The following is a 177,857-nucleotide window of genomic DNA, read 5'->3' as shown; positions in this document are numbered from 1 at the left end:
CCTCGGCCGCCCTGGTCTCGCTCGCCCACGGCACCAACGACGCCCAGAAGACGATGGGTGTGATCACCCTCGCGCTGATCACCGGCGGCGTGGTCGCCCCGCACGCCGACCCGCCACTGTGGGTCATCGCCTCGGCCGGTCTGGCCATCGCGCTCGGCACGTACCTGGGCGGCTGGCGGATCATCCGCACGATGGGCAAGGGCATCACCGACATCCAGCCGCCGCAGGGCTTCGCCGCCCAGACCGGCGCCGCGGCCACCATCCTGGCCTCCTCCCACCTGGGCTTCGCGCTCTCCACCACCCAGGTCTGCTCCGGCGCGGTGACGGGCTCGGGCCTCGGCCGCAAGGGCGGCGTGGTGCGCTGGTCCACGGCCGGGCGGATGGTCGCCGCCTGGGCCCTGACGCTGCCGGCCGCCGGTGCGGTCGCGGCGGGCGCCGCGCTCCTGGCCAAGCAGGGCACCTGGGGCGTGACCGCGACGGCCGTCCTCGCGCTCGGCGTCTCCGGCGCGATCTGGGCCGCCTCGCGGCGCAACACCATCGACCACACCAACGTCAACGAGGTGCCGGCCGCCGAGCCGGCGGGCGTGGTGACCACCGCGATCCGGGCCGTCTCCCCTCCCCCGGCGGGCCAGCCGGCCGCCTCCGCCGACGCCTCGCACGCCACCGACGCCTCGCACACCGCTGACGAGCCGGACGCCGCGCACCACGACTCCCCGTCCGCTCCGCGTGCCCAGGCCGCGACGGTCGCCCCCTAGCGGCTCTCACCCAAGGAACCCTTCATGAGCATCGACTGGGCAGCATTCGGTCAGGTCTTCGGCGTCAGCATCGTGGTGACGGTCGGGATCGTGGGCCTGTTCACCCTCGGGATCGTCGGTACCTCCCGCAAGCCGGGCCAGGAGGGCGAGGCCGCCACGGCGACCGCGCCCGGTACGGGCGCGCGGGCCGGGGCGGTGGCCGCCTTCGCCCTGTGCGCGGCGGCCGTGGCGTACGGCATCTACCTGATCGTCGCCGGCTGATACGGCACCAACAGCGCCAGGGGACGCCGCCTCCACAAGCGTGGAGGCGGCGTCCCCTGCTCCTTTCTTCCACCCGGCACGTCGTCACCCCCGCCACGGCTTAGCGCCGCAGGTCAAGGGCGAGTTGACGGGCGTTCGCGGAGCGTGGTGGACTGCCGGAGCCAATCGGCGACAGCAGAGGAAGTCCGGTGCGAATCCGGCGCGGTCCCGCCACTGTCACCGGGGAGCGCTCCTCCGACTAGGGCGCTTCTGATGGATCTCCGTGGGAGAAGGAGCGGCGTCTGGTGCGTGCTCTCGGCGTGCCGCGCGGAAGCTCGCGTAGCGGCGCTACGTGGGCTTCCGCGCGGGGCGGCGAAGGGGGCACCTCCCTGCTCGAGCGCAGCCGAGAGCTTGGGGGCGCGTGCCGGGCGTCGCGACGCCGCGGAGATCCATCAGAAGCGCCCTAGGGCCACGGTCCGTACCCGTACGGGCTGGAAGGCCGGAGGCCACGCCGATCCGGGAGCCAGGAGACTCTGGTCGCCGTTCACGTCGAGCCAGGGCGCGGACCCTGAGTGAGGACACACCGCCATGGCCCTGCCGCCGCATTCCCGCCGCCCGCCTGCCACGGAGCCCGTTCGAGGCCCGGGCGCCACGGGCCGGGCGGGACTCTGTGGACACGCCCCAGCGGCGGCCTGACCCGATGCGCGGCGAACACGCGGGGTACGCGTGCGGCGCGGCCCTCGGCTTTCTCGGCGACCTGATCGCGGCGGACCCGCGGCGCGGCCATCCGGTGGCCGCCTTCGGCCGGGCCGCGTACGCGGTCGAGCGCCGGCTGTGGCGCGACCACCGGGGCTACGGGGCGGCCCACACCGTGCTGTGCGCGGGTGGTGCGGCCGCCGGTGCCGCACTGCTGCAACGCGCCGTACGGGACCACCACGGCGCACGGGTGGCGCTGACCGCGGTGACGGTGTGGGCCGTGCTGGGCGGCACCTCGCTCGGCCGGGAGGCGCGGGCCGTCGGCGGGGCGCTCACGGCGGGCGACTGGGACGTGGCGCGGGAGCGGCTGCCGCATCTGTGCGGGCGCGATCCGCAGGCCCTGGACGGGCCGCAGATGGCCCGCGCGGTGGTGGAGTCGGTCGCCGAGAACACCTCGGACGCGGTGGTGGGCGCGCTGGTGTGGGGCGCCCTCGGCGGAGTGCCCGGGCTGGTGGCGTTCCGGGCGGTGAACACCCTCGACGCGATGGTGGGTCACAAGTCCCCGCGCCACCGCCGCTTCGGCTGGGCCTCGGCCCGGCTCGACGACCTCGCCGGCTGGCCCGGCTCCCGGCTGACCGCCGCGCTGACCGTGCTCGCCGGCCCGGACCGGCGCGGCGCGCTGCGGACCTGGCGGGCGGACGGCGCGGCCCACCCGAGCCCCAACGCGGGCCCGGTGGAGGCGTCGTTCGCGGGCGCCCTGGGCGTACGGCTGGGCGGCACGCTGGCGTACGGCGGGCGGGTCGAGCACCGCCCGGTGCTCAACGGCGGGGCACGGCCGGCCACCGCGGAGGACATCGAGCGGGCGGTACGGCTTTCGCGGCGGGTCAGCACGCTGGCGCTGGCGGCGACGGTGGCGGGACGGCTGGCGTGGGGCGCGGTACGGCGGACGCGAAGGGGATCACGATGAGCGGGCGGACGGCGGCATCCGGCAGCAGGCCGGGCGGCGGACTGCTGGTGGCCGGTACGACCTCGGACGCGGGCAAGAGCGTGGTGACGGCGGGTATCTGCCGCTGGCTGGCCCGCCAGGGTGTCAAGGTGGCGCCGTTCAAGGCCCAGAACATGTCACTCAACTCCTTTGTGACGCGGGAGGGCGCGGAGATCGGACGGGCCCAGGCGATGCAGGCCGCCGCGGCCCGGGTGGAGCCGACCGCGCTGATGAACCCGGTCCTGCTCAAGCCGGGCGGCGACCGCAGCAGCCAGGTGGTGCTGCTGGGCAAGCCGGTGGGCGAGCTGAGTGCGCGCGGCTACCACGCGGGCAGGCAGGAGAAGTTGCTGGGCACGGTGACGGAGTGCCTGGCCGAGCTGCGGCGCACCCACGACGCGGTGATCTGCGAGGGCGCCGGCAGCCCCGCCGAGATCAACCTGCGGCGCACCGACATCGTGAACATGGGGCTGGCCCGGGCCGCCCGGATACCGGTGGTGGTGGTCGGCGACATCGACCGTGGCGGGGTCTTCGCGTCCTTCTTCGGGACCACGGCGCTGCTGTCGAAGGAGGACCAGGCGCTGGTCGCGGGGTATCTGGTCAACAAGTTCCGGGGCGATGTGACGCTGCTGGAGCCCGGGCTGGAGATGCTGCGCGGCCTCACCGGCCGCCCCACGCTGGGCGTGCTGCCCTTCGCGCACGGGCTCGGCATCGACGAGGAGGACGGCCTCCGGGTCTCCATGCGGGGTGCCGTACGCGAGAGCGTGGTGGCCCCGCCGCACGGCGCGGACGTCCTGCGGGTGGCGGTCTGCGCCGTACCGCTGATGTCGAACTTCACCGACGTGGACGCGCTGGCCGCCGAACCGGGCGTGGTGGTGCGGTTCGTGGACCGGGCCGAGGAACTGGCCGACGCCGACCTGGTGGTGGTGCCGGGCACCCGGGGCACCGTCCGGGCCCTGGCGTGGCTGCGCGAGCGCGGGCTGGCGGCCGCGATCGCCCGGCGGGCCGCCGAGGGCCGCCCGGTGCTGGGCATCTGCGGCGGCTACCAGATCCTCGGCGAGCGCATCGACGACGAGGTGGAGTCGAAGTCGGGCACGGTCGACGGACTCGGGCTGCTGCCCGTACGGGTACGGTTCGCGGTGGAGAAGACCCTCGCCCGGCCGTCCGGCGAGGCACTGGGCGAACCGGTCGAGGGATACGAGATCCACCACGGCGTCGCCGAAGTGACCGGCGGCGATGAAGCGTTCCTGGACGGCTGCCGGGTCGGCTCCGTATGGGGCACGCACTGGCACGGCTCCCTGGAGAGCGACGCCTTCCGCCGGGCCTTCCTGCGGCGGGTCGCCGCCGACGCGGGCCGGGCGTTCGTCCCGGCGCCGGACACCAACTTCGGCACCCTGCGCGAGGAACAGCTGGACCGGCTGGGCGACCTGATCGAGGAGCACGCGGACACGGGCGCGCTGTGGCGGCTGATCGAGGGCGGGGTGCCGGAGGGGTTGCCGTTCGTGCCTCCGGGGGCGCCATGAGGGGTACGCAACGGACGGATCCGGGAGCCGACAGCGACGTGGAGGACGACACAGCATGACAGCCACGCACCACACGACCACCCCGCAGTACCCCTTCACCGCTGTCGTCGGCATGTCCGACATGCGGCTGAGCCTGCTGCTCAACGCCATCTCGCCCGCGATCGGCGGCGTGCTCGTACGGGGAGAGAAAGGCACCGCGAAATCGACGATCGTCCGCGGGCTCACGGCGCTGATGCCGGCCGTGGACGTGATCGGCGGCTGCCGCTTCGCCTGTGCCCCGGCCGCGCCCGACCCCGGCTGCCCCGACGGGCCGCACGGGTCGGGCGCCGCCGAGTCCCGTCCGACCCGGATGGTCGAACTGCCCGTCGGCGCCTCCGAGGACCGGCTGGTCGGCGCGCTGGACATCGAACGGGCCCTGTCCGAGGGCGTGAAGGCCTTCGAGCCCGGCCTGCTCGCCGCCGCCCACCGCGGCATCCTCTACGTCGACGAAGTCAACTTGTTGCATGACCACCTGGTGGACCTGCTGCTGGACGCCGCCGCCATGGGTGCCTCGTACGTCGAGCGCGAGGGCGTCTCCGTGCGGCACGCCGCGCGCTTCCTCCTCGTCGGCACCATGAACCCCGAAGAGGGCGAGCTGCGGCCGCAGTTGCTGGACCGCTTCGGGCTGACCGTCGAGGTCGCGGCCTCCCGGGAGCCGGCGCAGCGGGTGGAGGTGGTCCGGCGGCGCCTGGCGTACGACGCCGATCCGGCCGGCTTCGCGGCGCGCTGGGCGGCCGAGGAGGAGGAGCTGCGGCAACGCATCGCGGCGGCACGGGAGTTGCTGCCGGATGTGGTGCTGGGCGACCAGGCGCTGCGGCAGATCGCGGCGACCTGTGCCGCGTTCGAGGTGGACGGGATGCGGGCGGACATCGTGATGGCCCGCACCGCCACCGCACTGGCGGCGTGGGCGGGGCGGACCGACGTGCTGGAGGAGGACGTCCGGCAGGCCGCGCTGCTGGCGCTGCCGCACCGCCGGCGCCGCAACCCCTTCGACGCCCCCGGCCTCGACGAGGACAAGCTCGACGAGGTCCTGGACGAGTGCGGCGCGGACGAGGCCGCCGACGAGCACGCGGACGGCGACGACGATCCGGAGCCGGACGGTCCGGACGGCGGCCCCGACGGGGGCGGCCCCGGCAGCGGACGGCCGCCGCAGGAGGGCGGGCCGGACGGGCCCCCGCCGGGCCCCGAACTGCCCCACCAGCAGGACCGGGAGACCGGGCAGACCGCCCCGCAGGCGCCCCAGGAAACCGAGCCCGCCCCCCAGTCCGACCCCCAGCCCCAGCCCCAGACCCAGGGCGGCGCGGCCGGGGAGAAGCCGGCGGTCGGGGCCGCCGAACCGTTCCGGACCCGCCGCCTCGACGTCCCGGGCCTGGGCGAGGGCGCCGACGGCCGCCGCTCCCGCGCCCGGACCGCGCACGGCCGGACGACCGGTGCCCGGCGCCCGCACGGCGCCCTGGGCAAGCTGCACCTGGCCGCCACCGTGCAGGCCGCCGCACCGCACCAGCGAACCCGCGGGCGGCGGGGCACCGGACTGGTGATCCGCCGGGACGATCTGCGCGAGGCGGTGCGCGAGGGCCGCGAGGGCAATCTGGTGCTGTTCGTCGTGGACGCGTCCGGCTCGATGGCGGCGCGGAAGCGGATGGGGGCGGTCAAGGGCGCGGTGCTCTCCCTGCTGCTCGACGCCTATCAGCGGCGCGACAAGATCGGCATGATCACCTTCCGGGGCACCGGCGCCGAACTGGCGCTGCCGCCGACGTCCTCGGTGGAGGCCGGGGCGGCGCGGCTGGAGCAGCTGCCGACCGGGGGCCGCACTCCGCTGTCCGCGGGCCTGCTGCGGGCCCATGAGGTGCTGCGGGTGGAGCGGATGCGGGATCCGTCGCGGCGGCCCCTGCTGGTGGTGGTGACGGACGGGCGGGCGACCGGCGGCCCGGAGCCCGTCGTGCGGGCGCACCGCTCGGCCCGGCTGCTGGCCGCCGACGGGATCGCCTCGGTGGTCGTGGACTGCGAGGCCGGCCCCGTACGGCTGGGGCTGGCCGGCGAGCTGGCCCGGGAGCTGCGGGGCACCGCCGTCACTCTCGAAGAGCTGCGCGCCGACAGCGTCTCCGCGCTCGTACGCGACGTACGGACGGCGCACACCACACGGACGACACAGGCGACACCACGGACGACACGGAGGGCCGCGTAATGCCACAAGGACAGCCGAGCCTCATCCCGGACGACGGGCTCACCACGCGCCAGCGCCGCAACCGCCCGCTGGTGCTGGTCCACACCGGTATCGGCAAGGGGAAGTCGACCGCCGCGTTCGGCCTGGCCCTGCGGGCCTGGAACCAGGGCTGGCCGATCGGGGTGTTCCAGTTCGTCAAGTCGGCGAAGTGGAAGGTCGGCGAGGAGAACGCGCTGAAGGTCCTGGGCGCCTCCGGCGAGGGCGGCACCGTCGACTGGCACAAGATGGGCGAGGGGTGGTCCTGGATCCAGCGCGACGGCGAGCTGTCCAACGAAGAGAAGGCGCGCGAGGGCTGGGCGCAGGTCAAGCGCTGCCTGGCCGAGGAGACCTACAAGCTGTACGTGCTGGACGAGTTCGCGTACCCGATGCACTGGGGCTGGGTGGACACCGACGAGGTGGTGTCGGTGCTGCGCGACCGTCCGGGCACCCAGCACGTCGTGATCACCGGCCGCAACGCGCCGCAGCCGCTGCTGGACGTCGCCGATCTGGTCACCGACATGTCCAAGGTCAAGCACCCGATGGACGCGGGCCAGAAGGGCCAGCGGGGCATCGAGTGGTGAGCGCGCCGTGAGCACTCCCCGTCTGGTCATCGCCGCCCCGGCCTCCGGCTGCGGCAAGACGACCGTCGCGACCGGGCTGATGGCCGCGTTCACCGAGGCCGGTCTGGCGGTCTCGCCGCACAAGGTGGGCCCGGACTACATCGATCCGGGCTACCACTCCCTGGCCACCGGCCGCCCCGGACGCAACCTGGATGCCTACCTCTGCGGCCCCGGGCGGATCGCGCCGCTGTTCCTGCACGGCGCGGCGGGGGCGGGTCTCGCGCTCGTCGAGGGCGTGATGGGGCTGTTCGACGGCGCTTCGGGCCTGGGCGAGCTGTCCTCGACGGCCCAGGTGGCGAAGGTGCTGCGGGCGCCGGTGGTGCTGGTGGTGGACGCCTCGTCGCAGTCCCGGTCGGTGGCCGCGCTGGTGCACGGCTTCGCGTCCTGGGACCCGGAGGTGCGGCTGGCCGGCGTGATCCTCAACAAGGTCGGCTCGGACCGCCATGAGGCGCTGCTGCGGGAGGCGATGGGCTCGTCCGGTGTGCCGGTGCTCGGTGTGCTGCGCCGTGACGGGCGGGCCGGTACGCCGTCCCGCCACCTGGGTCTGGTGCCGGTCGCCGAACGGCGGGCCGAGGCGGTGGAGTCGGTACGGGAGCTGGCCGCACGCGTACGCGCGGGCTGCGACCTCGACGCGCTGCTGGCGCTGGCCCGTTCCGCACCTGAGCTGCCGGACGCTCCGTGGGACCCGGCGGCGGAGGTGACCGCGGGGACTTCACCCGGTACTGCGGGAGCCTCGGGGGCTTCACCCGGTACTGCGGGAGCCTCGGGGGCTGCTCCGGGGGAGGCCGGGACGACGGCCTCCGGGCGGCCGCTGATCGCGGTCGCCGGCGGCGCCGCGTTCACGTTCTCGTACACCGAGCACACCGAGCTGCTGACCGCCGCCGGCGCCGATGTGGTCCCCTTCGACCCGCTGCGGGACGAGCAACTGCCGCCCGGAACCCAGGGGTTGGTGATCGGCGGCGGCTTCCCCGAGGTGTACGCGCCGGAGCTGTCGGCGAACGCCCCGCTGCGCGCGGCGGTGGCCCGGCTGGCCGCCTCCGGCGCCCCGGTCGCCGCGGAGTGCGCCGGACTGCTGTACCTCTCCCGTGCGCTCGACGGGAAGCCGATGTGCGGAGTGCTGCCCGCCGAGGCCCGGATGACCGAACGGCTCACCCTCGGCTACCGGGAGGCGGTGGCGCTCGGCGACAATGCGCTGGCCTCGGCCGGGACGCGGGTGCGCGGCCACGAGTTCCACCGGACGGTGCTGGAGCCGGGCGCCGGGCCGGAACCGGCCTGGGGCGTGACCCACCCCGCACGGCGGGTGGAGGGCTTCACGGCCGCCGGGGTGCACGCCTCCTACCTGCATGTGCACTGGGCCGCGGCGCCGTCACTGGCGGTCCGGCTGGTGGCGGGCGCCGCGCGGGCCGCGGCGGTTCAGGGCGCCGCCCGATGACCGGTGGGCCCGCTCCCGCGCCGCTGAGCGTCGGTGTGGGTGCCCGCCGGGGCGTCCCGGAGTCCGAGGTGCTGGACCTGATCACCGCCGCACTCACGGCCGCCGGGTGGCCGGCCCGGCCGGTCGCGGCCCTCGCGACGGTGACGGCCAGGGCGGACGAGCCGGGCCTGGCCGGAGCGGCTCGGCGGCTCGGCATACCGCTGCGGGCGTTCCCGGCCGCGGCGCTGGCGGCGGTACGGGTTCCCCGGCCCTCCGCGGCCGTGGCCGACGCCGTCGGGACGCCGAGCGTCGCGGAGGCGGCCGCGCTGCTGGCCGCGGGCCCGGACGCCGAACTGGTCGCGGGCAAACGGACGTCGGCGCGCCCGGGGCGGCCGGCCCGGGCCACCTGCGCGCTCGCCGCGCCCCGCACGACCGCGCCCCGCACGACAGCGCCCCCGCCCCGCACGACCGCGCTCCCTCCGTCGGCTCTCCCGGCGGCGACGCCCGGCACCAAGGAGACCCCGTGAACACGCCGACGACCACCGGGAAGAGCACCGCGCCCGGACAACCGGGAGAGCCGGGACAGCCAGGACAGCAGTGGCGACCGGGGCAGCAGGGGCAGCCGGAGAGCCCCGGCCCCACTGCCGCCGCCGCCCGGCAGGAGCCGGCCGGGCCACCGCACCACGAGCCGGATCTGCGGCACCACGGCGACGCCGAGGTACGTGACGCACACGCCGCACCGGCCGACCCGACCGGTCCGCCCCACCCGGACGGTCCGACCGGCCCAAACGGTCTGACCGGTCCGACCAACCCGGCCGGCCGGACCGGCCTGACGGATCTGGCCGTCAACGTCCGTGCCGGCACTCCCCCCGCCTGGCTCAAGGAGCGGATCGCCGCCTCCCTGGACGGCCTCGCCGCGTACCCGGACGACCGGGTGGCACGGGCCGCGGTCGCCGGGCGGCACGGCCTGCCCGCGGAGCGGGTGCTGCTGACGTCGGGAGCCGCGGAGGCCTTCGTCCTGATCGCCCGCGCCGCCGGGGCTCGCCGACCGGTCGTCGTCCACCCGCAGTTCACCGAGCCGGAGGCGGCACTGCGGGACGCCGGGCACACGGTCGGGCGGGTACTGCTCACCGAGCGGGACGGCTTCCGGCTGGATCCGCGCGCGGTGCCCGAGGACGCCGACCTCGTCGTCGTCGGCAACCCCACCAATCCGACCTCCGTGCTGCACCCCGCCGATGCGCTGGCCCAACTGGCCCGGCCCGGCCGGACGCTGGTGGTCGACGAGGCGTTCATGGACGCGGTGCCCGGCGAGCGGGAGGCGCTGGCGGGTCGCACGGACCTGCCGGGCCTGATCGTGCTGCGCAGCCTCACCAAGACGTGGGGCCTGGCCGGACTCCGTATCGGCTACCTGCTGGCCGCGCCGGACACCGTGGCCACCCTCCAGCGGGCCCAGCCGCTGTGGCCGGTCTCCAGCCCCGCGCTGATCGCCGCCGAGGCGTGCAGCGCACCCCGGGCGCTGGCGGAGGCGGCCGGCGCCGCCGGGGAGATCGCCACCGACCGGGCCCATCTGCTGGCCCGGCTGGGCGAGTTCGGGCAGATCCGGGTGGCCGGTCCGGCGGCGGGGCCCTTCGTCCTGATCCGGCTGCCGGGCGCGATGGACGTCCGCGCCGCACTGCGCACCCGGGGTTTCGCGGTCCGCCGTGGCGACACCTTCCCCGGCCTGGGCCCCGACTGGCTCCGCCTCGCGGTCCGCGACCGCGCCACAACGGACCGCCTGATGACTGCCCTGGCCGAAGTCATCACCCGCGATGCCCCGGCCCCGGCGCCCTGACCCGGTGTCGCCTCGCCGGGCCCCCGTCGCTCCACGCGCTCCGAGGACCCGGCGAGGGTGCGGGGTGCGCCGTACCGGACCGCGTGAAGCCGGTACGGCACACCCCGGGCCGCACCCCGTACGCGGCGCCCCCACAGCACCGGAACGGGGTACGGGGTAACGGGGTACGGGTCGGTCAGCCGCGGCCGCCCTGCTGGGCGCCGCGGCGCCGGCGGGCGTAGACCGTCGCTCCGGCGCCCGCGGCGAGCAGCACGGCCGCGCCGCCGGCGAGGTACGGGGTGGCCGAACTGCCGCCGGTCTCCGCGAGGTTCTCGGTGTCGGTCCGGGAGCCGGACTGGTTCACCCGGGTACCGCCCCCGGCGGGCTTGTCGCCGCCTCCGGACGCGCCGCCATCGCCGCTACCGCCCGTGCTGCCCGTACCACCCGTGCTGCCACCGGTGGTACCGCCCCCGGAGCTGCCACCGGAAGCGCCGCCCGACGCGCCGCCGGAACCGTTGTCGTCGGGCGGGTTGCCGTGCGGCGAGGTGCACTTCGCTTCGGCAAGAACGACCTTGCCCCGCACATCGGCGACGTTCAGCTTCGCCGGGTTGACCGAGACGTTCAGTTCGAGCGCGGTGGCCGCGGCGTTCTTGGACGTGTGGCTCTTCTTGGACAGGTCGAGCCGGACCTCGCCCACGTCGGGCACCTTGACGTCCGTCGTGCCGCCCGCCGTGAGCGTCACCTTCTTGCCCAGGACCTGGACGGGGCCGAGCACATTGGACTCGGCGCGCGTCCGGCCGCCGGCCTCGCACACCGCCTTGGCGGTGACCTGCTGGACCTCGATCAGCGACAGCAGCGGCAGGCCGGGCAGGTGCACCTTGGCCTTGACCAGGTTGGCGTAGCCCTCGTTCCGGCCGCGGTCGGCGGCGGCGCGGGCGGTGGCGACATCGGCGCGCAGTACGTTGACCGGCTTGCCCTGGTCGACGCCGTCGAGCTTGGCGGTGAGCGTGGTCCTGGCCTCGGTGGCCGGGGCGTGCACGTCGTTGAGAGCGACGTTCAGCGGGACGTCGAGCGTCTTGTTGAGCAGGCCGACGTTCAGGCCGGCACGCAGCACGACCGCGTCGGCGGTGCCGCCGGCCGGGCCGTGCTCTCCGGCGGCATGGGCGGGCGCGGCACCGAGCAGGACGGCGGGACCGGCCGTGAGCGCCGTGGCGACGAAGGCCGTGGCGAGGCGCCTGGGCATGCCGTAGGAGGTGGTGGAACTGCTGGACACGTGTGTGGAACCCCCACGAGAGAAGTGGAGCCGTCGGCCGCGCCAATGGGGGACATCACGCGGGCCGACGACCTCGACCCGCACATCGTGTCCGTACCGAGGGTGAACGGGTGGCAACGTGGGGGCAGTTCACTCCAACGGGTGGGTTTCGCGCCTTCATTCGATTCCTGTGGTGCGGCACGCCTCTCCCGCCCCAGCCGCCCCACCCACGGGCGGCGGCGCCGTCACCGCATCAGGGCTCCGCCGTTGACGTCGTAGGTGGCACCGGTGACGAACGACTCCCGCGAGGCCAGGAAGACCGCGACCCGGGCCACCTCCTCCGGGGTGGCGATCCGGCCGAGCGGGACCTGGGCGGTGAGGGCCGCGAGCGTGTCCGGGCCGACCGAGCGGACCATGGGCGTATCGATCATGGCGGGGGCGACCGCGTTCACCGTGACGCCGTACGGGGCGAGTTCGGCGGCGAAGACCCGGGTGAGCGCGAGCAGCCCGGCCTTGGCGGTGCCGTAGGCGGCGCCGGTGGGACGGGGCGTCTGCCCGGCGATGGAGGCCATGTTGACGATGCGTCCGAAGCCGCGCTCGCACATGCCGGCGGCGAGGGCGCGGGTGAGCAGGAAGACCGCGCGCAGATTGACCGCGAAGACCTCGTCCCACTCCTCGGGGGTGATCTCCCACAGCGTCTTGGCGAGCGGCCGGGCGGCGTTGTTGACCAGAACGTCGACCGGGCGCCAGGCCTGGATCTCCTCACACGCGGCAGCGATCGCCCCGGGGTCGGACAGGTCGGCGCGGACCGGCAGGATGCGCGCGCCCGAGGGGTCGAGGGCGGCGGCCAGCTCGCGGTTGGCGGTCTCGTCGATGTCGAGGGCGGCGAGGTACGCGCCTTCGTCGAGGAACGCGCGGACGAGAGCGGCGCCGAGCCCCTGGGCGCTGCCGGTGATCAGTACGGTGCGGCCGGCGAGGCCGGTGTCGAGCACGTGCGGGCCTTTCTGAGGAGACGCGGGCCTTTCCGGGGGGGCGCAGGCCTTCCCGGGGGGACGCGCGCCTTGCGGGGAGATCAGGCGGTGCCGAAGAACAGCGGGCGGCCGACCCTGGCCTCGATGCGCAGATAGCGCCAGAGCCGGCCGTCGCCCACCTCGGTGTCGCGGACGATGCCGCAGATCCGGGAGACGGTGTCCAGGTCGGGGACGTCGGCGAGCAGGTACGACGTCCAGGGCCACGCGGTGGAGGCGCCGACCATCAGCCGGTCGTCGTCCATGGTGCCGAGCACCTGCACACCGAAGCGTTCGGCGAGCCGGTCGAAGGCGGGCGGGAGGGCGGCGGCGACGGAGGCGCGGGTGGCGTCGTCGGCGGCGAAGAAGTCCTGCGTCACGCCGATGCAGAAGAGTGTGCGCAGCGGGGCGCCGGGGGTGTCGGTCATCAGGGCCTCGGGGAGAATGCTTAGAGGATCATCGAAACGTATTCGCGATCGCGAACGTTAGCACTCAGTTAGAGAGTCCTCGAACAATGCCCGGTACCGAACGCCCCACACCCCCTCCCCCGCCCACACCGTCTCCCCCGCCGGCCTCCTCCCCGCCCGCCGACGCGGACCAGCCGGAGACCGACCGGATCCGCCTCGGCGAGCTGTTGCAGGCGTTCAGCGACCCGCTGCGCCGGGAGATCGTCCGGCGGCTGGCCGCGGACGGCGAGGCCGGCTGCGGGGACATCGAGCTGCCGGTCACCCGCGCCACCGGCTCGTACCACTTCCGGATCCTGCGGACGGCGGGCTGGACGCACACCCGCCGGATCGGCCGGGAACGCTACCTCTCACTGCGCCGCGCCGACCTGGAGACGCGGTTCCCGGGGCTGGTGGACGCCCTGCTGCGGGCCGCCGAGGCGGAGCGGGGGGACGCCCGGCACACGCCCTAGGGCCTGTCCGATGGGTCGGCGTGGATCAGCCCGCGGCGTCTGGCGCCGTGCATCGCAAGGCGGAGCATTGCCCGCGGACTGGATGTCCGTGGGTGATGCGACAACGCCGCGAGGTGCGGCGCCAGACGCCGCGGGCCCACGCGGACCCATCGGACAGGCCCTAACCGACGACCCGGCCCCGCAGGACCACCCGGCGTGGCGCCGCGAGGACGCGGACATCGGCGCGCGGGTCGCTCTCGTAGACCACCAGGTCGGCGGAGGCGCCTTCGGTGAGGCCGGGGCGGCCGAGCCAGTCGCGGGCGCCCCAGGTGGTGGCGGAGAGGGCGGCGACGGCGGGCAGCCCGGCCTTCGTCAGCTCGACGACCTCGTCCGCGACCAGGCCATGGGCCAGGGAGCCGCCGGCGTCGGTGCCGGCGAAGACGGGCACACCGGCGTCGTAGGCGGCCCGTACGGTGTCGTAGCGGCGCGCGTGGAGGCGTCGCATATGGTCCGCCCAGCGCGGGTACTTCGCCGCGCCGCCGTCCGCGAGCTGCGGGAACGTGGCGATGTTGACGAGGGTGGGGACGATGGCGACACCGCGCTCGGCGAACAGCGGGATGGTGTCCTCGGTGAGTCCGGTGGCGTGCTCGACGCAGTCGATGCCGGCCTCGACGAGCGGGGCGAGGGTCTCCTCGGCGAAGCAGTGGGCGGTGACCCGTGCGCCGAGCCGGTGCGCCTCGGCGATGGCGGCCTCGACGGCGCCGCGGGGCCAGCAGGCGGAGAGGTCGCCGGTGGAGCGGTCGATCCAGTCGCCGACAAGTTTGACCCAGCCGTCGCCGCGGCGGGCCTCCTGGGCGACGTAGGCGACCAGGTCCTCGGGCTCGATCTCGTGGGCGTAGTTGCGGATGTAGCGCTTGGTGCGGGCGATATGGCGGCCGGCGCGGATGATCCGCGGGAGGTCCGGGCGGTCGTCGATCCAGCGGGTATCGGAGGGGGAGCCGGCGTCGCGGATCAGCAGGGCGCCGGCGTCACGGTCGGTGAGCGCCTGTTTTTCGCTGGTGGGGGCGTCCACCGGGCCGTGGGCGTCCAGCCCGACGTGGCAGTGGGCGTCGACCAGGCCGGGCAGCACCCAGCCCTGCACCGTGGTGGCATCGCGTGCCATGGCCGGACGGTCGTAGGTGACCCGGCCGTCGACGACCCACAGCTCGTCGCGTACATAGTCCGGTCCGACGAGGACCCTCCCCTTGAGGTGCAGCACCGCACCTTCGCTCATGGACGTCATACAGGCACTTTAGGCCGCGTGGCCGGACGGGTGGAGGGAGCGCGTCGCCCTCGGTATTCCCGCGGCGTTCGCTTAAATCCCGCCGAAATCCCGCCGTATGTTCTTACAGATCCCGCCATAGGCTTGTCAGGGGCCTGATACCCGGGTTTCCATAGGGCTTCCGGCGGTCTCCGTGGTCCTTCTCGGGGCGAATTCCCCATTCTCCGGAAGCGCAGCTTCCCGTATTCTTCTGCCCGCTTTTCCACAGCTCAAACGCCAAGATTTCGCTAGTATCAGGCTCCGCAATTCGGACGCCCCTCGCGGGCGTTATCGAGCTGTGACCGACCACACAGAGTGTCCGTTTCACCCCAAATTTCCCGGGCAAATCGGGAGATTTTTTGAGCCGGTCGCGTGCCCGGGCGCGCCCGCGCGATAACACAGTCCGCGCTCCCGCGTAACCCCTGCCCGCGATGCAATTTTGTTTTCCGCTGGGTAAATTCAATTCCATGACCGCCGCACAAGCAGCCCATGCACGTGCCCGAAGCGATATCAGAGAATTGCCGGAGGGCTTCAAGCTCGACACCCCCCGAGTGGCGGACGGAGCCGCGATCTGGCGTATCGCCCGCGACTCGAAGGCGCTGGACCTCAACTCGTCGTACAGCTACCTCCTGTGGTGTCGCGACTTCGCCGCCACCTCCGTCGTCGCCCGCGACGGGGAGGGGGAGCCGGCCGCCTTCCTCACCGGCTACGTCCGCCCCGAGCGCCCGGAGACCCTCGTCGTCTGGCAGATCGCCGTCGACGACGCGCACCGCGGCAAGGGGCTGGCGGCCGCGCTCCTCGACGAGCTCACCCTCCGCGCTCTGGACAAGCTGGACATCCGCTTCGTCGAAACCACCATCACCCCCGGCAACGCCGCGTCCAACCGGCTGTTCGCCTCCTTCGCCGAGCGGCACTCGGTGCCGGTCAGACGCGAGGTGCTCTTCGACGCGGGGCTGTTCCCCGAGCAGGGCCACGAGCCGGAGGTGCTCCACCTCATAGGCCCGTTCACACCGTCGGCCCCCGGGCGGTAACACCCCGCACCCCGCACCCCGGCCCGGCACCCCGGCCCGGAACAGCGGCCGCGGCGCCCCGGAACACAGACTTTCTCATCCCCGCACTCATCTCCCAGGAGCATGCTGTGACCATCACCCAGCCCGATCTGAGCGTCTTCGAGACCGTTGAGTCGGAGGTGCGCAGCTACTGCCGTGGCTGGCCCACCGTCTTCGACCGCGCGCAGGGCAGCCGGCTGACCGACGAGGACGGGCACACCTACCTCGACTTCTTCGCCGGTGCCGGATCGCTCAACTACGGCCACAACAACCCGGTCCTCAAACGCGCCCTGATCGACTACATCGAGCGGGACGGCATCACCCACGGCCTGGACATGTCCACCACGGCCAAGCGGGCGTTCCTGGAGTCGTTCCAGAACATCGTCCTGCGGCCGCGCGACCTGCCCTACAAGGTCATGTTCCCGGGCCCGACGGGCGCCAACTCCGTCGAGGCCGCGCTGAAGCTGGCCCGGAAGGTCAAGGGCCGCGAGTCGATCGTGTCCTTCACCAACGCCTTCCACGGCATGTCGCTGGGCGCGCTCGCGGTCACCGGCAACTCCATGAAGCGGGCCGGCGCCGGCATCCCGCTGGTGCACGGCACCCCGATGCCGTTCGACCACTACCTGGACGGGCAGACCCCCGACTTCCTGTGGTTCGAGCGCCTGCTGGAGGACCAGGGCTCCGGCCTCAACAAGCCCGCCGCCGTGATCGTCGAGACGGTCCAGGGCGAGGGCGGCATCAACGTGGCGCGCCCCGAGTGGCTGCGCGCGCTGGCCGCGCTGTGCCGGCGCCAGGACATGCTGCTGATCGTCGACGACATCCAGATGGGCTGCGGCCGTACGGGTGCCTTCTTCTCCTTCGAGGAGGCGGGCATCGTGCCGGACATCGTCACCGTCTCCAAGTCCATCAGCGGCTACGGCCTGCCGCTCGCGCTCACCCTGTTCAAGCCCGAGCTGGACATCTGGGAGCCGGGCGAGCACAACGGCACCTTCCGCGGCAACAACCCGGCGTTCGTCACCGCCGCCGCGGCGCTGGACACCTACTGGGCCGACGGCCAGATGGAGAAGCAGACCCTGGCCCGCGGTGAGATCGTCGAAGCACACCTGAGGGCCCTCGTCGAGGAGCACCCGGACACCTTCGCCGAGTACCGCGGCCGCGGTCTGGTGTGGGGCCTGGAGTGCAACGACAAGAGCCTCGCCGGAAAGATCGCCAAGCGCGCCTTCGAGCTGGGTCTGCTGATCGAGACCTCCGGCCCGGAGAGCGAGGTCGTCAAGCTGCTGCCGGCCCTGACGACCACCCCCGAGGAGCTGGACGAGGGCCTGCGCGTCCTCGGCCGCGCGGTCCGCGACTGCGCCTGAGCCGCGCAGGCGGCGCCGCTGGAGCGGAAAGGGCTCCGGGGCGCACCGCACAGCTCCCCACCGTTTCACAGAAAGGCACCGACTCACCGTGATCGTCCGATCCTTCCAGGACATCGAAGGCACCGACCGCCATGTCAAGGCCAAGTCCGGCACGTGGGAGAGCAAGCGCATCGTCCTCGCCAAGGAGCGCGTCGGCTTCTCGCTGCACGAGACCGTGCTCTACGCGGGCACCGAGACCTCCATGTGGTACGCCAACCACATCGAGGCCGTCGTCTGCACCGAGGGCGAGGCCGAGCTGACCAACGACGAGACCGGCGAGAAGCACACCATCACGCCCGGCGTGATGTACCTGCTCGACGGGCACGAGAAGCACACCATGCGGATCAAGAAGGACTTCCGCTGCCTCTGCGTCTTCAACCCGCCGGTCACCGGTCGCGAGGACCACGACGAGAACGGGGTATACCCCCTGCTGACCGAGCCGGACACGGAGCCCGAGCCGGTCCGGACCGCCTGACCGGCCCGCACCCTCGGACCGGCCCGCACCCTGCGGCCGGTCCGAGCGGTCCGGACCGTCGCCCTCCCCCAGCTACCGCCGGGGGACCCCCAGCCCCGTCCGGCAGCTGAGAAAGGCACCAGACAGCACAGACCGCACACCTCACGCATCGATCGCGTACGCCAGATTCCGTACGAGAGGAGAGGAAGGCAGCACATGACCACCGCACCCGAGCGCACCGCCGACCTGTATCCGACCCGGGGCACCGAAGAGGTGCTCATCGAGCGCAAGGACCCCGTGGTGTGGTCCGAGCCGGGCGCGGCGGGGCCGGTATCCGCCGAGGAGCTGGCGGGGTTCGAACGGGACGGGTTCCTGACGGTCGACCAGCTCATCAGCCCGGACGAGGTGGCCGTCTACCGTGCCGAGCTGGAGCGGCTGATCAACGATCCCGCGATGCGGGAGAACGAGCGCGCCATCGTGGAGCCGCGCTCGAAGGAGATCCGCTCGCTCTTCGAGGTGCACCGGATCAGCGAGGTGTTCGCCGAGCTGGCCGCCGATCCGCGCGTCGCCGGACGGGCGCGGCAGATCCTGGGCTCGGACGTCTACGTCCACCAGTCCCGGATCAATGTGAAGCCGGGTTTCGGTGCGAGCGGGTTCTACTGGCACTCGGACTTCGAGACCTGGCACGCGGAGGACGGTCTGCCGAACATGCGCACCGTGTCGGTGTCGATCGCGCTCACCAGGAACTACGACAGCAACGGCGGGCTCATGATCATGCCGGGCTCGCACCGGACGTTCCTGGGCTGCGCGGGTGCCACGCCCAAGGACAACTACAAGAAGTCGCTGCAGATGCAGGACGCGGGCACCCCGTCGGACGAGGCGCTCACCCGGCTGGCTTCGGAGTACGGCATCCGGCTGTTCACGGGTGAGGCCGGTTCGGCGACCTGGTTCGACTGCAACGCGATGCACGGCTCGGGCGACAACATCACGCCGTACCCGCGCAGCAACGTTTTCCTCGTCTTCAACAGCGTGGAGAATGCGGCGGTGGAGCCGTTCGCGGCTCCGGTCCGGCGTCCGGCGTTCATCGGCGCGCGGGACTTCAGTCCGGTGAGGTGAGGTCCGGCCCCCGGCACCAGGGGCCGGGTCGTACAGATGGCGCGGCCGCGCACGGCAGGGTCCGTGTGGCGGCCGCGCCCTGTCGTGCGAGGAGGGTTCGAGGAGTCATGGCTGTCGACCGGCTGCCCGGGGTGGTACTGACCGACCATGTGCTGGAGGTGCCGCTGGATCACGACGATCCGGGCGGTGAGCGGCTGACGGTGTACGGCCGGGAGGCGGTGGCCGCGGGCCGGGAGGACGAGGAACTGCCCTGGCTGCTGTTCCTTCAGGGCGGCCCCGGGTTCCCCTCCCCGCGTCCGGTGGGGCAGGAGTCCTGGCTGAAGCGGGCGCTGGAGGACCACCGGGTGCTGCTGCTCGACCAGCGCGGTACCGGACGCTCGACCCCCGCGAACCGCCAGACCCTGCCGCTGCGCGGCGGACCGGAGCGGCAGGCCGCGTATCTGGCGCACTTCCGGGCCGACTCGATCGTGCGGGACGCCGAGCTGTTCCGCCGCCGGCTGGTCCCGGACGGCGGCCCGTGGAGCGTACTGGGCCAGAGCTTCGGCGGGTTCTGCACGGTCTCCTACCTTTCGCACGCCCCCGAGGGGCTGTCGGCGGCGTATGTCACCGGCGGTCTGCCGGGGCTGACGGCGACCGCCGAGGATGTCTACCGGGCGGCGTATCCGCGGGTCGCCCGCAAGAACGCGGCGCACTACGCCCGCTATCCGCAGGACGTGGCGGCGGTGCGGCGGATAGCGGAGCACCTGCGCGAGCACACCGTACGGCTGCCGGGCGGCGGACTGCTGACCGCCGAGGCGTTCCAGGCCCTGGGCCTGATGCTGGGCAGCGGAGCCGGTTCGCACACCCTGCACCACCTGGTGGCCGAGGCCTGGGTGACAGGTGCGGCCGGGCCCGAACCGGCGGACACCTTCCTGCACTCCGTACAGGACCATCTCTCCCACGCCGCCGCCCCGTTGTTCGCGGTGCTGCACGAGTCGCTCTACGGACAGCGCTCGGTGGACCCGGGGCCCACCGGCTGGGCGGCCCAGCGGCTCAGGTCCGAGTTCGCGGCCTTCGACGTGGACGTGGCGCTGGCGGGCGACGGGCCGGTGTACTTCACCGGCGAGATGATGTACCCGTGGCTGTTCGACACCGATCCGGCGCTCCGCCCGCTGAAGGAGACCGCGCAGGCGCTGGCGGAGCGGACGGACTGGCCGGACCTGTACGACGCCGGGCGGCTGGCGGCCAATGAGGTGCCGGCCGCCGCGGCGGTGTACTTCGACGACATGTACGTCGACACCGCGCACGCGCTGCGCACCGCCGAGACCATCCGCGGGCTGCGGGTGTGGGTGACCAACGAATGGGAGCACGACGGCCTGCGGGTGAGCGACGGGGCGGTGCTGCACCGGCTGATGCGGATGGTGCGCGGGGAGATCTGAGGCGCGGGGAGATCTGAGGCCGGCTACCCCAGGAGCGCCAGCAGCCGGTCCACGTCGGCCGTCGAGTTGTAGAGGTGGAAGGCCGCGCGGAGCAGTCCGCCACGCACCGAGACCTGTACGCCCGCCTCGGCCAGCCGGCCCGCGGCGTCCGCGATTCCCGGAGTGGAGACGATCGCCGAGCCGGGCGCGGGGCGCGGCGTCAGACCGCGTGCGGCCAGCCCCTCGCGGTAGTACGCGGCGAGCCCGGTGTTGTGGTCGTGGATCGCGGCCACGCCCAGTTCCCCGATGAGGGCGAGCGACGGTTCGGCGCCGACGTACGAGAGGAAGACCGGCGGTTCGTCGAAGCGCCGGGCGGTGGTGGCCGGGGTGATCAGGCCGTAGTTGGACATGCCGGGGTCCTCGCCCGCGGCCCAGCCGGCGTGCAGCGGAGCCGGCCAGTCCGGTCCGCCCGTGCCCTCGCCGCCGAACGCCAGGAACGTCGCGCCGCGCGGGCACAGCAGCCACTTGTAGGCGCCGGCGACGAGGTAGTCGAAGTCCGCGGCGCGCAGCGGCAGCCAGCCGGCGGCCTGGGTGGCGTCGACGAAGGTGCGCGCCCCGTGGGCCCGCGCGGCCTCCCGTACCGCGGCCAGGTCGGCGATCCGGCCGTCCAGCGACTGCACGGCGCTGAAGGCGACCAGTGCGGTGCCGGGACGCACCGCGTCGGCGAGCGCTTCCAGGGGAACGGTGCGCAGCGTGATGCCGGGGTGGGTGCCGAAGGGGTTGAGGAGGGAGCTGAAGTCGCCCTCGGGGGCGAGGACTTCGGAGCCGGGCGGAAGCGAGGCGGCGATCAGCGCGGACCGTACGGCGACCGAGCTGCCGATGGCGACCCGCTCGGCGGGCAGACCCAGCAGGCGGGCGAAGGCGGCACGGGAGGCGGTGGCGGCGGCGAAGTAGTCGCGGCCCATGGTGCCGTAGGAGGTGGATTCGTCGAGGGCCGCGCGCAGAGCGGCGGCGCTGCGGCGCGGAAGCAGTCCGCTGGAGGCGGAGTTCAGGTAGGTGGTCTCGGGCGCGAATTCGGCCCCGGCGAGTGGCTCGTGTCGCTGCATGACCCCACTCTGCTCGGCGCGGACCGCCCCGTCCATGATGTTCCGGCCCGGCCCGGGCGTCCCCCGGCCGGGCCCTCAGGGTCAACGGGTGGGAAGTTCGCCATCCTTGACGCTGGCCACGAACGTCTGCCAGGACGACACGGAGAAGGCCAGCGCCGGGCCGTGCGGGTCCTTGCTGTCACGGACGGGGACGACGCCGGGGATGTTGGCGGCGGCCTCGACGCAGTCGCCGCCGTTGTCGCTGTAGGAGGACTTGAACCAGCAAGGGGATTCGGTCGTCACGGGGTTCCCTTTCGTACCTGCTCGATCATGGCCACGGATGCCGCCTGCGACAAAGCTTCGGCCTGCAATTGATGGTACTCCGTCAGAACGGGCACCACGGAGGTACGCTCCCGGTCCAGGTTTCCCTGAGCCTGAGATTCGGCGTAGCAGACCAGGGACCGGTCCGGCAGCGTCAAGAGGTTGACGGGCAGGTTGAGCGCGCGGCGCTCCCCTATCTCGAACGGTGCCACCTGCAACAGCGTGTTCGGCAGTTCGGCGAACTCGACCAGCCGCGCCAACTGTGCGTCCATGACGGTGGAGCCGCCGACCGGCCGACGAATACAGCTTTCGTCCAGGGTCACAAACACCATGGGTGGCCGAGGCCGCTCCAGTGCCGCCTGACGCTCCGCCAGAAGCGCGACACGTTCCTCCGCCTGCTCGGGCGTGATGGCTCCCCGCCGCACGGCGCTGTCCACCAGCACGCGTGCGTACTCCGGTGTCTGCAACAGGCCGGGGATGATCCCGATGTTGTAGAGCCGGATCTCCACTGCCCGGCCCTCGTACTCGACGTACTCCGGGAAACCCTCCAGCAGGCTGCCCTGCTTGATCTCGCGGTACTCACGCTCGAACGAGTCCGCTGTGCCCTCGAAGCCGAAGGCCCGGTCCAGACTGCGCGCGAACCGGAGGGTTGGAGGCTTTCTGCCGTTTTCGACGGCTGAGACATGCACACTGGAATATTCCGCACGCTCGGCCAGGTCCTCTTGAGTCCATCTCCGCGCCTCTCGCAGACGGCGTAAGCGTGCTCCGTAGGCCGCCCGAGGGGAGGCGTCCGGGTTCAACTCATTGCGATTCAGGGGACGTTCACCGCCCTTTCGCCCACAAGTGGCAGGTTGAATGGCCCCTGACTCTAGGCCACTCCGAGGCCTCCTGGTAGCGGAATCGCTACGGAGAGGAGTTGTCGTGCCCGAACAGAATGCGCGGCGCTTGACCCCACCCGTCCACCTCGGCATCCCCCGGCCCGCGCCCGAACCCGCCCCCAGCTGCGACGTCTGCGCTGCGCTGGTACATGAGCGCCGGCTTGCCGAAGCGCGCGAGGACCGGAGCAAGGTCTCCGACCTGAACATCGAACTCCGCAACCACCCGCATGAAGGACGCCGGTAGGCGAGGCTCACCGGCGCCCCGCGGGACCGCCGGTACCGTGCGGCCATGACCTCGTCACAGGGATTTCTCGGCTTCTGGGAGACCACCGGGGCCGCCAAGACGTTCACCCACCCGCTCGATCCGGAGCTTCTGGACGCCTACGTTCCACGGACCGCGCGGGTGCTGGACTACGGCTGCGGCTACGGGAGGCTCACCGCCGAGCTGGCCGGGCTGGGGTACCGCGAGGTGCGCGGGGTGGATGTCTCCGCGGCGCTGATCTCGCGGGGGCGGCGGGAGCATCCGGAGCTGGATCTGATGCGCTGGACCGGGATTCCGCTGCCGTTCGAGGAAGGCTCCTTCGACGCGGCGCTGCTGTTCGCGGTGCTCACTTGCGTGCCCGGGGACGAGGAACAGTCGGCGATCGTGGCAGAGCTGGGGCGGCTGGTGCGGCCCGGTGGGGTGCTGTACCTCAGCGATGTGCCGTTGCAGGGCGATCCGCTGAACCAGGAGCGCTATGCGCGGTTCGCGGAGTGGTACGGGACGTCGGGGGTGTTCGAGACGCCCGACGGCGGGGTGTTCCGGCACCATCCGCCGGATCGGCTGCGGGGGCTGGTGCGGGCCGCGGGCTTCTCGGTGGTGGCGGAGCGGTGGGGTTCGGTGATGACGATGAACGGGCGGACGGCGGAGCGGCTACAGCTCATCGCCCGACGGGCGGCGGTGGACGGTCCTGGGGCAGGTCCAGCGTGAGGGTGAGGTGGGTGGCGTCGGGGGCGGGGCGGCGGTCGGGGTCGGGGCGCCAGCTGAGGCGCCGGTAGAAGGCGCGGGCCCGACGGTTGTGCCAGCGCACGTCCAGGACGGCCCGCGTGAAGCCGGCGGTGTGCCAGCGGCGGAGACAGGAGGTGTGCAGGGCGCGGCCGATGCCGGTGCCCCAGTGGGCGGGGGCGACGTGGAGCTGGTGGAGCGTGACGGTGGGGCGGGCGCGGTCGGCGCGAGGGTGGTTCCCCCGCGCCGCTGAGCCGTGGGGGAGGTAGCAGGCGGCGCCGAGAACGGTGCCGTTCCGGACGGCGCAGAGCAGGGCCGTGTCGTCGTGGTCCAGGGCGCGGGCCCAGGCGTCGTACCGGCGGGCGTGGCCGGCCGGATCGTCTAAGGGGGCGCCGGGGAAACGGGCGCGGTGGTGGGCGGCGCGGGCGGCGGTGTGCAGGGCGGCGATGGCCGCCAGGTCCGCGCGGTCGGCGGTACGCACCCGGACGGGGCCACGGACGGTGAGCGTGCCGCGGACGGTGTCCGCCGCGCCGTCCTCGTCCTCGTCCTCCATTCCCGTCACGCCGGGACTGTATGGCTGCCCGAACAGACGGGTCAAGGACACCGGCCGGGCCGGGCCGGCAGCGCCGGAGGCGGAGGCCGGCGGTACCGTGCCGGGTCCGCGCCCATGCCACTGCCCCACCTGGCCTACGCTGTGCATATGAGCGTCGGAGTACGGCGGGGGCGGCTCCGGACGATAGGCAGCCGCTGGGCCCATCTCATCCTGGGCGGCGCCCTGCTGATGCCGTTCTACCTGCTGGCCTCGGTCGCCGCCCCCTTGCTCGTGGACGGTGCCGACCCGCTGCGCGAGGCGCCCTGGCAGTTCATCGCCTTCGGTTGCGCCCTGCCGCCGGCCGCGCTGGCCGCGCTGCTCTTCCCGCTGCTGCGGCCGCTGGAGGCGACGGCCGTACGGTCGCTGTGCGGGGTGCCCGCGGAGCGGCTGGCGGACGGGCCGGCCCTCTCCTGGGCGGCCCGTCGGCGCAGCGCCCTGTGGTTCGTGGCGCATCTGCTGGCCGGCGGGGTCGTCAGCGGGATGACACTGACCGCGCCGCCGGCCGCCGTGGTACTGATCCTGCTGCCGCTGTCGGGCCCGCTGAAGGGCGTCGTACCGGACTGGATGCGCGCTCTGCCCGTCGCGTACGGCCCGCTCGCCGGGCTGGGGCTGCTGGCCCTGGTCGTCGGCACCGCCTGGGCGGCCGGGGCGCTGCTGGCCCGCTGCGCGCCGGTGCTGCTGGGCCCCACGCCCGCCGACCGGCTGGCCGCCGCCGAGCACCGGGCCGCTGATCTGGCGACCCGTAACCGGCTGGCCCGCGAGCTGCACGACGCGGTGGGGCATGCGCTGAGCGCGGTCACGCTGCAGGCGAGCGCGGCCCGCCGGGTGCTGGACGCGGACCCGGAGTTCGTCCGGCAGGCCCTGGCCGCCATCGAGGACACCACCCGGGAGGCGGTCGCCGAACTCGACACCGTACTGGGCCTGTTGCGCGAGGAGACGGAGACGGACACCGGCCGGCCGGCACCGGCACCCGGTCTGGATGCGCTGGAGGCGTTGCTGGACCGGACCCGTGCGGCGGGCGTGAGAGTACGGGTGACGGTCGAGGGACGGTGGGCGGACCTGCCGCCGATGGTGTCGCGGGAGGCGTACCGGATCGTGCAGGAGGGCCTGAGCAACGCGCTGCGGCACGCCGGGCCGGTGCCGGTACGGCTCCGTCTGCGGCGGGACGAGCGGGAGCTGACGCTGCTGCTGGAGAACCCGATGCCCGGCGACCACCCACTGTCCGGTGAGGATCCCCCGGCCCGTTCGGGCGGCGGCCGGGGCCTGCACGGGATCGCCGAACGGGCGCGGCTGCTGGGCGGCGAGGCGACGGCCGGCGCCCGGGACGGCGTATGGCGGCTGACGGCCCGGCTGCCGCTGCCCGGCGCGGAACCGGACACGGAACGCGGAACGGCGGGAGAAACGGCCGGAGAAACGGCGGGAGAGGCGACACGGTGACGGAGACAACGGGGATGACGGGCCGGGACGACGGCGGGTCGGCATCCGGCGACGACGCGATCCGCCCGCTGCGGATCGTCCTCGCCGACGACGAGCGGATGGTGCGTACGGCGCTGCGCGCGATCCTGGGCGCCGAGGCCGACATGGAGGTGGTCGGCGAGGCGGCGACCGGCGCGGAGGCGGTACCGCTGATCCGGGCCCTGCGCCCCGATGTCGTCCTGATGGACGTGCGGATGCCGGAGATCGACGGAATCCGCGCCACCGAGCAGGTGCTCACCGGGATGGACCGGCCGCCGCGCATCGTCGTCGTGACGACCTTCGAGAACGACGCGTATGTGTACGAGGCGCTGCGGGCCGGCGCCAGCGGGTTCCTGCTCAAGCGGTCCGGGGCGGAGGACCTGGTCCAGGCCGTACGGCTGGTGGCCCGCAGCGACTCGCTGCTGTTCCCGGCGGCGGTGCGCCGGCTGGCCACCGAGCACGCGGGGCGGCGGGCCGCGGAGGACACCGTGCGGGCGCTGCGGGCCCGGTTGTCCGAGCGGGAGCGGGCGGTGCTGCGGCTGATGACGGCCGGCATGACGAATGCGGAGATAGCGGAACGTCTGGGGGTGGGCCCGGCCACCGTGAAGACCCATGTGGCGGGGGTGCTGGCCAAGCTCGGGGTGCGGGACCGGACCCAGGCGGTGATCGCCGCGTACGAATGCGGATTCGTCCGCCCGGGCTGACGGCCCACTCCCCTCACCCGTCCCGCTCCCCCGTCACCCGTCCCGCTCCGCCCGTCACCCGAACACCGCACGTCAGCAGGCCCGTCCGGGCCCGGTCGGCGTATTCCGGACTCAGGAGGCGCGGAACTCCACCAACTTCCCCGTGGCGCGAGGGTGTGTCACATCCGCGCTTCGCGGAGGCCTCAGATGCGATCCCCCCGACTGCTCACCGGCGCCGCACGGTCCGCCGCGCTGGCCGGCACCGCGCTGTCCGCCGTCGTCCTCGGCCTGACCACCACCACGGCGTCCGCCGGTGACTTCGGTGACATCGGGACCTCCCCCGACCCGGCCCGGCCCGGCGCCACCGTCTCACTGTCCACCACGGACTGCGGGAACAGCCGCTCCGCGAGCATCGACGCCAGCACGGTGGGCGGCGGCACCCTCTCCTTCACCCGCGGCTCCGACAAGGGCCCGCTGGCCGCCTGGCTGAAGCTCCGGCCCGACACCGAACCGGGCACCTACGGGGTGGGCGGCACCTGTGACAACGGCAAGGAGATCGCCGGCACGGTCCATATCGGCGCGGCCACCGGCACCACCGGCCCCGCAACCGGAACCGGAACCGGAACCGGCAACAGCAACGGCCACCGTGCCACCGGATCCAGCACACCGCCCAGGGCCGGCATGACGGCGGGTGCCGGCAGCGGCACCGGCGAGAACACCAGCACCACCGAGATCGCCGCGGGCACGGGCGCGCTGCTGGCGGCTTTCGCCGGCGGCATCTGGTGGGTACGGCGCCGGCGCACCCGCGGCGAGGTCTGAGCCGGTCCGCGGCGGCGGCACGGAACCCTGACGTCCCCGGCTGCGTCCTGGTGGGTGTACCGACCACCCGTCGTGCAGGAACGAGGAACGCAACATGGGTATCGTCAGCTGGCTCGTCCTGGGCCTGATCGCAGGTGTCATCGCCAAGGTCCTGCTGCCCGGCCGGGACCCGGGCGGACTGGTCGGCACGACGCTGATCGGCATCGCGGGTTCCTTCATCGGCGGCTGGCTCTCCACCAAGTTCCTGGACCGCCCGATTCCGAAGGACTTCGGCGAGCCGTCCATGTGGATCGCGTCGATCGCCGGTGCGCTGGTCCTGCTGATCGGCTACCGGCTGCTCTTCGGCAACTCCCGTGACCGGTGAGGCGGGAGCCGTGCGCGAGGGAGCCGCGCGTAGAAGAGCCGTGTGTGAGAGAGCCATGCGCGAGAGAGCCGTGTGTAAGAGAGCCGTAGGTAATGGAACCGCAAAGGCGAGCCGATCGTTGGTTCCGGCATGACCGCTATGACTCCTGGCTCGAACCTCCCGCTCACCGCCGCGCGAGTGGCGGTTGACGTCACCGCCCCGGTACGGCTGGACGTGTCGGGCCTGCTGCTCGCCGCCGACGGCAAAGTGCGCTCCGACGACGACTTCGTCTTCTACAACCAGCCCAGCGGACCGGGCGTGACCCACTCCGCGGCGGCCTCCGGCGGTGACACCATCACGGTGGACACCGCCGCGGTGCCCGACGGCATCGAGAAGATCGTGGTGACCGCGAGTCTCGACGCCCCCGGCACCACCTTCGCCGGCACCGAGCCGACCGGCACGGTCCGCGACGCCGACACCGGCAGCGTCATCGCCTCGTTCACCCCGCCGCAGCTGGGCCCGGAGACCGCGCTGGTGGTCGTGGAGATCTACCGCCGCGGCGGCGCCTGGAAGGTCCGTGCGGTCGGCCAGGGCTACGCCAACGGGCTGGCGGGGATCGCCAACGACTTCGGCGTCAGCGTGGAGGAACCGTCCGCTCCCGTCACCCCGGCAGCCCCCGCGGCACCTGCTGCACCTGCTGCACCTGCCGCAGCCGCACCGACTGCCCCGGTACCTCCGGCACCCCCGGCTCACCCGGCCCCCGCCGGCCAGTGGGGACCGCCGACCGGCACCCCGGCCCCGGTTGCCCCGCCGGCGGCCGCCGCCTCCCCCACCGCGCCTCCCCTGCCCGCCGGCTCCGGCAAGGTCAACCTCGACAAGGGCCGGGTCAGCCTCCAGAAGAACCAGACGGTCTCCCTGGTCAAGGGCGGCCGTCCGCTGCTGAGTTCGGTCCGTATGGGTCTCGGCTGGGAGCCCGCCTACCGCGGCAAGAACATCGACCTGGACGCCTCGGTCATCGCCTACGGCCCGGACCGCAAGAAGGTCGACAACTGCTTCTTCGGCAAGCTGATGATCCTCGGCGGTGCCATCCAGCACTCGGGCGACAACCTCACCGGCGAGGGCGCCGGCGACGACGAGTCGATCACCGTCCACCTCGGCGGCCTCCCCGCAGAGGTGACCGGCCTGGTCTTCGTCGTGAACTCCTTCTCCGGTCAGAAGTTCTCCGATGTCGCCAAGGCCTACTGCCGCCTGGTCGACGCCCAGAGCGGCGAGGAACTGGTCCGCTTCGACCTCACCCACGCCGAGCCCCGTACGGGCGTGATGATGGCGAAGCTGATCCGCCAGTTCTCCGGTGAGTGGGAGATGACGGCACTGGGCGAGTTCGTCGACGCCCGCACCGTCCGCGGCATGGTCAAGCCGGGCGGCCAGGCGCTCTAGAGCCCGACCGCCCATCCGGCAGGCCTACGGCCGGTGCCGGTGCTGCCGCTTCCAGGGGCCCGTGATGGCGAGCATGATGCCGGGCTCCTGGATGTTGGCGAACAGCGTCCGCCCGTCGGGGGAGAAGACCGGTCCGGTGAACTCGCTGAACTCCGGCTTGTCCGCGGTGCCGATATTGAGTTCGTTGCGGGCAATCGGGTACGACCGGCCGTCGTCGGTGGTGCCGAACAGGTGCTGTACGCCCTCGCCGTCCTCGGCGATGATCAGGCCGCCGTAGGGCGAGACCGTAATGTTGTCCGGGCCGTCCAGTGCACCGTCCTCGCCCGGGTCGGGGTTGACGCCCAGCAGCACCTTCAGGGTCAGGGTGCGCCGCTTCGGGTCGTAGAACCAGACCTGCCCGTCGTGCCGGACCGGGCTCTCCGCACGGGCGTAGGAGGACACGATGTACGCGCCGCCGTCCGCCCACCACATGCCTTCCAGCTTGCGGGCGCGGGTGATCTCGCCGTCCTTGAACTGCTTGCGCACCGGGACGGTACGGGCGTCGCGGTCGGGGACCTCGACCCAGTCGACACCGTAGACGGTGCCGGTCCTGGTGGCCCGGGAGAGGTCGTCGACGAACCGGCCGCCGGAGTCGAAGCACTTGAAGGCCGCCAGGACACCTGCGTTGTCGTCGAGGGTACGCAGCCGGCCGCGGCCGTGGCGGAAGCCGGGCGGCGGGGTCCAGCGGTAGAGGAGGCCGTTGGGCTGGTCGGCGTCCTCGGTCAGGTAGAGGTGGCCGCGCTTGGGGTCGACGACGACGGCTTCGTGGGCGTAACGGCCCAGCGCCTTGAGGGGCTTGGGGTTCCGGCCGGCCTTGAGGTCGTGCGGGTCGACCTCGAAGACATAGCCGTGATCCTTGGTCATGCCGTGCTCGCCGGCCTTGTGCTCGGACTCCTCGCAGGTGAGCCAGGTGCCCCAGGGAGTGGTGCCGCCCGCGCAGTTGGTGGACGTACCGGCGATGCCGACCCACTCGCCGACCGTGGTGCCGTCCTTGGCCACCTCGACGATGGTGCAGCCGCCGGAGGCCGCCGGGTCGTAGACCAGTCCCTCGGCGAGCGGCACCGGGTGCGGCCAGTCGGCGCGCGGGCCCTTCAGTTCGTGGTTGTTGACCAGGAGAGTGGTGCCGCGCCGGCCGGCGAAGGTGCCGGTGCCGTCGTGGTTCGACGGGGTGAACTCACCGCTGTCGAGCCGGGTGACACCGCAGTGGGTGACGATCTTGTACGAGAATCCGGCGGGCAGCGCGAGGATGCCCTCCGGGTCCGGGATCAGCGGGCCGTAGCCGATACCGCGGTCGGCACCGTGACCGCCCGCCGCGTCCGCCCCGCCCGCCGCGCCGTCCGGGCCGGCGTCCGGCGCTGCCTCGGCGATCGCCCCCGGCGCGGTGGCCAGCACACCTACGCTGCCGGCCAGCGCGACCCCGGCGCCGGCGAAGGCGGAACGCTTGGCGAAATCTCTCCGCGTGAGCGGCATTGTCATCTCCTGGATGGCCGTCTTCTGCTCCCCTGTGCGCCGCACACGCTCTCGCGCGTCGTCGAACTCGAGTTGAACGCGGCGCGACGTCCAGGAAGCGGTTGGCCTGTCTCCAGGTAGCCGGGAGGGCCGGGCGGGCACCCGGCCCTCCCGGCCCTCCGGCCTGTGGTGTCGGCCCCCGCCGTCAGTGCGACTGCCGCGAGCGCGCCTTGAAGGCGGCCTTGCGGGCCTCCTTGGCCGACTTCTTGTCGGGGTGCAGTCGGCCCATGGCCTCCAGGACGTCGGCGGTGGCCGGGTGGTCCACCCGCCAGACGGCGTCGAAGAATCCGCTGTGCTGGTCGCTCAAGCCGCGTACCAGATCGCGGAGTTCGGCCTCGGTGTCCTCGTCGGCGCGGTCCAGCTGGGCGGCGACGGTGTCCACCGTCAGCCAGAAGATCATGTCCTGGGACGGCTCCGGGATGCCGGGGAGGGCGCGCTCGGCCAGCCAGACCCGGGCCAGCCCGCCCAGCTCCCGGTCGTCGAGCACCTCGCGCAGGGCCGCCTCGGCCTCCGGCGCGGCCAGGGAGAGGGTCTGCTGGGCGGCGAGCCGGCGGCCCGGGGCGTATGCGTCGTCACCGCGGGCGGCGGCGAGCAGGTCCCGGGCCGCGTCCAGCGGCTGACGGGCGGCGAGCCACAGCTCGGACTCGGCCCGGGCGATCCCCTCGGGGTAGTCGGGCAGCTCGTCCAGGAGGACATCGGCGCCCTTGTCGCTGAGGTCACCGACCGCCGGGGCGTGGGCGCCGGCGTCCAGCAGCCGGGCGCGGACCGCGTAGACGCCGAGCGGGGTGAGCCGGACCAGGCCGTAGCGGGAGACGTCCTCGTCGGTGAGCGGCTCGGTGCCGGAGGTCCCGTCCGGACGGGAGCCTGCCGAAGCCCCTACGGGGCGGACCGTCCGTCCCGGTTCCGCGCCCCGGTCCTCGTCCTGTTCGTCGAGCTCCTCGATGAGCGCCTCGTCGACCGGCCGGTAGGCGACCAGGCCGATCGGCGCCAGCACCCGGAACTGGTCGTCCAGGCGCATCATCACCTCGGAGACCTCCTCGAGGACGTCGTCGGTGGGCTCGTCCATATCGTCCGGGACGACCACGGAGGCGGCCAGGGCGGGCAGCGGTACGTCCCGGCCGGGGTCGTCGGCGAGGGCGGAGAGGAGGTAGAGGTTGCCGAGGATGCCCTCCAGCAGCTCGGCTTCCTCCTCCGGGTTCCAGTCGATCGCGTCCAGGTCCAGTTCGCCGCCTTCGGCGATCTGCTCGGCGATGTCCGCGAGGTCCGGGGCGGCCGCGTCGGCGAAGACGGTCTCCACGCCGGCGAGCCAGATGTCGAGGACGTCCTGCGGGCTGCCGGAGGTGAGCAGGCCCAGCTCCTCGCCCGGGGTAGCCGTACCATCCGCGACCGCGCCGTCGGACAGCTCCCCGGCTCCCGCGGCTTCCTCGGCCCCCGCGGCGCCTGCCGCCCCCTCGGCCTCCTCGGCCCCCTCGGTCTCCGCCGCCGCCTCGTTCTCCTCGATCTCGACCAGCCCGGTGTCCACCGCGAGCTGCCAGGCCTCGGCAGCGTGGGCGGGCCCGTCCTCGTCACCGGCCAGTCCGAGGTGGTCGGTGGCGGCGGCCAGCGAGTCCTGGAAGAGCTCGCCGCCCACCCCGACCGGGACGCCGGGCTCGGCCCAGCGGGCGAGTCGCACGGCCCGGGCCATCAGGGGGGTACTCAGCGCGTCCCGGGCCAGCTCCGCTTCGGGACGCAGCCGCACCGGCGGCAGGGTGGGGCGGTCTGCGGACATCGGGTGCTCAGCTCCTCGGACGGACTACGGCGTGTGCGCCGCCCAAGCGTAGACGGAATTCGCCGTATGTCAGACGGTTCACCCCCGCTCCGCCCGCTGATCACCGGGAAGACCTTGACAACTCCCTGGCACACACCGGAAATTGACGCGCGTAGCGCGGGGTGCGGCTCCGCGCGCGGTGATCGCGACGCCTCGTTCACGCTCGCCTTCGCCCCCCCCGCATCGTCCCTCACTCCCACTCGCTCCCACTCACTCCCACTCACCCTCACGCACTCCCCCTTCACCCCCCATACCCCTCGGAGGCATGTATGCCGTCCCGTCGTCGCACTGTCCCGTCCCGTCGTCCCACACCATCGCCATCCGTTCGTCCCACACCATCGCCATCCCGTCGTCCGCTCCACCGCAGACCGGCCGCCCTGGGCGCGGTGGTGGCCGCCGCCCTCGTCGGCGGGCTGCTGACCGCCACCCAGTCCGCGTCCGCGGCCGGGGCCCGGATCCACGACATCCAGGGCAGCACCCGCATATCCCCGCTGGCCGGGAAGCAGGTCGGCGAGGTGCCCGGCACGGTCACCGCGGTCCGCTCGGCCGGCTCGTCGCGCGGCTTCTGGGTGCAGGACCCGCGGCCGGACGGCGATCCGGCCACCAGTGAGGCGGTCTTCGTCTTCACCGGCAAGGAGACCCCGAAGGTCGCCATCGGCGACGCGGTCACCGTCTCCGGCACGGTCAGCGAGTACTACCCGGGCGGCAAGGACGCCGGTCTCCAGTCCGTGACCGAGATCACCGACGCGACCTGGCGGACCGTCTCCACGGGCAACCCCCTGCCGGCCGCCTTCCGTCTCCACCCGGCCTCGGTGCCGAATCGTTACGCCCCCGACGCGGGCGGCCGGAACATCGAATCCCTGCCGCTGCGCCCCGCCTCGTACGCGCTGGACCGCTACGAGTCGCTGGAGGGCATGCGGGTCTCGGTGTCCGATGCGCGGGTCGTCGGGCCGACCAGCAAGTACCACGAGCTGTGGGTGACCGCCGAGCCGTGGCACAACCGCACGGTCCGCGGCGGCACGCTCTACCGCTCGTACGGGGACCCCAACGGCGGCCGGATCAAGGTGGCTTCGCCGGCTCCCTCCGACCGGCGGCCGTTCCCGGTGGCCGACGTCGGCGACGAGCTGACCGGCACCACCGCCGGACCGCTGGACTACGGCAGCTTCGGCGGCTACACCCTCCAGGCCACCGAGCTGGGCAGGCTCACCGACCGCGGCCCCGCGCCGGAGACCACCCGCAAGCAGCGGCCGGACGAGCTGGCGGTGGCCACCTACAACGTCGAGAACCTCTCCCCCGCCACCCCGCAGGCCAAGTTCGACCGGCTGGCGAAGGCGCTGGTGCGGAATCTGTCCGCCCCCGACATCGTGGCCCTGGAGGAGGTCCAGGACGACAACGGCCCGGCCGACGACGGTACGGTCACCGCCGGGGCGACCCTCACCAGGCTCACCGAGGCGATCAAGGCGGCCGGCGGACCGGCGTACGCATGGCGGCAGATCGACCCGGTGAACGGGCAGGACGGCGGCCAGCCGGGCGGCAACATCCGGGTCGCGTTCCTGTTCAACCCCGCGCGGGTGTCCTTCACGGACATCGAGGGCGGCGACGCCACCACGCCGGTGAAGGTGATCGCCGACCAGGGCCGGGCCACCCTGTCCGCGTCCCCCGGCCGGATCGCGCCCACCGACCCGGCGTGGAAGACCAGCCGCAAGCCGCTGGTCGGCCAGTTCTCGCTGCGGAGCCGCCCGGAGAGCCGGGTGTTCGTGATCGCCAACCACTTCAACTCCAAGGGCGGCGACCAGGGGCTGCACGGCCGTTTCCAGCCGCCGGCCCGGAGTTCGGAGAGCCAGCGCATCGCGCAGGCGAAGCTGGTCAACACCTTCGTCAAGGAGCTGCTGGCGGTGGATCCCAAGGCAGCGGTGGTGGTGGCCGGCGACCTCAACGACTACTCGTTCTCGCCGGCCCTGAAGAACCTCACCGCCGGCGGGGTGCTCACCGACCTGGTCGACAGGCTGCCGCAGGCCGAGCGGTACGGGTACGTCTACGACGGCAACTCGCAGGTGCTCGACCATATGCTCACCAGCCGGCGGCTGTCCCGGGCCGACTACGACATCGTGCACCTCAACGCCGAGTACGCCGACCAGGCCAGCGACCACGACCCGCAGGTACTGCGCGTACGGCCGTGAGCCATGACCGGCAACCAGCGGCCCTCGGTCATGAGCCATGGCCAGTGACCGCCGGCCGTGACCGGGACGCCCGGCCTCGACCAGCCCTGATCACCCCGCGTCGACCAGGCGCGATCACACCCCGTGACGTCAACGTCACCCGACTGGCCGTGGTCCGGGCGCCAACCATCATCGGGGGTGCGCTACTGGGCACGTAAGCAACATTCGGCGAGACATGAGGAGTCATCATGCCGAAGGCGCAGAACCGTAAGTCGGGCAGCAAGGACCGTGCCGCGGAGCGGCGCTCCGGCCAGCAGAAGCGGAGGTCGTCGGAGGAGTCCGCATCCGAGCGCACCCAGGACCTGAAGCGTTCGCGGAACGGCCTGACTGACGCGTGATGGGCCTGTGATGCCCGGGCGGCCGTCGCACCCAAAAGGCGCGGCGGCCGCTCCGCGCCCCGGCCCGCCCGCCGGCCCGCCCCACCCCGGGCCCGCCCCGCCCCGGCCGCAACGCCGCTGCGCGGCCACGCCCTTGGCGACTCGCCCCGCCCCGCCACCGGGAACACCGGCCCCGCCGCCGGGAATCCGGGAATACCGCCGCACCCCACCCCGTTGTGGCCCCGCAGGGGGCCCTCGCATCCCCTAGGGAATCCGTTCGAACCACCCCTACGGGATGCGTTCGACATCCCTAGACGCGCGCGGCCCCACCACCGTCCGGCGTGGACCCCTTCGGCGTGGACTGGTTCGGCGCGGACGCGTTCGGTGCGGAGGCGTTCGGCGCGGGCCGGTCGTGATCCGGAGGTGCCTGCTCGGCCGGTGCCAGGTCCCGCACCAGCAGGGTCGCCCCGGCCACCGCCCCCGGCATCAGTACCACCGCGACGAACGGGACCAGGAAGAGCAGCACGAGCGGGGTGCCGAAGCCGACCGCGAGCGCCGTACGGCCGCGCAGCAGCCGCAGCCGCTCGCGCACCGGGATGCCGCGGCGCTGCAGGGCCACCGAGGTCAGCTCGACGGCGAGGAAGAAGCCGGAGACGCAGAAGCCGATCGCGGGAATCACAGTCTGTCCGATGACCGGCACGAATCCGAGGGCGAACAGCAGGATCCCGAATCCCGCGGCCCGCAGCAGCACATGGACGCTGTCCCGCAGCGCGATCAGGATCTCCTGCCACAGCGGAAGCCCCGGCCCGGGTGGGCAGTGGCCCTCGCTCTCCTCCACCTTCTCCGAGAGCGACTCGTAGAAGGGGTCACCGATCAGCAGGGTGACGGCGGTGAAGGTGAGCACCGACAGCAGCAGCCCGCCCGCGATCAGCAGGGCCACGAACACCCCGCGCAGCAGCCCCTGCCAGGGCGAGCCCCAGTCGTCGGCGAACGGCGTGGCCCAGGCGGCGATATCGCCGGACCAGATGGCGAGGGCGGTGAGCACCCCGGCGTAGAGCACCAGCGCGATCAGCGCCGGAATCATGCCGAAACCCCACCACCGGCCGTGCTGGGCAACCCAGCGCTGGCCCTTGCCCAAATACCGTATCCCCGTTGCAAGATCACGCATGCGCGTAAGCCTAGCGGTGGGACGGCGACTGACCGGCCGGGCGTACGGCGACGGCCCGGCGGAGGAATTCGTCCGCCGGGCCGTCGCCGATGCCTGCCGTACCCGCTCGGTCGCGCGCGTCCGCTCAGTTGTGGCTGTGCAGGATTTCGTTCAGGCCGCCCCAGGCCGCCTTGTTCGGGCGGGCCTCGACGGTGCCGGTGGTGGAGTTGCGGCGGAAGAGGATGTTGTCGCCGCCGGAGAGCTCGGCGGCCTTGACGATCTGGCCGTCGGGCATGGTGACGCGGGTGCCCGCGGTGACGTACAGGCCGGCCTCGACGACGCACTCGTCGCCCAGCGCGATCCCGATGCCGGACTCGGCGCCGAGCAGGCAGCGCTCGCCGATCGAGATGATCTGCTTGCCGCCGCCCGACAGGGTGCCCATGGTCGAGGCGCCGCCGCCGATGTCCGTGCCGTCGCCGATGACCACGCCGGCGCTGATCCGGCCCTCGACCATGGAGGTGCCCAGGGTGCCGGCGTTGAAGTTGACGAAACCCTCGTGCATGACGGTGGTGCCGGCCGCGAGGTGGGCGCCCAGGCGGACCCGGTCGGCGTCCCCGATCCGTACGCCGGCGGGCGCGACGTAGTCGGTCATCCGCGGGAACTTGTCGACGCTGGTGACCTGGAGGTGCAGCCCCTCGGCGCGGGCGTTGAGCCGCACGGTCTCCAGCTGGTCGACGGCCACCGGGCCCAGCGAGGTCCAGGCGACGTTGGCCAGCAGGCCGAAGACGCCCTCGAGGTTCTGCCCGTGCGGCTTGACCAGGCGGTGGCTGAGCAGGTGGAGGCGGAGGTAGACGTCGTGCGCGTCCAGCGGCTTGTCGTCGAGGGCGGCGATGACCGTACGGACGGCGATCACCTCGACCCCGCGGACCGGGTCGGGACCGATCGCCTTGCGCGCGGCGGCGCCCAGCAGTTCGGCGGCACGCTCGGCGTCCAGGCGCTCGGTGCCGGCCGGGCCGGCGCCGTCGGCGACCAGCTCGGGGGCCGGGAACCAGGTGTCGAGAACGGTGCCGTCGGGGGTGACGGTGGCGAGCCCGGCGGCGACGGCGCCGGTGGTACGGGGGTTCGGAGCGGAAGCGGAAACAGCAGCATCGGTCATGTCCGAAACCTAACCGGAGGGCGCCCGCGGAGGCGAACCGGTCTCAGCGATCGGCTCCGGTCCGTACGGCAGCGGCGGTGGCGGAATGGCGAAACGGCCGTGCCCGCCGGCGGGTAACCGGCGGGCACGGGGCCGTGACGCTGCGCCGCGGTGCGGCGTCACGTCAGACGTTGAAGCCCAGCGCGCGGAGCTGCTCGCGGCCGTCGTCGGTGATCTTGTCGGGGCCCCACGGGGGCATCCAGACCCAGTTGATGCGCAGCTCGCTGACCAGGCCGTCGGTGGCGGACTTCGCCTGGTCCTCGATGACGTCGGTCAGCGGGCAGGCCGCGGAGGTCAGCGTCATGTCGATGGTGGCGATGTTGGCGTCGTCGACGTGGACGCCGTAGACCAGCCCGAGGTTGACGACGTCGATGCCCAGCTCGGGGTCGACGACGTCGTACAGCGCCTCGCGGACCTCTTCCTCGGAGGCCGGCTTGGTGGTGGTCGGGGTGTCGGTCATGCGGTCTTCGCCTCCTGGGACAGGGCCTTGGCCGTGGCGTCCTTCCAGGCCATCCAGCTCAGCAGCGCGCACTTCACACGCGCCGGGTACTTCGAGACACCGGCGAACGCCACCGCGTCCTCCAGGATGTCCTCCATCGCGTCATCCGGCTCGACCTGGCCCTTGGACTGCATCAGCTCCAGAAACGTCTCCTGGATCTTCTGCGCCTGGCCGAGCTCCTTGCCGACCAGCAGGTCGTTGAGCACCGACGCGCTGGCCTGGCTGATCGAGCAGCCCTGCCCCTCGTACGAGACATCCGCGATCGTGGCACCCTCGTACCTCACCCGCAGCGTGATCTCGTCACCGCATGTCGGGTTGACGTGGTGCACCTCGGCATCGCCGTCCCGGAGACCGCGCCCATGGGGGTGCTTGTAGTGGTCCAGGATGACGTCCTGATACATCGAATCCAGCTTCACGTGCCAGCCCCTCAGCCGAAGAAGTTCCGTACGTGCTCCAGCCCCTCGACCAGGGCGTCGACCTCGGCCGGGGTGGAGTACAGGTAGAACGACGCTCGCGTGGTCGCGGGAATTCCGTACCGCAGGCAGACCGGCCGCGCGCAGTGATGCCCCACCCGTACCGCGATGCCCTGCTCGTCCAGGACCTGGCCGACGTCGTGGGGGTGGATGTCGCCGAGGGTGAAGGAGATCGTCGCCCCGCGGTCCTCGGCCGTCGTCGGGCCGATGATGCGCAGGTCGGGGACCTCTCGCAGCCGGCGGACGGCGTACTCGGTCAGCGCGTGCTCATGCGCGGCGATGTTGTCCATGCCGATGCCGGTGAGGTAGTCCACGGCCGCGCCGAGGCCGACGGCCTGGGCGATCGGGGGCGTACCGGCCTCGAACTTGTGCGGTGCGGGCGCGTAGGTGGACGAGTGCATCGAGACGGTCTCGATCATCTCGCCGCCGCCGAGGAAGGGGGGCAGGTCCTCCAGGAGTTCCTGGCGGCCCCACAGCACGCCGATGCCGGTCGGGCCGCACATCTTGTGGCCGGTGAAGGCGACGAAGTCGGCCTGCAGCGCCTGGACGTCCAGCAGCATGTGCGGGGCGGCCTGGGAGGCGTCGATCAGGACCAGGGCGCCGACCTCCTGGGCGCGGCGCACGATGGCCTCGACCGGGTTGAGGGTGCCCAGGATGTTGGAGACCAGGACGAAGGAGACGATCTTCGTCTTCTCCGTGATGACCTCGTCGATGGTGGACAGGTCGAGGCGGCCGTCGTCGGTGAGGCCGAACCACTTCAGCTTCGCGCCGGTGCGCTGCGCGAGCAGCTGCCACGGCACGATGTTGGAGTGGTGCTCCATCTCCGTGATGACGATCTCGGTGTCGGAGTCCACCCGGTAGGGCTCGTCGGCCCAGCCGAGCATGTTCGCCACGAGGTTCAGCGACTCCGAGGCGTTCTTGGTGAAGATCACCTCGTCGCGGCTGGGGGCGTTGATGAACGCGGCGACCTTGTCACGGGCGCCTTCGTACAGCGCCGTGGCCTCCTCGGCGAGGACGTGCACGCCGCGGTGGACGTTGGCGTTGTGCTGCTCGTAGTACTCGCTGAGAACGTCGAGGACCTGGCGCGGCGTCTGCGAGGTCGCCGCGTTGTCCAGGTAGACGAGCTTCCTGCCGTCGTGGAGCACCCGGTCCAGGATCGGGAAGTCCTTGCGGATCGCCTCGGTGTCGAGGAGGCCCGGCAGCTGTGTCATACCGTTGCGCCGCCCTTCACGTACTTGTCGTAGCCCTCGGCCTCCAGCTGGTCCGCGAGCTCCGGGCCGCCGGACTCGGCGATCCGGCCGTTGGCGAAGACGTGCACATGGTCGGGCTTGATGTAGCGCAGGATCCGCGTGTAGTGCGTGATCAGCAGCGTGCCGACCTCGCCGGTCTCGCGGACGCGGTTCACGCCCTCGGAGACGATGCGCAGGGCGTCGACGTCGAGGCCGGAGTCGGTCTCGTCGAGGATCGCGATCTTCGGCTTGAGCAGCTCCAGCTGAAGGATCTCGTGGCGCTTCTTCTCACCGCCGGAGAAGCCCTCGTTGACGTTGCGCTCGGCGAAGGCGGGGTCCATCGACAGGCGCGCCATGGCCTCCTTGACCTCCTTGACCCACAGCCGCAGCTTGGGGGCCTCGCCGCGGATGGCGGTGGCGGAGGTGCGCAGGAAGTTGGAGACCGAGACACCCGGCACCTCGACCGGGTACTGCATCGCCAGGAACACGCCGGCGCGGGCGCGCTCGTCGACGGACATCTCCAGGACGTCCTCGCCGTCGAGGGTGACCGAGCCACCGGTGATCGTGTACTTGGGGTGGCCCGCCAGGGAGTAGGCGAGGGTCGACTTGCCCGAGCCGTTGGGGCCCATGATGGCGTGCGTCTCGCCCTGCTTCACGGTCAGGTCGACGCCCTTCAGGATCTCGCGCGGGCCGTTCTCGGCCTCGACGGAGACGTGCAGGTCGTGGATCTCAAGCGTTGCCATGGTGCCTCAGGACTCCTGGGTGACGGAGACGAGCACGTCGTCCCCTTCGATCTTTACGGGGTATACGGGGACGGGCTGCGTCGCGGGAAGGCTGTCGGGTTTGCCGGTACGCAGGTCGAAGCTGGAGCCGTGCAGCCAGCACTCGATGTGGCAGTTCTCGACCTCGCCCTCGGAGAGGGAGACGTTCGCGTGCGAGCAGATGTCGTTGATCGCGAACACCTCGCCCTCGGTGCGGACCAGGGAGACGGGGACGCCGTCGAGCTCCACCCGCTTGGGGGTGTCCTCCTCCAGCTCGCTGAGCGCGGCCGCGCGTACGTAGCTCATACCGCGGTCGCTTCCAGCTCGGCTTCGATCTTGCTCATCAGGCGCTCTTCGACGTCCGGCAGCCCGATCTGCTGGACGAGCTCGGCGAAGAAGCCGCGGACGACCAGGCGGCGGGCCTCGTCGGCGGGGATACCACGGGCCATCAGGTAGAACAGCTGCTCGTCGTCGAACCGGCCGGTCGCCGAGGCGTGGCCGGCACCGACGATCTCACCGGTCTCGATCTCCAGGTTGGGCACCGAGTCGACCCGCGCGCCGTCGGTCAGCACGAGGTTGCGGTTGAGCTCGTAGGTGTCCGTGCCGGTCGCCGAGGCCTGGATCAGCACATCGCCGATCCACACCGCGTGCGCGTCGTCGCCCTGCAGTGCGCCCTTGTACGTGACGTGGGAGCGGCAGTTGGGTGCCTGGTGGTCGACGAAGAGACGGTGCTCGTGGTGCTGGCCCTGTTCGGTGAAGTACAGGCCGTAGAACTCCGCCTCGCCGCCCGGACCGGCGTAGTCGACGCGCGGGTGCAGGCGGACCAGGTCACCGCCGAAGGTGACCACCACCGACTTGAACGAGGCGTCCCGGCCGACCAGCGCGTTGTGCTGCCCGGTGTGAACGGCCGTGTCGTCCCAGTCCTGGACGGAGACGACGGTGAGCTTGGCGCCGTCGCCCAGGACGTAGTCGACGTTGGCGGCCAGCACGGCATCCCCGGTGTGGTCGATGACCACGACCGCCTCGGCGAACGCGCCCAGCTCGATCACCTGGTGCCCGAAGGCCGTACCGCCCTCACCGTGCACCGCGATGCGGATCGGCTCGGTCAGCACGGTCTCCTTGGGGACGGTGACGACCGACGCCTTCTCGAACGAGCTGTACGCCTGCGCGGCGACCCGGTCCACCGGCGTGCCGGCCTTGCCGACCCGCGCATCGGTACGGTCGACCAGCTCGTGGGTGACGCCCTCGGGCGCGGTGATGTCGATCTTCAGGTCCGGGCCGGCGGCCACGGCGCTGCCGTCGTGCAGGCCCTTCAGGCGTGCCAGGGGGGTGAAGCGCCACTCCTCCTCGCGGCCGTGCGGGACCGGGAAGTCGGCCACGTCGAAGGACGGCGGGGCGCTCATCCTCGTCGCGACGGTGGACTCCGCGGCCACCGCCAGGGAGCCGGTGGTCGTCGATCCCAGGGGGATGTTCTGAGCCTTGGCCATGGCTGTCGTCGTGCTCGCTTTCTGCTTCGAAAAGTTCGTCGCTGCTCGGTGCCCGGGCGGTCAGCCGACCGCGCCCTCCATCTGCAGCTCGATCAGCCGGTTCAGCTCCAGGGCGTACTCCATCGGCAGCTCCCGCGCGATCGGCTCGACGAAGCCACGCACGATCATCGCCATCGCCTCCTGCTCACTGAGACCACGGCTCATCAGGTAGAAGAGCTGGTCCTCACTGACCTTGGAGACCGTCGCCTCGTGCCCCATCGAGACATCGTCCTCACGGACGTCGACGTAGGGGTAGGTGTCGGAGCGGGAGATGGTGTCCACCAGCAGCGCGTCGCACAGCACGTTGGACTTCGAACCCGCCGCGCCCTCGCCGATCTCCACCAGACCGCGGTAGGAGGTCCGGCCGCCGCCCCGCGCCACCGACTTGGAGACGATGTTGGAGGAGGTGTTGGGCGCCATGTGCACCATCTTCGAGCCGGCGTCCTGGTGCTGGCCCTCGCCGGCGAAGGCGATGGACAGGGTCTCGCCCTTGGCGTGCTCACCCATCAGGTAGACGGCCGGGTACTTCATCGTCACCTTGGAGCCGAGGTTGCCGTCCACCCACTCCATGGTCGCGCCCTCGTAGGCGACGGCGCGCTTGGTGACCAGGTTGTAGACGTTGTTCGACCAGTTCTGGATCGTCGTGTAGCGGCAGCGGCCGCCCTTCTTCACGATGATCTCCACGACCGCGGAGTGCAGCGAGTCCGACTTGTAGATCGGCGCCGTGCAGCCCTCGACGTAGTGGACGTAGGCGTCCTCGTCGACGATGATCAGCGTCCGCTCGAACTGGCCCATGTTCTCGGTGTTGATCCGGAAGTAGGCCTGCAGCGGGATGTCGACGTGGACACCCTTGGGGACGTAGATGAACGACCCGCCGGACCACACCGCGGTGTTCAGCGACGCGAACTTGTTGTCGCCCACCGGGATGACCGTGCCGAAGTACTCCTGGAACAGCTCCGGGTGCTCCTTCAGCGCCGTGTCGGTGTCCAGGAAGATGACGCCCTGCTTCTCCAGGTCCTCACGGATCTGGTGGTACACCACCTCGGACTCGTACTGCGCCGCCACACCCGCGACCAGCCGCTGCTTCTCCGCCTCGGGGATGCCCAGCTTGTCGTAGGTGTTCTTGATGTCCTCGGGCAGGTCCTCCCACGAGGCGGCCTGCTGCTCGGTGGAGCGCACGAAGTACTTGATGTTGTCGAAGTCGATCCCCGACAGATCCGAGCCCCAGGTCGGCATCGGCTTCTTGTCGAACAGCCGCAGGCCCTTCAGGCGGAGCTTGAGCATCCACTCCGGCTCGTTCTTCTTCGCCGAGATGTCGCGGACGACGTCCTCGGAAAGACCGCGCTTGGCAGCGGCGCCGGCCGCGTCGGAGTCGGCCCAGCCGTATTCGTACTTGCCCAGACCCTCGAGCTCAGGGTGAGCAGTCTCCGTGGGGAGCGTCATGCGGGGTTCCTCCCGGCCGTGCTTGCAGATGCTGTGGTGGTCTGTGTGGTGCGCCCACCGGTGTGGTGAGCGGCCTTGCCGGCCCTGGCCCCGGAGGCTCTTCCGGCCTTCGGGATGAAGGTCGTACACACTCCGTCGCCGTGGGCGATGGTGGCAAGACGCTGTACGTGGGTCCCGAGCAGACGGGAGAAGACCTCGGTCTCCGCCTCGCACAGCTGCGGGTACCGCTCGGCGACATGGGCGACCGGGCAGTGGTGCTGGCAGAGCTGTTCACCGAGCTGGGGATTGGGCGCACTGCGCGCCGTAGCAGCGTACCCGTCCGCGGTCAACGCCTTCGCCAGGGCCTGGGTGCGGGCCTCCGGAGGGGCGCTCTCGACCGCCTCGCGGTAGCCCTCGGCCTGGGCCGCGAGCCGTGCGCGGGCGAACGCGGCGACGGCCGCCTCGCCCTTCTCGCCGCCGCCGGCGCTCTCCGCGATCCAGCGGAGCGCGTCGCAGGCGAGCTGGTCGTAGGCCTGGTCGAAGGCGTCCCGGCCGCAGTCGGTGAGGGCGAAGGCCTTGGCCGGACGGCCGCGGCCGCGGGTGCCGTACACCCGCTTCTCGCGGGGCTCGACGACGCCCTCGGCGGCCAGCGCGTCCAGATGGCGGCGGACGGCGGCCTGGGTCAGCTCCAGGCGGAGCGCGAGCTCGGCCGCGGTGGACGGGCCGTGGTCGAGGATGGAGCGGGCGACCCTGTTGCGAGTGCCCCGCTGTTCGTCGTGCGAGGCCTGGCGGGGCTGCTCGGCCGCCCCCGACGTAGCGGGAACCGGCCCTGCGGTCCGGCCGACCGCGGGCTCCCGCTGCCCCTCGCTCGCGTATTTCACAACGCCATTGTTGCGTAATTCGTCAAACCGATACAAGCCTCGAAGGGGCCGGCGGATGGTGGCCTCTATCACTTAGGTTTACCTAATTCAAGTCCCCGCGGGGAGCCGCGGAACACGTGTCGACCTGCGGCCCGACCTGCGGCGGGGCGGCCCGGGCCGGCGACCGGGCGACCATGGACCGACGGCCGCGGAAACCCGTGCCGCCCGTGCGGGAGCACACCCCCGGATTGGTGAGCCGGCGCCCCCACGGCGGGCGGTCCCCTCGGTCTTCGTAGGACGCCCCCACGGCGGGCCGTCCCCTCCGTCTTCGTAGACTGCCCGCCATGCGCAGCAGCTCCCCGGGGGACGCCCCCCGGCCCCGCCCCGGCCCTTCGGCGGGGGGATCCCCAGGCCGAGAGCCTGCCGTCGAGATCACCGGCCTGGTCAAGCGGTACGGGACGAAGACCGCCGTGGACGGGCTCGACCTGACCGTCGCCCGCGGTGCGGTGACCGCCGTTCTCGGACCCAACGGCGCCGGCAAGACCACCACCGTCGAAACCTGCGAGGGCTACCGCCGTCCGGACGCCGGGCAGGTCCGCGTCCTGGGCCTGGACCCGGTCGCCGACGCCGCCGCGCTGCGCCCCCGGATCGGCGTGATGCTGCAGTCCGGCGGCGTCTACGCGGGCGCCCGGGCCGAGGAGATGCTGCGGCACACCGCCACCCTGCACGCCCATCCGCTCGACGTCGGCGAGCTGATCGAGCGCCTCGGGCTGGGCGGCTGCGGCCGGACGCCCTACCGGCGGCTCTCCGGCGGCCAGCAGCAGCGCCTGGCCCTGGCGATGGCCGTGGTGGGCCGCCCCGAACTGGTCTTCCTCGACGAGCCCACGGCCGGCCTCGACCCGCAGGCCCGGCACGCCACCTGGGACCTCGTCCGTCAGCTGCGCACCGACGGGGTGAGCTGCGTGCTCACCACCCACTTCATGGACGAGGCCGAGCAGCTCGCCGACGATGTCGCGATCATCGACGGCGGCCGGGTGATCGCCCAGGGCAGCCCGGAGGAGCTGTGCCGCGGCGGCGCGGAGAACAGCCTGCGCTTCACCGGGCGGCCGGGCCTGGACCTCGCCTCGCTGCTGAAGGCGCTGCCCACGGAGAGCCACGCCACGGAGCTCGCGGCCGGCACGTACCGCGTGCGCGGCACGGTCGACCCGCAGCTGCTGGCGACCGTCGCCTCCTGGTGCGCGCAGAACGGGGTGATGCCGGACGCGATAACCGTGGAACGGCACACCCTGGAGGACGTCTTTTTGGCGCTGACGGGTAAGGAGCTGCGCGGATGAATCAGGGCCATGCCCTGTCCGGCCGGGGGTCCGGGGGTTGTCCCCCGGGAGAACACAGCTTGGCGCTGACGGGTAAGGAGCTGCGCGCATGACCGCCACCGAGGCCGGTGCCGTCACCGGTACCGGCGCCTTCGCCCCGCGGCCCGGTGCGGCGCCGCTGCCCCGGATGATCCGGGCGCAGGCGGCGCTGGAGACCAGGATGCTGCTGCGCAACGGTGAGCAGCTGCTGCTGACCGTGATCATCCCGACGCTGTTGCTGGTGCTCTTCTCCGCCGTCGACATCGTCGCCGTGCCCACCGATACGGCGGGGGGCGCGGGGAAGGCGGTGGACTTCCTCGCACCGGGCGTCCTCGCGCTGGCCGTGCTGTCCACGGCGTTCACCGGGCAGGCCATCGCCACCGGCTTCGAGCGCCGCTACGGGGTCCTCAAGCGGCTGGCCGTGTCGCCGCTGCCGCGCTGGGGGCTGATGACCGCGAAGACCTGCGCGGTGGTGGTCACCGAGGTACTCCAGGTCACCCTGCTGACGGCGGTCGCCTTCGCGCTGGGCTGGTCGCCGCACGGCGATCCGGTCTCGGTGGTCGCGCTGCTCGCCCTCGGTACGGCGGCGTTCTCCGGCCTGGGCCTGCTGATGGCCGGGACGCTCAGGGCCGAGGCGACGCTGGCCGCCGCGAACCTGGTCTTCCTGCTGCTGCTCGTCGGGGGCGGGGTGATCGTCCCGCTGGCGAAGTTCCCGGAGGCGGTCCGGTCCGTCCTGGAGTTCCTGCCCATCTCCGCCCTGTCGGACGGCCTGCGGGACGTCCTCCAGCACGGCGCCGGGGTGCCCTGGGCGGACCTGGGGATCCTGGCCGGATGGGCCGTGGTGGGGCTGGGCGCGGCGGCGAGGTTCTTCCGCTGGGAGTAGCGGAGCTCTTCCGCCGTGAGTAACGGGGGCGAGCAGCGGGACCAGGCGGCGACGAGGCTCCTGGCCCCCCTCGTGAAAACTTGCACAAGGCCCCGCCTACGATGTCTCCCGTGCCGAATACGCTGAATCCCCTTGAGCTGATCGCCCGCCGCTGGCAGCCCTCCGCGGCCTTTGTGCGGCGGGCCGCGCTGGCGACCGTGGTGATGGCCGTGATCATCGTCGTCACGGGCGGTGCGGTCCGGCTCAGCCAGTCCGGGCTGGGCTGCTCGACCTGGCCCAAGTGCACGCCGGAGAGCCTGACCCCGACCGCCGCGATGGGCATCAACGGCCTCATCGAGTTCGGCAACCGGATGCTGACGTACGTGCTGTGCGCGGTCATCGGCCTGTTCATCATCGCCGCCCGCGCCCGGCACCCCCGGCGCCGTTCGCTGACCCGGCTCGGCTGGGCGCAGTTCTGGCTCACCATGACCAACGCCGTCATCGGCGGCATCACGGTCCTGACCGGCCTGAACCCGTACATCGTCGGCTCGCACTTCCTCGCCGCCACGGCGCTGCTCACCGTCGCCGTACTGAGCTGGAAGCGGGCGGGCGAGGGCGACGAGGAGCCGCGCGAGCTGGTCGCCCGCCCGGTGCGGCAGCTGGCCTGGCTGCTGGTGGCGGCGACCGGCGCGCTCACGGTGGTCGGCACGGTGGTCACCGGTACGGGCCCGCACGCCGGCGACGCGAAGAAGGTCCACCGCATTCCGCTGGACTGGCAGGAGATCACCCAGCTGCATGTGGACTTCGTCTACATCGTGGTCGGGCTGAGCGTCGCCCTGTGGTTCACCCTGCGGGCCGTCAAGGCCCCGGCGGCCCCGCGCCGGACGGTGCTGGAGCTGCTCGCCTGCCTCGCGGCGCAGGGCGTCATCGGCTACGTCCAGTACTTCCTGGGCCTGCCCGAGCTCGTCATCGGGTTCCACATGCTGGGCTCGGCCCTGGTGTGGATCTGTGTGCTGCGGGCCGCCCTGGCGCTGCGCGACCGCGGCCCGCTGCCGGAGGGGGAGGCAACGGCCGCCGAGCCCCGCCCGGCCGCCGCGCCTCAGCCGGCCGCGGAGACGTCCGCCGTCAGCCGGTAGACCCGCCGGGCGTTCCCGGCCCCCACCATCTCGGTGATCCGCCGCCCGTCCTCGGGCCCGCACAGGCCCTCGGCGGCCCACTCCCCCACGAGGCGCTGCATGCCGCGCAGGAAGGTGCGGGCGCCGGTGACGTACAGCTCGGGCAGCCCGCGGGCCGCCGAGGAGAACAGCAGCTTGCCGAACGGCGCCTGGCGCAGGGTCTCTTCGGGGCGGGGCCCGGCGTCGGCGTAGACATGGGTGTGCGCGGCGGCGAGCTGGGCCGCCCGCCGGTGGTGCGGCGCCCCGGGCAGCAGGACGAGGTCGGCGCCGATGCCGGTGGTGGCGCCGAGGAAGGCCGCCAGCCGCCGCGGGTCGGGGCAGTGCAGCTGGACGGGCAGGCCGGTGGCCACCGCGCTCCACAGCAGGTGGCGGACGAGGGCGGGTTCGGCCAGGCCGTCCCCGGGGCGGCGGGTGCGCAGCCAGCGGTCCGCGGCGCGGCGTACCTCCCCGGCTTCGGGGGCGTGGCCGTCGCAGTAGGTGGCGCCGGAGGCGAAGGCGGTGGCGTGCTGGGCCGCCGCGTAGAGGGCCTCGGCGGTATAGCCGATGAAGGAGTCGACGCTGCCGGAGGTGTCGGCGACCTGCTCGGCGAGGGCTTCGAGCCGTACCACCTCGTGGGCGCGGGCCTCGGCGGCGGTGGCGATCTCACCGGCCGAGGTCAGTTCGCTGGGGGTGCCGGACTCCAGCAGGAAGGTGCCGATGCCGGAGCCGCGCAGCAGGATCCGGCCGGCCCGGTAGGCGCCCACCTCGCGTCGGCGGGCCAGGTAGCGGGCCGGCGGGCAGTGCGGTTCCAGGCCGAGCAGCGGGGGGCACCAGCGGCGTATCGCAAGGCCGGTGACGCTGTCGAAGTAGCTGGTGCCGCCGGGCGCCGGGCCCCGGGCGCCGACCGCGGCGGCCAGGTGGGACTCGAACGACCCCAGGCCCAGTTCGCCGTGGACCGCGCCATGGCTGTACTGATCGATGAGCGGTGGCTGATCTGCCGGGGATGGTAGGCCGTCCATCCGCTCCTCCTCGCCGAGAGCCCACCGGGCGTGACCGGAGCGCCGCGCCCGGTGGGCTTAACGGAAGAGGTGGTGGTGAGGTAGCGGGCTCCGATTGTGACGCGCGCCCCGTTACGTTCCTGCGCGTTCTCAGGGGTTGGCCGGGCCGCCCACCTGGATGCCCGCCATCCGGGACCATTCGTAGGGGCCGGTGCGCACCTTGGCGGCGAGCTCGCCGTCGAAGTCGTCCTGGAGGGTGACACCGGCCCGGGCGGCGGCGTCCCGGGCGGAGTCGTAGCTGTCCGCGACGAGGTTGCCCCATTCGCCGTTGGCCCCGACGAGGGCTATCCGGGTGCGGCCGCGGCCGATGTGCGCGAGCTGGCCTTCGGCGCTGCCGCCGTGGGTGTCGGCGAAGGCGCGGATCTGCTTGGCGAGCCTCGCCGTGCGCTTGTCCGCCGCGCCGCCGGCGGCCGTCTCCGGCCGCTCGTCCGCCTGCTGGGTATCTGCCATGGCAGCATGCTACCCATCGGTAATCAACGGCGGAAGGGCTCCGGGCAGGGTGCCGCGGCGGCCCCGCGGATCAGCGGAGGAAGGGGTCCACCGCGACGGCGACGAACAGCAGGGAGACGTAGGTGATGGACCAGTGGAACAGCCGCATCTCCTTGAGCTTGGGGCCGGTGATCCCGGCCTTCGCCCGGGCCTGCAGGGCGTGCGCCTCCTTGAGCCAGAAGGCGCCGCAGGCGACCGCGACCGCGGTGTAGAACCAGCCGGTGTAGCCGAGCGGCTGCAGCAGCAGCGAGACGCCGACCATCACCCAGCTGTAGAGCACGATCTGACGGGCCACGGCCTTGTTGCCGGCGATCACCGGGAGCATCGGCACGCCGACCCGCTCGTAGTCGTCCTTGGCCTTCATCGACAGCGGCCAGTAGTGCGGCGGCGTCCAGAAGAAGATGACCAGGAAGAGGATCAGCGCGGCCCAGGAGACCGAGTTCGTCACCGCGGACCAGCCGATGAACACCGGCATACAGCCGGCGATCCCGCCCCAGACGATGTTCTGCGCCGTGCGCCGCTTGAGGATCATCGTGTAGACGACGACGTAGAAGAGCAGCGCCCCGAGCGACAGCACCGCCGACAGCGGGTTGACGAGGACCCAGAACCAGGCGGTGGACACGACCGCGAGAGCGGACGCGAAGACCAGGCACTCGCGCGGCGAGACCATGCCGGTCACCAGCGGACGCTGCGAGGTGCGGTCCATCATGGCGTCGATGTCGCGGTCGAGGTACATGTTGAAGGCGGCCGCGCCCCCGGCGGAGAGATAGCCGCCGACGCAGGTCGCCAGGACGAGCCACAGGTCCGGGACGCCGCCCGCCGCCAGGAACATCACCGGGATCGTGGTCATCAACAGCAGCTCGATGACGCGCGGCTTGGTGAGCGCCACGAACGCCTTGACGCGGGCCCCGAACGGACGGTGACCTGGCCCTGCGGGGCTCTCGGAGAGAGCCCCCACAGGACGGGATTCGACGGCCGTCACGCACACCCCTGGAAGTAACATCAGCGGCTCCCGCCGCGGAAGAAATAAGACTTGCGAGCCCGTGCGGTGGTGCAGAGATCCGGCACAAGCTTGCGCGTACCACGCCACTTTAGACGTTGGCCATACGGCGGCCTTCGCGGGGGTGGGGTCGTGTTGGCGGGTGCCCTCGCCGCCTTCCCCGGGTGGTCCGGCCCCGGTTTCCACCGATGCCCGGCTGTCGCCCGGCGGCTGTCCGACCACTGCCCGGCCGCTGCCCGGCCCGTGTCACGGGAGGCACACCCGGCCGCCGCCCGGCAGTCTGGAGGCAGGGCCGTCGTGCCGGGCCGGGAATGTACGGCGGGCCGGTGTGGTTGCTCAAAGCGACGAGAAACGGGGGCAGGCACCCCGACTGAGCGGCCCGGACATCGACTGAGCGTCGAAAAGACGCGCCCACTTACGGGGGTAGGCTCGACACCGCCTGACGGACAAACCGTCCGCGGCCTTCGACATTGTGGAGAGGAGCCCTGACTCAGGGTGAGCACCAAGCCGACCACCACAGAATTCGAGTGGACCGAACTGGACCAGCGGGCCGTGGACACCGCCCGGGTCCTGGCCATGGACTCCGTGCAGAAGGTCGGTAACGGCCATCCGGGTACGGCCATGAGCCTGGCTCCCGCCGCGTATGTGCTGTTCCAGAAGCTGATGCGGCACGACCCGGCGGACGCGGACTGGACCGGCCGCGACCGGTTCGTGCTCTCCGCGGGCCACTCCAGCCTGACCCTCTACATCCAGCTCTACCTCGCCGGCTACGGCCTGGAGCTGGACGACCTGAAGTCCTTCCGTACATGGGGCTCGGCGACCCCGGGCCACCCGGAGTACGGCCACACCGCCGGCGTGGAGACCACCACCGGCCCGCTGGGCCAGGGTGTCGCCAACGCGGTCGGCATGGCGATGGCGGCCCGCTACGAGCGCGGTCTGTTCGACCCCGAGGCGGCGGCCGGCTCCTCGCCGTTCGACCACCACATCTTCGCGATCGCCGGTGACGGCTGCCTCCAGGAGGGCATCGCCGCCGAGGCGTCCTCGCTGGCCGGCCACCAGAAGCTCGGCAACCTCGTCCTGCTGTGGGACGACAACCACATCTCGATCGAGGGCGACACCGAGACCGCCATCTCCGAGGACGTCGTCAAGCGGTACGAGGCCTACGGCTGGCACGTCCAGCGCGTGGCGCCCAAGGAGAACGGCGACCTCGACCCCGAGGCGCTGTTCCGCGCCATCGAGGCCGCGAAGGCGGTCACGGACAGGCCGTCGTTCATCGCGATGCGCTCGATCATCGCCTGGCCGGCCCCCAACGCCCAGAACACCGAGGCCGCGCACGGCTCGGCGCTGGGCGAGGAGGAGGTCGCGGCCACCAAGCGCGTGCTGGGCTTCGACCCGGAGCAGACCTTCGAGGTCACCGACGAGGTGATCGCGCACACCCGTGGCGCCCTCGACCGCGGCCGGGACGCGAAGAAGGAGTGGGAGAAGGCCTTCGCCGCCTGGCGCACCGCGAGCCCGGAGCGGGCCGCCGACTTCGACCGGATCGCGGCCGGCGAGCTGCCCGCGGGCTGGGAGGACCACCTCCCGGTGTTCGAGACCGGCAAGGCCGTGGCCACCCGCGCCGCGTCCGGCAAGGTGCTCCAGGACCTCGGCGCGGTCATCCCCGAGCTGTGGGGCGGCTCCGCCGACCTCGCGGGCTCCAACAACACCACCATCGACAAGAACTCCTCGTTCCTGCCGAAGGGCAACCCGCTGCCGGAGGCCGACCCGTACGGCCGCACGATCCACTTCGGCATCCGCGAGCACTCCATGGCCGCGGAGATGAACGGCATCGCGCTGCACGGCAACACCCGTGTCTACGGCGGCACCTTCCTGGTGTTCTCCGACTACATGCGCAACGCCGTCCGGCTGTCCGCGCTGATGCACCTGCCGGTGACGTACGTGTGGACGCACGACTCCATCGGTCTGGGCGAGGACGGCCCGACCCACCAGCCGGTCGAGCACCTGGCCTCGCTGCGCGCCATCCCGGGCCTGAACATCGTCCGCCCGGCCGACGCCAACGAGACCGCCATCGCCTGGCGCGAGATCCTCCGGCGCTGGACCAAGGAGTTCGGCGTGGGGGCCCCGCACGGCCTGGCGCTGAGCCGTCAGGGCCTGCCGACCTACCCGGTCAACGAGGACGCCGCCAAGGGCGGTTACGTCCTGTTCGAGGCCGAGGGCGGCAAGCCCGAGGTCGTGCTGATCGGCACCGGCTCCGAGGTGCAGCTGGCCGTGGCGGCGCGCGAGCAGCTGCAGGCCGCGGGTGTGCCCACCCGGGTGGTGTCGATGCCGTCGGTGGAGTGGTTCGACCAGCAGGACCAGGCCTACCGCGACAGTGTGCTGCCCCCGTCCGTGAAGGCCCGGGTCGCCGTCGAGGCCGGTATCGGCCTGACCTGGCACCGCTTCGTCGGTGACGCCGGACGCATCGTGTCGCTGGAGCACTTCGGTGCCTCGGCCGACGGCAAGGTCCTCTTCCGCGAGTTCGGTTTCACCGCCGACGCGGTGGCCGCCGCCGCCCGGGAGTCGCTGGAAGCCGCCGCGCGCTGACGCACGTACCCAACGAGTAGGAGATGCAGAACCCATGACAGACGCACTCAAGCGCCTCTCCGAGGAAGGCGTCGCGATCTGGCTGGACGACCTGTCGCGCAAGCGCATCACGTCCGGCAACCTCGCCGAGCTGATCGACGAGCAGCACGTCGTCGGCGTCACGACGAACCCGTCGATCTTCCAGAAGGCGATCTCCTCCGGCGACGGCTACCAGCAGCAGGTCAGCGACCTCGCGGCCCGTAAGGTCACCGTCGACGAGGCGATCCGCATGATCACGACGGCCGACGTCCGGGACGCCGCCGATGTGCTGCGGCCGGTCTTCGACGCCACCGGCGGCCAGGACGGCCGGGTCTCCATCGAGGTCGACCCGCGCCTGGCGCACAAGACCGTGCCGACCATCGCCGAGGCCAAGCAGCTGGCCTGGCTGGTGGACCGCCCGAACACCCTGATCAAGATCCCGGCCACCAAGGCGGGCCTCCCGGCGATCACCGAGGTCATCGGCCTGGGCATCAGCGTCAACGTCACGCTGATCTTCTCGCTGGAGCGCTACCGCGAGGTGATGGACGCCTACCTGGCCGGTCTGGAGAAGGCCAAGGCGGCCGGCCTGGACCTGTCCGAGATCCGTTCGGTGGCGTCGTTCTTCGTGTCCCGTGTGGACACCGAGATCGACAAGCGGCTGGACAAGCTGGGCACGGACGAGGCCAAGGCGCTCAAGGGCAAGGCCGCGCTGGCCAACGCCCGGCTGGCGTACCAGGCGTACGAGGAGGTCTTCGGCTCGGAGCGCTGGGCCGCTCTGGAGAAGGCCGGTGCGCACAAGCAGCGTCCGCTGTGGGCCTCGACCGGTGTCAAGGACCCGGCCTACAAGGACACCCTGTACGTGGACGAACTGGTCGCCCCGGGCACGGTCAACACCATGCCGGAGGCCACCCTGGAGGCCACCGCGGCGCGCGGCGAGATCACCGGTGACACGGTGCGCGGCAGGTACGCGGCGGCGCAGGCCGACCTCGACGCGCTCGCCGCGCTCGGGATCTCGTACGACGAGGTCGTGCAGCTCCTGGAGGACGAGGGCGTGGAGAAGTTCGAGGCCTCCTGGAACGACCTGCTCAAGTCGACCGAGGCGGAGCTCAAGCGCCTCGCACCTTCGGAGGGCTGAACCCTTGACCGCTGTTCATGGAGCGAACCCGCTTCGTGACGCCGCGGACCGGCGGCTCCCGCGTATCGCGGGGCCGTCGGGCCTGGTCATCTTTGGCGTCACGGGCGATTTGTCCCGCAAAAAGCTGATGCCTGCGGTCTACGACCTGGCCAACCGCGGACTGCTTCCGCCGGGTTTCTCGCTCGTCGGGTTCGCCCGCCGCGAGTGGGAGGACGAGGACTTCGCGCAGGAGGTGTACACAGCGGTCAAGGAGCACGCGCGTACGCCGTTCCGTGAGGAGGTCTGGCAGCAGCTCAGCCAGGGCATGCGCTTCGTCCAGGGCACCTTCGACGACGACGTGGCCTTCGAGACCCTCCGGGACACCATCAACGAGCTCGACAAGGCCCAGGGCACCGGCGGCAACTTCGCCTTCTACCTGTCCGTGCCGCCGAAGTTCTTCCCCACGGTCGTCCAGCAGCTGAAGAAGCACGGGCTGGCCGAGCAGACCGAGGGGTCCTGGCGCCGCGCGGTCATCGAGAAGCCGTTCGGGCACGACCTGGCGAGCGCCCAGGAGCTCAACCGGATCGTCCACGAGGTCTTCCCGCCCAACGAGGTCTTCCGGATCGACCACTACCTGGGCAAGGAGACGGTCCAGAACATCCTGGCGCTGCGGTTCGCCAACACGATGTTCGAGCCGCTGTGGAACCGCTCCTACGTCGACCACGTGCAGATCACCATGGCCGAGGACATCGGCATCGGCGGCCGGGCCGGCTACTACGACGGCATCGGCGCCGCCCGTGACGTCATCCAGAACCACCTCCTCCAGCTGCTCGCGCTGACCGCCATGGAGGAGCCCGCCTCCTTCGACGCGGACGCGCTGGTAGCCGAGAAGACCAAGGTGCTGGGCGCGGTCCGGCTGCCCAAGGACCTCGGCAAGGAGACCGTGCGCGGGCAGTACGCGGCCGGCTGGCAGGGCGGCGAGCAGGCTGTCGGCTACCTCCAGGAAGAGGGCATCGACCCGAAGTCGAAGACCGACACCTACGCCGCGATCAAGCTGTCGATCGACAACCGCCGCTGGGCGGGCGTCCCCTTCTACCTGCGCACCGGCAAGCGGCTGGGCCGCCGGGTCACCGAGATCGCGGTGGTCTTCCAGCGCGCCCCGCACTCCCCCTTCGACACCTCCACCACCGAGGAACTGGGCCAGAACGCCCTGGTCATCCGGGTGCAGCCGGACGAGGGCGTGACCGTGCGGTTCGGGTCCAAGGTGCCGGGCACCTCCATGGAGGTCCGGGACGTGTCGATGGACTTCGCGTACGGCGAGTCCTTCACGGAGTCCAGCCCGGAGGCGTACGAGCGTCTGATCCTGGACGTGCTGCTGGGCGACGCCAACCTCTTCCCGCGGGTGGAGGAGGTCGAGCAGTCCTGGCGGATCCTCGACCCGATCGAGACGTACTGGGACAAGCACGGCAAGCCCGCGCAGTACCCGGCGGGCACCTGGGGCCCGGCCGAGGCGGACGAAATGCTCGCACGAGACGGACGGAGCTGGCGTCGGCCATGAAGATCGATCTGACGGAAACCACGGCCAGCAAGATCAACAAGGCGCTGGTGGAGGGCCGCCGCGCCGTCGGCACTCCGGCGATCGGCATGGTGCTCACCCTCGTCATCGTCACCGACGAGGAGCACGCCTACGACGCCCTGAAGGCGGCCAACGAGGCGTCCCGCGAGCACCCCTCGCGCACGCTCGTCGTCATCAAGCGGGTCAGCCGGTCGCCGCGCGACCGCGCCCAGGCCCGCCTGGACGCCGATGTGCGGGTCGGTACGGACGCCGGTACCGGCGAGACGGTGGTGCTGCGGCTGTACGGCGAGGTGATCGACCACGCCCAGTCCGTGGTGCTGCCGCTGCTGCTGCCGGACGCGCCGGTCGTCGTCTGGTGGGCGGTCAACGCCCCGCTGGACCCCGCCAAGGACCCGCTCGGCGCGCTGGCGCAGCGCAGGGTCACCGACAGCTACGCCTCCGAGGAGCCCGTCCAGGAGCTGTCGGCGCGCGCAGAAACGTACACTCCGGGCGATACCGACCTGGCGTGGACCCGCATCACGCCCTGGCGTTCGATGCTGGCGGCGGCGCTCGACCAGGCCCCGTGCACGGTCACCTCGGCCGAGGTCGAGGGCGAGGAGTTCAACCCCAGCTGCGAGCTGCTCGCCATGTGGCTGGCGAACCGGCTGAACGTCCCGGTGACCCGCAAGGTGTCGCCCGGCCCCGGCCTGACCTCCGTCCGGATGGAGTCCGCCGGCGGCTCGATCGTGCTGCACCGGCCCAACGGCTCGGTGGCCACGCTCTCCATGCCGAACCAGCCGGACCGCCATGTGGCGCTCAAGCGGCGGGACACCTCGGACCTGCTCGCCGAGGAACTGCGCCGGCTCGACCCGGACGACATCTACGCCGCCACGCTGAAGTTGGGCGTGGACCGGATCGGTGACGGACCGGCGGCAGCTCCTGGTGGCAGCCGGGGGACGGCCGAGCGGCCCGCCGGGGAGCCGGCCCCGTCCGGCGACGCACCGGCCGGCGACGCGGCGTCCGGTCCCGCGGCGAAGAAGGCGAAGCAGGCCCCCGCCAAGCCCGCCAAGAGGGCGGCCGCCACGTGAGCGCTCCCCAGGTCGTCGTCCACCGCGACAAGGAGCTGATGGCCCAGGCCGCGGCGGCCCGGCTGATCACGAAGATCGTGGACGCGCAGACCGCCCGCGGCTCCGCCTCCGTGGTCCTGACCGGCGGGCGCAACGGCAACGCGCTGCTCGCGGCGCTCGCCGAGGCGCCCGCCCGGGACGCGGTGGACTGGTCCCGGCTCGACCTGTGGTGGGGCGACGAGCGCTTCCTGCCGGAGGGGAACCCCGAGCGGAACCACACCCAGGCGTGCGCGGCGCTGCTGGACAGCGTGCCGGTGGACCCTGCGCGGGTGCACCCCATGGAGCCGTCGGGGGGCCGGTTCGGCCAGAACGCGGACGCGGCGGCCGAGGCGTACGCCCTCGAACTCGCCGCCGCGGCCGGGCCCGAGAACCACGCGGAGGTCCCGTCCTTCGACGTCCTGCTGCTGGGCGTCGGGCCGGACACCCATGTGGCCTCGCTCTTCCCCGAACTGCCGGCCGTCCGTGAGCAGGAGCGGACGGTGGTCGGGGTGCACGGCGCGCCGAAGCCGCCGCCGACCCGGATCACCCTCACCCTGCCCGCGATCCGCGCGGCGCGGGAGGTGTGGCTGCTGGCGGCCGGCGAGGACAAGGCCAACGCCGCGGCCATCGCGCTCTCCGGCGCGGGCGAGGTGCAGGCCCCGGCGGCCGGTGCCCGCGGCCGCGGCCGCACCCTGTGGCTGCTGGACGAGGCGGCGGCTTCCCAGCTGCCGCGCGATATGTATCCGCCGGCTTCAGCCTGAGAAGCCTCGCGCAGGGAAGGGCCCCACACCCTCGGGTGTGGGGCCCTTCCCTATCCGGCGATCATCAACGTCCGCGCAGCTGCCGGTACTTGGCGACCAGACCCGCCGTCGACGCGTCCAGGCCCGGCACCTCCGCGCCCTCGGTCAGCGCGGGCTCGACCCGCTTCGCGAGGACCTTGCCGAGCTCCACGCCCCACTGGTCGAAGGAGTCGATGTTCCACACCGCGCCCTGGACGAACACTTTGTGCTCGTAGAGCGCGATCAGCTGCCCGAGCACGGACGGGCTGAGCTCCCCGGCCAGGATGGTGGTGGTGGGGTGGTTGCCGTGGAACGTCCGGTGGGGGACCAGCTCCTCGGCCACGCCCTCGGCGCGCACCTCGTCCGGTGTCTTGCCGAAGGCCAGCGCCTGCCCCTGGGCGAAGAGGTTGGCCATCAGCAGGTCGTGCTGGGCGACCAGGCCCGGCCGCAGGTCGTCGACCGGACGGGCGAAGCCGATGAGGTCGGCCGGGATCATCTTCGTGCCCTGATGGAGCAGCTGGTAGTAGGCGTGCTGGCCGTTCGTGCCGGGCGTGCCCCAGACGACCGGGCCGGTCTGCCAGTTCACCCGATGGCCTTCGCGGTCCACGGACTTGCCGTTGGACTCCATGTCCAGCTGCTGCAGATACGCGGTGAACTTGGACAGGTAGTGGCTGTACGGCAGCACCGCATGCGACTGGGCGTCCCAGAAGTTGCCGTACCAGATGCCGAGCAGACCGAGCAGCAGCGGGGCGTTCTCCTGCGGCGGGGCGGTGCGGAAGTGCTCGTCGACCAGGTGGAAGCCGGCCAGCATCTCCCGGAACCGCTCCTTGCCGATCGCGATCATCAGCGAGAGGCCGATCGCCGAGTCGTAGGAGTAGCGTCCGCCGACCCAGTCCCAGAACTCGAACATGTTGTCCGGGTTGATCCCGAACTCGGTGACCTTCTCGGCGTTCGTCGACAGCGCCACGAAGTGCTGGGCGACGGCCTCGGCTCCGGCGCCCAGGCCGGTGAGCAGCCAGTCCCGCGCCGAGGTGGCGTTGGTGATCGTCTCGATGGTGGTGAAGGTCTTCGAGGCGATGATGAACAGCGTCTCGGCCGGGTCCAGATCGCGGATCGCCTCGTGCAGATCGGCACCGTCCACATTGGAGACGAACCGGAACTGCATGTCCCGGTGGGTGTAGGCGCGCAGCGCCTCGTACGCCATCGCCGGGCCCAGGTCCGAGCCGCCGATGCCGATGTTGACGACGGTCCTGATGCGCCTGCCGGTGTGGCCCTTCCAGTCGCCGGAGCGGACCCGGTCGGAGAAGGTGCCCATCTTCGTCAGGACGGACTGCACGGCGGGGACGACGTTCTCCCCGTCACTCTTGATGACCGCCGAGCCGGGCGCGCGCAGCGCGGTGTGCAGGACGGAGCGCCGCTCGGTGTTGTTGATCTTGTCGCCGCGGAACATCGCGTCCCGGAGCTCCGCCACACCGGTCGCCGAGGCCAGGTCGCCCAGCAGCCGCAGCGTCTCGTCCGTGACGAGGTGCTTGGAGTAGTCCAGATGCAGATCGCCGACCTGGAGCGTGTACCGCTCCGCGCGCGCCGGGTCCCGTTCGAACAGCTCGCGCAGCCGCACCTCCCCCAGCTGCTCCCGGTGCTTGCTCAGCGCGGTCCACTCAGGCATCTGGTCGAGCCTGCTGCGGCCTTCTGCGTTCATCTCGGACATCAGCCTTCTTCATCTCGTACCGGCCCCGCCACCCCCAACCTAAAGGATCAGCGCGCGGTATGCGGTATGGGGCATCCGTCCGCTTCCGGCGGAGGTGTCGGGGGACGCACACCGGCCCGGCCGAGGGGTCGTTCTCCCCCTCGGCCGGGCCGGTGTGCGTACGGGTCCGTCAGATCTCACCGCGGAGCTTGGCGAGCGCCTCCGCGAGGATCGCCTCGCCGTCGGCGTCGCTACGGCGCTCCCGGACGTAGGCGAGGTGGGTCTTGTAGGGCTCGGTGCGCGGCGGGTCCGGCGGGCTGTCCCGGTCCTTGCCGGCCGGGAAACCACAGCGCGGGCAGTCCCAGGTGTCCGGGACCTGCGCGTCGCCGGCGAAGCTGGGCTGCGTCTCGTGCCCGTTGGAGCACCAGAAGGAGATGCGGATGCGCGGCGCGGACTCGCCGCGCTCGGCCTCCCCCATCGGCCCCGCCCCGACCCGACTTCCTCGGATCGCGTTGCCACTTGCCACGGTCGTAACTCCCTGCGTAAAGGTGCTGCAAAGCCTTCACATCAGCTGCGCTGCGGAACGTCACAGTCTACGTAAAGCCCAACGCGCGTCCAGTGACCGGAGTTACCCGTCCAGGGACGCCGCCTCATGATAGGCCGCGGCCGACGACGGGGTGTCAGTTGCCGAGCTTCATCAGGACGCCGAGGACGACGATGCAGGCGAACCACAGCAGACCGACCACGATGGTGATGCGGTCCAGGTTGCGCTCGGCGACCGAGGAGCCGCCGACCGAGGACTGCATACCGCCGCCGAACATGTCGGACAGACCGCCGCCCTTCCCCTTGTGCATGAGCACCAGCATCATCAGCAGCAGGCTGAAGACGATGAGGGCGATCGAGAATCCGATGACCACGGCTGGACCAACTCTCTAGGACTCACTGACAGACATACGTACGGAACGGGTGCGGGGCCGGAGGCGGTGCTGCCGCACCGATCCCGGCCCCGACAGGGTACGACGAGGGCTCCCCCTCGTCATAGCTGCTACTGGTCGCGGAAGCGGACGATCTTCACGAATTCGTCCGCGTCGAGCGAGGCGCCGCCGATCAGCGCGCCGTCGACGTCCGGCTGCGCCATGATCGCCGCGACGTTGCCGGACTTGACCGAGCCGCCGTACTGGATGCGGACCTTGTCGGCCAGCTCCTGGCTGTAGAGCTCGGCGAGGCGGCCGCGGATGGCACCGCAGACCTCCTGCGCGTCCTCGGGGGTGGCGACCTCGCCGGTGCCGATGGCCCACACCGGCTCGTAGGCGATCACGATGGTCTCGGCCTGCTCGGCCGGGATGTCCTGCAGACCGCCGTCGAGCTGGGCGAGGGTGTGCGCGACCTGGTTGCCGGCCTTGCGGACGTCCAGGCCCTCGCCGACGCAGAGGATCGGGGTCAGGCCGTGCCGGAAGGCCGCCTTGACCTTGGCGTTGCAGATCTCCTCGTTCTCGCCGTGGTACTGGCGGCGCTCGCTGTGGCCGATGGCCACGAACGTGCACTTGAGCTTGGCGAGCATGGCGCCGGAGATCTCACCGGTGTAGGCACCGGAGTCCTGCGCGGAGACGTCCTGGGCGCCGTACTTGATCTTGAGCTTGTCGCCGTCGACCAGCGTCTGGACCGAGCGCAGATCAGTGAAGGGCGGCAGGACCGCGACCTCCACGGCGTCGAAGTCCTTGTCGGTGAGGGCGAAGGCGAGCTTCTGGACGTGTGCGATGGCCTCGAGGTGGTTGAGGTTCATCTTCCAGTTGCCCGCCATCAGCGGGGTACGGGTGGTCATGCGGTGTCAGTCCTCCAGAGCGGCGAGGCCGGGGAGCGTCTTGCCCTCGAGGTACTCGAGGCTGGCGCCGCCGCCGGTCGAAATATGGCCGAAAGCATTCTCGTCGAAGCCGAGCGCGCGCACGGCGGCGGCCGAGTCGCCACCACCGACGACGGTGAAGCCGTCGCAGTTGAGCAGCGCCCGCGCGATGGCGGTGGTGCCGCCCGCGTAGTCGGGGTGCTCGGCGACGCCCACCGGACCGTTCCAGAAGACGGTCTCGGCGTCGGCGATCTTCGAGGCGAACAGCTCGCGGGTCTTGGGGCCGATGTCCAGGCCCTCCTTGTCGGAGGGGATCTGGTCGGCGTCGACCGTGACGAAGTCCGCGGGGGCCTTGGTCTTCAGGTCGGGGAAGTCGGCCGAGGCGAGGATGTCGACCGGGAGCACCAGCTCGACGCCGTTCTTCTCGGCGCGCTCCATGTACTCGGTCACCGCCGGGATCTGGTCCTCCTGAAGGAGGGAGATGCCGACCTCGTAGCCCTTGGCCTTGAGGAAGGTGTACGCCATGCCGCCGCCGATCAGCAGGCGGTCGGCCTTGCCGAGCAGCTCGTCGATCACGGCGAGCTTGTCGGAGACCTTGGCGCCGCCGAGCACGACCACGTACGGGCGCTTGACGTCCTCGGTGAGCTTCTTCAGGACGCCGACCTCGGTGGCGATCAGATCGCCGGCGGCGTGCGGAAGGCGCTTGGGCAGGTCGTAGACGGAGGCGTGCTTGCGGTGCACGGCGCCGAAGCCGTCGCCCACGTACAGGTCGGCCAGGGCGGCGAGCCGGTCGGCGAAGGCGCCCCGCTCGGCGTCGTCCTTGCTGGTCTCACCGGCGTTGAAGCGCAGGTTCTCCAGGACGGCCACCTGGCCGTCGGCCAGGCCCGCGACCACGGACTCGGCCGCGTCGCCGACCGTGTCGGTGGCGAACGCCACATCCGCGCCGAGGAGTTCACCGAGCCGCTCGGCGGCCGGGGCCAGCGAGAAGGCCGGGTCCGGGGCGCCCTTGGGACGGCCCAGGTGGGAGGCGACGATCACCTTGGCGCCGCGCTCGGCGAGCTTGGCGATCGTCGGGGCGACGGCGCGGATCCGGCCGTCGTCGGTGATGGTGGTGCCGTCCAGCGGCACGTTCAGGTCGGCACGGACGAAGACCCGCTTGCCCGCTACCTGGAGGTCGTCGATCGTCTTCATGAGGAGTGGCTCCGTCGCATTGGTCGGTCGGTCGCGGTACGGGGCCCGTACGGCGCTTCCCGCGCCGTACGGGCCCCGTCCTCACATCTCGGTGCCCAGGGTGTCAGCCCCGGATCAGAGCTGGCCGCCGACGAACGTGGTCAGGTCCACCAGGCGGTTGGAGTAGCCCCACTCGTTGTCGTACCAGCCGACGACCTTGACCTGCTTGCCCTGGACCATGGTCAGCTGCGAGTCGAAGGTGCAGGAGGCCGGCCAGTTGACGATGTCCGAGGAGACGATCGCGTCCTCGGTGTACTCCAGGACACCCTTGAGCTGGCCCTCGGCGGCCTTCTGGAAGGCGGCGTTGATCTCTTCCCTGGTGGTCTCGCGGCCGAGCTCCAGGACGAGGTCGGTGACCGAGCCGGTGGGGACCGGAACACGCATGGCGATGCCGTCCAGCTTGCCCTTGAGCTGCGGGAGGACCAGCGCGGTGGCCTTGGCGGCACCGGTCGAGGTCGGGATGATGTTCTCCGCGGCGGCGCGGGCGCGGCGCAGGTCCTTGTGCGGGAAGTCCAGGATGCGCTGGTCGTTGGTGTACGCGTGGACCGTGGTCATCATGCCCTTGACGATGCCGAAGTTCTCGTCGAGAACCTTGGCCATCGGCGCCACACAGTTGGTGGTGCAGGAGGCGTTGGAGATGACGTGGTGGTTCGCCGCGTCGTACTTGTCCTGGTTGACGCCCATGACGATGGTGATGTCCTCGTCCTTGGCGGGCGCGGAGATCAGGACCTTCTTGGCGCCGGCGGCGAGGTGCTTGGCGGCGTCCTCGCGCTTGGTGAAGATGCCGGTGGACTCGATGACGATGTCGGCGCCCAGCTCGGCCCAGGGGAGGTTCGCCGGGTCGCGCTCGGCCATCGTCTTGAAGGTCATGTCACCGACGGTGATGGTGTCGTCGGTGTGGCTGACGTCATGCTTGAGACGGCCCAGGATGCTGTCGTACTTCAGCAGGTGGACCAGGGTGGCGTTGTCGGTCAGGTCGTTGACACCGACGATCTCGATGTCCGCACCCTGCTCCAGGAGCGCGCGGAAGTAGTTACGACCGATACGGCCAAAGCCGTTGATGCCTACGCGGATCGTCACGAACCGATCTCCTCGTTGGTACGCCGGCTCCGACACCGGCGAGCTGTATGGGATGTCCCCGACCGCCTCCGACCCTACCCCCTGAAGGAGACGCACGTGACATTGACATTGCGCCTGCACACGCGTAGAGAGGCGCGCCCAAATGGGCTCGCTTCCGGCCATCCGGTGGCGCGTATCAGCCGACCATGCCCTCGGCGAGTTCCTCGGTGAGGTTGGACTCCGTGCCTGGGATGCCGAGATCCTGGGCGCGCTTGTCGGCCATCGCCAGCAGGCGGCGGATCCGGCCGGCGACCGCGTCCTTGGTCAGCGGCGGGTCGGCGAGGGCGCCCAGCTCCTCCAGGGAGGCCTGCTTGTGCTCCATACGGAGCCGGCCGGCCGCCGCGAGGTGCTCGGGAACCTCCTCGCCGAGGATCTCCAGGGCGCGCTGGACCCGGGCGCCGGCCGCGACCGCGGCGCGCGCCGAGCGGCGGAGGTTGGCGTCGTCGAAGTTGGCGAGGCGGTTGGCGGTGGCCCGGACCTCGCGGCGCATCCGCCGCTCCTCCCAGGCGAGCACCGACTCATGGGCGCCGAGCCGCGTCAGCAGCGCGCCGATCGCGTCACCGTCCCGGACGACCACCCGGTCGACACCGCGGACCTCGCGGGCCTTGGCGCCGATGCCGAGCCGGCGGGCGGCGCCGACCAGGGCGAGCGCCGCCTCGGGGCCGGGGCAGGTCACCTCCAGGGAGGAGGACCGGCCGGGCTCGGTGAGGGAGCCGTGGGCGAGGAAGGCGCCGCGCCAGGCCGCCTCGGCGTCGCAGGTCGCCCCGGAGACGACCTGCGGGGGCAGGCCCCGGATGGGGCGGCCACGGCCGTCCACCAGGCCGGTCTGGCGGGCCAGCTGATCGCCGCCGGCCACCACCCGGACCACGTAGCGGCTGCCGCGCCGCAGCCCGCCGGGGGCCATCACCACCAGGTCGGAGCTGTGCCCGAAGATCTCCAGGATGTCCTTGCGCAGCCGGCGGGCGGCGATGCCCGTGTCCAGCTCCGCCTCGATCACAATGCGTCCGCTGACCAGGTGCAGTCCACCCGCGAACCGCAGGATCGACGAGACCTCCGACTTCCGGCAGCAGGTCCGGGTGACGGGGAGCCGGGAGATCTCATCCTTCACCGCAGCCGTCATCGCCATGGGCCGATCCTTCCATGCATCCGAAAAATACGGTCGTACGCGGCTGCCAGCAGCTCCGGGTCGTGCCGGTCAGGGGCTCCCCCGGCACCCGGCCGGACGTCGTCGCCTTGTGCGGCGACCGCCGCCAGCTCGACCTCGCTGCCGACGAGCTGCTTGGCGGCAACCGTCAGACCGTCGATGTCGGGCACGGCGGCCCTGTCGGCCAGCACCACGTCGAAGGCGAGTTTAGGGGCGTGTCGGGCCAAAACCTCCAAATGACGCTGCGGGGAGAAGCCATCGGTTTCGCCGGGTTGCGGCGCGAGGTTGAGCGAGAGGACCTTCCGGGCCTTGGTCTCCTCCAGCGCCTCGCGCAGCTCCGGCACCAGCAGATGCGGGATCACGGAGGAGAACCAGGAACCGGGGCCGAGCACCACCCAGTCGGCGTCCCGCACCGCGGCGACCGCCTCGGGGACGGCCGGCGGCTCCTCGGGGACGACATGGACGGACTGCACCTCACCGGGGGTGAGGGCGACGGTGGCCTGGCCACGGACCGTGGAAACGTCATCCGGGCGCGCCGGGTCATGGCCCCGGACCTGCGCCTGGAGCTCCAGGGGCACCGCCGACATGGGCAGCACCCGGCCGTGCGCGCCGAGCAGTTTGCCGACCAGGTCGAGCGCCTGGACGTGGTCGCCGAGCTGCTCCCACAGGGCGACGATCAGCAGATTGCCGACCGCGTGGTCGTGCAGCTCGCCCTCGCTCTGGAAGCGGTGCCGGATCACCCGGGCCCAGGTCTGGCCCCAGTCGTCGTCGCCGCACAGCGCGGCCAGCGCCTTGCGCAGGTCGCCGGGCGGCAGCACGCCCAGCTCGTCCCGGAGCCGGCCGCTGGAGCCGCCGTCGTCGGCGACCGTGACCACGGCCGTCAGGTCGCCGGTGATGCGGCGCAGCGCGGCCAGCGAGGCGGACAGGCCCATGCCGCCGCCGAGCGCCACCACCTTGGGCGTGGCGCCCTTCGTCGTACGGGCGCTCGGGACGAATCTGCGGACCCGGCGGAGCCGTGGGGTGCGGCCGCTCACTCGCGCCCCATGTCCCGGTGGACGACGACGGTTTCCACGCCTTCGGAGACCAGACGGCGGGCCAGCTTCTCGGACATCGCCACGCTGCGGTGCTTGCCGCCCGTGCAGCCGACGGCGATGGTCACATAGCGCTTGCCCTCGCGGCGGTAGCCCTCGGCGACGATCCGCAGCAGCTCGACGTAGCCGTCCAGGAACTCCTTGGAGCCGGGCTGGCTGAAGACGTAGCCGGCCACCTCTTCGTTCAGGCCGGTGAAGGGGCGCAGCTCGGGGACCCAGTGCGGGTTGGGGATGAAGCGGCAGTCGACGACCAGGTCGGCGTCGACCGGCAGGCCGTACTTGAAGCCGAAGGACATGACCGTGGCCCGCAGCTCGGGGACCTCCTCGCCGGCGAACTGGGCGTCCAACTTGGCGCGCAGCTCATGGACGTTGAGGCTGGAGGTGTCGATGACCAGGTCGGCGTCGCCGCGCAGCTCGCGCAGCAGATCGCGCTCGGCGGCGATACCGTCGACGATCCGGCCGTCGCCCTGGAGCGGGTGCGGGCGGCGCACCGACTCGAAGCGGCGCACCAGGGCCTCGTCGGAGGACTCCAGGAAGACGATGCGGCGCTTGACGTTCTGCGCGTCCAGGGTGGCCAGCGACTCCTTGAGGTTGGCGAAGAAGCGGCGGCCGCGGACGTCGACGACGACCGCGATCCGGGCGACGTTGCCCTGGGAGCGGGCGCCCAGATCGACCATCGGCGGGATCAGCTCGGGCGGGATGTTGTCGACGACGAACCAGCCGAGATCCTCCAGGCACTTCGCGGCCGTGCTGCGGCCGGCGCCGGACATCCCGGAGATGATCACCAGTTCGGGGATCGCGGCGCTCTCCCCCTGGCCGGACTCGCGCATCATGCCCGTACTCACCTGTGCCCCGTCTCTCTCGGTTCCCTGTGGCTCGTGCTCTGTGGTCATCGGTCCTTCCCCCGTTCCGCGGACAACGCGGCCGGCGGGGCCCCGTCATCCTCCATGATCTCTCCTGTGGCGGTGTTCACCGCGGGAGCGGACGGCGCCGCCCCGGCCAGCGCGGCGGCGACCGTCCCGGCGGTCTTGCGGCCGATACCCGGGACCTCGCAGATCTCGTCGACCGTCGCGGCCCGCAGTCTCTTCAGCGAGCCGAAGTGCTTGAGGAGTGCCGTGCGGCGGGTGTCGCCCAGGCCCTCGATCGCGTCGAGCGGCGAGGACTTCAGCCGCTTGGTGCGCTTGCCGCGCTGGTAGCTGATGGCGAAGCGGTGGGCTTCGTCACGGACGCGCTGGAGCAGGTAGAGGCCCTCGCTGCTGCGGGGCAGCACCACCGGGTCGTCGTCCCCGGGCAGCCAGACCTCTTCGAGGCGCTTGGCCAGACCGCAGACCGCGACGTCGTCGATGCCGAGCTCGTCCAGGGCCCGGCGGGCGGCCGCCACCTGCGGGGCGCCGCCGTCGACGACCACCAGCTGGGGCGGGTAGGCGAAGCGCCTGGGGCGGCCGTCGTCGTCGACGGGGCCGCTGCCGGCCGTACCGGTGCCGGTGTCCGTGAGGCCGCTGCCGGCCGTGACGGCGTCCTCGGGGGCCTCGGGGGCGTCGGGTGCCTCTCCCTCCGGCTCCTCCGTCCACTCCCCCGACTTCTGCTTCTCCTGGAGGTAGCGCCGGAAGCGGCGGCCGACGACCTCGTGCATGGACCGGACGTCGTCCTGCCCCTCGCCGTGCCAGACCTGGGTGTCCCCGACCCGGCCCTTGATCTGGAAGCGGCGGTACTCGCTCTTCCGGGCGAGGCCGTCCTCGAACACCACCATCGAGGCGACCACGTCCTGGCCCTGGAGGTGGGAGATGTCGAAGCACTCGATGCGCAGCGGCACCGAGTCCAGCCCGAGGGCCTCGGCGATCTCCTCGAGCGCCCGGGAGCGCGTGGTCAGGTCGGAGGCGCGCTTGGTCTTGTGCAGAGCCAGGGCCTGCTGGGCGTTGCGGCCGACCGTGGCCATCAGGTCCTTTTTGTCGCCGCGCTGCGGGATGCGCAGCGAGACCCGGGAGCCGCGGCGCTGGGAGAGCCACTGCGCGACCGGCTCGACGGGCTCGGGGAGGGCGGGGACCAGGACCTCCTTGGGGACGGCGTCGCCCTGCTCGTCGCCGTACAGCTGCTGCAGGGCGTGTTCGACGAGGTCGCCGGTGGTGACCGCCTCGACCTTGTCGGTGACCCAGCCGCGCTGGCCGCGCACCCGGCCGCCGCGGACGTGGAAGATCTGGACGGCGGCTTCCAGTTCGTCCTCGGCGACGGCGATCAGGTCGGCGTCGGTGGCGTCGGTGAGCACCACGGCGTTCTTCTCCATGGCCCGCTTCAGCGCGCCTATGTCGTCGCGCAGCCGGGCGGCCCGCTCGTACTCCATCTCCTCGGCGGCGTCCTGCATCCGCCCCTCCAGGCGGCGGAGGTACGCACCGGTGCGGCCGGCCATGAAGTCGCAGAACTCCTCGGCGAGTTCGCGGTGCTCGTCGGCGGAGATCCGGCCGACGCAGGGGGCCGAGCACTTGCCGATGTAGCCGAGCAGGCAGGGGCGGCCGATCTGGGCGGAGCGCTTGAAGACACCGGCGGAGCAGGTACGCACCGGGAAGACGCGGAGCATCAGGTCGACGGTCTCGCGGATGGCCCAGGCGTGCGCGTACGGGCCGAAGTAGCGCACCCCCTTCTTCTTGGCGCCACGCATGACCTGGACGCGCGGGAACTCCTCGTTGAGGGTCACCGCCAGATAGGGATAGCTCTTGTCGTCGCGGTACTTGACGTTGAAGCGGGGGTCGAACTCCTTGATCCAGCTGTACTCGAGCTGGAGCGCCTCGACCTCGGTGGAGACCACGGTCCACTCGACGGAGGCGGCGGTGGTCACCATCGTCCGCGTACGCGGGTGCAGTGCGGCCAGGTCCTGGAAGTAGTTGGCCAGGCGCTGGCGCAGGCTCTTGGCCTTGCCGACGTAGATGACGCGGCCGTGCTCGTCGCGGAACTTGTAGACCCCCGGCGAGTCGGGGATCTGTCCCGGCTTGGGTCGGTAGCTGCTGGGGTCTGCCATGAACACCACCCTACTGACCGCCACTGACAATCATGGTTTTCCGGCCCGCTTCCGGCCGGAAGCGCTGCCGTGCCCGGCCGGGTGGTGACCGTCGGCCGGGGCCTTCGGCGCGGGACCGGGGCGGAGTGGGCGGTGGTGGAGCGGGCGGTGGCGGAGCAGGCGGTGGCGGGGTGGCGCAGGCGGTGCGGGGTGGTGCGGAGAAGTCGGCACAAGCCGGGCAAGGGGAGGGGGCGGGGGGAGGTGGCCAGCCCGGCGAGAACGCGGCTGCCTGGCCCGGCCAGGTCCGCCGCGGCCTCCCCCCGCCCCCCGGACCCCGCTCCCGCCCCTCCCTCTGCAGGGGAAGGAGGCGGAGGGGCGGGGGCGGGGAGCGCGGTCAGGTGCGCCGGCTCAGCGGTCGCTCCGCCGCCTGCGCACCGCCACCGTGGCCGACAGCCCCAGGGCGAGGAGTGCGGCCGCGCCCGCCACGGTGGTGGCGGCGGTCACCGGGAACCCGTCGGCGGCGAGCGCACCGGCCTCGGCGGGCGCCCGGCCGGCGGTCGCCGCGGCGGCCCGCTCCTCGGCCACGGGCGGCTCCCCGGCCGCGGGCCCGCCGGCGCCGGAGCCGGAGCCGGTCTCCGGCCCGTAGCCGCCCGCCTCGCCCCGCTTGTCGTACGCGGAGCCGGGGAGCTTGTCCCCGTACGCCTTCGCCACCCGCTTCTGGTAGGCGGCGAGGGTGGTGCCGTGGGCGCCCACGGCCTTGCGGGCGTCCGCGTCCAGCGGCTCGACGCGGTCGCCGCGCAGCAGGTACCAGGCGTCGGTCTGCGGCTCGTGGAAGACCGTGCCGGAGGCGTCCCGGGCGGCGCCGGCCGCGACGTAGCGGGTCTCGTCGTCCCCGCTGGCGATGTTGACGACCTTCCAGGCGCCGTCCTTGCGCGCGGTCCACACGGACGCGGTGCGGCCGTCCGCGGCGACGGCCCTGCTGGCGAGGAACTCCACGCGGGCGACCGGGGCACCGGCCGTGCCGCGGACGAAGTCCGGCGACAGCGTGTAGACGGGGACGGTGCCGCCCTCGATGTGCGGGGCGTCCTGCGGTGTGCCGGGGGCGGCCGCACGGGCACCGGGTGCGGCCTGGGGGCCGCCGCTCCGCTTCCGGTCGGTGGCGAAGAACCGGCTGAGGGTGTCCAGGGTTGCGGGGGCGGTGGCCGCCTCGTGGGCGGCGTCGACGCTCGCCCGGGCCGGGGCGTGCGGTGCGGGCACGGGTGCGGCGGAGGCGGCGTACGGGGCGACGCCGACGACGGCGATGGCGAGCGTGCCGGCGGCGAGGGCGCGCAGGGCGGTCGCGATGGGGGTCCCCCCTGGACCGAAGCCTGTCGAAGGTCCTTGGGGGACGGCGGAGGTGCGCTTCGTCATGTCTCAGGCCCCTATCCGGTAGAGGGAGTGCGTCCAGGAGAAGGACCCGCCGCGCACGTAGTTGTCGAAGTCGCCCCAGTTGTAGCGGTAGTTGCTGGGCCAGGGATCACCCCAGTAGACCCAGTTGCGGTCGGTGTCGTAGCCGTAGATGACGTGCATGTGCCCGCCGCCGGAATTCCACTGGATGCGGGTCTCGATGGGCCGCTTGGCGTCGATCTCGCTCTGGACGGTGCCGTAGCGGAGCCAGCCCGACACATAGGAGCCGGAGTTGATGCCCATCCAGTCGAGCCCGTTCTGCACATGGCCCAGGGTGGCCTGGTTGTTGGGGCAGGTGGTGCCCTGCTGGCGGTTGAACGCGGCGTTGCAGAACTGGTTCTGGCTGTAGTTCCGGCCGAACCAGGACGCGATGGTGTTCCCGGAGGCGGCCCAGCACCAGTTGCTCTTCTCCTGGGCCTGCATGGTGATGTCGAGGCGGTTGGCGGCGGCGCGCGGTGCGGCCGCGGTGTACGCGGCGTCCGCGGCGGTGACGGTGTGCGCCGGGCGGGCGAGGGGCGCGGCGGCGGCCGCCGTCCCGGGCAGTCCCGTCAGCGCGGTCAGGGTGACGGCGGTGAGCGCCGCGGCCGGCAGCCATCTGCGGCGGGGACGGCGTGCGAGGTGAGCACGGGTCATGGCGTTCCTCCCGACTGGGGGGTGAGGGGGAGAGGAGCGCATCCGGATGCTTGCGAAGGAGCATCAGGTGTTGTCGCACGCAGGTCAACACGGTTCAATGCGGAATGACATGGGGGTGTGGACGGACGGGCCCTGATGTGAACACCCGGTGCCCGGCGTACTGCAGTGAACAGGCACGCAGAGCGTGCGACGTGCGATCCGGTTGTGAACATTCACGTCGCGCGCCGGAGGATTGAGACAATGGCACAGAACGCTCCCCAGTCGGCCGAGTTGGCGCAGCTGCTGCGGACCGGCCCGTTCCATCTCGCGCTGCGCTCCGCGCTCACCGCCCGCGGGCTCGCCCTCACCCGCGTCCAGCACAAACTCGCCCAGCGCGGTATCACCATCGGGGTGACCAGCCTCAGCTACTGGCAGCAGGGCGCCCGGCGCCCGCAGCGTCCCGAGTCACTGCGGGCGGTGCGCGCCCTGGAAGAGGTTCTGGAGCTGCCCGCGTACTCCCTGCACCGGCTCCTGGTCCCGGAGAGCGGCGGCCGCCCGGAGGCCGAGCGGCCGGCGGCCCGTTCCTACCGTTCACTGGTGGCGCCCGCCGACGCGTTGCAGCGGCTCTTCACCGAGCTGGAGACCCCGGCGGACGGCGGGCTGCACACCGTGGGGCAGCATGAGCGGGTCCGGATCGGGCCCGAACGCCAGCTGGTCGAACGGGAATCGTTCCAGGTGGTACGGGCCCACCGGGACGGGGTGGACCGCTATGTCGCCATCCACCGGGGCGAGTCGGGCTGTGATCCGTCCCAGGTACGGGTGCGGATCGGTGAGAACTGCCGGCTGGGCCGGGTACGGGGGAACGCCGAGGCCGGGGTGGTGGTCGCCGAGCTGCTCTTCGACACCCGGCTGCGGGCCGGTGACACCCACGTCTTCGGCTACGCCTTCGAGGACGGCAGCGGCGGCCCGAGCACCGAGTACCTGCGGGGTTTCAGCTTCGCCGGCGGCCAGTACGTCCTGCAGGTGCGCTTCGACGAGGCGGCGCTGCCGGTGCGCTGCCGCCGCTTCACCCAGGTCTCGGCGGCGGCCCCGCGCAGCGCCCAGCAGGAGCTGACGCTGAGCGGCCGGCACCACAGTGTGCACCTCGTGGAGCAGGGCGTACGGCCGGGGATACTGGGGATCGGGTGGGATTGGGGTTAGGGCCTGTCCGATGGCTCCGCGTGGGCCGGGCCCGGCCGGACCGGCTCAGCCCGCTATCAGTTTGCCGTTCTCGGCCCGGACCGGGATCTCCTCCAGCGGGCGGCTCGCCGGGCCCTGGGCGACCTCGCCGGTGGCCGCCACGAAGCGGCTGCCGTGCAGCGGGCAGACGCCCTGTCCCCGCTCGATCTGGTTCAGGACCGCGCCCATGTGCGTACACACGGCGCTGAAGCACTTGAACTCACCCTTTACCGGTTGCGAGACCAGCATCCGCTGCTTGTCGTAGAGCTTGGCGCCGCCGACCGGCACCTCCGAGGCCGGACCCAGCTCGACCGGGGCGTCCGAAGCCGGCCGGCCGCTCGACTCCGGCCCGCCCCCGGCACAGGCGGCGGCGCCGAAGCACGCGACACCCGCGAGCGCGGCCCCGCGCAGCAGGGTCCGGCGGTCGGGGGACTGGCTCATGGCTGCTCCAGGATGACAAGGTCAGGTGACGGGGTCGGACGGTTCCGCTGACGAAGCCGAACGGTTCCGCTGACGAGGTCGGACGGTTCCGGTGACAGGGTCGGACGGTTCCGGGCCTCGACGATACCGGTGCAGAAGGTTCCGCATCCGGCCGGGCCGGACATCCCCGCGGAAGCTCCTGCCCGGTCCCGCCAGGCCACACCACCCGGTCCCCCTCCCCCCGTCCCCCTCCCCGTCCTCCGTCCCTCTCAGCCCCGCCCCGACCACTCCCCCGGCCACTCCACAGCCACCCCCGGCCACCCCGCAGCCACTTCCGGCCGCTCCCGGCCACTCCGGAAAGGAACCGCATCCCGTGATCGTCGTCGCCGGCGAGGCGCTGATCGACCTCGTCCCCGGCCCGCAAGCCCCGTCTCAGGACAGCCAGTTGCCGCCGCTGCTGCCACGGCGCGGCGGCGGGCCGTACAACACCGCGGTCGCGCTGGGGCGGCTGGGCTCGCCCACCGCGTTCTGTTCGCGGGTCTCCACCGACGCCTTCGGCGAGGCGCTGCTGCGCGGGCTGCGCGACGCCGGCGTGGACACCTCGCCGGTGCAGCGCGGCAGTGAGCCGACCACCCTCGCGGTGGCGGACATCAGCCCGGACGGCTCGGCCGGCTACGGCTTCTACGCCGACGGCACCGCGGACCGGCTCTTCGCCCTGCCGCCGGCGTTGCCCGACGCCACCCGGGCGCTCTCGCTGGGCACCTGCTCGCTCGTCCTGGAGCCGGGCGCGAGCGCGTACGAGGCGCTGCTGCGCCGTGCGGCACGGCAGGGCGTCTTCACCGCGCTCGACCCCAACATCCGGCCCGGTCTGATCCCCGACCCGGACGCCTACCGGGCCCGTTTCCGCTCCTGGCTGCCCGATGTCGCACTGCTGAAGCTGTCGGAGGAGGACGCGCGGTGGCTGGCGGGGGCGGAGGCGGACGACGGGCCGGCGCCGGTCTCCGGAACCGGTGGCCGTCCGCCCGTTCCGGAGGACAGCGCGGCGGTGACCGAGGTGGTGACGGCCGCGGCCCGGGAGTGGCTGACCGCGGGTCCCGCGGCGATCGTGATCACCCGGGGCGGTGCCGGGCTGACGGTGCTGACGCCGGACGGCGGTGCGCTGAGCGTCCCCGGCGAGCAGGTCACGGTGGTCGACACGATCGGCGCGGGCGACACGGTCAATGCCGCACTGCTGCACCGTCTGGACGCCCATCACGCCCTCTCCCGCCCTGCCCTCGCCGCTCTCGGCCCCGTCGACTGGCAGGACATCCTGGGCTTCGCCGCCCGCGCGGCCGCCCTCACCTGCTCCCGGGCGGGTGCGGAACCACCGTTCGCGGCCGAGCTGACGGACTGACCAGGGGGTGTCTCCCGGGCCTCCCGTACGACGGCAGGGCCGTCGCCCGCCCCCGAGGAAGGGGACCGGCGTCGGCCCTGACGGTGCGGGATCAGCCCCGCAGGCTCTCAGGCTTTGCGGGCCCGCGCGGCCGTCTTCTTGACCGCCGTCTTACCGGCCGCCGCCTTCTTGGCGGCCGTCTTCTTGGCCGTGGCCTTCTTCGCCGTGGCGCTCTTCTCCGCGGTCTTCTTCGCCACGGTCTTCTTCGCCACGGCCGTCTTGGCGGCGGCGGCCTTGGCGGCCGTCTTCTTCGCCGGGACGGAGTTCTTCGCCGGGCCGGGGTTCTGTGCCGAGCCCGCGACCGTCGCCGCGTCGCTGACCCGGTCGCCGAGGATCTCCCGGAGGAACTTCCCGGTGTGGCTGGCCGGGACGGACGCGATCTCCTCCGGCGTGCCCTCGGCGACGACCAGTCCGCCGCCGTTGCCGCCCTCGGGACCCATGTCGATGATCCAGTCCGCCGTCTTGATCACATCGAGGTTGTGTTCGATGACGATCACCGTGTTGCCCTTGTCGACCAGCCCGGACAGCACGTTGATCAGCTTGCTGATGTCGTCGAAGTGCAGCCCGGTGGTCGGCTCGTCGAGGACGTAGACCGTGCTGCCCGTCGAACGCTTCTGCAGCTCGCTGGCGAGTTTGACGCGCTGCGCCTCACCGCCGGAGAGCGTCGGCGCGGACTGCCCCAGGCGGACATAGCCGAGACCGACCTCGTTGAGCGTCTTGAGGTGCCGGGAGATGGTCGGCACCGCCTCGAAGAAGCTCAGCGCCTCCTCGATGGGCATGTCCAGAACCTCGGCGATGGACTTGCCCTTGTAGTGGACCTCCAGCGTCTCGCGGTTGTAGCGCGCGCCGTGGCAGACCTCGCACGGCACGTACACATCCGGCAGGAAGTTCATCTCGATCTTGATCGTGCCGTCGCCGGAGCAGTTCTCGCAGCGGCCGCCCTTGACGTTGAAGGAGAAGCGTCCCGGCAGATAGCCGCGGACCTTGGCCTCCATCGTCTCCGCGAAGAGCTTGCGGATGTGATCGAAGACCCCGGTGTACGTGGCCGGGTTGGACCGCGGGGTGCGGCCGATCGGCGACTGGTCGACGTGGACGACCTTGTCCACCAGGTCGTCGCCGGCGACCCGGGTGTGGCGGCCCGGCACGGACTTGGCGCCGTTCAGCTCCCGCGCGAGGTGGGTGTAGAGGATGTCGTTGACCAGCGTCGACTTACCGGAGCCGGAGACGCCGGTGACGGCGGAGAACACCCCGAGCGGGAACGACACGTCGATGTCGCGGAGGTTGTTCTCCTTCGCGCCGTGGACCGTCAGCCGCCGCCCGGGGTCGGCGGGCCGGCGGAGGTCCGGCGTCGCGATGGCCTTCTTGCCGGAAAGGTACTGACCGGTGATCGACTCCGGGTTGGCCAGCAGCTGCTTCATCGGGCCGCTGTGCACGACCTTGCCGCCGTGCTCACCGGCGCCCGGGCCGATGTCCACGACCCAGTCCGCGACCTTGATGGTGTCCTCGTCGTGCTCCACCACGATCAGGGTGTTGCCCATGTCCCGGAGCCGCACCAGGGTCTCGATCAGCCGGTGGTTGTCGCGCTGGTGCAGACCGATCGACGGCTCGTCGAGGACGTAGAGCACGCCCACCAGGCCCGAGCCGATCTGGGTGGCCAGGCGGATGCGCTGGGCCTCACCGCCGGAGAGCGTGCCGGCCGCGCGGTTCAGGGAGAGGTAGTCCAGGCCGACGTCGACCAGGAACTTCAGCCGCTCGTTGACCTCCTTGAGGACCCGCTCGGCGATCTTCTTCTCACGGGCGTCGAGCTTCATCTCCCGCAGGAAGTCGGCACAGTCGCTGATCGACATGGCCGCGACCTCGGCGATCGACCTCCCCTGGACCGTGACGGCGAGCACGATCGGCTTGAGCCGCGTCCCCTCGCACGTCGGGCAGGGCACTTCGCGCATATAGCCCTCGAAGCGCTCGCGGCTGCTGTCGCTCTCCGCTTCGGAGTGCCGGCGCTTGACGAACGGCACCGCGCCCTCGAAGGGCGTGGTGTAGGCCCGCTGACGGCCGTACCGGTTGCGGTAGCGCACCTCGATCTGGGTCTTGTGGCCGTGCAGCAGGGCCTTCTTGGCGCGGACCGGCAGTCCGGCCCAGGGGATGTCCGTCCGGAACCCGAGGGCGTCCGCCAGCGCGCCGATCAGGCGGCCGAAGTAGTCCTTGGTGTGGCCGCCGGACCAGGGGTGGATGGCACCCTCGTCCAGCGAGCGGTCCTCGTCGGGGATGATCAGCTCGGGGTCGACCTCCATGCGCGTGCCGATACCGGTGCAGTCCGGGCAGGCGCCGAAGGGCGAGTTGAAGGAGAAGGAGCGGGGCTCGAGCTCCTCGAAGGACAGGTCGTCGTAGGCGCAGTACAGATGCTCCGAGTACATCCGCTCGCGCTGCGGGTCGTCCGGCTCCAGGTCGACGAAGTCGAGGATGACCATGCCGCCGGAGAGCCCGAGGGCGGTCTCCACCGAGTCGGTCAGGCGGCGCTTGGCGCTGTCCTTGACCGTGAGGCGGTCGACGACCACCTCGATCGTGTGCTTCTCCTGCTTCTTCAGCTTGGGCGGCTCGGCGAGGTGGACCGTCTCCCCGTCGACCCGCGCCCGGCTGTAGCCCTTGGTCTGGAGGTCGGAGAAGAGATCGACGAACTCGCCCTTGCGCTCGCGCACCAGGGGGGAGAGCACCTGGAAGCGGCTGCCCTCCGGGAGCTCCAGCACCTTGTCGACGATGGCCTGCGGCGACTGCCGGGCGATCGGCCGGGCGCACTCGGGACAGTGCGGCTTGCCGATACGGGCGAAGAGCAGGCGGAGGTAGTCGTAGACCTCGGTGATCGTGCCGACCGTCGAGCGCGGGTTGCGCGAGGTCGACTTCTGGTCGATCGACACCGCGGGGGACAGGCCCTCGATGAAGTCCACATCGGGCTTGTCCATCTGCCCGAGGAACTGGCGGGCGTAGGAGGAGAGCGACTCGACATAGCGCCGCTGCCCCTCGGCGAAGATCGTGTCGAAGGCGAGCGAGGACTTGCCCGACCCGGAGAGCCCCGTGAAGACGATGAGGGAGTCGCGGGGGAGGTCGAGCGAGACGTTCTTGAGGTTGTGCTCGCGAGCGCCACGAACGATGAGACGGTCGGCCACGCCGGTCGGCACCTTTCTTGGAGAGGGGCGGGAGCCGCGGCTCCGCGTCCGCCGCTCGGTGGAGGGGCTCGATGACCGGGCCCGGCCGGATGAGCAGAGGCGGCGAAGCGGAGCGGAGCCCCCGACCCAGGGTATGGGGCCCGCCGCGGCACTGTCGTTGGGATGCCACACACGAGCCTATAGCACGCGCATTCGATTTACGGGGGCTGTCCGCCCTCTTCACCCAAACGTGTGGCGGCGCCATATCCTTCCCGTCCCGCCACACGCCCGTACGCTGCGGAAATCACCCGGTGCACAGGATGCGTCGCCGCACCAGCCGACGGCCACCCCGTCCGGGCCGCATCCCCGCGACGACCAGCGCCCGCCGACTCCCGCACCGGCCTCCGTGGCGCTAGCGTCGACCCATGACCGTCACCATGCCGGCTCCCTCGGAATTCCCGCACGTTGCCGCAGCCGTCCGCGAGGCCACCGACCGGCTGCTGGTCTCGGTGAGCAGGCTCGACGACGCCGCGATCGGCGAACCGTCGCTGCTCCCCGGCTGGACCCGCGGCCATGTCCTGGCCCATGTGGCACGCAACGCGGACGCCCTCGTCAACCTCCTCACCTGGGCCCGGACGGACGTCCGTACGCCCATGTACGCGAGCGCCGAGGCCCGCGACGCCGATATCGCACGGGACGCCGACCGCCCCCTGGCCGCGCACCTGGAGGACCTCCGGGAGAGCGCCGCACGGTTCGACGCGGCGGCCGGCGCGCTGCCGGAGGTGCGCCGGGCGTTCGAGGTCGAGATGCGCAACGGCGTCGTCGAGCGGGCCGACCGGCTGCCGCTGCGCCGGCTCGCCGAGGTCGAACTGCACCACGTCGACCTGGGCGTCGGCCACACCGTCGAGCAGCTGCCGCCCGCCTTCCTCGACTGGGAGCTGACGTTCCTCACCACGGTGAAGTTCGCCGGCCACCCGGACCTGCCCGCCCTGGAGCTGCGCGCCGACGACGGCCGCCGCTGGCGCATCGCCCGCCCGGCCACTGGTCCCGGCGCCGGGGCCGGGGCCGGGGCCAGGGCCGAGGCCACGCCCGTGGTGGTCTCGGGCTCAGCGGCGGCCCTGGTCGGCTGGCTCACCGGCCGTGGCGACGGCAGCGGGCTCGACAGCCATGGCTCCGCGCTGCCTGTCGTACCCCCGCTCTAGAGTGGGTCCATGGCCTACAGCGGAGCAGTGAAGGTCGGCGGAGCGGCCGACGTGCATGAGCTGACCGACCTGATGATCTCGAAGGTCGCGGTCGGTCCGACGAACAACAACGCCTATGTGCTGAGGTGTCGGGCGACCGACGAGCAGCTGCTGATCGACGCGGCCGCCGAGCCGCACACCCTCCTCACGCTGATCGGCGACAGCGGCATCGCATCCGTCGTCACCACCCACCGGCACGGTGACCACTGGGGCGCGCTGCGCGAAGTGGTCGACGCGACGGGTGCCCGGACGTACGCGGGCCGGTACGACGCCGAGGGCATCCCGGTGCCCACGGACGTGCTGGTCGACGACGGCGACACCCTCACCGTCGGACGCGTCACACTGACGGCGCGCCATCTGGTCGGCCACACCCCCGGCAGCATCGCGCTGATCTACGACGACCCGCACGGCGCGCCCCATCTGTTCACCGGCGACTGCCTGTTCCCCGGCGGCGTCGGCAACACCTGGGGCGACGCCGAGAGCTTCACCAGCCTGATCGACGGCGTCCAGAGCAAGCTCTTCGACCAACTCCCCGACGAGACCTGGGTCTACCCGGGCCATGGCGAGGACACCACGCTCGGCGCGGAGCGCCCCCACCTCGCGGAGTGGCGCGAACGGGGCTGGTAGCCGCGGCGGGTGGCCACCGCACCAGCCCCGGGGGTCAGGCGTCGGTCGGTGCCGCAGGCCTGGTTTTCTCGGCCTCGGCCCCGGCCTTCTCCTGCGCCTCGGCCTTCCCCTGCACCGCGGCCTTCGCCCGCGCCTCGGCCGCCGCCTGCTTCTTCGAGGCGCGCAGGCTGGTGAGCGTCGTGACGACGAGCACGGCGCAGATCACGCCCAAGGAGACCGGAATGCTGATCTCCGGGACGGCGACGCCGGACTCGTGCAGAGCGTGCAGGACCAGCTTGACGCCGATGAAGCCGAGGATGACCGACAGTCCGTAGGAGAGGTGGACGAGCTTCTTCAGCAGGCCGCCGATCAGGAAGTACAGCTGCCGCAGACCCATCAGGGCGAAGGCGTTGGCGGTGAAGACGATGTACGGGTCCTGGGTGAGGCCGAAGATTGCCGGGATGGAGTCCAGCGCGAAGAGGACGTCGGTGGTGCCGATCGCCAGCATGACGATCAGCATCGGCGTCACCAGCCGCTTGCCGTTCTCGACGACGAACAGCTTGGTGCCGCGGTAGGTGTCGGTCGAGGGGAAGCGCTTCTCGACCAACTTCAGGAAGCGGTTCTCCTCGAACTCCTCGTCCTGCTCCTCGGCGCGGGCCTCCTTGATGAGCTTCCAGGCGGTCCAGATGAGGAAGGCGCCGAAGAGGTAGAAGATCCAGGAGAAGTTGGCGATGATCGCGGCGCCGGCGCCGATGAAGCCGGCCCGCAGCACCAGGGCGATCAGCACGCCGACCATCAGCACCCGCTGCTGATAGACCGTCGGAACCGCGAACTTCGCCATGATGAGGACGAAGACGAAGAGGTTGTCGACACTCAGGGACTTCTCGGTGATGAAGCCGGCGAAGAACTCGCCGGCGGGCTGCCCTCCGCCGAAGAACAGCAGTCCGAGGCCGAAGAGCGCGGCGAGCGCGATCCAGACGGCGGTCCAGATGCCGGCCTCCTTGAGGGAGACCTCATGCGGTTTGCGGCCGCCGATGAAGAAGTCGGCGGCTATCAGGGCGCACAGACCGGCGATGGTCAGCACCCACAGGGTCAGGGAAACGTCCACTGCTCCTCCGGCAGAGTCGTACGGCACTCACAGCGTCGTCGCTGCCGGAGGTCTCTTCCGCCCCGCTCCGAACGTGCTGTCCGGTCCGCACGTGCTGTCCGGCTTCCGTGCCGTCCGGTCCGTCCGGAGGAACGGGGCCGACGCCCCGGGATCTCGTGATACTCACAATCCGTGATGACGGGTACGTCGTAGTGGGAATACTCCCCTCCGCACACAGAAGGGTAAAGGAAGGCCAAGGAAGAGTAAAGAAAAGGGCAAAGATCCTGCTCAGGAGGGCTCCGGAAGGCCAGGAAGGCCAGCAAGGTCAGGGATCGGGGGGGATCCGGTGGGCGTGCGGTTCAGGAGCGGAGCGCGCGGCGGGCCTCCGCGACCCGGGCCAGCACCTGGCGCAGTACGTCGCTGCCCTGGGGTACGAGCGGTGGCTCATACGTCCAGGCATGCCCCACCCAGGGGTCGGCCAGATGCGCGTCCGGCACCGGGGTGATCCGCAGCAGCGAGCGCCACAGCGGATCCAGCACCGGGCCGTACGCCCGGGCCTGGGCGCGGTCGGCGACCATCAGCAGATGCACCCCCGCCGCGGGCCCCTCGTCGGCCAGATAGCGGAGCCGGGTGACGGCGCGGTCGTCGAAACCGTGCGGGAAGTCATGGACGATCAGCAGTTGCCGGGCGGTGTCCAGATCCGGCGGAAGGGAATCCGCGGCCCGGCCGCGCACGGCCATCTGGACGAGGTCCACCCGCCGGGTCAGCCCCTCCAGGACCGCGGCCACGCCCTTGGCCCCGGGCAGCGGGGCGGCGGGCAGCACACCGGTCTCCAGGAGCGGGGCGAGCGCGGGTGCCGCCGTACCGCCCGGGTCGATGACCTGGACCGCGAAGTCTCCCGCGGGGTGGACGGCGAGCAGCCGGGCGGCGACGGTGACGGCGGTCTCCATGGCGAGCCGGCGGAGGGTGGCCTCGTCCGGCGGGCCGTCGAGCAGCGCGCTGCCCAGCTCGCGCCGGGCGTACACACGCTCGGGGCCGGGACCGCTGCCGCCTCCGGCGTAGGCGTCGGGCCCGCTGTCGATCCACAGACCGCGCTCCAGGGGGAGCCGTACGAGCAGTGGGATGCGCAGCTCCAGGACCTCGGGGAGGTGCAGATCGCCCAGCCGCAGCGCCAGCGGGCCTTCCCGCGGGGTGTCGTAGCCGTGCCAGACGGGGCTGTCCCAGCGGGCGAAGGCGGGCGGCAGCGCGGGCTCCACGACCTCCGACTCGGCCGTCAGCTGGGCGAGATCGCGGTCGAGGGCAGCGCGGGCCTGGGTGAGCAGGGTGGCGTGCCTGTCACGGGCGGCGGCGCGGGCGGCGTCGGCGGCCGTGCCGAGACGGTCGCGGGGGTCGGCCAGGATCTGGCCGATCTCCCGCTCCAGACGTGACGCGGCGAAGTCGGATGCGCTGCGGTAGGCCGCGACCGAACGGGCCAGATCCTCGAACATGCCCCGGACCTGGTGGTAGAGCCGCTCCTCCATGCTCCATCCGACGGCATCGCCGGCCACCGGGACCGGGGCGGACGGTGCCGGGTCGGCGGGAGTGGCGGACGGTTCCGGAGCGGCGGGATCCGGAGCGGACGGTGCGGCGGACGGTTCCGGAGCGGACGGTGCGGCGGCGCGACGTCCGGGGTGTTGGTAGTCCACCGGACCGCCGGCGGCTGGGGCGGACGGGCCCGACGGAGCGGCTGCGGCCTTGGCGGCGGGGCCGGTCGCGGTCCCGGGCTTGGACGGGGTTCCGGTGACGCCTCCTGCGGTGAGCACCGGGCCGTCGGCTGCCGCCGGGGCCCCGGATGCGGGCCGGGCGGGCGGTTCCGGCCGGTCGGCCCGGTCTGCCCGGTCGGCCCGGCTCGCCGGGACGGGGGCGGGGGCGAGCGCGGGGGCCGCCGGGGCGGGCTCCGGCCGGACCGCCTCCTCGATCTCCGCGGCCAGCTCCGCCGCGTGCGGCAGCCCCTGGTCACGCAGCAGGGCGGCAAGGCCCTCGGTGTACCCCTGGCCGACCGCCCGCACCTTCCAGACGCCCTGCCTCCGGTAGAACTCCACGGCGACGACGGCGGACTCGGCGCCGAGACCGGTGAGGGTGTAGCGGGCGAGAACCGTGCCGTCGAGCGCGCTGACCGCGACGGACGGTGCGGCGGTGGCGCCGAAGGCGGCCGGCGTGCCGGTCCCGGTGGGCAGTGCCAGCAGCACGCTCACCCGTTGGACGGCTCCGGGCAGGGCGTCCAGATCGGCCGCGATACGGTGCTCGGCGGCCGCCTGGCGGGGAACCTCGATGCCGGTGCGCCGGGGCGCTCCCGGATGGGCCACCGCCTCGGTGCCGGAGAGCCTGCCCCGCTCGTCGCCGAGCGTCACTCCGGCCACGACGGGGCCGCCCGCCACGATCCGGACCTCCACCCGGGTCCGGTCCAGTGGATGGTTCTGGCCCCGGACCAGCTCGGCCGTCATCGTCGCTCCCCCTGGTTGTGGTACGTCCCGGGCCGGCCCCGGGCGCGGGCCCGGGTACGCGGCCGGCCCGGGTATGCGCTGCCGCGGTCTGTGGTGCTACATGTGCGGCGCTACATGGGTGGGTGGTGCTTACAGGTGCGGCAGGATCGCCGGTACCAGGTCCTGGAACGTACGGCCGACACAGGGCTCACCGATGGCGGTCATCTGCCAGCCGTTGCCCACGCGGTGCACCTTCGACATGACCTGGGCGGTGTAGTTGCCGCCACCCGTGAGGGTGTAGCGGGCCAGCTCCTGACCGGTGGTCTCGTCGACCAGGCGGCAGGAAGCGTCCTGGACCTCGGCGAAGGTCTGGCCGGTGAAGGAGTTGACGGTGAACACGATCTGGTCGATGTGCACCGGCACCCGCATCAGGTCGACCAGGATCGCCTCGTCGTCACCGCCCTGGCCCGCGCCGCCGACCAGGTTGTCACCGGTGTGCCGGACCGCGCCGTCGTCGCTGACCAGGTGCTGGAAGAAGACGACGTCCATCGGCTTCTTGTCGGCGAAGAGCACCGCCGAGGCATCGAGGTCGATCTCGCTGGTACGCCGTCCGAACAGGCCGCGGCGCGGCGCCGAACGCCACCCCAGGCCCATCCGCACCGCGGTCAGCGTGCCTCCGTCGGACTTCTGCAGGCTGATGCCCTGCCCCTTGGACAAATTGACCGACACGCGCCGTCCCCTCTCTGTACTACTGTCCCGCCCAGCATTCCGGCGGCCCCTCCGACCCTACGCACCACGGCGGGCCGGGGGCGCGCCAGGCCCGCGTTTTGTGGCGTTTCTGCAACACCGGGACGGACCGGGCGCCCGTCCCGGCTCCCCTCACCTCACTTCACCCCGGCCTCCCTCATCTGCCGCAGCTCCTTCTTCAGTTCGCTCACCTCGTCGCGGAGCCGGGCCGCGACCTCGAACTGCAGCTCGGCGGCGGCGGCCCGCATCCGCTCCGTCATCTCCTCGATGAGCTCGGCCAGTTCGGCGGCGGGACGGTCCGTCAGCACCTCGCCGGCCGGGCCGCCCTTGCCCTTCGCGGCCTTCCCGCCCTTGGCACCGAGCGCGGGGACCGGGGCCTTGCCCTTGGCGTCCTTGGCCTCCCCCCGCTTGCGGTACCCCGTGCCCAGCAGCTCCTCGGTGTCGATCTCCTCCCGGGCGATGGTCGCGACGATGTCGCCGATCTTCTTCCGGAGCGGCTGCGGGTCGATGCCGTTGGCCTTGTTGTACGCCAGCTGCTTCTCCCGGCGGCGGTTGGTCTCCCCGATGGCCTTCTCCATCGCCGGAGTGATCTTGTCGGCGTACATGTGCACCTGTCCGGAGACGTTGCGCGCGGCACGGCCGATGGTCTGGATCAGCGCCGAGCCGGAGCGCAGGAAGCCCTCCTTGTCGGCGTCCAGAATCGCCACCAGGGACACCTCGGGGAGGTCCAGGCCCTCACGCAGCAGGTTGATGCCGACCAGTACGTCGTACTCACCCGACCGCAGCTCGCGGAGCAGCTCCACGCGCCGCAGGGTGTCCACATCGCTGTGCAGATAGCGGACCTGGATGCCCAGCTCGAGGAAGTAGTCCGTGAGGTCCTCGGCCATCTTCTTGGTGAGGGTGGTGACCAGGACCCGCTCGTCCTTCTCCGTGCGCGTACGGATCTCGTGCACCAGGTCGTCGATCTGCCCGTCGGTGGGCTTGACCACCACCTCCGGGTCGACCAGGCCGGTCGGGCGGATGATCTGCTCCACGAAGCCGTCGCCCCGGGCGAGCTCGTACGGGCCGGGGGTGGCGGACAGGTAGACGGTCTGGCCGATCCGCTCCAGGAACTCCTCCCACTTCAGCGGCCGGTTGTCCAGGGCGGACGGCAGCCGGAACCCGTGGTCCACCAGGGTGCGCTTGCGCGAGGCGTCGCCCTCGTACATGGCGCCGATCTGCGGGACGGTGACATGCGACTCGTCGATGACCAGGAGGAAGTCCTCCGGGAAGTAGTCGATGAGGGTGTGGGGCGCGGAGCCGGGCTCACGGCCGTCCATGTGCATCGAGTAGTTCTCGATGCCCGAGCAGGAGCCGATCTGCCGCATCATCTCGATGTCGTAGGTGGTGCGCATGCGCAGCCGCTGGGCCTCCAGCTGCTTGCCCTGCTTCTCCAGCGTGGCGAGGCGGTCCGCCAGCTCGGCCTCGATGCCGGCGATGGCCCGCTCCATCCGCTCCGGGCCGGCGATGTAGTGGCTGGCCGGGAAGATGTACAGCTCCTGGTCGTCGCTGATCACCTCGCCCGTGAGCGGGTGGAGGGTGGAGAGCGCCTCGATCTCGTCGCCGAACATCTCGATCCGCACCGCGAGCTCCTCGTAGACCGGGAAGATCTCGATGGTGTCGCCGCGGACCCGGAAGGTGCCCCGGGTGAAGGAGACGTCGTTGCGGGTGTACTGGATGTCGACGAAACGGCGCAGCAGCTCGTCCCGGTCGGTCTCGTCGCCGACCTTCAGCGGGACCATCCGATCGACGTACTCCTGCGGCGTACCCAGGCCGTAGATGCAGGACACCGAGGCGACCACGACCACGTCGCGCCGGGTGAGCAGGGAGTTCGTCGCGGAGTGGCGCAGCCGTTCGACCTCCTCGTTGATGGAGGAGTCCTTCTCGATGTACGTATCGGACTGCGGGACGTACGCCTCGGGCTGGTAGTAGTCGTAGTAGGAGACGAAGTACTCGACGGCGTTGTTCGGCAGCAGCTCACGGAATTCGTTGGCGAGCTGGGCCGCGAGGGTCTTGTTGGGCGCCATGACGAGCGTCGGGCGCTGCAGCTTCTCGATCATCCACGCGGTGGTCGCCGACTTGCCGGTGCCGGTCGCGCCCAGCAGGACGACATCCTTCTCACCCCCGCGGATGCGCTGCTCCAGCTCGGCGATGGCCGCCGGCTGGTCGCCGCTGGGCTGGAACGGGCTGACGACCTCAAAGGGCGCCACCGTGCGTTGGATCTTCGATACGGGCCGCATGGGATCCACCGTACGACCCGCCACTGACAATCGACGCCGCGACTACTCCGGCCTGCGGTTTTGCGGCGGCAGGGGCGGACATCCGAGGCCCGGGGACGCCGCACGGCGGCGCCGGCGGGGCCGCGGGCCGGGGCCGGGGGGCCGGCCGCACCCCGTGCCCGGCCCGGAGCGGCCGCCTGACCGCCGCGCCGGCCCGTGCGCGAGAGGCCCGCTATGACTCCCCTAGCGCCCTATATCAGCAAAACCGGTCAGAAGCACGACGGGTGACGCGTCATCGGGCCAAGATGCGCGGATGCCGTGCCTCCGGCAAGTTGGACGACGTCGGATCGTACGTCTGTTGCACGGCTAATCCGGGCATCCTGCAACTACGGACGTTCCACCCGGAAATCCGGACACTTCTCGTTCAGCGCCCGGCCACCTCACGACCGCTTCCCGCTACGGCCCGGCTGCGAGCCTCTCTCTTCCGACCCCGTTCCACGTCACCTCACGCCACCTCACGCCAACGACGTCACGAGGAGTCCGCATGCGTATCCGCCCCGTCGCCACCGCTGTCGCCGGTGCGCTCATGGGTCTGTCCGCGCTCGTCCTCTCCCCCTCCGCCGCCCAGGCCGGACCGCTCGGACACACTCCGGAGACGGTCGCCCATCGCGGCGCCTCGTCGTACGCGCCCGAGAACACGCTCGCCGCCGTCCACCAGGCCGCCCGGCTCGGCATCGAATGGGTCGAGAACGACGTCCAGCGCACCAAGGACGGCGAGCTGGTCATCCTCCACGACAACTCGCTCGCCCGGACCACCGACGCCGAGGAGGTTTTCCCCGACCGCGCCCCCTGGAACGTCGAGGACTTCACCCTCAGGGAGATCGAGAAGCTCGACGCGGGCAGCTGGTTCGGACCGGAGTTCGAAGGCGAGCGGGTGCCGACCCTAGAGGACTACATGGACGAGGTCGAGCGCCACGACCAGAGCCTGCTGATGGAGCTCAAGGCGCCGGAGCTCTATCCGGGCATCGAGGTCCAGGTCCTCAGGGAGCTGCGCCGCTCGGGCTGGCTGGACCGGCACCACCTCAAGCGCCGCCTGATCGTCCAGAGCTTCAACGCCGACAGCATCAAGACGGTCCACACGCTGCAGCCGAAGATCAAGACGGGGTTCCTCGGCAATCCGTCCGTCGCCGACCTGCCGAAGTACGCGAAGTACTGCGACCAGATCAATCCCGTCCACACGGCGGTCACCCGGGAGTACATCGCCGCCGTACACGGCCTGAGAGGCCCGCACCGCCGTGCGCTGGAGCTGTACACCTGGACCATCGACGACCCGGCCACCGCGGTCAAGGCCGCCAGGCTGGGCGTCGACGGGATCATCACCAACAAGCCCGACGTGGTACGTGACGCGCTGGAGGGCAAGGACCGCCGTCACCGCGGCTGAGCGCCCGGAGCGGAGGGGGAGCGGGGTCGGCAGTCCCCGCCGCTCCGCCGCCCCGTCCCGCCGCCGCTCCGCCACGCGTTGTCAGTGGCGGGTCCTACCCTGATCAGGTGATGCATTCCGAGCAGGTTCCCATGCCGGCGGCGGAGCCCGTGGTGATCCGGCGCGACTGGGCCTTCACCCGCCTGTCGGCCCCGATCGGTCCGCTGCTGCTGGCCGCGACCCGGGAGGGCCTGGCCCAGGTCGTCTTCCATGCCGACGAGCGGAACACCCCCGGTGCGCTGAGCCGTCTGGAGCAGCTCTTCGGAGGCCCGCCGCTGCCGGAGATACCGCATCTGGCAACGGCCGCCGCCGAGCTCACCGCCTACTTCTCCGGGGAGCTGCGGTCCTTCACCGTCCCCCTGGACTGGTCGCTGTCCTCCGGCTTCCACGCCCGGGTCCTGCGTGCCCTGGCCGACGGCGTGCCCTACGGCAGCGTGGTCGGCTATCAGGACCTCGCCGACCGGGTCGGGGAGCCGGGAGCGGCCCGCGCGGTGGGCGCGGCGATGGGCTCCAACCCGCTGCCGGTCGTCGTGCCCTGCCACCGCGTGGTGGCCGCGGACGGCGGGATCGGCGGTTTCAGCGGCGGTCTGGAGACCAAGCGCCTGCTGCTGGCCCTCGAAGGTGTGCTGCCCGCTCCGCTGTTCTGACTCCCGGCCGTCACCGGTCCTCGCCGGGGGCGGCCCCTACGAAGGGCACCGTTCCATGTCCCGCCAGATCGCCCTGCTCCGCGGCGTCAACGTCGGAGGCCACAACTCCTTCCCCAAGGCCCGGCAGCTGGCACTGGCCGAGTCGCTGGGCCTCACGGACGTCTCCGTGCTGCTGCAGACCGGCAACCTCGTCTTCGCGGACCCCGGTACGCCGCCCGAGGAGACGGCGCGCGTGCTGTACGAGGGGATCGCCGCCCAGCTCGGCCTGGCGGTGCCGGTCGTCGTCCGCACCCGCGACGAGCTGGCCGCCGTGGTGGCCGCCAATCCGTTTCCGCAGGCCGTACCGGAGCCCAAGAGCCTGCATGTGACGTTCCTGTCGGCCGTGCCGGCCGACACCTCGCGGCTGGACGCGCTCGATCAGGCCGCCTTCGCGCCCGACCGGTTCCGGCTGACCGGACGCGAACTGTACCTGTGGTGCCCGGGCGGCATCGGCCGCTCCAAGCTCGCCGAGCGGGTGAGCCGTGCCCCGCTCGGTGTGACGGCGACGGCCCGGAACTGGAACACCGTCACCAAGCTCCTGGCCCTCGCGGACGGTTGACCTCCCCGGAGATCGCGGCGCTCAGGCCCGGGCCCTGTCGGCCTGGCCCGCGTCCGGCCGGGCCGCTCCGTACCGGCTGAGTTCGGCCGCCGCCTCCTTCGTCGCCTCGATGACGCTGTTGGGTGGCACCGGCATCACGGATTTGAGCTTGAGCAGGAGGACCGCGCCCATGATGGAACCGTCCCACATGATCGGCGCGGCGCAGGAGTTCCATCCGGCCATGCACTCCTCGTACCCGAGCGCGTAGCCGAGGTCGCGCACCTCCGCGAGGGATGCCAGCAGCGCGTCGTTGTCCACGTAGACGCCCGGTCCCGCCTGGTCCGGTACCGGCTCGGCCAGCACCCGCTGCTGGAGCACCGGGGGAAGGTAGGCGAGGATCGTCCGCCCGGAGGCACCGGTGCGCAGAGAGCGCGTCACGGACAGCACATCGCGTGGTGTCATGCCCAGCTCCGCGAGGTCGGAGTCGCCGACGGCCATATCGACGCACTGCCGCTGCGCGCCGGAGAACGGGGCGACCATGTAGAGGAACGCCAGCCCGCCGTCGGTGGCCTCCCGCAGCTCGCCGAGCACCGTCTGGGCGCCGTCGAGGCGGTGGTCGAGCGCGGTGAAGGCGAGCTGGGCGGCCGAGGTCCGCAGCCGGTAGAGGCCCCGGTCGACCCGTTCGAAGATCCGCTGGTAGATGCCGGACTGCAGGATGCGGTAGACGACCGAGTCGTCCAGGCCGGTGAATTCGGCGATCTCGCCCGGCCCGTGGGCGGATCCGCCCAGCTCGGCGAAGGCCGTCTGGACGAGGAAGACCCGCTCGGCATGGCTGGATCCCGACGTCCGGGACCCTGTGGACGGTCCGGTTCCGCCGGCCGTCCTGGCGCGGCCCGGGGTGCCCGGAGCCGTGGTGGTCGTGCCGCTCGGTGTGGTGCTGTTGCCCATCGTGTGCTCTCTTCCTGGCAGTGTTCCGTGCGCCGGCGCACGGCGGTTCGGCTACGAGCGTCCGCCCCGCTCGTCACGCGCCGGGCGGCGCCCCCCGGCGGACGGCCCCGGGGTGCGCTCCCGGAGCCGCAGTGTCCCTCGGACACCCGGACTACCGGAATTACCGGGTGGCGTCCAGGGCCAGCTTCCCGGTGGGGGTGCGGGCCGCCAGGTCGTGGTGCGCCCGGGCCGCCTCGGCGAGGCCGTGGACGGCACCGGTCAGCGGCTTGAGGGAACCGTCGGACACCGCGTCGAACAGCGCCTTCATGGACGTCGGGAGCGCCGTCCGGTCCGCGTAGAGCTGCGGCAGCCAGAAGCCGGAGACGGTGATGGACCGCTGCATCAGGTCCCGGGTCGGCACACTCGCCAGTTCGCCGCCGGCGAATCCGTACACGGCGAGCCGGCCGCGCGGCGCGACGGCGGCGAGGGTCCGTTCGAAGGTGACGCCGCCGGTCATCTCCAGCGCCGCGGCGACCGGGCCGCCCGCGGCGTCCAGGATGCGCTCCGTCAGGTCCTCGGCGGCCGAGTCGACGACCGCGTGGGCGCCCAGCTCCCGGACCCGTTCGCGTTTCTCCGGGGAGCCCGCGAGGCCGATGACCCTGGCACCGGCCCGCGCCGCGAGCTGGACGGCCAGGGAGCCGACGCCGCCGGCCGCGGCCGGTACGACGACCGTCTCGCCCTCGGTGATCCGCAGCACGGTGAAGAGCAGATGCCAGGCGCTGTTGCCCTGGAGCGCCAGCGCGACGGCCTGCTCGTCGCTGACGGCGTCGGGGACGTCCCAGGTCACCCGGCGGTGCAGCAGCGCCCGCTCCGCGTATCCGCCGCCACGGCACAGGCCGACGACGCGCCGGGTGCCGCCCACGGTCCCCACGACCTCGTTGCCGGGTATGTACGGCAGCTCGACGGGCGCCAGGTAGGAGTTCCCCCGTACGTGCACATCCGCGTAGTTGATGCCGGCCAGGGCGACGTCGACCAGTGCGTGTCCGCTGCGGGGTGCCGGCTCGGGCACGTCCTCCAGCCGCAGCACGTCCGGGCCGCCGAATTCTCGCATCACGATCGCGCGCACGTCTCTCCCTCGGGTTCTGCGGTGCGGTGCCCGCACAGGGTAGGCACGGCGCCCTCCGGACCGTGGCCACCCGATCATTTCGCGCCAACCATGCGGGGATTCCCACGCGTTTTCCCGTCTCCTCCTCTTCTCCGCACGGGAATTTCCCGGCCGCTTTCTCGCTACGAGAGAAAGCAGCCAGGCATTTTCCGCCCATTACGTCGTTTTGCTCCAGATTTACCCATCGGTATTCCCGGGGTGGCTCTGTCGCGCCTCTCGCTCAAACATGGCTACCGGATGTGATCGGCGCCGCCTACGATCCCGAACTGTGTCCGTTGTTGACCAGTGGTGACGGCCGCGTCCCCAGGGGGAGTGCGCTCCGCGAGGCAGCCGCACCCACCCACCGCACCCGGTGACACGGGCGGGTGACGGAGGACGTGACCGCGCGCGGGGCGGCCCGGACACGGCCTGAGGGGGAAGCATGATGGGGAAATCGGGGGGCGGCAGGCCGGCACTCGCGCCGGCCTGCCGGGACCCACAGCGAGCACAACCACTGCCACCGGCGTCGCTGCGCGTTCTGCGGACCGCGACCACGTCCCTGCCGTTCTCCTTGCCGCCCTCGCTGACGGCCTCGTTCACGGCCGCCGCCGACGCCGTCATCGCCGCCGCGCGCCGGCGCTCCCGACCGTCTGCGGCACCGCCCTACCTTGACGTGCCCCGCTCGCGCCGGGGGACCGCGCGCCGCCGAGAAAGGGACCGCCCATGAACGCGCCGAGCAGTACGAGCAGCAGCGGGCTGCAGTTCATCCACCCGTACCTCGCCGTGGTGCTCGGCGGCGGCTTCACCGGCATGCTCGCCGCCGCGGCGCTTTCCGGGCACGCCGACGTCATCGTCGTCGAGCGCGAACGGCTGCCGCGGACTCCCGCCCTGCCCACGGACCTTCCGCAGGCCCGGCACGCCCATCTGCTGGCCGCCGACGGCGCCCGGAAGATCGATGCCGTGCTGCCCGGCAGCGTCGACCGGTGGCTCGCCGAAGGCGCCCGCCGGGTCCCGATGCCCGCCGAACTCGCCGCCCACTCGCCGCTGGCCCGGTTAGGCCGCCGGCGCCTGCCGTACCTGATCGCCTGCTCCCGTGATCTGCTCGACCGGGTCATCCGCCATCAGGTTCCCGCCCTCCCCGGCGTCACCGTCCTCGACGGAACCGAAGCGGAGGGGCTGACCGGCACCGCGGAACACATCACGGGCGTACGCGTCCGGGACACCACGACCGGGGAAACGTATCGGCTCGACGCCGACCTCGTCATCGACGCCACCGGCCGGCACTCCACCACCCAGGACCGGCTGCGGGCCCTGGGACTGCCCAGCGCCGTCGAGGACGTCGCGGACTCCGGGACGGTCTCGGCGACCCGGATCTTCCGTGCCCCCGACGGCCTGCGGCCCCTGCCGGTGCTCACCTCCCGCTCGGTCCGCAGCGCCGCGCCCCCCGAGCTCCCGGCTCCTCCCCCGAGTTCTCGGCTCCGCTCGAACAGGGGGGACCCCCATGAGCAGGGAGGTGCCCCCCTCGCGCACACCGGCCCGCCGCGCGGGGTGCCGGCGGCGACGGCCACCCTCGTCCCCATCGAGGGCGGCCGCTGGCTGGTCACGCTCACCGGCACCGGGGACGACCGGCCGACCGAACACGCCGGACGGTTCGTGCCGTTCGCCCGCCGTACGGGCAGCTCCGCCATCGGCGACCTGATCGCCGGTGCCGAGCCGCTGAGCGAGGTACGGCTGTCCCGCGACACCTTCAGCCGGCGACGCCGCTACGACCAGCTGCCCGCCTGGCCCACCGGCTTCGTCGCACTCGGCGGCGCCGTGGTCTCCCTGACCCCCGATTTCGGCCAGGGCCTGTCCATCGCCGCCCACAGCGCCGCCGCCCTCCGTACGGCGCTCCGCCGGCACGGCATGGACGATCCGGCCCTCGCCCGGAGGGTGCAGCGCGCCATCGGCCGCATCGTGCACGAGCCCTGGGCGCTGACCACCGGCGAGGTCCTCCACTCCCCCGCCGCGGCCCGCCCCGCCGTCTGCCGCGCCTACGCCGACGTCGTCACGCCGTCCGTCCGCACGGCCCGCTTCCTGCCGCGCCCGGCGGCGCTGCGCCTGCTGCGGAACACGGCACGGATCCGCCCGGCACGAGGCGGCTCCGCGGGCTGGGAGACACCCCCGATATCCCTCCAGCCGCCTCTGCCCACCACGACCGAACCCTCCTCGGCCACCGGGCCGTGGCCCCCTGCCTAGAGCAGCGGGGGCTGCCCAGAGCAGCGGCGGCCTGGAAGCCGTCGCCCGGGGCAGTGGGCCCGGGGACCGTCAACGTGCGGGTACCGCCGTCCCGCCCGGCTCCTGAGGGGGCGCGGGGAGCCCCAGGAGGCGGTGGGCGAGCGCGAGCGGTGCCTGCGGGTCGCGGGTGGGCGCGGCGGCGTGGGTGCGGTGCGCGGGGAGGCGTTCGACGGTCGTGGTTCCGGTGCCGGACTCCAGGGCGGGTGCGTAGCCGGCGGCGCGCAGGGCGTCCAGGGTGGCGGCCGGCGGACGGCCGCTGACCAGGACGGTCGGTGCGATGACGCGCAGCGCGAGATCCCGCAGGGCACGGTGGGCGGCGAGCTCCTTGATCAGGGTTTCGTCGTCGGAGCGGACGCAGCAGGCGGCGGGCAGGACCCGCATCCGGCCGTGGGCGCGGGCGGCGTCCTGGATCAGGTAGCGCAGCGGCTGCGGCAGGGTGCCGGTCGCCGAGGTCCGCGTGAGGTCGTCGAGGAGGGTGTCGGCGGTGTGCCCGGCATCCAGCGCGCGGCGTACGGAGGCGGGGGTGAAGCGCCAGGTGACGGCGTGCCCTTCGGACTCGCGGTCGGCCGCTGAGGCGAGCAGTCCGTCGAGCGTGGCGGCGGGGCGGCCGGGGACCACGGCGGTCAGATCGGCCTGGAAGTGGGCCTGTTGGAGCGGCGGCGGGAGCAGGTCCGTGAGCGCGGCGTCGAGGGAGTGCGGGCCGGCGAGCAGGGCCCGGCCCAGCGGGGTGAGCGTGCCGTGGGCGACAAGACCCAGGCAGGCGGCCTCGTGGAGGGTGTGGGCGGCACGCTCCTCGGCCATCGGCTGGTGGGTGACGGCGAGGGGGCGGTGCCAGTCCGCGGCCCGGAGGAGGGCGCGCAGCGAGGCGCCGGCGGTCGCCGGGCGCTGCTCCGGCTCCGGCTCCGGTGCCGCGGTGCCCGGCAGGGGCGGGAGCGGGACCCCCGCGCCGAGGGGGACGGCCGCCAGAGCGGCGAGGAGGGCGTACCGGAGGGCCGGGGCGTGCCGGTCGTGGCCGCGGACCAGCGCGGTCGGGGTCTCCCCGAAGGGGGTGTGGCTGGGGATGTCCCAGAGGGCGGACCAGGCTGCCAGCACGGGGGCGAGGCGCCGGCCGGGCGGCCGGCCCAGCCAGTCGTCGTAGGCGCTGGTGGGGAGGGCGGTGATGCCGGCCGGGGTGCGGGTCAGAGCGATCAGACCGGCGGCGAGGGCGAGGTCGAGGAGGAGCCGGGTGTGCGGTTCGGTGGCGCCGGCCGCCTTGGCCAGCCGCTTGATCTCCCGCACGGTCAGGCCGCCGGACTTGCGCAGCGCGGCGGGCTGCGCGGCGAGGGAGGCCAGCAGGCGCTCCAGGGTGGCGGCGAGGGTGGCCGCGGCGGCCCGGGACTCGTCATGCGGTGACGTCACGGGGGCAGGCGCGGTGGGCCCCTCGGAGGCGGCGGTGGTCTCCGGGGCGGGGCACGGGGCGTCCGGGAGGAACGGGCCGAGGTCGTGGGCGGCCAGGAGCTGCGGGGTGCGGGGCGGGACGACGATGGCGCCGTCCTCGGCCGGGGCGGCGAGTCCGTTCTCGTAGAGGGCGCGCAGCGCGGCTTCGGCGGCGCCGCGGGCGGGTCCGGTGGCGTCGAGGGCGGTGAAGACGTCCTCGGGCGGGACGGGGGCGGTGGCCAGTTGCGCGAAGGACAGGCGGTGCGCCATCAGGGACTGGTAGTCGGCTCCCGGGGCGGGCGCGGCGGGGCCGGGGGCGTCCTGTGCGGCGCGCTCCTGGCTGATGCGGGCGGTGTTGGCGAGCACCTGCAGCCCGGGGTGGTCCAGGTGCAGCACCAGGTGGTGGAGGGTTTCGTAGGACCACAAAGCGCTTGCCAGGCCACGCAGTCCGGTGGCCGCGGGGCGGCGGGAGAGCGGCTCGGCATGGCGGGTGAGGAGTGCGGCGAGCTGCTCGGGGGTGCGCTGGGCGAGGGACCGGGTGAGTGTGTCGAGACCTTCCACGGCCTTGAGGTTAGTCATCGCGCGAGGAGGGTGGTCAGGGCGCCCACGGGGTCCGCGTCGGCGGGCCCGGCGGGCCACCAGTCCCCGGCGCCGGGCTCGGACTCGTAGGGGTACCAGCGGTGGTCGTGGCCGAAGCGGAGCTGGACGCCGCGGCCCGGGTCGGTGAGGTGGTTGCGGTGCGGGCGCAGGGCGGGGAGGTCCGCGGCCAGGAGGGCACTGCGGGCCCGGTCGAAGTCGCCGGCCGGCGGGTTCCAGGTGGTCTCCAGGAGGGCGAGGCCTTCGGGGCCGCCCTGCCGCCAGGCGGCCACGGAGCGGGCCACGTCCGTGGCAGTCCGGCCGGTGGCCGCCGCCAGGTCGCGGTAGAGGGCACGGGTGGCGGAGGTGAGCCCCGCGGTGGGGTGGGCGGTGGCGGCCAGGCGGATGGCGTCCTCCCGGGGAGGGAGGTCCGGGAACAAGCTGGGGCGGTCCGGCGGCCCGCCACCGGGGGGCGGGGGTGCGGCCGCCGAGACGCAGGCGTGGGCGCGGGCCGCGGCGTCGGCGGCGAGCAGTTCGAGCGTGGCGGGGTCGAAGGGGAGGCCGTCGCCGTCCGGGAGGGCGGGCGGCCGGCCGGGGTGCGGGGGCACTGGCAGGGGCGGCGGGAGCGACGGCCGGGAGCGGTCGGCGAGGGCCGTGCGCGCGAGGACGCCGGGCGGCGTGGGGGTCCCCGGTGCCGTGGGCTCCCCGGGGGCGGCGGCCGCCTCCCCGGCAGCGGTATGTGCGGTTCCGCGCGTTGCCGGTGTTCCTTCGGGCTCTCCGGATCCGCGGCCGGCGGTGGCCGGCGGCGTGGCGGTGTGCGGGTACCCGCGGGCTTCGCGGGCGGTCAGGGCGGCGTTGCGGCGGGAGAGCTCGTCGAGGAGTTCGCGTTCGCCCCGGCCGCGCATCAGCAGCAGGACGAACGGGTCCGCGTCCAGGAGCCTGGCCACCTGGAAGCAGAGCGCGGCGGCGTGTTTGCAGGGCCGCCCGTCGTCGGGGCACGAGCACCGGGGGACGAGGTCGCCCGGCCCCGGCAGCAGGCGTTCCTCGCGCTCGGCCAGCGCGAGGGGCAGCTTCTTGGCCAAAAGGGCGGCGAGCCGTCCGGGCTCCGCGGCGACCGCGTCCAGAAGGCTGTGCCACTCCTGATCGGTGAGCGTTCTGAGACGGACTTCGGCGAGGTAGGGGCGGGGGCGGCTGCCGCGTACGGTGGCGATGACGCGGCCCGGGGTGACGGTGATGGTGTCGACATGGCCGTCGCGGGCGTACGTCCGGCCGCGGGCGAGCCGGGCGCTGTCGAGGGCGGTGGTCTCCAGCGCGTCCAGCCAGGCGCTGCCCCACCAGGATTCGGCGAACAGCCCCCGGGCGCCGGGTCTGGCCGGCAGGGGCGGGAAGGTACGGGTGCGATCCGCACGGGACGTCCGATCCGTACGGGACGCCCGGTCCGCAGCGGCGGGGCGGCTCGAGTCCGGGCGGCTCCAAGCAGGGCGAGGGTTCATCCGGGCCTCCCCAGGGAGACGAGATCGGCCAGTTCGGCATCGGACAGTTCGGTGAGCGCCGTCTCTCCCCCGGAGAGCACGGCGTCGGCGAGCGCCCTTTTGGCGCTGAGGAGCTGGGCGATGTTGTCCTCGACCGTGCCCTCGGCGATCAGGCGGTGGACCTGGACGGGCTGGGTCTGGCCGATCCGGTAGGCACGGTCGGTGGCCTGCTCCTCCACCGCCGGGTTCCACCAGCGGTCGTAGTGGATCACATGTCCGGCGCGGGTGAGGTTCAGACCGGTCCCCGCCGCCTTCAGGGACAGCAGGAAGACCGGTGCCCGCCCGGCCTGGAAGCGGTCGACCATCCTCTCCCGTTCGGCGACGGGGGTCCCGCCGTGCAGCAGCTGGACCGGGATACCGCGCGCTCCCAGATGCCGCTCGAGCAGCCGCGCCATATCCACGTACTGAGTGAAGAGCAAGGTGGCGCCGTCCTCGGCGAGGATGGTGTCCAGGAGTTCATCGAGGAGCTGGAGCTTTCCGGAGCGGGCGGCCAGGCCCGGTGCGGCCTCCTTGAGGTACTGCGCGGGGTGGTTGCAGATCTGCTTGAGGGCCGTGAGCAGCTTCATGACCAGGCCGCGGCGCGCGATGCCCTCGGCGGTCTCGATCCGGGTGAGGGTTTCCCGGACCACGGCCTGGTACAACGCGGCCTGTTCGCGGCCCAGCGCCACCGGGTGGTCCGTCTCGGTCTTGGGCGGGAGTTCGGGCACGATCCCCGGGTCGGACTTCTTGCGGCGCAGGATGAACGGGCGGACCAGCCCGGCCAGCCGCTCGGCGGCCTCCGGGGCCTCGCCTCCTTCGACCTCACGGGCGTGCAGCGCGCGGAACGTCTTCAGCGGGCCGAGGAGTCCCGGGGTCGTCCAGTCCAGGAGGGCCCACAGCTCGGAGAGGTTGTTCTCGACCGGCGTGCCGGTGAGGGCGATCCGGGCCGGGGCCCGGATACCGCGCAGCGCCTTGGCCGTCGAGGAGCTCGGGTTCTTCACATGCTGGGCCTCGTCGGCGACGACCCACGCCCAGCTGCGGGCGGCCAGTGCGGTGGCGCTGCTGCGCATCGTCCCGTACGTGGTCAGGACGAAGCCGCCGGCCAGGCCGTCGAGGCTGCGCCCGGTGCCGTGGAAGCGGCTGACCGGCGTTCCCGGGGCGAAGCGCTCGATCTCACGCTGCCAGTTGCCGAGGAGCGAGGCGGGGCAGACCACGAGCACCGGTTCGGCGGGGCGCCGGTGCTGATGGAGCGCGATGACGGTGAGGGTCTTGCCCAGCCCCATGTCGTCGGCGAGACAGCCGCCGAGGCCGAGGGAGGTCATGGTGTCGAGCCAGGTCATGCCCCTCAGCTGGTAGTCGCGGAGGGTCGCCCGCAGGCCGGGCGGCTGGGGCAGGGTGCGGGCCTGGGCGGTGAGACGGCCGCGGAGCGCGGCGAGCGCCCCCAGGGGCACCACCTCGACCTCCTCGCCGTCCACCTCCGCGGTGCCCTTGAGCGTCGCGGCGAGGGCGTCGGCCGGTTCCAGATAGCCCAGTTCACGCTTGCGGGCCTTGCGTACGAGCCCGGGGTCGACCAGGACCCACTGGTCGCGCAGCCGGACGACGGGCCGGTGCGCCTCGGCGAGGGCGTCCATCTCCGCCTCCGTGAGCGGCACCCCGTCCATCGCCACCTGCCAGCGGAACCGGGCCAGTTCGCGGGCGTCGAAGAAGCCGAAACCGTCCGCGGCGGAGCCCGGCGCCGGACGCAGCACCGCTGTCGCGGTGAGCCCGCGCGCCAGGTCCCTGGGCCAGTGGACGGCCACGCCCGCTGCGCCCAGGCGAGGCGCGGCCTCCCCCAGCAGCTCGGACAACTCGTCCTCACCGAGGGGCAGTACGTCGGGGACCGGCCGTTCCAGGAGCCGAGCGAGCGGTGCCCAGACGCGGGCGGCGCGGCGCAGCGCCAGGAGAGTGTCGACGCGGGCGCGCGGCCCGAAGTGGTCGGGGCCCGCCCCCTCCCACAGGGCGGCGGCGTCGGCCACCAGTGTCGGGTCGGTGAGGCTCTGCACCTGCAGGACCGCGGCCGCCGCACCGCGCTCGTCGCTCCCGCCCTCCCCGGATCCTTCTCCTCCGTCGAAGAGCCTGTGCGGTGCGAGATCGAGGCGCAGCGAGAGCCGCACGCCGGCGTCGGCTCCGGCCGCGACCTCGGCGGCCCATTCCCGGGCGCCCGGGAGGTGCTGGGGCTCGGCTGCGGCGAACGGCGCGCCGGCCACGAGTCCGGCCGCGGGCGTGCGCGGCAGCGCGTCGACGACCGCGTCCAGATAGCGCCGCACCAGGACCGCGGGATCGTGCAACCGCAGCGGACGACTGCCGGGCAGTGGCACGGCGTAGGCCTCGGCGGGCATGGCGGCGGCGATGGCACGCAGGTGGGCGAGGTCTTCCGGGTCGAGCGGTCCGGCGCGCCAGGCGTCGGTATCGTCACCGGTCAGCCCCGGCAGCAGGCGGCCGCGCGCGGCGAGCTGCAGCGCGTGCAGCGTGGCGGCGCCCCAGCAGCGGGCGGCCGGGTCGGCGGCCGGGTCGTGCCGGGCCCGGACCAACAGCGGTACGGCCTCGGCGAGCGGCAACAGCACGGCCGGGACCGTACGGGCCCGCGCGCCCTTGCCGTGACGGCGGGCGACGGTCAGCCGGCCGGCCTCCACGGCCCCGTCCCCGCCCGGCGCCGCTCCGCCCGCTCCCCGGGGAACGGTATCCGGGAGCGGACCGCCGTCGGGCCGCCAGAGAGCGATCTTCCCGGCGCGTGGCAGCCGGGCGGGCAGAAAGACCGCGGCGCAGCGGGCCACCGCGGCGTACCCGGCACCCTCCTCCGGCCTCGTCATCCCATCCCCCGTTTTCCGGCCGGTCCATCCTCCGGCCTGTGAGTCTACGGTCGCGCCCACGTGCGTCCCCGGCCTCCCGCCGCTCCCTCGCCGCTCCTCCCGCTCCGCTCTCCCGCGGACCGCCGCAGCAGTCCGTCCGACGCACGCGTTCGCTGGAATTCGATGGAAGCAGACGGCACTGACAACGCGCTCCGGCCGCCCTCCCGCGCGGGGCCGGAGGGCCGAGTTATCCACAGGCCGCAGAAAATTTCTCACGCTCCCGCCGAGTTCCATTACAGTCAGTGACGAACTCACTCTGGGTAATCATCCTGTCGACGCAGACGAGGAGCTCTCATGACCGCCCACGCCCCCGCCCACATCACCCGCCACGCGCCCACGCCCGAACAGCGCGCCGCGGCAGAAGCCTTCTCCACCGGCGCCCACCTCGTGATCCAGGCCGGCGCGGGGACGGGCAAGACCACGACCCTCGCGATGCTCGCGCGCTCGGCGCGGCGGCAGGGCCGGCTCGGCCGCTATATCGCCTTCAACAGAGCCGTCGCCCGGCACGCCGCCCGCCAGTTCCCCGCCGAGGTGACCTGCGGAACCGCCCACGCCCTCGCCTACACCGCCGTGGGCCGCAAGTACCGGGCGCGGATGAACGCCCCACGGCAGGCCGGCTGGCGCACCGGCGAGGCGTTGGGCATCGACGACGGCATGTCCGTCCGGATCGGCCCGCGCAAGGTCGACAACAAGGCGCTCTCCCACACGGTCCTGCGTACCGTCACCCGCTTCTGCCAGTCGGCCGACAGAGAGATCGCCGCCCACCATGTCCCGCCGCTGCGCGGAGCCGAATCCGCACCGCTGCACGCCCACCTCGCCGCCCTCGCACTGCCCTTCGCGCACAAGGCCTGGGCCGATCTGCAGCATCCGGAGCACGGCGCCGTCCGCTTCGAGCACGACCACTACCTGAAGATGTGGGCACTGCGCGACCCCGTCATCCCGGCGGACTTCCTGCTGCTGGACGAGGCACAGGACACCAACCCGGTCGTCGAGCAGGTCTTCACGGCGCAACGCGACCACGCCCAGCTCGTCCTGGTCGGGGACTCCGCACAGGCCATCTACGGCTGGCGCGGCGCACGCGACGTGATGACCGGATTCGACGGCAGACAGCTCAGCCTCTCCCACTCCTTCCGCTTCGGACCGGCGCTGGCCGCCGAGGCGAACCGCTGGCTGGCGATCGTCGGCGCACCGATCCGGCTCACGGGTTCGCCCTGCCTGGAGACGGAGTTACGCCCGCTCCGTGCGCCGGAGGCCATCCTGTGCCGGACGAACGTGGGGGCGATAGTCGAGGTGATACGGCAGCTGGACGCGGGCCGCCGGGTCGCGCTCGCCGGCGGCGGCGAGGCACTGAGCGCCCTCGCCCGCGCCGCGCACGATCTCGAGGCCGGCCGCCGCACCACCCATCCCGAGCTGACACTCTTCGAGACCTGGCCGGAACTCCGCGAGTACGCCGAATCCGACCCGGCCGGCCGGGATCTGCTGCCGCTGCTGGAGCTCGTCGACGAACACGGCGCGGAATCCCTCCTACGCGCGCTGGACCGGCTCTCGCCCGAGGAGTCCGCCGAGGTCACGGTGTCCACGGCGCATCGCGCCAAGGGCCGGGAGTGGGCCAGCGTGCGCATCGCGGACGACTTCAACGGCCCCGACGACCTCGACGAACAGGACGCGGACGGAGCACCGCTCCCCGGGCCGGTCGACATCGACGAGGCGCGACTGGCGTACGTCGCCGTCACCCGCGCCCGATCGCTGCTCGACATCGGCGGGCTGTCCTGGATCAACACCCACCCGGCCGGCGACCCGCGCCCTCCGGAGGGCAGGCCGAGGACATGACGATGCCGGACGACGGACAGGCGCCGAAGCGGCACGTGACGAGCCGCCCGGCCGGGAGGATCCTGGAGGTGGGAGAGGGGTGCCGATGCGTACCGGAGATGAGCCTCTGCACGCGCGCAGCTCGCTGAGACTGCGCTGTGGGCTGGCGCTGTGGGGTCTGCTGTGGGCCATCGCCGGGGCCGTGCTCTTCGCCGGCGCAGGCCGTCCGCAGTGGGCGGCGGCGTGCGCCGCCTTGGCCATGGTGGCGGCGACGGACCTGGTCGTGGTGGTCCGCCATATCCGCCAGGGACCGCACTACCAGCCCGGCAGGGACATACCTCCCTACGAGCCCGACCACGGCCGGAACGACACGTTCGGCATACGGAACCGCTCCAGCCGCGGACGCGGCACCAGACCGTAGCCCGCGACACCGGTCACTGATGGCCGGCCACCGGTGGGCGACCGATACCGCGCCGGGGCCGGGCACAGCGCGTGCAGGAGTGGCGTGCCACGCCGCCTACAGGCTGTGTTCGCCGGTGCCGGGGGCGTCACGTACGAAGCGGGCTGCGCGGAGGAACTCCGGGCGTGGTTCGAGGGCAGCTGCCAGCCGGAAGTGGCGCAACGCCTCGTCGGAGCGGTTGGCGCGCTCCAGGGTGCGGCCGAGTGCGAAGTGGGCGAAGGCGTTGTCCGGTTCACGCTCCAGCACGATCTGGAACTCGAGTTCCGCCGGGCGCAGTTGGGCGGCGAGGAAGAAGGAACGGGCACGCAGCAGTCGGGCCGCGGTGTTCTCGGGGTGTGCGGAGATGACCGAGTCCAGCAAGCGGATCGCGCCGCGTGGATCACGGGCCGCCAACAGCTGCTCCGCGGCGCGGAAGTCGATGACATGCGTCTCGGGACTGTGCTCGGGCACTGACTGCTCCTCTCGTACACCGTCACCGGTGCCACAACCATGGAGGCATGCGTCGACGACGGACCGTACGGCGTTACCTGCGGCCACAACAATCCCCACGAGCACGGGATTCCCCGAGCACGGACTGCGGGCTGCGCCACTTCCCCCTACCGACCCGCCATCGTCGGGCCTCACTGCCGACCGGCCATCGTCGGAGACTGCGGAAGCCGCGGGACGGTCATGACGGCGAGGGCACCGCCGGCGTCAGGCCTGTCGCAGGCGCTCCCATACGGCGCGGACCTGGGGTTCCAGGTCCTCCAGCGGGCCGTCGTTGTCGATGACGAGGTCCGCGACGGCCAGCCGCTGTTCGCGGGTCGCCTGGGCCGCCATCCGGGCCTTCGCCTCGTCCTCCGCCATGCCGCGCAGCCGCACCAAGCGGTCCAGCTGGGTCTGCGGGGCGGCATCGACCACGATCACCAGCTCGTACAGCGGCGCCAGACCGTTCTCCGCCAGCAGCGGCACGTCATGGACCACCACCGCGTCCGGTCCGGCCGCCGCTTCGAGTTCTGCCGATCGTGCGCCCACCAGCGGGTGCACGATCGCGTTCAGCGCCTTGAGCTTCTCGGGGTCGGCGAACACGACGGCCCCCAGCTTGGGCCGGTCCAGGGTGCCCTCGGGCGTGAGGACGCCGTCCCCGAACTCCTCGACCACCGCCGCCAGTCCGGGCGTACCCGGTTCGACGACCTCGCGTGCGATCTCGTCCGCGTCCACGATCACCGCGCCATACGACGCCAGCAACCGCGAAACCTCACTCTTGCCCGCGCCGACGCCGCCGGTCAGCCCCACCTTCACCATGGGCCCACGCTATACGGTCCGCCGGGATACGGTCCTCCGGGGCGGCCGATGCCAGGGAGAGTGCCCGGGAGAGCGGCATCAGGGGCGGCACCGTCCGGTTCAGCGCCCGTCCCCGCCACCATCGCTCTCTCGTTCCGCCAGAAAGCGCTCGAATTCCCTGCCGATCTCGTCGGCCGACGGGAGCTCCACCGGCTCGGCCACCAGGTTGCCCCGGGACTCCGCGCCGGCCACCGCGTCGTACTGGTGCTCAAGCCCGCTGACCAGGGCGACCAGTTCCTCGTCGCCCTCCGAGATCTGCCGCTCGATCTCCTCCTGCGTCCTCAGCGCCTCCGTCCGCAGCGCATGGGCCGCACCGGGCAGCACCAGGCCGGTCGCGGCCGTCACCGCCTCCAGGGCGGTCAGCGCGGCATCGGGATAGGCGGACCGGGCGATGTAGTGCGGCACATGAGCCGCCACCCCCAGGACGTCGTGTCCCGCCTCGGCCAGCCGGAACTCGACCAGCGCCTCCGCGCTGCCGGGCACCTGGGCCTCGTCGAAGAAGCTGGCGTGCCCCGGCATCAGGTCGGTGCGGTTGCCGTGCGGGGTGATGCCCACGGGGCGGGTGTGCGGGACGCCCATGGGGATGCCGTGGAAGTTCACCGAGAGGCGCACCCCGAGCCGCTCCACGATCTGCTGCACAGCGGCCGCGAAACGCTCCCACTCGACGTCCGGCTCGGGCCCGGACAGCAGCAGGAACGGCGCGCCGGTGGTGTCGCGCACCAGCCGGAGCTCGATGCGCGGGGTCTCGTACGCCGTCCAGCGGTCGCGTTCGAAGGTGAGCAGCGGACGGCGGGCGCGGTAGTCGACGAGGCGGTCGTGGTCGAAGCGGGCGACTACCTCGTTCGGCAGGCCGTCGAGCAGCCGCCGCACGATCTGGTCGCCCGTCTCACCGGCGTCGATGTACCCGTCGAAGTGGTACAGCAACACCAGTCCGGCGGAGTCCCTGGAAGCCAGCGCCTCGACCTCGGCGAGCCCGCTCGGCTCCCATGCGTACAAACTCTGGGGATCCAACACAGTGACCGCTCCTCCTCGTTCTCATGAACGCCAACGCACGATCACCCGCAGGCATTCCCGGGTCCGGGATGTGCCCCGCCCCTTTCCGGACACGTTTCCCGCCCCCACGAGCACTCCGTCGCGGCCCCGCCTCCCGCCGGCTCCAGCGCCGTCGCGGCCCCGCCGTCCCCCGCGCCGCCGGCCCCGCCCGCGCGCAATGTCCGGATACGGCAAGGACGTTGGACGCCAGCCACCTCGCCGCCCGTCTCGCCGCCGCCGAACCGGATGACCGGATTCGGCTCACCGACGGCACGCACCCCGGACGACACGACGAAGGCCCGCTCCCCCGGAAGGGAACGGGCCTTCGCCTATCGGCTAGTGCCTAGCGGCGAACCGCCGCCTGTCGGCGCGAGCTCAGCTCTGGCCGCCGGCCAGCTTCTCGCGGAGCGCGGCGAGCGCCTCGTCCGACGCCAGGGCGCCGGAGTTGTCCGCCGACTCCGAGGAGTACGAGCCGCCACCGGCCTGGCCACCGGCGTTGCCGGCGCCCTGGGCCGCCGGCGCCGCAGCGCCCTCGGCCGCAGCCTGCTCGTCGGCCTCGCGGGACTTGATGACCTGGGCCTGGTGCTGCTCGAAGCGCGCCTGGGCCTCGGCGTACTGCTGCTCCCAGGCCTCGCGCTGGGCCTCGTAGCCCTCCAGCCAGTCGTTGGTCTCCGGGTCGAAGCCCTCGGGGTAGATGTAGTTGCCCTGGTCGTCGTAGGACGCGGCCATGCCGTACAGGGTCGGGTCGAACTCGACCGCCATCGGGTCGGCACCGAAGGACTCGTTGGCCTGCTTCAGCGAGAGGCTGATGCGACGGCGCTCGAGGTCGATGTCGATGACCTTGACGAAGATCTCGTCGTTGACCTGGACGACCTGCTCCGGGATCTCCACGTGGCGCTCGGCCAGCTCGGAGATGTGCACCAGGCCCTCGATGCCCTCGTCGACGCGCACGAACGCACCGAACGGAACGAGCTTGGTGACCTTACCCGGGACGACCTGACCGATCTGGTGGGTCCGGGCGAACTGCTGCCACGGGTCTTCCTGGGTCGCCTTGAGCGACAGGGACACGCGCTCGCGGTCCATGTCGACGTCCAGGACCTCGACCGTGACCTCCTGGCCGACCTCGACGACCTCGGACGGGTGGTCGATGTGCTTCCAGGACAGCTCGGAGACGTGGACCAGACCGTCGACGCCACCCAGGTCCACGAAGGCACCGAAATTGACGATGGAGGAGACGACGCCGGAGCGCACCTGGCCCTTCTGGAGGGTGGTGAGGAAGGTCTGGCGGACCTCGCTCTGGGTCTGCTCCAGCCAGGCACGGCGGGACAGGACCACGTTGTTGCGGTTCTTGTCGAGCTCGATGATCTTGGCCTCGAGCTCCTTGCCCACGTAGGGCTGAAGGTCGCGGACGCGGCGCATCTCGACCAGGGAGGCCGGGAGGAAGCCACGGAGGCCGATGTCGAGGATGAGACCACCCTTGACGACCTCGATGACGGTACCGGTGACGATGCCGTCCTCTTCCTTGATCTTCTCGATGGTGCCCCAGGCACGCTCGTACTGGGCGCGCTTCTTCGAGAGGATCAGGCGGCCTTCCTTGTCCTCCTTCTGGAGGACGAGGGCCTCGATCTCGTCACCGACGGCGACGACCTCGTTGGGGTCGACGTCGTGCTTGATCGAGAGCTCACGGCTCGGGATGACGCCTTCGGTCTTGTAACCGATGTCGAGCAGGACCTCGTCCCGGTCGACCTTCACGATGACGCCGTCGACGATGTCGCCGTCGTTGAAGTACTTGATCGTCTCGTCGATCGCGGCGAGGAAGGCTTCCTCGTTACCGATGTCGTTGACCGCAACCTGCGGAGTGGTGGCGGTGGTCTCGGTGCTGCTCGTCATGTGGGAAAGGGCTCCGGTACGGACATTGAAGTCGTAGGTACTGCTACGCCGAGAGCCCGTATCGCTTCTGCATAAGCCGGACAGTGTCAGAGACGCTGTCACCGGAAGCCCGTGGATGCCGGAGCACTCGGGACGATCCGGAACGCCTCAAAACCGAGGGGTGCATACAGATGCGAGCGCGGCCTGCTCCGTCCGAGGCGCGCAGGCCCGCAGCGCAACTTGTAGCATACGGGGGCAGCCGGACACGGTCAATGCGCGAACGCGCACACCCGGGACAGAACGCCCCATACCCGGCGTGCGCGGTGTTCCGCAAGGTCGTGCGGCCTCACAGCCCTGCGGCTACAAGCACAGCGAAGACTACGACGACAGGCGCGATGAACCAAGACCACGAGCCGGAGGCGACCCGCCGTGACGCCTCGGACACCGAAAGCAGCCGCGCCAACCGGGGCTGGTGGGACCGCAACGCCGACGAGTACCAGAGCGAACACGGCGCGTTCCTCGGAGACGACCGGTTCGTCTGGGGCCCCGAAGGGCTGGACGAGGCGGACGCCGCACTGCTCGGACCCGCCGCCGCGCTGAAGGGCCGGCGGATCCTGGAGATCGGGGCCGGCGCGGCACAGTGCTCCCGCTGGCTGGCGGCGCAGGGCGCGCTCCCGGTGGCACTCGACCTCTCGCACCGGCAGCTCCAGCACGCACTGAGGATCACCGACGCCACGGCGGACGAGGCGACGGAGCTGGTGGAGGCGGACGCCGGGGCCCTGCCGTTCCGGGACGGCAGCTTCGACCTGGCCTGTTCCGCGTACGGCGCGCTGCCGTTCGTCGCGGACCCGGTACGGGTGCTCCGCGAGGTCCGCCGGGTACTGAGGCCGGGCGGCCGCTTCGTCTTCTCGGTGACCCACCCCATCCGGTGGGCCTTCCCCGACGAGCCGGGCCCCGAGGGACTGTCGGTCGCGGCCTCGTACTTCGACCGCACGCCGTACGTCGAGCAGGACGGGACCGGCCGGGCGGTGTACGTCGAGCACCACCGGACGCTGGGTGACCGCGTACGGGACGTGGTGACGGCCGGATTCCGGCTGCTGGATCTCGTCGAGCCGGAGTGGCCGGCCTGGAACACCCAGGAATGGGGTGGCTGGTCCCCGCTGCGCGGGCATCTGATCCCGGGTACGGCGATCTTCGTGTGCGAGGCGGACGCGTAGCTTCCCGGCTGCCTGCGCGAGGCGGCACGTGGCGTGCACGCGCGGTGGCCCCCGGCCCCGGCCCCCTGCGCAGGGCAACGGCGCTGTCAGTGGCGGACGGCACACTGGGGGACGTGACCGACCGTGACGCCCTCGCCCAGCTGCCCGTACGGACCGCCCTGCCCGCGCTGCGCACCGCCCTCGCCGAGGCCGGCAGCGCGGTGCTGTGCGCACCGCCCGGCACCGGCAAGACGACCCTGGTGCCGTTGGACCTCGCGGGCCTGACCGGCGACGGGCCGCTGCGGCGGGTACTCGTCGCCGAGCCACGGCGGATCGCGGCCCGGGCGGCCGCGCGGCGGATGGCCTGGCTGCTCGGCGAGGTCGTCCCCGGCGGGGGTGGCAAGAGCGTCCCCGACACGGGTGGTGACCGGGGAGCGGGCGGGCGGGTCGGCTTCACGGTGCGCGGTGAGCGACGAGTGGGGCCGCACACCGTCGTGGAGGTCGTGACCACCGGCGTACTGCTGCAGCGACTGCAGCGCGACCCGGAGCTGGCCGGGGTCGATGTCGTCGTACTGGACGAGTGCCATGAACGGCATCTCGACGCCGACACCTCCGCGGCGTTCCTCCTGGACGTACGGGAGACACTCCGCCCCGACCTGCGACTGGTGGCCGCGTCGGCGACGACGGACGCCGAGGGATGGGCCGGGCTGCTCGGTGGCCCGGCGGGGCCTGCCCCGGTGGTCGAGGCGGCAGGTGTGTCACATCCGGTGGAGACGGTGTGGGCGCCACCGGAGCGGCCGGTGCGGCCGCCGCACGGCATGCAGGTGGATCCGGCGCTACTGACACATGTGGCCGCGGTGGTGCGGCGGGCGCTGCGCGAGCAGGCGGGCGACGTGCTGTGCTTCCTGCCCGGCGTCGGGGAGATCGGACGGGTCGCCGGGGAACTGACCGGGGTGGACGCCGAGGTGCTGCAGGTGCACGGGCGGGCACCGGCCGAGGTGCAGGACGCGGTGCTGGCGGGCGGGGACGGCGTCCGGCGGGTGGTGCTGGCGACCTCGGTGGCGGAGTCGAGCCTGACCGTGCCGGGTGTGCGGGTGGTGGTGGACAGCGGGCTGGCGCGGGTGCCTCGGATGGATCACGCACGGGGGCTGAGCGCGCTGACGACCGTACGGGCCTCCCGGGCGGCGGCCCGTCAGCGCGCGGGACGGGCCGGGCGCGAGGCACCGGGTGTGGTCTACCGCTGCTGGCCGGAGGGCGAGGACGGGCGGCTGCCGGCGTTCCCCGAGCCGGAGATCAAGGTCGCCGATCTGACGGCGTTCGCCCTGCAGGCCGCCTGCTGGGGCGACCCGGCCGCCAGCGGTCTGGCGCTGCTCGACGCGCCGCCGGCGGGTGCGCTGGCCGCGGCCCGGGAGGTGCTCACGGCCATCGGCGCCCTCGACACGGAGGGCCGGGCCACGGACCGGGGCATACGTATGGCCCGGCTCGGCGTGCACCCCCGGCTGGCGCGCGCCCTGCTGGACGGTGCGGGCGAGGTCGGCATGCGGCGGGCCGCGGAGGTGGTCGCCCTGCTGAGCGAGGAGCCGCCACGGTCGTACGGAGACGATCTGGCCGCTGCCTGGCGCACGGTGCGGCGCGGCGGCGACGCGTACGCCGCCAGATGGCGGCAGGAGGCGCGGCGGCTCGCCGCAGCGGGCCGGCAGGCTCCCGGGAGGGCTGACAAAGGCGCGCCCATCAGCGGTGACGCAGAAGCCGGTACGGAGGCCGGTACGCAGAACGGCATGCGGGCCGGTACGGGCAGCGGTGCATGCTCGGCGGCCGCCGCAGGCACGGGTGCCTCCCGCGACGGGGGCGCCTCCCCCGGCAGGGGGACGTCCCGTGACGGCACTGCCGGGGGTGCCTCCGATGACGCCGGCGCCGGCCTCATCGCCGCGCTGGCGTTCCCGGAGCGGGTGGCACGGGCCCGTGGCGTGGGGAGCTACCTCATGGCATCCGGCACCGGTGCCGAGCTGGCGGGGGCCGGGGCGGGACCGGGGACCCGGGCCGGGGACGGTTCGCGACTGCGGGAGGCCGGGTGGCTGGCGGTCGCGGTGGCGGACCGGCCGGTGGCGGCGGCATCGGCACGGGTGCGGCTGGCGGCGGTGATCGATGAGGAGACGGCGTGCCTGGCGGCCGGCGCGTTGCACTCCTCGGGGGAAGAGGTGCGCTGGTCGGACCGCGATGTGGTGGCCCGGGCCGTGACCCGGCTGGGCGCGATCGAATTGACGTCACGTCCGCTGGGCACCCCCGACCCGGCACTCCTGCGCCATGCCGTCGTATCGGGCCTGCGACGGGAGGGCCTCGGTCTGCTGAGGTGGCCACCCGCCGCGGTGGCGCTGCGGCAGCGGATGGCGTTCGTCCACCGCGAGTTGGGCGCGCCCTGGCCCGATGTGTCGGACGCCGCGCTGCTGGAGCGGGTCGAGGACTGGCTGGGCGTGGAACTGGGCAGGGCGCGCCGGCGGTCCGATCTGGAACGGGTGGACGCGGGCCAGGCGCTGGCCCGGCTGCTGCCCTGGGCGACCGGAGACGCGGCCCGCTTCGACGCACTCGCCCCGGAGCGGCTCGAGGTGCCGAGCGGCTCCCGCATACGGATCGACTACGAAGGCGAGCAGCCTGTGCTGGCCGTGAAGCTGCAGGAGCTCTTCGGCCTGCAGGAGTCGCCGCGACTGGCCGGCGGCCGCGTACCCGTACTGGTGCATCTGCTCTCCCCCGCCGGCCGGCCCGCCGCCGTCACAGCCGATCTCGCCTCCTTCTGGCGCGACGGATACCGTTCCGTGCGAGCGGAGTTGCGCGGCCGCTACCCCAAGCACCCCTGGCCGGAGGACCCTTCCACCGCCGAACCGACCCGGCACACCTCAGCCCGCCTCAAACGCAACTAAGTTCCCAGCCCCTAAGGGAAATCCCCTACCCACACCCCGCATCACACCCCCTATCCCCGAAATCACAGACCGTCACGCACAGCCGGAACAAACTCACCGTCCGTATTCGTTGCCGCAATATGAAGGAGGCACCACACGGCAGGCAACGAGGCAAGACAGGTCACCCAGCACCGAGTAACGCAGAACGCAGCAACACGAACCAGAACGCAGTAACAACACGCGCAGTAACAACACGCAAGGAGGCACACCGGTTCAGATGTCAGACGTGAGACGTCAGACGTCAGACAGCGGGCCTCGGCCGAGGAGGCGTCGCCGGGACCCGGCCGGCGACGCCGCCGCCGGCGCCGGGACGCCGACTACGGCCCTCCAGGTACAGCGAGAGTGACAGCAGCGCGGCTCCCAGGACGAGGAACCCCCACGGCAGGTATCCGGTGAGCAGCAGGACCAGCCGACGCTGGGATGCGACAAGGGCGACGGTCGAGTCAACGTAGTCGTCGCGCATCTTCACATGGCCGGCGAATGCGGTGACCTTGCCACCGCCGGGCAGCAGGTAGCCGCCGCGCAGCTCCTCCCGGTGGATCTCCTGACCGTTGACCGGAGCACCGGTGACCGGATCCACCCAGAACATCCGCTTGGTGGTGTACCACCGCGTGGTTCCCGCCTTCTCAACGGACTCCGGCATGACGCCCTCGACCGGCAGCTTGCTGGGGAGCGGAACCCTGGTCCAGGGGATGGTCTGCTCGAAGTAGTAGACCTCCAGACCTCGGAAGGTGCGGGTGCCCTTGTAGTGGATGGGCGCGGAGGTGCGGGTCTGGGCGTCGAAGTACGTGTAGTCGCGCTTCTCGGTGAGGAACGGCCACTTGTACTCGATGCCTTCGCGACGTACGGGGTCGCCGTCGACCATCTCGCCGGTGGCGTGCACGGGTTCCTGGGAGTGCGCGTCGAAGATGTAGCGCTCGGGGACTTCGGAGACCATCGCGCCGTCGGGGCCGGCGACGTAGGACAGTGCGTCCCAGACGACGACATCGCGGCCGGCGGTCTTCTCGATGCGGTCGGAGGCGGCGACGTTGCCCTTGAGGGTCTGAACGATGGTGACCTTGGGGACCTGCTCGGCCTTCATCGTGCGGTAGTTGATGAGGGTGGCGGGCTTGGCCTCCAGGACCATGTTCTGGTACTGGCCGGGCGGGACCTTGGCCAGCCGGGGGAAGGCGTACCAGCGCATGAGCGGGGACAGCGCGGTGAAGAAGACGGCGAAGGCGAGCAGGACCAGGCTGGCCGTACGGCGCATGGCGGGGGCGTCCCTCCCTCAGGGGTGCTTGGGGACGGTGGTGAGCAGCGGCTTGGGCGAGGTGGTGCCGCTGGGCGCACCGATCGCCGTGATGGCGAAGACGAGTGCGAGGGCCGCAGCCAGTCCGGCCGCGGCTGCTGTCAGGGCGCGCATGGCCGGCCTCCCAGTGAACTGATACGGCGTCAGGCGGGGGCACCGTAGCAACGGGTGGGCGAGATGAGAACACGTTGCGCTGGGCGCACGGAGCGGCGGAGGGCCACGGAGAGGCGGGGAGGCGGGGAGGCGGGGAGTTATAGCAGCGGGGGCGTCGAGCGCTGGAGTGTCTGCGTGCCCGGGGTGCGCGGGGTGCCCGGGGTGCGCGGGGTGCGCGGGGTGCCCGGGGTGCACGGGGTGCCCGGGGTGCGTAGCGGCTGCCGGTCCCTGGCGTGGGGCCGCCGTCCTGCCTTGGGCGGAGGGGCAGGACGGCGGTGAGGAGGAGGGGGAGGGAGGGGGCGGGCTGCCCGGGGGGGGTGGGTCAGGAGGAGGTGGGGGTGGTGACCTTGAGGGGGATGGTGAGGGTGGTGCTGCCGTCTGCGGTGGTCAGTTGCAGCAGGAATGTTCCGGTGTGCGTGTCGGTGTAGATCTTGGGGAGCTTGAGCAGGCCGCTGGCGTCCGTGGTGAGACCGGTGAGGGTGCGGGTCGGCTCTTGGCTGTCGTCCGTCAGGGCGCTTGTGCCGTTGGGATTGGCGGCCCTGGGGTTGGCGGCCTTGGGACTCTTGGGGCGCTCGGGGGCTGTGGGGGGTTTGAAGTAGGGGCCGTGGTGGTTTTCGGTGGGGTTGTCTGGGTCGGCGGTGACCATGGTGGCGGTGAGGGGCACGCCTGCGGCGATCTTGCCCTGGCATGTCGCCTTGACCTCAATGGCGTCGTCCGCGAAGGCCTGGCCGGCGGTGGCCGTCAGGTCCTTGTCCGAGGTACGGACGAGCTGGTCGGCCTTGGGTGTCGGCTTGAGCTGGACGGTGACCTCGAAGCGGACGGGAGGCACGGTGCGGCCGATGGCCGTCGCCTGGACGGTGAACATGCCGGCCCTGTCCCCCGCGTGCAGTGTGGGCGCGGTGGCCAGGCCGTCCTTGCCGGTGGTGACGGTGACGGCGGTCGCGCCGTCGGGGAAGCGGGCGTCGGTGGACGCGGGGAGGGTGAAGCGGACGGGGGCGCCGGCGACCGGCTTGCCGGTGGAGTCCTCGGCTCGTACCCGGATGGCGGCGGCGAAGTCGGTGCCGGAGGTGGCGGTCAGCTTGTCGTCACCGATCCGCCGGAGGGCGGTGAGCGGGGCGGGCTCGGCGGGCGGCTCGGGAGTGGGCTTGGGGGTGGGGGTGGGCTTGGGGGTGGGGGTGTCCGGGCGGTGGGGGGTGTTGCGTGGAGGGTTGGCAGTGGCCGGCTTGTTCGGCTTCGGGCCGTCGTGGCGGGAGCGCGCGTCCGGGGCCGTGGCGTCCCGGTGGTGGTCCTTGCGGTCGTCGGGCCGACGGGTGTCGGGGCCGTGGACGGTGGAGGTGCCGGCTCCGTTGGTGGTGTTGAGGTGTCCGCGTCCGGTGCGGTGCACGGGGAGTACGCCCTTGCCGTCGGGTACTTCGTGGGTGCCCTGGCGGTAGAAGGTGTACCAGGACAGCACGGTGCGCAGGTAGTCCCGGGAGTTGTTGTAGCCGAGTATCGCCCGGTCCAGGTCCTGTTGGGAGGAGAGGTCGCGGCCGCCGGAGCAGAGGTAGTGACCGGCGGCGAGTGCGGCGTCGAAGATGTTGTGGGGGTCCTTCTTGCCGTCACCGTTGCCGTCGGCGCCCCAGCCGGTGCCGTCGGGGCCGTCCTGGGACCAGGTGGAGGGGATGAACTGCATGGGGCCGACGGCGCGGTCGTGGGTGAGGTCGCCGTCGTAGCGGCCGCCGTCGGTGTCGAGAATCTGGGCGAAGCCCTGGCCGTTGAGCTGAGGGCCGAGGATCGGCTGGAGGGTGGTGCCTTCGGCGTCGACGGCTCCGCCACGGGCCTGGCCGGATTCGACCTTGCCGATGCCGGCGAGCAGTTGCCAGGGGAGCCGGCAGCCCGGGTCGGAGGCGCTGATCCGGAAGGCGGCGTTCTTGTAGGCGGCGAGGACGGTGGCGGGGATGCCGGCCTCGGCGGGGCCGGTGGCGATGAGGTCGCCGTCGCGGGCGCCGGCGCCGGGAGCGGGGCGCTGGGAACCGTCCGCCGGCACGGGGCTGTCGAGGGGCGGAAGGTCGGTGTAGTACGGGGAGCCGCCGTCGATGGGGGTGTCGGCGGGGGGCGGGGCGGGCTGCTGTCCCTTGGCCGCGGCGCTGGTGACGGCCGGCGACTGAGAGGCGGTCAGGGCGGCGAGCACCAGGGCCGCCACGGCCGTCGAGGCCGCTCCCCTACGGAGCCGCCTACGGGATATGGCTGCCATGTGTGGTTCCCCTCCGCGTTGACCGCTGCGCGTTGACGCCGCGTTGCATGACGTGGTGTTGCGCTCCCCGGCGCTGCCGAACTCCGGCACACTACGACAACCCGGGCTCGGCATCTACCACCTGATCGGTCACATAATGATCCGAATCGATCAAGGAGGAGTGTATGCCGTTCACGCTCAGCCATGCCGCGGCGGTACTGCCGCTCATGCGGCGGCGATCCGGCTGCACCGGGGCGGCGCGTGGTCCGCTGGTCGCCTCGGCGCTTGTCGCGGGGGCGCTCGCGCCGGACATGACGTACTACGCGGACTCGGTGGTGCCGGGCGGGATGGAGTTCGGGACCTTCACCCACTCACTGTCCGGTGTGCTGACGGTGGACGTTCTGGTCACCGTTGCGCTCGTCGCGGGCTGGCTGCTGGTGCGTGAGCCGGTACTGGCCCTGCTGCCCGCGGCGCGGCGGGGGCGGGTGTCCGCATGGGTCCGCGGGCGGCCATGGCGGCCGCGTGGGGTGCGTGAACTCGCCGCACTGGCCGCCCGGTTCGCGGTGTCCGCGGTGCTCGGGTCGGCAACCCATGTGGTGTGGGACTCGTTCACGCATGTGGGCCGCTGGGGCGCTCGGCTGGTGCCGGGGCTGGACGGGGTGGTGGGCGGGGTGCCGGCGGCGACGTATGTGCAGTACGGGACGTCGGCGGTGGCGATGGCGGCGATGGGGTGGTTCGTGTGGTCGGCGCTGCGGGGCGGCGGTCTCGGTGGTGTCGACGGTGCGAACGGCAGAGAGCGCGGAGAGCACGGCAGGGCGGATGCCGGTGAGGGTGAAGGTGAAGGTGATGGCGTGGTGGGCGCGGCGGGGGGCACTGGCGCCGGTCCGTCGTTGGCGGTGGGGGTGCGGTTGCTGCTGAGTGTGCCGCTGGTGCTGGGTGTGCTGCTGGGCGCGGCGCACCGAACGGTGCGGGCGTACGCGGAGTACGGGGGCGCGGCGGGCTGGTTCGACTACGTTCCGACCGTGCTGTTCGGTGCGGGTGCGGGCCTCTGCGCGGGGCTGGTGCTCTACGGGACGGGGGTGCGGCTGCTGGTGTGGCGGGCGGGCCGGAGCCGCCCTGCGCCGGGGACGGTGCGGGGTGCGCAGGCCCGCGCGGAGGCGGATGCCGCGGGAGCCACCGGCAGGAGGGGCACAGGTGTGGAGGCCACCGCGGCGGGAGCCGCCGGCGCGGGAGCCGATGCGCGGGGCGACGTGGCCCCCGGTACGGCGGCGGGCGCGTCGGAGGTGTCGCCCACCGCCGACTGAGCCGCGCCGCCGCGTCCACTCGTCAGACCGCTTCGTCCGGGCGCCAGACCGCCCCGTCCACTCGTCAGGCCGCCCCGTCCACTCGTCAGACCGTCCCGTCCGCTCGTCGAGCCGTCGGCGTCCGGTCAGTGTGCCGCCGACTCCCAGTCCTTGCCGGAGCCGACCGAGACGTCGAGAGGGGCGCGCAGTGCGACCGCGTCGGCCATCTCGCGGCGGACCAGGTCTTCGACCGCGGAGCGCTCGCCGGGGGCCACCTCGACCACGATTTCGTCGTGGACCTGCAGCAGCAGCCGGGATTCCAGTCCGGCCGCACGCAGTGCCTCGTCGACCCGCAGCATCGCGATCTTGACGATGTCGGCGGCGGTGCCCTGGATGGGGGCGTTGAGCGCCATCCGCTCGGCCATCTCCCGGCGCTGGCGGTTGTCGCTGTTGAGGTCCGGGAGGTACCGGCGGCGGCCGAGCATGGTCTCGGTGTAACCGGTGGCGCGGGCTTCGTCGACGACCCGGCGGAGGTAGTCGCGGACCCCGCCGAACCGCTCGAAATAGGTGTCCATCAGCTTGCGGGCCTCATCGGGCTGGATACCCAGCTGCTGGGAGAGGCCGAAGGCCGACAGGCCGTAGGCGAGGCCGTAGGACATCGCCTTGATCTTGCGGCGCATCTCGGCGTCCACCTCGGTCTTGGCGACGTCGAAGACCTGGGAGGCGACGGTGGTGTGCAGGTCCTCGCCGGAGGTGAAGGCTTCGATCAGGCCCTCGTCCTCGGAGAGGTGGGCCATCACGCGCAGTTCGATCTGGCTGTAGTCGGCCGTCAGCAGCGACTCGAAGCCGTCACCGACGACGAAGCCGCGGCGGATCGCCCGGCCCTCGTCCGTGCGGACCGGGATGTTCTGCAGGTTGGGGTCCGTGGAGGAGAGCCGGCCGGTGGCGGCGACGGTCTGGTTGAAGGTGGTGTGGATCCGGCCGTCCGCGGCGATGGTCTTGATCAGACCCTCGACGGTGGTGCGGAGCTTGGCCTGCTCGCGGTGGCGCAGCATGATCACCGGCAGTTCGTTGTCGGTCTGCGCGGCCAGCCAGGCGAGGGCGTCGGCGTCGGTGGTGTAGCCGGTCTTGGTCTTCTTGGTCTTGGGCAGGCCCAGCTCGCCGAAGAGGACTTCCTGCAGCTGCTTGGGCGAGCCGAGGTTGAATTCATGGCCGGCGGCGGCATGCGCCTCCTGGACGGCCTGCTGTACGGCGCCGGCGAACTGCTGCTCCATCCGCTCCAGCCAGGCCCGCTCGGCGGCGATGCCGGCCCGTTCCATCCGGGCGAGCAGTCGGCTGGTCGGGAGCTCCACCTCGTGCAGCAGCTCGGCCGCGCCGACCTCGGCCAGTTTCGCCTCGAAGGCCGCCCCCAGGTCGAGGACGGTACGCGCCTGCACCATCAGGGCGTCGGCCTCGGCCTGCTCGTCGGCGCCGAACGCCAGCTGGCCGTCGCCGGGCGCGGCCGGGGCGAGATCGCGGCCGAGGTACTCGATGGACAGGGCGTCCAGCGCGAAGGAGCGGCGGCCGGGCTTGACCAGGTACGCGGCCAGGGCGGTGTCCATGGAGACGCCGTCGATGTGCCAGCCGTGCTCGCCGAAGACCCGCATGAGGCCCTTGGCGTTGTGCAGCACCTTGGGGCGGGCGGGGTCGGCGCTCCAGGAGGCGAACGCCTGCTCGTCGGCCTCGTCCAGCTGGGACGGGTCGAACCAGACGGCCGGGCCGCCGGCGGTGGCGAGCGCGACCTCGGCGACGTTTCCGCTGCCCAGGCTCCAGACGTCGACGGTGGCCATGCCCAGGGTGCCGCTACCGTGTTCGGCCAGCCACGGAGCGAGTTCGCCCGTGCCGAGGACCGCGCCGTCCACCTCGACACCGGCGGCGGGCGCGGCCTCCTCGGTCGTCCCGGCGGCGCCCGGGTCGACGGCGAGGAGCCGGTCGCGCAGGCCCGGGTTGCGGATCTCCAGGGCGTTGAGGAACACCTTGAGGGCCTCGCGGTCGTAGGCCTCGCGGGTCAGCTCCCCGGGCCCGCAGGACAGCTCGACGTCCCGCACCATCTCCGTGAGGCGGCGGTTGAGCTTCACCGCTTCCAGGTGCTCGCGGAGGTTGGCACCGGCCTTGCCCTTGACCTCGTCGGCGCGCTCGACCAGCTCCGCGAACGAACCGAACTGGTTGATCCACTTCGTGGCGGTCTTCTCGCCGACGCCGGGGATACCGGGGAGGTTGTCGGACGGGTCGCCGCGCAGCGCGGCGAAATCCGGGTACTGGGCGGGGGTGAGGCCGTACTTCTCGAAGACCTTCTCCGGGGTGAAGCGGGTCAGCTCGGAGACGCCCTTGGTGGGGTAGAGGACCGTGACGTCGTCGGAGACCAGCTGGAAGGAGTCGCGGTCGCCGGTGACGATCGAGACCTGGAAGCCCTGGGCGGTGGCCTGCTCGGTGAGGGTGGCGATGACGTCGTCGGCCTCGTACCCCTCGACGGCGAAGCGCTTGACCCGCATCGTGTCGAGGAGCTCACCGATCAGCTCGACCTGGCCCTTGAACTCGTCGGGGGTCTTGGAGCGGTTCGCCTTGTAGTCCGCGAACTCCTCGGACCGCCAGGTCTTGCGGGACACGTCGAAGGCCACCGCGAAGTGCGTAGGCGCTTCGTCGCGCAGAGTGTTCGCGAGCATCGACGCGAAGCCGTAGATCGCATTGGTCGGTTGACCGGTGACGGTGGTGAAATTCTCCACGGGCAGGGCGAAGAACGCCCGGTATGCCATGGAATGCCCGTCCATCAGGAGCAGGTGGGGACGGCCACCCGCCGCCGCCTCGGTGCCGGTCGCTTCGTTCTTCTTCGCTGCCTTTGCTGCCACGCCCCCGATCCTGCCACGGCCCACTGACAATCCCCGCCGCGACCGCCGCCCGGCGGGGGCGTACACGGTCCGGCGCGGGCCGCACACGATCCCGCCGCCTCCCCACACGCGGCCCGGCCCGCGCCCAGCCCGCCCCCACCTCCGTGTCCGCCTCCGCCCCTGCGCCACCACTACGCCACCGCACCCGGACCGTGACAGGATCGGACACGTACCGCAACGATCCGCCGCACCCGGTGGAGCGAGCACCAGCCCACGGCTCAAGGGAGAGCGCCATGGCAGGCAAGCCGCCCTCGTCCGACCCCATCCAGGACGCGCCCCAGGTCGGCGAACCCCAGCACGCCGCCGTCGGGCTCCCGGCCATCACCCACGCCCTGCGGATCTCGCAGAAGCAGATGGGCGTCCGCCGCACCGCCCTGACCCTCCTCCGCGTCAACCAGCAGAACGGCTTCGACTGCCCCGGCTGCGCCTGGCCCGAGCCGGACAAACCGCACACCGCGGAGTTCTGCGAGAACGGCGCCAAGGCCGTCGCCGAAGAAGCCACCCTCCGCCGCGTCACCCCCGACTTCTTCGCCGCCCACTCCGTCGCCGACCTCGCCACCCGCAGCGGCTACTGGCTCGGCCAGCAGGGCCGCCTCACCCACCCCATGTACCTGCCCGAGGGCGCCGACCACTACGTCCCCGTCCCCTGGGAGCAGGCCTTCGACATCATCGGCGAGGAACTGACCGCCCTCGACTCCCCCGACGAAGCCGTCTTCTACACCTCCGGGCGCACCAGCAACGAGGCCGCCTTCCTCTACCAGCTCTTCGCCCGCGAATTCGGCACCAACAACCTCCCCGACTGCTCGAACATGTGCCACGAGTCGTCGGGCTCCGCCCTCACCGAAACCCTCGGCGTCGGCAAGGGCAGCGTCCTCCTGGAGGACCTCTACCAGGCCGACCTGATCATCGTCGCCGGCCAGAACCCGGGCACCAACCACCCCCGCATGCTCACCGCCCTGGAGAAGGCCAAAGCCGGCGGAGCAAAGATCATCTCGATCAACCCGCTCCCCGAAGCCGGCCTGGAACGCTTCAAGAACCCCCAGACCCCACGCGGCCTGGCCGGCGGCGGCACCGCCCTCACCGACCTCTTCCTCCAAGTACGCCTCGGCGGCGACCAGGCACTCTTCCGCGCCTTCAACCGCCGCATCCTCGACACCCCGGGCGCCGTCGACGAAGACTTCATCCGCGAACACACCCACGGCTTCGAGGAGTTCGCACGGCTGGCACGGGGCGGCGGCGACAACGCCGACAACGGCGGCAGCGAGAGCGGCAGCGACAGCAGCGGCATCGACGACGAGACGCTCGCCGCCACCGGACTCACCCACGAAGAGATCGACCGCGCACTGGAGATGATCCTCGCCTCCCGGCGCACCATCGTCTGCTGGGCCATGGGCCTCACCCAGCACAAACACGCCGTCCCCACCATCCAGGAAGTCGTCAACTTCCTCCTCCTGCGCGGCAACATCGGCCGCCCCGGAGCCGGCGTCTGCCCCGTACGCGGACACAGCAACGTCCAGGGCGACCGCACCATGGGCATCTTCGAACGCCCCGCCCCCGCCTTCCTCGACGCCCTGGAGAAGGAGTTCGGCTTCGCACCACCCCGCGAACACGGCCTCGACGTCGTCCGCGCCATCCACGCCCTGCGCGACGGCCGCGCCAAGGTGTTCCTCGCCATGGGCGGCAACTTCGTCGCCGCGACACCCGACACCGACGTCACCGAAGCCGCCATGCGCCGCGCCCGGCTCACCGTCCACATCTCCACGAAACTCAACCGCTCACACGCCGTCACCGGCACCCACGCCCTCATCCTGCCGACCCTGGGCCGCACCGAACGCGACCTCCAGGCGAGCGGCGAGCAGTTCGTGACCGTCGAGGACTCCATGGGCATGGTGCACGCCTCCCGCGGCCGCCTGGAACCCGCCGGCCCCCACCTGCTCTCCGAGACCGCCATCGTCACCCGCCTCGCCCGCCGCGTCCTCGGCCCCGGCAGCCACACCCCCTGGGAACAGTTCGAGCAGGACTACGCGGCCATCCGCGACCGCATCGCCCACGTCATCCCGGGCTTCGAGAACTTCAACACCAAGGTCGCCCACCCCGGCGGATTCGCCCTCCCGCACGCCCCCAGGGACAGCCGCCACTTCCCCACCGCCACCGGGAAAGCCAACTTCACCGCCGCACCCGTCACATACCCCGCCGTCCCCGAAGGCCGGCTGCTGCTCCAGACACTGCGCTCCCACGACCAGTACAACACCACCATCTACGGCCTCGACGACCGCTACCGCGGCATCAAGAACGGCCGCCGCGTCGTCCTCGTCCACCCCGACGACGCCCGCGAACGCGGCCTCGCCGACGGCGCGTACACCGACCTCGTCAGCGAATGGACCGACGGCAGCGAACGGCGCGCGACCGGCTTCCGCGTCGTGCACTACCCCACCGCCCGCGGCTGCGCCGCCGCCTACTACCCCGAGACCAACGTCCTCATCCCGCTCGACCACACCGCCGACACCAGCAACACCCCCGCCGCCAAGTCCGTCGTGATCCGCCTGGAAAGCGCCGCTCAGGGCTGACCGCCCCGTACGGAACCCCGCACTACGCACACACGCCGCGGCCTGATAAGAACAGCACGGACCGACGAACAGCGCCGATCGGCGTACGGAACGCCACGAACGGCGTACGGCACGACCGGCGACGAAGACGACGACCGGCGCGACGACCACGCGCAGACGATCAGGCGCAAGCGAACGGAGCCGCAGCATGGGTGAGCGCAGCACCACGAAGTTTCCGCAGGAGATCCTCGACCAGTGGGCCGGACGCGGCCTCGACCTGCCCGCCCTTTTCTCCGCCGGAAACCTCGGCGAACGGATGAGCGTCCAGGTCACCGAGGCCGCCCCGGACCGCGTCGTCGGCACCATGCCCGTCGAGGGCAACACCCAGCCCTACGGGCTGCTGCACGGCGGCGCCTCCGCCGTCCTGGCCGAAACCCTCGGCTCCGTCGGCTCCATGCTGCACGCCGGCCCCACCAGGATCGCCGTCGGCGTCGACCTCAACTGCACCCACCACCGCGGCGTCCGCTCCGGCCTGGTCACCGGCGTCGCCACGCCCGTCCACCGGGGCCGCTCCACCGCCACGTACGAGATCGTCATCACCGACGAACACGACAAGCGGGTCTGCACCACCCGCCTGACCTGCATGCTGCGCGACGCCGGCACCGACCGCGGCTGACCGGAACGGCCCCACACACGAGCGGCCCCGCACCGATCACCTCGGTACGGGGCCGTCCGCGCACACGCACACCACGCGCAGCTACTGGTCCTTCTGGTCCTTCTTCTGCTGCTTCTTCTCCTCGGCGTCCTCGATGACCGCCTCGGCGACCTGCTGCATCGACAGCCGGCGGTCCATCGACGTCTTCTGGATCCACCGGAACGCGGCCGGCTCGGTCAGCCCGTACTGCGTTTGCAGAATGCTCTTCGCGCGGTCCACCAGCTTCCGCGTCTCCAGCCGCTGGGTGAGGTCGGCGACCTCCTTCTCCAGCGTCTTCAGCTCGGTGAACCGGCTCACCGCCATCTCGATCGCCGGCACGACGTCGCTCTTGGAGAACGGCTTCACCAGGTACGCCATGGCGCCGGCGTCCCGCGCCCGCTCCACCAGCTCGCGCTGCGAGAACGCGGTCAGCATCAGGACCGGGGCGATGCTCTCCTCGGCGATCTTCTCGGCGGCGGAGATGCCGTCCAGGACGGGCATCTTCACGTCCAGGATCACCAGGTCGGGGCGGTGCTCCCGGGCCAGCTCCACGGCGGTCTGGCCGTCCCCGGCCTCACCGACGACGGTGTAGCCCTCTTCCTCGAGCATCTCTTTGAGATCGAGGCGGATGAGGGCCTCGTCCTCGGCGATCACGACTCGCGTGGTCAGCGGCGGGACGTGCGACTGGTCGTCATCGGCGACGGGCTGGGGCTCGGCGGCGCTCACGTGACTCCTCGTTCCGGGCAGGTGGTGCCATTGCAGCCTACCTAGAGGCGACCAGCATTCCGCACAGGGTAGGGTGTCTTGGGCACCTAGCCGGGTTGGCGGAATGGCAGACGCTGATGCCTCAAAAGCATCTGTCCGAAAGGGCGTGCGGGTTCGAATCCCGCACCCGGCACCTCTGAAACAAGCGGAGCTTCACGTTCTCGTGAATCGCACGCATTTTCGTTGCGTCGCTTACGTGGCATCACGCAGAGTGACTACATGAACTTTCACGGCACAGACGTGCGACAGAAGGCGATCACTCAACTCCGCGCCGGGGCGAGGAACTCACACGTGGCCCGTGCCCTGGGCGTACCACTTGGCACTGTTGGCTACTGGCTGCACATGGAGCGCGCCAAACGCGGAGAGTGTCCTGGTGCGCACAACCCGAAGTGCCCGCGATGCGACGGGCGAGAGCTGGACCAGCCGGCGTACGCCTACCTCCTGGCCCTCTACCTCGGCGACGGCCACATCATCCAGTACTCGGAGCACCGCGTACCCAACCTCATGATCACGTGCGGAAACGACCGGCCTGGTCTCATGGATGCCTGCGAAGCCGCGATGCGCGCGGTCTTTCCAGACAACTCCGTGTGCCGAGTCAGCCGGACCGGCTGCCACAACGTGAAGGTCTACTCCAAGCACCTATGGTGCATGTTTCCTCAGCACGGCAAGGGTAAGAAGCACGAGCGGCCGATCGCCCTCGAACCGTGGCAGCAGCAAATCGTGGACGAGCACCCCTGGGAGTTCGTACGCGGGCTGATCCACTCTGACGGCTGTCGGATCACCAACTGGACCACGAAGATGGTCGGCGGGGAGCGCAAGCGCTATGAGTATCCGCGGTACTTCTTCACCAACAAGTCCGACGACATTCGGCGGCTCTTCCCGGACACGCTGACCAAGGTCGGCGTCGAGTGGACGACCCTCGCCCGTGGTAGCGACCCGTTCAACATCTCCGTGGCCCGCAAAGCCTCTGTGGCGCTTATGGATCAACACATCGGGCCGAAGTACTGACGGGGACGGCAGTCAGTTCCTCGGCCCAGGGGAGCGTGGTGCGTGGTGCGGGTGCGGCTACTTCAGGATTTCGTCCTCGCCGATGTGGTGGACGCGGACGAGGTTGGTGGAGCCGGGGACTCCGGGTGGGGAGCCGGCGGTGATGATGACGAGGTCGCCCTTGCGGCAGCGGCCGATCTTGAGGAGTTGCTCGTCGACCTGGGCGACCATCTCGTCGGTGGAGTTGACGGTGGGGCCGAGGAAGGTCTCCACGCCCCAGCTGACGTTCAGTTGGGAGCGGGTGGCGGGGTCGGGGGTGAAGGCGAGGAGGGGGATGGGTGAGCGGTAGCGGGAGAGGCGGCGGACGGTGTCGCCGGACTGGGTGAAGGCGACGAGGAACTTGGCGCCGAGGAAGTCGCCCATTTCCGCGGCGGCGCGGGCGACGGCGCCGCCCTGGGTGCGGGGTTTGCTGGTTTCGGTGAGGGGTGGGAGGCCCTTGGCGAGGATGTCTTCTTCGGCCGCTTCGACGATGCGGCTCATGGTGCGGACGGTCTCGGTGGGGTATTTGCCGACGCTGGTCTCGCCGGAGAGCATCACGGCGTCGGTGCCGTCGATGACGGCGTTGGCGACGTCGGAGGCTTCGGCGCGGGTGGGGCGGGAGTTGTCGATCATCGAGTCGAGCATCTGGGTGGCGACGATGACCGGTTTGGCGTTGCGCTTGGCGAGTTTGATGGCGCGCTTCTGGACGATGGGGACGGTTTCGAGGGGCATTTCGACGCCGAGGTCGCCGCGGGCGACCATGATGCCGTCGAAGGCGGCGACGATGTCGTGGATGTTGTCGACGGCCTGAGGTTTTTCGATCTTTGCGATGACGGGGAGGAAGCGTCCTTCCTCGCGCATGATGCGGTGGACGTCTTCGATGTCGTGGCCGGTGCGCACGAAGGAGAGGGCGATGAGGTCGGCGCCGTAGCGCAGCGCCCAGCGGAGGTCGTCCTGGTCTTTTTCGGAGAGGGCGGGGACGGAGACGGCGACGCCGGGGAGGTTGAGGCCTTTGTGGTCGGAGACCATGCCGCCTTCGATGACCTTGGTGCGGACCCGGGGGCCGGAGACCTCGGTGACCTCCAGGGTGACCTTGCCGTCGTCGACGAGGATGCGTTCGCCGGTGGTGACGTCGGCGGCGAGGCCCTGGTAGGTGGTGCCGCAGAGGTGGCGGTCGCCTTCGACGGATGGTTCGACGGTGAGGGTGAACTCGTCGTCGCGTTCGAGAAGTACGGGACCTTCGCGGAATCGGCCGAGGCGGATCTTCGGGCCTTGAAGGTCGGCGAGGATGCCGACGCTGCGGCGGGTCTCCTCGGATGCTTTGCGGACCCGGTCGAAGCGGGCTTCGTGGTCGGGGTAGGTGCCGTGGCTGAGGTTGAAGCGGGCGATGTTCATTCCGGCGTCGACGAGGGCTTTGATCTGCTCGTACGAGTCGGTGGCGGGTCCCAGTGTGCAGACGATCTTTGCTCGGCGCATGGGTCGACTCTATGGCTTACCGGAGGGTAGGGAACTGTGGCGGGGTGACTGCTCAACGAGCTTTGAATGAAAGGCTGTTGACAAGTATTGGAATGGGCGCGAAGGCGCTCCGATGAGCGGATTTCCGCCCTCGCGCGGTGGTGTGTCAGAGGGCGGGGCGGGTCATCGTCAAGCGTGCGTTGACGGCGGCGTGGACGGTTTGCTGCTGGGGTTCGAGGTCGAGGGCGGGGGCGGATTCCTGGGTGGCGGCGCGGCCGGCGAAGCCTCGCATGCCGGGGGGCGGGGTGAAAGCCTGGTTCTCGGCGCCGAGGTCGGCGATTTCGAGGAGGGCGTCGAGGCGGGCGCCGAGGGCTTCGGCGTATTCGCGGGCGCGTTGGACGGCGTCGTGGACGGCCTGGGTGCGGGCGGTGCGGTGGGCGGGTGAGTCGGGGCGGAGGGCCCACCAGGGTCCGTCGACGCGGGTGAGGTCGAGGTCGGCGAGGCGGGTGGTGAGTTCGCCGAGGGCGGTGAAGTCGTTGAGGGTGGCGGTGTGGGCGACGCGTCCGTGGTAGGCGCGGACGCGTTCGTGGCGGCCTTTGTCGGTGAGTTGGGGGGTGAGGGTGAAGGCGCCGGTTTCGAGTTTTTCGACGGCGTCTCCGTAGCTCTTGATGAGGGTGAGGGCGTGTTCGTTGCGGCGGGTGAGGTCGGCGAGGGTGGTGTTGCGGTTGGTGCCGCGGGCGCTGAGGGTGACGGTGATGCGGGCGATTTCGGGGGCGACTTCGAGGTGGGCTTCGCCGCGTACGGCGAGGCGGGGGGTGTCGGGGGTGCCGTAGGGCAGGGGGTCGGTCATGGGTGGGCTCCTTCGGTGTGGGTGGCCGAAGGGTCGCACATCGGGGCGGCGTCGGTGGGGAGAAGCAGGGCGGCGTGGGGGCGGCAGTGCTGCGGTGGCAGTGCTGTGGTGGCGCCGCCGACCGGCCGTCCCCCGTCGCGGCCAGCCCTCCCGGTGGTCAGTGGCGGGGGATGAGGCCGGCGCCCTGGCGGGGGATGGTGTGGGTGCTGCCGCCGGTGGTGGGCTGCTGGAGGCCGAAGGTGGTGAAGGCGGTGCGTTCGGGGAGGGGGTAGGGGGTGGTGCCGGTGAGGGAGTTGAGGATGGTGGCGCTGCGCCAGGCGGCGAGGCCGAGGTCGGGGGTGCCTACGCCGTGGGTGTGGGTTTCGGCGTTCTGGACGTAGAGGGAGCCGGTGATGGTGGGGTCGAGGACGACGCGGTGCTGGTCGTCGATGCGGGGGCGTTCGCGTGCGTCGCGGCGTACGTAGGGGTCGAGGGCGGCGAGGAGGGTGTCCAGGCGGCGTTCGCGGTAGCCGGTGGCGAGGACGACGGCGTCGGTGACGAGGCGGGAGCGGGTGCCTTGCTGGGTGTGGTCGAGGTGGAGTTCGACTTTGGTGGTGCCGACGCGGCCGGCGGTGCGTACGGAGACGCCGGGGGTGAGGGTGGTGTCGGGCCAGCCGCCGTTGAGGGTGCGGCGGTAGAGCTCGTCGTGGATGGCGGCGAGGGTGGCGTGGTCGATGCCTTTGTGGAGTTGCCACTGGCCGGGGAGGAGGTCGTCGCGGACGCGTTCGGGGAGGGCGTGGAAGTAGCGGGTGTAGTCGGGGGTGAAGTGTTCGAGGCCGAGTTTGCTGTATTCCATGGGGGCGAAGGCGGGAGTGCGGGCGAGCCAGTGGATGCCTTCGCGGCCGGTGGGGCGGGCGCGGAGCTGGTCGAGGAAGATTTCGGCGCCTGACTGGCCGGCGCCGATGACGGTGAGGTGGTCGGCGGCGAGCAGGCTGTCGCGGTGGTCGAGGTAGTCGGCGGAGTGGATGACGGGGACGGTGGGGGCGTCGGCGAGGGGGCGGAGGGGGACGGGGATGTGGGGGGCGGTGCCGATGCCGAGGACGAGGTGGCGGGCGTGGGTGCGGCCGAGGGCCTGGGCTTCGCCGTCGGCGTCGAGTTGGGTGAAGTCGACTTCGAAGGCGGTGCGTTCGGGGTTCCAGCGGATGGCGTCGATGTGGTGGCCGAAGTGGAGGGCGGGGAGGTTTTCGCTGACCCAGCGGCAGTAGGAGTCGTATTCGGTGCGGTGGATGTGGAAGCGCTCGGCGAAGTAGAAGGGGAAGAGGCGTTCGCGGGTCTTGAGGTAGTTGAGGAAGGTCCAGGGGCTGGCGGGGTCGGCGAGGGTGACGAGGTCGGCGAGGAAGGGGACTTGGAGGGTGGCGCCGTCGATGAGGAGGCCGGGGTGCCAGTGGAAGGCGGGGCGCTGGTCGTAGAAGGCGGCGCGGAGGTGGGTGAGGGGGTGGGCGAGGGCGGCGAGGGAGAGGTTGAAGGGGCCGATGCCGATGCCGACGAGGTCGAGGGGTTCATCAGGGCGGGCGATGGGGGTTTCGGGGGTGGTGGTCATCGGGGGGTGTGGCCTTCCACGAGTGTGAGGAGGGTGGTGAGGTCTCCGGGCTGGGTGTGGGGGTTGAGGAGGGTGACTTTGAGCCAGAGGCCGGTGGGGGTGGTGGCGCGGCCGAGGACGGCGCGGCCTTCGGTGAGGAGGGTGCGGCGGATGGTGGCGAGGGTGGCGTGGTCGGCGCCGGTGGGGCGGAAGAGGACGGTGCTGAGGGTGGGGCGGGAGTGGAGTTCGTAGCGGGGGTGGGCCTCGATGAGGTCGGCGAGGGTGCGGTCGACGAGGGTGCCGATGCCGTGGCGGCCGAGGGCTTTGAGGGTGACCGCGATTTTGAGGATGTCGGGGCGGCGGGTGGTGCGGAGTGAGCGGTGCAGGAGGTCGGGGAGGCCGGCTTCGGTGTCGTCGTCGGCGTTGAGGTAGTCGGCTTGGTGGGTGAGGGGGGTGAGGGTGGTGGGGTCGGGGACGGCGAGGAGGCCGGCGGCGACCGGCTGCCAGCCGAGTTTGTGGAGGTCGAGGGCGACGGTGTGGGCGCGGTCGAGGCCTTGGAGGGCTTTGGTGTGGGTGTCGCTGAAGAGGAGGGGGCCGCCGTAGGCGGCGTCGATGTGGAGGCGGGCGCGGTGGTGGTGGGCGAGGTCGGCGAGGGCGGGGAGGGGGTCGATGGCGCCGGAGTCGGTGGTGCCTGCGGTGGCGGTGATGAGGAGGGGGCCGGTGTGCGGGGGGAGGTTGGTGAGGCAGGTGTGGAGGGTGTCGGGGGTGAGGGTGCCGTTGGGGGTGGGGAGGGTGATGGGGGTGGGGAGGCCGAGGAGCCAGGCGGAGCGGTGGATGGAGTGGTGGGCGTTGGCGCCGCAGATGATCTGGAGGGGGCCGGCGGTGCCGGGGGTGGTGGCGGCTTCGCGGGCGAGGAGGAGGCCGAGCTGGTTGGATTCGGTGCCGCCGGTGGTGATCAGGGCGTCGGGGGCGGTGGCGTGGGGGTAGACGAGGGCGGCGAGGGCGCGGCTGGTGAGGGATTCCAGGGCGGAGGCGGCGGGGGCCTGGTCCCAGGAGTCCATGGAGGGGTTGAGGGCGGCGGCGGCGAGGTCGGCGGCGGTGGCCAGGGCGAGGGGCGGGCAGTGCAGGTGGGCGGCGCAGTGGGGGTCGGCGGGGTCGGCGGCGCCGGCGGCGAGGGTGTGGACGAGGGTGCGCAGGGCGGTGTGGGGTCCGGTGCCGTCGTCGGGGAGGACGGGGTGGCAGGCGTCGTGTACGGCGCGGGCGACGGTGTCGGGGCCGCCGGCCGGGAGGGGGCCGGCGCGGTCCTCGGCGCCGGCGGTGAGGGCGTCGAGGACGGTGTCGAGGAGGGGGCGGAGCGCGCGGGGGCCGTTGGTGCCGCCTGCGAGGGCGGTGCCGGCAGGGGGCACAGGCATGGGTGTGCTCTTCTGTGTGGGCGTACGGGGAGTTTTCCGGCAGCCTGGTCCGCGTCGCCGGGCGGTTCCCGTGCGGACGAGGCGTGAGGCGGCCCTAAGTTACTGTCCCGGTACGTGGTGTGCCCACTGGTTGCGGTCATACCACCCGTAAGTGGTACGGGCGCACCGCAGGTGTTCGGGTGCCGCCGGCCGGCGGGCGGCGGCACCGTCCGTGCGGTGGTGGGTTACGCCTTTCCGGCCGCCTTCCCGGCCGTCTCCCCGGTCGCTGCCCCGGTCCCCGCCCCGGCTGCGGCGTGTACCTTCAACGCCCGCCGCAGGTCGTCGAGTTGGTCGATGAGTTTGCGGCGGAGGGCGGGGGTGAGGCCGGGGTCGGCGAGGCAGGTTTCGCCGAGGCGGAGGGTGTCCTGGTCGATGGCGGTGACGGGGAAGGCGTGGGTGCCGGCCGCGGCGCCGAGGACGGGGCCGCGGGCGGCGGCGAGGGCAGGGGCGTCGGTGAAGTAGCGGGCGACGTAGGGGCGGAGCAGGTCGTGGTGTTCGGGTGCCCAGAAGCCGCCCGCGGTGGCGATGAAGAGGTAGGTGGAGAGGGCGGCTTTGCCGTCGGCGTCGTCGGTGGTGAACAGGGCGTCCCAGGCGGCTTGTTTGGCCGCCGGGTCGGGGAGGGCGGCGCGGCAGCGGGCGGCGCCTTCGCGGCCGGTGGCGCTGGGGTCGCGGGTGAGTTCGGCGTCGATGGCGGCGCGGAGGGTGTCGAGGGGGGTGGCGCCGAGGGTGGCGAGGCGGCCGAGGATGCGCCAGCGGAGTTCGGGGTCGAGGTGGGGGCCGCCGGGGACGCTGCCGTCGTCGAGCCAGGCCTGGAGGGCGTCGGGGGTGGTGGCGCTGTCGATGAAGGCGCGCACGGCGATGAGGCGGCGGCCGGTGGGGGCGCCGTTGTCGGGGCCTTCGGTGCGGCGGAGTATGTCGCGGCTGAGGGCGGTGAGGGTGGTGAGGGCGGTGTGGCGTCGGCCGGGGGTGCCTCCCGGCTCGCCCAGGGGCGAGGGGCCGGGTGCGAAGAGGTAGCGGTCGGCGATCTGGGTGCGGGCGAAGGTGAGGACGCCCTGGAGGATGGCGAGGTCGGTTTCGTGCGGGAGGTGGGTGCGGGCGGCGTCCAGGTAGGCGGTGGGGGCGAGTTCGCCGTCGCGGACCATGTCGCGGGCGGCGTTCCAGACAACGGCGCGGGTGAGGGGGTCGGGGAGGCCGGAGAGGGTGGTGAGGGCGGTGTGCCAGGAGGCGGCGTCGAGGCGGATCTTGGCGTAGGTGAGGTCCTGGTCGTTGAGGAGGAGCAGGGCGGGGCGGCGGCCGGTGGCGGTGTGCGGCTTGCTGGGGGTACTCCCCCAGCTACCGCTGGGGGCACCCCCACCCTGCTCGAGCGGGGTCGGGAGCTCGGAGGACGGGAGGTCGAGGGTGAGGGGGGTGCGGGGGGTACGGGGGACGAGGTGGCCGGGGGTGTGCGGGTCGTGGTCGTAGCGGCCGACGGTGAGGCGGTGGGGGCGGGTGCCGTCGTGGCTTCCGGTGTGGTCGACGGTGAGGGTCCAGTGGCCGTCGCCGGTGTCGTGGACGACGGGGGTGAGGGTGTCGGCTCCGGTGGTGCGCAGCCAGCGTTCGGCCCAGGTGTGGACGTCGCGGTCGGTGTGGCGGGCGAGGGAGTCGATGAAGTCGGCGAGGGTGGCGTTGCCGAAGCGGTGCCGGGCGAAGTGGTCGTTGATGCCGGCGAGGAAGTCCTCGGTGCCGAGCCAGGCGACGAGCTGGCGGAGGGCGGAGGCGCCCTTGGCGTAGGAGATGCCGTCGAAGTTGAGGAGGGCGGCGGCGGTGTCGGGGACGTCTTCGGGGGCGGGGGCGACGGGGTGGGTGGAGGGGCGCTGGTCGGCGTCGTAGCCCCAGCCCTTGCGGGCGACGGCGAAGGCGGTCCAGGTGTCGGTGAAGCGGGTGGCTTCCGACAGGACCTGGTAGCCCATGTATTCGGCGAAGGATTCGTTGAGCCAGATGTCGTCCCACCACTGGAGGGTGACGAGGTCGCCGAACCACATGTGGGCCATTTCGTGGGCGATGGTCACACCGCGGGCCTGGCGTTCGGTGTCGGTGACGGCGGAGCGGTAGACGTATGCGTCGCGGAAGGTGACGAGTCCCGGGTTCTCCATGGCGCCGGCGTTGAATTCGGGGACGAAGGCCTGGTCGTAGGAGTCGAAGGGGTAGGGCTCGTCGAAGAGTTCGTGGTAGCGGTCGAAGCAGCGGCGGGTGAGGTCGAGGAGTTCGTCGGTGTCGGCGTCGAGGTGGGGGGCGAGGGAGCGGCGGCAGTGGAGGCCGAAGGGCAGTCCGGCGTGTTCGGTGCGTACGGAGTGCCAGGGGCCGGCGGCGACGGCGACGAGGTAGGTGGAGATACGGGGGGTGGGGGCGGCTTTCCAGCGGCCCTCCCCCAGGTGTTCGGTGATGCCGTTGGCGAGGACCTGCCAGCCTTCGGGGGCGGTGACGTGGAGGTCGAAGACGGCTTTGAGGTCGGGCTGGTCGAAGGCGGCGAAGACGCGCTGGGCGTCGTGCATGAACAGCTGGGTGTAGGCGTAGTTCTCGCCGTCGGCGGGGTCGGTGAAGCGGTGCATGCCTTCGCCGGTGCGGGAGTAGCGCATGGTGGCGTGGACGTGGAGGACGTGCTCGCCCGCGGTGAGGTCCGTCAGGGGCAGCCGGTTGCCGTCCAGGGTCCCCGGGTCGAGGGGGTGGCCGTCGAGGGTGGCGGAGTGCAGTGTGGCGGGCTTGAGCTCGACGAAGGTGTCGCCGCCGGTGCGGGCGGTGAAGTGGACGGCGGTACGGGAGCCGAAGTGCTCTCCCTCCGGCTCCGCCGGGGGGACCTCCAGGCCGTGTGTGAGGTCGAGGTGGACCTCGTAGCGGTGGACGTCGATGAGCCGGGCTCGGGTCTGCGCCTCGTCGCGCTGCAGTTCGGGCATGGGGTCATGCTGCCGTACGGCCGGTGGGGTGTGCAGGGGGGTTTGCCGCGCCGGGCAAGGCCGGCAGCCGGCCCCGTCGCTCGGGCGACGGGGCCGACTGCCCGGGATTGTCGGTGCTCCCGGGATTGTCGGTGCTCCCGGGATCGTCGGTACGACCGGATCGTCGGTGCTAGCGTCGCGCCAGCGCCGCCGCGGCCTCCGCTATGGCGTCGTAGCCGGCGATGTGGTTCCTCGTGATGAGGTCCGAGATCGCCTCCGCCTTCTTGGTCATATCGTCGTTGCCGAAGTCCCGGTAGAGGCGGCCGGCCTCCCGCGACACCCTCTGTACCAGCGAGGTGCGGTCGATCCGTACGCCTTCGTAGACCTTCAGCAGTTCGGGCAGCGAGCCCGGGTCCGCGCCGTCGAGGATCGTGGCGAGGGCGAAGGCGTCCTCCATGGCCTGGTTCGCCCCCTGGCCCAGGTGCGGGACCATCGCGTGCGCGGCGTCTCCCAGCAGGGTGATCGACCGGGTCGACCAGCGCGGCAGCGAGGGGCGGTCGAAGATGCCCCACTTGAAGGTGGACTCGGCGGCGTCGATGGTCTCGAGCACCCGCGGCTCCCAGCCTTCGAACTGGTTGCGCAGCTCGTCGAGGGCGCCGGGCGCGGACCACGACTCGGCCGCGTCGCGGTCGCTCGGCACATAGCCGACGACGTTCATGACCTTGCCGGAGGAGACGAGGTAGCACAGGAAGGTGCGCTGGGGGCCGAACCAGATGGCGAGCCTCTGGTCCTCCAGCGCCCAGCTCAGCTTCTCGATCGGGACGAGGGCCCGGTAGGCCATGATGCCCTCGCCGGTCGGGCGCACCTCGACGCCCACCGCCTCCTGGACCGCGGTGCGGATGCCGTCCGCGCCGATGACCAGGTCGGCCGTGATCGATGTGCCGTCGCCGAAGTCGACGCGCGCGGAGTCGTCCAGCTGGTGGACCTTGACGGCCTTCTTGCCGAGGTGCAGCGCCTCGGCCGGGAGTTTGGAGACCAGCAGCTGCTGGAATTCTCCCCGGTGGACGGCGTAGGTGCTGCCGAGCGGGCTGGGCTTCTGCGGCCAGTTCTCGACCGGCAGCCGGTTGCCGGCCCAGTCGCGGACGATCGAGGTGCCGGCGGAGTAGCCGATCCTCTGCACGCCCTCGTCCAGGCCGACGGTGGCCAGCAGGTGCATGGCGTTGGGCAGGACGCCGAAGCCCGCCCCGATCGCCCTCAGCTCGGAGGTCTGCTCGTAGACGTTGACACGGTGTCCTTTTTCGCGCAGGGCGATGGCAGCGGTGAGGCCGCCGATCCCCGCGCCGATGATGGCGATGTTCAGCATGACCGGTCCCCCGCTCGTCTCGTTACAGCAGCCCGCTCGCGCGGGTGGCGGCCGCCTCGAGGTGGTCGAGGATCCGGCCGGCCGGCCATTCGGTGTGGACGGACTGGATGGCCGTCAGGACGGACTCGGCGAGCTCCCGGTGCTCGGCGAAGTCCTGCCGCGAGGTCACGAGGGTCAGCGCCAGGTCCTGGAGGATCAGGCTGAACACCGAGGCCCAGACCTCGTCATCCGGGTGTGTCCGCGCGTATTCGGCGATCACGGTGCCGTACACGGCGGTCGCGAAGATCTCCCCGAACGCCTGGACCTTCCGCTGGTCGCGCTGGTCCAGCGGGCCGGTGAAGAGCGTGGCGCCCAGGCGCTCGACGACGTCGAAGAACAGCGCGACGGCGGGGAGGTGGCCCAGGGCCTCCTTCGACGGGATGTGGTCGCTGAAGGCGAGCTTCTCGAGGCCGCCCAGCTTCCGCTGGGAGAGCAGGTAGCGCGGCGCCTCCAGGGCGTCGTCGGCGGCGTCCGGCACCGGCTCGGTGTTGCGTGCGAAGTCGAAGAACGCCGGGGCCGCGCGCACGGCCTGCATGAGGTTGACGTACTTCGTGCCCTCCAGACGGGGCAGGTACTCGGCGTACTTCATGACCGGCCGGAAGGCCGAGTCCGTTTCGAAGGCCTTCGCGGAGATGACGTCGCACAGCGAGTGGATGACGTCGGTGACGTCGTGTGTGACCTTGGCCTTGGCGATGGAGTTCAGGACGACGTAGCGGTTGTCGTCCTCGCCGGCCGCGTGCATGTGGTCGACGCAGCGGGAGGTGAACGCCTTCATGCCGATCAGTCGCAGCGTCGCGCGGCACAGGGCGTCGCGGTTCTGGCCGAACGCGGCGGTGGTGCTCCCGAAGATGGAACGGTGCGAGGTGTGGTGGAAGGTCTCCACCAGGGCGCGGGAGGCGAGGCCGGTCGCCGCCGTCGCGAGGTTGAACTTGCCGATGTTGATGGTGTTGACCGCGTCGGCGAACGCCTGGCCGCCGGTGGAGATGATGTCGTCGTCACCGAACGGGTAGTCCGTCAGCCGGAACTCGCTGGTGTACATCTGCTCGGGGGTCGCGTTGCGCACGAGCCGGAAGCCGGCTCGGTGCGAGTCCGCCCGGAAGAGGACGTAGTCCCGGTCTCCGCCGTCGGCGTTGCGGGCGAAGGTGGTGATGAGGCTGGAGACGTTGCCGTTGCCGGTGTAGTCCTTGCCTCCGTTGGCGACGTACGCGTCGGCGAGGCGCTTCACCGATGTCGCGGTGTTGCGCCAGTCCGCGCCGGCCCCGCGTTCGGACATGCCGAAGGCGCCGAGCATGCCCGCCCGGAACTGCTCGCGGTAGGTGTTCTGGACGGTGGTGTTCTGCGAGCCCCACACCGGGACGGCGGACAGCGAACTCACGTGCCACATCAGCCAGTGCGTGAAGCTGTGGAACGCCAGGTGTTCGCTGAGGCCCGCGACGCGGTACGGCGTCCAGCCGTCCTGGTGGTCGCCGAGCCAGGACGGCACCAGGGACCGCTCGAGCAGTCCGGAGGACTTCAGGAAGTACACGTACTCGGTGGGGTACTCGCGGTCGATCTCCTGCCGCAGCAGGGTGTCCCGTCCGACGTGCCGGAACCAGTCGGAGACCTCCGACACCATCCGGCGGTCGTCCTGCACCAGGATGCCGGGGCCACCCAGGAGGTGGCCGGTGTGCGCGGATTGCGCCATCTCTTTATTTCCTTACGTGTTCTCTCCACCGCATGGGTGGAAGGGCGTGGTGGGCCGAGGCCCCGGCCCGGTGGAGGTCAGGCGCGGACGGTTTCCGGGCGGCTGTCCACCGCCGGCTCCTTGCGCCACATTCCGGACCGGCTCAGCTGAAGGGTCCCGGTCGCGGCGAAGACCAGCGCGAACAGGCAGAACGCGACGCCTGCCGCGGTGAGACCGAAGGACCTCTCGATGAAGGCCAGGGCGATGACGGGGATCGCGGCGCCGGTGTACAGCGCCACGTAGTACAGGTTCACCGCGCTCACGCGCTCCGAGAGCGCGGTGCGGAGGGAGATCTCCTGGACGGACCTGGCGATGGTCAGGCCCTGCCCGAGGCCGGCGAGCAGGGCGGCGGAGGTGTAGAGGACTCCGCTGCCGAACGCGACTGCGCCGATCAGGACCAGCAGGCCGAGGCTCATCACGCAGACCCCGGACCCCAGGCCGCGGGCGATGGTCAGCCGCCGGAAGGCCAGCTGTGCGAGCGCGGATCCGCCGAAGGCGCCGCCGACGACGAGCCCGGCGGTGAGTCCGCTCGCCTGGGGATAGAACGTGGTGAGGAAGTGCGGTGTCAAGCCCGCCAGCATGCCCAGCGTCGCCATGCCGGACACGCCGATGAGGGTGAGTCCGGTGTACGTGCGCCGGTGCGCGGAAGGCGGCTTGGGCGTCGACCAGACGAACGGTACGCGGTCGGCCTTGGCCAGCGGTTCCCGGATGACCAGCATGAGAACGGAGATGACGCAGATCAGGACGAGGTGCAGAACGAAGAGGGTTTTCTGCGGTGCGTCGAAGAACTGGGCGCCGAGTCCGCCGGCCACCGGACCGACGCCCAGGCCGAGGATATTGGCCGCGGTGGCCCATACGGCGGAGTTCTTGGCGATGCTTGCGGGAGCCACTTCCACGGCGGCCACGGTGGCGGTTCCCATGAACAGGCCCGCGGCGAGCCCGGTCAGTGACCGGGCGGCGAAGAGTCCGGCGATCGATGTGGCGTTGAGGAAGACGATGTTCGAGGCGATGCTGCAGACCAGCCCGATCATCAGCAGCGGGCGTCTGCCGATGGTGTTGGACAGGGAATTGAACAGCACCAGTGCGGCAATCACCCCGAGGGCATAGATTGCGTATACCTCGGTCACCTGAAGCGTGGTGAGCCCGAATTCTCTGCTGTAGATCGCATAGATCGGGGTGGGCAGTGCCGTATGGCCCATAATGGCCACGACACTGATCAGGATCACCGAGAAAGATAACGTGCGTAACGGTTTATTCGTTGCCATATCGTGTTCCGCCTCTCCGCCGGGCCCCCGCCCCGGAGTGGGTTTTGTCGTTTTCTTCGGGAAGGAAGTGTTGAGGTCGGGAAGGAAATCTTGAGGCGATGTCAGGCGACGAGCATCGACTGGAGCACGTAGGCGCATTCGTCGGCGCGGTCGCCCATCGTTGCGTGGCTCACCGCGGCGCCACCGGGCGAGGTGACCGTGGTCGAGTCCAGGAGCAGCCATTCGCCCTCGGGCAGGCGATGGCAGTGCACCGTGATCTCCGTGTTGATCGCGAGGTGCTTGGGCATCTCCACCCGGCGCCCGACGGACCAGCAGCTGTCGGCCATGACCATGAGGCGGCCGAAGGGGGTGTCGGGCTCGCCCAGGACGAGCGGGATACGCGACCGGACCCAGGCCTTTCCGGGACCGTACGTGGCGAACGGCCGCTCTTCGGCGAAGCGCCATTCGACGGCGGACACATAGCCGTCCGTGTGGCCGGTCACGGCCAGCGGAGCGGGCGGGGTGACGGAATTGTCGTAGGCGAACACCAGCGGTTCGACCGGCGGCACGGCATCGTCGAAGGCCAGCGCCGGGCTTCCGGTCCCGGCCCTGCGGGCCCGGGCCAGGGTCTGCGGTGTGGACCGGTAGCGCCACATGCGGGCCAGCGCCACGGCCTTGTCGTCGTGCAGCAGGGTGCCGGACAGCAGATCGGTCCGGTTGGTCGAGTGCACGACGGAAGTCTGCAGTGTCAGCTCGGCGACCGGGATTTTGCCGAGCAATTCGAACGTCATCCGCGCCGGGTGGAAGCCCTCGCGGGGGAAGTCGTTCAGCATCTGCATCGCCAGCAGTGCCGAGGGAGGTCCCGCGTGCTGCATGTCCGGGCCCCATGGCCCCGCCGTTGACGGGCTGCTGGCGTACGTCGCCTTGTCCAGGCGCTCGTAGAACGCATCGGCGAGCACACGGGCAGGCCGGTCTAACCCTGTTGTCATTTTCTTAACCCCCGTAAAAGAAGCCCGGCCAAATTCTCGGCTCGAGCAGGCATCACCTTAATCGAATTTTCCATAGCCGCACCGTGACCCCGATCACAATACAGTCCGGCGCATAGTCAATAGCAAAACTGTCCCGGTTTGGCCGATTCCGCCGGTAACAGCAACAAATAGCGATGCCCAACTGTTTGGGTTGCCGAGCGGGCCATCGGCCTTGGCATGGCACATTTCCGACGGCGGATGCCGAACGAATCCCGGTTCAGGCCCTGGTGCCGCCCAGGGATTCCAGGGGTGCGCCGCAGCGCGGCGAACAGCGTGCGGTGGGGGCGGGGGCCGCTCGTCATGCCGCGCCGTCGAGAGGCAGGACGGCGGTCAGTTCCCAGCCCCCCTCGGCGGCGGGGCCCGCGCGGAGCCGGCCGCCCATCGCCGCGGCCCGTTCCGTGAGACCGGCCAGGCCGAAGCCTCCGCCGGCCGCGGCCTGTTCGGAGAGGCGGGCCGGGGCGCCTCCGTCGTTGGCGACGCGCAGCTCCACGCCGCCGGGGACGGCCCGCAGGCCGACGCGTACCGCGGTGGCGTCCGCGGCGTGCTTGCGGATATTGGTGAGCGCCTCCCGCACGATGCGGTAGACGGCGGCGGCCAGATCGGCGGGCAGGGCGTCGGCCATGGCGTGGTCGACGGAGAGCACGACCGGCGGCCCGGTGCGGGCGAAGGCGTCGGTCAGCGCGCGGACCTCCGCGAGCCCGGCGAGCGGCTGGGTCCGGGCGCCGTTCTCGCGCAGCACCCGCACCAGCCGGCGCATCGCGCCGAGCGCCTCGCCGCCGGAGGCCTCGATCCGTTCGAAGGTGGCGCCCGCCCGGGCCCCGTCGAGCGTGGTGAAGCGGGCCGCGCGGGCCTGGACGACGATGCCGGTGACGTGGTGGGCGACCAGGTCGTGCAGCTCACGTGCGAGTTCCAGCCGCTCGGCGGCTCGTACGGCGGCGAGGTCGCGCAGCCGCTGGGCGTCCTGCCAGCGCAGAATCATCGAGTAGGCGGCGACGACCACGGTGAGCACGCCGTAGACGACGGCGAACAGGCCCGGCCGGGCGTCCCGCATCGGGGCGAGGACACAGGACAGTCCGAGCATCGGGCCGAGAACGGCGGCGGTACGGCCGGGCGCCCGGTGGACCACTGCGGTGAGCAGCACCAGCAGGGCGATGCCCTCCCCCAGACCCCACACCTTCAGGGCATGCTGCCCGGCGATCAGCACCGTGGAGGCGGTGAGCGAGACGACGGCCGCGGCCTGGCTCCGTACGGTCAGCGGGATCCGGGCGTACGGCACCGCGCACAGGCAGACGACGACCGCGGTGGCCACCACGATCGCGTGCGGGTGGCTGGGCTGGCGGGCCAGCACCACGGTCTCCACGCCGACCAGGAACAGCAGAACCGCCGCCAGGGATGCCTTGGCGGCAACGGCTCCGCGCGGGTGGCTCTGCGCCCACCCGGTTGTCAGGCTCATGCTCGCAGTTCGCTCCGCCCGCTCACGTTCTTCCGGAGGCCAGGCCGCTCTCCCAGGCCCAGGCGGCGATCTCGACGCGGTTACGGGCCGCCAGCTTGCTCTGCACATTGGCCAGGTGGGACTTGACCGTGGACAGCGAGACATACAGCTCACCGGCGATCTCGGCGTTGGTACGGCCGCGTGCCAGCGCCCGTACGACGTCCTGTTCGCGTTCGGTGAGCGGCTCGGAGGGCATGCGGGCCGGTCCGCCGCAGCCGGCCGCGGGCGTCATCTCGCGCAGCAAGCGGACCGTGATCGCGGGGGAGACGAGGGAGTCGCCGACGGCGGCGGCCCGGACGGCCTCGACGAGCATGGCCGGGCTGGCGTCCTTGAGGAGGAAGCCGGAGGCGCCGCCGCGCAGCCCGGCGTGGACGTACTCGTCGAGGTCGAAGGTGGTGACGATGACGACGCGGGTCCGGTGCCCGCTTCCGGGGCGGGCGGTGGCACGCTCGGTGAGCCGGCGGGTGACCTCCAGCCCGTCGACTCCGGGCATGCGGATGTCCAGCAGCAGCACGTCGGGGTGCAGCCGGTCGACGGCTTCGAGAGCGGCCTCGCCGTCGACGACGTCGTCGAGGACCTCGATGTCGTCCTGGCTCTCCAGGATCATCCGGAACCCGGTCCGGACCATCTCCTGGTCGTCCGCGATGACCACACTGATCGGCACATCCGCCTCCTCTCGTCCGTCGGTGGTGTCGTTCCGCTCGTGGTGTCGTTCCGTCGGTGATGCTGGGGCTCGGGGCCGGGGCCGGGGCCCGCCGGGCCGGTCAGGCCAGGACCCCGGACAGGGGCGCGGCGTCCGTGTCCGTGTCCGCCTCCTCGACGGCGCCGTGGTGGCCGCCGAGCAGGACGTACGCGAGGGCCGCGGCGGAAGCGGCGAGCAGCACGGCGGCGAGGACCGTGGCGTGGTGGTCGCGGTCACGCGCCGGGGGCCGGGTGTGTGGCTTGGGGCACATACGGTTCACGCTAGGGAGCTGTCAAGGGGCGGCCCATAGGCCGTACGGCCATCGCTCGCCGCACAAGGTCCGGCCCGGAGGGTGAGCTTGGTCCCCGGCCGGGCGGACGAACGTCCGGGCCGCCGGGGGACGAAAGTCCCGCGACGGAGGACCGGACCCGAGGAGTGGACCCGAGGAGCAGATCCGAGGAGCGGATCGGCTGACCGGCCGACGGCGCTGCGAAGGGCCCGGGGAACGCACCCCGGGCCCTTCGGTCATCCCTACTGGTCGTACACCTGCCGGTCAGCCGTGCACCGTGCGGTCAGCCACGCACCGTGCGGTCAGCCACGCACCGTGCGGTCAGCCACGCACCGTGCGGTCAGCCATGCACCGTGCGGTCAGCCATGCACCGTGCGGTCAGCCGCCCAGCTGGTCCGCCGCCTTCTTGATGTCCGCGGCGAAGGCGCTCACCTCGCTGTAGACACCGGGCTTGCCGGGCCGTGCGCAGCCCTCGCCCCAGGAGACGATGCCCACCTGGATCCACTGGTCGGCCTCGTCCTTGCGGAACATCGGGCCGCCGGAGTCGCCCTGGCAGGTGTCGACGCCGCCGGTGTCCAGCTTGCCGGCGCAGATCTCTTCGCCGGGGACCAGCTGGTCGCCGTAGGCCTGCTTGCAGGCGGCGTCGTCGACGAACGGCACATTCGCCTTGAGGAGGTAGCGCTGCTGGTCGCCGCCCTCCTTGTCGGCGCCCCAGCCGGCGATGGTGAAGTCGCCGTTGTTGAACTTGTCATCCTCGGCGATCTTCAGCGTGGGCTGCTCTATCGGCTGGGCCAGCTTGATCAGCGCCCAGTCCTTGCCCTTGCCGTCGTAACCGGGGGCCTGCAGGACCTCGGTGGACTTGACCTTGACGGCACCCGAGTCCTCGAGGTCCACCACGCCCGCGGTGGCCGTGATGGAGGTGTTGGGTCCGCTTCCGTCGACGCAGTGCGCCGCGGTGAGCACGATGTTCTTGGTGTAGAGCGCGCCGCCACAGCCCATCGACAGCCGCACCATGAACGGGAATTCACCCTGGTCGGCGGGGACTCCACCGACGACTTTGGTGTGAACGGAGCCGGAGGGGTCCGGAGCGGGAGCGGCGGAGGCCGAGCCGACCTGGAGGCTGAAGGCTGCCAGGGCGACCGCGCCGACGGCGGTGGTTCTTCTGAGGAGATTCCGGTAGTCGCGCAACGGGCTTCCTTTCGTGGGGGGTTGCACGTTGTGACGAGCCCATGCCAACACCGGAGCCGGACGTGGCCGTCGAAGAAGGTGCGTGGAGGACGACAGCACGCCGCTGGACGTCCGGACCCAGTGGGGGATGAGCCCGTGGTGCGCCCTTGGATTATGTGGACTGGGCGATCAGAGTGACAAGGGTGCGTCCGGCCAACTCCCGCTCTTCTCGCGGCCCGTGCGGCTCTCCCCACGGCCCGTACGGTTCTCCCCACGGCCCACAAGGCGCACGCCGGCACGGACCATACGGCGCATACCGGGCTTTCCCGGACAGTCGTACAGTGGCCGGGTGACTACGGGCGACAGCGCTATCGAACACGGTTTCCCTCACCTCGACACGGTGAACGCGGCCATCCATGCCCTGTTCAAGCGCCTGTCGTACGACACGGTGAGCACCTTCGCCGGCAGTGTTCCACCGGTCGATGTGGCGTTCGACGACTCCGAGGACCTGCATCTGGGCGCCCAGCGGGTGGCCCATGCCCTGGTCCGGCAGCTGCATCTGCCGGATGCGCGGGTGGTGGTGACCTTCCGCGAGATGGAGCACGCGGCGAACGTCGAACTCACCGCAGAACCCGAGTACTTCATCGAGCTCAACGACCGCTTCAGGAAGCACCGCAAGGACATCGGTGCCGCACTGGCCCATGAGGTGATGCACGTCTGCCTGCACCGCCTGGACCTGTCGTTCCCCGGCACCCGCGACAACGAGATCCTCACCGATACGGCGACGGCCTACCTCGGTGCGGGCTGGCTGCTGCTCGACGCCTACCGCGAACACGGCCCGTTCTCGCAGAAGCTCGGCTATCTGACGCCGGAGGAGTTCGGCTATGTCCTGGCCAAACGGGCCGAGTTCTTCGCCGAGGACCCGGCGCCGTGGTTCACCAGCCCGCAGGCGTACGACGCGTACCGGGCAGGCGCGGCGCGGGCCCGCCGTGACGCGCACCGGCCGCCGCTCGCCGCCGCGGGCTGGGCCGCCCGGCTCCGTTACGCCAAGGACCGCCGGGCGGCGCGGGATCCGCGAGGGGCCGGCCGTCGCCCGTCCGGCGCGGGCGACGGCTATGCGTTCGAAGGCCCGTCCCCCTTGCGGGTGTCGTTCCCCTGCCCGGTCTGCCGGCAGCGGATCCGGGTCCCGGTCCGCGGCCGGCTGCGGGCCCGCTGCGGGCTGTGCAAGACCGTGCTCGAATGCGACACATGACGGGCGGCGTATGCGTGGTCGGGCCGACTGCACGGGGGAATTGGGGAATTACGGGGGGGGAGGGGGAAGGGGGAATACCGTCCGGCCCCAGCCGGTTGTGGCCCCGAGGGGGCCCTCGCGCCCCCTACGGGATCCGTTCGAACGCCCCCTACGGGTACCCCCGGACATCCCCCCGATCTTCGCCCCCCACCCCCACCCCCCCCCAGACTTCCCTCAAACCCACCCCTCCAGCCCCGCCATGAACCCGTCGAAGTCGTCGCGGTGGATGGTGTGGCCCGCACCGGCCACCGTACGGACCTCGAAGCCGCGCCCGGCCAGTTCCGCTGCGCCCTCGGCGGAGAAGAGGAACCCCTCCCCCGCGATCTGCACGAGCGAGGGGACCACCGGCTTCTCCGGCGTACGGTCCTGGAAGCGCTCGGCGGACATGGCATGGGCGGTGGCGGTGTCCCAGTCCGCGAGCGTGGCCAGTTCGGTGTCGACATCGGCGTCGTCCCAGCGGGGGTTGAAGCTCCGTACCATCGCCCGGTTCGCGGTCTTGAACGTGACGAACACGGCCGGGTCGAGGGGCTGGCCGCCCCGTCCGAGTGACCACGCCGGATCGCTGTAGACGGCGCGCCGGGGCTGCAGCCGCTCCACCGCGAGGGAGAGCGCCAGGCCGCCCAGGGAGTGCCCGATGACGACCTCGGGGAACGCCGGCAGGGTCTCCACGAGGTCGTCGGCGAACAGTTCGGCACCGTACGGGCCGCGCGGGCTGCGGCCGTGGCCGCGCAGGTCGACCGCGAGCACACGGTAGCCGCGCTCGGCGAGCGCCGGGCCGACCCGGTGCCAGGTGCGGTGGTCGGACATTATGCCGTGGACCAGCACCGCGGTACGTGGGCCGGTGCCCCATTCACGGGTGTACAGCTGCATCCGTCTCCTCTCCGGAACTTCCTCACGCCGCTTCACGAACTTCACGAGCGTCGCGAACTTCACGCACTTCCACGCGCCTCGCGCGCTTCCACGCACTCCGCATGCTTCACACTGCTGCACGCGCTGCACACCGTCGCACGGCCTGCGACGCCGCTCCGGAACCGTACGCCGCCTGAGGTTACACGTGTCACCACCCTGCGGAGACGTGCCGCGTCCCGACCCGCCGGGCGAAATCCCTGTGCGAGGATGCCCAGCAGCATGACTGACCCAGACCGCCCCCGGGCCATCCCAACACCCCCTACCAGCGCGGCCGTTGCCCGGCTCGCCGGGGTTTCCCGCGCCACCGTCTCCTACGTCCTGAACGGGCGGGCCGCCGGCCGGGTCGGCGCGCACACCGAGGCGAGAGTACGGGCCGCCGCGGAGGAGCTGGGGTACGTTCCGCACGCCGCGGCCCGGAGTCTGCGGGCGGGCCGCGGCAGCATCGTCCTGCTGTCCGCGCCCGCCGATACGGTCTCGGCGTTCGGCCCCCTCGCCACCCGCTTCCTGGCCGGTTTCCAGACCGCCCTGCACGGCCTCGGCTACACCGGCGTCCTGCACTGCGCGCCCGCCTCCTCCCCCAGGGCCGCCGCCCGCGCCTGGGCCGAGCTGCGGCCGGCGGCGGTACTGGCGCTGCACGGCCCGCCGCTGGACGCGGCCGCCGTGGAGCTGCTGCACCGTTCGGGCACCGCCGCGGTCCTCACCCACGGCCCGCCGGCCCCGTCCGGCGCGCACACCCTCCTCCTCGACCAGCGGGAGGCCGGGCTGCGGGCCGGGGAGCACCTACTGGCCGCGGGGCACCGGCGGATCGGGGTGGTCCGGCCCGCCGAGCCCGGCCTGACGGCCTTCGCCGAGCCGCGCCTGGCGGGCGTACGAGCCGCGGCCGCCACCCGGCCCGGCGCCGAGGTGCGCCCGCTCCACCTCGCCCTCACCGAGGAGTCGGCGGCCCGCCTCGCCGCCTCCTGGGCACGACTGAACCTGGACGCGGTGTTCGCGTACAACGACGAGTACGCGATGCTGCTGATGCGTGCCCTCCAGGACGCCGGCCACACCGTCGGTGTCCGCTCCCCCGGCGAAGTCGCCGTGGTGGGCGCGGACGACCTGCTGCTGGCCCGGCTGCTGCGCCCCCGCCTGACCAGCGTCCGCGCCGAGCTCACCGCGCCGGAGCGGCTGGCGGCCCTGGTCGCCGGCCTGATCCGCGCTCCGGAAAGCCCGCCGAGGACCCACCGACTGGGCACCTTCCGCGTCGAGGCACGCGAGTCGGGCTGAATCAGGCCGAGCCGGGCCGAGTGGGTTCAGGTCGGTCCGAGTCGGGCCGACCTGGGCCGAGTTGCGCCGAGCAGGACCGGGGCGCACCGAAGCGGGGCGTTGTGCCACAGGCGGAATCCGCCGGAACCCCTCGCGCCTCCGGCACGTCACATCCGCGACCCGAGGAGGCATGTCATGCGAGGACCCCACTCCCGCACCCGTACGCTCACCGCCGTGCGCATACTCGCGGCGTCCGGCGCCGTCGCACTGTCCGGCTGCGGCCGGCCACAGCAGTCCGTGGGCACCGCCAAGCCGCCGCAGAAGCAGGACGCGTTCGAGCGGCGGGCGGACCAGATAGTCCGTAGCTGGCCGAAGGTGTCGCCGGTCTCCGGGCGGCAGGAGGCGCTGCTGCCGCTGGTCGGCGCGGACCGGCCCAAGGACACCTCCGTACGGGAGATCACCGTGACCGTCGGGCACAGCGCGTGCGATGCCCGCTTCGGCGCGCGCGGCCATGAGGCGAAGGGGCTCGTGGTGGTGACCGGCTGGGGCAAGAGGAAGAGCGCCAAGGGCATGTGCACCGAGATGCTGGCCACCGACAAGGTGACGGTCAAGCTCCGGGGCCCGCTGGCCGGCCGCACGGTGGTGGACGCGGCCACCGGAAAGCAGCTGCTCAAGGGGTGACCACGGGGTCCCCGGCGCGGCCGGATGTCCGCGCCGGGGCGTCGACCGACACATCAGCCGGGGTGTCGACCGACGCATCAACTGACACGTCGACCGACATGTTGATCGACACGCCGACCGACACGTTGACCGACATGACGGCCGACACGTCGAGCGACCTGTCAACGGGTGGTCCGCGTCCCTCCGTTGACGTTCAGGACCTGGCCGGTGATGTGCCGGGCCGCCGGTGATGCCAGGAACGCGACGGTCCCCGCGATGTCGGACGGCGCTCCCGCACGGCCGACCGCCGAGGCGGCCACCAGGCGCTCGCGGCGCTCGTCGGTGAGCTGGTCGCGGAAGAAGTCGGTATCCGCGATGTAGCCGGGCGCGACGACGTTGGTGGTGATGTCGCGGGGGCCGAGCGTCCGGGACAGGTCGACGTTCCAGGAGGCGAGTCCGGCCTTGGCCGCGCCGTAGGAGCCGGCTCCCTGGTCGGCGGCGATCGATCCGATGTGGACGACCGCGCCGCCGGCCGCGAGCCGGTCCGCCACCGCCTCGGTGGTCAGTACCGCGCTGAGCAGGTTCGCTTCGAGGTTGGCGCGGAACGCCCGGGCGTAGGCGACGAGGCCGATGCCGCCGTCGGCACCCCCGTTGGCGCCCCCGTCGGTGTCTCCGCCGGCGTGGACCTCGGCGTGGACCTCGGCGTGGGCGCCGGCCTCGAGGTCGGTGTTCCCGCCGGCGTTGTTGACCAGGACGTCTATCCGGGCGGGGAGTTCGGCGCGCAGTGCGCCGAGCGCATGCGGGTCGGTGTGGTCGCAGACCAGGGGCCGGACGCCGGGGCGGCCGGCGGCGGTCTCCTCGAGAGGGCCGGTGCGACGACCCGTGACGATGACCTCGTCGCCCAGGTCCGCGAAGTGGTGGGCGACGGCGCGTCCGATGCCGGTTCCGCCGCCGGTGACGAGGATGGTGCGTGACATATGCTGGCTCCGTCCATCACGTTCAGCTCTAAATCAATGCTGAATTCAGCGCTAAATTTAGACCTGAACATAACACCACCAGGAGGGTCCGTGGCAAGGGAATCCAAGGCGGAGGACGGCTACGGGAACCCGGCGGCCCGCGCCTCCTCGTACCCCGTCGAGGAGATCGCCGCCGCCTGGGAGCGCGAACGCCCCGGCACTCCGGTCTCCTCGATCGGGATCGTGACGCCGATCTGGCAGCTGGCCAAGCTACTGGGCGATGAACGGCGCCGGGTGTTGGCCCACGCCGGAGTGGACCCGGCCACCCTCGACCTGCTCAGCGTGCTGCGCCGCGGCGGGGCCCCGTACACCCTGACCACCCGCGAGCTCAGCCGCCGCTCCCTGGTCACGGCGGGCGCGATCTCCCAGCGGGTGGCCCGGGCCGAGCGCGAGGGGCTGGTGACCCGGCGGCCGGGCGAGGGCCGTCCGCGCACGGTCCTGGTCGCGCTGACCCCGGCCGGTCATGCGCTCATCGAGACGACCGTCGACCAAGTGCTCCGCCGCGAGGCGGAGTTGATCGACGGCCTCACCCCCGAACAGCAGGAACAGCTCGCCGGCCTGCTGAAGAGCCTGCTGCAGGACACCCAGCGCAGGCTCGGCGACGACCGGATCGGACAGGTCGGCGCGGAGTAACCGGCGCAGGCGGCGCAAGCAGCGTAAACGGCGCAACCGGAGCAGCCGGCCGGCATCACCACCAGGCCCCACGCCACCACCCGCTTCACCGCCGCACGAGACGCCGTACGAGGTCAGGCGCGGGCGGACGGGAACGTGAGGGACGGCGAGAGCGCCTCGTCGGGCAGGCCGAGCTGGTCACGGAAGGCCGTTCGCCCGGCTTCGGTGACGCCGAGGATGCGGGTGGTCGGCGACTTGACGACCCACGCCCGGTCCACAGCATGGCGGTACAGCGCCGCGCCGACCGCGCCGGAGAGGTGCTGACGGCGCACCGTCCAGTCGAAGCAGGTGCGCACATGGGCCCGATGGGCGGCCGAGGGGCCGGTGTCGGGGATGCCGAGGGCGGCGAGCCACCGGGCACCGTCGGCGGTCAGCACGAGGCCGTAGTCCGGGGCCAGGAGTCCGCGGTCGGTCATCGCCTCGACGATGGCGACGCCGAGAGCGCCGGCGATGTGGTCGTAGCACGTACGGGCATGATGCAGGGCCCTGCGCTGGTTGGCCTCGGCCAGGGAGCGGATCGGGACCGGGCGGTAGGGGGCCAGGCCCGCGAGGTTCTCCAGCGTCTCCGCGGTGTCCGGGCCCGCCAGCCGCACATAGCGGCGGCGGCCCTGGCGCTCCTCGGCGAGCAGGCCGCCGGAGACCAGGAGGTTGAGGTGTTCGGTGGTCGTGGAGGGCGCCACCGCGGCGTATTCGGCGAGTTCACCGGCGGTCCAGGTGCCGCCGTCGAGCAGGGCCATACAGATGGCCGCGCGGGTGCGGTCCGCGAGCAGCGCCGCGAGGGCGGCGAGGTCGGGCGTCTCCGCGAGGCTTTCCTGATCGGCGTCCCATCGGTTCATGTACACAGAGTAACCTCTGATAACATTTCGGTGAGAACCGAATCATCCAACTTCTATCCTCAACAACATGAAAAGCGCTCTGGAGAAGAGCAGTTCGGTCACCCCGGCGCTGCTGTCCACGGAGAACGACGACGGAACATTCGTTCTGGTCGAGCTGCGGATCCGGTGGGAGCTCGGGCCGGTCGTGAGCCTCTGGCTGCCGACCCGCGGGCGCACCGCCAAAAATCTCGCGGTACGCCCGGACGTGGTGTTCAACCTGCCGCCGGACGCGACGGGCCCTACGGGTTCCACGGGCTCTGCCGGCTCCACCGGCCCCCAGGAAGGGCTGGGCACTCTGGCCCCTTCAGCGGACGCGCCGTGGACGGATACACCGTGGACGGAACCGTCGGAGCTGGTCCGGCCGCCCCGACTGGCGCACTGTCCGGTGCAGTTGGAGGCCCGCCGGGTCGGTGCGCGTACGGTCGTCGACGGGGCGTGGACCCAGATCGAGGCACAGGTGCTGCGGGTGCACGCCGACCCGCGATGGGTACTGCCGCTGAGCAACCGTCGGATCGACCTGGGGGCATGGGAGCCGCCGGTACACGACTTCCGTCCGTCGCCCGCTCCCCCGCCGCAGCCCGTACCGGCGCCCGCCCGGGATCTGGCCGAGCAGCGGTCCCGCCGTTATCCGCAGCGCAGCGGTTCCTGAGCGGAACGGTTGACGGGGGGAGCGGTTCCCGGGGAGCGGCCCTTAGTTGGGCGGGGCGAGGACTCGCGGCGCCTGTCCTCCGGTCGGGGGAGGGGACAGGCGCCGCGGTCGGGAGCCGGATCGGGCCGGTTCCCGTGCCTCCGTACGACGTTGTACGGGACATTCAGGGACCGTCAGGGACGGGCAGGGCAGGACCGTCAGGGACGGGCAAGGGCGGGCAAGGACCGTCAGGGACGGGCAGTGTCGGGCAGGGATGGTCGGCTGGTCGGCCGTTGGTCAGACGGTGAGGGCGCGGTCCGTCGGCCTGATGGGGGCCGGCAGGTCGCTGGCGCCGGTCAGGTAGCGGTCCACGCCCCGGGCGGCGGAGCGGCCCTCGGCGATGGCCCAGACGATCAGCGACTGGCCGCGGCCGGCGTCGCCCGCGACGAAGACGCCGGGGACGTTGGTGGCGAAGTCGGCGTCGCGGGCGACGTTGCCGCGCTGGTCCAGCTCCAGGCCGAACTGCTCGACCAGGCCGTTCTTCTGGTCGGTGCCGGTGAAGCCCATCGCGAGGGTGACCAGCTGGGCGGGGATGCGGCGCTCCGTCCCCGGCTTCTGTTCCGGCCTGCCGTCCTTGAACTCGACCTCGGCCAGGTGCAGCCACTGGACGTTGCCGTCCTCGTCGCCCTCGAAGTGGGTCGTCGAGACGGAGTAGACGCGCTCGCCGCCCTCCTCGTGGGCGGAGGTGACCTTGTAGAGCATCGGGAAGGTCGGCCAGGGCTGGGTGTGCGGATCACGCTCGTCGCCCGGCCGGGACATGATCTCCAGCTGAGTGACGGAGGCCGCGCCCTGGCGGTGGGCGGTGCCGACGCAGTCCGCGCCGGTGTCGCCGCCGCCGATGACCACGACGTGCTTGCCCTCGGCGGAGATCGGGGAGACCGTCAGGTCGCCCTCCTGCACCTTGTTGGCGAGCGGCAGGTACTCCATCGCGAAGTGGATGCCCTTGAGGTCCCGGCCGGGGACCGGGAGGTCGCGGGAGGTGGTGGCGCCGGCCGCGATGACGACGGCGTCGTAACGCTTGCGCAGCCTGGCCGCGTCGATGTCGCGGCCGATCTCCACCTCCGTACGGAACTTGGTGCCCTCCGCGCGCATCTGCTCGATACGGCGGTTGATATGGCGCTTCTCCATCTTGAACTCGGGGATGCCGTAGCGGAGGAGACCGCCGATGCGGTCCGCGCGCTCGTACACCGCCACCGTGTGGCCGGCCCGGGTCAGCTGCTGGGCGGCGGCCAGACCGGCCGGACCGGAGCCGATGACGGCGACGGTCTTGCCGGAGAGGCGCTCGGGCGGCTGCGGGGTGACGTCGCCGCTGTCCCACGCCTTGTCGATGATGGAGACTTCGACGTTCTTGATGGTGACGGGGGGCTGGTTGATGCCGAGGACGCAGGCGGACTCGCACGGCGCGGGGCAGAGGCGGCCGGTGAACTCGGGGAAGTTGTTGGTCGCGTGCAGCCGCTCGCTGGCGCCGGTCCAGTCGTCGCGGTAGGCGTAGTCGTTCCACTCGGGGATGAGGTTTCCGAGCGGGCAGCCGTTGTGGCAGAAGGGGATGCCGCAGTCCATGCAGCGCGACGCCTGCGTGCTGATGATCGGCAGCAGGGAGCCGGGCCGGTAGACCTCGTTCCAGTCCTTGACGCGCTCCTCGACCGGGCGGGTCTCGGCGACCTCGCGGCCGTGGGTCAGGAAGCCCTTGGGGTCAGCCATGAGTTGCCGCCTCCATCATCTTCTCGTGGGTCTCGGACTCGGAGAGTCCGGCGCGCTCGGCGGCGTCCTTCGCGGCGAGCACTGCCTGGTAGGTGGCCGGGACGACCTTGCTGAAGCGGGCGGTGGCGGCGTCCCAGTCGGCGAGGAGTCCGGCGGCGACGGTGGAGCCGGTCTCCTCCTGGTGGCGGCGCACCACATCGTGCAGCCACTGCTTGTCGGTGTCGTCCAGCGTGGTGACGGCGCCGGCCAGTTCGCGGTTGACCATGTGCGGGTCGAGGTCGATGACGTAGCCGATGCCGCCGGACATGCCCGCCGCGAAGTTGCGGCCGGTCTCGCCCAGGACGACGGCGCGGCCGCCGGTCATGTACTCGCAGCCGTGGTCACCGACGCCCTCGGAGACCACCGTGGCACCGGAGTTGCGGACGCAGAACCGCTCGCCGACCCGGCCGCGCAGGAACAGTTCGCCGCCGGTGGCGCCGTAGGCGAGGGTGTTGCCCGCGATGGTGGAGTACTCGGCGAGGTGGTCGGCGCCGCGGTCCGGGCGGACGATGATCCGGCCGCCGGAGAGGCCCTTGCCGACGTAGTCGTTGGCGTCGCCCTCCAGGCGCAGCGTGACGCCGCGCGGCAGGAACGCGCCGAAGGACTGGCCGGCGGAGCCGGTGAAGGTGATGTCGATGGTGTCGTCGGGCAGGCCCGCGCCGCCGAACTTCCTGGTGACCTGGTGGCCGAGCATGGTGCCGACGGTCCGGTTGATGTTGCGGATCGCGACCTGGGCCCGTACGGGCTGGGCGGTCTCGGCGGTGTCCGCGGCCAGGGCGTCGGCGGCCAGCTCGATCAGGTCGTTGTCGAGGGCCTTCGCCAGGGCGTGGTCCTGGACGGTGGCCTGGTGGCGGACCGCGCCGTCGGGGAGTGCGGGGACGTGCAGCAGCGGGGCCAGGTCCAGGCCCTGCGCCTTCCAGTGGCCGACGGCCCGGGTGGTGTCGAGCAGTTCGGCGTGGCCGACGGCCTCTTCGAGGGTGCGGAAGCCCAGCTCGGCGAGGAGCTCGCGGACCTCTTCGGCGATGAACTCGAAGAAGTTGACGACGTACTCGGCCTTGCCGGAGAACCGGTCGCGGAGGACCGGGTTCTGGGTGGCGATGCCGACCGGACAGGTGTCGAGGTGGCAGACGCGCATCATGACGCAGCCGGAGACGACCAGCGGGGCGGTGGCGAAGCCGAACTCCTCGGCGCCGAGGAGGGCGGCGATGACGACGTCGCGTCCGGTCTTGAGCTGGCCGTCGGTCTGCACGACGATGCGGTCGCGCAGGCCGTTGAGGAGGAGGGTCTGCTGGGTCTCGGCGAGGCCGAGCTCCCAGGGGCCGCCGGCGTGCTTCAGCGACGTCAGCGGGGAGGCGCCGGTACCGCCGTCGTGGCCGGAGATCAGGACGACGTCCGCGTGCGCCTTGGAGACGCCCGCGGCGACCGTGCCGACGCCGACCTCGGACACCAGCTTCACATGGATGCGGGCGGCCGGGTTGGCGTTCTTGAGGTCGTGGATCAGCTGGGCGAGGTCCTCGATGGAGTAGATGTCGTGGTGCGGCGGCGGGGAGATGAGGCCCACACCCGGTGTCGAGTGACGCGTCTTGGCGACCCAGGGATAGACCTTGTGGCCGGGCAGCTGGCCGCCCTCGCCGGGCTTGGCGCCCTGGGCCATCTTGATCTGGATGTCGTCGGCGTTGACCAGGTACTCGGAGGTGACGCCGAAGCGGCCGGAGGCGACCTGCTTGATGGCGGAGCGGCGGGCCGGGTCGTAGAGGCGCTCGGGGTCCTCGCCGCCCTCACCGGTGTTGGACTTGCCGCCCAGCCGGTTCATGGCGAGGGCGAGGGTTTCGTGCGCCTCCTGGGAGATGGAGCCGTACGACATGGCGCCGGTGGAGAAGCGCTTGACGATCTCGGAGACCGGCTCGACCTCGTCGAGCGGGATGGCCGGGCGGTCGCTCTTGAAGGCGAAGAGGCCGCGGAGCGTCATCAGCCGCTCCGACTGCTCGTTCACCCGCTCGGTGTACTTCTTGAAGATGTCGTAGCGGCGGGCGCGGGTGGAGTGCTGGAGCCGGAAGACGGTGTCCGGGTCGAAGAGGTGCGGTTCGCCCTCGCGGCGCCACTGGTACTCGCCGCCGATCTCCAGGGCGCGGTGCGCCGGGGCGATGCCGGAGGCCGGGTAGGCCTTGGCGTGCCGCTCCGCGACCTCCCGGGCGATGACGTCCAGGCCGGCGCCGCCGATCTTGGTGGCGGTGCCGTGGAAGTACGTGGCGACGAAGTCTTCGTCCAGGCCGACGGCCTCGAAGACCTGCGCGCCCCGGTAGGAGGCGACGGTGGAGATGCCCATCTTGGACATGACCTTCAGTACGCCCTTGCCGAGCGCCTTGATCAGGTTCCTGATGGCCGCCTCGGGCTCGACGCCGGGCAGGAAGGTGCCGGCCCGGACCAGGTCCTCGACGGACTCCATGGCCAGGTACGGGTTGACGGCGGCCGCGCCGTAGCCGATGAGCAGCGCGACGTGGTGGACCTCGCGGACGTCGCCGGCCTCGACGAGCAGGCCGACCTTGGTGCGGGTCCTGGTGGCGATCAGGTGGTGGTGGACGGCGGCGGTCAGCAGCAGCGACGGGATCGGGGCGTGCTCGGCGTCGGAGTGCCGGTCGGAGAGGACGATCAGCCGCGCGCCGTCGGCGATGGCGGTGTCGGCCTCGGCGCAGATCTCCCGGATCCGGACGGCCAGCGACTCGCCGCCGCCGGAGACCCGGTAGAGGCCGGAGAGGGTCACGGCCTTCATGCCGGGCATGTCGCCGTCGGCGTTGATGTGGATGAGCTTGGCCAGCTCGTCGTTGTCGATGACGGGGAACGGCAGGGTGACGCTGCGGCAGGAGGCCGCGGTGGGCTCCAAGAGGTTGCCCTGGGGGCCGAGCGAGGAGATCAGCGAGGTGACCAGTTCCTCGCGGATGGCGTCCAGCGGCGGGTTGGTGACCTGCGCGAAGAGCTGGGTGAAGTAGTCGAAGAGCAGCCGGGGGCGCTCGGAGAGCGCGGCGATCGGCGAGTCGGTGCCCATGGAGCCGATCGGCTCGGCGCCGGCCTTGGCCATCGGGGCGAGGATGACGCGGAGCTCTTCCTCGGTGTAGCCGAAGGTCTGCTGGCGGCGGGTGACCGAGGCGTGGGTGTGCACGATGTGCTCGCGCTCGGGCAGGTCGGCCAGCTCGATCAGGCCGGAGTCCAGCCACTCCTGGTAGGGGTGTTCGGCGGCGAGGGACGCCTTGATCTCGTCGTCCTCGATGATGCGGTGCTCGGCGGTGTCGACGAGGAACATCCGGCCGGGCTGGAGGCGGCCCTTGCGGACCACCTTCGCCGGGTCGATGTCCAGGACGCCGACCTCGGAGGAGAGCACGACCAGGCCGTCGTCGGTGACCCAGTAGCGGCCGGGGCGCAGTCCGTTGCGGTCGAGCACGGCGCCGACCTGGGTGCCGTCGGTGAAGGTGACGCAGGCCGGGCCGTCCCAGGGCTCCATCATCGTGGAGTGGTACTGGTAGAAGGCGCGCCGGGCCGGGTCCATGGAGGGGGAGTTCTCCCAGGCCTCGGGGACCATCATCAGCACCGCGTGCGGCAGCGGGCGGCCGCCGAGGTGGAGCAGCTCCAGGACTTCGTCGAAGGAGGCGGAGTCGGAGGCGTCCGGGGTGCAGACGGGGAAGAGCCGCTCGAGGTGGTCGCCCTTGCCGAACAGGTCCGAGGCGAGCTGGGACTCGCGGGCGCGCATCCAGTTGCGGTTGCCCTGGACGGTGTTGATCTCGCCGTTGTGCGCGACGAAGCGGTACGGGTGGGCCAGCGGCCAGCTCGGGAAGGTGTTGGTGGAGAACCGCGAGTGGACCAGCGCGATGGCGGTGGCGAAGCGGCGGTCGGACAGGTCGGGGAAGAAGGGCTCCAGCTGGCCGGTGGTCAGCATGCCCTTGTACACGATCGTCCGGGCGGAGAGCGACGGGAAGTAGACGCCCGCTTCGCGCTCGGCGCGCTTGCGCAGGACGAAGGCCTTGCGGTCCAGGGCCAGGCCGGTGCTCTTCCCGTCGGTGACGCTGTGCTGGTCCGAAACGAAGAGCTGGGAGAAGGCCGGCATGGTGGCGCGGGCGCCGTTGCCGAGCAGCTGCGGGGCGACCGGGACGACGCGCCAGCCGATGACGTCGAGGCCCTCTTCCACCGCGATCGTCTCGATGCGTGAGACGGCTTCGGCCGCCTCGTGGGCGTCGGAGGGCAGGAAGGCGATACCGACGGCGTAGGCGCCGGCCGCGGGGAGCGCGAAGGTGACCTCGTCGCGGAGGAACGCGTCCGGCACCTGGAGCAGGATGCCGGCGCCGTCCCCCGAGTCGGGCTCGGAGCCGGTGGCACCGCGGTGCTCCAGGTTCGTCAGAACGGTGAGCGCCTGCTCGACCAGCGCGTGGCTGGCCTCGCCGGTAAGGGTCGCCACGAAGCCGACGCCGCAGGCGTCGCGCTCGTTGCGCGGGTCGTACATCCCCTGCCGGGCGGGGCGGCCGTCCATGGGCGACCAGGCGGCGTCAGTGCTGCTGGTGGTCGCGGAGTGCGTGGACGCGTGGCGCATCGGCTCTCCCAACGTCGTCGTGGCATAGGCAGTGCCGAGGGACGACGTTGGCCCTCCGCGAAATTTCGTGCAGGTTACAGGATGGCTCCCTTCCCGAAAAGCGAAAAGGGGCTTCCAACATGCGGACACCGCGGTTGCGGTGGGTCAGGTGACGGCAGAACGCGGGCGGATCCGGGCCTGCCCGCAGGGCGGCGTCCGGCGGGCGACATTGCCCGCGACGCCAGGGCCTTATGCCCGGTCGTCAAGGAAACGAAACCGCTGGGTAACGCGGTCATGATGCCGTCACCCGGATGGCGCAGTCACCCTACGACGGTTCCGAAGAGTGCCCCCAGGGCGTAGGTCACACCCGCGGCGGCGCCGCCGAGAGCCAGTTGCCGCAGCCCGCTGAACCACCAGGAGCGTGCCGTCACCCGCGCCACGACCGCACCGCAGGCGAAGAGCCCGAGGAGCGCCAACAGCACCGCCGGCCAGATCGCGGAAGCCCCCAACAGGTAAGGAAGGACAGGCAAAAGCGCGCCCAACGCAAACGATCCAAAGGATGAGACCGCGGCTACGACAGGAGAAGGAAGGTCGGACGGGTCGACACCCAACTCCTCGCGGGCATGGATCTCCAGGGCCTGCTCGGGGTCCTTCGACAGCTGCGCGGCCACCTCGCGGGCGAGCGCCGGCTCCACTCCGCGCGAGGTGTACAGGGCGGCCAGCTCCGCCTGCTCGTCCTTCGGGTGCTTGCGCAGCTGGGCCCGCTCGATGTCCAGCTCGGCCTGTACCAGCTCACGCTGCGAGGCGACCGAGGTGTACTCCCCCGCGGCCATCGAGAAGGCACCGGCGGCCATCCCCGCCAGGCCGGTGATGATAATCGTCTGCTGGGACAGCGCACCGCCGGCGACGCCCGTCATCAGGGCGAGGTTCGAGACCAGGCCGTCCATCGCACCGAAGACGGCGGGGCGGAGCCAGCCGCCGTTCACATCGCGGTGGGTGTGGTTGTCACGGTGGGCCACGTGGGTCGGCGCCGCGGCATCCATGATCTCCATGACGGACATAGCTGGGACCTGCTTCCTTCACCGGGGTGTGGGCCGACAGCGGCGCTTCCCCCTCCAACACCTCGAAGCTATGCGCGAATTACCCTCCTCCGCTAGCAAGGAAGGCCGAACTTACCGCGCTGACCTGCGGTTTTCCTCGGAGGCGGGAGTTGAGACACCGGTCACAGCCGATGCCGGGCGCCGTCCGCGGTCCTTCCCCGGCTCTTCCGCGGTCCTTCCCCGGCCCTTCCGCGGTCCCTCTCCGGTCCGCCTGTTGACGGCCCGTGGTCCCCCTGCGGCCCCTGTCGTCCCCCTGTGGTCCGTCCGGGGAGTCGACCGGGTGACCCTGCCGCCGCGGGCAGGAGAGCCGGGCCGCCACGTGGCACGGATACCACCATGACTGCCGCGCACCCCCCGTCCCCGCCGCCGGAGCGTCCCGCCCCGTTACGCGACCGGGCCCGCGGTGCGCTGCTCGGGCTGGCCGTCGGGGACGCGCTGGGCGCGCCCGCGGAGAACCTGAAGCCCTCTCAGATCCGGTGCCGCTGGGGCCGCATCGAGGGCTACGTCGAGGACGACCCGGCCGGCACCGACGACACCGAGTACGCCCTCTTCTCCGGGCTGCTGCTGGCGGCCCACGGCTCGGCGCTGACCGTCGCCGACGTCGAGGCGGCCTGGCACGAGTGGATCGCCGACCGCGACGAAGGGCCGTTCCGCGGCGCCGGTTTCAGCGAGCGCGGCACCCTGGAGAACCTGCGGCGCGGCCTGGCCGCCCCCATCTCGGCACAGCACCGGCACGCCTGGAGCGACGGCCTGGCGATGCGCGCCGCGCCGTTCGGGGTGTTCGCCGCCGGACGGCCCGCCGAGGCCGCCCGGCTGGTCGCCATCGACGGCACGGTCAGCCACGACGGCGAGGGGATCCACGGCGGGCGGGCGGTGGCCGCCGGGGTCGCCGCCGCCATGGTCGCCCTCCCCCGGGGGCCGTCGGCAGGCCTCCGGTCCGCCACCGACGCGGTCGTCGCCGCCGCGCTCTCCGTCGTACCGGAGGACTCCTGGACCGCCCGCTCGCTGCGCCGCGCGGTGGGCGCCGCACAGCGCTGCCGGCACGATCCGGGCATCACCCGGCTCGGTACCGAGCGCGCGGTGCGCTCCGCCGTGGTGGTCGGCGGCTACCCCTGGACGGATCTGGCGCCGGAGGCCGTCGGGCTGGCGTTCGGCGCGTTCGCCGCGGCCGGTGGCGACTTTTCCGGGTCGGTGCTGACCGCGGTGAACATGGGCCGCGACGCCGACACCACGGCGGCGGTGGCCGGCGCGCTGGCCGGTGCGCTCCACGGGGCGGGCGCGATCCCCGAGGCCTGGGGCCGCGCCATCGGCCCGGCCCGCGGCAGCTGTCTGCCGTCGATGGCCGGCCATCACGTCCTGGACATCGCGGAGCTGTTGACACCGGGCGGCGAGGCGGCGGGCGTGGCGGGCACGGCGGCCACAGCGGGCGCAGCTGACGCGGCGGGCACCGCGAGCCCGACGGATGCGGCGCGCACGGCGGGCACGGCGGGCACGGCGGCTGCGGCGGGCTCGGCAGACGCGGTGACCGGGGTGAGGGCCGGATGAGCGGCCGGCGCGCCCCCCAGGGCGCCGCGGACCCCACCGCCCGCGACCGTGTCGAGGGGCTGCTGCTCGGGCTGGCCGCGGGCGATGCCGCCGGGTGGCCCGCCGCGCGGCACCGGGCGGCGCGGATGCCCGAGTGGACCCGGCGGCTCACCCGCGAGCTGGACACCTTCGCCGAGCAGAACGCCACCACCACACTCCCCGTGCCGATCGCCCTCAACCAGCCGCCGGAGCCACTGCTGCTCGGCCCGTCCGACGACGCCGAATGGGCGGCCTTCACCGCCGAGGCCGTGCTCACCGCCGCCGGTACCCGGCTCGCCGGCCCCGGCCGCGACCGCCGGATCCGCGCCGCCCTCGACCTGGCCTGGAACGCGCTGGCGGGCGAGGTCGCCGCGGCCGCGGACCGGGCCCCCGAGGTGGAGTCCGCGGTGCTGCCGCTGCGCGCCCGGATCTCCGTACGGGCCGGGCTGGGCAACCTCGCCGCCGGGCTGCGGCCGCCCGCCACCGGCCACGACAATCCGCACTTCTTCGACGACGCGGCCTGCGTACGGGCCACCGTGCTGGCCGTGGTGCACCCGGGCGAACCGGCCGCGGCGGCCGATCTGGCCGAGTACGACGCGCGCTACACCCAGGACGGCGACGGGGTGCACGGCGCCCGGGCGATGGCCGCCGCGGTCGCGGCCGCGCTCGCCGGGCGGCCCGCCGCGGACTGCGTCGGCACCGCGCTCGGCCAGCTCCCCGAGGGCACCGAGATCCGCCGCAACACGCTGCACGCGCTCCGGCTGGCCGAGACCTTCGCCGCCGACGCTCCCGGCCGTTCCGACCACGCCGGCCACTCCGACCGCTCCGGGAGCGCCGGCCGCGCCGGCCGGTCCGGGAGCGCCTTCGCCCTGGTGCCCGTGCTGGAGCACGAGATCGTCGACCACGTCTACAGCTACGGCATCGCCGCCGCCGAGACCGTCCCCATCGCCCTCGCGCTCGCGCTGGCGACGGACGGGCTGGCCGCCGAGGCGGTCCCGGCCGCCGCCTGCCTGTCCCGGGTCGCCGACTCCGCCCCCGCCCTCGCCGGGGCGCTGACCGGCGCGCTGACCGGCGCCGCCGCGCTGCCCCGCACCTGGCGTGACGCCTGCCGGGTGCTCTCCGGCTGCGCACTGCCCCGGCTGGCCGGCACCGACCTGGTCGAGCTGGCCGGGCGGCTCGCCGGTACCGGGCCGACCACCCCTCACACCGCTCCCGATGCCCCGCCCGAAGCCCGCCCCGAGGCCGCACCGGCCCCGGCCTGCTCCCCCACCGCGGAAGGACTCCTCCACCCATGACGTACACCAGCGAGACCCCGCCGACCGCGCCGGGCCGGTCCGAACCCCCGGCCACCCGGATCCGGCCGGTCACGCCCGCGGCAGCCGACGCACCCGCAGCGCCCGCGGCACCCGCGGCGCCCCCGGCCCCGCCGTCCCTGGAGGACCGGGCGATCGGCGCGCTGGTCGGCGCCGCCGTCGGCGACGCGCTCGGCGGGCCGGTCGAGGGCCGGACCCCCGAGGAGATCGTCAAACGGCATGGCGGCCGGGTCACCGGCATCGTCGGCCCGTTCCACGACGACTGGCGCACCGCCCGCCCGCTCGCCCCGTACCACAAGGGAAACGGCCATGTCACCGACGACACCCTGATGACCCATGCCCTGGTCCGGGTCTACGAGTCGGTGCGCGACCACCTCGACGCCTACGACGTCGCCGACCACCTCGTACCGGACCTGATCGGCACCCCGCGCTGGATCCCGGAACTGGAGACCGAGGCGCTGCCGCTCCAGCGGATCTTCCTCGCCGAGAAGTGGATCGTGGCGCGGCTGCACTACGGGCACGCCGATCCGCGCGAGGCGGGCGTCGGCAACATCGTCAACTGCGGTGCGGCGATGTACATGGCGCCGGTCGGCGTCGTCAACGCCGGCAACCCCGACCGGGCCTACGCCGAGGCGCTGGACATCGCCGGCGCCCACCAGTCCTCGTACGGGCGGGAGGCGGCGGGGGTGTTCGCCGCCGCGGTGGCCGCCGCGTTCGCGCCCGACGCCACCCCGTCCTCGGTCGTCGTCCAGGCGCTGCGGCTCGCCAAGGACGGCACCCGCGCCGCGATCGAGGCGGTCTGCGAGGCCGCCGCGCCGCTCGACGGCTTCGAGTCCGCGCTGGCGCCGCTGCGGGCGGCGGTCGCCCCGTTCGACACCGTCGGCCCCGACTACCGCAACCCCTCGCTGGGTGCCCGCCGCCCCTCCCGGCTGCACTCCGTCGAGGAACTCCCCATCGCCCTGGGCATGTTGCTGGTCGGGCGCGGCGACTACCGGGCCACCGTCCTCGGCTCGGTCAACTACGGCCGCGACTGCGACTCGATCGCCACGATGAGCGGCGCGCTGGCCGGCGCGCTGCGCGGCGCCACGGCGGTACCGGAGGAGTGGAGCGGGGAGGTCGCCCGCGCCAGCCGGCTGGATCTGCAGGCGCCCGGAGCGTCACTGGCCACCGTCGCGCGCGAGGTCTTCACCCGTGACCGGGCCCGCGCCCGTACCCATGAGCAGGCCTTCACCGCGATCTCGGCGATCCCCGCGATGACGGAGGCGGGCGTACGGTGACGGCTCCGGCGGCCGCCGTTCCGTCCGCGCCACCGGTGTACGGGGCGCCGCTACGGGTGACCTGGGTGCAGCCCGAGGACCTGCTCGGGCACGAGCTGCGGCAGGCGGCGGAGGACGGCCGGGACGCGGCCGGGATCGCGCGCCGGTGGCGGGCCGCGGGCGGCCGGCCCGCACCGGACCGGGCGGGCACCTCCCCCGCCCCCGCAGAACCGGCACTGCGCACCCTGGCGAAGGCTCTGCTCGATGAACTCGCCCTGCTGCCCAGCCCGTTGGCGGACGAGGAGCCCACCGAACTGACGGGTATTCAGCTCTCCTGGCCCCGGGGGACGTTGACGGTTCAGGCGGACGACACGGAGGCGCTGACCGCGCGGCTGGAAGCCGCCTGGCTCGGGCGGGCGGCCGGGTGTCTGCTCGGCAAACCGGTCGAGAAGCTGCCGCTCGACGGGATCCGGGCGATCGCCCGCTCGACCGGGAACTGGCCGCTGCGCGCGTACTTCACCGGGACCGGACTCGACCCGGCGGTCGCCGCCCGCCACCCGTGGAACCGCCGCAGCCGGGACACCTCGCTCGCCGAGAACATCGCCGGGATGCCCGAGGACGACGACCTCGACCACCCGTTGCTGGGGCTGCTGCTGCTCGAACGCCACGGGCATGGCTTCGGCACGTCCGACGTGGCACGGCTGTGGCTGGACGAGCTGCCGGCCGGCCGTACCTTCACCGCCGAGCGCGTCGCGTACCGCAACCTCCTGGACGGGATCGAGCCGCCGGACACCGCCCGGTACCGCAACCCGTTCCGGGAGTGGACCGGTGCGCGGATCCGGGCGGACGTCCACGGCTGGACCCGGCCCGGCGATCCGGCCGCCGCCGCGGCCCAGGCCTGGCGGGACGCGGTCCTCAGCCACACCGCGAACGGGGTGTACGCGGCGATGTTCACGGCCGCCGCGCTCGCCGCGGCAGCAGGCGGTGACGCAGATGTGCACGGTGCGCTGCGGGCCGGGCTCGCCGTGGTCCCCCCGCGGTCCCGGCTCGCCCGGGCCGTCCGCCTGGGCATCACGGCGGCGCACGACGAACCGGCCGGCACGGCGGAGGGTTTCGCGGCCGTCGTCGACCGGCTGCACGCGGAGTACCGGCACTACCACTGGGTGCACGCGGTGCCGAACACGGCGCTGCTGGCGGCCGCGCTCACCCATGCCGACGGGGACTTCACCGGCTCCGTGTGCCGTGCGGTGTCCGGCGGTTGGGACACCGACTCCAACGGTGCGACGGCCGGTTCGCTGGCCGGACTGCTCGCCGGGTCGCCGGCCGCGCTGCCCGGCCGCTGGACGGCGCCGCTCGGCAACCGGCTCGCCACCGGCGTCGGAGGGCTGGACGGCATCGGCTTCGACACCCTGGCGCGCCGGACCGCCGCGCTCGCCGTCCGCACCCCCGACCGGCCCGACCGACCGGAGCAACCCGACGGACCGGACCGACCCGACCCACCGGAGGTATCCGCACCATGACCGGCCACCACACCCCGGCGGACCCGTCCCGCTCCGGCCCGCCGGAGCGGGACGGCCTGGGACAGGCAGGGCTCCCGGCGCAGGCCCTGGCCGGGCTGCGGGTGCTCGACCTCGCCACGCTCTTCGCCGGGCCGCTGGCCGCCACCCTGCTCGGGGACTTCGGCGCCGAGGTGATCAAGGTCGAGCATCCGCGGCGGCCCGACCCCGCGCGCGGCCACGGTCCGGCCGAGGACGGCATCGGGCTGTGGTGGAAGCTGCTCGGCCGCAACAAGAAGACCATCACGCTGGACCTGTCCCACCCGGACGGCAGGGACGTCCTGCTGCGGCTGGCCACCGGGGCCGATGTCGTCATCGAGAACTTCCGGCCCGGAACCCTGGAGAAGTGGGGCCTGGGCTGGGACGAGCTGTCCGCCGTCAACCCGCGGCTGGTGCTGGCCCGGGTCACCGGCTTCGGCCAGTTCGGCCCGTACGCCCGGCGCCCCGGGTTCGGCACGCTCGCCGAGGCGATGAGCGGATTCGCCGCGATCACCGGGGAGCCGGACGGGCCGCCGACCCTGCCGCCGTTCGGCCTCGCCGACGGGATCGCCGCGCTGACCACGTCGTACGCCGTGCTGACCGCGCTGCGCGGGCGGGAGGCCTCCGGCCGCGGCCAGGTCGTGGACCTGGCGCTGATCGAGCCGCTGCTGACCGTGCTCGGCCCGCAGCCGCTCTGGTACGACCGGCTCGGGCACGTCCAGACCCGGACCGGCAACCGCTCCGGGAACGTCGCGCCGCGGAACACCTACCGCACCGCGGACGGCTCCTGGGTGGCGGTCTCCACCTCGGCCGAGTCCGTCGCCGAGCGGGTGATGCGGCTGGTCGGGCGGCCGGAGCTGATCGACGAACCCTGGTTCCCGACCGGCACCGGGCGGGCCGCGCACGCCGACGAGCTGGACGAGGCCGTCGGCGGGTGGATCGCCCGGCACGGCCGGGCCGAGGTGCTGGCCGCGTTCGAGAAGGCCGAGGCGGCCGTCGCACCCGTCTACGACATCCGCGGTGTCCTGGCGGATCCGCAGTACCGGGCGCTGGGGACCGTCACCGAGGTCCCGGACGACGAACTGGGCACACTGCGGATGCAGAACGTGCTCTTCCGGCTCTCGGAGACGCCGGGCGCCATCCGCTGGGCGGGCCGCCCGCACGGCGCGGACACCGATGAGGTGCTGACCGGGATCGGCCTGGACCGCGCCGCGATCGACGGACTCCGCCGGGCGGGCGCGCTGTGACCGTGCGCCCGCCCCGGGAGACCGGCACGTTTCGGGAAGCCCCCGCCCGGACTCCGCTGACCTGGCTCTATGTGCCCGGTGACCGCCCGGAGGTGGTCGCCAGGGCGCTCGGCTGCGGGGCCGATGTGGTGGTGATCGACCTGGAGGACGCGGTCGCCCCGGACCGCAAGGCGCGGGCCCTGCGGGCCACCGCCGAACTGCTCGGCGACCCGGCCCCGGGTCCCGCGCCGGTGCACGTCCGGGTCAACGCCCTGGACGGGCCGCTCGCCGAGACCGAGATCCGCACGCTCGCCGCGCTGCCGGGCCTGGCCGGGCTGCGGCTCCCGAAGGTGCGCGGGCCGGCCGATGTCCACCGGGCGGTGGCCTGGGCGACGACGGACCGGGTCCCGGACCGGGCGATGGCGGACCGGGGCGTGGGCGGGACGACTGCGGACCGGGGCGTGGGCGGGACGACTGCGGACCGGGGCGTGGGCCGGGTCTCGCCTGCGCTGTACGCGCTGCTGGAATCCGCGCTGGGTGTCGAGCACGCCTTCGCCATCGCCGTCGCGCACCCGGCGCTGCACGGGATCGCGCTCGGCGAGACCGACCTCTGCGCGGAGCTGGGCGTACGGGACGACGCGGGGCTGGCCTGGCCGCGCAGCCGGACCGTGGTCGCGGCCCGCGCCGCCGGGCTGGCACCGCCGCCGCAGTCGGTCTACCCGGACGTACGCGACCTGGACGGACTGGCCCGCTCCTGTGCGCAGGGCCGGGCGCTGGGGTTCCTGGGGCGGGTGGCGATCCACCCCCGTCAGCTCCCGGTCATCGAGGCCGCCCATCTGCCCTCACCGGAGGAGGTGGCGGCGGCGGAGCAGGTGGTACGTGCGGCGGCGGAGGGCGGCGGGGCGCGGGCGCTGCCGGACGGGCGGTTCGTGGACGCGGCGGTGGTGGCGGGAGCGCGGCGGGTGCTGTCGCTGGCCGCGCGGCGGCCCGGCTGAGGGCCACCGCCGGACAGCGCCGTACACAGCGGAGCGCCGGGCGGGTGCCGAGGTCTCCCCCGCACCCGCCCGGCGCTCTGTGGTCCGGCGGCGGTGTCCCGCCGCGGTCGGGGCTTCGCCCCCGCTTCAGGACTTCTTGTCGCTGCCGCTGCCGGCCGGCTTCTCCGACGCCTCCCCCGGCGCCTTCTCCCCCGGCTTCCGCGGCGTCCTCGGTGTCCGGTCCGCCGGCTTCCGTGCGGTGGCCCTGCCGCCGTCGGCGCCCTCCGTGCCCGTACCCGTGCCCTGCTCGGCGGCGGCCTCCTGGGCCGCGCGCTCCTCCAGCGCTCCGGGCTCCACGATCTCTTCCCGGCCCGGTGCCCGCCGGGCGGAGACGACCATGTAGACGACGGCCAGGACGAGACCGATCAGCGCGGTCCAGACGTTCAGCCGCAGGCCGAGGATGTGGTGCGCGGTGTCGATCCGCATGTACTCGATCCAGGCGCGGCCCGCGCAGTAGGCGGCGACGTACAGCGCGAAGGCCCGTCCGTGGCCGAGCTTGAACCGCTTGTCGGCCCAGATCACCAGCAGCGCGACGCCGACGCACCACAGGGACTCGTAGAGGAACGTCGGGTGGAAGGTGCCGCCCACGCGCCCGATGGCCGGGTCGGCGCTGATCTCCAGCGCCCAGGGGAGATCGGTCGGCTTGCCGTACAGCTCCTGGTTGAACCAGTTGCCCCAGCGGCCGATCGCCTGGGCGAACGCGAGTCCGGGCGCCACCGCGTCCGCGTACGCGGGCATCGGGATGCCCCGGCGGCGGCAGGCGATCCAGGCGCCCAGCGCGCCGAGCGCGACCGCGCCCCAGATGCCGAGGCCGCCTTCCCACACCTTGAAGGCGTCGAGCGGGTGGCCGTTCGCGCCGAAGTACGGCTCGGGAGTGGTGATGACGTGGTAGAGGCGACCGCCGACCAGCCCGAAGGGCACGGCCCACACGGCGATGTCCGCGACCGTGCCGGAGCGGCCGCCGCGCTGGATCCAGCGCCGGTTGCCGAGCCAGACGGCGAAGAAGACGCCGATGATGATGCAGAACGCGTAGCCACGCAGCGGGATCGGGCCGAGATGTACGACGCCGACCGACGGGCTGGGAATGAATGCGAGGTCCATGGCAGGGTCGACGCTACCGCGCCGGGCGGGTCCGGCGACAACCCGCCCGGCTACGGCTGCGTAACGACCCCACGGTCAGGAGTCCTCGGGTGAGCCGCCCGTCCGGTGGGAGGCTCCGGTGCTCGGGGCGGTGCCCGGGGTGGTGCTCGGGGCGGTGCTCGTGCCGGTCGTCGGGACCTTCCCCGGCTGCTTGCCCTTACTGGCGGCCAGGACCGCCTTCCGCAGGTCCTTGGGGGTGAAGTGGCCGTTCTTCTCCTTGGCGAGGTTCTTGCCGTTGAGCAGGACGGTGGGGGTGCCGCCGTATCCGGAGCGGGAGAAGGCCTCGGAGGACTTCCGGACGAAGCCGTTGTACCTGCCGTCGTTGACGCACTGGGTGAAGGCGGGGGTCACCAGGCCCTTGACCTTGCCGGCCAGTTTGATGAGGTGCTGCTTGTCGGCGAACTTGTCGTCCAGCTCGTCCTTGGGCTGGTTCGAGTAGAGGACGTCGTGGTACTCGCGGAACCGTCCGGCGTCCTGGGCGCAGAGGGCGGCGTTGGCGGCGTTGAGGGACCCCTGGCCTCCGGTGTTGCCGTCGATGATGGTGACGAGGTGGTACTCGGCCTTGAGGTGGCCTGCGTCCTCCAGCTCGTGGATCACCGGGCGGAAGCCGACCTCGAACTGCTGGCAGGCGGGGCAGCGGAAGTCCTCCCACACCGTGAGGGTGGAGGGGGCGTCGGGGGCGCCCACCGGGACGGCGGGCCGGTCGCCGCCGGTGGCCTGTCTCGGGCGCGCGGTTTCGTTGTCGGAGCTGCTCCCGCCGCTGCCGGCCGTGGCGGCCCAGACGGCGAGGCCGCCGGCCGCTCCCAGCACCGCCAGCACGGACCCGGCGACGACCGCCTGACGGCGGCGCCGGGAGCGCGCGTGTTCTTTCGCCCGCTGGGCCTGCAGCCGCTCGCGGGCGCTTCTCCTGTCGTGATTCTTCGGGCTCACGCCCCTGGACAACGAAGCGGAGGGGTGCCCGCGCACCCCTCCGCACCGATGTTCGCCCTATCGGGGGACGGCGTACCGCGTCGCGGTGGACGGCCGCCCGCGCGCCGCGCCCCGGGCGGCCGACGGGACTCCCGGCACAGCCCTAGGAGCGGTTGCGTACGCCCTCGGCGAGCTCGCCCGCCAGGGTCCGGAGTCCGGCGAGCCCGGCCTCCGGATCGCCGTCCGCCGCCAGCAGCCGCTTGACGAACGCCGAGCCGACGATCACCCCGTCGGCGAACGCGGCGACCTCCGCGGCCTGTTCGGCGTTGGAGACGCCCAGGCCGACGCAGACCGGCAGGTCCGTGGTGGCGCGGGTGCGCGTCACCAGGTCCTGGGCCTCCCGGCCGACGGACGCGCGGGTGCCGGTGACGCCCATCAGCGAGGCGGCGTAGACGAAGCCGCTGCCAGCCGCGGTGATCTTGGCGAGGCGCTCGTCACGGCTGCTCGGCGCGACCACGAAGACGGTGGCCAGGCCGTGCTGTTCGGCGGCCTTGCGCCATACCTCGGACTCCTCGACGGGGAGGTCCGGCAGGATGCAGCCGGCGCCGCCCGCCTCGGCGAGGCCGGCGGCGAACCGCTCGACGCCGTAGCGGTCGACCGGGTTCCAGTACGTCATGCAGAGCACCGGCGCACCGGTGGCGGCGTGCACCTCGCGGACCGTACGGATCACATCGACGATCTTCACCCCGCCGCGCAGCGCGATGTCATCGGCGGTCTGGATGACCGGGCCGTCCAGGACCGGGTCGCTGTGCGGCAGTCCGACCTCGACGATGTCGCAGCCGCCGTCCAGCATCTCGGTCATCGCCCGTACGCCGCCGTCCACGGTCGGGAAGCCGGCCGGGAGGTAGCCGACCAGGGCGGCACGGTTCTCCGCGCGGGCCTGCGCCAGCACGGCGTTCAGCAGCTCGATGTTGCCCGCCATCACTTCTCCCCTTCGCCCGTGGGCTGGACGGTGCCGTTCACTTCGGCGCCGCCCGTCTCGTCGTACAGCCCGAAGTAGCGGGCGGCGGTGTCCATGTCCTTGTCGCCGCGTCCGGAGAGGTTGACCAGCAGCAGGCCGTCGGGGCCCAGCTCGCGGCCGACCTCCAGGGCGCCGGCCAGCGCGTGGGCGCTCTCGATGGCCGGGATGATGCCCTCGGTGCGGGAGAGCAGGCGCAGGGCCTGCATGGCCTCGTCGTCGGTGACGGCGCGGTACTCGGCGCGGCCGGTGTCCTTGAGGTAGGCGTGCTCGGGGCCGATGCCGGGGTAGTCCAGGCCGGCCGAGATCGAGTACGGCTCGGTGATCTGGCCGTCCTCGTCCTGGAGGACGTACGAACGCGAGCCGTGCAGGATGCCGGGGGTGCCCTCGGTGAGGGTGGCGGCGTGTTCGCCGGTCGCGATGCCGTGGCCGCCGGGCTCGCAGCCGATCAGGCGGACGGACTCGTCGCCGAGGAACGCGTGGAACAGGCCGATGGCGTTGGAGCCGCCGCCGACGCAGGCGAGGGCGGCGTCCGGCAGGCGTCCGGTGCGCTCGAGGAGCTGCCGGCGGGCCTCGACGCCGATGACCCGGTGGAAGTCGCGGACCAGGGCGGGGAAGGGGTGCGGTCCGGCGACCGTGCCGAAGAGGTAGTGGGTGCGGTCGACGTTGGCCACCCAGTCGCGGAAGGCCTCGTTGATGGCGTCCTTGAGGGTGCGGCTGCCGGACTTCACGGCGATGACCTCGGCGCCGAGCATCCGCATCCGGGCGACGTTGAGGGCCTGGCGCTTGGTGTCGACCTCGCCCATGTAGATGGTGCAGTCGAGGCCGAAGAGGGCGCAGGCGGTGGCGGTGGCGACGCCGTGCTGGCCGGCGCCGGTCTCCGCGATGACCCGGGTCTTGCCCATCCGCTTGGTGAGCAGGGCCTGGCCCAGCACATTGTTGATCTTGTGCGAGCCGGTGTGGTTGAGGTCCTCGCGCTTGAGGAACACCCGGGCCCCGCCCGCCTGTTCGGCGAACCGCGGCACCTCGGTGAGCGCGCTGGGGCGCCCGCTGTAGTGGACCATCAGGTCGTTGAGCTCGGCCGCGAAGGCGGGGTCCGCCTTGGCCTTCTCGTACTCGGCGGCGACCTCCTCGACCGCGGCGACCAGGGCCTCCGGGATGAACTTGCCGCCGAAAGCGCCGAAGTAGCCTGCGGCGGACGGGACCTGACCCTCGGGGTCAGGGATGAAGAACGTGCTGGGCATGCGGATACCTCACGGTGAGTGGGTGGTGACTGACCGCCGTGGGGGCGAGAGGGTTACCGCTTGGCTGCGGGCCGGTGTGGCTGGTGGTGCCCACGCGGCCGAGTCGCATGCCGGAACAGTCCCGCGCCCCTTACCGGGCGCCTCGCCATCGCATGCCGTTGATCTGGCCCGGTTCCGAGCCGATGTGGTACCTGACCCGCCGTCCCCGCACCCGCCGCGCGGGGGCCCGGCAGCCGCGGTGCCACGAGGGCAGTGCCGACTGCTTGGCCTCGGGGCGGCGCGGTACGGCGGTCATGTCGTGACTCTCGTCCGTCCTCGTCCCGGGCCTCAGGCGCGTCCGTGCCGGATCGCCGGGTGGGAGCCCGCGGCGACCAGGTCGGCGACCGCGGTCCTGGGGTCCTTGCCGGTGACCAGCGACTCGCCGACCAGCACCGCGTCGGCGCCGTCGTTGGCGTAGGCGATCAGGTCGTGCGGCCCGCGGACTCCGGACTCGGCGATCTTGACGATGTGGTCCGGGATCTCGGGCGCGACCCGGGCGAAGTTGCCCCGGTCGACCTCCAGGGTCTTGAGGTCGCGGGCGTTGACGCCGATGATCCGGGCGCCGGCGTCCACCGCGCGGGCCACCTCTTCCTCGTCGTGCACCTCGACCAGCGGCGTCAGCCCGATCGACTCGGCCCGCTCGATCAGGGAGACCAGGGCCTCCTGCTCCAGCGCGGAGACGATCAGCAGCGCGAGGTCGGCGCCGTAGGCCCGGGCCTCCCACAGCTGGTAGGCGGTGACGATGAAGTCCTTGCGCAGCACCGGGATGTCGACCCGGGCGCGGACCGCCTCCAGGTCGGCCAGCGAGCCGCCGAACCTGCGCTCCTCGGTGAGGACGGAGATGACCGCGGCGCCGCCCGCCTCGTAGTCGGCGGCCAGGGCGGCCGGGTCGGCGATCGCGGCGAGCGCGCCCTTGGACGGGCTGGAGCGCTTCACCTCGCAGATCACTCTGACGCTCTCGCCCTTGAGTGCCGCGACACCGTCCGTCGCGGGGCGTGCCTTGCGGGCCCGCTCCTTGAGCTCGTCGAGGGTGACGCGCGCCTGCCGCTCCGCGAGGTCGGCGCGGACCCCGTCGATGATCTCGTCGAGCACACTCACGCGAGCGGCCTCCTTCTTGAGCGGTTCAAGGCGGATCGGTGCCCCCGGGACGAGCGTCCCAGCCGGCTCTCCGATGGTATCCGCCATGGGGAGGAGGTTTCGCATCCGGTTGACCGCGATCCCTCCCCCACCCTCGAACCGGCGTCGCTCGGCTCGGGCGGGAGACGCCCCCAACCTGGACATTTACCGTCCGCGGCAGCATGCGCGAAGGCGCCGCTCACCGCCGTCGTGCGGGTGCCGGGGGTCTGACGACAGGGCCTGCGGACGGGGCGGCGGCGCCTTCGGAGGAGGCGGCGGTCATGGCGCCGGGCGGCGGCGCCATCCGGGCGGGGCTGGGCGCCCCGGGCGGCGTCAGCCCTCCTGCGGCTGGGCCTTCGCCTGAGCGGCCGGGTTCGCCGAGCGCCGGGGCTCCTGGCCCAGGCCCGCGGCGCGCATCAGGCCGCCCACCACGGCACCGAGGCCGATCAGCACCATGCCGGCCCAGAAGCCGGGGGCGCTCCCCGCCACGATGAAGGCTCCGGCGACGCAGAAGCCGATGAACGAGATGATGACGCCGGTCCAGGCGGCGGGGGTGTGTCCGTGGCCACTGCTCGACATTGACTGCTCCTCGTTGCTCTCTCGCGCCGGGGTCCGGCCGCGGTGATCCTCGCCGTCCATTGTCACCGATGCCGGGCGGCACCCCCTTACCGGGTCCTTACCGGCCGGGAGTCCCCGGCCTGCCGGGCGGGAGTCCCCGGCCCTGCCGGGTGGGGTCCCCGGCCCACCGGGTGGGATCCCCGGCCTAGCGAGTGGGGTCCTCGCCGCGGTCCAGGGACTTCCAGATCTCCTCCGGACGGTCCAGGTCCGTGGCGGCCGGGGCGCGCCGCGCGCCGCGGGCCCGGCCGGGTGTGCGCTCGTAGCGGCCGGACATGGCGGGCCAGTGGCGTCCGCGGAACAGCGCCAGCAGCCCGGCGGCCAGCAGCAGCACCCCGCCGACCGCGGCCACCCACGGCCAGCCGGTGTGCGTGATGTTCTGCACATCGGCGCCGGCCAGTCCGACGGCGGTGGCGGCCTTCTCGCGCAGCGCCGAGGCGTCGCCGTAGCCCAGCACCGCGGCGGCGACAACGCCCGCACCGCTGAGCGTGAGCAGGGCGGCGACCAGGACCCGGCCGGTCCGGCGCACCGCGAAGACGGCGACCAGTGCGGCCAGGCCCACGACGGCCAGCGCGCCGGGGACGCCGGTGACATCGGCACCGGTCACGCTGCGCGGCAGCTCGCCCTGGGGCAGCAGCGCGGAGCCCCGGGCCCAGGTGCGGCCGGACGCCAGCAGCGCCAGGCCGGCCCCGGCCGCACCGGCCAGCAGCGCGGCGGCGAGGCTCCTTCGCGCGCCGCGGCCGGCGCCACGGGCGGGCGCGCCGGGCTCGGCGGGCTCAGCGGTCGCGGCCGCGGCCGCGGTGGCGGTGGTGTCCGCGGTCGCGGTCGCGGTGTCGGTACGGGTCCGGGGTGCGGCAGTCACGCGTACCACTATCGCGCACCGGCCCGGGGGAACTGGTCCGGGGGGACCGGTGCGCGGGCACCGGTGCGCGGGGACCGGTGCGCGGGCGGCTAACCACCCAGGTGGTTGGCGGTGTGCACGGCGCGGAGCACGGCCGCCGCCTTGTCCCGGCACTCGGTGTCCTCGGCGACCGGGTCGGAGTCGGCGACCACGCCGGCGCCCGCCTGGACGTAGGCGGTGCCGTCGCGCAGCAGAGCCGTACGGATCGCGATGGCGGTGTCGGAGTCCCCGGCGAAGTCGAGGTAGCCCACACAGCCGCCGTACAGCCCGCGCCGGGTCGGTTCCAGCTCCTCGATGATCTGCATGGCGCGCGGCTTGGGCGCGCCGGAGAGGGTGCCGGCCGGGAAGCAGGCGGTGAGCACGTCGAAGGCGGTACGGCCCTCGGCGACCTTGCCGGTGACCGTCGAGACGATGTGCATGACATGGCTGTAGCGCTCGACAGACATGAAGTCGACGACCTCGACGCTGCCCGGCTCGCAGACCCGGCCCAGGTCGTTGCGGCCCAGGTCGACCAGCATCAGGTGCTCGGCGCGCTCCTTGGGGTCGGCCATCAGCTCGTCCGCCAGGGCCTGGTCCTGCTGGACCGTGGCGCCGCGCGGGCGGGTGCCGGCGATGGGGTGCACCATGGCCCGGCCGTCCTCGACCTTCACCAGCGCCTCGGGGCTGGAGCCGACCACGTCGAACGGCGGGGAGTCGGCGCCCCCGTCGCCCTCGAAGCGGAAGAGGTACATGTACGGGCTGGGGTTGGTGGCCCGCAGCACCCGGTAGACGTCCAACGCGCTTGCCGTGCACGGGGTTTCGAAGCGCTGCGAGGGCACCACCTGGAAGGCCTCGCCGGCCCGGATGCGCTCCTTGATGTCCTCGACGGCGTCCTGGTAGGACTTGCCGCCCCACTCGGCGGTGTACGGGGGGATCTCGGACGGCGGGAGCGCGGCGGCACTGGCGGGCGCGGGCCGGGCGAGGTCGTCGGCCATGGTGTCGAGGCGGGCGACCGCGTCCGCGTACGCCTCGTCGACGCCGGTGTCGAGGTCGTTGTGGTTGATCGCGTTGGCGATCAGCAGGACCGTGCCGCTCCAGTGGTCGAGGACGGCGAGGTCGGAGCTGAGCAGCATGGTCAGTTCGGGCAGCCGGAGGTCGTCGGCGGTCCGCTCGCCGATCTTCTCCAGGCGGCGCACGATGTCGTAGCCGAGGTAGCCAACCATGCCGCCGGTGAAGGGCGGCAGTCCGGCGCCCTCGACGAGGTCCCGCGGGGTGTGCAGCGCCTCGACGGTGGCGCGGAGCGCGGCGAGCGGGTCGCCGCCGGTGGGGACGCCGACCGGCGGGGTGCCGAGCCAGTGCGCCTGGCCGTCGCGGGTGGTGAGGGTGCCGGCGCTGCGGACGCCGATGAACGAGTACCGCGACCACGACCGGCCGTTCTCGGCGGACTCCAGCAGGAAGGTGCCCGGGCGCTCAGCGGCGAGCTTGCGGTAGAGGCCGACCGGCGTGTCGCCGTCCGCGAGCAGCCGCCGGGTGACGGGGATGACCCGCCGGTCCTTGGCGAGGGTGCGGAAGGTGTCGAGGTCCGGATGCGCGGTGCCGGTGGTTCCCGTGGTCATGGCAGCGGAGCCTACTGGGCGCGGCCCTGTCCGGTGGGCAGTACGTCCGCGTCGAAGCAGGTGCGGTCGCCGGTGTGGCAGGCGGCGCCGACCTGGTCGACCTTGACCAGCACGGTGTCCGCGTCGCAGTCCAGCGCGACCGACTTCACGTACTGGATGTGGCCGGAAGTGTCGCCCTTGACCCAGTACTCCTGGCGGCTGCGGCTCCAGTACGTGCACCGTCCGGTGGTCAGGGTGCGGTGCAGTGCCTCGTCGTCCATCCATCCCATCATCAGCACCTCGCCGGTGTCGTACTGCTGGGCGATGGCGGGGATCAGGCCGTCGGCACCGCGCTTGAGGCGGGCGGCGATGGCGGGATCCAACAGGGAGTCGGCGGGAGTGGTACGGCTGCTGGTCATGGGTCCATTGTGCCGTGCGGCATGCTGCAGACATGCACGATCAGCAGCCGCCCTCCCCCATGGCCCACAAGGCATGGGAGGTGCCCCCCTCGCCACCGCCGCCGGACCCGGACCGGGCGGCGCGGGTGGCGCTGCGGGTGCTGGTGGCGGTGTTCGTGGCGGCCCTGGCGGTGGGCGCGATGGCCGCCGTGCTGGTGCTGCGGAGCTAGGCCGTGTCTCAAAGCCCCAGCTTCGCGTCGATCAGCCGCGCGACCGCTTCCTTGTCGCCGTCCAGCTCCACCCGGGCCACCTCCTGGCGTCCGAAGGCGAACAGGGTCAGCTCGCCCGGCTCCCCGGTGGCCGTGACCACCGGCGTCCCGCGGTGCGCCACCGCCGTCTGCCCGTCCGGCCGCCGCAGCACCAGCCCCACCGGCGACCTCCGGCCCAGCACGCGGGCCATCCGTTCGAGCCTCGTCCACAGGGCGTCCGCGAAGACCGCGTCCGGCTCGCGCGGGGTCCAGTCCGGCTGGGCCCGCCGCACGTCCTCGGCGTGGACGTAGAACTCGACGGTGTTGGAGGCCTCGTCGATCTGCTTCAGGGCGAACGGCGACAACGGCGGTGGGCCGGTCCTGATGAGCTGGATCAGCTCCTCGTACGGTTTGGCCGCGAACTCTGTCTGGACCCGTTCCAGCCGTCCCGCCAGCGGTTTGACGAGGAGCCCGCCGGCCGCGTCGGGCCGCCGCTCACGCACCACCACGTGTGCGGCCAGGTCCCGCGCGGTCCAGTTCTCGCACAGGGTCGGGGCATCGGGTCCGGCGCTCTCCAACAGGTCGGCGAGCAGGAGCCGTTCACGCTTCGCATGGGCCGTCATACGGCCCACCCTACGACCGGCCGGGATCACCCGCCACGGGACACCCGGACGCCACGCCCTCCCCCCTCGGGACGCCCGGACGCCACCGCCTCCCCGGACACCGCCTCCCCCGACGCCACGGCCTCCCCCACCGGGCGGCCCGGCCCGGTCGCCGGCCCCACCGGGCAGCCTTCGGGACATCCCGGGTCCCGGCGCTCCATCAGGATCCGCTGCAGCTCGCGGGCGGCGCGCGGCGGGGAGACGTCGCCGCGGTGGGCCACGGAGACCACACGGTGCATACCGGATGTCGCGAAGCGGGTGACCCGCAGGCCGGAGCGTTCGGCGACCATGCTGGGGACGACGGCAATGCCCAGACCGGCCCGTACGAAGCCGAGGACCGCGTCCATCTCGCCGCCCTCGACGGTGAAGGTGGGCTCGAAGCCGGCCGCGCGGCACGCCGCGGTGGTGAACTCCCGCAGGTCGTAGCCGCGGCGGAACATGGCGAGCGGGCGGCCGCGGAGGTCCTCGACGCGGATCCGGGTGCGGCGTCCGGCCACCGGGGCGGGCCGGTCCGGTGCGGAGACCACGACCAGCTCCTCGCGCAGCAGCTCGGCGGTGGCCAGCGCGGGGGCCTGCACCGGGAGCGGGGTGATGATCAGGGCCAGGTCCAGGGCCCCGTCGGCGAGCGCGCGGACCAGGTCCTGCGAGCCGTCCTCGGTGATCAGCAGGTCGACGCCGGGGTAGGCCGCGTGGAACGCCCGCAGGACGTCGGGGACGAGGCTGGCGCAGAGGCTGGGCGGGGCGCCGAGGCGGAGCCGGCCGCGGCGCAGCTGGGCGACCTCCTGGACCTCGCGGCGGGCGGTCTCGGCGTCGGCCAGGATCCGCCGGGCGATCGGCAGCAGGGTCTCGCCGGCGTCGGTGAGGGTGATGTGGCCGCGGGCGCGGTGGAAGAGCTCGGCGCCCAACTCCCGCTCCAGGGAACGGATCTGCTGGGAGAGCGAGGGCTGGGCGACGTGCTCGCGCGCGGCGGCGCGGGTGAAGTGGCGGGTGTCGGCGACGGCGGTGAAGTAGCGGAGCTGCTGGAGCTGCATAAGGGGAATGTACGGCAGATCGATAGCGTCGGCCTATCGAGATGAGCCACACCATGTCTTGGACTGATGGGGTCGTCCGGCCCTAGCGTCGGGACCCATGGCTCTGGCAACGCGGACGGACCGACGGCCGTCCATGCCCCGGACACTGTGGGACAGCTCCGTCGGCAAGAAGACAGTGATGGCCGTCAGCGGCGTGATCATGCTGCTGTACCTGGTCGCCCACATGATCGGCAACCTGAAGATCTACTTCGGGGCGGACGAGTTCAACCGGTACGGGCACTGGCTGCGCACGGTCGGCGAGCCGTTCATGCACTACGAGTGGACGCTCTGGCTGATCCGGGTCGTGCTGGTCGTCGCGGTCGTCGCGCACGCGGTCTCGGCGTACCAGCTCAGCCGCCGCGACATCAGGGCGCGCCCGAACAAGTACGTGCACAAGAAGCCGCGGGCCTCCTACGCCACCCGCACCATGCGCTGGGGCGGGATCATCCTCGGCCTGTTCATCGTCTGGCACGTCCTGGACCTGACGACCGGCACCGTGCACTCCGGCGGCTTCCAGGAGGGCCACCCGTACCAGAACGTCGTGGACACCTTCTCCACCTGGTACGGCAACGTCATCTATATCGTCGCGATGCTCGCCGTCGGCCTGCACATCCGGCACGGCTTCTGGAGCGCCGCGCAGACCCTCGGCGTGGGCGGCCGCACCCGCGACCGCGTCCTCAAGACCGTCGCCAACGCCCTCGCGCTGCTGCTCACGGCGGGTTTCATCGCGGTGCCCGTGGGCGTCATGACCGGAGTGGTGAGCTGATATGACCGCTGCATACGTGAACTACCCGACCGGTGAGCCGCTCGCCGACGCCAAGGCCCCGTCCGGTCCCGTCCACGAGCGCTGGGACACCCGCCGCTTCCAGGCGAAGCTGGTGAACCCCGCCAACCGCCGCAAGCACACGGTCATCGTCGTGGGCACCGGTCTCGCGGGCGGTTCGGCCGGCGCCACCCTGGCCGAACAGGGCTACCACGTGGTCCAGTTCTGCTACCAGGACTCGCCGCGCCGGGCTCACTCGATCGCGGCCCAGGGCGGTATCAACGCCGCGAAGAACTACCGCAACGACGGCGACTCCGTCCACCGGCTCTTCTACGACACCGTCAAGGGCGGCGACTTCCGGGCCCGCGAGTCCAACGTCCACCGGCTCGCCCAGATCTCCGTCGAGATCATCGACCAGTGCGTCGCCCAGGGTGTCCCGTTCGCCCGCGAGTACGGCGGGCTGCTCGACACCCGCTCCTTCGGCGGCGTCCAGGTCTCCCGTACGTTCTACGCCCGCGGCCAGACCGGCCAGCAGCTGCTGCTCGGCGCCTACCAGGCGCTGTCCCGCCAGATCGCGGCCGGGAACGTCGAGATGCACCCGCGTACGGAGATGCTCGACCTGATCGTCGTCGACGGGCGGGCACGCGGCATCGTCGCCCGCAACCTGGTCACCGGGAAGACCGACACGTACTTCGCGGACGCCGTGGTGCTCGCCAGCGGCGGCTACGGCAACGTCTTCTACCTGTCGACGAACGCCATGAACTCCAACGCCACCGCCGTGTGGCGGGCGCACCGGCGCGGCGCCTACTTCGCCAACCCCTGCTTCACCCAGATCCATCCGACCTGCATCCCGCGCACCGGCGACCACCAGTCCAAGCTGACGCTGATGAGCGAGTCGCTGCGCAACGACGGCCGGATCTGGGTGCCGAAGGCGAAGGGCGACACCCGCCCGGCGAACGAGATCCCCGAGGACGAGCGCGACTACTACCTGGAGCGCGTCTACCCCTCCTTCGGCAACCTGGTCCCGCGTGACATCGCCTCCCGCGCCGCGAAGAACGTCTGCGACGAGGGGCGGGGCGTCGGGCCCGGCGGGCAGGGCGTCTACCTCGACTTCGCCGATGCCATCAAGCGCATGGGCCGCGAGGCGGTCGAGGCGAAGTACGGCAACCTCTTCGACATGTACGCGCGGATCACCGCCGAGGACCCGTACGAGGTCCCGATGCGGATCTACCCCGCCGTGCACTACACGATGGGCGGCCTGTGGGTCGACTACGACCTCCAGACCACCGTCCCCGGCCTCTTCGCCGTCGGCGAGGCCAACTTCTCCGACCACGGTGCCAACCGGCTCGGCGCCTCCGCGCTCATGCAGGGGCTGGCCGACGGCTACTTCGTACTCCCCGCCACGATCAACGACTACCTCGCCCGCCATCCGCACCAGGACGAGGTGACCGCCGGACACCCCGCGGTGCGGGAGGCGGTCGCCGAGACCGAGGAGCGCCTGAGCCGGCTCCTCTCGGTCGACGGCGACCGCACGCCGGACTCCTTCCACCGTGAACTCGGCGAGCTGATGTGGGAGTTCTGCGGTATGGCGCGTACGGACGCGGGCCTGCGCAAGGCCCTGGACCGGATCCCGCAGATCCGCGAGGAGTTCTGGCGGCGGATCAAGGTGCCGGGGACCGGCGAGGAGTTCAACCAGTCCCTGGAGAAGGCGAACCGCGTCGTCGACTACCTGGAGCTCGCCGAGCTGATGTGCCTCGACGCGCTGCACCGCGCCGAGTCCTGCGGCGGCCACTTCCGGGAGGAGTCGCAGACGCCCGACGGCGAGGCCGCCCGCCGGGACGAGGAGTTCTCCTACGCGGCCGCCTGGGAGTTCAGCGGGACGGGCGAGGCCCCCACGCTGCACAAGGAAGACCTGGTCTTCGAGTACGTCCACCCCACGCAACGGAGCTACGCCTGATGAAGCTCACCCTGCGCGTCTGGCGGCAGCAGAACGCCGACGCCGAAGGCGCCATGTCCACGTACGAGGTGGACGGGATCTCCCCGGACATGTCGTTCCTGGAGATGCTCGACACCCTCAACGAGGAACTCATCGTCCGGGGCGACGACCCGGTTGCCTTCGACCACGACTGCCGCGAGGGCATCTGCGGCGCCTGCTCGCTCGTCATCAACGGCGACGCCCACGGCCCGGAGCGGACCACCACCTGCCAGCTCCACATGCGGTCGTTCTCCGACGGCGACACCATCGACATCGAGCCGTGGCGGGCCTCGGCCTTCCCGGTGATCAAGGACCTGGTGGTGGACCGGTCGGCCTTCGACCGGATCATCCAGGCCGGCGGCTACGTCACCGCCCCGACCGGGTCCGCGCCCGAGGCCCATGCCACGCCCGTTCCGAAGCCGGACGCCGACTTCGCCTTCGAACACGCCGAGTGCATAGGCTGCGGTGCGTGCGTGGCGGCCTGCCCGAACGGCGCGGCGATGCTCTTCACCTCCGCCAAGGTCAACCACCTGAACGTGCTGCCGCAGGGCGCGCCCGAGCGCGAGAGCCGCGTCCTGGACATGGTGGCGCAGATGGACGAGGAGGGCTTCGGCGGCTGCACCCTCGCCGGCGAGTGCGCCACCGCGTGCCCCAAGGGCATCCCGCTGTTCAGTATCACCGCGATGAACCGGGAGTTCCTGCGGGCGGCGCGGAAGCGCCGCTGACGGCACGGACCGGCCCGCCGCGGACCGCCTCAGCGCACCGGGTGTCCGGCCTCCCGCAGGGCGGACTTGACCTGGGAGATCCGCAGGTCGCCGAAGTGGAAGACGGAGGCGGCCAGGACGGCGTCGGCGCCGGCGGCGACGGCCGGGGGGAAGTCGGCCAGATCGCCGGCGCCGCCGGAGGCGATCACCGGGATGGTGACGTGCTTGCGGACCGCCTCGATCATCGCGATGTCGTAGCCGTCCCTGGTGCCGTCCGCGTCCATGGAGTTCAGCAGGATCTCTCCGGCGCCCAGTTCGGCGGCGCGATGGGCCCATTCGACGGCGTCCATACCGGTGCCGCGGCGGCCGCCGTGGGTGGTGACCTCGTACCCGGACGGGGTGCCGGCGCCGGTGCGGCGGGCGTCGACCGAGAGGACCAGGACCTGGCTGCCGAAGCGCTCGGCGATCTCGCGGATCATGTCGGGGCGGGCGATGGCGGCGGTGTTGACGCCCACCTTGTCGGCGCCGGCCCGCAGCAGCTTGTCGACGTCCTCGGCGGTGCGGACGCCGCCGCCGACGGTGAGCGGGATGAAGACCTGCTCGGCGGTGCGGCGGACGACGTCGTAGGTCGTCTCGCGGTTGCCGGAGGAGGCGGTGATGTCGAGGAAGGTGAGTTCGTCGGCGCCCTCCTCGCCGTAGATCCTGGCCATCTCGACGGGGTCGCCGGCGTCGCGGAGGTTCTGGAAGTTGACGCCCTTGACGACCCGGCCGTTGTCGACGTCCAGGCAGGGGATGACTCGTACGGCCAGTGTCATGGTGCGGGGGCCTCTCTGTACGCCTCCACTTCCACCTCGACGACCAGGCGAGGGTCCACGAAGCCGGAGACGATGATCATGGACGCGACGGGACGGACGGCGTCGAACAGCTCCTTGTGAGCCCGCCCGACCTCGTCCACATCGCGGGCGTGGGTGAGGTACATACGGGTGCGGACGACGTCGTCACGGCCGAGGCCGGTCTCCTCCAGTACCGACAGCGCGGTACGGAAGGCGGTGATCGCCTGCTCGTACGGGTCGGCGGCGACGACCTGGCCGTCGACGACCGAGGTACAGCCGGAGACCAGCACCAGGCCGTTGGGCAGCTCGACCGCCCGGGCCCGGCCGAAGGCCTCCGCCCAGGGGTCCGTCGCCCGGGGGCCGCCGGACGTGACGCGCCGTACGCCACCGGTCATGAGGCGACTGCCTCCAGCGCCTCTTCGAGAGTGAACGCCTTCGCGTAGAGCGCCTTGCCGACGATGGAGCCCTCGACGCCCAGCGGGACCAGCTCGGCGATGGCGCGCAGGTCGGCCAGCGAGGAGACCCCGCCGGAGGCGACCACCGGGCGGTCGGTGGCGGCGCATACGTTCCGCAGCAGGTCGAGGTTGGGGCCCTGGAGGGTGCCGTCCTTGTTGATGTCGGTGACGACGTACCGGGCGCAGCCCTCGGAGTCCAGGCGGGCCAGGGTCTCGTAGAGGTCGCCGCCGTCGCGGGTCCAGCCGCGGCCGCGCAGTGTGGTGCCGCGGACGTCCAGGCCGACCGCGATCCGGTCGCCGTACTCGGCGATGATCTTCGCGACCCACTCGGGGTCCTCCAGCGCCGCGGTGCCGATGTTGACCCGGGTGCAGCCGGTGGCCAGGGCGGCGGCCAGCGAGTCGTCGTCGCGGATCCCGCCGGACAGCTCGACCTTGATGTCCATCGAGCGGGCGACCTCGGCGATCTGCGCCCGGTTGTCGCCGGTGCCGAAGGCCGCGTCGAGGTCGACCAGATGCAGCCACTCGGCGCCGGACCGCTGCCAGGCGAGGGCCGCCTGCAGCGGGTCGCCGTAGGAGGTCTCGGAGCCGGACTCGCCGTGGACGAGGCGGACGGCCTGGCCGTCGCGGACGTCGACGGCGGGGAGGAGTTCGACCCAGCTGGATCCGGTAGTAGACGTCCTTGCCGCGCACGATCACGTGCTT

At 72.3% G+C, this 177,857-nt stretch carries 152 protein-coding genes, 1 tRNA gene and 1 pseudogene; 64 read left to right on the top strand and 90 right to left on the bottom strand.

Annotated features, from left to right (window positions below; genetic code table 11):
- The 9 genes from AZE13_RS18355 to cobC form a co-directional block, all read left to right on the top strand.
- Positions 1–755: inorganic phosphate transporter (locus AZE13_RS18355; RefSeq protein ID WP_147264677.1), on the top strand; the 755-nt coding region annotated here is incomplete at its 5' end.
- Positions 756–779: 24 nt separating this feature from the next.
- Complete coding sequence (locus AZE13_RS18350; RefSeq protein ID WP_066932540.1) at positions 780–1,016, top strand: hypothetical protein; 237 nt, start codon at positions 780–782, stop codon at positions 1,014–1,016.
- A gap of 679 nt (positions 1,017–1,695) precedes the next feature.
- Complete coding sequence (locus AZE13_RS18345) at positions 1,696–2,658, top strand: cobalamin biosynthesis protein (RefSeq protein WP_066932539.1); 963 nt, start codon at positions 1,696–1,698, stop codon at positions 2,656–2,658.
- Positions 2,655–4,196, top strand: a complete 1,542-nt coding sequence (locus AZE13_RS18340) for a cobyric acid synthase (protein ID WP_066932792.1) — start codon at positions 2,655–2,657, stop codon at positions 4,194–4,196. The genes AZE13_RS18345 and AZE13_RS18340 overlap by 4 nt, the downstream gene beginning before the upstream one ends.
- 55 nt (positions 4,197–4,251) lie before the next feature.
- Entirely contained in the window at positions 4,252–6,420 is a 2,169-nt protein-coding gene (locus AZE13_RS18335) for a putative cobaltochelatase (protein WP_066932538.1), read from the top strand.
- Positions 6,420–7,019 carry a cob(I)yrinic acid a,c-diamide adenosyltransferase gene (gene cobO, locus AZE13_RS18330; RefSeq protein ID WP_066932537.1) on the top strand — a complete coding sequence of 200 codons (600 nt, stop codon included), beginning with the start codon at positions 6,420–6,422 and terminating at the stop codon, positions 7,017–7,019. Before AZE13_RS18335 ends, cobO begins: the two co-directional genes overlap by 1 nt.
- A gap of 7 nt (positions 7,020–7,026) precedes the next feature.
- On the top strand, positions 7,027–8,490 hold the full coding sequence (locus tag AZE13_RS18325) for a cobyrinate a,c-diamide synthase (RefSeq protein WP_066932535.1): 1,464 nt from the start codon (positions 7,027–7,029) through the stop codon (positions 8,488–8,490).
- Entirely contained in the window at positions 8,487–8,996 is a 510-nt protein-coding gene (locus tag AZE13_RS18320) for a cobalamin biosynthesis protein (RefSeq protein WP_066932534.1), read from the top strand. The genes AZE13_RS18325 and AZE13_RS18320 overlap by 4 nt, the downstream gene beginning before the upstream one ends.
- Before the next feature lie 167 nt (positions 8,997–9,163).
- The gene (gene cobC, locus AZE13_RS18315) at positions 9,164–10,300 is read left to right on the top strand and encodes an Rv2231c family pyridoxal phosphate-dependent protein CobC (protein WP_079124133.1); all 1,137 of its coding nucleotides are present in this window, start codon (positions 9,164–9,166) and stop codon (positions 10,298–10,300) included.
- A gap of 175 nt (positions 10,301–10,475) precedes the next feature.
- On the opposite strand, the gene AZE13_RS18310 is transcribed toward cobC, so the two are convergent.
- The 3 genes from AZE13_RS18310 to AZE13_RS18300 all read right to left on the bottom strand — a co-directional run bounded on the left by AZE13_RS18310 (position 10,476) and on the right by AZE13_RS18300 (position 12,966).
- Complete coding sequence (locus AZE13_RS18310; RefSeq protein ID WP_066932788.1) at positions 10,476–11,522, bottom strand: SCO1860 family LAETG-anchored protein; 1,047 nt, start codon at positions 11,520–11,522, stop codon at positions 10,476–10,478.
- Between the two features lie 254 nt (positions 11,523–11,776).
- Positions 11,777–12,523, bottom strand: coding sequence for an SDR family NAD(P)-dependent oxidoreductase (locus tag AZE13_RS18305; protein ID WP_066932533.1), 747 nt, complete (start codon positions 12,521–12,523; stop codon positions 11,777–11,779).
- An 80-nt stretch (positions 12,524–12,603) separates the two neighbouring features.
- Positions 12,604–12,966 carry a hypothetical protein gene (locus tag AZE13_RS18300; protein ID WP_066932531.1) on the bottom strand — a complete coding sequence of 121 codons (363 nt, stop codon included), beginning with the start codon at positions 12,964–12,966 and terminating at the stop codon, positions 12,604–12,606.
- Between the two features lie 86 nt (positions 12,967–13,052).
- On the opposite strand from AZE13_RS18300, the gene AZE13_RS18295 reads away from it, so the two are divergent.
- Positions 13,053–13,454 carry an ArsR/SmtB family transcription factor gene (locus AZE13_RS18295; RefSeq protein WP_079124122.1) on the top strand — a complete coding sequence of 134 codons (402 nt, stop codon included), beginning with the start codon at positions 13,053–13,055 and terminating at the stop codon, positions 13,452–13,454.
- Between the two features lie 160 nt (positions 13,455–13,614).
- Here AZE13_RS18295 and AZE13_RS18290 read toward each other — a convergent pair whose 3' ends face one another.
- Positions 13,615–14,706 carry an amidohydrolase family protein gene (locus AZE13_RS18290; protein ID WP_066932784.1) on the bottom strand — a complete coding sequence of 364 codons (1,092 nt, stop codon included), beginning with the start codon at positions 14,704–14,706 and terminating at the stop codon, positions 13,615–13,617.
- A 494-nt stretch (positions 14,707–15,200) separates the two neighbouring features.
- Here AZE13_RS18290 and ectA point away from each other — a divergent pair, with 494 nt between their 5' ends.
- The 5 genes from ectA to AZE13_RS18265 all read left to right on the top strand — a co-directional run bounded on the left by ectA (position 15,201) and on the right by AZE13_RS18265 (position 20,167).
- Complete coding sequence (gene ectA, locus AZE13_RS18285; RefSeq protein WP_181690373.1) at positions 15,201–15,764, top strand: diaminobutyrate acetyltransferase; 564 nt, start codon at positions 15,201–15,203, stop codon at positions 15,762–15,764.
- Positions 15,765–15,871: 107 nt separating this feature from the next.
- Entirely contained in the window at positions 15,872–17,140 is a 1,269-nt protein-coding gene (ectB, locus tag AZE13_RS18280; protein WP_066932527.1) for a diaminobutyrate--2-oxoglutarate transaminase, read from the top strand.
- Positions 17,141–17,228: 88 nt separating this feature from the next.
- Positions 17,229–17,654 (top strand): ectoine synthase, encoded by a 426-nt coding sequence (locus tag AZE13_RS18275; protein ID WP_066932525.1) that lies wholly within the window; start codon positions 17,229–17,231, stop codon positions 17,652–17,654.
- A gap of 195 nt (positions 17,655–17,849) precedes the next feature.
- Positions 17,850–18,749, top strand: a complete 900-nt coding sequence (gene thpD, locus AZE13_RS18270) for an ectoine hydroxylase (protein ID WP_066932523.1) — start codon at positions 17,850–17,852, stop codon at positions 18,747–18,749.
- Between the two features lie 107 nt (positions 18,750–18,856).
- The gene (locus AZE13_RS18265; RefSeq protein ID WP_066932521.1) at positions 18,857–20,167 is read left to right on the top strand and encodes an alpha/beta fold hydrolase; all 1,311 of its coding nucleotides are present in this window, start codon (positions 18,857–18,859) and stop codon (positions 20,165–20,167) included.
- A gap of 23 nt (positions 20,168–20,190) precedes the next feature.
- Here the strand turns inward: AZE13_RS18265 and AZE13_RS18260 are convergent, their stop codons facing one another.
- From AZE13_RS18260 to AZE13_RS18250, 3 genes are all read right to left on the bottom strand, one after another.
- A complete protein-coding gene (locus AZE13_RS18260; protein WP_107288377.1) occupies positions 20,191–21,252 on the bottom strand; it encodes an aminotransferase class V-fold PLP-dependent enzyme in 1,062 nt (353 codons plus the stop codon).
- Between the two features lie 81 nt (positions 21,253–21,333).
- The gene (locus tag AZE13_RS18255; RefSeq protein WP_066932517.1) at positions 21,334–21,534 is read right to left on the bottom strand and encodes a DUF397 domain-containing protein; all 201 of its coding nucleotides are present in this window, start codon (positions 21,532–21,534) and stop codon (positions 21,334–21,336) included.
- Positions 21,531–22,367: a helix-turn-helix transcriptional regulator gene (locus AZE13_RS18250; RefSeq protein WP_066932782.1), complete on the bottom strand. Its 837-nt coding sequence runs from the start codon at positions 22,365–22,367 to the stop codon at positions 21,531–21,533. Before AZE13_RS18250 ends, AZE13_RS18255 begins: the two co-directional genes overlap by 4 nt.
- Before the next feature lie 106 nt (positions 22,368–22,473).
- Here AZE13_RS18250 and AZE13_RS36960 point away from each other — a divergent pair, with 106 nt between their 5' ends.
- Both AZE13_RS36960 and AZE13_RS18240 read left to right on the top strand, forming a co-directional pair.
- Positions 22,474–22,674: a hypothetical protein gene (locus AZE13_RS36960; protein ID WP_066932515.1), complete on the top strand. Its 201-nt coding sequence runs from the start codon at positions 22,474–22,476 to the stop codon at positions 22,672–22,674.
- 45 nt (positions 22,675–22,719) lie between these two features.
- Positions 22,720–23,400: a class I SAM-dependent methyltransferase gene (locus tag AZE13_RS18240; RefSeq protein ID WP_066932513.1), complete on the top strand. Its 681-nt coding sequence runs from the start codon at positions 22,720–22,722 to the stop codon at positions 23,398–23,400.
- Here AZE13_RS18240 and AZE13_RS18235 read toward each other — a convergent pair.
- Positions 23,351–23,968, bottom strand: coding sequence for a GNAT family N-acetyltransferase (locus tag AZE13_RS18235; protein ID WP_079124120.1), 618 nt, complete (start codon positions 23,966–23,968; stop codon positions 23,351–23,353). The two genes, AZE13_RS18240 and AZE13_RS18235, sit on opposite strands and share 50 nt — an antisense overlap.
- A 147-nt stretch (positions 23,969–24,115) precedes the next feature.
- On the opposite strand from AZE13_RS18235, the gene AZE13_RS18230 reads away from it, so the two are divergent.
- The 5 genes from AZE13_RS18230 to AZE13_RS18210 all read left to right on the top strand — a co-directional run bounded on the left by AZE13_RS18230 (position 24,116) and on the right by AZE13_RS18210 (position 28,744).
- Positions 24,116–25,444, top strand: a complete 1,329-nt coding sequence (locus tag AZE13_RS18230; protein WP_079124131.1) for a sensor histidine kinase — start codon at positions 24,116–24,118, stop codon at positions 25,442–25,444.
- A gap of 14 nt (positions 25,445–25,458) precedes the next feature.
- A complete protein-coding gene (locus tag AZE13_RS18225) occupies positions 25,459–26,166 on the top strand; it encodes a response regulator transcription factor (protein ID WP_066932510.1) in 708 nt (235 codons plus the stop codon).
- Between the two features lie 186 nt (positions 26,167–26,352).
- On the top strand, positions 26,353–26,964 hold the full coding sequence (locus AZE13_RS18220) for a hypothetical protein (protein ID WP_066932508.1): 612 nt from the start codon (positions 26,353–26,355) through the stop codon (positions 26,962–26,964).
- Positions 26,965–27,058: 94 nt separating this feature from the next.
- Positions 27,059–27,328 carry a GlsB/YeaQ/YmgE family stress response membrane protein gene (locus AZE13_RS18215; RefSeq protein ID WP_066932506.1) on the top strand — a complete coding sequence of 90 codons (270 nt, stop codon included), beginning with the start codon at positions 27,059–27,061 and terminating at the stop codon, positions 27,326–27,328.
- A 129-nt stretch (positions 27,329–27,457) separates the two neighbouring features.
- Positions 27,458–28,744 carry a TerD family protein gene (locus AZE13_RS18210; RefSeq protein WP_079124119.1) on the top strand — a complete coding sequence of 429 codons (1,287 nt, stop codon included), beginning with the start codon at positions 27,458–27,460 and terminating at the stop codon, positions 28,742–28,744.
- A gap of 24 nt (positions 28,745–28,768) precedes the next feature.
- Here AZE13_RS18210 and AZE13_RS18205 read toward each other — a convergent pair whose 3' ends face one another.
- Positions 28,769–30,253 carry an alkaline phosphatase PhoX gene (locus AZE13_RS18205; protein WP_066932502.1) on the bottom strand — a complete coding sequence of 495 codons (1,485 nt, stop codon included), beginning with the start codon at positions 30,251–30,253 and terminating at the stop codon, positions 28,769–28,771.
- 184 nt (positions 30,254–30,437) lie between these two features.
- Complete coding sequence (locus AZE13_RS18200) at positions 30,438–32,060, bottom strand: hypothetical protein (protein WP_066932500.1); 1,623 nt, start codon at positions 32,058–32,060, stop codon at positions 30,438–30,440.
- A 308-nt stretch (positions 32,061–32,368) separates the two neighbouring features.
- Here AZE13_RS18200 and AZE13_RS18195 point away from each other — a divergent pair, with 308 nt between their 5' ends.
- Together AZE13_RS18195 and AZE13_RS36955 are read left to right on the top strand one after the other, a co-directional pair.
- Entirely contained in the window at positions 32,369–34,279 is a 1,911-nt protein-coding gene (locus AZE13_RS18195) for an endonuclease/exonuclease/phosphatase family protein (protein ID WP_079124118.1), read from the top strand.
- 227 nt (positions 34,280–34,506) lie between these two features.
- Complete coding sequence (locus AZE13_RS36955) at positions 34,507–34,656, top strand: hypothetical protein (RefSeq protein WP_181690372.1); 150 nt, start codon at positions 34,507–34,509, stop codon at positions 34,654–34,656.
- Between the two features lie 289 nt (positions 34,657–34,945).
- Here the strand turns inward: AZE13_RS36955 and AZE13_RS18190 are convergent, their stop codons facing one another.
- The 10 genes from AZE13_RS18190 to AZE13_RS18145 all read right to left on the bottom strand — a co-directional run bounded on the left by AZE13_RS18190 (position 34,946) and on the right by AZE13_RS18145 (position 43,768).
- Positions 34,946–35,803: an EI24 domain-containing protein gene (locus tag AZE13_RS18190; protein ID WP_079124117.1), complete on the bottom strand. Its 858-nt coding sequence runs from the start codon at positions 35,801–35,803 to the stop codon at positions 34,946–34,948.
- Between the two features lie 124 nt (positions 35,804–35,927).
- Positions 35,928–36,938, bottom strand: a complete 1,011-nt coding sequence (dapD, locus tag AZE13_RS18185) for a 2,3,4,5-tetrahydropyridine-2,6-dicarboxylate N-succinyltransferase (RefSeq protein ID WP_066932498.1) — start codon at positions 36,936–36,938, stop codon at positions 35,928–35,930.
- 163 nt (positions 36,939–37,101) lie between these two features.
- Positions 37,102–37,437: a metal-sulfur cluster assembly factor gene (locus tag AZE13_RS18180; protein ID WP_066932496.1), complete on the bottom strand. Its 336-nt coding sequence runs from the start codon at positions 37,435–37,437 to the stop codon at positions 37,102–37,104.
- Positions 37,434–37,892, bottom strand: coding sequence for a Fe-S cluster assembly sulfur transfer protein SufU (gene sufU / locus AZE13_RS18175; protein ID WP_066932494.1), 459 nt, complete (start codon positions 37,890–37,892; stop codon positions 37,434–37,436). The genes AZE13_RS18180 and sufU overlap by 4 nt, the downstream gene beginning before the upstream one ends.
- A gap of 11 nt (positions 37,893–37,903) precedes the next feature.
- Positions 37,904–39,160, bottom strand: coding sequence for a cysteine desulfurase (locus tag AZE13_RS18170; protein ID WP_066932492.1), 1,257 nt, complete (start codon positions 39,158–39,160; stop codon positions 37,904–37,906).
- Entirely contained in the window at positions 39,157–39,921 is a 765-nt protein-coding gene (sufC, locus tag AZE13_RS18165) for a Fe-S cluster assembly ATPase SufC (protein ID WP_066932491.1), read from the bottom strand. The genes AZE13_RS18170 and sufC overlap by 4 nt, the downstream gene beginning before the upstream one ends.
- Before the next feature lie 6 nt (positions 39,922–39,927).
- Positions 39,928–40,245, bottom strand: coding sequence for a non-heme iron oxygenase ferredoxin subunit (locus AZE13_RS18160; protein ID WP_066932489.1), 318 nt, complete (start codon positions 40,243–40,245; stop codon positions 39,928–39,930).
- Entirely contained in the window at positions 40,242–41,426 is a 1,185-nt protein-coding gene (gene sufD, locus AZE13_RS18155; RefSeq protein WP_066932487.1) for a Fe-S cluster assembly protein SufD, read from the bottom strand. The genes AZE13_RS18160 and sufD overlap by 4 nt, the downstream gene beginning before the upstream one ends.
- A 60-nt stretch (positions 41,427–41,486) precedes the next feature.
- On the bottom strand, positions 41,487–42,908 hold the full coding sequence (sufB, locus tag AZE13_RS18150) for a Fe-S cluster assembly protein SufB (protein WP_066932485.1): 1,422 nt from the start codon (positions 42,906–42,908) through the stop codon (positions 41,487–41,489).
- Positions 42,905–43,768, bottom strand: a complete 864-nt coding sequence (locus tag AZE13_RS18145; protein ID WP_066932483.1) for a helix-turn-helix transcriptional regulator — start codon at positions 43,766–43,768, stop codon at positions 42,905–42,907. Before AZE13_RS18145 ends, sufB begins: the two co-directional genes overlap by 4 nt.
- A 323-nt stretch (positions 43,769–44,091) precedes the next feature.
- Between AZE13_RS18145 and AZE13_RS18140 the strand changes: the two genes are divergently transcribed.
- The 3 genes from AZE13_RS18140 to AZE13_RS18130 all read left to right on the top strand — a co-directional run bounded on the left by AZE13_RS18140 (position 44,092) and on the right by AZE13_RS18130 (position 47,097).
- The gene (locus AZE13_RS18140) at positions 44,092–45,081 is read left to right on the top strand and encodes an ABC transporter ATP-binding protein (protein WP_079124116.1); all 990 of its coding nucleotides are present in this window, start codon (positions 44,092–44,094) and stop codon (positions 45,079–45,081) included.
- Positions 45,082–45,169: 88 nt separating this feature from the next.
- Positions 45,170–45,982, top strand: a complete 813-nt coding sequence (locus AZE13_RS18135; protein WP_066932481.1) for an ABC transporter permease — start codon at positions 45,170–45,172, stop codon at positions 45,980–45,982.
- Positions 45,983–46,092: 110 nt separating this feature from the next.
- Complete coding sequence (locus tag AZE13_RS18130; RefSeq protein ID WP_066932479.1) at positions 46,093–47,097, top strand: COX15/CtaA family protein; 1,005 nt, start codon at positions 46,093–46,095, stop codon at positions 47,095–47,097.
- Here the strand turns inward: AZE13_RS18130 and AZE13_RS18125 are convergent.
- From AZE13_RS18125 to AZE13_RS18115, 3 genes are all read right to left on the bottom strand, one after another.
- Positions 47,061–48,134 (bottom strand): amidohydrolase, encoded by a 1,074-nt coding sequence (locus AZE13_RS18125; RefSeq protein ID WP_066932477.1) that lies wholly within the window; start codon positions 48,132–48,134, stop codon positions 47,061–47,063. The two genes, AZE13_RS18130 and AZE13_RS18125, sit on opposite strands and share 37 nt — an antisense overlap.
- A 129-nt stretch (positions 48,135–48,263) precedes the next feature.
- Entirely contained in the window at positions 48,264–48,623 is a 360-nt protein-coding gene (locus tag AZE13_RS18120) for a hypothetical protein (RefSeq protein WP_066932475.1), read from the bottom strand.
- 70 nt (positions 48,624–48,693) lie between these two features.
- Positions 48,694–49,644: a heme o synthase gene (locus AZE13_RS18115; RefSeq protein ID WP_079124115.1), complete on the bottom strand. Its 951-nt coding sequence runs from the start codon at positions 49,642–49,644 to the stop codon at positions 48,694–48,696.
- 513 nt (positions 49,645–50,157) lie between these two features.
- Here AZE13_RS18115 and tkt point away from each other — a divergent pair.
- From tkt to pgl, 5 genes are read left to right on the top strand one after another with little or no spacing between them, the layout of a single operon-like run.
- On the top strand, positions 50,158–52,245 hold the full coding sequence (gene tkt / locus AZE13_RS18110; protein WP_066932471.1) for a transketolase: 2,088 nt from the start codon (positions 50,158–50,160) through the stop codon (positions 52,243–52,245).
- A 34-nt stretch (positions 52,246–52,279) separates the two neighbouring features.
- On the top strand, positions 52,280–53,398 hold the full coding sequence (gene tal, locus AZE13_RS18105; RefSeq protein WP_066932469.1) for a transaldolase: 1,119 nt from the start codon (positions 52,280–52,282) through the stop codon (positions 53,396–53,398).
- Between the two features lie 4 nt (positions 53,399–53,402).
- Complete coding sequence (gene zwf, locus AZE13_RS18100; RefSeq protein WP_066932467.1) at positions 53,403–54,935, top strand: glucose-6-phosphate dehydrogenase; 1,533 nt, start codon at positions 53,403–53,405, stop codon at positions 54,933–54,935.
- The gene (gene opcA, locus AZE13_RS18095; protein ID WP_066932465.1) at positions 54,932–56,020 is read left to right on the top strand and encodes a glucose-6-phosphate dehydrogenase assembly protein OpcA; all 1,089 of its coding nucleotides are present in this window, start codon (positions 54,932–54,934) and stop codon (positions 56,018–56,020) included. The genes zwf and opcA overlap by 4 nt, the downstream gene beginning before the upstream one ends.
- Positions 56,017–56,799, top strand: a complete 783-nt coding sequence (gene pgl / locus AZE13_RS18090) for a 6-phosphogluconolactonase (RefSeq protein WP_066932463.1) — start codon at positions 56,017–56,019, stop codon at positions 56,797–56,799. Before opcA ends, pgl begins: the two co-directional genes overlap by 4 nt.
- A gap of 64 nt (positions 56,800–56,863) precedes the next feature.
- Here pgl and pgi read toward each other — a convergent pair whose 3' ends face one another.
- From pgi to AZE13_RS18030, 12 genes are all read right to left on the bottom strand, one after another.
- Entirely contained in the window at positions 56,864–58,516 is a 1,653-nt protein-coding gene (gene pgi / locus AZE13_RS18085; RefSeq protein ID WP_066932775.1) for a glucose-6-phosphate isomerase, read from the bottom strand.
- Positions 58,517–58,694: 178 nt separating this feature from the next.
- Positions 58,695–59,030, bottom strand: a complete 336-nt coding sequence (locus AZE13_RS18080) for an RNA polymerase-binding protein RbpA (protein WP_016578660.1) — start codon at positions 59,028–59,030, stop codon at positions 58,695–58,697.
- Between the two features lie 154 nt (positions 59,031–59,184).
- Complete coding sequence (secG, locus tag AZE13_RS18075; RefSeq protein WP_066932462.1) at positions 59,185–59,421, bottom strand: preprotein translocase subunit SecG; 237 nt, start codon at positions 59,419–59,421, stop codon at positions 59,185–59,187.
- Positions 59,422–59,549: 128 nt separating this feature from the next.
- Positions 59,550–60,326 (bottom strand): triose-phosphate isomerase, encoded by a 777-nt coding sequence (tpiA, locus tag AZE13_RS18070; protein ID WP_066932460.1) that lies wholly within the window; start codon positions 60,324–60,326, stop codon positions 59,550–59,552.
- A gap of 6 nt (positions 60,327–60,332) precedes the next feature.
- A complete protein-coding gene (locus AZE13_RS18065; protein ID WP_066932454.1) occupies positions 60,333–61,535 on the bottom strand; it encodes a phosphoglycerate kinase in 1,203 nt (400 codons plus the stop codon).
- Positions 61,536–61,649: 114 nt separating this feature from the next.
- Complete coding sequence (gap, locus tag AZE13_RS18060; RefSeq protein WP_066932452.1) at positions 61,650–62,654, bottom strand: type I glyceraldehyde-3-phosphate dehydrogenase; 1,005 nt, start codon at positions 62,652–62,654, stop codon at positions 61,650–61,652.
- 175 nt (positions 62,655–62,829) lie between these two features.
- Positions 62,830–63,819: a DNA-binding protein WhiA gene (gene whiA / locus AZE13_RS18055; protein ID WP_018091880.1), complete on the bottom strand. Its 990-nt coding sequence runs from the start codon at positions 63,817–63,819 to the stop codon at positions 62,830–62,832.
- On the bottom strand, positions 63,810–64,871 hold the full coding sequence (locus AZE13_RS18050; protein WP_066932451.1) for a uridine diphosphate-N-acetylglucosamine-binding protein YvcK: 1,062 nt from the start codon (positions 64,869–64,871) through the stop codon (positions 63,810–63,812). Before AZE13_RS18050 ends, whiA begins: the two co-directional genes overlap by 10 nt.
- Positions 64,868–65,821 (bottom strand): RNase adapter RapZ, encoded by a 954-nt coding sequence (rapZ, locus tag AZE13_RS18045; RefSeq protein ID WP_079124114.1) that lies wholly within the window; start codon positions 65,819–65,821, stop codon positions 64,868–64,870. The genes AZE13_RS18050 and rapZ overlap by 4 nt, the downstream gene beginning before the upstream one ends.
- Positions 65,818–67,938 carry an excinuclease ABC subunit UvrC gene (gene uvrC / locus AZE13_RS18040; RefSeq protein ID WP_066932773.1) on the bottom strand — a complete coding sequence of 707 codons (2,121 nt, stop codon included), beginning with the start codon at positions 67,936–67,938 and terminating at the stop codon, positions 65,818–65,820. Before uvrC ends, rapZ begins: the two co-directional genes overlap by 4 nt.
- A gap of 387 nt (positions 67,939–68,325) precedes the next feature.
- Entirely contained in the window at positions 68,326–69,327 is a 1,002-nt protein-coding gene (locus AZE13_RS18035) for a hypothetical protein (protein WP_258527855.1), read from the bottom strand.
- Between the two features lie 3 nt (positions 69,328–69,330).
- Positions 69,331–69,996 carry a papain-like cysteine protease family protein gene (locus tag AZE13_RS18030; protein WP_079124113.1) on the bottom strand — a complete coding sequence of 222 codons (666 nt, stop codon included), beginning with the start codon at positions 69,994–69,996 and terminating at the stop codon, positions 69,331–69,333.
- Between the two features lie 240 nt (positions 69,997–70,236).
- Here AZE13_RS18030 and AZE13_RS18025 point away from each other — a divergent pair, with 240 nt between their 5' ends.
- Complete coding sequence (locus AZE13_RS18025) at positions 70,237–71,175, top strand: hypothetical protein (protein WP_066932447.1); 939 nt, start codon at positions 70,237–70,239, stop codon at positions 71,173–71,175.
- A gap of 45 nt (positions 71,176–71,220) precedes the next feature.
- On the opposite strand, the gene AZE13_RS18020 is transcribed toward AZE13_RS18025, so the two are convergent.
- Positions 71,221–71,634: a Rieske (2Fe-2S) protein gene (locus tag AZE13_RS18020; protein WP_066932445.1), complete on the bottom strand. Its 414-nt coding sequence runs from the start codon at positions 71,632–71,634 to the stop codon at positions 71,221–71,223.
- A gap of 352 nt (positions 71,635–71,986) precedes the next feature.
- On the opposite strand from AZE13_RS18020, the gene AZE13_RS18015 reads away from it, so the two are divergent.
- Positions 71,987–73,006, top strand: a complete 1,020-nt coding sequence (locus tag AZE13_RS18015; protein WP_066932443.1) for a carbohydrate kinase family protein — start codon at positions 71,987–71,989, stop codon at positions 73,004–73,006.
- A 107-nt stretch (positions 73,007–73,113) separates the two neighbouring features.
- On the opposite strand, the gene uvrA is transcribed toward AZE13_RS18015, so the two are convergent.
- Positions 73,114–76,206, bottom strand: coding sequence for an excinuclease ABC subunit UvrA (gene uvrA / locus AZE13_RS18010; RefSeq protein WP_066932441.1), 3,093 nt, complete (start codon positions 76,204–76,206; stop codon positions 73,114–73,116).
- A gap of 404 nt (positions 76,207–76,610) precedes the next feature.
- On the opposite strand from uvrA, the gene AZE13_RS18005 reads away from it, so the two are divergent.
- Both AZE13_RS18005 and AZE13_RS18000 read left to right on the top strand, forming a co-directional pair.
- Entirely contained in the window at positions 76,611–77,387 is a 777-nt protein-coding gene (locus tag AZE13_RS18005) for a maleylpyruvate isomerase family mycothiol-dependent enzyme (protein ID WP_079124112.1), read from the top strand.
- 9 nt (positions 77,388–77,396) lie between these two features.
- The gene (locus AZE13_RS18000) at positions 77,397–78,053 is read left to right on the top strand and encodes an MBL fold metallo-hydrolase (RefSeq protein WP_066932439.1); all 657 of its coding nucleotides are present in this window, start codon (positions 77,397–77,399) and stop codon (positions 78,051–78,053) included.
- A gap of 34 nt (positions 78,054–78,087) precedes the next feature.
- On the opposite strand, the gene AZE13_RS17995 is transcribed toward AZE13_RS18000, so the two are convergent.
- The 4 genes from AZE13_RS17995 to uvrB form a co-directional block, all read right to left on the bottom strand.
- Positions 78,088–79,140, bottom strand: a complete 1,053-nt coding sequence (locus tag AZE13_RS17995; RefSeq protein ID WP_066932437.1) for a TerC family protein — start codon at positions 79,138–79,140, stop codon at positions 78,088–78,090.
- A 338-nt stretch (positions 79,141–79,478) separates the two neighbouring features.
- The gene (locus tag AZE13_RS17990; RefSeq protein ID WP_066932435.1) at positions 79,479–81,602 is read right to left on the bottom strand and encodes a TerD family protein; all 2,124 of its coding nucleotides are present in this window, start codon (positions 81,600–81,602) and stop codon (positions 79,479–79,481) included.
- 129 nt (positions 81,603–81,731) lie between these two features.
- Entirely contained in the window at positions 81,732–82,310 is a 579-nt protein-coding gene (locus AZE13_RS17985) for a TerD family protein (RefSeq protein WP_066932433.1), read from the bottom strand.
- Between the two features lie 155 nt (positions 82,311–82,465).
- On the bottom strand, positions 82,466–84,607 hold the full coding sequence (uvrB, locus tag AZE13_RS17980; RefSeq protein WP_066932431.1) for an excinuclease ABC subunit UvrB: 2,142 nt from the start codon (positions 84,605–84,607) through the stop codon (positions 82,466–82,468).
- Positions 84,608–85,130: 523 nt separating this feature from the next.
- Here uvrB and AZE13_RS17975 point away from each other — a divergent pair.
- The 3 genes from AZE13_RS17975 (at position 85,131) to AZE13_RS17965 (ending at position 87,311) form a co-directional block, all read left to right on the top strand.
- Positions 85,131–86,027, top strand: a complete 897-nt coding sequence (locus AZE13_RS17975) for a glycerophosphodiester phosphodiesterase (protein WP_066932429.1) — start codon at positions 85,131–85,133, stop codon at positions 86,025–86,027.
- Between the two features lie 110 nt (positions 86,028–86,137).
- Positions 86,138–86,713: a methylated-DNA--[protein]-cysteine S-methyltransferase gene (locus AZE13_RS17970; RefSeq protein ID WP_079124111.1), complete on the top strand. Its 576-nt coding sequence runs from the start codon at positions 86,138–86,140 to the stop codon at positions 86,711–86,713.
- Positions 86,714–86,768: 55 nt separating this feature from the next.
- Positions 86,769–87,311, top strand: a complete 543-nt coding sequence (locus tag AZE13_RS17965) for a DUF1697 domain-containing protein (RefSeq protein ID WP_066932427.1) — start codon at positions 86,769–86,771, stop codon at positions 87,309–87,311.
- Positions 87,312–87,332: 21 nt separating this feature from the next.
- Here the strand turns inward: AZE13_RS17965 and AZE13_RS17960 are convergent, their stop codons facing one another.
- The gene (locus AZE13_RS17960) at positions 87,333–88,238 is read right to left on the bottom strand and encodes an IclR family transcriptional regulator C-terminal domain-containing protein (RefSeq protein WP_066932426.1); all 906 of its coding nucleotides are present in this window, start codon (positions 88,236–88,238) and stop codon (positions 87,333–87,335) included.
- Between the two features lie 160 nt (positions 88,239–88,398).
- Positions 88,399–89,343, bottom strand: coding sequence for a zinc-binding alcohol dehydrogenase family protein (locus AZE13_RS17955; protein WP_066932424.1), 945 nt, complete (start codon positions 89,341–89,343; stop codon positions 88,399–88,401).
- Between the two features lie 741 nt (positions 89,344–90,084).
- On the opposite strand from AZE13_RS17955, the gene AZE13_RS17950 reads away from it, so the two are divergent.
- Positions 90,085–91,599 carry an FAD-dependent monooxygenase gene (locus tag AZE13_RS17950; RefSeq protein ID WP_066932422.1) on the top strand — a complete coding sequence of 505 codons (1,515 nt, stop codon included), beginning with the start codon at positions 90,085–90,087 and terminating at the stop codon, positions 91,597–91,599.
- Between the two features lie 69 nt (positions 91,600–91,668).
- On the opposite strand, the gene AZE13_RS17945 is transcribed toward AZE13_RS17950, so the two are convergent.
- From AZE13_RS17945 to AZE13_RS17935, 3 genes are read right to left on the bottom strand one after another with little or no spacing between them, the layout of a single operon-like run.
- A complete protein-coding gene (locus tag AZE13_RS17945; protein ID WP_066932420.1) occupies positions 91,669–93,633 on the bottom strand; it encodes a helicase-associated domain-containing protein in 1,965 nt (654 codons plus the stop codon).
- Positions 93,630–95,123: an SWIM zinc finger family protein gene (locus AZE13_RS17940; RefSeq protein WP_066932418.1), complete on the bottom strand. Its 1,494-nt coding sequence runs from the start codon at positions 95,121–95,123 to the stop codon at positions 93,630–93,632. The genes AZE13_RS17945 and AZE13_RS17940 overlap by 4 nt, the downstream gene beginning before the upstream one ends.
- Complete coding sequence (locus tag AZE13_RS17935; RefSeq protein WP_066932417.1) at positions 95,120–97,990, bottom strand: DEAD/DEAH box helicase; 2,871 nt, start codon at positions 97,988–97,990, stop codon at positions 95,120–95,122. Before AZE13_RS17935 ends, AZE13_RS17940 begins: the two co-directional genes overlap by 4 nt.
- 333 nt (positions 97,991–98,323) lie before the next feature.
- On the opposite strand from AZE13_RS17935, the gene AZE13_RS17930 reads away from it, so the two are divergent.
- Both AZE13_RS17930 and AZE13_RS17925 read left to right on the top strand, forming a co-directional pair.
- Positions 98,324–99,859: a UvrD-helicase domain-containing protein gene (locus AZE13_RS17930; protein ID WP_066932415.1), complete on the top strand. Its 1,536-nt coding sequence runs from the start codon at positions 98,324–98,326 to the stop codon at positions 99,857–99,859.
- Between the two features lie 85 nt (positions 99,860–99,944).
- Positions 99,945–100,259 (top strand): DUF6343 family protein, encoded by a 315-nt coding sequence (locus AZE13_RS17925; protein WP_066932413.1) that lies wholly within the window; start codon positions 99,945–99,947, stop codon positions 100,257–100,259.
- Between the two features lie 96 nt (positions 100,260–100,355).
- Here AZE13_RS17925 and AZE13_RS17920 read toward each other — a convergent pair whose 3' ends face one another.
- The 4 genes from AZE13_RS17920 to rpsA form a co-directional block, all read right to left on the bottom strand.
- Positions 100,356–100,748 carry a tetratricopeptide repeat protein gene (locus AZE13_RS17920; protein ID WP_066932411.1) on the bottom strand — a complete coding sequence of 131 codons (393 nt, stop codon included), beginning with the start codon at positions 100,746–100,748 and terminating at the stop codon, positions 100,356–100,358.
- A 243-nt stretch (positions 100,749–100,991) separates the two neighbouring features.
- Positions 100,992–101,582, bottom strand: a complete 591-nt coding sequence (coaE, locus tag AZE13_RS17915; protein ID WP_066932409.1) for a dephospho-CoA kinase — start codon at positions 101,580–101,582, stop codon at positions 100,992–100,994.
- Between the two features lie 99 nt (positions 101,583–101,681).
- Positions 101,682–102,635: a PAC2 family protein gene (locus AZE13_RS17910; protein ID WP_066932407.1), complete on the bottom strand. Its 954-nt coding sequence runs from the start codon at positions 102,633–102,635 to the stop codon at positions 101,682–101,684.
- A gap of 393 nt (positions 102,636–103,028) precedes the next feature.
- Positions 103,029–104,543: a 30S ribosomal protein S1 gene (rpsA, locus tag AZE13_RS17905; protein WP_066932405.1), complete on the bottom strand. Its 1,515-nt coding sequence runs from the start codon at positions 104,541–104,543 to the stop codon at positions 103,029–103,031.
- A 374-nt stretch (positions 104,544–104,917) separates the two neighbouring features.
- On the opposite strand from rpsA, the gene AZE13_RS17900 reads away from it, so the two are divergent.
- Both AZE13_RS17900 and AZE13_RS17895 read left to right on the top strand, forming a co-directional pair.
- Positions 104,918–105,739, top strand: coding sequence for a class I SAM-dependent methyltransferase (locus tag AZE13_RS17900; protein WP_066932403.1), 822 nt, complete (start codon positions 104,918–104,920; stop codon positions 105,737–105,739).
- A 113-nt stretch (positions 105,740–105,852) separates the two neighbouring features.
- The gene (locus AZE13_RS17895) at positions 105,853–108,633 is read left to right on the top strand and encodes an ATP-dependent RNA helicase (RefSeq protein WP_066932761.1); all 2,781 of its coding nucleotides are present in this window, start codon (positions 105,853–105,855) and stop codon (positions 108,631–108,633) included.
- Between the two features lie 280 nt (positions 108,634–108,913).
- Here the strand turns inward: AZE13_RS17895 and AZE13_RS17890 are convergent, their stop codons facing one another.
- The 3 genes from AZE13_RS17890 to AZE13_RS17885 all read right to left on the bottom strand — a co-directional run bounded on the left by AZE13_RS17890 (position 108,914) and on the right by AZE13_RS17885 (position 112,346).
- Positions 108,914–109,921: a DUF3068 domain-containing protein gene (locus tag AZE13_RS17890; protein WP_066932401.1), complete on the bottom strand. Its 1,008-nt coding sequence runs from the start codon at positions 109,919–109,921 to the stop codon at positions 108,914–108,916.
- Positions 109,922–109,939: 18 nt separating this feature from the next.
- The gene (locus AZE13_RS35695; RefSeq protein WP_107288372.1) at positions 109,940–110,074 is read right to left on the bottom strand and encodes an SPW_0924 family protein; all 135 of its coding nucleotides are present in this window, start codon (positions 110,072–110,074) and stop codon (positions 109,940–109,942) included.
- Positions 110,075–110,435: 361 nt separating this feature from the next.
- Positions 110,436–112,346, bottom strand: coding sequence for a lytic transglycosylase (locus AZE13_RS17885; RefSeq protein WP_066932399.1), 1,911 nt, complete (start codon positions 112,344–112,346; stop codon positions 110,436–110,438).
- A 164-nt stretch (positions 112,347–112,510) separates the two neighbouring features.
- Here AZE13_RS17885 and AZE13_RS17880 point away from each other — a divergent pair, with 164 nt between their 5' ends.
- Positions 112,511–113,629, top strand: coding sequence for a DUF4184 family protein (locus AZE13_RS17880; protein WP_066932397.1), 1,119 nt, complete (start codon positions 112,511–112,513; stop codon positions 113,627–113,629).
- 125 nt (positions 113,630–113,754) lie between these two features.
- Here AZE13_RS17880 and polA read toward each other — a convergent pair whose 3' ends face one another.
- On the bottom strand, positions 113,755–116,493 hold the full coding sequence (gene polA / locus AZE13_RS17875) for a DNA polymerase I (RefSeq protein ID WP_066932395.1): 2,739 nt from the start codon (positions 116,491–116,493) through the stop codon (positions 113,755–113,757).
- A gap of 272 nt (positions 116,494–116,765) precedes the next feature.
- Here polA and AZE13_RS17870 point away from each other — a divergent pair, with 272 nt between their 5' ends.
- Positions 116,766–119,099: an FdhF/YdeP family oxidoreductase gene (locus AZE13_RS17870; RefSeq protein ID WP_066932393.1), complete on the top strand. Its 2,334-nt coding sequence runs from the start codon at positions 116,766–116,768 to the stop codon at positions 119,097–119,099.
- A gap of 187 nt (positions 119,100–119,286) precedes the next feature.
- The gene (locus AZE13_RS17865; RefSeq protein ID WP_066932391.1) at positions 119,287–119,754 is read left to right on the top strand and encodes a PaaI family thioesterase; all 468 of its coding nucleotides are present in this window, start codon (positions 119,287–119,289) and stop codon (positions 119,752–119,754) included.
- An 81-nt stretch (positions 119,755–119,835) separates the two neighbouring features.
- Here AZE13_RS17865 and AZE13_RS17860 read toward each other — a convergent pair whose 3' ends face one another.
- Positions 119,836–120,498 (bottom strand): ANTAR domain-containing response regulator, encoded by a 663-nt coding sequence (locus AZE13_RS17860; RefSeq protein WP_066932389.1) that lies wholly within the window; start codon positions 120,496–120,498, stop codon positions 119,836–119,838.
- An 89-nt stretch (positions 120,499–120,587) separates the two neighbouring features.
- Here AZE13_RS17860 and AZE13_RS17855 point away from each other — a divergent pair.
- Together AZE13_RS17855 and AZE13_RS17850 are read left to right on the top strand one after the other, a co-directional pair.
- Positions 120,588–120,670 (top strand) — tRNA-Leu (locus AZE13_RS17855).
- Positions 120,671–120,756: 86 nt separating this feature from the next.
- The gene (locus tag AZE13_RS17850; RefSeq protein ID WP_066932386.1) at positions 120,757–121,545 is read left to right on the top strand and encodes a hypothetical protein; all 789 of its coding nucleotides are present in this window, start codon (positions 120,757–120,759) and stop codon (positions 121,543–121,545) included.
- Between the two features lie 57 nt (positions 121,546–121,602).
- Here the strand turns inward: AZE13_RS17850 and pyk are convergent, their stop codons facing one another.
- The 13 genes from pyk to AZE13_RS17785 form a co-directional block, all read right to left on the bottom strand.
- On the bottom strand, positions 121,603–123,039 hold the full coding sequence (gene pyk / locus AZE13_RS17845; protein ID WP_066932384.1) for a pyruvate kinase: 1,437 nt from the start codon (positions 123,037–123,039) through the stop codon (positions 121,603–121,605).
- Positions 123,040–123,184: 145 nt separating this feature from the next.
- Positions 123,185–123,868 (bottom strand): SIMPL domain-containing protein, encoded by a 684-nt coding sequence (locus tag AZE13_RS17840; RefSeq protein ID WP_066932382.1) that lies wholly within the window; start codon positions 123,866–123,868, stop codon positions 123,185–123,187.
- Between the two features lie 157 nt (positions 123,869–124,025).
- On the bottom strand, positions 124,026–125,447 hold the full coding sequence (locus tag AZE13_RS17835) for a lysine N(6)-hydroxylase/L-ornithine N(5)-oxygenase family protein (protein ID WP_066932380.1): 1,422 nt from the start codon (positions 125,445–125,447) through the stop codon (positions 124,026–124,028).
- Positions 125,444–126,838, bottom strand: coding sequence for a pyridoxal phosphate-dependent decarboxylase family protein (locus AZE13_RS17830; RefSeq protein ID WP_066932378.1), 1,395 nt, complete (start codon positions 126,836–126,838; stop codon positions 125,444–125,446). Before AZE13_RS17830 ends, AZE13_RS17835 begins: the two co-directional genes overlap by 4 nt.
- A 224-nt stretch (positions 126,839–127,062) precedes the next feature.
- On the bottom strand, positions 127,063–129,807 hold the full coding sequence (pepN, locus tag AZE13_RS17825) for an aminopeptidase N (protein WP_066932376.1): 2,745 nt from the start codon (positions 129,805–129,807) through the stop codon (positions 127,063–127,065).
- A 169-nt stretch (positions 129,808–129,976) separates the two neighbouring features.
- On the bottom strand, positions 129,977–131,149 hold the full coding sequence (locus AZE13_RS17820) for an FAD-dependent monooxygenase (RefSeq protein WP_079124109.1): 1,173 nt from the start codon (positions 131,147–131,149) through the stop codon (positions 129,977–129,979).
- Positions 131,150–131,171: 22 nt separating this feature from the next.
- Positions 131,172–132,872 (bottom strand): acyl-CoA dehydrogenase family protein, encoded by a 1,701-nt coding sequence (locus tag AZE13_RS17815; protein ID WP_066932374.1) that lies wholly within the window; start codon positions 132,870–132,872, stop codon positions 131,172–131,174.
- A 77-nt stretch (positions 132,873–132,949) separates the two neighbouring features.
- A complete protein-coding gene (locus tag AZE13_RS17810) occupies positions 132,950–134,137 on the bottom strand; it encodes an MFS transporter (protein WP_066932372.1) in 1,188 nt (395 codons plus the stop codon).
- A 140-nt stretch (positions 134,138–134,277) separates the two neighbouring features.
- Complete coding sequence (locus AZE13_RS17805; protein WP_066932370.1) at positions 134,278–135,144, bottom strand: thioesterase family protein; 867 nt, start codon at positions 135,142–135,144, stop codon at positions 134,278–134,280.
- Positions 135,145–135,481: 337 nt separating this feature from the next.
- The gene (locus tag AZE13_RS17800) at positions 135,482–136,636 is read right to left on the bottom strand and encodes a sensor histidine kinase (RefSeq protein ID WP_066932368.1); all 1,155 of its coding nucleotides are present in this window, start codon (positions 136,634–136,636) and stop codon (positions 135,482–135,484) included.
- A gap of 22 nt (positions 136,637–136,658) precedes the next feature.
- Positions 136,659–137,339, bottom strand: a complete 681-nt coding sequence (locus tag AZE13_RS17795) for a response regulator (protein WP_079124107.1) — start codon at positions 137,337–137,339, stop codon at positions 136,659–136,661.
- 100 nt (positions 137,340–137,439) lie between these two features.
- On the bottom strand, positions 137,440–137,628 hold the full coding sequence (locus AZE13_RS17790; RefSeq protein WP_066932366.1) for a hypothetical protein: 189 nt from the start codon (positions 137,626–137,628) through the stop codon (positions 137,440–137,442).
- Between the two features lie 396 nt (positions 137,629–138,024).
- Entirely contained in the window at positions 138,025–138,834 is an 810-nt protein-coding gene (locus AZE13_RS17785) for a S1 family peptidase (protein WP_066932364.1), read from the bottom strand.
- Positions 138,835–139,162: 328 nt separating this feature from the next.
- Here AZE13_RS17785 and AZE13_RS17780 point away from each other — a divergent pair, with 328 nt between their 5' ends.
- Positions 139,163–140,065, top strand: coding sequence for a hypothetical protein (locus AZE13_RS17780; RefSeq protein ID WP_066932362.1), 903 nt, complete (start codon positions 139,163–139,165; stop codon positions 140,063–140,065).
- A gap of 213 nt (positions 140,066–140,278) precedes the next feature.
- On the opposite strand, the gene AZE13_RS17775 is transcribed toward AZE13_RS17780, so the two are convergent.
- Entirely contained in the window at positions 140,279–140,974 is a 696-nt protein-coding gene (locus AZE13_RS17775; protein WP_066932360.1) for an alpha/beta fold hydrolase, read from the bottom strand.
- A gap of 258 nt (positions 140,975–141,232) precedes the next feature.
- Here AZE13_RS17775 and AZE13_RS17770 point away from each other — a divergent pair, with 258 nt between their 5' ends.
- The gene (locus tag AZE13_RS17770) at positions 141,233–142,279 is read left to right on the top strand and encodes a LacI family DNA-binding transcriptional regulator (protein WP_066932358.1); all 1,047 of its coding nucleotides are present in this window, start codon (positions 141,233–141,235) and stop codon (positions 142,277–142,279) included.
- Positions 142,280–142,453: 174 nt separating this feature from the next.
- Complete coding sequence (locus AZE13_RS17765) at positions 142,454–142,939, top strand: hypothetical protein (protein WP_066932356.1); 486 nt, start codon at positions 142,454–142,456, stop codon at positions 142,937–142,939.
- Here the strand turns inward: AZE13_RS17765 and AZE13_RS36950 are convergent.
- A complete protein-coding gene (locus AZE13_RS36950; RefSeq protein ID WP_181690371.1) occupies positions 142,929–143,087 on the bottom strand; it encodes a hypothetical protein in 159 nt (52 codons plus the stop codon). The genes AZE13_RS17765 and AZE13_RS36950 overlap by 11 nt on opposite strands.
- Positions 143,088–143,100: 13 nt before the next feature.
- Positions 143,101–143,895, bottom strand: coding sequence for an SDR family NAD(P)-dependent oxidoreductase (locus AZE13_RS17760; RefSeq protein WP_066932354.1), 795 nt, complete (start codon positions 143,893–143,895; stop codon positions 143,101–143,103).
- A gap of 90 nt (positions 143,896–143,985) precedes the next feature.
- Here AZE13_RS17760 and AZE13_RS17755 point away from each other — a divergent pair, with 90 nt between their 5' ends.
- Positions 143,986–144,567 (top strand): MarR family winged helix-turn-helix transcriptional regulator, encoded by a 582-nt coding sequence (locus AZE13_RS17755; protein WP_066932352.1) that lies wholly within the window; start codon positions 143,986–143,988, stop codon positions 144,565–144,567.
- 113 nt (positions 144,568–144,680) lie between these two features.
- On the opposite strand, the gene AZE13_RS17750 is transcribed toward AZE13_RS17755, so the two are convergent.
- Positions 144,681–145,442 carry an ArsR/SmtB family transcription factor gene (locus AZE13_RS17750; RefSeq protein ID WP_066932738.1) on the bottom strand — a complete coding sequence of 254 codons (762 nt, stop codon included), beginning with the start codon at positions 145,440–145,442 and terminating at the stop codon, positions 144,681–144,683.
- A 67-nt stretch (positions 145,443–145,509) separates the two neighbouring features.
- Here AZE13_RS17750 and AZE13_RS17745 point away from each other — a divergent pair, with 67 nt between their 5' ends.
- A complete protein-coding gene (locus AZE13_RS17745; protein ID WP_066932350.1) occupies positions 145,510–146,130 on the top strand; it encodes a hypothetical protein in 621 nt (206 codons plus the stop codon).
- Positions 146,131–146,406: 276 nt separating this feature from the next.
- Here AZE13_RS17745 and AZE13_RS17740 read toward each other — a convergent pair whose 3' ends face one another.
- The 3 genes from AZE13_RS17740 to AZE13_RS17730 form a co-directional block, all read right to left on the bottom strand.
- Positions 146,407–147,870: a glutamate synthase subunit beta gene (locus AZE13_RS17740; RefSeq protein WP_066932348.1), complete on the bottom strand. Its 1,464-nt coding sequence runs from the start codon at positions 147,868–147,870 to the stop codon at positions 146,407–146,409.
- Positions 147,863–152,485 carry a glutamate synthase large subunit gene (gltB, locus tag AZE13_RS17735; protein WP_066932346.1) on the bottom strand — a complete coding sequence of 1,541 codons (4,623 nt, stop codon included), beginning with the start codon at positions 152,483–152,485 and terminating at the stop codon, positions 147,863–147,865. The genes AZE13_RS17740 and gltB overlap by 8 nt, the downstream gene beginning before the upstream one ends.
- 299 nt (positions 152,486–152,784) lie before the next feature.
- On the bottom strand, positions 152,785–153,516 hold the full coding sequence (locus tag AZE13_RS17730; RefSeq protein WP_066932735.1) for a VIT1/CCC1 transporter family protein: 732 nt from the start codon (positions 153,514–153,516) through the stop codon (positions 152,785–152,787).
- Positions 153,517–153,900: 384 nt separating this feature from the next.
- Here AZE13_RS17730 and AZE13_RS17725 point away from each other — a divergent pair, with 384 nt between their 5' ends.
- The 6 genes from AZE13_RS17725 to AZE13_RS17700 are packed head-to-tail and all read left to right on the top strand — an operon-like array spanning position 153,901 to position 161,452.
- Positions 153,901–155,109 (top strand): ADP-ribosylglycohydrolase family protein, encoded by a 1,209-nt coding sequence (locus tag AZE13_RS17725; protein WP_079124105.1) that lies wholly within the window; start codon positions 153,901–153,903, stop codon positions 155,107–155,109.
- Entirely contained in the window at positions 155,106–156,422 is a 1,317-nt protein-coding gene (locus AZE13_RS17720; RefSeq protein WP_079124104.1) for an ADP-ribosylglycohydrolase family protein, read from the top strand. The genes AZE13_RS17725 and AZE13_RS17720 overlap by 4 nt, the downstream gene beginning before the upstream one ends.
- The gene (locus AZE13_RS17715; RefSeq protein WP_079124103.1) at positions 156,419–157,717 is read left to right on the top strand and encodes an ADP-ribosylglycohydrolase family protein; all 1,299 of its coding nucleotides are present in this window, start codon (positions 156,419–156,421) and stop codon (positions 157,715–157,717) included. The genes AZE13_RS17720 and AZE13_RS17715 overlap by 4 nt, the downstream gene beginning before the upstream one ends.
- A complete protein-coding gene (locus AZE13_RS17710; protein ID WP_258527854.1) occupies positions 157,714–159,216 on the top strand; it encodes an ADP-ribosylglycohydrolase family protein in 1,503 nt (500 codons plus the stop codon). Before AZE13_RS17715 ends, AZE13_RS17710 begins: the two co-directional genes overlap by 4 nt.
- Positions 159,213–160,478, top strand: a complete 1,266-nt coding sequence (locus AZE13_RS17705) for a CaiB/BaiF CoA transferase family protein (protein WP_066932345.1) — start codon at positions 159,213–159,215, stop codon at positions 160,476–160,478. Before AZE13_RS17710 ends, AZE13_RS17705 begins: the two co-directional genes overlap by 4 nt.
- A complete protein-coding gene (locus AZE13_RS17700) occupies positions 160,475–161,452 on the top strand; it encodes an HpcH/HpaI aldolase/citrate lyase family protein (protein WP_258527853.1) in 978 nt (325 codons plus the stop codon). The genes AZE13_RS17705 and AZE13_RS17700 overlap by 4 nt, the downstream gene beginning before the upstream one ends.
- 126 nt (positions 161,453–161,578) lie before the next feature.
- On the opposite strand, the gene lgt is transcribed toward AZE13_RS17700, so the two are convergent.
- The 10 genes from lgt to hisI all read right to left on the bottom strand — a co-directional run bounded on the left by lgt (position 161,579) and on the right by hisI (position 170,466).
- On the bottom strand, positions 161,579–162,592 hold the full coding sequence (gene lgt / locus AZE13_RS17695; RefSeq protein WP_066932343.1) for a prolipoprotein diacylglyceryl transferase: 1,014 nt from the start codon (positions 162,590–162,592) through the stop codon (positions 161,579–161,581).
- 75 nt (positions 162,593–162,667) lie between these two features.
- On the bottom strand, positions 162,668–163,561 hold the full coding sequence (locus tag AZE13_RS17690; RefSeq protein ID WP_066932341.1) for a DsbA family protein: 894 nt from the start codon (positions 163,559–163,561) through the stop codon (positions 162,668–162,670).
- A gap of 142 nt (positions 163,562–163,703) precedes the next feature.
- A complete protein-coding gene (gene trpA / locus AZE13_RS17685) occupies positions 163,704–164,522 on the bottom strand; it encodes a tryptophan synthase subunit alpha (protein WP_066932339.1) in 819 nt (272 codons plus the stop codon).
- Positions 164,522–165,802, bottom strand: coding sequence for a tryptophan synthase subunit beta (trpB, locus tag AZE13_RS17680; RefSeq protein WP_066932338.1), 1,281 nt, complete (start codon positions 165,800–165,802; stop codon positions 164,522–164,524). The genes trpA and trpB overlap by 1 nt, the downstream gene beginning before the upstream one ends.
- A 130-nt stretch (positions 165,803–165,932) precedes the next feature.
- Positions 165,933–166,097: a tryptophan biosynthesis modulator TrpM gene (trpM, locus tag AZE13_RS36945; RefSeq protein ID WP_181690370.1), complete on the bottom strand. Its 165-nt coding sequence runs from the start codon at positions 166,095–166,097 to the stop codon at positions 165,933–165,935.
- A 32-nt stretch (positions 166,098–166,129) separates the two neighbouring features.
- Positions 166,130–166,939, bottom strand: a complete 810-nt coding sequence (gene trpC, locus AZE13_RS17675; protein WP_066932336.1) for an indole-3-glycerol phosphate synthase TrpC — start codon at positions 166,937–166,939, stop codon at positions 166,130–166,132.
- A gap of 351 nt (positions 166,940–167,290) precedes the next feature.
- Positions 167,291–167,536: an HGxxPAAW family protein gene (locus AZE13_RS17670; RefSeq protein WP_066932719.1), complete on the bottom strand. Its 246-nt coding sequence runs from the start codon at positions 167,534–167,536 to the stop codon at positions 167,291–167,293.
- Positions 167,537–167,720: 184 nt separating this feature from the next.
- Positions 167,721–168,434 (bottom strand): TIGR02234 family membrane protein, encoded by a 714-nt coding sequence (locus AZE13_RS17665; protein ID WP_066932335.1) that lies wholly within the window; start codon positions 168,432–168,434, stop codon positions 167,721–167,723.
- Positions 168,435–168,523: 89 nt separating this feature from the next.
- Positions 168,524–170,068 (bottom strand): anthranilate synthase component I, encoded by a 1,545-nt coding sequence (locus AZE13_RS17660; RefSeq protein ID WP_066932333.1) that lies wholly within the window; start codon positions 170,066–170,068, stop codon positions 168,524–168,526.
- Between the two features lie 11 nt (positions 170,069–170,079).
- Positions 170,080–170,466, bottom strand: coding sequence for a phosphoribosyl-AMP cyclohydrolase (gene hisI / locus AZE13_RS17655; protein WP_066932331.1), 387 nt, complete (start codon positions 170,464–170,466; stop codon positions 170,080–170,082).
- Positions 170,467–170,498: 32 nt separating this feature from the next.
- On the opposite strand from hisI, the gene AZE13_RS36940 reads away from it, so the two are divergent.
- Positions 170,499–170,675 (top strand): hypothetical protein, encoded by a 177-nt coding sequence (locus AZE13_RS36940; RefSeq protein ID WP_181690369.1) that lies wholly within the window; start codon positions 170,499–170,501, stop codon positions 170,673–170,675.
- An 8-nt stretch (positions 170,676–170,683) separates the two neighbouring features.
- Here the strand turns inward: AZE13_RS36940 and AZE13_RS17650 are convergent, their stop codons facing one another.
- Together AZE13_RS17650 and AZE13_RS17645 are read right to left on the bottom strand one after the other, a co-directional pair.
- Entirely contained in the window at positions 170,684–171,316 is a 633-nt protein-coding gene (locus AZE13_RS17650; protein WP_066932329.1) for a TIGR03085 family metal-binding protein, read from the bottom strand.
- A gap of 26 nt (positions 171,317–171,342) precedes the next feature.
- On the bottom strand, positions 171,343–172,386 hold the full coding sequence (locus tag AZE13_RS17645; RefSeq protein WP_258527852.1) for a LysR family transcriptional regulator: 1,044 nt from the start codon (positions 172,384–172,386) through the stop codon (positions 171,343–171,345).
- 133 nt (positions 172,387–172,519) lie between these two features.
- Here AZE13_RS17645 and AZE13_RS17640 point away from each other — a divergent pair, with 133 nt between their 5' ends.
- The 3 genes from AZE13_RS17640 to AZE13_RS17630 are packed head-to-tail and all read left to right on the top strand — an operon-like array spanning position 172,520 to position 175,888.
- A complete protein-coding gene (locus AZE13_RS17640; RefSeq protein ID WP_066932327.1) occupies positions 172,520–173,191 on the top strand; it encodes a succinate dehydrogenase in 672 nt (223 codons plus the stop codon).
- 1 nt (position 173,192) lies between these two features.
- Entirely contained in the window at positions 173,193–175,145 is a 1,953-nt protein-coding gene (locus AZE13_RS17635) for a fumarate reductase/succinate dehydrogenase flavoprotein subunit (protein WP_066932325.1), read from the top strand.
- Positions 175,145–175,888 (top strand): succinate dehydrogenase/fumarate reductase iron-sulfur subunit, encoded by a 744-nt coding sequence (locus AZE13_RS17630; RefSeq protein ID WP_066932323.1) that lies wholly within the window; start codon positions 175,145–175,147, stop codon positions 175,886–175,888. Before AZE13_RS17635 ends, AZE13_RS17630 begins: the two co-directional genes overlap by 1 nt.
- A 29-nt stretch (positions 175,889–175,917) precedes the next feature.
- Here AZE13_RS17630 and hisF read toward each other — a convergent pair whose 3' ends face one another.
- The 3 genes and pseudogenes from hisF to priA form a co-directional block, all read right to left on the bottom strand.
- The gene (gene hisF, locus AZE13_RS17625; RefSeq protein WP_066932321.1) at positions 175,918–176,682 is read right to left on the bottom strand and encodes an imidazole glycerol phosphate synthase subunit HisF; all 765 of its coding nucleotides are present in this window, start codon (positions 176,680–176,682) and stop codon (positions 175,918–175,920) included.
- Entirely contained in the window at positions 176,679–177,095 is a 417-nt protein-coding gene (locus AZE13_RS17620) for a Rid family hydrolase (RefSeq protein WP_066932319.1), read from the bottom strand. The genes hisF and AZE13_RS17620 overlap by 4 nt, the downstream gene beginning before the upstream one ends.
- Positions 177,092–177,808: pseudogene (gene priA, locus AZE13_RS17615) on the bottom strand (bifunctional 1-(5-phosphoribosyl)-5-((5-phosphoribosylamino)methylideneamino)imidazole-4-carboxamide isomerase/phosphoribosylanthranilate isomerase PriA); the annotation flags it as partial. The gene AZE13_RS17620 and the pseudogene priA, both read right to left, overlap by 4 nt.
- Positions 177,809–177,857 lie beyond the last annotated feature (49 nt).

The organism is Streptomyces sp. NBRC 110611, from assembly GCF_001590865.1.
GTDB lineage: Bacteria > Actinomycetota > Actinomycetes > Streptomycetales > Streptomycetaceae > Streptomyces.
This window is presented reverse-complemented; position numbering and strand designations above follow the sequence as displayed.

Excerpts from the sequence above, each read along its gene's own strand:
- pgi (WP_066932775.1), bottom strand. The coding sequence starts at position 58,516 with ATGAACGCAGAAGGCCGCAGCAGGCTCGACCAGATGCCTGAGTGGACC.
- pyk (WP_066932384.1), bottom strand. The coding sequence starts at position 123,039 with ATGCGCCGAGCAAAGATCGTCTGCACACTGGGACCCGCCACCGACTCG.
- pepN (WP_066932376.1), bottom strand. The coding sequence starts at position 129,807 with ATGCCCGAACTGCAGCGCGACGAGGCGCAGACCCGAGCCCGGCTCATC.
- AZE13_RS18200 (WP_066932500.1), bottom strand. The coding sequence starts at position 32,060 with ATGTCCGCAGACCGCCCCACCCTGCCGCCGGTGCGGCTGCGTCCCGAA.
- AZE13_RS17705 (WP_066932345.1), top strand. The coding sequence starts at position 159,213 with ATGACCGGCCACCACACCCCGGCGGACCCGTCCCGCTCCGGCCCGCCG.
- sufB (WP_066932485.1), bottom strand. The coding sequence starts at position 42,908 with ATGACGCTCCCCACGGAGACTGCTCACCCTGAGCTCGAGGGTCTGGGC.
- gltB (WP_066932346.1), bottom strand. The coding sequence starts at position 152,485 with ATGCGCCACGCGTCCACGCACTCCGCGACCACCAGCAGCACTGACGCC.
- opcA (WP_066932465.1), top strand. The coding sequence starts at position 54,932 with ATGAAGATCGATCTGACGGAAACCACGGCCAGCAAGATCAACAAGGCG.
- AZE13_RS18225 (WP_066932510.1), top strand. The coding sequence starts at position 25,459 with ATGACGGGCCGGGACGACGGCGGGTCGGCATCCGGCGACGACGCGATC.
- uvrC (WP_066932773.1), bottom strand. The coding sequence starts at position 67,938 with ATGGCAGACCCCAGCAGCTACCGACCCAAGCCGGGACAGATCCCCGAC.
- hisF (WP_066932321.1), bottom strand. The coding sequence starts at position 176,682 with ATGACACTGGCCGTACGAGTCATCCCCTGCCTGGACGTCGACAACGGC.
- AZE13_RS17890 (WP_066932401.1), bottom strand. The coding sequence starts at position 109,921 with ATGCGCCGTACGGCCAGCCTGGTCCTGCTCGCCTTCGCCGTCTTCTTC.
- AZE13_RS18065 (WP_066932454.1), bottom strand. The coding sequence starts at position 61,535 with ATGAAGACGATCGACGACCTCCAGGTAGCGGGCAAGCGGGTCTTCGTC.
- AZE13_RS18205 (WP_066932502.1), bottom strand. The coding sequence starts at position 30,253 with ATGCCGCTCACGCGGAGAGATTTCGCCAAGCGTTCCGCCTTCGCCGGC.
- rapZ (WP_079124114.1), bottom strand. The coding sequence starts at position 65,821 with ATGACCACAGAGCACGAGCCACAGGGAACCGAGAGAGACGGGGCACAG.
- AZE13_RS18235 (WP_079124120.1), bottom strand. The coding sequence starts at position 23,968 with ATGGAGGACGAGGACGAGGACGGCGCGGCGGACACCGTCCGCGGCACG.
- AZE13_RS35695 (WP_107288372.1), bottom strand. The coding sequence starts at position 110,074 with ATGCGCGCCCTGACAGCAGCCGCGGCCGGACTGGCTGCGGCCCTCGCA.
- tal (WP_066932469.1), top strand. The coding sequence starts at position 52,280 with ATGACAGACGCACTCAAGCGCCTCTCCGAGGAAGGCGTCGCGATCTGG.
- AZE13_RS18230 (WP_079124131.1), top strand. The coding sequence starts at position 24,116 with ATGAGCGTCGGAGTACGGCGGGGGCGGCTCCGGACGATAGGCAGCCGC.
- AZE13_RS17830 (WP_066932378.1), bottom strand. The coding sequence starts at position 126,838 with ATGCCTGTGCCCCCTGCCGGCACCGCCCTCGCAGGCGGCACCAACGGC.
- AZE13_RS18180 (WP_066932496.1), bottom strand. The coding sequence starts at position 37,437 with ATGACCGACACCCCGACCACCACCAAGCCGGCCTCCGAGGAAGAGGTC.
- AZE13_RS17805 (WP_066932370.1), bottom strand. The coding sequence starts at position 135,144 with ATGACAACAGGGTTAGACCGGCCTGCCCGTGTGCTCGCCGATGCGTTC.
- lgt (WP_066932343.1), bottom strand. The coding sequence starts at position 162,592 with ATGGACCTCGCATTCATTCCCAGCCCGTCGGTCGGCGTCGTACATCTC.
- AZE13_RS18295 (WP_079124122.1), top strand. The coding sequence starts at position 13,053 with ATGCCCGGTACCGAACGCCCCACACCCCCTCCCCCGCCCACACCGTCT.
- AZE13_RS18005 (WP_079124112.1), top strand. The coding sequence starts at position 76,611 with ATGACCGTCACCATGCCGGCTCCCTCGGAATTCCCGCACGTTGCCGCA.
- AZE13_RS17720 (WP_079124104.1), top strand. The coding sequence starts at position 155,106 with ATGAGCGGCCGGCGCGCCCCCCAGGGCGCCGCGGACCCCACCGCCCGC.
- AZE13_RS17815 (WP_066932374.1), bottom strand. The coding sequence starts at position 132,872 with ATGGCGCAATCCGCGCACACCGGCCACCTCCTGGGTGGCCCCGGCATC.
- AZE13_RS18125 (WP_066932477.1), bottom strand. The coding sequence starts at position 48,134 with ATGGACGGCCTACCATCCCCGGCAGATCAGCCACCGCTCATCGATCAG.
- AZE13_RS17715 (WP_079124103.1), top strand. The coding sequence starts at position 156,419 with ATGACGTACACCAGCGAGACCCCGCCGACCGCGCCGGGCCGGTCCGAA.
- AZE13_RS18335 (WP_066932538.1), top strand. The coding sequence starts at position 4,252 with ATGACAGCCACGCACCACACGACCACCCCGCAGTACCCCTTCACCGCT.
- AZE13_RS17950 (WP_066932422.1), top strand. The coding sequence starts at position 90,085 with ATGAACGCGCCGAGCAGTACGAGCAGCAGCGGGCTGCAGTTCATCCAC.
- AZE13_RS17620 (WP_066932319.1), bottom strand. The coding sequence starts at position 177,095 with ATGACCGGTGGCGTACGGCGCGTCACGTCCGGCGGCCCCCGGGCGACG.
- AZE13_RS17790 (WP_066932366.1), bottom strand. The coding sequence starts at position 137,628 with ATGTGCCCCAAGCCACACACCCGGCCCCCGGCGCGTGACCGCGACCAC.
- AZE13_RS18300 (WP_066932531.1), bottom strand. The coding sequence starts at position 12,966 with ATGACCGACACCCCCGGCGCCCCGCTGCGCACACTCTTCTGCATCGGC.
- AZE13_RS17870 (WP_066932393.1), top strand. The coding sequence starts at position 116,766 with ATGGCAGGCAAGCCGCCCTCGTCCGACCCCATCCAGGACGCGCCCCAG.
- AZE13_RS18160 (WP_066932489.1), bottom strand. The coding sequence starts at position 40,245 with ATGAGCTACGTACGCGCGGCCGCGCTCAGCGAGCTGGAGGAGGACACC.
- AZE13_RS18170 (WP_066932492.1), bottom strand. The coding sequence starts at position 39,160 with ATGACACAGCTGCCGGGCCTCCTCGACACCGAGGCGATCCGCAAGGAC.
- whiA (WP_018091880.1), bottom strand. The coding sequence starts at position 63,819 with ATGGCGATGACGGCTGCGGTGAAGGATGAGATCTCCCGGCTCCCCGTC.
- AZE13_RS18030 (WP_079124113.1), bottom strand. The coding sequence starts at position 69,996 with ATGACCCGTGCTCACCTCGCACGCCGTCCCCGCCGCAGATGGCTGCCG.
- AZE13_RS17990 (WP_066932435.1), bottom strand. The coding sequence starts at position 81,602 with ATGACGGCCGAGCTGGTCCGGGGCCAGAACCATCCACTGGACCGGACC.
- AZE13_RS18135 (WP_066932481.1), top strand. The coding sequence starts at position 45,170 with ATGACCGCCACCGAGGCCGGTGCCGTCACCGGTACCGGCGCCTTCGCC.
- coaE (WP_066932409.1), bottom strand. The coding sequence starts at position 101,582 with ATGGTGAAGGTGGGGCTGACCGGCGGCGTCGGCGCGGGCAAGAGTGAG.
- AZE13_RS17765 (WP_066932356.1), top strand. The coding sequence starts at position 142,454 with ATGCGAGGACCCCACTCCCGCACCCGTACGCTCACCGCCGTGCGCATA.
- AZE13_RS17930 (WP_066932415.1), top strand. The coding sequence starts at position 98,324 with ATGACCGCCCACGCCCCCGCCCACATCACCCGCCACGCGCCCACGCCC.
- AZE13_RS17945 (WP_066932420.1), bottom strand. The coding sequence starts at position 93,633 with ATGACTAACCTCAAGGCCGTGGAAGGTCTCGACACACTCACCCGGTCC.
- AZE13_RS17670 (WP_066932719.1), bottom strand. The coding sequence starts at position 167,536 with ATGTCGAGCAGTGGCCACGGACACACCCCCGCCGCCTGGACCGGCGTC.
- AZE13_RS18350 (WP_066932540.1), top strand. The coding sequence starts at position 780 with ATGAGCATCGACTGGGCAGCATTCGGTCAGGTCTTCGGCGTCAGCATC.
- AZE13_RS17960 (WP_066932426.1), bottom strand. The coding sequence starts at position 88,238 with ATGGGCAACAGCACCACACCGAGCGGCACGACCACCACGGCTCCGGGC.
- AZE13_RS18195 (WP_079124118.1), top strand. The coding sequence starts at position 32,369 with ATGCCGTCCCGTCGTCGCACTGTCCCGTCCCGTCGTCCCACACCATCG.
- trpM (WP_181690370.1), bottom strand. The coding sequence starts at position 166,097 with ATGACCGCCGTACCGCGCCGCCCCGAGGCCAAGCAGTCGGCACTGCCC.
- AZE13_RS17940 (WP_066932418.1), bottom strand. The coding sequence starts at position 95,123 with ATGAACCCTCGCCCTGCTTGGAGCCGCCCGGACTCGAGCCGCCCCGCC.
- AZE13_RS17730 (WP_066932735.1), bottom strand. The coding sequence starts at position 153,516 with ATGGAGATCATGGATGCCGCGGCGCCGACCCACGTGGCCCACCGTGAC.
- AZE13_RS17850 (WP_066932386.1), top strand. The coding sequence starts at position 120,757 with ATGAACTTTCACGGCACAGACGTGCGACAGAAGGCGATCACTCAACTC.
- AZE13_RS17925 (WP_066932413.1), top strand. The coding sequence starts at position 99,945 with ATGCGTACCGGAGATGAGCCTCTGCACGCGCGCAGCTCGCTGAGACTG.
- dapD (WP_066932498.1), bottom strand. The coding sequence starts at position 36,938 with ATGACCGATGCTGCTGTTTCCGCTTCCGCTCCGAACCCCCGTACCACC.
- AZE13_RS18340 (WP_066932792.1), top strand. The coding sequence starts at position 2,655 with ATGAGCGGGCGGACGGCGGCATCCGGCAGCAGGCCGGGCGGCGGACTG.
- AZE13_RS17660 (WP_066932333.1), bottom strand. The coding sequence starts at position 170,068 with ATGACCACGGGAACCACCGGCACCGCGCATCCGGACCTCGACACCTTC.
- AZE13_RS17865 (WP_066932391.1), top strand. The coding sequence starts at position 119,287 with ATGGGTGAGCGCAGCACCACGAAGTTTCCGCAGGAGATCCTCGACCAG.
- AZE13_RS18120 (WP_066932475.1), bottom strand. The coding sequence starts at position 48,623 with ATGGCAGATACCCAGCAGGCGGACGAGCGGCCGGAGACGGCCGCCGGC.
- AZE13_RS18035 (WP_258527855.1), bottom strand. The coding sequence starts at position 69,327 with ATGACGAAGCGCACCTCCGCCGTCCCCCAAGGACCTTCGACAGGCTTC.
- sufC (WP_066932491.1), bottom strand. The coding sequence starts at position 39,921 with ATGGCAACGCTTGAGATCCACGACCTGCACGTCTCCGTCGAGGCCGAG.
- AZE13_RS36955 (WP_181690372.1), top strand. The coding sequence starts at position 34,507 with ATGCCGAAGGCGCAGAACCGTAAGTCGGGCAGCAAGGACCGTGCCGCG.
- AZE13_RS17640 (WP_066932327.1), top strand. The coding sequence starts at position 172,520 with ATGCCCCGGACACTGTGGGACAGCTCCGTCGGCAAGAAGACAGTGATG.
- AZE13_RS17725 (WP_079124105.1), top strand. The coding sequence starts at position 153,901 with ATGACTGCCGCGCACCCCCCGTCCCCGCCGCCGGAGCGTCCCGCCCCG.
- rpsA (WP_066932405.1), bottom strand. The coding sequence starts at position 104,543 with ATGACGAGCAGCACCGAGACCACCGCCACCACTCCGCAGGTTGCGGTC.
- tpiA (WP_066932460.1), bottom strand. The coding sequence starts at position 60,326 with ATGACCACCCGTACCCCGCTGATGGCGGGCAACTGGAAGATGAACCTC.
- AZE13_RS18220 (WP_066932508.1), top strand. The coding sequence starts at position 26,353 with ATGCGATCCCCCCGACTGCTCACCGGCGCCGCACGGTCCGCCGCGCTG.
- AZE13_RS18210 (WP_079124119.1), top strand. The coding sequence starts at position 27,458 with ATGACCGCTATGACTCCTGGCTCGAACCTCCCGCTCACCGCCGCGCGA.
- AZE13_RS17885 (WP_066932399.1), bottom strand. The coding sequence starts at position 112,346 with ATGGCAGCCATATCCCGTAGGCGGCTCCGTAGGGGAGCGGCCTCGACG.
- AZE13_RS18345 (WP_066932539.1), top strand. The coding sequence starts at position 1,696 with ATGCGCGGCGAACACGCGGGGTACGCGTGCGGCGCGGCCCTCGGCTTT.
- AZE13_RS17835 (WP_066932380.1), bottom strand. The coding sequence starts at position 125,447 with ATGACCACCACCCCCGAAACCCCCATCGCCCGCCCTGATGAACCCCTC.
- AZE13_RS18000 (WP_066932439.1), top strand. The coding sequence starts at position 77,397 with ATGGCCTACAGCGGAGCAGTGAAGGTCGGCGGAGCGGCCGACGTGCAT.
- AZE13_RS17745 (WP_066932350.1), top strand. The coding sequence starts at position 145,510 with ATGAAAAGCGCTCTGGAGAAGAGCAGTTCGGTCACCCCGGCGCTGCTG.
- AZE13_RS17840 (WP_066932382.1), bottom strand. The coding sequence starts at position 123,868 with ATGACCGACCCCCTGCCCTACGGCACCCCCGACACCCCCCGCCTCGCC.
- hisI (WP_066932331.1), bottom strand. The coding sequence starts at position 170,466 with ATGACCAGCAGCCGTACCACTCCCGCCGACTCCCTGTTGGATCCCGCC.
- AZE13_RS18020 (WP_066932445.1), bottom strand. The coding sequence starts at position 71,634 with ATGAGCCAGTCCCCCGACCGCCGGACCCTGCTGCGCGGGGCCGCGCTC.
- AZE13_RS18290 (WP_066932784.1), bottom strand. The coding sequence starts at position 14,706 with ATGAGCGAAGGTGCGGTGCTGCACCTCAAGGGGAGGGTCCTCGTCGGA.
- AZE13_RS17760 (WP_066932354.1), bottom strand. The coding sequence starts at position 143,895 with ATGTCACGCACCATCCTCGTCACCGGCGGCGGAACCGGCATCGGACGC.
- trpB (WP_066932338.1), bottom strand. The coding sequence starts at position 165,802 with ATGCCCAGCACGTTCTTCATCCCTGACCCCGAGGGTCAGGTCCCGTCC.
- AZE13_RS17970 (WP_079124111.1), top strand. The coding sequence starts at position 86,138 with ATGCATTCCGAGCAGGTTCCCATGCCGGCGGCGGAGCCCGTGGTGATC.
- cobO (WP_066932537.1), top strand. The coding sequence starts at position 6,420 with ATGCCACAAGGACAGCCGAGCCTCATCCCGGACGACGGGCTCACCACG.
- AZE13_RS17975 (WP_066932429.1), top strand. The coding sequence starts at position 85,131 with ATGCGTATCCGCCCCGTCGCCACCGCTGTCGCCGGTGCGCTCATGGGT.
- thpD (WP_066932523.1), top strand. The coding sequence starts at position 17,850 with ATGACCACCGCACCCGAGCGCACCGCCGACCTGTATCCGACCCGGGGC.
- AZE13_RS17635 (WP_066932325.1), top strand. The coding sequence starts at position 173,193 with ATGACCGCTGCATACGTGAACTACCCGACCGGTGAGCCGCTCGCCGAC.
- AZE13_RS18310 (WP_066932788.1), bottom strand. The coding sequence starts at position 11,522 with ATGCCCAGGCGCCTCGCCACGGCCTTCGTCGCCACGGCGCTCACGGCC.
- sufD (WP_066932487.1), bottom strand. The coding sequence starts at position 41,426 with ATGGCCAAGGCTCAGAACATCCCCCTGGGATCGACGACCACCGGCTCC.
- AZE13_RS17750 (WP_066932738.1), bottom strand. The coding sequence starts at position 145,442 with ATGAACCGATGGGACGCCGATCAGGAAAGCCTCGCGGAGACGCCCGAC.
- AZE13_RS17740 (WP_066932348.1), bottom strand. The coding sequence starts at position 147,870 with ATGGCTGACCCCAAGGGCTTCCTGACCCACGGCCGCGAGGTCGCCGAG.
- AZE13_RS17800 (WP_066932368.1), bottom strand. The coding sequence starts at position 136,636 with ATGAGCCTGACAACCGGGTGGGCGCAGAGCCACCCGCGCGGAGCCGTT.
- AZE13_RS18190 (WP_079124117.1), bottom strand. The coding sequence starts at position 35,803 with ATGCGTGATCTTGCAACGGGGATACGGTATTTGGGCAAGGGCCAGCGC.
- AZE13_RS17820 (WP_079124109.1), bottom strand. The coding sequence starts at position 131,149 with ATGCTGAACATCGCCATCATCGGCGCGGGGATCGGCGGCCTCACCGCT.
- AZE13_RS18140 (WP_079124116.1), top strand. The coding sequence starts at position 44,092 with ATGCGCAGCAGCTCCCCGGGGGACGCCCCCCGGCCCCGCCCCGGCCCT.
- AZE13_RS17630 (WP_066932323.1), top strand. The coding sequence starts at position 175,145 with ATGAAGCTCACCCTGCGCGTCTGGCGGCAGCAGAACGCCGACGCCGAA.
- AZE13_RS18215 (WP_066932506.1), top strand. The coding sequence starts at position 27,059 with ATGGGTATCGTCAGCTGGCTCGTCCTGGGCCTGATCGCAGGTGTCATC.
- AZE13_RS17775 (WP_066932360.1), bottom strand. The coding sequence starts at position 140,974 with ATGCAGCTGTACACCCGTGAATGGGGCACCGGCCCACGTACCGCGGTG.
- AZE13_RS18320 (WP_066932534.1), top strand. The coding sequence starts at position 8,487 with ATGACCGGTGGGCCCGCTCCCGCGCCGCTGAGCGTCGGTGTGGGTGCC.
- AZE13_RS17900 (WP_066932403.1), top strand. The coding sequence starts at position 104,918 with ATGAACCAAGACCACGAGCCGGAGGCGACCCGCCGTGACGCCTCGGAC.
- AZE13_RS18025 (WP_066932447.1), top strand. The coding sequence starts at position 70,237 with ATGGCACAGAACGCTCCCCAGTCGGCCGAGTTGGCGCAGCTGCTGCGG.
- AZE13_RS17965 (WP_066932427.1), top strand. The coding sequence starts at position 86,769 with ATGTCCCGCCAGATCGCCCTGCTCCGCGGCGTCAACGTCGGAGGCCAC.
- AZE13_RS18260 (WP_107288377.1), bottom strand. The coding sequence starts at position 21,252 with ATGCAGCGACACGAGCCACTCGCCGGGGCCGAATTCGCGCCCGAGACC.
- AZE13_RS17880 (WP_066932397.1), top strand. The coding sequence starts at position 112,511 with ATGCCGTTCACGCTCAGCCATGCCGCGGCGGTACTGCCGCTCATGCGG.
- AZE13_RS17645 (WP_258527852.1), bottom strand. The coding sequence starts at position 172,386 with ATGCAGCTCCAGCAGCTCCGCTACTTCACCGCCGTCGCCGACACCCGC.
- trpA (WP_066932339.1), bottom strand. The coding sequence starts at position 164,522 with ATGGCGGGCAACATCGAGCTGCTGAACGCCGTGCTGGCGCAGGCCCGC.
- AZE13_RS36940 (WP_181690369.1), top strand. The coding sequence starts at position 170,499 with ATGCACGATCAGCAGCCGCCCTCCCCCATGGCCCACAAGGCATGGGAG.
- AZE13_RS17770 (WP_066932358.1), top strand. The coding sequence starts at position 141,233 with ATGACTGACCCAGACCGCCCCCGGGCCATCCCAACACCCCCTACCAGC.
- ectA (WP_181690373.1), top strand. The coding sequence starts at position 15,201 with ATGACCGCCGCACAAGCAGCCCATGCACGTGCCCGAAGCGATATCAGA.
- AZE13_RS18265 (WP_066932521.1), top strand. The coding sequence starts at position 18,857 with ATGGCTGTCGACCGGCTGCCCGGGGTGGTACTGACCGACCATGTGCTG.
- AZE13_RS17650 (WP_066932329.1), bottom strand. The coding sequence starts at position 171,316 with ATGACGGCCCATGCGAAGCGTGAACGGCTCCTGCTCGCCGACCTGTTG.
- uvrB (WP_066932431.1), bottom strand. The coding sequence starts at position 84,607 with ATGCGGCCCGTATCGAAGATCCAACGCACGGTGGCGCCCTTTGAGGTC.
- AZE13_RS17935 (WP_066932417.1), bottom strand. The coding sequence starts at position 97,990 with ATGACGAGGCCGGAGGAGGGTGCCGGGTACGCCGCGGTGGCCCGCTGC.
- AZE13_RS18240 (WP_066932513.1), top strand. The coding sequence starts at position 22,720 with ATGACCTCGTCACAGGGATTTCTCGGCTTCTGGGAGACCACCGGGGCC.